196 protein-coding genes and 3 pseudogenes (2 of these 199 cut by a window edge) are annotated in these 230,686 nt (G+C 61.1%); 119 read left to right on the plus strand and 80 right to left on the minus strand.

The genetic code is table 11. The annotated features are described in order from the left end of the window. Positions 1–702, plus strand: the 3' portion of a protein-coding gene (locus FHT79_RS17985) for an SDR family oxidoreductase (RefSeq protein ID WP_029868428.1). Its footprint begins 48 nt before the window's first position; the window shows 702 of its 750 coding nt (coding positions 49–750); its start codon lies off the left edge, out of view; its stop codon occupies positions 700–702. Here FHT79_RS17985 and FHT79_RS17990 read toward each other — a convergent pair. The 3 genes from FHT79_RS17990 to FHT79_RS18000 all read right to left on the minus strand — a co-directional run bounded on the left by FHT79_RS17990 (position 683) and on the right by FHT79_RS18000 (position 3,089). Then, complete coding sequence (locus FHT79_RS17990) at positions 683–940, minus strand: hypothetical protein (protein ID WP_183903844.1); 258 nt, start codon at positions 938–940, stop codon at positions 683–685. The genes FHT79_RS17985 and FHT79_RS17990 overlap by 20 nt on opposite strands. 52 nt (positions 941–992) lie before the next feature. Beyond that, positions 993–2,621, minus strand: a complete 1,629-nt coding sequence (groL, locus tag FHT79_RS17995) for a chaperonin GroEL (RefSeq protein ID WP_029868430.1) — start codon at positions 2,619–2,621, stop codon at positions 993–995. 153 nt (positions 2,622–2,774) lie between these two features. Next, complete coding sequence (locus FHT79_RS18000) at positions 2,775–3,089, minus strand: co-chaperone GroES (protein WP_029868431.1); 315 nt, start codon at positions 3,087–3,089, stop codon at positions 2,775–2,777. A gap of 356 nt (positions 3,090–3,445) precedes the next feature. Between FHT79_RS18000 and FHT79_RS18005 the strand changes: the two are divergent. The 4 genes and pseudogenes from FHT79_RS18005 to FHT79_RS18020 all read left to right on the plus strand — a co-directional run bounded on the left by FHT79_RS18005 (position 3,446) and on the right by FHT79_RS18020 (position 5,004). After that, positions 3,446–3,737 (plus strand): annotated as a pseudogene (locus FHT79_RS18005) (hypothetical protein). 107 nt (positions 3,738–3,844) lie between these two features. Next, complete coding sequence (locus FHT79_RS18010; RefSeq protein ID WP_183903845.1) at positions 3,845–4,201, plus strand: hypothetical protein; 357 nt, start codon at positions 3,845–3,847, stop codon at positions 4,199–4,201. 54 nt (positions 4,202–4,255) lie between these two features. After that, complete coding sequence (locus FHT79_RS18015; RefSeq protein ID WP_183903846.1) at positions 4,256–4,579, plus strand: DUF2934 domain-containing protein; 324 nt, start codon at positions 4,256–4,258, stop codon at positions 4,577–4,579. Between the two features lie 5 nt (positions 4,580–4,584). Further along, on the plus strand, positions 4,585–5,004 hold the full coding sequence (locus FHT79_RS18020) for an HD domain-containing protein (protein ID WP_029867894.1): 420 nt from the start codon (positions 4,585–4,587) through the stop codon (positions 5,002–5,004). Between the two features lie 107 nt (positions 5,005–5,111). Here the strand turns inward: FHT79_RS18020 and FHT79_RS18025 are convergent, their stop codons facing one another. Continuing rightward, the gene (locus FHT79_RS18025; protein WP_029867893.1) at positions 5,112–5,381 is read right to left on the minus strand and encodes a hypothetical protein; all 270 of its coding nucleotides are present in this window, start codon (positions 5,379–5,381) and stop codon (positions 5,112–5,114) included. A gap of 42 nt (positions 5,382–5,423) precedes the next feature. Further along, positions 5,424–5,686 (minus strand): annotated as a pseudogene (locus FHT79_RS18030) (hypothetical protein). 317 nt (positions 5,687–6,003) lie between these two features. Between FHT79_RS18030 and FHT79_RS18035 the strand changes: the two are divergent. Continuing rightward, positions 6,004–6,510 carry an HIT domain-containing protein gene (locus FHT79_RS18035; RefSeq protein WP_183903847.1) on the plus strand — a complete coding sequence of 169 codons (507 nt, stop codon included), beginning with the start codon at positions 6,004–6,006 and terminating at the stop codon, positions 6,508–6,510. Between the two features lie 25 nt (positions 6,511–6,535). On the opposite strand, the gene FHT79_RS18040 is transcribed toward FHT79_RS18035, so the two are convergent. From FHT79_RS18040 to FHT79_RS18070, 7 genes are all read right to left on the minus strand, one after another. Next, on the minus strand, positions 6,536–8,386 hold the full coding sequence (locus tag FHT79_RS18040) for a DUF2264 domain-containing protein (RefSeq protein WP_183903848.1): 1,851 nt from the start codon (positions 8,384–8,386) through the stop codon (positions 6,536–6,538). A 77-nt stretch (positions 8,387–8,463) separates the two neighbouring features. Continuing rightward, positions 8,464–9,738, minus strand: coding sequence for a sugar ABC transporter substrate-binding protein (locus FHT79_RS18045; RefSeq protein ID WP_063473544.1), 1,275 nt, complete (start codon positions 9,736–9,738; stop codon positions 8,464–8,466). A 39-nt stretch (positions 9,739–9,777) separates the two neighbouring features. Further along, positions 9,778–10,491, minus strand: coding sequence for a YesL family protein (locus tag FHT79_RS18050; RefSeq protein ID WP_183903849.1), 714 nt, complete (start codon positions 10,489–10,491; stop codon positions 9,778–9,780). Between the two features lie 20 nt (positions 10,492–10,511). After that, positions 10,512–11,621 (minus strand): sn-glycerol-3-phosphate ABC transporter ATP-binding protein UgpC, encoded by a 1,110-nt coding sequence (ugpC, locus tag FHT79_RS18055; RefSeq protein ID WP_183903850.1) that lies wholly within the window; start codon positions 11,619–11,621, stop codon positions 10,512–10,514. Between the two features lie 15 nt (positions 11,622–11,636). After that, the gene (locus FHT79_RS18060) at positions 11,637–12,809 is read right to left on the minus strand and encodes a glycoside hydrolase family 88 protein (protein WP_183903851.1); all 1,173 of its coding nucleotides are present in this window, start codon (positions 12,807–12,809) and stop codon (positions 11,637–11,639) included. A 4-nt stretch (positions 12,810–12,813) separates the two neighbouring features. Continuing rightward, positions 12,814–13,650 (minus strand): carbohydrate ABC transporter permease, encoded by an 837-nt coding sequence (locus FHT79_RS18065; RefSeq protein WP_183903852.1) that lies wholly within the window; start codon positions 13,648–13,650, stop codon positions 12,814–12,816. Next, a complete protein-coding gene (locus tag FHT79_RS18070; RefSeq protein WP_025554591.1) occupies positions 13,647–14,633 on the minus strand; it encodes a sugar ABC transporter permease in 987 nt (328 codons plus the stop codon). Before FHT79_RS18070 ends, FHT79_RS18065 begins: the two co-directional genes overlap by 4 nt. Positions 14,634–14,763: 130 nt before the next feature. Between FHT79_RS18070 and FHT79_RS18075 the strand changes: the two genes are divergently transcribed. The 4 genes from FHT79_RS18075 to FHT79_RS18090 are packed head-to-tail and all read left to right on the plus strand — an operon-like array spanning position 14,764 to position 19,541. Then, the gene (locus tag FHT79_RS18075) at positions 14,764–16,560 is read left to right on the plus strand and encodes a heparinase II/III family protein (RefSeq protein WP_183903853.1); all 1,797 of its coding nucleotides are present in this window, start codon (positions 14,764–14,766) and stop codon (positions 16,558–16,560) included. Positions 16,561–16,571: 11 nt separating this feature from the next. Next, a complete protein-coding gene (locus tag FHT79_RS18080; RefSeq protein WP_063473547.1) occupies positions 16,572–17,432 on the plus strand; it encodes a hypothetical protein in 861 nt (286 codons plus the stop codon). A 50-nt stretch (positions 17,433–17,482) separates the two neighbouring features. Continuing rightward, complete coding sequence (locus FHT79_RS18085; protein WP_047618835.1) at positions 17,483–18,151, plus strand: response regulator; 669 nt, start codon at positions 17,483–17,485, stop codon at positions 18,149–18,151. Next, positions 18,141–19,541 (plus strand): sensor histidine kinase, encoded by a 1,401-nt coding sequence (locus FHT79_RS18090; protein WP_063473548.1) that lies wholly within the window; start codon positions 18,141–18,143, stop codon positions 19,539–19,541. The genes FHT79_RS18085 and FHT79_RS18090 overlap by 11 nt, the downstream gene beginning before the upstream one ends. Before the next feature lie 82 nt (positions 19,542–19,623). Here FHT79_RS18090 and FHT79_RS18095 read toward each other — a convergent pair whose 3' ends face one another. From FHT79_RS18095 to FHT79_RS18120, 6 genes are all read right to left on the minus strand, one after another. Further along, positions 19,624–20,505, minus strand: coding sequence for an ABC transporter permease (locus tag FHT79_RS18095; RefSeq protein WP_029733066.1), 882 nt, complete (start codon positions 20,503–20,505; stop codon positions 19,624–19,626). Positions 20,506–20,516: 11 nt separating this feature from the next. After that, positions 20,517–21,335 carry an ABC transporter ATP-binding protein gene (locus FHT79_RS18100; RefSeq protein ID WP_029733067.1) on the minus strand — a complete coding sequence of 273 codons (819 nt, stop codon included), beginning with the start codon at positions 21,333–21,335 and terminating at the stop codon, positions 20,517–20,519. Positions 21,336–21,431: 96 nt separating this feature from the next. Then, complete coding sequence (locus tag FHT79_RS18105; RefSeq protein WP_029733068.1) at positions 21,432–22,445, minus strand: ABC transporter substrate-binding protein; 1,014 nt, start codon at positions 22,443–22,445, stop codon at positions 21,432–21,434. A 96-nt stretch (positions 22,446–22,541) separates the two neighbouring features. Next, complete coding sequence (locus tag FHT79_RS18110; protein WP_127431071.1) at positions 22,542–23,555, minus strand: helix-turn-helix domain-containing protein; 1,014 nt, start codon at positions 23,553–23,555, stop codon at positions 22,542–22,544. After that, positions 23,552–24,130 carry an isochorismatase family protein gene (locus FHT79_RS18115; RefSeq protein ID WP_029733070.1) on the minus strand — a complete coding sequence of 193 codons (579 nt, stop codon included), beginning with the start codon at positions 24,128–24,130 and terminating at the stop codon, positions 23,552–23,554. The genes FHT79_RS18110 and FHT79_RS18115 overlap by 4 nt, the downstream gene beginning before the upstream one ends. 123 nt (positions 24,131–24,253) lie before the next feature. Further along, positions 24,254–24,982, minus strand: coding sequence for a FadR/GntR family transcriptional regulator (locus tag FHT79_RS18120; RefSeq protein WP_127431113.1), 729 nt, complete (start codon positions 24,980–24,982; stop codon positions 24,254–24,256). 290 nt (positions 24,983–25,272) lie between these two features. On the opposite strand from FHT79_RS18120, the gene FHT79_RS18125 reads away from it, so the two are divergent. Together FHT79_RS18125 and FHT79_RS18130 are read left to right on the plus strand one after the other, a co-directional pair. Beyond that, positions 25,273–25,533, plus strand: coding sequence for a ribbon-helix-helix domain-containing protein (locus FHT79_RS18125; protein ID WP_047618843.1), 261 nt, complete (start codon positions 25,273–25,275; stop codon positions 25,531–25,533). After that, positions 25,533–25,808, plus strand: coding sequence for a type II toxin-antitoxin system RelE/ParE family toxin (locus FHT79_RS18130; RefSeq protein WP_082849646.1), 276 nt, complete (start codon positions 25,533–25,535; stop codon positions 25,806–25,808). Before FHT79_RS18125 ends, FHT79_RS18130 begins: the two co-directional genes overlap by 1 nt. A 6-nt stretch (positions 25,809–25,814) precedes the next feature. On the opposite strand, the gene FHT79_RS18135 is transcribed toward FHT79_RS18130, so the two are convergent. Next, positions 25,815–26,822 carry a LacI family DNA-binding transcriptional regulator gene (locus tag FHT79_RS18135; protein ID WP_029733074.1) on the minus strand — a complete coding sequence of 336 codons (1,008 nt, stop codon included), beginning with the start codon at positions 26,820–26,822 and terminating at the stop codon, positions 25,815–25,817. 206 nt (positions 26,823–27,028) lie between these two features. Here FHT79_RS18135 and FHT79_RS18140 point away from each other — a divergent pair, with 206 nt between their 5' ends. From FHT79_RS18140 to FHT79_RS18165, 6 genes are all read left to right on the plus strand, one after another. Continuing rightward, complete coding sequence (locus tag FHT79_RS18140) at positions 27,029–28,351, plus strand: alpha-L-fucosidase (protein WP_183903854.1); 1,323 nt, start codon at positions 27,029–27,031, stop codon at positions 28,349–28,351. Between the two features lie 50 nt (positions 28,352–28,401). Next, positions 28,402–29,622 (plus strand): sugar ABC transporter substrate-binding protein, encoded by a 1,221-nt coding sequence (locus FHT79_RS18145; protein ID WP_183903855.1) that lies wholly within the window; start codon positions 28,402–28,404, stop codon positions 29,620–29,622. A 36-nt stretch (positions 29,623–29,658) separates the two neighbouring features. Continuing rightward, the gene (locus FHT79_RS18150) at positions 29,659–30,585 is read left to right on the plus strand and encodes a sugar ABC transporter permease (RefSeq protein ID WP_127431074.1); all 927 of its coding nucleotides are present in this window, start codon (positions 29,659–29,661) and stop codon (positions 30,583–30,585) included. Then, positions 30,575–31,459: a carbohydrate ABC transporter permease gene (locus FHT79_RS18155; RefSeq protein WP_047618844.1), complete on the plus strand. Its 885-nt coding sequence runs from the start codon at positions 30,575–30,577 to the stop codon at positions 31,457–31,459. Before FHT79_RS18150 ends, FHT79_RS18155 begins: the two co-directional genes overlap by 11 nt. 199 nt (positions 31,460–31,658) lie before the next feature. After that, entirely contained in the window at positions 31,659–32,588 is a 930-nt protein-coding gene (locus FHT79_RS18160) for a substrate-binding domain-containing protein (RefSeq protein WP_063473577.1), read from the plus strand. A 16-nt stretch (positions 32,589–32,604) separates the two neighbouring features. Next, positions 32,605–34,749: a methyl-accepting chemotaxis protein gene (locus FHT79_RS18165; protein ID WP_097543730.1), complete on the plus strand. Its 2,145-nt coding sequence runs from the start codon at positions 32,605–32,607 to the stop codon at positions 34,747–34,749. A 54-nt stretch (positions 34,750–34,803) separates the two neighbouring features. Here FHT79_RS18165 and FHT79_RS18170 read toward each other — a convergent pair whose 3' ends face one another. From FHT79_RS18170 to FHT79_RS18180, 3 genes are all read right to left on the minus strand, one after another. Then, on the minus strand, positions 34,804–36,066 hold the full coding sequence (locus tag FHT79_RS18170; protein WP_183903856.1) for a DUF3422 domain-containing protein: 1,263 nt from the start codon (positions 36,064–36,066) through the stop codon (positions 34,804–34,806). Between the two features lie 191 nt (positions 36,067–36,257). Beyond that, positions 36,258–37,619, minus strand: coding sequence for an MFS transporter (locus tag FHT79_RS18175; RefSeq protein ID WP_183903857.1), 1,362 nt, complete (start codon positions 37,617–37,619; stop codon positions 36,258–36,260). Positions 37,620–37,822: 203 nt separating this feature from the next. Then, on the minus strand, positions 37,823–39,106 hold the full coding sequence (locus tag FHT79_RS18180) for an ABC transporter substrate-binding protein (protein ID WP_183903858.1): 1,284 nt from the start codon (positions 39,104–39,106) through the stop codon (positions 37,823–37,825). 191 nt (positions 39,107–39,297) lie between these two features. On the opposite strand from FHT79_RS18180, the gene FHT79_RS18185 reads away from it, so the two are divergent. The 7 genes and pseudogenes from FHT79_RS18185 to FHT79_RS18215 all read left to right on the plus strand — a co-directional run bounded on the left by FHT79_RS18185 (position 39,298) and on the right by FHT79_RS18215 (position 49,945). Continuing rightward, on the plus strand, positions 39,298–41,820 hold the full coding sequence (locus FHT79_RS18185) for a hypothetical protein (RefSeq protein WP_183903859.1): 2,523 nt from the start codon (positions 39,298–39,300) through the stop codon (positions 41,818–41,820). A 17-nt stretch (positions 41,821–41,837) separates the two neighbouring features. Continuing rightward, positions 41,838–42,932, plus strand: a complete 1,095-nt coding sequence (locus FHT79_RS18190) for a glycoside hydrolase family 88 protein (RefSeq protein ID WP_029867880.1) — start codon at positions 41,838–41,840, stop codon at positions 42,930–42,932. Next, complete coding sequence (locus tag FHT79_RS18195) at positions 42,929–44,293, plus strand: glycoside hydrolase family 28 protein (protein ID WP_183903860.1); 1,365 nt, start codon at positions 42,929–42,931, stop codon at positions 44,291–44,293. Before FHT79_RS18190 ends, FHT79_RS18195 begins: the two co-directional genes overlap by 4 nt. Then, a complete protein-coding gene (gene ugpC, locus FHT79_RS18200; RefSeq protein WP_063473551.1) occupies positions 44,281–45,387 on the plus strand; it encodes a sn-glycerol-3-phosphate ABC transporter ATP-binding protein UgpC in 1,107 nt (368 codons plus the stop codon). Before FHT79_RS18195 ends, ugpC (FHT79_RS18200) begins: the two co-directional genes overlap by 13 nt. Before the next feature lie 2 nt (positions 45,388–45,389). Continuing rightward, positions 45,390–46,385, plus strand: a complete 996-nt coding sequence (locus FHT79_RS18205; RefSeq protein WP_063473552.1) for a sugar ABC transporter permease — start codon at positions 45,390–45,392, stop codon at positions 46,383–46,385. A gap of 13 nt (positions 46,386–46,398) precedes the next feature. After that, positions 46,399–47,445, plus strand: coding sequence for a carbohydrate ABC transporter permease (locus FHT79_RS18210; protein ID WP_183903974.1), 1,047 nt, complete (start codon positions 46,399–46,401; stop codon positions 47,443–47,445). 579 nt (positions 47,446–48,024) lie between these two features. Beyond that, a pseudogene (locus FHT79_RS18215) lies at positions 48,025–49,945 on the plus strand (HAMP domain-containing methyl-accepting chemotaxis protein). A 137-nt stretch (positions 49,946–50,082) separates the two neighbouring features. Here the strand turns inward: FHT79_RS18215 and FHT79_RS18220 are convergent. Together FHT79_RS18220 and FHT79_RS18225 are read right to left on the minus strand one after the other, a co-directional pair. Next, entirely contained in the window at positions 50,083–51,132 is a 1,050-nt protein-coding gene (locus FHT79_RS18220) for a LacI family DNA-binding transcriptional regulator (RefSeq protein WP_348649675.1), read from the minus strand. Positions 51,133–51,233: 101 nt separating this feature from the next. Beyond that, the gene (locus FHT79_RS18225; RefSeq protein WP_047618973.1) at positions 51,234–51,866 is read right to left on the minus strand and encodes a TetR/AcrR family transcriptional regulator; all 633 of its coding nucleotides are present in this window, start codon (positions 51,864–51,866) and stop codon (positions 51,234–51,236) included. Positions 51,867–51,979: 113 nt separating this feature from the next. Between FHT79_RS18225 and FHT79_RS18230 the strand changes: the two genes are divergently transcribed. The 5 genes from FHT79_RS18230 (at position 51,980) to FHT79_RS18250 (ending at position 60,051) form a co-directional block, all read left to right on the plus strand. After that, positions 51,980–53,053 (plus strand): efflux RND transporter periplasmic adaptor subunit, encoded by a 1,074-nt coding sequence (locus tag FHT79_RS18230; protein ID WP_047618862.1) that lies wholly within the window; start codon positions 51,980–51,982, stop codon positions 53,051–53,053. Beyond that, positions 53,050–54,135 carry an efflux RND transporter periplasmic adaptor subunit gene (locus tag FHT79_RS18235; protein ID WP_183903862.1) on the plus strand — a complete coding sequence of 362 codons (1,086 nt, stop codon included), beginning with the start codon at positions 53,050–53,052 and terminating at the stop codon, positions 54,133–54,135. The genes FHT79_RS18230 and FHT79_RS18235 overlap by 4 nt, the downstream gene beginning before the upstream one ends. Then, positions 54,132–57,203, plus strand: a complete 3,072-nt coding sequence (locus FHT79_RS18240) for an efflux RND transporter permease subunit (protein WP_183903863.1) — start codon at positions 54,132–54,134, stop codon at positions 57,201–57,203. Before FHT79_RS18235 ends, FHT79_RS18240 begins: the two co-directional genes overlap by 4 nt. A gap of 76 nt (positions 57,204–57,279) precedes the next feature. Beyond that, positions 57,280–58,449 carry an alpha/beta fold hydrolase gene (locus tag FHT79_RS18245; protein ID WP_183903864.1) on the plus strand — a complete coding sequence of 390 codons (1,170 nt, stop codon included), beginning with the start codon at positions 57,280–57,282 and terminating at the stop codon, positions 58,447–58,449. Between the two features lie 150 nt (positions 58,450–58,599). Then, a complete protein-coding gene (locus tag FHT79_RS18250; protein ID WP_029868242.1) occupies positions 58,600–60,051 on the plus strand; it encodes an NCS1 family nucleobase:cation symporter-1 in 1,452 nt (483 codons plus the stop codon). Positions 60,052–60,117: 66 nt separating this feature from the next. Here FHT79_RS18250 and FHT79_RS18255 read toward each other — a convergent pair whose 3' ends face one another. After that, complete coding sequence (locus tag FHT79_RS18255) at positions 60,118–62,001, minus strand: HAMP domain-containing methyl-accepting chemotaxis protein (RefSeq protein ID WP_132575010.1); 1,884 nt, start codon at positions 61,999–62,001, stop codon at positions 60,118–60,120. 201 nt (positions 62,002–62,202) lie between these two features. Between FHT79_RS18255 and FHT79_RS18260 the strand changes: the two genes are divergently transcribed. Together FHT79_RS18260 and FHT79_RS18265 are read left to right on the plus strand one after the other, a co-directional pair. Then, on the plus strand, positions 62,203–62,913 hold the full coding sequence (locus FHT79_RS18260) for a DUF4272 domain-containing protein (protein ID WP_183903865.1): 711 nt from the start codon (positions 62,203–62,205) through the stop codon (positions 62,911–62,913). A 156-nt stretch (positions 62,914–63,069) separates the two neighbouring features. Beyond that, on the plus strand, positions 63,070–64,113 hold the full coding sequence (locus FHT79_RS18265; RefSeq protein ID WP_183903975.1) for a magnesium and cobalt transport protein CorA: 1,044 nt from the start codon (positions 63,070–63,072) through the stop codon (positions 64,111–64,113). Between the two features lie 55 nt (positions 64,114–64,168). Here FHT79_RS18265 and FHT79_RS18270 read toward each other — a convergent pair whose 3' ends face one another. From FHT79_RS18270 to FHT79_RS18280, 3 genes are all read right to left on the minus strand, one after another. Continuing rightward, entirely contained in the window at positions 64,169–64,942 is a 774-nt protein-coding gene (locus FHT79_RS18270) for an aminoglycoside phosphotransferase family protein (protein WP_183845427.1), read from the minus strand. A 21-nt stretch (positions 64,943–64,963) separates the two neighbouring features. Then, positions 64,964–65,845 (minus strand): MBL fold metallo-hydrolase, encoded by an 882-nt coding sequence (locus FHT79_RS18275; RefSeq protein ID WP_183903866.1) that lies wholly within the window; start codon positions 65,843–65,845, stop codon positions 64,964–64,966. A 72-nt stretch (positions 65,846–65,917) separates the two neighbouring features. Beyond that, entirely contained in the window at positions 65,918–66,307 is a 390-nt protein-coding gene (locus tag FHT79_RS18280) for a hypothetical protein (RefSeq protein WP_183903976.1), read from the minus strand. 228 nt (positions 66,308–66,535) lie between these two features. On the opposite strand from FHT79_RS18280, the gene FHT79_RS18285 reads away from it, so the two are divergent. From FHT79_RS18285 to glgB, 3 genes are read left to right on the plus strand one after another with little or no spacing between them, the layout of a single operon-like run. Continuing rightward, complete coding sequence (locus FHT79_RS18285; RefSeq protein WP_183903867.1) at positions 66,536–69,760, plus strand: alpha-1,4-glucan--maltose-1-phosphate maltosyltransferase; 3,225 nt, start codon at positions 66,536–66,538, stop codon at positions 69,758–69,760. Beyond that, positions 69,761–73,042, plus strand: coding sequence for a maltose alpha-D-glucosyltransferase (treS, locus tag FHT79_RS18290; protein ID WP_183903868.1), 3,282 nt, complete (start codon positions 69,761–69,763; stop codon positions 73,040–73,042). Further along, positions 73,039–75,249: a 1,4-alpha-glucan branching protein GlgB gene (glgB, locus tag FHT79_RS18295; RefSeq protein ID WP_183903869.1), complete on the plus strand. Its 2,211-nt coding sequence runs from the start codon at positions 73,039–73,041 to the stop codon at positions 75,247–75,249. The genes treS and glgB overlap by 4 nt, the downstream gene beginning before the upstream one ends. Before the next feature lie 39 nt (positions 75,250–75,288). Here glgB and FHT79_RS18300 read toward each other — a convergent pair whose 3' ends face one another. Together FHT79_RS18300 and FHT79_RS18305 are read right to left on the minus strand one after the other, a co-directional pair. Then, complete coding sequence (locus tag FHT79_RS18300; RefSeq protein ID WP_047618886.1) at positions 75,289–76,917, minus strand: thiamine pyrophosphate-dependent enzyme; 1,629 nt, start codon at positions 76,915–76,917, stop codon at positions 75,289–75,291. A 26-nt stretch (positions 76,918–76,943) separates the two neighbouring features. After that, positions 76,944–78,134, minus strand: a complete 1,191-nt coding sequence (locus FHT79_RS18305) for an amino acid aminotransferase (RefSeq protein WP_183903870.1) — start codon at positions 78,132–78,134, stop codon at positions 76,944–76,946. A 153-nt stretch (positions 78,135–78,287) separates the two neighbouring features. Between FHT79_RS18305 and FHT79_RS18310 the strand changes: the two genes are divergently transcribed. After that, complete coding sequence (locus tag FHT79_RS18310; RefSeq protein WP_048338445.1) at positions 78,288–78,755, plus strand: Lrp/AsnC family transcriptional regulator; 468 nt, start codon at positions 78,288–78,290, stop codon at positions 78,753–78,755. A gap of 7 nt (positions 78,756–78,762) precedes the next feature. Here FHT79_RS18310 and FHT79_RS18315 read toward each other — a convergent pair whose 3' ends face one another. The 9 genes from FHT79_RS18315 to FHT79_RS18355 all read right to left on the minus strand — a co-directional run bounded on the left by FHT79_RS18315 (position 78,763) and on the right by FHT79_RS18355 (position 86,388). Beyond that, positions 78,763–79,524, minus strand: coding sequence for an ABC transporter ATP-binding protein (locus tag FHT79_RS18315; protein ID WP_183903871.1), 762 nt, complete (start codon positions 79,522–79,524; stop codon positions 78,763–78,765). After that, on the minus strand, positions 79,521–80,561 hold the full coding sequence (locus FHT79_RS18320; protein WP_048338447.1) for an iron chelate uptake ABC transporter family permease subunit: 1,041 nt from the start codon (positions 80,559–80,561) through the stop codon (positions 79,521–79,523). Before FHT79_RS18320 ends, FHT79_RS18315 begins: the two co-directional genes overlap by 4 nt. Beyond that, the gene (locus tag FHT79_RS18325; protein WP_183903872.1) at positions 80,558–81,583 is read right to left on the minus strand and encodes an ABC transporter substrate-binding protein; all 1,026 of its coding nucleotides are present in this window, start codon (positions 81,581–81,583) and stop codon (positions 80,558–80,560) included. The genes FHT79_RS18320 and FHT79_RS18325 overlap by 4 nt, the downstream gene beginning before the upstream one ends. A gap of 132 nt (positions 81,584–81,715) precedes the next feature. Then, complete coding sequence (locus FHT79_RS18330; protein WP_183903873.1) at positions 81,716–82,561, minus strand: metal ABC transporter permease; 846 nt, start codon at positions 82,559–82,561, stop codon at positions 81,716–81,718. Next, positions 82,558–83,418 carry an iron/manganese ABC transporter permease subunit SitC gene (gene sitC, locus FHT79_RS18335; RefSeq protein ID WP_047618903.1) on the minus strand — a complete coding sequence of 287 codons (861 nt, stop codon included), beginning with the start codon at positions 83,416–83,418 and terminating at the stop codon, positions 82,558–82,560. Before sitC ends, FHT79_RS18330 begins: the two co-directional genes overlap by 4 nt. Then, positions 83,415–84,314: a manganese/iron ABC transporter ATP-binding protein gene (locus tag FHT79_RS18340; protein WP_048338450.1), complete on the minus strand. Its 900-nt coding sequence runs from the start codon at positions 84,312–84,314 to the stop codon at positions 83,415–83,417. The genes sitC and FHT79_RS18340 overlap by 4 nt, the downstream gene beginning before the upstream one ends. Further along, entirely contained in the window at positions 84,311–85,228 is a 918-nt protein-coding gene (locus FHT79_RS18345) for a metal ABC transporter substrate-binding protein (protein ID WP_097543748.1), read from the minus strand. Before FHT79_RS18345 ends, FHT79_RS18340 begins: the two co-directional genes overlap by 4 nt. 339 nt (positions 85,229–85,567) lie before the next feature. Then, positions 85,568–85,849 carry a hypothetical protein gene (locus FHT79_RS18350; RefSeq protein WP_047618913.1) on the minus strand — a complete coding sequence of 94 codons (282 nt, stop codon included), beginning with the start codon at positions 85,847–85,849 and terminating at the stop codon, positions 85,568–85,570. Between the two features lie 74 nt (positions 85,850–85,923). After that, positions 85,924–86,388, minus strand: coding sequence for a hypothetical protein (locus tag FHT79_RS18355; protein WP_047618916.1), 465 nt, complete (start codon positions 86,386–86,388; stop codon positions 85,924–85,926). Between the two features lie 156 nt (positions 86,389–86,544). Between FHT79_RS18355 and FHT79_RS18360 the strand changes: the two genes are divergently transcribed. The 5 genes from FHT79_RS18360 to FHT79_RS18380 all read left to right on the plus strand — a co-directional run bounded on the left by FHT79_RS18360 (position 86,545) and on the right by FHT79_RS18380 (position 98,685). Further along, positions 86,545–92,844, plus strand: a complete 6,300-nt coding sequence (locus FHT79_RS18360; RefSeq protein WP_097543750.1) for a HAMP domain-containing protein — start codon at positions 86,545–86,547, stop codon at positions 92,842–92,844. Between the two features lie 10 nt (positions 92,845–92,854). Then, positions 92,855–94,528 carry a response regulator gene (locus FHT79_RS18365; RefSeq protein ID WP_183903874.1) on the plus strand — a complete coding sequence of 558 codons (1,674 nt, stop codon included), beginning with the start codon at positions 92,855–92,857 and terminating at the stop codon, positions 94,526–94,528. Positions 94,529–94,671: 143 nt separating this feature from the next. After that, positions 94,672–96,432 carry a malto-oligosyltrehalose trehalohydrolase gene (gene treZ, locus FHT79_RS18370; protein WP_183903977.1) on the plus strand — a complete coding sequence of 587 codons (1,761 nt, stop codon included), beginning with the start codon at positions 94,672–94,674 and terminating at the stop codon, positions 96,430–96,432. A 29-nt stretch (positions 96,433–96,461) separates the two neighbouring features. Continuing rightward, the gene (gene malQ / locus FHT79_RS18375) at positions 96,462–98,327 is read left to right on the plus strand and encodes a 4-alpha-glucanotransferase (RefSeq protein WP_183903875.1); all 1,866 of its coding nucleotides are present in this window, start codon (positions 96,462–96,464) and stop codon (positions 98,325–98,327) included. A gap of 196 nt (positions 98,328–98,523) precedes the next feature. After that, a complete protein-coding gene (locus FHT79_RS18380; protein ID WP_164735950.1) occupies positions 98,524–98,685 on the plus strand; it encodes a hypothetical protein in 162 nt (53 codons plus the stop codon). Between the two features lie 199 nt (positions 98,686–98,884). Here FHT79_RS18380 and FHT79_RS18385 read toward each other — a convergent pair whose 3' ends face one another. From FHT79_RS18385 to FHT79_RS18395, 3 genes are all read right to left on the minus strand, one after another. Then, the gene (locus tag FHT79_RS18385) at positions 98,885–100,072 is read right to left on the minus strand and encodes a hypothetical protein (protein WP_047618926.1); all 1,188 of its coding nucleotides are present in this window, start codon (positions 100,070–100,072) and stop codon (positions 98,885–98,887) included. 338 nt (positions 100,073–100,410) lie between these two features. Further along, a complete protein-coding gene (locus FHT79_RS32175) occupies positions 100,411–100,587 on the minus strand; it encodes a hypothetical protein (RefSeq protein WP_245433417.1) in 177 nt (58 codons plus the stop codon). A gap of 247 nt (positions 100,588–100,834) precedes the next feature. Next, positions 100,835–101,278, minus strand: a complete 444-nt coding sequence (locus FHT79_RS18395) for a DUF5086 family protein (protein ID WP_183903877.1) — start codon at positions 101,276–101,278, stop codon at positions 100,835–100,837. A 207-nt stretch (positions 101,279–101,485) separates the two neighbouring features. Between FHT79_RS18395 and FHT79_RS18400 the strand changes: the two genes are divergently transcribed. The 4 genes from FHT79_RS18400 (at position 101,486) to FHT79_RS18415 (ending at position 102,938) form a co-directional block, all read left to right on the plus strand. Then, positions 101,486–101,776: a hypothetical protein gene (locus FHT79_RS18400; RefSeq protein ID WP_183903878.1), complete on the plus strand. Its 291-nt coding sequence runs from the start codon at positions 101,486–101,488 to the stop codon at positions 101,774–101,776. Positions 101,777–101,894: 118 nt separating this feature from the next. Further along, entirely contained in the window at positions 101,895–102,143 is a 249-nt protein-coding gene (locus tag FHT79_RS18405) for a hypothetical protein (protein WP_047619205.1), read from the plus strand. A 181-nt stretch (positions 102,144–102,324) separates the two neighbouring features. Then, the gene (locus FHT79_RS18410; RefSeq protein ID WP_028757534.1) at positions 102,325–102,555 is read left to right on the plus strand and encodes a hypothetical protein; all 231 of its coding nucleotides are present in this window, start codon (positions 102,325–102,327) and stop codon (positions 102,553–102,555) included. A gap of 122 nt (positions 102,556–102,677) precedes the next feature. Beyond that, a complete protein-coding gene (locus FHT79_RS18415) occupies positions 102,678–102,938 on the plus strand; it encodes a hypothetical protein (RefSeq protein WP_183903978.1) in 261 nt (86 codons plus the stop codon). Between the two features lie 107 nt (positions 102,939–103,045). Here the strand turns inward: FHT79_RS18415 and FHT79_RS18420 are convergent, their stop codons facing one another. Then, a complete protein-coding gene (locus tag FHT79_RS18420; protein ID WP_168332729.1) occupies positions 103,046–104,149 on the minus strand; it encodes a helix-turn-helix transcriptional regulator in 1,104 nt (367 codons plus the stop codon). Positions 104,150–104,311: 162 nt separating this feature from the next. Then, positions 104,312–105,382 carry a LacI family DNA-binding transcriptional regulator gene (locus tag FHT79_RS18425; protein WP_183903879.1) on the minus strand — a complete coding sequence of 357 codons (1,071 nt, stop codon included), beginning with the start codon at positions 105,380–105,382 and terminating at the stop codon, positions 104,312–104,314. A 183-nt stretch (positions 105,383–105,565) separates the two neighbouring features. On the opposite strand from FHT79_RS18425, the gene FHT79_RS18430 reads away from it, so the two are divergent. The 3 genes from FHT79_RS18430 to FHT79_RS18440 all read left to right on the plus strand — a co-directional run bounded on the left by FHT79_RS18430 (position 105,566) and on the right by FHT79_RS18440 (position 109,267). Further along, positions 105,566–106,393, plus strand: a complete 828-nt coding sequence (locus tag FHT79_RS18430; RefSeq protein ID WP_183903880.1) for an ABC transporter substrate-binding protein — start codon at positions 105,566–105,568, stop codon at positions 106,391–106,393. Positions 106,394–106,495: 102 nt separating this feature from the next. Beyond that, positions 106,496–108,034: an amino acid ABC transporter permease/ATP-binding protein gene (locus tag FHT79_RS32410; RefSeq protein ID WP_183903881.1), complete on the plus strand. Its 1,539-nt coding sequence runs from the start codon at positions 106,496–106,498 to the stop codon at positions 108,032–108,034. 96 nt (positions 108,035–108,130) lie between these two features. Beyond that, positions 108,131–109,267 carry an FAD-binding oxidoreductase gene (locus FHT79_RS18440; RefSeq protein ID WP_047619200.1) on the plus strand — a complete coding sequence of 379 codons (1,137 nt, stop codon included), beginning with the start codon at positions 108,131–108,133 and terminating at the stop codon, positions 109,265–109,267. Positions 109,268–109,306: 39 nt separating this feature from the next. On the opposite strand, the gene FHT79_RS18445 is transcribed toward FHT79_RS18440, so the two are convergent. Further along, on the minus strand, positions 109,307–111,814 hold the full coding sequence (locus FHT79_RS18445) for a methyl-accepting chemotaxis protein (RefSeq protein WP_183903882.1): 2,508 nt from the start codon (positions 111,812–111,814) through the stop codon (positions 109,307–109,309). Between the two features lie 426 nt (positions 111,815–112,240). Here FHT79_RS18445 and FHT79_RS18450 point away from each other — a divergent pair, with 426 nt between their 5' ends. Further along, entirely contained in the window at positions 112,241–112,762 is a 522-nt protein-coding gene (locus FHT79_RS18450; protein WP_047619195.1) for a hypothetical protein, read from the plus strand. A 23-nt stretch (positions 112,763–112,785) separates the two neighbouring features. Here the strand turns inward: FHT79_RS18450 and FHT79_RS18455 are convergent, their stop codons facing one another. Continuing rightward, positions 112,786–113,514, minus strand: coding sequence for an endonuclease/exonuclease/phosphatase family protein (locus tag FHT79_RS18455; protein WP_183903883.1), 729 nt, complete (start codon positions 113,512–113,514; stop codon positions 112,786–112,788). Between the two features lie 154 nt (positions 113,515–113,668). Here FHT79_RS18455 and FHT79_RS18460 point away from each other — a divergent pair, with 154 nt between their 5' ends. After that, positions 113,669–114,631, plus strand: a complete 963-nt coding sequence (locus FHT79_RS18460) for a lysylphosphatidylglycerol synthase domain-containing protein (protein WP_183903884.1) — start codon at positions 113,669–113,671, stop codon at positions 114,629–114,631. Here the strand turns inward: FHT79_RS18460 and FHT79_RS18465 are convergent. Then, positions 114,578–116,074 (minus strand): phospholipase D-like domain-containing protein, encoded by a 1,497-nt coding sequence (locus tag FHT79_RS18465; protein WP_183903885.1) that lies wholly within the window; start codon positions 116,072–116,074, stop codon positions 114,578–114,580. The two genes, FHT79_RS18460 and FHT79_RS18465, sit on opposite strands and share 54 nt — an antisense overlap. 118 nt (positions 116,075–116,192) lie before the next feature. Here FHT79_RS18465 and FHT79_RS18470 point away from each other — a divergent pair, with 118 nt between their 5' ends. After that, positions 116,193–117,449, plus strand: coding sequence for a DUF763 domain-containing protein (locus FHT79_RS18470; protein ID WP_097543761.1), 1,257 nt, complete (start codon positions 116,193–116,195; stop codon positions 117,447–117,449). 118 nt (positions 117,450–117,567) lie between these two features. Here the strand turns inward: FHT79_RS18470 and FHT79_RS18475 are convergent, their stop codons facing one another. After that, positions 117,568–118,017: a pyridoxamine 5'-phosphate oxidase family protein gene (locus tag FHT79_RS18475; protein ID WP_183903886.1), complete on the minus strand. Its 450-nt coding sequence runs from the start codon at positions 118,015–118,017 to the stop codon at positions 117,568–117,570. Positions 118,018–118,130: 113 nt separating this feature from the next. Beyond that, positions 118,131–119,048 (minus strand): DMT family transporter, encoded by a 918-nt coding sequence (locus FHT79_RS18480; RefSeq protein WP_063473758.1) that lies wholly within the window; start codon positions 119,046–119,048, stop codon positions 118,131–118,133. Positions 119,049–119,440: 392 nt separating this feature from the next. On the opposite strand from FHT79_RS18480, the gene FHT79_RS18485 reads away from it, so the two are divergent. From FHT79_RS18485 to FHT79_RS18525, 9 genes are all read left to right on the plus strand, one after another. Next, the gene (locus tag FHT79_RS18485) at positions 119,441–120,469 is read left to right on the plus strand and encodes a substrate-binding domain-containing protein (protein ID WP_047619177.1); all 1,029 of its coding nucleotides are present in this window, start codon (positions 119,441–119,443) and stop codon (positions 120,467–120,469) included. A gap of 65 nt (positions 120,470–120,534) precedes the next feature. Further along, positions 120,535–122,076, plus strand: coding sequence for a sugar ABC transporter ATP-binding protein (locus tag FHT79_RS18490; protein ID WP_210304792.1), 1,542 nt, complete (start codon positions 120,535–120,537; stop codon positions 122,074–122,076). 28 nt (positions 122,077–122,104) lie between these two features. Beyond that, positions 122,105–123,097: an ABC transporter permease gene (locus tag FHT79_RS18495; RefSeq protein ID WP_183903887.1), complete on the plus strand. Its 993-nt coding sequence runs from the start codon at positions 122,105–122,107 to the stop codon at positions 123,095–123,097. Position 123,098: 1 nt separating this feature from the next. Further along, positions 123,099–124,103 carry a sugar-binding transcriptional regulator gene (locus FHT79_RS18500; RefSeq protein WP_063473755.1) on the plus strand — a complete coding sequence of 335 codons (1,005 nt, stop codon included), beginning with the start codon at positions 123,099–123,101 and terminating at the stop codon, positions 124,101–124,103. Continuing rightward, on the plus strand, positions 124,100–125,095 hold the full coding sequence (locus FHT79_RS18505; RefSeq protein ID WP_183903888.1) for an aldo/keto reductase: 996 nt from the start codon (positions 124,100–124,102) through the stop codon (positions 125,093–125,095). Before FHT79_RS18500 ends, FHT79_RS18505 begins: the two co-directional genes overlap by 4 nt. Positions 125,096–125,107: 12 nt before the next feature. After that, the gene (locus FHT79_RS18510; protein ID WP_183903889.1) at positions 125,108–126,856 is read left to right on the plus strand and encodes a glycerol-3-phosphate dehydrogenase/oxidase; all 1,749 of its coding nucleotides are present in this window, start codon (positions 125,108–125,110) and stop codon (positions 126,854–126,856) included. Then, a complete protein-coding gene (locus FHT79_RS18515; RefSeq protein WP_183903890.1) occupies positions 126,829–127,671 on the plus strand; it encodes a class I fructose-bisphosphate aldolase in 843 nt (280 codons plus the stop codon). Before FHT79_RS18510 ends, FHT79_RS18515 begins: the two co-directional genes overlap by 28 nt. A gap of 31 nt (positions 127,672–127,702) precedes the next feature. Further along, complete coding sequence (locus FHT79_RS18520; RefSeq protein ID WP_047619164.1) at positions 127,703–129,229, plus strand: FGGY-family carbohydrate kinase; 1,527 nt, start codon at positions 127,703–127,705, stop codon at positions 129,227–129,229. Further along, the gene (locus FHT79_RS18525) at positions 129,226–130,851 is read left to right on the plus strand and encodes a GMC family oxidoreductase (protein ID WP_183903891.1); all 1,626 of its coding nucleotides are present in this window, start codon (positions 129,226–129,228) and stop codon (positions 130,849–130,851) included. The genes FHT79_RS18520 and FHT79_RS18525 overlap by 4 nt, the downstream gene beginning before the upstream one ends. Here FHT79_RS18525 and FHT79_RS18530 read toward each other — a convergent pair. Continuing rightward, positions 130,848–131,846 carry a LysR family transcriptional regulator gene (locus FHT79_RS18530; RefSeq protein WP_246714025.1) on the minus strand — a complete coding sequence of 333 codons (999 nt, stop codon included), beginning with the start codon at positions 131,844–131,846 and terminating at the stop codon, positions 130,848–130,850. The two genes, FHT79_RS18525 and FHT79_RS18530, sit on opposite strands and share 4 nt — an antisense overlap. A 98-nt stretch (positions 131,847–131,944) precedes the next feature. Between FHT79_RS18530 and FHT79_RS18535 the strand changes: the two genes are divergently transcribed. The 14 genes from FHT79_RS18535 (at position 131,945) to FHT79_RS18600 (ending at position 145,742) form a co-directional block, all read left to right on the plus strand. Beyond that, positions 131,945–132,970, plus strand: a complete 1,026-nt coding sequence (locus FHT79_RS18535) for a putative sulfate exporter family transporter (protein WP_183903892.1) — start codon at positions 131,945–131,947, stop codon at positions 132,968–132,970. Between the two features lie 100 nt (positions 132,971–133,070). Next, entirely contained in the window at positions 133,071–134,621 is a 1,551-nt protein-coding gene (locus FHT79_RS18540; protein WP_183903893.1) for a CoA-transferase, read from the plus strand. Next, positions 134,618–135,424 (plus strand): SDR family oxidoreductase, encoded by an 807-nt coding sequence (locus FHT79_RS18545; protein ID WP_183903894.1) that lies wholly within the window; start codon positions 134,618–134,620, stop codon positions 135,422–135,424. Before FHT79_RS18540 ends, FHT79_RS18545 begins: the two co-directional genes overlap by 4 nt. Next, on the plus strand, positions 135,421–136,272 hold the full coding sequence (locus tag FHT79_RS18550; protein WP_183903895.1) for a MaoC family dehydratase: 852 nt from the start codon (positions 135,421–135,423) through the stop codon (positions 136,270–136,272). The genes FHT79_RS18545 and FHT79_RS18550 overlap by 4 nt, the downstream gene beginning before the upstream one ends. After that, entirely contained in the window at positions 136,269–137,036 is a 768-nt protein-coding gene (gene hutC, locus FHT79_RS18555; protein ID WP_183903896.1) for a histidine utilization repressor, read from the plus strand. Before FHT79_RS18550 ends, hutC begins: the two co-directional genes overlap by 4 nt. Then, entirely contained in the window at positions 137,033–138,538 is a 1,506-nt protein-coding gene (gene hutH, locus FHT79_RS18560; protein ID WP_183903897.1) for a histidine ammonia-lyase, read from the plus strand. The genes hutC and hutH overlap by 4 nt, the downstream gene beginning before the upstream one ends. Positions 138,539–138,653: 115 nt before the next feature. Further along, positions 138,654–139,541 carry a glycine betaine ABC transporter substrate-binding protein gene (locus FHT79_RS18565; RefSeq protein ID WP_183903898.1) on the plus strand — a complete coding sequence of 296 codons (888 nt, stop codon included), beginning with the start codon at positions 138,654–138,656 and terminating at the stop codon, positions 139,539–139,541. 121 nt (positions 139,542–139,662) lie between these two features. Then, positions 139,663–140,667 carry an ornithine cyclodeaminase family protein gene (locus tag FHT79_RS18570; RefSeq protein ID WP_063473743.1) on the plus strand — a complete coding sequence of 335 codons (1,005 nt, stop codon included), beginning with the start codon at positions 139,663–139,665 and terminating at the stop codon, positions 140,665–140,667. A gap of 5 nt (positions 140,668–140,672) precedes the next feature. Then, positions 140,673–141,491, plus strand: coding sequence for a PhnD/SsuA/transferrin family substrate-binding protein (locus tag FHT79_RS18575; protein WP_063473742.1), 819 nt, complete (start codon positions 140,673–140,675; stop codon positions 141,489–141,491). 37 nt (positions 141,492–141,528) lie between these two features. Next, positions 141,529–142,161 (plus strand): ABC transporter permease, encoded by a 633-nt coding sequence (locus FHT79_RS18580; protein ID WP_183903899.1) that lies wholly within the window; start codon positions 141,529–141,531, stop codon positions 142,159–142,161. Beyond that, a complete protein-coding gene (locus FHT79_RS18585) occupies positions 142,158–142,793 on the plus strand; it encodes an ABC transporter permease (protein ID WP_047619135.1) in 636 nt (211 codons plus the stop codon). Before FHT79_RS18580 ends, FHT79_RS18585 begins: the two co-directional genes overlap by 4 nt. Positions 142,794–142,815: 22 nt before the next feature. Next, a complete protein-coding gene (locus FHT79_RS18590; protein ID WP_063473740.1) occupies positions 142,816–143,757 on the plus strand; it encodes an ABC transporter ATP-binding protein in 942 nt (313 codons plus the stop codon). 281 nt (positions 143,758–144,038) lie between these two features. Continuing rightward, positions 144,039–145,133, plus strand: a complete 1,095-nt coding sequence (locus tag FHT79_RS18595; RefSeq protein ID WP_063473739.1) for a hypothetical protein — start codon at positions 144,039–144,041, stop codon at positions 145,131–145,133. 162 nt (positions 145,134–145,295) lie between these two features. Continuing rightward, positions 145,296–145,742, plus strand: a complete 447-nt coding sequence (locus FHT79_RS18600; protein WP_063473738.1) for a GNAT family N-acetyltransferase — start codon at positions 145,296–145,298, stop codon at positions 145,740–145,742. 90 nt (positions 145,743–145,832) lie between these two features. On the opposite strand, the gene FHT79_RS18605 is transcribed toward FHT79_RS18600, so the two are convergent. The 9 genes from FHT79_RS18605 to FHT79_RS18645 form a co-directional block, all read right to left on the minus strand. Further along, positions 145,833–146,576, minus strand: a complete 744-nt coding sequence (locus FHT79_RS18605; protein WP_183903900.1) for an ABC transporter ATP-binding protein — start codon at positions 146,574–146,576, stop codon at positions 145,833–145,835. After that, a complete protein-coding gene (locus tag FHT79_RS18610) occupies positions 146,573–147,430 on the minus strand; it encodes an ABC transporter ATP-binding protein (protein WP_047619122.1) in 858 nt (285 codons plus the stop codon). Before FHT79_RS18610 ends, FHT79_RS18605 begins: the two co-directional genes overlap by 4 nt. Further along, positions 147,427–148,362 (minus strand): ABC transporter permease, encoded by a 936-nt coding sequence (locus FHT79_RS18615; protein ID WP_063473735.1) that lies wholly within the window; start codon positions 148,360–148,362, stop codon positions 147,427–147,429. Before FHT79_RS18615 ends, FHT79_RS18610 begins: the two co-directional genes overlap by 4 nt. 4 nt (positions 148,363–148,366) lie before the next feature. Then, on the minus strand, positions 148,367–149,464 hold the full coding sequence (locus FHT79_RS18620; protein WP_183903901.1) for an ABC transporter permease: 1,098 nt from the start codon (positions 149,462–149,464) through the stop codon (positions 148,367–148,369). 5 nt (positions 149,465–149,469) lie between these two features. Continuing rightward, a complete protein-coding gene (locus FHT79_RS18625) occupies positions 149,470–151,056 on the minus strand; it encodes an ABC transporter substrate-binding protein (RefSeq protein ID WP_047619113.1) in 1,587 nt (528 codons plus the stop codon). A gap of 67 nt (positions 151,057–151,123) precedes the next feature. Further along, positions 151,124–152,077 (minus strand): dihydrodipicolinate synthase family protein, encoded by a 954-nt coding sequence (locus FHT79_RS18630; RefSeq protein WP_047619110.1) that lies wholly within the window; start codon positions 152,075–152,077, stop codon positions 151,124–151,126. Between the two features lie 60 nt (positions 152,078–152,137). Next, positions 152,138–153,013, minus strand: a complete 876-nt coding sequence (locus FHT79_RS18635; protein WP_183903902.1) for an SMP-30/gluconolactonase/LRE family protein — start codon at positions 153,011–153,013, stop codon at positions 152,138–152,140. Beyond that, positions 153,010–153,840: an NAD(P)-dependent oxidoreductase gene (locus FHT79_RS18640; protein ID WP_183903903.1), complete on the minus strand. Its 831-nt coding sequence runs from the start codon at positions 153,838–153,840 to the stop codon at positions 153,010–153,012. Before FHT79_RS18640 ends, FHT79_RS18635 begins: the two co-directional genes overlap by 4 nt. Before the next feature lie 21 nt (positions 153,841–153,861). Then, the gene (locus tag FHT79_RS18645) at positions 153,862–154,575 is read right to left on the minus strand and encodes a FadR/GntR family transcriptional regulator (RefSeq protein WP_183903904.1); all 714 of its coding nucleotides are present in this window, start codon (positions 154,573–154,575) and stop codon (positions 153,862–153,864) included. A 314-nt stretch (positions 154,576–154,889) separates the two neighbouring features. Between FHT79_RS18645 and FHT79_RS18650 the strand changes: the two genes are divergently transcribed. From FHT79_RS18650 to FHT79_RS18675, 6 genes are all read left to right on the plus strand, one after another. Further along, positions 154,890–156,827, plus strand: coding sequence for an ABC transporter substrate-binding protein (locus FHT79_RS18650; RefSeq protein ID WP_047619101.1), 1,938 nt, complete (start codon positions 154,890–154,892; stop codon positions 156,825–156,827). Positions 156,828–156,947: 120 nt separating this feature from the next. After that, entirely contained in the window at positions 156,948–157,934 is a 987-nt protein-coding gene (locus FHT79_RS18655; protein ID WP_183903905.1) for an ABC transporter permease, read from the plus strand. A 9-nt stretch (positions 157,935–157,943) separates the two neighbouring features. Further along, the gene (locus FHT79_RS18660) at positions 157,944–159,065 is read left to right on the plus strand and encodes an ABC transporter permease (protein ID WP_183903906.1); all 1,122 of its coding nucleotides are present in this window, start codon (positions 157,944–157,946) and stop codon (positions 159,063–159,065) included. Between the two features lie 7 nt (positions 159,066–159,072). Continuing rightward, on the plus strand, positions 159,073–160,794 hold the full coding sequence (locus FHT79_RS18665) for an ABC transporter ATP-binding protein (RefSeq protein ID WP_127431098.1): 1,722 nt from the start codon (positions 159,073–159,075) through the stop codon (positions 160,792–160,794). Further along, a complete protein-coding gene (locus FHT79_RS18670) occupies positions 160,791–162,008 on the plus strand; it encodes a mandelate racemase/muconate lactonizing enzyme family protein (RefSeq protein ID WP_183903907.1) in 1,218 nt (405 codons plus the stop codon). The genes FHT79_RS18665 and FHT79_RS18670 overlap by 4 nt, the downstream gene beginning before the upstream one ends. Positions 162,009–162,020: 12 nt before the next feature. After that, positions 162,021–163,208, plus strand: coding sequence for a galactarate dehydratase (locus tag FHT79_RS18675; RefSeq protein ID WP_183903908.1), 1,188 nt, complete (start codon positions 162,021–162,023; stop codon positions 163,206–163,208). A gap of 92 nt (positions 163,209–163,300) precedes the next feature. Here the strand turns inward: FHT79_RS18675 and FHT79_RS18680 are convergent, their stop codons facing one another. From FHT79_RS18680 to FHT79_RS18710, 7 genes are all read right to left on the minus strand, one after another. Then, on the minus strand, positions 163,301–163,873 hold the full coding sequence (locus FHT79_RS18680; RefSeq protein ID WP_047619086.1) for an NADPH-dependent FMN reductase: 573 nt from the start codon (positions 163,871–163,873) through the stop codon (positions 163,301–163,303). Positions 163,874–163,907: 34 nt separating this feature from the next. After that, positions 163,908–164,573, minus strand: a complete 666-nt coding sequence (locus tag FHT79_RS18685) for a nitroreductase (protein WP_183903909.1) — start codon at positions 164,571–164,573, stop codon at positions 163,908–163,910. Between the two features lie 398 nt (positions 164,574–164,971). Further along, positions 164,972–165,325: a metalloregulator ArsR/SmtB family transcription factor gene (locus tag FHT79_RS18690; protein WP_183903910.1), complete on the minus strand. Its 354-nt coding sequence runs from the start codon at positions 165,323–165,325 to the stop codon at positions 164,972–164,974. Positions 165,326–165,588: 263 nt separating this feature from the next. Next, positions 165,589–166,281 carry a response regulator transcription factor gene (locus tag FHT79_RS18695; RefSeq protein ID WP_183903911.1) on the minus strand — a complete coding sequence of 231 codons (693 nt, stop codon included), beginning with the start codon at positions 166,279–166,281 and terminating at the stop codon, positions 165,589–165,591. Position 166,282: 1 nt separating this feature from the next. After that, the gene (locus FHT79_RS18700; RefSeq protein ID WP_047619077.1) at positions 166,283–166,660 is read right to left on the minus strand and encodes a response regulator; all 378 of its coding nucleotides are present in this window, start codon (positions 166,658–166,660) and stop codon (positions 166,283–166,285) included. A 2-nt stretch (positions 166,661–166,662) separates the two neighbouring features. Beyond that, entirely contained in the window at positions 166,663–167,304 is a 642-nt protein-coding gene (locus FHT79_RS18705; protein WP_183903912.1) for a response regulator, read from the minus strand. Next, positions 167,301–170,936: a PAS domain-containing protein gene (locus FHT79_RS18710; protein WP_183903980.1), complete on the minus strand. Its 3,636-nt coding sequence runs from the start codon at positions 170,934–170,936 to the stop codon at positions 167,301–167,303. The genes FHT79_RS18705 and FHT79_RS18710 overlap by 4 nt, the downstream gene beginning before the upstream one ends. A gap of 379 nt (positions 170,937–171,315) precedes the next feature. Between FHT79_RS18710 and FHT79_RS18715 the strand changes: the two genes are divergently transcribed. The 6 genes from FHT79_RS18715 to repC all read left to right on the plus strand — a co-directional run bounded on the left by FHT79_RS18715 (position 171,316) and on the right by repC (position 179,445). Next, a complete protein-coding gene (locus tag FHT79_RS18715; protein ID WP_183903913.1) occupies positions 171,316–172,068 on the plus strand; it encodes an NAD(P)H-binding protein in 753 nt (250 codons plus the stop codon). Positions 172,069–172,880: 812 nt separating this feature from the next. Then, entirely contained in the window at positions 172,881–173,870 is a 990-nt protein-coding gene (locus tag FHT79_RS18720) for an aldo/keto reductase (protein ID WP_063473722.1), read from the plus strand. A 330-nt stretch (positions 173,871–174,200) separates the two neighbouring features. Further along, the gene (locus tag FHT79_RS18725) at positions 174,201–175,514 is read left to right on the plus strand and encodes a hypothetical protein (RefSeq protein ID WP_183903914.1); all 1,314 of its coding nucleotides are present in this window, start codon (positions 174,201–174,203) and stop codon (positions 175,512–175,514) included. Between the two features lie 273 nt (positions 175,515–175,787). After that, positions 175,788–176,981: a plasmid partitioning protein RepA gene (repA, locus tag FHT79_RS18730; protein WP_047619065.1), complete on the plus strand. Its 1,194-nt coding sequence runs from the start codon at positions 175,788–175,790 to the stop codon at positions 176,979–176,981. A gap of 3 nt (positions 176,982–176,984) precedes the next feature. After that, positions 176,985–177,986, plus strand: a complete 1,002-nt coding sequence (gene repB / locus FHT79_RS18735) for a plasmid partitioning protein RepB (protein WP_183903915.1) — start codon at positions 176,985–176,987, stop codon at positions 177,984–177,986. A gap of 154 nt (positions 177,987–178,140) precedes the next feature. After that, entirely contained in the window at positions 178,141–179,445 is a 1,305-nt protein-coding gene (gene repC / locus FHT79_RS18740; RefSeq protein WP_183903916.1) for a plasmid replication protein RepC, read from the plus strand. Positions 179,446–179,622: 177 nt separating this feature from the next. Here the strand turns inward: repC and FHT79_RS18745 are convergent, their stop codons facing one another. Then, positions 179,623–181,617, minus strand: a complete 1,995-nt coding sequence (locus FHT79_RS18745) for a glycosyltransferase (protein ID WP_183903917.1) — start codon at positions 181,615–181,617, stop codon at positions 179,623–179,625. Then, positions 181,599–182,831: an HlyD family efflux transporter periplasmic adaptor subunit gene (locus tag FHT79_RS18750; RefSeq protein WP_047619055.1), complete on the minus strand. Its 1,233-nt coding sequence runs from the start codon at positions 182,829–182,831 to the stop codon at positions 181,599–181,601. Before FHT79_RS18750 ends, FHT79_RS18745 begins: the two co-directional genes overlap by 19 nt. A 297-nt stretch (positions 182,832–183,128) precedes the next feature. Between FHT79_RS18750 and FHT79_RS18755 the strand changes: the two genes are divergently transcribed. The 14 genes from FHT79_RS18755 to FHT79_RS18820 all read left to right on the plus strand — a co-directional run bounded on the left by FHT79_RS18755 (position 183,129) and on the right by FHT79_RS18820 (position 198,109). Continuing rightward, positions 183,129–185,426 (plus strand): PBP1A family penicillin-binding protein, encoded by a 2,298-nt coding sequence (locus FHT79_RS18755; protein ID WP_183903918.1) that lies wholly within the window; start codon positions 183,129–183,131, stop codon positions 185,424–185,426. Between the two features lie 93 nt (positions 185,427–185,519). Continuing rightward, positions 185,520–186,404, plus strand: coding sequence for a dihydrodipicolinate synthase family protein (locus FHT79_RS18760; RefSeq protein WP_097543795.1), 885 nt, complete (start codon positions 185,520–185,522; stop codon positions 186,402–186,404). Between the two features lie 7 nt (positions 186,405–186,411). Continuing rightward, positions 186,412–187,089, plus strand: coding sequence for a GntR family transcriptional regulator (locus FHT79_RS18765; RefSeq protein ID WP_183903919.1), 678 nt, complete (start codon positions 186,412–186,414; stop codon positions 187,087–187,089). Positions 187,090–187,144: 55 nt separating this feature from the next. Then, positions 187,145–188,473 (plus strand): sugar ABC transporter substrate-binding protein, encoded by a 1,329-nt coding sequence (locus FHT79_RS18770; RefSeq protein ID WP_183903920.1) that lies wholly within the window; start codon positions 187,145–187,147, stop codon positions 188,471–188,473. After that, complete coding sequence (locus FHT79_RS18775) at positions 188,473–189,411, plus strand: sugar ABC transporter permease (protein ID WP_047619046.1); 939 nt, start codon at positions 188,473–188,475, stop codon at positions 189,409–189,411. The genes FHT79_RS18770 and FHT79_RS18775 overlap by 1 nt, the downstream gene beginning before the upstream one ends. Beyond that, entirely contained in the window at positions 189,411–190,226 is an 816-nt protein-coding gene (locus FHT79_RS18780; protein ID WP_027664817.1) for a carbohydrate ABC transporter permease, read from the plus strand. Before FHT79_RS18775 ends, FHT79_RS18780 begins: the two co-directional genes overlap by 1 nt. 18 nt (positions 190,227–190,244) lie before the next feature. Beyond that, on the plus strand, positions 190,245–191,231 hold the full coding sequence (locus FHT79_RS18785) for a sugar kinase (RefSeq protein ID WP_183903921.1): 987 nt from the start codon (positions 190,245–190,247) through the stop codon (positions 191,229–191,231). A gap of 305 nt (positions 191,232–191,536) precedes the next feature. Beyond that, positions 191,537–192,859, plus strand: coding sequence for a sn-glycerol-3-phosphate ABC transporter substrate-binding protein UgpB (gene ugpB / locus FHT79_RS18790; protein ID WP_028758677.1), 1,323 nt, complete (start codon positions 191,537–191,539; stop codon positions 192,857–192,859). 65 nt (positions 192,860–192,924) lie between these two features. Then, on the plus strand, positions 192,925–193,809 hold the full coding sequence (gene ugpA, locus FHT79_RS18795) for a sn-glycerol-3-phosphate ABC transporter permease UgpA (protein WP_048338469.1): 885 nt from the start codon (positions 192,925–192,927) through the stop codon (positions 193,807–193,809). A gap of 12 nt (positions 193,810–193,821) precedes the next feature. Continuing rightward, complete coding sequence (gene ugpE / locus FHT79_RS18800; RefSeq protein ID WP_028758675.1) at positions 193,822–194,670, plus strand: sn-glycerol-3-phosphate ABC transporter permease UgpE; 849 nt, start codon at positions 193,822–193,824, stop codon at positions 194,668–194,670. 1 nt (position 194,671) lies between these two features. Beyond that, positions 194,672–195,718, plus strand: a complete 1,047-nt coding sequence (locus FHT79_RS18805) for a sn-glycerol-3-phosphate import ATP-binding protein UgpC (protein WP_047619035.1) — start codon at positions 194,672–194,674, stop codon at positions 195,716–195,718. 55 nt (positions 195,719–195,773) lie between these two features. Next, on the plus strand, positions 195,774–196,523 hold the full coding sequence (locus FHT79_RS18810) for a glycerophosphoryl diester phosphodiesterase (protein WP_047619032.1): 750 nt from the start codon (positions 195,774–195,776) through the stop codon (positions 196,521–196,523). 9 nt (positions 196,524–196,532) lie between these two features. Then, positions 196,533–197,318, plus strand: coding sequence for a DeoR/GlpR family DNA-binding transcription regulator (locus FHT79_RS18815; protein ID WP_183903922.1), 786 nt, complete (start codon positions 196,533–196,535; stop codon positions 197,316–197,318). Then, positions 197,315–198,109 (plus strand): HAD-IIB family hydrolase, encoded by a 795-nt coding sequence (locus tag FHT79_RS18820; protein ID WP_048338470.1) that lies wholly within the window; start codon positions 197,315–197,317, stop codon positions 198,107–198,109. Before FHT79_RS18815 ends, FHT79_RS18820 begins: the two co-directional genes overlap by 4 nt. Positions 198,110–198,197: 88 nt before the next feature. Here the strand turns inward: FHT79_RS18820 and FHT79_RS18825 are convergent, their stop codons facing one another. The 3 genes from FHT79_RS18825 to FHT79_RS18835 form a co-directional block, all read right to left on the minus strand. Further along, positions 198,198–199,043 carry a carbohydrate ABC transporter permease gene (locus FHT79_RS18825; protein WP_028758670.1) on the minus strand — a complete coding sequence of 282 codons (846 nt, stop codon included), beginning with the start codon at positions 199,041–199,043 and terminating at the stop codon, positions 198,198–198,200. 5 nt (positions 199,044–199,048) lie between these two features. Continuing rightward, complete coding sequence (locus FHT79_RS18830) at positions 199,049–199,987, minus strand: sugar ABC transporter permease (RefSeq protein ID WP_028758669.1); 939 nt, start codon at positions 199,985–199,987, stop codon at positions 199,049–199,051. A gap of 89 nt (positions 199,988–200,076) precedes the next feature. After that, entirely contained in the window at positions 200,077–201,324 is a 1,248-nt protein-coding gene (locus FHT79_RS18835) for a sugar ABC transporter substrate-binding protein (RefSeq protein ID WP_132575460.1), read from the minus strand. A gap of 545 nt (positions 201,325–201,869) precedes the next feature. Here FHT79_RS18835 and FHT79_RS18840 point away from each other — a divergent pair. Next, positions 201,870–202,904 (plus strand): LacI family DNA-binding transcriptional regulator, encoded by a 1,035-nt coding sequence (locus tag FHT79_RS18840; RefSeq protein ID WP_028758667.1) that lies wholly within the window; start codon positions 201,870–201,872, stop codon positions 202,902–202,904. Between the two features lie 37 nt (positions 202,905–202,941). On the opposite strand, the gene FHT79_RS18845 is transcribed toward FHT79_RS18840, so the two are convergent. Further along, positions 202,942–203,877: an alpha/beta hydrolase gene (locus tag FHT79_RS18845; protein ID WP_183903923.1), complete on the minus strand. Its 936-nt coding sequence runs from the start codon at positions 203,875–203,877 to the stop codon at positions 202,942–202,944. After that, positions 203,874–205,022 carry a Gfo/Idh/MocA family oxidoreductase gene (locus tag FHT79_RS18850; RefSeq protein WP_028758665.1) on the minus strand — a complete coding sequence of 383 codons (1,149 nt, stop codon included), beginning with the start codon at positions 205,020–205,022 and terminating at the stop codon, positions 203,874–203,876. Before FHT79_RS18850 ends, FHT79_RS18845 begins: the two co-directional genes overlap by 4 nt. A gap of 259 nt (positions 205,023–205,281) precedes the next feature. On the opposite strand from FHT79_RS18850, the gene FHT79_RS18855 reads away from it, so the two are divergent. Further along, positions 205,282–206,100, plus strand: a complete 819-nt coding sequence (locus FHT79_RS18855) for a sugar phosphate isomerase/epimerase (RefSeq protein ID WP_028758620.1) — start codon at positions 205,282–205,284, stop codon at positions 206,098–206,100. Between the two features lie 92 nt (positions 206,101–206,192). Here FHT79_RS18855 and FHT79_RS18860 read toward each other — a convergent pair whose 3' ends face one another. Continuing rightward, positions 206,193–206,954, minus strand: coding sequence for a DeoR/GlpR family DNA-binding transcription regulator (locus FHT79_RS18860; protein WP_028758619.1), 762 nt, complete (start codon positions 206,952–206,954; stop codon positions 206,193–206,195). Positions 206,955–207,185: 231 nt separating this feature from the next. On the opposite strand from FHT79_RS18860, the gene FHT79_RS18865 reads away from it, so the two are divergent. From FHT79_RS18865 to FHT79_RS18900, 8 genes are all read left to right on the plus strand, one after another. After that, positions 207,186–207,986, plus strand: coding sequence for a class I fructose-bisphosphate aldolase (locus FHT79_RS18865; protein ID WP_028758618.1), 801 nt, complete (start codon positions 207,186–207,188; stop codon positions 207,984–207,986). 3 nt (positions 207,987–207,989) lie between these two features. Next, positions 207,990–208,931 (plus strand): PfkB family carbohydrate kinase, encoded by a 942-nt coding sequence (locus FHT79_RS18870; RefSeq protein WP_028758617.1) that lies wholly within the window; start codon positions 207,990–207,992, stop codon positions 208,929–208,931. A 324-nt stretch (positions 208,932–209,255) separates the two neighbouring features. Then, positions 209,256–210,401: a sn-glycerol-3-phosphate ABC transporter ATP-binding protein UgpC gene (gene ugpC, locus FHT79_RS18875; protein ID WP_028758616.1), complete on the plus strand. Its 1,146-nt coding sequence runs from the start codon at positions 209,256–209,258 to the stop codon at positions 210,399–210,401. Between the two features lie 27 nt (positions 210,402–210,428). Beyond that, complete coding sequence (locus tag FHT79_RS18880) at positions 210,429–211,505, plus strand: Gfo/Idh/MocA family oxidoreductase (protein WP_028758615.1); 1,077 nt, start codon at positions 210,429–210,431, stop codon at positions 211,503–211,505. Beyond that, on the plus strand, positions 211,505–212,350 hold the full coding sequence (locus FHT79_RS18885) for a sugar phosphate isomerase/epimerase (RefSeq protein ID WP_028758614.1): 846 nt from the start codon (positions 211,505–211,507) through the stop codon (positions 212,348–212,350). Before FHT79_RS18880 ends, FHT79_RS18885 begins: the two co-directional genes overlap by 1 nt. Beyond that, a complete protein-coding gene (locus FHT79_RS18890; RefSeq protein ID WP_028758613.1) occupies positions 212,347–213,156 on the plus strand; it encodes an alpha/beta hydrolase in 810 nt (269 codons plus the stop codon). The genes FHT79_RS18885 and FHT79_RS18890 overlap by 4 nt, the downstream gene beginning before the upstream one ends. Positions 213,157–213,160: 4 nt before the next feature. Continuing rightward, positions 213,161–213,859 (plus strand): ribulose-phosphate 3-epimerase, encoded by a 699-nt coding sequence (locus FHT79_RS18895; protein WP_028758612.1) that lies wholly within the window; start codon positions 213,161–213,163, stop codon positions 213,857–213,859. 14 nt (positions 213,860–213,873) lie between these two features. Then, complete coding sequence (locus tag FHT79_RS18900; RefSeq protein ID WP_028758611.1) at positions 213,874–214,839, plus strand: ROK family protein; 966 nt, start codon at positions 213,874–213,876, stop codon at positions 214,837–214,839. A 30-nt stretch (positions 214,840–214,869) separates the two neighbouring features. On the opposite strand, the gene FHT79_RS18905 is transcribed toward FHT79_RS18900, so the two are convergent. Continuing rightward, the gene (locus tag FHT79_RS18905; protein WP_028758610.1) at positions 214,870–215,883 is read right to left on the minus strand and encodes a substrate-binding domain-containing protein; all 1,014 of its coding nucleotides are present in this window, start codon (positions 215,881–215,883) and stop codon (positions 214,870–214,872) included. 268 nt (positions 215,884–216,151) lie between these two features. Between FHT79_RS18905 and FHT79_RS18910 the strand changes: the two genes are divergently transcribed. The 6 genes from FHT79_RS18910 (at position 216,152) to FHT79_RS18935 (ending at position 222,386) form a co-directional block, all read left to right on the plus strand. Then, positions 216,152–217,414, plus strand: a complete 1,263-nt coding sequence (locus tag FHT79_RS18910) for an ABC transporter substrate-binding protein (RefSeq protein WP_183903924.1) — start codon at positions 216,152–216,154, stop codon at positions 217,412–217,414. A 69-nt stretch (positions 217,415–217,483) separates the two neighbouring features. Then, on the plus strand, positions 217,484–218,470 hold the full coding sequence (locus FHT79_RS18915; RefSeq protein ID WP_028758608.1) for a sugar ABC transporter permease: 987 nt from the start codon (positions 217,484–217,486) through the stop codon (positions 218,468–218,470). After that, entirely contained in the window at positions 218,470–219,300 is an 831-nt protein-coding gene (locus FHT79_RS18920; RefSeq protein ID WP_183903925.1) for a carbohydrate ABC transporter permease, read from the plus strand. The genes FHT79_RS18915 and FHT79_RS18920 overlap by 1 nt, the downstream gene beginning before the upstream one ends. An 11-nt stretch (positions 219,301–219,311) precedes the next feature. Continuing rightward, the gene (locus FHT79_RS18925) at positions 219,312–220,337 is read left to right on the plus strand and encodes an ATP-binding cassette domain-containing protein (protein ID WP_183903926.1); all 1,026 of its coding nucleotides are present in this window, start codon (positions 219,312–219,314) and stop codon (positions 220,335–220,337) included. Positions 220,338–220,401: 64 nt separating this feature from the next. Continuing rightward, a complete protein-coding gene (locus FHT79_RS18930; RefSeq protein WP_183903927.1) occupies positions 220,402–221,187 on the plus strand; it encodes a ThuA domain-containing protein in 786 nt (261 codons plus the stop codon). A gap of 161 nt (positions 221,188–221,348) precedes the next feature. After that, positions 221,349–222,386 carry a Gfo/Idh/MocA family oxidoreductase gene (locus tag FHT79_RS18935; RefSeq protein WP_028758815.1) on the plus strand — a complete coding sequence of 346 codons (1,038 nt, stop codon included), beginning with the start codon at positions 221,349–221,351 and terminating at the stop codon, positions 222,384–222,386. Positions 222,387–222,630: 244 nt separating this feature from the next. Here the strand turns inward: FHT79_RS18935 and FHT79_RS18940 are convergent, their stop codons facing one another. From FHT79_RS18940 to FHT79_RS18960, 5 genes are all read right to left on the minus strand, one after another. After that, a complete protein-coding gene (locus tag FHT79_RS18940) occupies positions 222,631–223,026 on the minus strand; it encodes a DUF4112 domain-containing protein (protein WP_028758816.1) in 396 nt (131 codons plus the stop codon). A gap of 171 nt (positions 223,027–223,197) precedes the next feature. Further along, complete coding sequence (locus tag FHT79_RS18945; RefSeq protein WP_028758817.1) at positions 223,198–224,271, minus strand: alcohol dehydrogenase family protein; 1,074 nt, start codon at positions 224,269–224,271, stop codon at positions 223,198–223,200. Positions 224,272–224,282: 11 nt separating this feature from the next. Further along, the gene (locus tag FHT79_RS18950; RefSeq protein WP_028758818.1) at positions 224,283–225,662 is read right to left on the minus strand and encodes an aspartate aminotransferase family protein; all 1,380 of its coding nucleotides are present in this window, start codon (positions 225,660–225,662) and stop codon (positions 224,283–224,285) included. A gap of 30 nt (positions 225,663–225,692) precedes the next feature. Beyond that, on the minus strand, positions 225,693–227,189 hold the full coding sequence (locus FHT79_RS18955) for an NAD-dependent succinate-semialdehyde dehydrogenase (RefSeq protein ID WP_028758819.1): 1,497 nt from the start codon (positions 227,187–227,189) through the stop codon (positions 225,693–225,695). Positions 227,190–227,309: 120 nt separating this feature from the next. Continuing rightward, the gene (locus tag FHT79_RS18960) at positions 227,310–227,804 is read right to left on the minus strand and encodes an Lrp/AsnC family transcriptional regulator (protein WP_028758820.1); all 495 of its coding nucleotides are present in this window, start codon (positions 227,802–227,804) and stop codon (positions 227,310–227,312) included. A gap of 101 nt (positions 227,805–227,905) precedes the next feature. Between FHT79_RS18960 and FHT79_RS18965 the strand changes: the two genes are divergently transcribed. The 3 genes from FHT79_RS18965 to ehuB form a co-directional block, all read left to right on the plus strand. Further along, complete coding sequence (locus FHT79_RS18965) at positions 227,906–229,291, plus strand: PLP-dependent aminotransferase family protein (protein WP_183903928.1); 1,386 nt, start codon at positions 227,906–227,908, stop codon at positions 229,289–229,291. 122 nt (positions 229,292–229,413) lie between these two features. Continuing rightward, complete coding sequence (gene ehuA, locus FHT79_RS18970; protein ID WP_047619687.1) at positions 229,414–230,199, plus strand: ectoine/hydroxyectoine ABC transporter ATP-binding protein EhuA; 786 nt, start codon at positions 229,414–229,416, stop codon at positions 230,197–230,199. A 55-nt stretch (positions 230,200–230,254) separates the two neighbouring features. Beyond that, a protein-coding gene (gene ehuB, locus FHT79_RS18975) for an ectoine/hydroxyectoine ABC transporter substrate-binding protein EhuB (protein WP_047619777.1) crosses the window boundary here: on the plus strand, positions 230,255–230,686 show its 5' portion. 417 nt of this gene lie beyond the right edge of the window; 432 of the gene's 849 nt are visible here — the first part of the coding sequence; the start codon lies at positions 230,255–230,257; its stop codon lies off the right edge, out of view.

Raw genomic sequence — 230,686 nt, forward strand, 5'->3', positions numbered from 1 at the left:
AGCGGCATCGGTCGCGCCACCGTCGGCAAACTATGCAAGATGGGGCTGACGGTCTATGCCGTCGGCCGAAACGCCGAGGCTCTCGAAGAACTCGCTGGGGAAAGCGGGGCGAAGCCGGTCCGGGCCGATGTGCGCGATACCGCCGAAATCGTCAAGCAGCTTCACGGAACTGAGGTCGATATCCTGATCAACAATGCCGGCATTCTCTCGACGCGGGCGACATTCAGCGAGATCGAACCATCCGAGATCGATGCCATGATCGACATCAATCTCAAGGCGCCGATGCAGCTGACCCGTGCATTCCTGCCTGCCATGGTCGAGCGAAAGCGCGGCCACCTGATCTATATCGGCTCGAGCGGCGGCCAGGCGCCGTATCCGAATATGGCGGCCTACGGCCCGTCGAAGGCCGGGCTCAGCCTGTTTTGCGACAATTTGCGCTGCGACCTGCTCGGGACCTCCGTTCGGGTGACCGAGGTGGTGCCGGGCCGCGTCCAGACGGAACTTTATCGAACCGCAATGGCGGGCAATCAGGCGCGGACGCTGCTCTATGACGGCTACCGTCCGATACAGCCTTCACACATCGCCTCGATCATCTCGAACGCCATCGAGCTTCCCGTCTTCGTCGACGTGTCGCGGATCGAAGTCTTCCCGACGGACCAGGCGACCGGCGGCGGCACCATGGTCAAATTTCCCGAGCCGTAGGCGGGCGCTCGCTTGTTTCGAAGAGACCGCGGGCCGCCTCGACCATCGATTGCAGCTGATTGGGGTCGCGTACGCCCTGTCGGTAGATCTCGATGATGATGCTCGCCATTCGTTCTGCTTCATCGCTGTCTCTTGCTATCGCGTAATCGGCGCGGAGCTTGTCGAAGACGTGCTGGCAGGTTTCAAGATCGCGGGAGTCCAGCGGTACCTGCGATCGGCTTTTGATCGTTTGAACCATCTCTATTCCCTTCGAAAGGCCCGCCAGCGAGGCCGGCGGGCCGGCAGATGTGTTAGAAATCCATGCCGGGGCCGGCGGGCAATGGCGGCGGCGCGTCCTTCTTGGGTTTCTCGGCGATCATGGCTTCCGTCGTGACGAGAAGACCGGCGATGGAGGACGCGTCCTGCAGCGCGGTGCGAACAACCTTTGCCGGATCGATGACGCCCTGCGCATAAAGGTCGCCATATTCGCCGGTCTGAGCGTTCCAGCCGTAGGCGAAGTCACTTTTCTCGCGCAGCTTGCCGACGATGACCGAGCCTTCCGCTCCGGCATTTTCGGCGATCTGCCGCGCCGGCGTCTCGAGCGCGCGGCGAACGATGTCGACACCGACACGCTGGTCGCTATTGGCGGTCTTGAGGTTGTCGAGCGCCTTGACGGAGCGCAGCAGCGCCACGCCGCCGCCCGGCAGAATGCCTTCCTCGACCGCCGCCCGGGTTGCATGAAGCGCGTCGTCGACGCGGTCCTTCTTTTCCTTCACTTCGACTTCCGTCGAGCCGCCGACGCGGATGACGGCAACGCCGCCGGCGAGCTTGGCAAGACGCTCCTGCAGCTTCTCGCGGTCGTAATCGGAGGTGGTTTCTTCGATCTGCGCCTTGATCTGGGCAACACGGCCTTCGATGTCGGACTTGGCGCCCGCGCCGTCGACGATCGTGGTGTTCTCCTTTTCGATCGACACCTTCTTGGCACGGCCGAGCATGTCGAGCGTGACGGATTCGAGCTTGATGCCGAGGTCTTCGGAGATGACGGTGCCGGCGGTCAGGATGGCGATGTCTTCGAGCATGGCCTTGCGGCGGTCGCCGAAGCCGGGCGCCTTGACGGCAGCGATCTTCAGGCCGCCACGCAGCTTGTTGACGACGAGGGTTGCAAGAGCTTCGCCTTCGACGTCTTCAGCGATGATGAGGAGCGGCTTGCCGGACTGGACGACGGCTTCGAGAACCGGCAGCATCGACTGCAGGTTCGACAGCTTCTTCTCGTGGATGAGGATATATGGGTCTTCGAACTCGGCCCGCATCTTGTCGGCATTGGTTACGAAGTAGGGGCTGAGGTAGCCGCGGTCGAACTGCATGCCTTCGACGACTTCGAGTTCGGTTTCGGCGGTCTTGGCTTCTTCAACCGTGATGACGCCATCATTGCCGACCTTTTCCATGGCTTCCGCCAAGAAACGGCCGATTTCGGCATCGCCATTGGCGGAGATCGTGCCGACCTGGGCGATTTCGGCATTGTTGGAGATCTTGCGGGCGTTGGCCTTCAGTTCCGCAACGATGGCGCCGACGGCGAGATCGATGCCGCGCTTCAGGTCCATCGGGTTCATGCCTGACGTGACGGCCTTGGCGCCCTCTTTGACGATCGCCTGGGCAAGCACCGTTGCGGTCGTGGTGCCGTCGCCGGCGATGTCGCTGGTCTTCGAGGCGACTTCACGGACCATCTGGGCGCCCATATTCTCGAACTTGTCTTCGAGTTCGACTTCCTTGGCGACGGAGACGCCGTCCTTGGTGATGCGCGGCGCGCCGAAGGACTTGTCGATCACGACGTTGCGGCCTTTCGGGCCGAGCGTCACCTTCACGGCGTTGGCCAGGATGTCGACGCCGCGCAGCATCTTCTCCCGGGCTTCGGTGCTGAATTTGACTTCTTTAGCGGCCATGTCCTCACTCCTTCATAGGCAGCCAGAGCAATTCCGGGAAAGGTGCGAAGCGGTTTTCCCTTCGGAATTGCGTCAGAAATAAAATGTTGGAGCTGTTCTGCTTTTCTACGACAAGCTGAAGCGCTCCAGCGTTGACGAATGTTCGCAGGGACCTCAGGCGGCCTGCTGCTGTTCGCCCTGGGTTTCGATGACGCCCATCACGTCACTTTCCTTCATGATCAGCAGGTCTTCGCCATCGATCTTGATCTCGGTGCCGGACCATTTGCCGAACAGGATGCGATCGCCGGGCTTGACGTCGAGCGCCTGGATCTGGCCGGCATCGTTGCGTGCACCAGGGCCGACGGCGATGACCTCACCTTCCTGCGGCTTTTCCTTCGCAGTGTCGGGAATGATGATGCCGCCCTTGGTCTTGTCCTCTGACGTGACCCGGCGGACGAGAATGCGATCATGAAGCGGTCGGAACGACATGTCTTCCTCCATCGACAAACAGTGATGATGTTGCTCCCCCGGGCCGGACCGGACGACCAATCCGGGGCGGGCGCAAGGTTCCGCGCGAGCGCGCCTTGCGCGACTGATCTGGTTCGACGGCACTGCAATTTCAAGAGGGATGAGAGAAAAATTAGCACTCCCCAACGGCGAGTGCTAACGTATTGCAGGGAACAGAAAATCGGCTCCCGCGTTCGGACTACGAGGTGGATGGCACTGTGTCGAAGGCGCGTTCAAGCCGCATCGAGGCTTGAATCCGGATTTGGACATTCCCAACTGTCTCATGATCGAGGCTTGACGAGCTCGATCACCGTCCCACGTCTTTTGGAGTGAGTGACATGGAAGAAAAGACCAATATAATCAGAGACCTCAGCATTGAGGAACGTGAGGAAATCTTCGTCGATATCGCTCGCACGCTGGAGGATAAGGCGCGTGAGGCTCTTGTCGAAGGCAACATGCAGTTTGCGGCACTGTCCAACAACATGGCTGAAGCGATCCGCGTCAATGCCGACGAACTGGCCCGTGACGATCCCCACAATGCCGAGCTTCGTGTTGCTGCAGGCGACGGCGATGATTTCGCAGTTCGAGGCCGTGCACCCCTATCGAATGGTGAGTATGGCCGTTCATTGATTGCCGCCGGCGCGTGCGGCTCGATCGCGCGCTCAAATCAATCGCCGCCCACGCGGAACTCTCACTGCTTGCGAAGGTTATTGGATCACAACATCGAAGGGTGATCCATGATGACCGACAAATCCAACGTGCCGCCCGAGAGCGGGACCGACGACGCGCGTTCCGCCGACACCGAACGGACCGAAGCCGATCGCAAAAGGGCATTGGAAACTGCCCGGCGCAACGTCAGTTCGACATTGGATCGCCACAGCGGCACCGAAACCCTAAGCCTCAAGCGTGCCAAAGAATATCTCAGCCTCGGCGGCCACCGCCGGTCGATGATCGACGACAATATCACCGACGTTCGTCAATGGGATGAAGATCCGCCGGAGGCCGAACGCTTCTGGAAGGAACGGGTGGAGACGCTTTCAAAGGACGAGCGCAAACGGGTGGAGGATTTTCTTCCAACCATCAACACACCGTGAAAGTGGCTGGGCCTGTTCTTCGGACGGCTTATTTAAATGCGCTTGGAGGAGATCATGGCGATAGACAAGCATGAGCAGATACGTCGCCGTGCCTACGAAATCTGGGAGGCCGAAGGCCGCCCGGATGGCGCCGACCAGCGTCACTGGCTGCAAGCCTGCGACGAACTGGCGGGCGAGGATGAGCATGAAACACTGCAGAACCTGCTCGATGAAGACGACAGGGATGATGCAGCACTGCTCCAAGGCGCCGGCGAGAGCGGCGATTTCGATCGGCGACGAACGCCTGTCCAGGCCGCGGCGGTTCCAGTCCGTGACATCGAGATGACGACGGGCGAGAAGCCTTCCCGACAGAAGATCAGGAAGACCGAGGGCCCGTGATCACCATGCAGCATCTCGACCATGCCATCCAAGTGGCTCTTACAGCCCATGAAGGTCAGGCAGACAAGACCGGCCGGCCGTTCTTCGAACATTGCCAGCGGGTCGCACTTCTCGTTTCCGGCGATGAGCGGCGAACGATCGCCTACCTTCATGACGTGGTCGAGAAAGGAAGCGGCTGGACGCTCGACAGGCTGAGGGAAGATGGCTTTGCGCCAGCGATCATCTCCGCCGTGGACGCTCTGACACGGCGGCCGGACGAGCCGGACGACGACTTCGTCAGACGCGCGGCATCCAACCCGCTGGCCTTGCCGGTCAAGCAGGCCGATCTCGAAGACAATCTCCGGCAGGCCGAACAGACCGGCAAGAACACCGAAAAGTACCAGCGCGGCCTGGATCTCCTGCGCGACATCAAGAGCCGACAATAGGAACTCGGACAAATTTGCGCAGTTCGCCTGGCCGCCAAGATCGATAATCGGCCGATGGCGACCGTAACCTGACTTCCGCTGGTGCAGCGAAGGTTCTGTGCCTCATTTCATGTTTTGTTGGTAAACCACACTGTCGGGACGCCGAGCACGCCTCCCGTGCGCATCGCCGTCTTCAGTTCGTCCAGCTTGCTGAACGCCTGAGCCGCTTCAAACGTCGCAAACTCATGGGTGACGGTAATATCGTTCGGGTTGTCGATGGCGCGATAGACGGCTTGCGCTGTCACCCCATTGGCCTTCTGAACCTGATGAAACGCATCATATACCTTGCGCCAGGCGGCGTAGTCGGAGACCTCGTGCCTCACGAATAATGTCGTCATATCATCCTCCCCGATTGCATTTCCAAGTCTCGTGGATGGCTATTACGATTGAACCAGGAACATCATGGTCTCGGGCAAGACGCCGTCACTCGCCATCGCATCGGCGGCGGCCTTGGTCTGCATGAAGGCCATCAACTTTTCCATGTCTGCGACGTCCATGACCAAACCGACGCGGTTGAGTTTTGCGGGTCTGTAAACGTACGAATGTTCGTGACGCCGATGGGTTCCAATACCTGTTTGCGGATGGGTGAAGCGAGCCAGTGTTTCGTGTCCTTGACGTCGTGACAGATCATTATGGTAGGCATTGTGTCCTCCTCTCAAGATCTCGGAAACTGAAAGCTAAGTATGCTGTTGCGCTTTGCCGGATTTCATTACAGCAATGTTGCGAAGAGTGGGTTTTTCTTATTCATTAGTTGGAGATGTAAATATAACTATTGAGTAATTCGAAAATGTTATGCGACGGCGGCGTCTGGCGCGCATTGGGTTTTGCAATAGCTTTGGTGACGGTTCCGGAGTCAGTGAGTGTCATTGGCGCTAATGACTTGGTCAATTTGACTTCCCTCCGATTGTCGCATCAATCTGACAATAGGATACGCCGCGTGCGAGATGGCAGAGGTTTGGAATGATCGAACGCCAGCCATTTGATCTCAAAGCCTATGTCCACGACATCGGAACAAGGCCGTGCTTTATCTGCGGCTTGCTCAAGAACGACCCCGCTTTCTTTCATCATCGCGTTTTTGAAGACGATGAGACGATCATTTTCCTGAGCAAATATCCCACGTTACCCGGCTATTGCCTTGTCTGTCCGAAGGAGCACCGTGAGCATCTGGCGCGAGACATGTCGAAGGATGAATATCTTCGACTACAGGGCAAGGTGCATGTCTTGTCGCGCGCCCTCAAAAGCGTGTTCGACGCCGAGCGAATTTATGTGCTTTCGCTCGGCAGCCAGCAAGCCAATAGTCACCTGCATTTTCATGTCGTTCCCTTGCCTTCAGGCGTGCCTCTCGAAGAGCAGCAATACCATGCGCTGATGGCGGAGTATGGGGTCCTGCACATACCTGACGATCAAATGTCAGAGTTGGCACAGCGCATCGCAGAAGCATACCGTGCCGAGTTGACCGCACGATAGTCACTCCTGTTCCCCCAATCCCAGGCTATGACTGGAGGGCGAATGCCGGCACCCGCTCGCCGTTCTCGCGAAAGAGCCGCTCCACCTCTTCGAGGCGAGGGCAGGCAGGCGGATTATCGAGCGCTTGTGCCCAGTTCTCGCGGCTGGGCAATGCCATTGCCGCGGTCACGAGCACGGTGGTTCCGGGGCCGATTTCGCCGCGCAACTGCGGCAGCAGGGTCTTGGCGTGGATGAGATTGGTATTCGGGATCGGGCTCATCGCATGGCCAGCCCTCGGACCGGGCGATAGATCCACGATCGCGCTGACATCGGTCTGTCCGTACCAGACGGCTCGGCCTTCCCCTGCATCGGAACGGTCGGCATTGAAGTCCGCGCGTTCGATCGCAAAGCCGCCCTCGATTGTGCTGAGGGCGCGCGGCGTGGCAATGCGGTGGATGCGGATATGCCAGGGGTTTTCGGGAAGCAGCCAGGTTTCGATGGTGACATCGTTCCAGGGGCGCCAGCGCGAATAGAGGCGATTGTCGGCGATGAGCGCCTCTTCCATAGTTTCGCGCATGCGAAAATGGACGCCGTCGTCGGAGAGGCCGAGCATGCCGTCGAAGCTTGCGGCGGCAAAATTCCGGTCGTCGGCTTCGATGTTGAAGGCGTAGCGCGTGGAATAGACGAATTTCGAATATTTCTCGTTTGCGCCGAGCATCTTGTCATGCTGCTGTCCGGAGGAGAGCACGACCACGTTTCCTGGCGTGTGCATGGCGACCATGCCCGCCGGTTTCAACGCAACCGGCTCCGGAAATTCCGGCTGCGGCGCCTCGTCGGCGGTCCAGAATGGATGATCCCCGGGAAGAGCCAGCGGTAGGAAGAATTTCAGCGCCCAATAGGGCGAACCGGGCGAATTGTAGCTCTCGCTCATGAAGAGATTGGGATAGCCGTAGCCGACGGAGAGAACGCCGTCGCGCTCGGCAATCGGCATCGCCGACCACCAGCGGATATGGCGCATGTAATAGCCCTTGATCTCGGCCCAGGGCAGCGCTTCGACGCCGGCAAAGGCAAGCGCGCCCCAGAAACCACCGGCCGCGAAGCGGTAGGTCTGGCTGCGGCCGAAGGTAAGGGCTGCGCCATCGGGGCCGAACCAGTGGCGGATATCCCCGGCAAAGGTCTGGGCGCGATCCCGGAAGCGGTCTTTGCGCGCTTCGTCGCCGCGCGCCAGCACGGTATAGATCAAGCCGTAGAAATGCATGGCGAAGGGGATGTAATGATCGACCCGACGCACCGGCCCGTCGCGATACCAGCCTTCCCCGAGGTCGAAGGCTTCCAACTCGTTGAGATAGGCAAGGGTTTTCCCGTGGTCGAAGGCGACACCAACGCGCTCCAGCCCGAGGTCGATGAGGACGCGGAAGAATTTCCAGTTGTTGTCGATGAATTCCAGTTCGCGCGCGCTGAGAAGGTAGGCGGCGACGGTCTTCTTCTCGCTATCGCTGAGCGGTTTCCAGATGTGTTCGGGGACAAGTGCCAGCGCGAAACCGACGGCGGCGAGCTCGACCAGCCGCTGATTGCGGTCGGCAAGATCGCCCCAATATTCGAGATGAGCGGGGTTCGTGCCGTTCGCCAGCCCGCGCCGATAGAGGTCCCAATGCGGGAACGCGCCGCCGCCTGCAGCGAAAGGAACAATGCCCCAGAGCGGCCGTGCAAATCCTTCCAGATCCGCCGCCGCCCGGTCGAAGATCGCGCCGGCCGCACCGAGGCGCACACGGGCGCCGCCTTCGGAAAAATACGGCAGGAGCGGCTCGAAGAGGTCGGTGACGGCCTTGGCGAGGTCGTCGCGGGTCTTCAGCGGATTGCCGAAGAGCGGATTGGCCCGGGCGGGATCATATATCATTGTCAGGCTCGAAATTCATGAAAAACAGGATCGGCCGCGGGCAGATATTGCCCGCGGCCGTCGACATTTCTTGACGTCTACTTGATGGCCTTCACGCCGTCGGTCATTTCCTTCAACCCGTCGTCGACGGACGTGTTGTCGGTCATGATTGCGTCATGCGCACGGTTGAGCACGACCTCGATCTTGGCGGCGTTCGGGTTGACCGCCATCTCCAGGTAGGTTTTCGTCGGCTTCAGCGCCGCCTTGCTGGCCTCGTCCTGCGGGAAGCCGGGCGTTGCCGCGATCGTGGCGCTGACGTCATCCGTCTTGAGCGCGGGGAACGTGCCCGTCGAAGCGATAACGGCCGCACCCTCGGGACCGGTGACGAACTTGATGAAGTCGAGTGCGGCATCCTTGTGGTCGGAATTGGCGTTGACCGCCAGGCCGGAAATCTGGGCGGCCGTCGTGCCGGCCGCGACGCCGTCGGGATGCGGGAATTTCACGATGCCCCAGTTCTTGCTCTTCGATTCACCTGATTTCACCTTGGTGATCTGGGTGCCGACGAACCAGGTTCCCATCGGCAGCATGCCGATCGTACCGTTGAAGAAGAGCGCCGAATAATGCGTATTCGACGTCTTCAGGAAGGCGTAGGAGGGAATCGCGCCATCCTTCTGTAGCGTGAGCGCCCTCTCGTACCAGGGCTTCAGGAAGTCATACTCACCGTCGACCAGCGTGTGTTTTCCGTCGAGGACGCCGGGCAGCTGGACGGTCGACCGCCAGGTATGCAGGAGCGCGCCGTAGGTCTTGTTGGTACCCATGCCACCCGTAAGCTTCTCGGCGGTCGCGTCGAATTGTGCCCAGGTCATGTCATTCGTGGGGTAGGGCACGCCGGCTTTGTCGAATATGTCCTTGTTGTAATAGACGATCCAGAAGTCGGAGCGGAACGGCAGCGAATAGATCTTGCCGTCTATGGTCAGTTCCTCGATCAGGCCGCCATAGGGAGCCGGGTCGATCTTCTGATCCTTCACGAAGCTGCTGAGATCGGCGATGTTGCCGGCGCGCACCAGATTGGTGTAGCCCGGCACGTCCTTGATGGTGACGATGTCGATGTCCTTGGAGCCGCCGGTCAGCTGCGTCGAGATCATCTGCTGATAGTCCTGCGAGCCGAGGTCCATCTGCTCGAATTTCACGTTGGGGTGTTTGGCCTGATAGGCCTCGATCAGGGGCTTGTAATAGGCAGTCTTGTCCCAGTCCCACAAAGCCCATTTGAGCGTCACGGCGTCCTGAGCAAATGCTGCCCCGGCCGTCGTTGCAGCCAAGCTGAAACCCGCCAAGGCAAGTTTCATCGTCCTCCCAAATTTATCCAAATACATTCCCGTTCTCCTTCCCTGGATCATCTCTGGATCAGTTATTTATGAAGCGTTTCGTGCATGCGGTTTGCGGTACGGCGGCAGCTCGAGAACCATCACCGCCGCCCGATGGGCGCCGAATACGACGGCGAACATTCCGAGTGAAAAATTGAAGGTTGCCGGCATGAACACGGAAACCGGATAGAAGAGGATATGCGCCAGCCAGAGGCTTGCAACGAAGGCGAGCGCTGCAAGCGCCGGGAGCGGACGGATGATGGAGGCGAGCGCGGCGAGGCGCAGCAGCCTGGGAGCCGGCAGATCGCGCATCACCATCAGAATGATGAGATGGCAGGCGAGAACCGTGACGAAGGCGGTGACGACGAGGGCAATCGCCAGCGGCACGCTCAGCAGCAGGTTGTCGCGCGCGCCGGCGGTATAGGCAACGATCGCATGGATGCCGATTGCAAGCCCGCCCGCGAGCACCAGCCCCCAAGCGGTGGCGCGCCAGAAATAGCGCAGAAAAGCTTCGGTGAAGTCCCGCAGCAAGTAGGTGTTGCGATCTTCCACAAAGGTCACCGAGACCCGGGCCATGGCGACCAGGGCTGCCGGTAGCGTCACCACGAGGAGCGAGGCCAGGATGAACAGGATGTTGAGCTTGACCATCTCCCACCATTCGCGGACGAGGATCTCGGCGAACAGCGCAAGGCCGGTCTTCTTCGGAGCATCCTTCGGAATGCCCGGTCCCTCCCTCGTCCACATCTCCCGCAACCACTGCATAGCCGTCTCCCGCAGGCGCCTCAGTATAGAATCGAACGTTCTGTTTCCTTGTCGAACAGCTGCGCGTTGGTCATATCGGCGACCAGCGTCGCCTCCTCGCCGATATCAGGCCGGTAGCGCGGCGAGACGCGGGCGATGAGATTGCGTCCGCCCGCCACCATGTTCAGGTGCACTTCAGAGCCCATGGGTTCGGCAAGCTCGACGATCGCCTTGAGGGGCGCCAGGTTCTCCGGTGCGATGTCGGCCGGCGGCAGTTCGTGGAAATTCTCGGGGCGGATGCCGAGCACCAGTTCGCGGCCTTCGTAAGGAGCGATCCTGCTCCGGTCGAAATGGGCAGGCAGCGGCAGTTCCCGGCCGTCGAAGACGGCGACGTAGCCGTCGCCACGGCGCAGGATGGTCGAGGGCAGCATGTTCATCTGCGGCGCGCCGATGAAGCCGGCGACGAACATGTTGACGGGGCGGTCATAGAGGTTCTGCGGTGTGTCGACCTGCTGGATATGCCCGTCCTTCATGACGACGATCCGGTCCGCCATGGTCATGGCCTCCACCTGATCGTGGGTGACATAGATGAAGGTGGCATTGAGGCGCTTGTGCAGCTTGGTGATTTCGGAGCGCATCGTGCCGCGCAGCTTGGCATCGAGATTGGAAAGCGGCTCGTCGAGAAGGAAGACGGCGGGATTGCGCACCATGGCGCGGCCGAGGGCGACGCGCTGACGCTGGCCGCCCGAAAGCGCCTTCGGCTTGCGGTTCAGGAGATGGCTGATGTCGAGGATCCTGGCGGCATCCTGCACCTGGGCATCGATGTAATCGCGCGACACCTTCCTGAGCTGCAGGCCGAATGCCATGTTCTTGTAGACGGTCATATGCGGGTAGAGCGCATAATTCTGGAAGACCATGGCGATATCCCGATCCTTGGAAGGAACGTCGTTCATGACGTCGCCGCCGATCTTGAGCTCTCCTCCCGATATTTCTTCGAGGCCGGCGATCATCCGCAGCGTCGTCGATTTGCCGCAGCCGGAGGGGCCGACCAGGATGATGAATTCCTTGTCTGCGATCTCGAGGTCGATGTCGTGGACGACGGTAAGCGCACCGTAGCTCTTGTTCAGCTCTTTAAGCGAAATGCTGGCCATCGGGTTCTCCTGAATTCACCAATAGGAAGACCAGCTGCGCGAAAGGCGCGTCAAAGCTTCCATGTAATAATAGTCTCCCCAGGAGACGCATTCATCGATGCCCTCGCCGCGGCAGGTGTTGAAGGGCGATTTCTTCGAATAGGTGGCATGCAGCACCAGGCCGTTCGAGACGGTGGGATCCTTGACCGCATAGTGATCGGCAAGGCTCTTCATCATGCGCCGCGCCAGTATGCGATAACGCTCGGCGGCTTCGGCCTCGACGAGATCGGCCATCTCCAGAAGACCGCAGGCGGCGATCGAGGCCGACGAGCTGTCGCGCGGCTCGCCGTCGCCGTCGGAAAAGACGAGATCCCAATAGGGCACCATGTCGGCCGGCAGCCGGTTGAGATAGAAGGCAAGCAGCCGGTCGAAGGTTTGGCGATATTCCTCGATCCGCTCATAGCGATAGGAGAGCGCCATCCCCGAGATTGCCCAGGCCTGTCCGCGCGCCCAGGCGCTGTCGTCCCTGTAGCCCTGCTTGGTCGCGCCGCGCACCGGCGCGCCCGTGGCCGGGTCCATATAGAAGGTGTGGTAGGTGGAATCATCCGGCCGAACCGAATTGGCGAGCGTGGTGCGGGCGTGGGTGAGAGCGATCTCGCGGTATTTCGGATCGCCGGTCTCGCGGCTTGCCCAATAGAGAAGCGGCAGGTTCAGCAGGCAGTCGATGATATAGCGGTATTCTTCCGCCACCCCCTTGCGGCCCCATGCCTGGATGAACTGGCCAACGGGCTGGAAACGCTCGATCAGCTGGTCGGCGGCGAGCAAGGCGGCCCTGCGGCCATCCTCGTCTCGGACGAGCTTCCAGGCGGCGATGCAGGACGGCGAGTAGAGGAAGCCCATATCGTGATGATCGGTCTCGATGCGGTTCACGATCCGATGCAGGAACGATTGGACCTGGATCTGCGCCGCATGTCGGAAGACCGGATCGCCACTATGCTCGAAGGCGAGCCAGAGTTCGCCGGGCCAGAAGCCCGCGGTCCATTGAGTGTTCGCTACAGCCGGATAGAAATTCCCGACACTCGAATGGTTCTGCGAAGCATAGGTGAAAGTAGGAAGGTTGCGGCGGATGTGCGCGACGGCAAGATCGAGCGCGGCTTTCACTTCCTCGTCGGTGATCGGTTGCGGGGCGACGGACGGAACGGCGTTCATGGATTTAACCCTTCAGTCCGGTCGAGGCGATGCCCTCGACGAAGAAGCGCTGGAGAGAGAGGAAGACGATGAGGACCGGAATGAGGGCGACGACGGAGGCCGCCATGATCAGCCCGTATTCGGCCGAATATTGCGAGATGAACATGCGCAGGCCGATCTGAACGGTCTTCAGCTCGGTCTTGGTCAGATAGATCATCGGCCCGAGGAAATCGTTCCAGGTGGTGACGAAGGTGAAGATCGTCAGCGTCGAGAGCGCCGGCTTGGAGAGCGGCAGCATGATGCGCGCCCAGATCTGGTACTCGTTCATGCCATCGATGCGGGCCGCTTCGCAAAGCTCGGTCGGGATCGACATGTAGAACTGCCGCATCAGGAAGACGCCGAAGGCGGTAAAGGCCTGCAGGCAGATCAGCGCCAGATGGGTGTTGTTGAGGCCGAATTCGCGCATCAGCAGGAATTGCGGCACCATATAGACCTGCCAGGGCATGGCGATGGTGGCGATATAGCCGAGGAACAGCGTGTTCTTGTAGGGGAAATTCAGCTTGGCGAAGGCGTAGGCGGCAAAGCTGGAGGTCAACAGCTGCAGCAGCGTGACGATGATCGTCAGCTTCGAGGTGTTGTAGATGAAGAGGGCGAGCGGGATCTTCGTCCAGATATCCACGTAATTCTGCCATTGCGGCTCCGACGGTATCCACTCGATGGGGAAGGCGAAGACGTCGCGGCTGAGCTTCAAGGATGCCGAGAGCATCCAGGCGAAGGGCATCAGCATGACCACCGTGACGGTGATCACGATGGCATAGAGGAGGACCGTTTTGGCGGTGACTCTGCGTCCTGCGATCCTCATGCCTCGTCCTCCCTCTGGCGCCGGAACTGGAAGACGGTGACGGCGAGCACGAGGAAGAACAGAACGAGCGCAACCATGCTGGAATAGCCGAGATCCCAGGAAATGAAGGCTTCGTTGTAGATGTGGTAGACGAGGACGAGCGTCGAAGTGCCGGGGCCGCCCTGGGTGATCATGTAGATCTGGTCGAAGACCTTGAACGACTGGATCGTCAGCATGACGGTGACGAAGAAGGTCGTCGGTCCGAGCTGCGGCACGGTGACATGGATGAACTTCTGCCAGGAATTGGCGCCATCGAGATCGGCGGCCTCATAGAGCTCCGAATTGATGCCCTGCAGGCCGGCCAGATAGATGACCATGTAATAGCCCATGTTCTTCCAGATGCCGAAGAGGATCACCGTCACCATTGCCCAGTGGCGATCGGCAGCCCATCCCGGCATGTTCTTGGGATCGAGGCCCAGCGTGTAGAGGATCATGTTCACCGGTCCCATTTCGGGATTGAAGATCATGTTCCAGACGACCGCGACGGCCACCAGCGAGGCGACATAGGGAAAGAACATCGCCGTGCGGAAGAAATCGCGTCCGACAATCTTCTGGTTGAGGAGGACGGCGAGGCCGAGCGCGCAGAGCAGCGTCGCCGGCACGGAGGCGACCGTATAGATGACTGTGTTCCAGAAGGCCGCGATGAAGGCCTTGTCCTCGAAAAGTCGCCAGAAATTGTCGAGGCCGGCGAAGGTAATCGCATTCGAGCCGTCCCAATGCATGAAGGCGAGCACGAAGGCAAACAGGATCGGGCCGAGCGTGAAGACGGCAAAGCCGAGGAAGTTCGGGGCGATGAAGGAATAGGCGACGAGCGCGCTGCGTATCCTGCGCTGGCGCTTGGACAAGACGGTGGCTTTCCTGCCGGAAGTTGCCAGAGCGCCATCTCCAGCGATGGCCGAATTCGATATGGACACCGATGCCTCCTCTTCCTCTCGCAACCACATAGCACAGTTCCGATACTGGTCAAACAAGTTCTGAATAGATCATACGAATTTAATAGAAAGCGCAAAATACATATGATAGGTGAGCATGCAGGCCAAACGCTCATCAATGCTTTCCGGTGCGGGGAGGGACATGTTCAGCGAGATTTCAGGGGAGCTGCCGGATGTGCTGGGCGATTTCACGCCTGGGTCGGTTTGCTCAGATCGCGCCAGATGGAACTCCGTGCCGCAGACGGTCCGGGAACGGATCATTCGCGACGCCGAAGAGACGCTTGCGCGCGCCTTTCCGCTCATCACCGCCTCGGATTACCGGGAGTTCACCGCAACGGGCAACCGCTCGCGCTTCGAGGAGCTTTATTTCACGCGGCGCCGGATGCTCAACAATCTGGTGCTCGGCGAACTCGTCGAAGGCGGGGCGCGGTTCCTGCCTGGGATTGTCGACGGCATCTGCCTGATTGCCGAGGAGAGCGGCTGGCAGCTCCCGGCGCACAACGCCTATGAACGAAGCGGCGCGCGGCTGCCGCTTCCCGACAATTCACAGCCTGTCGTCGATCTCTTCGCCGCCGAAACGGCGGCGCTGCTTGCCACCGTCGTCGCCTTGCTGGGCGACGCGCTCGACGACATCAGCCCTGAAATTACCGCCCGGGTGGAACGCGAGATCCAGATCCGCATCCTCTCGCCCTATCTCGGCCGGCATTTCTGGTGGATGGGCCGCGGCGAGGAGCGAATGAACAACTGGACGGCCTGGATAAGCCAGAATGTCCTGTTGACGGTCTTCTCGCTGAAAACCGACCAGCCGACGCGCCGTGCTGTTGTCGAAAAGGCGCTCAGCAGCCTCGATGCTTTCCTGAAGGACTATGCCGAGGACGGGGCCTGCGAGGAAGGCGTGCTCTACTATCGCCACGCAGCACTCTGCCTGCATGGCGCGCTGACCATTCTGGATGGCGTAGCGCCGGGCCTGTTCGGCAAGCTCTGGCAACAGCCGAAAATCCGCAGCATGGCTGAATATATCGCCCATATGCATGTGGCCGGCCGCTATTATTTCAACTTCGCCGATTCCTCCGCGGTGGTCGAACCCTGCAGTGTGCGGGAATATCTGTTCGGACAGGCGGTCGGTTCGCAGGTGCTGGCTGAGTTCGCCGCGGCCGACAGGGCGGCCTCCGGAAGCTCGCACCTGCCCGGAGAATGGAACCTCTGGTATCGCGTGCAGGAAGTGCTGATCGGCCCGACGCTTCCCGATGCCGCCCCGCCGCATCCTGCGTCCCGACGCGATATGTTTTATCCCGGCATTGGCCTGTTCATCGCCCGCGACGAACAGTTTTCGCTCGCCGTCAAGGGCGGCAACAATGGCGAGGGCCACAATCACAACGATGTCGGAAGCGTGACGCTCTACAAGAATGGGCGCCCGTTCCTGATCGATGTCGGTGTCGAGACCTATACCGCAAAGACCTTTTCGGCGCGGCGCTACGAGATCTGGACGATGCAATCGGCGTTCCACAACCTGCCGACATTCGCAGGCGTCATGCAGTCGGCCGGCGACACATTCGGCGCGCGAGACGTCGAGGTCGGGTTTGACGAGGAGCGCGCGCGCATATCGCTCGATATAGCAGGCGCCTATCCCGCTGAAGCAGAGCTGCACAGCTACCGGCGCGTCGTTTCCCTGCTGCGCGGCCGCCATGTCGAGATCGTCGACAGCTATGACGGCGGCAAGCCGGCGGTGCTGTCGCTGATGACGTGCCTGGCGCCGACCGTCGCCCCGGACAGGATCGATCTCGCCGATCTCGGCAGCATTTTCGTCGATGGCGGTGGCGAGATCGAAATCGACGAAATCGACGTGGAGGACGCCCGGCTGAGATCGGCCTGGCCCGGGAAAATCTACCGGCTGCGCGTGCCGTTCGCCGGCAGGGTTCTGAGATTGCGGATCGTATGAGGAAGGCGAGCATGGAATTGACGCTGAAGATCGTGGATGCCGATGGGCTGGTGCTGGCAAGCTCCACAGGGCGGGAGGAGACCTTCCTGGTCTATCGACAGAGCTATCGCGAAGGCGATCGCGTGGTCTTGGAGGTCTCCGAGCCTGGACATGTCTTCCTCGCCCTCGATGGCGCGATCCAACCCGGCCTGGTCTATATGAAGGAATGCGCCTATGCCCTCGCCGTGCCCTTCGGCGACAAGCGCAAGCCCTATTCGCCGAATGCCTTCCGGGGTGATCTCCACCGGCTTTCGGCGCGAAGCGCGCGCCCCGACGAGATCGTGCAACGCCGTAATCTCGCTCTCAACCCCTGGGACGATCATGCCAACCGGGCGCTGTTTCCGCATGCGCGCGCCAATGTGGAGACCCGGGGCGAAGCTGCCTTTGCCGCGCGCAACGCGATCGACGGTGAAAAGGCCAACGACGATCACGGCTTCTGGCCCTATACGAGCTGGGGCATCAATCGCGATCCGCAGGCGGCGCTGAAGCTGGAATTCGGCCGGCCGGTCAGCATTGACGAGATCGTCTTCTATCTCCGGGCCGATTTCCCGCATGATTCTTGGTGGAATGAGGCCAGCGTCACTTTCTCGAACGGCAGGACCTCCCGCTTTCCCTTGGTGAAATCGGGTGTTGCTCAGAGCTTTTCCATAGAACCCTGTATCGTCGAATGGGTGGAATTGCATGGGCTGATCAAGGCCGAGGATGCCTCGCCCTTTCCGGCGCTGACCCAGATCGAGATCTGGGGAACGGAAGTGCCGGGCGCCGTCGATCGGGACGTCGCAGTTGCGGCTGAAGATAAACCAGAGCCGGCCGCTCTTCCTCTCAACTTATGACCCCACGGATGCGCTTCCGCCAAGCACTCTGCACATGCTAAGGAGGTCGGATGCGACTGCTTGTGGTGGAGGACAACAAGGATCTGGCGGCCTGGCTGGGGAAAGCCCTGCGACAGGCGCAATATGCTATCGATATTGCCCACGATGGCGAGGATGCGGAGCACATGCTCAAGGTGGCGGAATATGCCGCGATGATCCTCGACCTGGCGCTGCCCAAGCTTGATGGCTTGACGCTCTTGAAACGATTGCGGCAGTCCGGGAACAAACTGCCGGTCATCATCTTGACCGCGAATGCGAGCCTGGACGGTCGTGTGGCGGGGCTCGACAGCGGTGCCGACGACTATCTCGCCAAGCCCTTCGAAATTGCCGAACTCGAGGCGAGGATCCGTGCGGTGGTCCGCCGCGGCCAGGATCGGGCATCCTCCGAGATCACCGTCGGCAATTTGCGCTTCTCCGGTGGAACGCGGCAGTTTTTCGTCGCAGGCGAACCGCTGCAACTGACGCCGCGCGAATATGCCGTTCTTGAACAGCTCGTCATGAAGCTCGGCAACACGATCTCGAAAGCCGCTCTTTCCGAAAGCGTGTTCGGTTTCGACGACGAGGCCGATCCGAGCGCCATCGAAATCTACATCCACAGGCTGCGAAAGAAGCTCGAGAGCAGTTCGGTTCAGATAGCGACGTTGCGCGGGCTCGGTTATCTCCTCCGACATGTCCAGTAGCCTCGTCACAAAGCTGGGCGCCACGATCGCGCGGCTCAGCCAGAGCCTGAGGGTACAGCTGCTCTGCTGGGTGCTGCTCACTCTCTTCGGCGCGATTGGTTTCAATCTTTACGACAGCTTCTGGACGGCGGATGCGACAGCAAAGCTGGTGACGGATCGAACGCTTCTGGCCTCTGCCCGCGTCATAGCTGAAGCCGTCCGCGTCGATGAGGGTGGCAATGTTCAGGTGGACGTGCCGCCTTCCGCGCTGGAGATGTTCGATACAGGCTTCGGCGACCGGGTATTTTACCAGGTCATCACTGTATGGGGCAGTCTGGTGAGCGGTCTTCCCGACCTGCCGTTGCCAGCCGTACAGCGGGCGGGCGAGGATCGTGCGTTCCATGGTGCCGATGTGCGCGTCCTGATGCTCGACCATCCTGTCGTCGGCCTTCCCGATGATGGCACGATCTCGGTCACCGTCGCCGTGACGCATAACAGCCAGTATGCGATGCGAAGGCAGCTATGGCTTTCGGATTTTTCGAAGCAGTTCGTGCTCGTCTTCGTCGCAAGCCTGGTGACCATCCTCGGGCTTCAGCGGGGCTTGGCACCGGCTCTGAGACTGCGGGACGCCGTGCGCCAGCGCGGGCGCAACCGTCTCGATCCGCTGCCGCCCGAGATGGTGCAGAGCGAACTGCGACCGCTCGTTCATGCCCTGAATGACCATATGGAGCGTGTCCAGAACCAGATGGCCGCACAGCGACGCTTTGTATCGAATGCCGCGCATCAACTCAGAACGCCGCTCGCGCTGATTTCGACGCAGGCGAGCGTGGCGGCCCGCGAAGCCGATACGGCTCGCCGCGACGAGGCGCTTTTCGCCCTTCGCACCAGCACGAAGCAGATTTCGCGTCTTGCCAGCCAGCTCCTCACCTTGTCACGGGCCGAGCCCGGAAGCCGCCGTCCGCGCAGCGATACGACCGATCTCAGCAAGGCTGCCCGCGAGATCCTGGAAGCGCATGCCGAAGAGGCGCTCAAGCGCAACATCGATCTCGGACTGGAAGCGGACCGACCGGTCATCGTCGAAGGCGACGCTACGATGCTGCGCGAGATGCTGGTCAACCTCATAGACAACGCCATACGCTATACCTGTGCCAATGGACGGGTGACCGTCGCGATCGGCCAGGCGAACGGCAACGCCGTCGTCACCGTCGAGGACGACGGACCGGGTATTCCGATCGGCGAGCGCGAGCAGGTTTTCGAACGCTTCTACCGGATCATGGGGACCGAAGCCGAGGGGAGCGGTCTGGGGCTTGCGATCGTGCGGGAGGTTGTTGAAGGCGCCGGAGGTTCAGTCTCGCTCGATGACGCGGAAGGCGGTGGGCTGGTCGTGACGGTGCGGCTTCCGCTTGCTTAAACCTCAAGTGCATCAAATGACAGAAGGCCGGGCATGCACCCGGCCTCCTGTTCGATCTGCCTTGGGAGGAGGTCGGATTGGATCACTGCGTATCGAGATGCTGCTGCGGGCGCCACTTCGCCAGGCGGTTCTCGATCAGCGTCATGATATATTCGGCAAAAAGCGTGACGACCATGACGAGGAGGATTGCCGCGAACATGCCGGCGGCATCGAACGTACCCTTGGCGATCGAAATCAGCTGGCCGATGCCGAACCGGGCACCGACGAATTCGCCGACGATTGCGCCGATGATCGCGAAACCAAAGGAGACGTGCAGACTGGCGAAGATCCAGCTCATCGCCGAGGGGATGACCACCGTGCGGGTGACCTGCCAGTCCGAGGCGCCAAGGATGCGCGCATTGGCGATCATGTTGCGGTCGGCCTCGCGCACGCCCTGGAAGGCGTTGGCAAAAACTACGAAGAACACCATGATGAAGGCGAGAGCAACCTTGGACGGCAGGCCGAGACCCATGATCATGATGAAGATCGGGGCGAGAACGACGCGCGGGATCGAGTTGATCGCCTTGATGTAGACGGAGAAGATGTCCGACAGGAAGCGGTTGCGGCCAAGACCGATGCCGACGAAGACGCCGGTGATCGAGCCCGCGAAGAAGCCGATCAAGGCCTCCTCCATCGTCACCCATAGATTATACCAGAGCGAACCTTCCGTGGTGCCTTCGGTCGCCCATTCGTAGAGGCGCTCAACGACGCCGCTCGGGCTCGAATAGAAGAACGGGTCGATCCACTGCATGTTGGAAGAAAGCTCCCACATGCCGATCACGAAGACCAGGATGGCAATCTGCCAGAAGCGCACCGCGGTGTTGCGCCGGCGCATCGCCTTCAGCGCCGACGCCTCGATTTCCGAGTCCGACGTGCCCGGCCGAAACAGGGTGGCCGAACCGGCCTCAAGAGTGGTGTGTGCCATGATATCCTCCCTCAGGCCGCTTCGCTCGCGCGCCGGTAGCTGGTCTCCACCTCCTCGCGGAGGTCTTCCCAGATCGTCTTGCAATAGTCGATGAAGCTCTGCTCGTAGCGGATTTCCGACACGACGCGCGGGCGCGGCAGATCGATCGTATAGACCGACTTGACCGTCGCGGGGCCGGCGGTCAGGACATAGACCTTGTCGGCGAGCGCGACAGCCTCTTCGAGATCATGGGTCACGAACACCACCGAGGCCTTTCGCTCCGCCCACAGCTTCAACAGCTCTTCATGCATGACGGTGCGGGTCTGGACGTCGAGGGCCGAGAAAGGCTCGTCCATCAGCAGAATTTCCGGCTCGTTGATGAAGGTCTGTGCCAGCGAGACGCGCTTGCGCATGCCGCCGGAAAGCTGGTGGGGATAGTGATGGACAAACTTCGAAAGGCCGACGCGGGCCAGCCAGTCGCGTGCGCTCTTTTCCGCTTCAGTGCGCGACTTGCCGCGAAACAGCGGGCCGGCCATGACGTTGTCGATGACGTTTTTCCAGGGAAAGAGCGCGTCGGTCTGGAATGCGAAGCCGACACGCGGGTCGATGCCGGTGATCGGGCCGCCCATCAGCCGGACTTCGCCGGCGCTCGGGCGTGCAAGACCCGTCACGAGGTTGAGGGTCGTCGATTTACCGCAGCCGGTGGGGCCGACGACGGCGACAAACTCTCCGCGGGCGACGGTCATGTTGAAATCGCGCAAGGCGGTAAGGGACTTGCCGGTCGGCGAGACGAAGCGGCGGCTGACATTGATCAGCTCGATCGCCGGAATCTGGTTGTTGTCATGTTGCATGATGATACCTGAAGCGTGCCTTTGGGCGCGTGCACGCAATGCCCATGGATCGATCGGTTGGCCGCTTCCGGTTGGTGCCGGAAGCGGCGTGACGCCCTACTTGACGTTCTTGACGAATTCCGTCGTGTAGGTCTTGGACAAGTCGATCTGCTTGCCCTTGACGTTCTTGGAGAACTCCGAGAGCACGGCAAGCACGGTTTTCGGACCGTCTTCCGGCATGACGCCATCGGGCGTGAACATGCCCTTGCCCTCGTCGAGAGCCTTGATGTAGCCGTCCTTGTCGCCGACGTAGAAGTCCTTCGGCATCTTGTCGGCGATCTCGGCGGCGGAATGCGTGTTGATATAGCGCAGCGTCTTGACGAAGGCGTTGGCGAGCTTCTGTGCCTCTTCCTTGTGCGCGTCGACCCAGGAGGCCTCCATGTAGAGCGAGGCGGCCGGATAGGTGCCGCCGAGCGCTTGACGGGTCGACTCGACCGTGCGCATGTCGACGAGCACACTCGCTTCGCCTGTTTTGACCATGCGCGAAATCGTCGGCTCGGTGGTCATGCCGGCCTGGATCTGGTCCTGTTGCATGGCGGCGATGAAGGTGCCGCCGGCGCCGACTGGAACCGTCACGACGTCGCCGGGCTTCAGGCCGGCCTTCGAGGCCATGAAGAGGGTCAGGAAGTTGGTGGACGAGCCGAGACCGGTGACGCCGAGGCTCTTGCCCTTGAAGTCGGCCGGCGACTTGATGTCGGGATGTTTGCTCGAGACCATCTCGACTTCGCCCGGCGCCTGGCTGAACTGGACGATGGATTCGACGAATTTGCCTTTGGCCTGCAGGTCCACACAGTGGTCGTAGAAGCCGACCACGCCCTGGACGGCGCCGGCCAGAAGCTGGTTTTCAGCATCGACGCCGGCGGCTTCGTTCAAGAGCTCGACGTCGAGACCCTCGTCCTTGAAATAACCGAGCGATTCGGCAAGTTTGGCGGGCAGATAGATCTGCTTCTCATAACCGCCGACCATGATGGTGATCTTGTCGGCTGCGTTTGCGGCACTCGTAGCGAAAGATGCTGCGGCGAGAAGCGTCGAAAAGGCGACGGTGTGAAAAAGGCTGCGTGAAGAACGCATGGAAATCTCCTCCTGTGGTTTGCTCGCATCGTCGTCTCGCCACCCTTGACCCGTGTCTCCTCCACGATGCTGCCCCTTCCTATGACGTCGAAGCTTTCAACTAGCTTTCAGCTGCAGCCGCGACCGTGCCGTGCTCGGCGGGCCATCATTCAGACGATTCCAGGCTCGGCGCAGCTGCCGCGCCGAGCCGAAGCCGGCGCGCATGGCGACGGCCTCCATGTCCAGTCGCGAACCGGCGAGCATCTCGCGGGCAAGAGCCACGCGCATACGGTTGACGAAATCCGTAACGCTCATGCCCGTCTGCTCGTTGAACAGCCGTGAAAGGTTGCGCGGGCTGGCGCCGCTGAGGCGGGCGAGCAATGCCACCGACCAGTCCCGAGAGGGGTCGGCGACCACTGCATCCTGCGCACGATGAATGACCGGGTGGATATGGTTGCGACCTTCGAGCCAGGGCGAAAGTTGCGGATCCGAGCCGCCGCGCCTGAGATAGACGACAAGGTATCGCGCCACCGCAAGCGCACAGGCATGTCCCGCCGCTTCGGCGACGATATGCAACATGAGGTCTATGCCGGCGGTGATGCCGGCGCTGGTGAGGCGGTCTCCATCCTCGACATAGAGCCGGTTGTCCCGGACGCGCGCCGTCGGCGCGAGCCGGGTCAGATCTTCCATGCAGCCGTGATGGGTGGTGCACTCGCGGCCGTCGAGCATTCCGGCCTCGGCAGCGAGCAATGCGCCCGAGCAGATCGAGACCAGTCGAATTCCTGGACGAATGGCGCGCTGCAGCCATGCGACAATGGCAGCCTGGTCGGCGCGTTCCTGTTCGTCCCGCCGATGGCTGCTTTCCATCGGAACGTCGGTGCTGCCGGCAATGACGACAAGCGCGCTATCGGGCAAGCATTCCGGCAATGCTGCGACGCCCGTAACGGCAAGGCCGATCGAGCTGCCGACCGTCGCCGACGGGCCGATATAGGTGACGGTGAAGCGCACTGTGGGCTGTTCGAGGTTTGCCTTGCGCAGCACTTCGATCGGACCGGCCACGTCGAGCAGCAGCACGCGCGGCGGCACGACGACGAAGACCGGAATATCGAAGGGCTGCGCGGCGTCTGTCATGCGGCGAGTGGCTTTTCACGCCCCGCCAGGGCCTGTTCGACGGTCGCGATCCGAGCGAAACGGCCTGACAGGACCAGTTCGGTCCGGTCCCGGATTTCTCTCGCACTCCAGGTGCGCCCTGTGGCGTCGGTCATCGGGAAGGTCAGGGTCGCTTCGCCGACATAGTCGACTTGATAGCCGAGATCGGAGGCGTGGCGGGTGGTGGTCTCGCAGCACTGTTCGGTGCGGATGCCGGAGACGAGGAGACGACGGACGCCGTTCTCGGTCAGCCACACGTCGAGACCCGAACCGACCAGGGCGCTATGGCGGTTTTTCCTGAATGTAGCCTTCGGCGCGATCCTGAGCGGTGCGAGTGTCCTGACGAACCCGGATGCCTCCGAAAACGGCGCGTTTTCATCGACATGGAAGATCTGGATGACGGGTATTCCGTCGGCTTCCGCGCCGTCGATCAACGCCTGCTGACGATCGATGTAGGCGGATGCCAGGTTTTCATCCCAGTAATCGCGTTGTCTGAAAGACTCTTGGGCGTCGATAACGAGAAGGACAGTATCATGGCCGGACATTTTTTGCTCCATGGCGGTTGATCATGAAGCCATATTCGGCAATTTGATGGCACGGGAAAATGCGCGCGCCGGACAAATAGCGGACAATTCGCGCCAATCGCTACGGGCGCTTTCAGACAGTTCCTCGACCGACTATCAGCTGGTAAAGCTTCGCAGATCCTTCAGCAGCTTGCGGTACCTTGCCTGGCTGCCGACCAGATGCTCGCGCATCGCATTTCGGGCGGCCTGATCGTCCCTGTCGGAAATGGCAACGACGATCGCCTCGTGCTCTCTGTGGATCAGCCTTCGGTAGGCGGTCTGTTCGGCTGTCCTTGTTTCCGGGACCAGCCTGGACTGCGGGATGATCGCCGAGCCCTGGGACTCCAGGAACTGCCGGAATAGCGGATTGTTCGTGGCTTCGGCGATGGCGGCATGGAGTTCGAGATCGGCCTCGCGAATGGATTGGTCGCTCTCGATGCACTTGAGAATTTTCCGGTGGCATTCGAAAATCGCCTCCTCCTGCGCGGGCGAGCGGCGCAAGGCCGCAAGACCGGCAGCTTCGATTTCGACAGGCGTTCTGATCTCGAGCACTTCCAGATCGGAAACAACGCGGGCCTTGTCGGCTTTCCCAGCGGAGACAGCCGGATCGGCGCCGAGGACGAAGATGCCTGCCCCCTGGCGCACCTCGACAAGCCCGTCGGAGCGAAGCGCAGCCACCGCCTCGCGCACGACGGTCCGGCTGACGCTATGCGTTTCGGTCAGTTCATGCTCGCTCGGAAGCTTGTCGCCGGCAGAATACTGGCCGCTCAATATGGCTTGCCGAAGGCTTTCGCCGACCTGTGAGACCAGCGACCCGGAGCCTTTGCTGCGATCCTTCATCTGCATAGCCACGCCTGCCCCCGCATCGGCTTGATCCGAATGCCGTCCAAACGCACGGCACTGCGAAACTCATGATTCATCACACATGTATGACAAATTTCGCGCTCTTTCAATGGTCGCGGCAGTCGGGCTTGTTCCTTGGCGGTTTTTACTTGGAGATCAGCCGCTGTGTTTTAGCGCAAACTCTCGGCATTCCGTCAGTCCGCCGACATGTTTCGAGCTTTTCTGAGATATAGGTGACTGGATATAATCAGAATTAATCGCTATGATTATAAGTGATTGACAAGGAGTTTTCGATGGAGACCAAAGTTCTGACTGCCCATGTTCCACTGCCGCTTGCGCAGAAGGTCGATCAACTTGCATCGCGGCTCGAACGCTCGCGCGGCTGGATCGTCAAGCAGGCACTGACTGCATGGATCGACCAGGAAGAGGAGCGTCGGCGTTTGACGCTTGAGGCGTTGGCCGACGTGGATAGTGGAAACGTTGTCGATCACCAGGCTGTTCAGGCCTGGGCTGATAGTCTTGACAGTGACGAGCCGATTTCGTTGCCCCGGTGATGGAAGTCAAATGGACGAACAAAGCGGTTTCGGATGTTACCCGCTTATACGACTTTCTCTCTCCGGTCGACCGGCGGGCTGCGGCCCGAACCGTACAGGCGCTGACGGCAGCCCCTGCGCGGCTGCTTGAGCAGCCACGTCTCGGCGAGCGACTCGAGGAGTTTGATCCTCGAGAGGTTCGCCGCATTCTCGTCGGCCGTTACGAGCTCCGCTACGAAATCCAGCAGTCGACAATCTATGTATTGCGGCTTTGGCATACGCGGGAAGATCGGTAGAAGCCCTCACAGCCGCCTGGTCGATTCCCCGCGCACGAATCTCGGCGTCAGGATGAAATCCTCAGGCGGCGCGGCGGCGCCCTCCGGGCTTGCTATTCTTGTCAGCAGACGTTGTGCCGCCAATTCCCCGAGCTTCTGCGCATCCTGCACCACCATGGTGATGCGCGGCGTGATGACATTGCTCCATGGCACGTCGTCGACCATCGCCAGCGACACGTCGTCAGGGCAGCGGAAACCCATCTCCTGCATCACCTGCAGTGCGGCCAGGCCCGTCATGTTGTTGGCGCCGATGATGGCGGTCGGCCGGTCGCGGCGGGTCAGCAGCCGCATCGCCTGCGCATGGCCGCCGGTCCTGGTGTAGCCGCCCTCGACCACCAGCGAAGGATCGATCTCCACACCGGCGCCGGTCATCGTGTTCAGAAAGCCTTTCAGGCGCTCGTCGGCGGTGTGCAGACCGGAAGGCCCGGAGATGAAGCCGATACGCCGGTGGCCGAGTTGCAGCAGATGTTCCGTCAGGATGGTGGTGGTCAGCGGATTGTCGGAGCCGACGAAATCGCGCTCTGCACCCTCCACCTTCTGGTCGAACATCACGATCGGCGTCTTGAAGTCGCGCAGGAACGTGGCGTATTCCTCGCCGCGCCCGTTTGCCGCTAGCGCAATGCCGGCGATCTTCTGCGCCTCCAGCCGCTCCAGCAGTGCCCGCTCGAGGTCGGCCCTGCCGGAGGAGTCGGCGATCAGGACGAAATAGCCGTGATCGAGCGCCTGGTGCTCGATCTCGCGGCGGATGTCGCCGAAGAACATGTTGCCGAGATTGGCCGAAACGAAACCGATCAGCGAGCTGCGTCCGCGCGCCAGCGTCTGGGCCACCGGGTCGATGCGGTAGCCCGTCGAATTTATCGCCTGCTGGATGCGGTCGAGCGTCTCGGCGCCGACCCGCTTCGGGCTGTTGAGCGCGAGCGAGACGGTCGAGATGGAAACCCCCGCAATGCGCGCTACGTCTCGTATCGTGGTCATGTCTGTCGAACCGGTTCTAATGCATTATTATGTCCGATTTTATTGATCGGCGCAACATCCATGCCTCAAACTGGTTATTCCGTAGGGCTTGCATTTCTAAAACTGCGACCGCGAATTTGGCTTGACAGGCGCTGGATCAAGTAAGATTGTTACTCACCGAACCGGTTCGATATGATGTTGAGCCGGAAAGCAGGGAGGAGAAACCTGTGATGAATTCGGAACGCCTGTCGGAAAATCCGGCATCGGAAGGAGCGGGCAAGCACGCCTGGTTCAGCCACGACCGCCTTGGCATGTTCATCCATTGGGGCCTCTATGCCTTGGGAGCCCGGCATGAATGGTTGAAGAACCGCGAAGAGCTGACCGACGACCACTACCAGCGCTATTTCGATAATTTCGATCCTGATCTCTACGACCCCAAGGAATGGGCCCGCCGGGCACGTCTTGCCGGCATGAAATATGTCGTGGTGACGACCAAGCATCACGAGGGTTTCTGCCTCTGGGACAGCAAGGTGACGGATTACAAGGCGACGAACACGCCCTGCGGCAAAGATTTGCTGACGCCGCTGGTCGAAGCCTTTCGCGCCGAAGGACTGAAGATCGGCTTCTATTATTCGCTGCTCGACTGGCACCATCCCGATTTTCCGATCGACGTCCACCATCCCTTGCGCAACCATCCGCAGGCCGAGGCGCTCAATGCTGGCCGCGATATGGCCAACTATGCCGCCTATATGCGCGAACAGGTGCGTGAACTTCTGACCGGTTTCGGCCGCATCGACATCATCTGGTTTGATTTCAGCTATCCCCAGCGCGAATATCGCGGCCTGCCCGGCAAGGGGCGTGCCGATTGGGAGAGCGAGCGCCTGCTCGCACTGGCGCGTGAATTGCAGCCCGGCATCATCGTCAACAACCGCCTCGATCTGCCGCCCGGCAATCTGCCCGACGTGACGACGCCGGAGCAATATACGCCGCGCGTGGCGCCCGCTATCGCCAGCCGGGGGGTGCTCTGGGAAGCCTGCCACACCTTCAGCGGCTCCTGGGGCTATCACCGCGACGAGGATAGCTGGAAAAGCCCGGAACAGATCATCCAATTGCTCATCGATTCCGTCGCGCTCGGCGGCAACCTCCTGATGAATGTCGGCCCGACCGGCCGCGGCACGCTCGATGCGCGCGCCATCGGCGCGCTCGAAATCTACCAGAACTGGATTGAGGTCAACGCACGCTCCATTTATGGGGCCGGGCCATCCGACTATCCGGTGCCGGCCGGCTGCCGCTATACCCAGCGCGGCAACCGCCTCTACCTGCATGTCTATAATTGGCCTTATCGCCACATCCACATCGAAGGCCTCGCCGACAGGATCGCCTATGCGCAATTCCTGCACGACGCCAGCGAAGTGCGCTGGCTGAGCCACACCAAGGATGTGGATTCCAATATCGGCGTGATGGTGCCGGAAGGCATGATCACACTCGAACTGCCGGTCCGGCGCCCGGACGTTACCGTGCCGGTGATCGAGCTCATCCTGAAGGCGTGAGCTCGATCGCACTCGCGTGTCCTTTGCGTTCATGGAGGGAGGAGAAACCCATGACGGTTCTGAAGAAAACGCTTTTGCTTGCCGCAATCGGCAGCAGTCTTTTTGCCACAGCCGCATCGGCCGAACAGGTCAACCTGACCTGGCAGATGTGGACCGGCTCCGAAGCCGACACCAAGGGCTGGCAGCACCTGGCCGACATGGTGACGGCCAAATATCCCGATATCAAGGTGACGCTGACGACGACGGGCTGGGTCGATTACTGGACGCGGCTGCCGGTGTTGGCAGCGTCGGGCCAGCTCGCCGACATCGTTTCCATGCAGTCGTTGCGCATGCCGAATTTCTATTCGCTGCTCGAGCCGCTGAATGACCGAATAGCGGGCGACAAGTTCGACGTCGGAGCCTTTACCCCCTCGATCATCGGCGGGATGTCGGTCGACAAGCAGCTTTACGGTCTGCCCTATGATGTCGGGCCGTGGGTCATCTACTATAACCAGGATGCGCTCGAAGCCGCCGGCATTCCCTTGCCGAAGCCGGGCTGGACGCTGGCCGAGTTTACCGATGCCGCCAAGAAATTGACGAAAGACGGCAAGTACGGCTTCGGCATCACCCCGGTCAACTATTCGGTCCTGGCCTCGGCCTGGGGCGATAAATACGTCAACGACGCCGGAGAGCTCGACCTGACCAATCCTGGCGCTGTTGCCGCTGCCGACAGGCTGATCGGCTTTGCCGCCAAGGATAAGATCGCGCCGCTGGTGCCGCCGAGTGCCGATGTCGGCACGGTCGTCCAGGGCCGGTTCAATTCGGGCAACGTCGCCATGTATATCGATGGCCCCTGGTCGATTATCGGCATGAAGGACCAGGCGAAGTTCAAGATCGGCCTCACCACTCTGCCGCGCGCCGAAGGCGAACTTTCAGCCGTGACCGCGGGCTCCGGTTTCGGCATTGCCACGACAAGCAAAAACAAGGATGCGGCGTGGAAGGCGATCCAGGTGCTGACCAGTCCCGAGGCGCTGCAATATCTCGCCGAACAGGGGCGCGCGCTGCCGGCGCGCACGGCCTCGCAATCCTCCTGGTATAAGGTGGCGGCCAAGGACATCACCAATGGCGGCGAGGCGCTCGATTATTCCCTGGCGCATTCGGTGCCCTATGTGATCACCAACAATTGGGCGGCGGTGGAAAACCTCTTCAACCAGTATTTCCCACCGGCTTTCGCCGGCAGCGCCGATGCCAAGCAGACGATGGAGTCGATCCAGAGCCTCGCGCAGCAATAGGATGGCGCGGCAGGATTGCCGCGCATGGAGGAAGACATGTCGCAAAGCGCCGTCGCCGAAATTCCGTTGCAGCCCGGTCAGCCACGGCGCTTTCTGAAGCCTGAGACGCAGACGGCCATGCTGTTCCTGCTGCCGAGTTTCCTCGGCTTCATGATCTTCATGGCCCTGCCGATCCTGGCGTCGCTGGCGCTCTCCTTCACCAACTGGCAGCTGCTTTCGACGCCGTCCTTCGTCGGCTTTCAGAATTATATCAAGCTGTTCACCGTCGATCCGGCCTTCTACACGATATTGAACAACACGCTGTTCTTCGCCGTCGAGTATCTGGCCGTGAATATCATCGTCTCGCTGACGCTGGCGGTGTGGATATCCAGCCTGAATCACGGCAAGGCGATCTTTCGGGTGATCTTCTTCCTGCCGACCTTCACCCCGACCATTGCCGCCTCGGTGGTTTGGCTCTTGATCTTCACGCCGGACGGGCTCGCCGACAGCGTCATCCGCTCGCTCGGCCTCGGCCTGCCGAATTTCCTGCTGAGTTCGAGCTGGGCGATGCAGGCGGTCGTGATCGTCACGCTCTGGGCCAATGTCGGCTACAACGTCGTGATGTTCAACGCTGCGCTCGATCTGGTGCCGAAGCATTATCTCGAGGCGGCGACGATCGACGGAGCCAATGCCTGGCAGCGCTTCTGGCGCATTCGCCTGCCGCTCATCTCGCCGACCATCTTCTTTGCCACTGTCATGACGGCGATCACCTCGCTGCAGGTCTTCGACGAGATCTTTGCCATGACGCGCGGCGGCCCCGGCTCGGCGACGTCGACACTCGGCTTCGCCATCTACCAGAAGGGCTTCGCCAATTTCCAGATGGGCTATGCCTCAGCTCTTGCCTGGGTGATGTTCGTCATGATCATGGCGCTCACCATCCTGCAGTTCCACATGCAGCGCAAATGGGTGCATTATGACGATTGATCCGAGCTCACGGCACCCACATTCCGTCTCTGCGGATCGCCGCCGCATCTTGCGTGGGATCGGCACCGTCTTGAGCTATGCGGGCCTTTCGCTGGTTGCGCTGCTGTTCCTCTTTCCCTTCTTCTGGATGGTGTCGAACGCGGTGCGCTCGAATGCCGAGGTCATGGCCGTGCCGGTCCGCATCCTCCCCGAGGAATATCATTGGGGCACCTTCGTCGAGGCTTTGGTGTCGCTGCCGTTCGGCACGTTCCTGTTGAATTCCTTCATCGTCGCCTGCGGCGTCACCGCGATCGTGATCGCGGTATCCTGCCTTTCCGCCTATGCGTTCGCACGGCTGCGGTTTCCCGGCCGCGAAGGACTGCTTCTGACCTTTCTCAGCACGCTGATGATCCCCCAGGTGATGCTGGTCATCCCGCTCTTCCTTCTCGTCAGCAAGCTCGGCTGGATCAACACCTATCACGGCATGATCCTGCCGGTCGCCTTCTCGTCCTTCGGCACCTTCCTGCTGCGCCAGTTCATCCTCGGCATTCCCAAGGATCTCGACGAGGCGGCGATGATGGACGGGGCCTCGCGCCTGCGCATCCTGGTCAGGATCATCGTTCCGCTTGCCATGCCGGCCATCGGTCTCCTGGCGCTCTTCACCTTCATCGCGCAGTGGAAGAGTTTTCTCTGGCCGCTGATCGCTACCAGCGGCCTCGAAAAAGCCACGCTGCCACTCGGCCTCACTCTGTTTCAGACGCAGCAGGGCACCGCCTGGAACTATATCATGGCGGGTGCGACGATCTCCATGCTGCCGGGCGTCGTGCTCGCCATCGTGCTGCAGAGGGTGATCTACAAAGGCATCAGCGTCGGCTCCGGCTTCGGCGGGCGCTGATGTCTATAAGTACAAGGACTTAAGCGCATTGCGTCAAGTTCGATGCGATGTCCTTGAAGTCCGGCCGATTGCCGCCGAAGAACGCGCTGCTCGCGTTGCAAGATCATATCCCCTGCTTAACGTTTGTTTCCGGTCGAAAAGTAAAATTTAACCAAAATTTGAAATAACGCAGTTGTATCCGAATTGCGCAGGGGAATTCATGAAAACGGCCACGCTTGCATCCATCGCTCTGGCGATATCGGTCTCTGTTGCCAATGCGCAGACGATCGCGGTTTCGATGACCAATCTCGACAAATTCAGAGAGATGCTTCTGAACGGCGTCGTCTCGCACGGGAAGACGATATCAGGCCTCAAGCTCGTCACCGCGAATGCCAAGGGCGACAACGAACTGCAGAAGAAGCAGGTTCAGCAGTTCGTCGCCGACAAGGTCGATGCCATTATCATGATGCTGTCTGATGGCGATCTCGGGCCGCAAATGACCAAGATCGCAGCGGATGCCGGCATTCCGCTGATCTACATCAACACGACGCCCTCCAATCTTTTAGACTTGCCGGACAATCAGGTCGTCGTCGCCTCCGATGAGAAAGACTCCGGTACGCTCGAGACGAAGCAGGTATGCTCTCTCCTCAAGGGCAAGGGCCGCGTCGTCGTGCTGATGGGGGAGGTCTTCCATGTGGCTGCCCGCACCCGCACCCAGGACATCACCGATGTCATTGCGACGCCGGAATGCAAAGGCCTCGAGATCGTCGAGCGGCAGGCGGCCTATTGGTCACGCGATTATGCCGATCAGCAGATGCAGGAATGGCTGGCGGCCGGCGTCAAGTTCGATGCGGTTATCGCCAATAATGACGAGATGGCGCTTGGTGCGATCCGCGCCATGAAGAGGGCCAATATCCCGATGAAGGACGTCGTCGTCGGCGGCGTCGACGCGACCGACGACGCGCTCGCCGCGATGGTGGCCGGCGATCTCGACGTCACCATTCTCCAGAGCGCCGTCGGGCAGGGCGCTGCCGCTGTCGACGCCGCCGTGAAGCTGATCAACAAAGAGAAGGTGCCGCGCGAAAACAACGTTCCCTTCGAACTCGTCACACCTGAAAACATTGCCGCCTATCTGCCGAAGAGCCAGTAAGCATAAGAGGACTATCATGTTGCATTTCTGGAATAAATTCGGCATTCGCGCGCAGATCACCTCCGGCTTCGTGCCGCTGATCCTGTTGATGAGCCTGCTCACGGTCAGCGCCATCTCGGGCATGAACGGCCTCGCCGCGATCTTCGCATCCTATCGCGTCACGGCCGGTCAAAGTCTCGCCATCTCGGACTACAGCGAGCAGTTGAACGAAATTCAGATGTCGGCCGAAGCGTTCCGCTCGACGCCGACACAAGCCGTGGTCGACAGCTTTCGCGCCGGCGTGAAGGCCTTCGAGGCGGATGATCCGCGTTTTGCCGGCAACAAGGACCTGCAGTCCGGCCTTGCGGCGATCCGTCAGGAGATCACCGCCTATGGCAAGGCTTTCGAACAGATCGTTTCCCTCCAGGCCCGGCGCGACATGCTGATTTCCAAGGTCACCGAATTCGGCCCTTGGACCAGCATCGCGCTCAACGACGTCGTGCGAAGCGCCTGGCGGCAGAACGACGTGGCCCTGCTGCAGATGACGGCGGCGACGCTGGAGGCCCTGAACCGCAGCCTCTATTTCTCCGAACGCTTCGTGCATTCCGATGATTTCGCCGCCTATGATACGGCGCAGGCAGCACTCGCCGAAGCCGTGGCGCTCAACGATGCCGCCGCCAAGGCCGCAAAGAACGAGCTGCAGAAGAAGCGCCTGATGGGCGCCGGCCAGCTCATGCAGAACTATACCGCCCGTCTCGGCGACATGAAGGAGGTGCTGCAGGCTGCCGGCAATATCCGCCAGACGCAGCTGAACGTGCTGGCGCCGAAGATATCAGGCGAGTTCAAGAATCTGCAGGCGGCAGTGACCGGCGCGCAGAAGAACCTCGACGGTTCGGTCGACGCAACGGTTGCCTCCGCGACCAGCACGACGCTGGTTATCAGCGGTCTACTGATCGTCATCGGCCTAGTGCTTTCCTATTTCGTCGGCCGGCTGATTTCCTCGGCGGTGCGCAACATGGCCCAGTCGATGGAACAGCTTGCCCGCGGCGAGGAAGGGATCGTCATCACCGGCGTCGAGCATCGCCACGAATTGGGCGCCATGGCCCGGTCGCTGAAGGTCTTCCAGGAGACAGGCCGCGCCAAACTGATCGCCGAGGCCAATGCCGAACGCGCGCGCCTCGCTGCCGAAGAGGAACGGCTCCGTCAGGAGGCCGAGCGGCTCTCCGACGCGCAGGTGATGGAACATGCCTTCCGCCAGATCTCCGTCGGGCTGGACGCATTGTCGAAGGGCGATCTCACCGTCCGCGTCGGCGAAGTCGATCATCGCTACGTCAGGATCCGGGATCATTTCAACAACTCGGTTGCGAGCCTCGAAGAGGCGGTGGATTCCGTCATTCGCGCGGTCGCCACCATTCGGTCCGGCCTTGCGGAAATCTCCACGGCGTCCAACGATCTCGCCCGCCGCACCGAGCAGCAGGCAGCGTCCCTGGAAGAAACGGTGGCGGCGCTGGGTGACGTGACCCGTGGCGTCAACGGAACGGCGGAGGGCGCAAGCCGCGCCCAGGGTGTCGTGGCAACCGCCCGCACCAATGCCGAAAAGGGCGGCGAGATCGTTGCCCGCGCCATCGACGCGATGACGGAAATTCAAAATTCATCGTCGAAGATCGGCAACATCATCAGCGTCATCGATGAGATCGCCTTCCAGACCAACCTGCTGGCGCTGAACGCCGGCGTGGAAGCGGCGCGTGCCGGCGAGGCCGGCAAGGGCTTCGCCGTCGTCGCTCAGGAAGTCCGCGAGCTCGCCCAGCGCTCCGCCAACGCGGCAAGGGAGATCAAGCAGTTGATCTCCACTTCCTCGGCGCAGGTCAAGACAGGCGTCCAGCTGGTGGGTGAATCCGGCCTGTCGCTCGAACAGATCGTCGAGCAGGTCACCGCCATGAATGCGACCGTGGCCGAGATCGCCGTTGCCGCCCGCGAGCAGGCGACGAGCCTGCGCGAGGTGTCGGCCGCCGGCGACCAGATGGACAAGGTGACGCAGCAGAACGCCGCGATGGTTGAAGAGACCACGGCGGCCGCCCAGAGCCTGACGCATGAAACCGAAAGCCTTGCCGAATTGCTGCGGCGCTTCAGGACGAGCAGCGGCCGGGCATCGGAGCATCGGCACTACGCCTTGGCATCCTGACCTTCCATCGATGCACGAAAGTAAGCGCCGCCGCCCGAAAGGGCGGCGGTCGCGTCAGTGGTTGTCGGATGCCGGACCGTGCGGTGCGCCGGCAATGCTCTTGCGAACGTGACGGACCGCCGTCCAGACGGCAAAGAGCACGAGCGGGATGGCGCCGAGTACGGCGAGCTTCGCCACATGCGGATCGACACCCAGTTCGGAAATGCTTTCCAGGCAGATCTTCGCCAGCCCGACGGTGTAGTAGGTGATGGCGATGACGGAGAAGCCTTCGACCGCCTGCTGGATATGCACCTGGATGCGCGCCCGCTCTTCCATCGACGTCAGCAACGACGCGTTCTGATCCTCGAGCTGGACCTGCACGGTCGTCCTGAGAAGGTCTCCAGCCAGGCTCACGCGTTCGGCGAGTTCGTCGAGCCGGCGCTCGGCGGCTTCGACCGAGCGGACGGCCGGTTGAAAGCGCCGGTCGATGAAAGTGCCGAGCCTCTGGCGCTGCTCGACGCGTGCCTCGCGAAGCTCCGACACTCTGCTCGCGACAATTTCGGCATAGGCTTTCGTCGCTCCGAAGCGGTGGCGGGCCAGCGCCGAGAAGTTGAGAACATCCGACGAGAGCCTGGTCACCTCGGAAAGCAGCGCCTTGTCGACCTTGATCGCACTCTGCATATGCGCGATCAGCAAGTCGAGGCGCCGGTCGAAGACGGAGAGCTTCGAGACCGTCTCGCGCGCCATCGGCAATGCCAGCAGCGCCATCATCCGGTATGTCTCGATCTCCAGGAAACGCCTGACCATGCGGCCGGTGCGATAGGCGTTGAGGTTGCGGTTGAAGAACAGGAATTCGACGAAACCGCTGTCGGTCAGCCGGAAGTTCGAATGCACTTCCGCATCGCCGCCGCCGACCTGAGAGGCGACATAGTCGAGTTTCGGTTTTTCCGGACGCTGTCCGTCCTTCTCGTCCCGCACCAGCACCCGAACGGCTGCAATGATCTTTCCGTCGATCTGGCGGCAGCAGGCCTGAAAGGCTTCCGGCGGCTGGCTGCCGGGTTCGGCCGATGCCGGAACGACGAAGGTCAGCGTCAGGAACTCGGTATGGGCCTCCCACTTCAGCCGGCCGTCGCCGAAACGGCCGATGCCGTGGTTACCCTCGCGAGTCGTGGAGACATCTTCCAGCCCCGGCAGCGAGACTGGGATTGAAGGAGGAGCATTCTCGCCGACGATGGCGACGTGCCAGACATCGGTGTCGCCGTCGAAATAAAGCGACGGCCGCGCGTGCAGCTCGTTGTGAAGTTCCCTTCGCAGCGGATGCTCGGAGCCCATCGGCATGGAAATGCACCTCTATACGGTAGGCAGTCGCTGGGTCGCCGGACGTAACCGGGTTGCCGGCACTTGTGAATTAACGGACCCGCAGGCTGGCGCAGACCGACAACGCCTATAGCCTCTCGCGGGGCTCGTGTCACGAGACCTTCGCCGGCGGATGCGGAGGCTGCGCATGACCGCGACATCCGGCCGCGCGTTCAAAGCAAGCGCCAGGCGATAAAGCTTCCAAGCAGCTGCGCGCTGCCGCCCGCCGTCATCGCGACGATGAAGGCAGCTTCCGCCCCCCCCAGGAAGGCGAAGATCGCCCCGAGCAAAGCGACGCCTATCGTCGCCCCGACCATGCGGGCAACATTGATCAGGGCGCTTGCCGTGCCGGCGCGATCGGCGGTGACGGTCGAAACCGCAACCGCCGTCAGAGGCCCCGTCGCCATGCCCATCCCGATCCCGGTCAGCAACAATCCGATCTCTTCGGCGATGAGCCAGTCGGCCAGAAAGGATGAGCCGAGCAGGAGGTTGCCCAAACCCATCAGCGCCAGTCCAGCAGATATGGTGCGGTTCTTCCCAAGGTGTTCCGAAATCGAGCCGGAGAAGGGTGAGATCGCGATGAAGCTGAGAGCCATCGGCAGCAGCGACAGTCCGACCTCCACCGAGGCCAGGCGTCCGAGGCCGAGGGAGGCGAGCGGAAAAAGAAAAAGCGTGCCGTACATGCCGAAAGTCATTGCGGCCGTTCCGGCCATGGCACCGCGGAACTGCCTGCCCGAAAACATCGAGATCGGAACCAGAGCCTTCTGCTCCAGGCGCTTCTCGACGATGATGAAAAGCAGCAGAAGCAGCGCGCCGGCGATTGCCATGAGTGCCATCCATAAGGGCGGCAGATGCGATGATTCGATTGCGGCGAGGGTCAACACGGTGAGAGATACGATCCCCAGCAATTGCCCCGGCATGTCGAAGGACCGGCCTTGCCGATCGGCACTTTCCGGAACGAAAAACCGTGCTGCCGCCGCCGCGATCAGCGCGATGGGAATGACGACGAAGAAGACGGATCGCCAGCCGAAATCACGGATGAGGAGGCCGCCGAGGCTCGGACCGATCGCCAGCGACATTCCATTGCAGCCGGCCCAGATTCCGAGCGCCCGGGCACGGACCTTCTCATCCCGGTAGATGACCCGGATCAGCGAAAGAGAAGCGGGCAGGAGGAGGGCAGAGCCGAAGCCGGTCAGGGCCCTCGCCGCAATGAGGACCGCGATGGTCGAGGCGAAAGCGCAGCCAAGGCTCGCCAGGGCAAAAACAGCGCAGCCGATCACGAACATCAGGCGCCGGCCGTAAAGATCGGCGAACAGGCCGCCGCTGATGAGAAGTGCGGCGTAAACGAGATTGTAGGCGTCGACGACCCACTGCAGCTCGGTGACGGAGGCCCTGAGATCGAGCCCTATCGGCTGAACCGCCAGATTGACGACCGATGTATCGACCTGCGCTACGATCACGCCGAGGCAAAGAATGGCGAGAGCGGCCGGCTTCAACTGCGAGTAAGCTTGGGTGCCTTGTTCGATTGAGTGCATGACGCTGCCTTTCCAGTACGGCGCCGTGCGTCTTTTCAGACGCGCAAGGGACGCTGCAACACTTTGAAGGCAGACGTAGCGTGGTTCAGGCCGTCGACAATTCGAAACTGGTCGAAGTGTCCGTAGGGAAAATGAAAAGCCACGGCCCTGTTGCGAGGCCGTGGCTGCTGCATGCGCATTTTGCGGGACAACGCGTGACCGGGTTACTTGGCGGCGAGCGCCCCGTTGACCTTGTCGACGTCGGCCCTCATGGCCTTGAAGGTCTCGTCGAGGGAAAGCTCGCCGACGATCAACTGGCTCATCCTCTGGACGATCAGCTGATAGATGGCGGAGGATCCCTTGAGACGTTCCAGGTCCCAGGCTGCCTGCGGCACGCTATTGCGGCTTCCGAGGAAGACGGCCATGGCGTCCTTAGCATTCTTGCTCTCGAGCTTGTATTGCGGGTCCTTGATGTCGGCGCCCGTCAGGATGACGTAGTTTTCGGCGATTTCACGCTGGACCTTTTCGGAGCCGAGGAACTCGATGAACGCCGCCACGGCTTCCGGATACTTGGTGCGCTTGAAGCCGACGATCGCGGTGCCGCCCGGCATCGCATAGCAGCCGGCATCGCCGCAGGGGGCGCTGATCGCCGTCCAATCGAAGGCGTCGCCGATCTTCTTCTGGAACGGATTGACCATCCAGTTGCCGGCGAGATAGGTCACGACGTTGCCGTTGACGAATTCGTCGCCCATGTTCTTGTACTGGGTTCCGCCGGCAGCGCCCCACATTTCCTTGGGGAAGGAGCCGTCCTTCGTCCAGCCGTAGAGATCCGTGACATAACGCTTGGCGGCATCGTCGGGGAAGAAGAACTTGCCGTCCTTGACGTAGTTCGATCCGTAGGAGAATGCCGCGCCGGAGAAGCGATGGCCCGAGCGATCCATCGTGAAGGGGATCTGGGCGCCGGTCGCCTTGGCGACGCGCGCCGAGGCTTCGACGATGTCCTTCAGCGTGGCGGTGGGCTTCGGAAGCGGTTCGCCGGCCTGTTCGAAGAGCGTCTTGTTGACGAAGGGCAGGTTGAAGGTCTGCGAGGCGATATAGCCGTTGATCGACTTCGGATCGTTGACGCCGGGGAAGCGAAGCGTGTTCAGGCTGTCGCCGTGCAGCTTGGCAAAGCCGTCCGGGTCTTTCATGTAGGGACGCATGTCGAGGTAGTAGGGCGCAAGCTGCCAGTCGGTGATCTTGGCGATGTCAGGACCTTCGCCGACGGCGAGCTGCACCGGCAGCTGCTTGGCGACCGCATCATAGCCCGACGAGACGAAGTTGACCTTGACGTCGGGATGCGCCGTCTCGAATTCCTTGCTCAGCGCTTCCATCCGCTCGACGTAAGCCTGGTCGTCGTCGGTAAACAGAAAGGTGATCGTCTTGGTTTCCGCCATGGCCGCGCCGGCCCATGCGAAAGAAACGGTAGCCAGCGCCAGTGCGAGGGCTCCTGAGAGATAGGTTTTCATTTTCATCCTCCCATGAAAACATTTTCATCAATCGCGGCGTCAGCCATCGATAAATGAATTTCATATACTTGACATTCGTCCCGTCAAGCTATTTTCTGAGGCAATAGCGATGTTTTTGAGCATTTTTCAAAAACGACGCGCCCAAATGACCTAATGAAAATATTTTCATAGGATTGCGGAGGAGGCGGTCTGTGAAAACGGAATGCATCAAGCGGCCGGACGATATGGCGCCAGCATATGGCGTGGCCGCGGGCCAGACGGTAACGGCATGGGCGGTATCCGGCCTCATCGCCAGCTATTTTCCGGGCGAGCCGGCGTCGGCCGAAGACCGCGTAAACTATCGTTTCATCAACGGTTTCGTCGATGTCGGCGACCTGCCTTGCCGCAAAGCCTTCTGGTCCACCATGGTGGGGCGGCCGCTCTCGCCCGACACGTCCTGGCCGACCGAGAGCCTCTATCTTCCCGGTTCGAACCGCCGCGTCGAGTTCACCGGCTTCTGGCATGTGCCGACGCATCTCAGGCGATGGCTGAAGGGCACGTTCAGGACCGAGACGGCGCGAACGCTCAATCTCAGACTGAAGACCTGCGGCGGCGTTCGCATATGGGTCAACGGACAGGAGGCGGTGCGCTTCGAACCCTTCAAGCGTAATGTCGAGAGCGCAACCGACATCAGGCTGACGCTCGAAGCCGGCGACAACCACATTCTCGTTCACACCGAAGACCTGGCCGAGCGCGACACGACGTGGTTTTTCGAGCTAGAGCTGCTGGATGAGGAGCCGCTCTGCGTGCTGTTGCCGGTATCACTGGACCAGGATGAGGTTCGCGAGCTGGAAGCCCTTGTGCGCGGCGTTCGCCCGGCCCGCGACGTCTTCGTCAACCAGCCGCTGGAGATCATCTTCGACACGGCGCCGGAGCGCGACCTGCCTGTAGAGCTCAAGGTCATCGGCCATGGTCACGAGCGGCCCGTTCTCGCGCATTCGAAACTGACCCTGCGTGCTCATCAGGACCGTCTGGTCGCCGAGAATGTCTCTGGCATCGCAGATGGTTATCACGGCATCCACATGACGATCGGTTCCGGTACGGGCTCGGTCACCCGCGTCATCGATGCCGCCTTCATGAGCTGCATTTCGCCGTTGCCGGCCGAGACATCGCTTTCTGCCCGCAAGCGGCAGGCGCTGGAATACAGCGCCCGCTTCGGCGCCAACCGCGTCGGGCGTCTCATTGCGATGATGGAAACCGGTCACCACGACCAGGAAAGCTTCGACCGCATCATCGACGCAACGCTCGTCTCCATCGATGCGCGGGAGGATTGCTCGGATTTCATCATGGTGCCGCTGTTGTGGCTGTTCGGCGCCTATGCCGACCGGATGCCGGCGGCGGTGGTCGATCGCATCCGGCATTCCGTTCTCTCTTATCGTTACTGGGTCGACGAGCCGGGCAACGATGCGATGTGGTTCTGGAGCGAGAACCACGTGCTCTGCTTTCATACGAGCCAGCTGCTGGCCGGACTTCTTCTGCCCGACGAGGTGTTTTCAACCTCGGGCAGGACGGGCCGGCAGCAGGCGGAACTTGGCCGCGCGCGCCTCGCGCGCTGGTTCGACAGCGTCGAAGCCCACGGATTGGCGGAGTGGAACTCGGCGGCCTATTACCCGATCGACTTCATCGGCCTGCTGGCGCTGGAGCGCTGGGCCGAGACGGCGATTTCGGAGCGCGCCCGCGGCCAGATCGATCTCATCTTCCGCATGATCGCCCTTCACACGCTCGCAGGCGTTCCGGCCGGATCGCAGGGCCGCGCCTACGACAAGGAACTGCGCGCCGGCCCGCTGACAGAGCTTGCACCTTTCGCCCAGGTCGCCTTCGGAACCGGCTGGCTGAACAATGGCGTGGCGGCATTGACCATGTTCTGCGCCGGCGGCTACGAGCCGCCGGCCGATCTCGCCGAGCTTGCGTCGCTTGCCAGGACCAGAAGCGTCGAGGCGCGTTACAGCCAGGGGCTCGAGAGCGGAAAACTCGTGCTGTTCAAAAACGAGGCGGCGCAGCTTTCGACCGTCGTCGATCACAAGACCGGCCAGAAGGGCCATCAGCAGCATGTGCTCGACATCCGGCTCGCCGGCCACCCCATGGCGAGGCTCTGGGTCAACCATCCCGGCGAGGACGATCCCTGGGGCAATCAGAGGCCGTCCTATTGGGCCGGCAACGGCATTCTGCCGCGCGTTGCCCAGCATCGTGACGTTGCCCTGCTGATCGAGGACACAAGCGATGCGCGGCACGCATGGACGCATGCCTATATCGGTCGCGACGGCCTGGACGATCTTATCACCGAAGACAAGTGGCTGATTGCGCGATCGGGCAGGGGATTTGCCGCCCTCTGGGCGTCGAACGGCCTGGAGCTGATCACCGACGGCCCGACCGCCGGGCGCGAGGCGCGCTCCTACGGGCCGCTTTGCGGCTGGGCGGCCGTCGTCGGATGCGGCAGCGGCGATGCCTTCAAGGCGTTCATCGAACGCCTGTGCCAGACGACGGTTTCCTTCGATCCCGGGCTTCGGCGGCTCGCATTGACGCCGCCGGGCGGCCCGGCGCTCTGCCTGTCCTATGCCGACGGTCTTTCGATCGCCGGCAAGGCGAGGCCGTTCACGCACGATCAGCCACACCCGATCCTCACCCACGACAGTGCAGCCTCCGGCGCCGGCACTGACGGGCCGTTCTACTCCTGAAACATAGGTCTCCAAGCATGAACACAACATCTGTCGATAACGCCGCTCTCCTGACGACGATCGATCGCGTTGCAACGGCTTTCAGCCGGCTCAAGGGCATCAAGGAAGGTCTCGTGACCGGAAATTCCGCCTCGGGAATCCAGTTCGACGAATGGGACTGGGAAGTCGGCGTCGGTCTTTACGGCTTCCTGCGGCGCGCCATTGCCACCGATGACCAGAAAGCGCTGCAGGAGCTTGTTGCCTGGTATGCCGGCCAGATCGAACGCGGCCTGCCGCCGCGCCAGATCAACAGTACGGCGCCGATGCTGCCGCTTGCGATCCTCGTCCAGCATGTCGACCGGCCCGATTTTCGGGCTCTTGTCGAGGACTGGGCCGAATGGCTCGTCAAGGAATTGCCGAAGACCGAAGACGGCGGCTTTCAGCACGTCGTCAAGGAGCGCCTCAACGACGGCGAATTGTGGGACGACACGCTTTTCATGGCCTGCCTGTTTCTCGCCCGGGCCGGCGTGCTCTGCGAACGCAGCGACTGGATCGACGAGGCCGTCTATCAGTTCGTGATCCACACCCGCTACCTCTCCGATCCGGTCAGCGGCCTCTGGTATCACGGCTGGACCTTCAACGGGCGGCACAATTTCGCCAATGCCTTCTGGGCGCGCGGCAATGCCTGGATCACCGTCGCCATCCCCGAACTCTTCGATCTCGTTCCGACACTCGGCGAAAAGGACCGGCGTTTTCTGTCGAACGTCCTCGTCAGCCAGGTGCGCTCGCTGAAGGAATGCCAGCGGCCGGACGGGATGTTCACGACGCTTCTGGACGACCCGTCCTCGCCGCTGGAAACCTCGGCCACGGCAGGCATTGCCTATGGCATATTGCGCGCCGTCGATGCCGGCATTCTCGACGATAGCGACAAGGCCTACGCGGAGCGGGCGCTTGCGGCAGTGCTGGCGCAGATCGACGAGGAAGGTGTGGTCCACGGCGTCTCGGACGGCACGCCGATGGGGCATGACCTCGATTTCTACAGGCGTATCCCGAACGTGCCGACGCCTTACGGCCAGGCGCTGACCATGCTGCTGCTGACGGAAGTCGTCCTCGAGAACGGCGATCGCCAATGAGCCCCGTGTCTCTTGTCGCGATCGAGCCGGCGGAGGGCGACGATACGGTCCGCCTGCAGGCGGCCATCGACGGTCTGTCGGCTTCGGGTGGCGGACGCGTGGCGCTCATGGCCGGCATCCATGTCTGCCGGGGGCTCCAGCTCAAGTCCGGTGTCGACCTTCATCTCGCCGCCGGCGCGATCCTGCGTCCCGTTGCGGATTACGAGGCCTATGCGCATACGAGTGTTTCGGTGATCGCCGAAAAGTCGGACCGCGGCATGATCGTCGCTAGGGATGCACGGCGGATCAGCCTGACGGGGGCGGGGCGCATCGAAGCCGGTTGCGACAGCTTCATTGTGGGAGATGACGAGACCGTCGGAACCTTCATTCCGGCCGAGTTTCGTCCGCGCGTCGTCGTCTTCGAGGGCTGCGACGAGGTCGAGATCAGCTCTGTCCATATTAGCCGCTCGCCGATGTGGACGTTGCATTTCGTCAACTGCACCGATGTCGTCGTCAGGAACGTAACCATCGACAACGACCGCCGCCTTCCCAACACGGATGGTATCGTGCTGGATGCCTGCCGCGGCGCCGTGATCGAGGACTGCCGGATATCGACGGCCGACGACGGCGTATGCCTGAAGACGAGCATCGGCCCCGATCGTGTCGCCATCGGACGATGCGAAAACATTCTTGTGCGCCGCTGCTCCGTTCAGAGCCTCAGCTGTGCGCTGAAGATCGGCACGGAAACCCATGGCGACGTCACCAACGTCGTGTTCGAGGATTGCAACGTCTCATCCTCCAACAGGGCGCTCGGCATATTTTCCCGCGATGGCGGCCGGATATCGAATGTGAGGTTTTCGCGAATTGCGGTGGAATGCCGCGAGACCCCCGATGGTTTCTGGGGCTCAGGCGAGGCGCTGACCGTCAATGTGGTTGACCGCATCGCGGAGCGCACGGCAGGCGCCATCGAAAATCTCATCGTCGAGGACATCACCGGCCGGATGGAGGGGGCGATCACGGTCATTTCGACCTCGTCGGCCGGCATCCGGAACGCATCACTGGCGCGTATCGCCATCGACCAGCAGCCCGGGCAACTCGGCACGGCGCGGTCCTACGACCTGCGCCCGACGAACGCCGACCTGTCCCCGAAAGCCGATGGCGGCGGCCGCGCCAATGCCTGGACCCGCGGGTCGGACGGGCGGGTGATCGGCCTTGAGAATTATCCGGGAGGAATGCCGGCCGTCTACGTGGCTGATGTCACCGGGATCTTGATGAACGAGGTGCGGATCACAAGACCGACACCGCTGCCGCAAGGCTGGAACAAAAACGACGCCGTCTTCGAAACGGCGGCACCTGATGGGAGTGGGGCATGGCAGAACTGAAGCTTTCCAACGTCAACAAGTCGTATGGCTCTGTCAAAGTCCTGCATGACGTCGAGCTCGATATCAAGGACGGCGAGTTCGTCGTCTTCGTCGGTCCGTCGGGATGCGGCAAGTCGACCCTGTTGCGGGTCATCGCCGGTCTCGAAGAGGTGACGACGGGCGCAATCGCGATCGGGAGCCGCGACGTCAGCGCGCTCTCGCCGGCCGAGCGCAAGATCGCGATGGTCTTCCAGTCCTATGCGCTCTATCCGCATATGAGCGTTCGCAAGAACCTCGCTTTCGGCCTGGAGAACCTGAAGTTCAAGCGCGCCGAGATCGAGGCGCGGATTGCCGAAGCCGCCAGGATGCTGGCGATCGAACCCTACCTGGACCGGCGTCCGAAGCAGCTTTCGGGCGGCCAGCGTCAGCGCGTGGCGATCGGCAGGGCCATCGTGCGCGAACCGGACATTTTCCTCTTCGACGAGCCGCTGTCGAATCTCGACGCCGCCTTGCGCGTCCAGACCCGCGCCGAGATCACCAAGCTCCACCGCGACATCAAGACGACGATGATCTATGTCACCCATGACCAGGTCGAGGCGATGACGATGGCCGACAAGATCGTCGTGCTGCGCGCCGGGCGGGTCGAGCAGGTCGGCGCGCCGCTGGACCTGTTCGATAGCCCACGCAATCTGTTCGTCGCCGGCTTCCTCGGTTCGCCGCGCATGAACATCATCAAGGGCAAGGTATCAGGCATCGGCGAAAACGGCGTCGCGATCGATGTCGGCAACGGCGGCAAAATCGTCAGCGATGTCGATCCTGCGGGGATTGCGGTCGGGCAGGCCGTTCTCGCCGGCATCCGGCCCGCGCATTTTTCACGCTCCAGCGAGCAAGGTCTGCCGTTCATCGTCCAGTATCACGAGGGCCTCGGCACAGAAACCTATGTCTACGGCAACCTTGCAGGCCAGGATGAGCAGATCATCATTCATGAGGCCGGCCATTTCGCGCCGGCGCCGGGTGATCACATCCTGATCGACGCCGCCCCGGGACGGGTTCACCTGTTCGATCCCGAAAGTGGTCTGGCTTTTGCCCGGCGGCCCGGACAGGGGAGGCGCTGAACATGGCGGCGCTCAAGGCAGGTGCATTGCTGTCGCAGGCAGGCGAAACGGCGATGCGGGTGGTCGAAGCCCCGATGAATGTGGTCGAGCGCATCTTCGGCCGCAAACGCATGCCATGGCTGTTCCTGGCGCCGAACCTCGTTCTGTTCGCCATTTTCACGTTCCTTCCGATCGCGATCGCGATCGGTTACGCCTTCACCGGCGGCACGAACCTTTTCGTCTCGGAGCGGCCCTTCGTCGGCCTGGATAATTTCCGCACACTGCTTTCCTGCGGCAATTATCTGCAGCCGGGAACCTGCCAGGAATCGCTGTTCTGGACGGCTGTGTGGAACACGCTCTGGTTCGTGGCCCTCAATGTCGTCGCCACCTTGCTGGTGGCGCTGATCACGGCACTGATCCTTAATCGGGCGATTGTCGCGCGCGGCTTCTTCCGGGCGATGTTTTTCTATCCCGTTCTGCTGTCTCCCGTCGTCATCGGCCTCATCTGGAAATGGTTCCTCGATCGCAACGGGCTCCTGAACGCCTTCTTCCAGATGATCGGTGTTCCCCCCGAGATCTTCCTGCTCGACGTCGGCTGGTCACGCTTCTTCGTCGTCGTGGTCTCGGTCTGGTTTCACATGGGTTTTTATACCCTCATCCTGCTCGCCGGCCTTCAGGCTATTCCGAAGGAGCTTTACGAGGCTGCCTCCATCGATGCTGCTTCACCGCGCCGCACGCTTTTCAGGATCACGCTTCCCCTGCTGGCCCCGAATCTCTTGGTCGTGTTCATTCTTTTGATGATCAAATCGGTCCAGATCTTCGACGAGGCCTGGGTTTTGACCAATGGCGGCGGTCCCGGCACGGCCAATAGCTTCATCGTCCAATATATCTACCAGATGGCATTCGGCAGCGATCTCCGTCTCTTCGGTCTTGCATCCGCCGCATCGGTTCTGATGGGGCTGGTCCTTCTGGTTCTCACCCTCATACAGCTGCGCATCGGCAAGCGAATGGAGTCCTGAGATGAACAGCCGTATGAATCCGATCAGTTTTCTCACGCGCACCCGCCGGGCCGGACGCATCGATATAACCGACATATTGTCATGGGTCTGGCTGATCGGCGGAACCTTCGTGGTGCTGGTTCCCGTCCTCTGGGCGGGCCTCTCCTCGCTGAAGCCGGCGGCCGAAATTACCCGGTTTCCACCGACCCTGCTTCCCCGGGCCGCCGTGGAGCAGACCGTACCCGGCTTCGACAAGCCGCTCAGCCTCTGGCAGGTCACCGTTGACGGCCAACTGCGCGAAATGGCCATGGTTCGGCGCATCGGCCTCAAGGCCCAGATGGTCGACCCCGCAAATCCGGGACAGCCCGTCAGCGTCGACGTGAAGGGGCTGACGCCGGTGCAGAAGCTGACGGTCGCCACGGAGAATTATACCGATCCGCTGACGCGCTTCAACTTTCTGACCTTCCTCAAGAATTCAGTGTTCGTCACCTTCGTCGCAACGTTGCTGACGCTGATCGTCAATGCGATGGCGGCCTTTGCCCTGTCGAAATACAAATTTGCAGGCGACACCGCGGTCTTCGTCATCATCATTTCAACCCTGATGATCCCGCTCGCCGTCGTCATGGTGCCGGCCTATCTCGTTATCGTCGGGGTCGGGCTCGCCGATAATCTCTGGGGCGTCATCCTGCCGACGGTCGCCTCTCCGACCGCCGTCTTCCTGCTGCGGCAATATATGCTGACCATACCCGATGAGCTGATAGAGGCAGCGCGCGTCGATGCGGCGAGCGAATTCTGCATCTTCTGGCGTATCATCCTGCCGCTGACGGCGCCTGCGCTGGCGGTGCTGGCGATCTTTTCCGTGCTTTGGCGCTGGAACGATTTCCTCTGGCCGCTCATCGTCCTCAACAGCCGCGAGAATTTCACGCTGCAGGTTGGTCTGAACGCGTTCCAGGGGGAGTTCTCGGTGCAGTGGCACTATATCCTGGCGATGACGTTCCTCAGCCTGCTGCCTGTCACCGTCGTTTTCCTGTTCCTGCAGAAATACATCACCACCGGCATTGCCGGAACGGGGATGAAGTGAACGAGCCCGGCGCATAGCCCGAAATCGGGTCGAGACGGGAGGCTTCCTCCCAAGCGTTGCAAACCGCATTCCCGTCTCGCTGCTCCAACTGAAGCGCGCCGCATCGATGCTGATCGATGGGGCGCGCTTCCGCTTTGTCTTTGCGCATGACTTGCGAGGCTGATGCCTATTTTCTGAGCGAAATTTATGAGGTGGAACTGTGCAATTTGCGCGCCTTTATCCGAAGGGCGCAAAATAGCGAGTGCGGCGGGCAACGCTATAATATCGTTTACACCATCTTAATTTCCACATGCAATTTCTTGCATAGGCGGAAATAACAACAAGATCGGCTATGAAGGTCGAAAATAATTCTGTCATTTTCCTGAAAGCTATAAGTATAGTTCTCGGATTACTGGGGGCGGTAGCGCTTTGCATTGGCAGAGCCCCGAGGATTGTCATTCGGATATTCCTGAACGGTCGTTATTATTTCGGTGCGCCGAATAGGGCGCTTCTGCCTGGCTGTTCTGAACGTCGGAATGCGAAGCAAATACGATTTTGGATTTCAGTCAAATTCCAAGACACATCAGGCTGGAACAATACATGATCTCTCTGAATTCTCTCAAAATAGGCCCGAAACTGCTGGGATTGACGGCTTTCACCGTCATCGTCGGGGTCAGCGTCAGCGTCTACGTCTCCACCAAACTGCGGTCGATCGACGACACCTACAGCACACTCCTCGATATCGATGCGACCGGCACTAACAAGCTCGCGGAAATCAACGGCAATTCCGACTCGATCGGGCGCCTTCTCTATCGTCTCATTGCAGAACAGAACCAGGACACCAAGAAAAAGTCTGCAGGTGAACTGACGCAGTCATTTGATGAAACCTTCGCATTCATCGATACGGCGGTAAGCCTCTATCCAAGCCAAAAGGTGAGATTTGAGACGTTGAAATCGGATTTGCGCGCATTGCAGGAAACCGCGCCGCCCATCGTGAACGCGTCAATTACGGGTGACAATGCCACCGCTCTAAAGCTGGCAATTGACAGCTTCAAACCTGCCAGATTGAAATTCGACGCCGGCGCGGGCGAACTCTATGCCTGGGCAAAAACGGAATTGAAACGGAAGAACGATGCTGCAAGCGCCGTGACGAACCAGACGATCGCCACGAGCTATATCGTGCTTCTAATCGCCGCGCTGGTTTCTCTGACTGTTGCGACCGTTTTCAGCCTTGGACAGATCGTTCGGCCGATCCGCCGGCTGACCGAAACGATGAGTGCCATCGCCGGGGGCAATCTCGCCCTCGAAATTCCCGGAGCCGATCGCGGCGACGAGATCGGTGCAATGTCGGCAGCCGTCGCAGTGTTTCGCGCCAATGGATTGGCCAACAAGCGGCTGGAGGAAGAGGCCGCGGCCAACCGCAACATGTCAGAGGAGGAGCGTCGCCTGAAGGCCGAAGCGGACAGGCTGCGTGCTGAGCAGATGGCGCAGGCGACCACAGGCCTTGCAGACGGCTTGAAACACCTCGCCGGCGGAGATCTCGGCTTCCAACTCACCCAGTCCTTCGCGCCGGATTTCGAAAGCCTGAGGGCGGATTTCAACGCAGCCGTCGCGCAGCTTGAACAGACGCTGCGGGCGGTCGCGCAATCGACGGGCCAGATCGACAGCGGCACGCGCGAGATCAGCATCAGCACCCAGGATCTTGCCAAGCGTACCGAGCAGCAGGCCGCCTCGCTTGAGGAGACCGCAGCCGCCCTCGACCAGATCACGGCGAATGTGTCGAACTCCTCGAAACGCGCAGAGGAAGCCCGCACCGTCGCGGTGCAGGCCAATGCCAGCGCCGTTCAGTCCGGCAAGGTCGTCGCTGACGCGGTCCATGCCATGCAGAAGATCGAGCAGTCGTCGAACCAGGTTTCCAACATCATCGGCGTGATTGACGAAATCGCCTTCCAGACCAACCTTCTCGCCCTGAATGCCGGCGTGGAAGCGGCGCGCGCCGGTGATGCCGGCAAGGGCTTTGCCGTCGTCGCCCAGGAAGTGCGTGAGCTTGCCCAGCGCTCGGCGCAAGCCGCCAAGGAGATCAAGGATCTTATCCGCAACTCTTCCGTCGAGGTGGAAAGCGGCGTCAAGCTCGTCAGCGAAACCGGCGTGGCGCTGAAGACGATCGAGGACTATATCGTCACGGTCAACCAGCACATGGATGCGATCGCCACATCGGCGAAGGAACAGTCCCTCGGGCTCTCGGAGGTCAATACCGCCGTCAACCAGATGGACCAGGTGACGCAGCAGAACGCGGCGATGGAGCAACGCGGCGAGCGCCACGCTTGCCACCGAGGCCGGCCGCCTTCGCGACCTGATCGGCCGGTTCCAGCTGGGCGAGACCGGCGCATCGCAGGCCGCCGCCCTACGCAAGACCGCATCGACCATGGCAGCGTCGGCCCGTAACCCGAACTTCAGCGCCAGCCGCCCCGTCGCGCGCGGTAACACGGCCCTAAAGCAGGACGAATGGGCCGAATTTTGAGATAGCCACCGAAGACGGGTCGGGATTTCCGACGCGTCCGCTTTAAACAGGAGTGGTTCAGGCTCGATCGCCTGAGCCGCTCCAATTTCGTCTTATGCAAATGTTGGGGATTCGGCGGAATCCTCAGGGCTAAACATCTAGCGCGGCGGCGCGACGCTACCCCTCAGGACGAGATGGCATCCGAGTTCCAGGCGATGGGCCGGCCGTTGCGGGTCGTTGGCGATCAGCCGCTGTTCGATGAGCGCCAAAGCGGCAGCACCGAGCCTGTCGGTGGGAACGCTGATCGTCGAAAGCGGCGGACGGCTGAATTCGCCAGGGACGATGTCGTCGAAGCCCAAGACTGAGATCGCTTCGGGCACGCGGATGTCGCGATCGGCCAGGGCCTTCAGGCAGCCGAGCGCCAGATTGTCGGCGGCGCAGAAGACGGCAGTCGCCCCTTTCATCGTGGGATCGCGGTCGAGCAGCGCGTTGATGGCAGCCTCGCCGTGCCTCGGCTCATATCCTTTGGCGTCGACGATCATATCCTCCGGCACGGGAAGCTGGGCGGCGAGATAGGCATCGGAAAAGCCGTCATACCGGCGCTGGATCGTCGTGCGGCCCTTCCAGGTCAGGTGCAGGATGCGGCGATGCCCGAGCCCCAGCAGGTGCTCGATGCCGAGCCGCGCGCCGAAGCGGTTTTCGGGCGTGACCGTATCGACCAGCATGGCCGGATCTTCACCGTTGACGAGGACGACGGGCATATCGGGGAAGGCGAGGCTTCGGATCAGTTCCGGCTGATCGTCGTTCAGGATCACGATGCCGTCGGCGCGCTCAGTGAGCGCGATCTGCCTGACCTGAGCGCCGTCGATGCGCCGGCCGGTGCTGACGAAAGGCACGATCCTGATGCCGCGGCGTTCGCACTCCCGTCGAAGACCGTTGAGGATCGTCCAGCTCACCAGGTTGAGGTCGCTCTGCGGCGCGGCGTCGTCGGGAATGGCAAGCAGCAGAACGCGCAAGGCCGCGATCGTCGCCTTCTTCCTGCGGCGGTCGAGGTAACCCAGGCGTTTGGCCGAATCGAGAACCCTCTCGCGCACCTCGATCGTCAGCGGCGCGGTTCCGTTCAGCGCGTGCGACGCCGTGCTCAGCGACACGTCGGCATCGCGCGCGACATCCTTGAGATTGACTTTGCGTTCCACTTTTTCCGTCACGAATTGAGGTCATGCCTTCGAAGGCATCGCTAACTCGATGTTTTCACATAAAAACTTGAAAAAAGCTATGCGCTTTGCGCGGTATTTTCGTCATTCTGAGATCAGTGAGGCTTGGCCAGCAGGCCATGCAGCAGCAGGTCGAAATAGGCCCGCAGGAAGGCCTCCTTGTTGGGAGGTGGCTCGCGGCGGTCGTCGAATATCAGCCTGAGAACCGTCGTCGTCAGGATGGGTGCGACCACGATGTCGGAGAATTCCACCGGAATTGCACGAAACTCCCCCGACGCCACGCCCTCCAGAATGAGGCCGTCGACCTTGGCGATGATCGGCGCAATGAACTCATCATGGTGGCGGTCGATCAGATCGGGAAACCGCTGTCCTTCGGAAATGACGAGCCGCGTCAACTCGCGGGTCGTGCGATCCTCGGCAATTTGCTCGTAAAGCAGGCCGAGAATGGAAAGCAGCCTGTCGGTAGCGCTGCCGCTGAGGCCCTCGGCCGTCTCCAGCAACTCCTGAAACGGCACGGAGAAATGGTGGATCATCGCTTCGAAAAGCTTCTCCTTCGTCTCGAAGTAGACATAGACCGTGCCTTTGGTGACGTTTACCCTTTCGGCGATGTCTTCGACGCGCGTACCCGAAAAACCGCTTCTGACGAATTCTTCGAAGGCCGCATCCAGGATCTGGATGGGCCGCAGCGCTTTCTGTTCCGCGCGTGTGAGTTTCTTCGGAGTTGTCATTTTTTTCCTTGCCTCCCGTGTCGTGCGCGCCTCGTCCCCTGCGGCACAAAGTTTCATTGACTAATGCGTCAGTCAATTATATAGCAGCTGCCGTTGAGAGCAAGAGGTCAACTATGAGAACCATTCTGGTCGCCACAGCGATCGTATGCGCCATCGGTCTCGGATCATGCAGCGATGCGGGCGGGCCGACTGAGTCCACCCCGCGGCAGGTCACCGTCGTCGTCGCCAAACCCGAGCCGCTGGTTGAGGGCGGTGCGATCACCGGGGAAGTTCGCGCACGTGTCCAGACCGATCTGTCCTTCCGTGTCAGCGGCAAGATCATCGAACGGCTGGTGGAAGTCGGACAGTCCGTAAAGGCGGGGCAGTTGCTGGCGCGGATCGATCCGGAAGAGCAGAAGGCCGAACTGGATGTGGCGGCTGCCAATCTTCAGTCGGCTGAAGCCCAGCAGACCCAGGCACAGCTCGCCTATGACCGGCAGCAGAGCCTGTTTCGAACGCAGGTGACGACGCGCGCGGCACTCGACCAGGCGCAGGAGGCGCTCCTGACCGCGCAGGCATCGACGAAGTCGGCGCAGGCGCTGTTGGAAACGGCCCAGGACACCTTGTCCTACACGGAGCTGAAGGCGGATGCCGACGGGATGATCACCGCCCGCAATGCCGAGGTCGGGCAGGTGGCGCAGGCCGCGCAGGTCGTCTTCACCCTTGCCCATGACGGCGACCGGGATGCCGTCTTCGAGGTTGTCGAAAGCGCGTTCCTGCGCCCGATCGACGGCGACGGAACCGTGACCCTTCTGTCGGACCCTTCACAGAAGATCGCGGCGAAGGTGCGCGAGATTTCGCCGACCATCGATTCCTCCACCGGAACCATCAAGGTCAAGGTTGCGATATCGAGCGACGCGCCCATTCCCCTCGGCGCTCCCGTCGTCGGGAGATTCAATTACGTCTCGCAGGACGTCATCCAGCTTCCCTGGTCCGCCATGACGTCCAAGGACGGCAAGCCGGCCGTCTGGATCGTCGATCCCGCATCCTCTGCGGTTTCGGCAAGGGCTGTGGATGTCGCCGGCTACGAGACCGGCAGCTTCATCGTTAAATCAGGCGTGTCGGCGGGTGACGTCGTGGTGACCGACGGGACCAAGTTCCTCAGGCCGGCTGAAATCGTGTCTTATGTCAAGGAAGCTTCCAAGTGAGTATTCGTCCCAAGATAGTCGCCCTGATGATGGGTACGGCCCTGATCTCCTCCTGCACGAAGCAGGAGGAAAGCAAGGAGGAGGCGCCCCGTCCCGTGCTGTCGATGACAGTCAAGCAGACGTCCGTTTCGAGCCTCAGCCTGACCGGCACGATCGAACCGACGATCGAGACCGAACTCGGCTTCCGGATTCTCGGGCGGATGATCGCCCGCAATGTCAATGTCGGGGATATCGTCAAGCGGGGCGACGTCGTCGCCGCCATCGATCCGCTGGCGCTGGAGCTTGCCGTGCGTAACGCACAGTCGGACGTCGAGAACAGCGACGCCCAGCTCAGAAACGCGGTGACCACGGAGCAGCGCCAGCGGGCGCTGGTGGAGTCGCGTTCCGGCACGGAAGCCTCGCTCGAAGAGGCCGAGCAGGCGAGACGGACGGCCGCGGCTGCCGTCGCCAAGGCGCAGGCCAACCTCGACAAGGCCAAGGAGCAGCTCGGCTACGCGCAGCTTCAGGCGGAATTCGATGGGGTGGTGACGGCGACCTCGGCCGAGGTTGGACAGGTCGTCTCGGCCGGCCAGACGGTCGTGACCATCGCCCGGCCGGACAGGCGCGACGCCGTGGTCGATGTGCCCCAGGCAGCCGCCCAGAAACTGAAAATCGGCGCGCCTTTCGAAGTGACGCTGCAGCTCGATCCGACCATCCGCACATCCGGGGTGGTGCGCGAGATCGCGCCGGAGGCGGAGACCGCCACCCGCACGAGCAGAACCAAGATCGCGCTCAGCGATCCGCCTGAAACTTTCAGGCTCGGCTCCGTCATTTCGGCCTCGGCAACCATTGCCGCCGATCCGCAGATCGTTCTGCCTTCCTCTGCCATCCTTGTCGGCAGCGACGGCCCGAGCGTCTGGATCGTCGACGCGCCGGCCAAAAAGGTATCGCTGCGCCGCGTGACGATCGACGGCGACGTCGAAGACGGCGGTACCGTCCGCGTCACCGAAGGGATCGCCGCTGGAGAACGGGTGGTCGTGGCAGGCGTGCATAAACTTGAAGATGGCCAGACCATCAGGATCGACCAGGAGATCAGCCAGTGAAGTCCTTCAACCTTTCCGACTGGGCGCTCGAACACCGTTCGCTCGTCTGGTACTTCATGATCGTCTTCATTCTCGCAGGCACCTTCTCTTATCTGAACCTCGGCCGAGAGGAAGACCCGAACTTCACGATCAAGACGATGGTGATCACCGCCCAGTGGCCCGGCGCCTCCGCCGAAGAGGTGACGCGGCAGGTGACCGACAGGATCGAGAAAAAGCTCCAGGAACTGGAATCGCTCGACTACACCAAGAGCGAGACCGTTGCCGGCCAGACGACCGTCTTCGTCGAACTGCTGCCGACGACCAAGGCCAGGGATGTCGCACCGACCTGGCTGCGCATCCGCAACATGATCGCCGACATCAAGGGCGATTTCCCGAGCGGGGTCGTCGGTCCCTTCTTCAACGATCGCTTCGGCGACGTGTTCGGCAACATCTATGCCTTCACGAGCGACGGACTGACCCAGCGGCAGCTTCGCGATCTCGTCGAAAATGCCCGCTCCGAGGTTCTGACCGTGCCCAACGTCGGCAAGGTCGATGTGATCGGCGCTCAGGACGAGGCGATCTATCTGGAATTCTCCACGCGCCAGATCGCAGCACTCGGCATCGACCAGCAGTCAGTCATCCAGACCCTGCAGGCGCAGAATGCCGTCACCCAGTCCGGCTTCGTCGATGCCGGGCCGGAGCGCATCGCCCTGCGGGTGAGCGGGCAGTTCACCTCCGAGGAAAGCCTTCGGGCGATCAACCTCAGGATCAACGACCGCTTCTTCCCGTTGACCGATGTCGCCACGATCAAACGCGGCTACGTCGATCCGCCCTCGTCGCTGTTCCGGTTCAAGGGCCAGCCCGCCATCGGGCTTGCCATCGGCATGAAGCAGGGCGCCAATCTCCTTGAATTCGGCGAGGCGCTGGACGCACAGATGAAGCGCGTCGTCGCCGATCTTCCGATCGGTGTGGACGTCCACCGCGTTTCCGACCAGCCTGCTGTCGTCGACGAAGCGGTGTCCGGCTTTACCCGCGCACTCTTCGAAGCAATCGTCATCGTGCTCGTCATCAGCTTCATCAGTCTCGGTCTTCGCGCCGGCATGGTGGTGGCGATCTCCATACCTCTCGTGCTCGCCATCACCTTCGTGGTGATGGAATATTCCGGCATTTCGCTTCAGCGTATCTCGCTCGGCGCGCTCATCATCGCGCTCGGACTGCTCGTTGACGACGCGATGATCGCCGTCGAGATGATGGTTGCCCGCCTGGAGGCGGGCGACGATCTCAGGAAAGCGGCCACCTACGTCTACACGTCGACCGCCTTTCCGATGCTGACGGGAACGCTCGTCACCGTCGCGGGCTTCATTCCGGTTGGTCTCAACAGCAGCGCCGCCGGCGAATTCACCTTCACGCTGTTCGTGGTCATCGCGGTGTCGCTGATCGTTTCCTGGGTGGTGGCGGTGTTGTTTACGCCGCTTCTCGGCGTCACGATCCTGCCGAAGACCATGAAGTCGCATCATGAGAAGAAGGGGCGCTTCGCCTCGATCTTCTCCTGGCTTCTGGGGCTGGCGATGCGCTGGCGCTGGGTCACCATCATCCTCACGGTCGGCGTCTTCGGCCTTTCGGTCGGCGGCATGGGGCTGGTGCAGCAGCAGTTCTTCCCGAACTCGGACAGAACCGAGCTCGTGATCGACTGGAATCTTCCCCACAACAGCTCGATCGCCGAGACCAACAGGCAGATGGCCAAGTTCGAAAAGGAGATGCTGGCCGACAATAAGGATATCGATCATTGGACGACCTATGTCGGCCAGGGTGCGCCGCGCTTCATCCTGTCTTTCGACGTGCAGACACCCGATGTCACCTTCGGACAGACGATCATCGTCACGAAGGGGCTCGACGTGCGCGACAAGGTGCGGGCGGAGCTGCAGGACTATCTGACAAAAACCTTCCCCGGCACCGACGCCTTCGTGAAGCTTCTCGACATCGGCCCGCCGGTGGGCAAGCCGGTTCAGTACCGGATCAGCGGCCCCGATATTCAAAAGGTTCGCGACATCTCGCAGCAATTTGCCGGCGTCGTCGGCTCGCATCCGCTGCTGTCGAACATGGTCCTGGACTGGAACGAGCCGTCCCGCGTGGTGAAGGTCGACGTGCTGCAGGACAAGGCGCGCCAGCTCGGCGTTTCCTCGGAGGATATTGCCACCGCCCTCAACGGCATCGTCGAAGGCTCGACGGCAACGCAGGTGCGCGACGATATCTATCTGGTCAACGTCATCGGGCGGGCCAGGGCATCCGAACGCGACTCCATCCAGACGCTGCAGAACCTGCAGCTTTCCACCTCCAACGGCAAGGTCGTGCCTCTTTCGGCCGTGGCGAACTTCCGCTACGAGCTCGAGCAGCCGACGATCTGGCGTCGTGACCGGCAACCCACCATCACGCTCAAGGCTGCCGTCATCGGTTCGACACAGCCGGCCACGATCGTCGAACAGTTGAAGCCGAAGGTCGAGGAGTTCCAGAAAAACCTTCCGGTGGGATACAAGGTGGAAGTGGGCGGTGCGGTCGAATCCAGCGCGGAAGCCCAGGGGCCGATCGCCGCGGTCGCTCCGCTGATGCTCTTTACGATGGCGACGATCCTGATGATCCAGCTGCAGAGCTTCAGCCGCCTTTTCCTGGTGTTCGCCGTCGCGCCGACGGCCCTGATCGGCGTGGTCGCAGCACTCTTGCTAAGCAACGCCCCCATGGGCTTCGTCGCGATCCTCGGCGTGCTGGCGCTGATCGGCATCCTGATCCGCAACTCGGTTATCCTGGTCGTGCAGATCGAGCATCTGCGCGCCGAAGGAATGGCGCCATGGAAGGCGGTCATCGAAGCCACCGAACACCGCATGCGGCCGATCATGCTGACGGCCGCGGCTGCCACCCTCGCGCTGATCCCGATCTCGCGCGAAATCTTCTGGGGGCCGATGGCCTACGCCATGATGGGCGGCATCGTCGTCGGCACCGCGCTCACCCTGCTGTTCCTGCCTGCGCTCTATGTCGCCTGGTTCCGGATCCCGCGGGATGAAGACCTTCAGGCCGATGCCGTTGCAGAAGCATGAGCACGCGTATAGCCGAATATCGCATGCGGCTGCCACGGCGGCCGCTGCATCTCCTGGCCTCCGAGGGGACCGCTCGATGACGGAACTGCGTTTGAGATGGCTTCCGAAGGGCGCTCCGGCGATGCTGGCCACGATCGGTCTGGCAATGCTTGCCGGTTGCGCCACGAGGCCGTCGCCAGAGGTCTTGAACCCGGTCCATCTGGCGGTTCATCGCGATGAAGCCGCTCATGCGGATGACGTCGCACCGGACCGCGTGAGCGTTCTTGCCGCGACCAACAGAACCCCCGACAGTGTGCGGGGCGGCTTCGGCAGTGCATGGGCTGACAATCTCACCTACGAGCAGTACGCATTTTCGGTCCCTTCCGGCAGGAAGAATACCGCCATCACTTACCCCAGCGCAAAACCGGATCCCGAACGCCAATTTGCGGTCGTCGAGCGCAAGCAGCTGCCGAAGGACGCCTTCGTGCACCAGGCGCTCGCCTCCGTGCAACCCGACGGCACCGTCGGCATCTTCGTGCATGGCTACAACTACAGCTACCAGGAGGCGCTCTATCGCACCGCCCAGATCGCCGCGGACGCCAACATTCCGGGTGCACCGATCCTGTTTTCCTGGCCCTCGGCTGCGGCCGTTGCCGGCTATGTCGCCGACCGGGATGCGGCGCTCTCCTCGCGGAGCGACCTCGACGCCCTCGTCAGATCGCTTTCGGCTTCCGGGAAGGTGAAACGCATCATTCTTTTCGGCCACAGCATGGGCGGGTTCCTGGTCATGGAAACGGTGCGTCAGCTCAAGCTGGAACATCGCGATGACGTCATCGCCAAGCTGGCGGTAATCCTGGCCGCCCCTGACATCGACGTCGATGTCTTCCGATCCCAGCTGAAGGATATCGGGCGCATGCCGCTCCCGATATCCCTTCTCGTCTCGAAGGACGACCGGGCGCTCGTGGCTTCGAGCTTCATTGCGGGGGAGCGGCCGCGCGTCGGGCGCCTCGATATCGACGATCCCGTCATCGAGGAGGCTGCCTTGAAGGAAAGGCTTCGGGTCATCGACATCACTTCGATCCAGGCCTCCGACGGGCTGGGGCATGACCGCTATGCATCGCTCGCCAAGTTCGGCGCGCAGCTCGCCTCCTTCGAAAGCGGGCGGCGTTCGACCGCCGGTGATGTTGGTGCCTATGTCTTCGATGCCGCCGGCGCCGCGGTGGCAAGTCCGTTTCGCCTGGCCGGACGTGTCGTCGGCGCGCAATGAATGGACTGAAGTAAGAGCCGGCGGCGATGGCTAATCCTCAGGCATCGCCAAGAGATGTGTACAATGTGACTATCAAATTGTCAGATGCCCAAATGAAGAGCAGACTTCCGCCTGTGGTCAAATTGACCTCGAGGATATGGGAGGGCATTCATGAGCGTACGAAATCCGTCTCCCTCGTTGTATAACGAGGATCTTGCACCCGCCGAGGAGCGCAAATGGGGTGCATTCAGCATCTTCAATGTCTGGACATCTGATGTCCACAGCCTGTGGGGCTATTATCTGGCGGCGAGCCTGTTCCTGCTGTGCGGCAGCTTCGTCAATTTCGTCATCGCCATCGGCATCGGATCCCTCGTCATCTTCTTTCTGATGAGTCTGGTCGGCAATGCCGGCGTGCGTACCGGCGTACCCTTTCCGGTTCTGGCGCGCGCCTCCTTCGGCACATTCGGGGCGAATGTTCCGGCACTGGTCCGCGCGGTGGTCGCCTGCTTCTGGTATGGGGCGCAAACCGCGGCCGCGTCCGGCGCTATCGTCGCCTTGCTGATCCGCAACGAAAGCCTGCTCGCCTTCCATCAGAACAGCCACCTGCTCGGCCACTCGACCCTCGAAGTCATCTGCTACGTCATCGTCTGGGGTTTGCAATTGCTGATCATCCAGCGGGGGATGGAAACGGTTCGCAAATTCCAGGATTGGGCCGGTCCCGCCGTCTGGATCATGATGCTGATCCTCGCAGTCTATCTGGTCGTCAAATCCGGCACCTTCTCTTTCGGTTCCGAAATCCCGCGCGAAGTGCTGATCGAGAAGACCAAGGATGCCGGCGTGCCGGGTGAACCCGGCTCGATCGCGGCGCTTGCCGCCGTGGCGGCCACCTGGATCACCTATTTCGCGGCGCTCTACCTGAACTTCTGCGATTTCTCGCGCTATGCCACGAGCGAAAAGGCGCTGCGGAAAGGCAACCTCTGGGGGCTGCCGATCAATCTCCTGGCGTTCTGCCTCGTCGCGGGTGTTACGACCACGGCCGCCTTCACAGTCTATGGCGAGGTCTTGCTACATCCCGAAATGATATCGGCGAAATTCGAGAGCTGGTTCCTGGCGCTGCTTGCGGCGCTGACATTTGCGATCGCAACGCTCGGCATCAACGTCGTCGCGAACTTCGTGTCGCCGGCCTTCGACTTCGCCAATGTCTTCCCGCGGCAGATCAACTTCAAACGCGGGGGATATATCGCCGCCCTGATCGCTCTCGTGCTTTACCCGTTTGCTCCCTGGGAGACGGGTGCGGCGCATTTCGTCAATTTCATCGGATCGACGATGGGGCCGATCTTCGGCATCATGATGGTGGACTATTACCTTATCCGGAAAAGCCAGCTGAATGTTGAGGCGCTCTACCATGAGAATGGCGAGTTCCGGTTCCAGAGCGGATGGCACGGCAGCGCCTTCATCGCATTTGCCGTGGGAGCGCTGTTCTCCTCGATCCTGCCGACCTTCACGTCCATCCTGCCGGACTGGTGGGGCACCTACGGCTGGTTCTTCGGCGTCGCCATCGGCGGGGCGATCTATTTCGTGTTGAGAATGGGCGCGCGCCGCAATCCCGCCTTCGCGTCATGACCGAATGAAAAGGCGCCCGGCAATTGCCGGGCGCCTTTCATATCCGATTTCCTGCCGCCATGTGTTTTAGCGGCGTGCGGCGACCGCATGCATGGTTGGACGGGCAGAGGGCTGCGCCATCGTTCTGGCCGTCGAGCGAAGGGCTGCGGACTGGCTGGAGGCCCCATCGTCGAGCCTGAACTGGGCGATGAGTTCGCGAAGCTTCTGGGCTTGCTGCGCCAGCGAATCGGATGCCGCCGTCGACTGTTGCACCATGGTCGCATTCTGTTGCGTCGTCTGGTCCATCCGGTTGACCGCAACATTGACTTCGCTCAGCCCGATGGACTGTTCCTTCGCAGAGGTGGCGATCGAATCCATATGGTGATTGATCTGGGTGATGAAGCCGCCAATGGTCTTCAGGGCCTGGCCGGTATCGCGCACCAGCTTGACGCCACTTTCCACTTCCTTCGAGGAGTTCTGGATCAGGCCCTTGATTTCCTTGGCAGCGCTTGCCGAGCGCTGGGCGAGTTCGCGCACTTCCTGGGCCACGACGGCAAAGCCCTTGCCGGCCTCGCCGGCTCTTGCCGCTTCGACGCCGGCATTGAGCGCCAGAAGGTTGGTCTGGAAGGCGATTTCGTCGATGACGCTGATGATGTTGGAAATCTGCTGCGACGAGGTCTCGATCCGCTCCATCGCCTCCTCGGCGTGGGAGACCACTTCCGCGGAGACCCCGGCACTGCGATTTGCCTCCGTGGCGACCGTACGCGTCTCCTCGGTTCGCTTGCTGGAGTTCGAGACGTTTGCCGTGATCTCTTCCAGCGCTGCCGCCGTCTCTTCGAGCGAGGCCGCCTGCTGCTCCGTACGCTTCGAAAGATCGCTCGCCCCTGAGGAGATTTCCCGCGTGCCCTCGTCGATCGTGCCGATGCTTTCGGAAATTGCTCTCAGCGTCGCGCCAAGCTGGTTGACGGACTGGTTGAAGTCATGGCGCAGCGCCTCGAAGTCGGGGGCGAAGGCCTCGTTGAGCTGGAAGGCGAGGTCGCCTGCGGCCAGTCGCTTCAAACCGGCGGCGAGACCCGAGGTGGCGATGCGCAGCCGCTCCGAGGCGTCGGCTTCCGCCTGCTGCTGAGCGGCAATGCGATCGCCTTCCGCCCTGTTGCGGCTTTCCTCGGCTTCCGTTTCCATGCGCTTGTTCGTGATCGCGGCCTGGCGGAAGATCTCCACCGCGCCCGCCATCGATCCGATTTCGTCGGCGCGGTCGGCAAACGGAATCTTCGAAGCGGTGTCTCCCTCGGCCAGCCGCCGCATCGCGTCGGTGATGCCGGTAATCGGGTTGGCGATGCCTGTCAGCACGAACGCGACGGCGCCGAGAACGAGCAGTCCTGCAACGCCGATTGTGGCAAGCAGGTAGAATTCTATGGAGTCGAAGGTTTCCTTGCTGAGTTCGGCAGCCTTGTTGCTGCCGCTGACGTCCAATTCGACCAGGGTCGTCGTGGCTTCCTTGAGCTTCTCCGAATAGGAGCGCATCTCCCCGCCCAGATATTGCCCGGCTTCTTCGGTCTTGTTGGCGCGGGAAAGGGCGAGCAACTGCGAGCTGCTGGCGATGTAGCCTCCAACGCTCTCTTTGATCGTCTTGATCAGGTCGCGCTCGTGCTCGGATGAAGCCAGCGAAAGATAGGCGTCCACCGATTTGCCGACGGTATCCTCGGCGACTTTGATGGCCTCTTCGCGGGTTTTCTTTTCCGCATCCGATTGCGCGATGATGTGATCACGATAGGCGAGACGCAAATTCGTCATGGCGAGATTGATCGCCTGCGAAGCCTGCACGCTCGGCAGCCAATGGGCAGCAATTTCTTCGGTGGAGCCGTTCGTCTTTCGAAGGCCGTCGACCGCGAGATAGGCGACAAGGCCGAAAAGAAGAGCTATGCCGCTGAAAATCAACAGCAAACTCGATTTTATGTTTGGACGACGCATTGAAAGTCCCCATCGAAGGTCCGGCCTCATACCGGCTTGGCTGAGAACTTTTGTATCGAAAAAAATTTAACGATTTGTTCCGGGATGTAAAAAAGCCGTTTACCAGTTTTCCGGAATATCGCCGCTGCCTTCGGTCTCGGGATCCCGCTCAGACTGGAAAATGGCTATCCATGCGTCGTCGGCGATGCTGGGAGCCAGATAATGATGAAGCGCATTTTTTCCGCCTTTCTCGCACTGATCCTGCCGGTGCAGGCAGCCGTTTCGCAGCCCGCTGACGAGGCGGGAGCGCGCAAAGCCCGGTCTATCGCCCAGCTTCGATCGGAAGGCGTTCCGACCATCGATCATCTGCCGACCATCGAGCCCGAAAACGAGAGCACCCGCCGCAATACCAAGGCTGTCGTTCAGCGCACGATCGCCCTTGCAATCGTTGCCGTCAAAGGCGAGACCGGCGACCACGCAATGGGTCAGGCTCTCATCCGCCAGTTTAACGCCGCAAGTTTTTTCACCCCGAAGGAACGGGCGTTCATGGACGATCCGGATCCTTCGGATCAGGAGCGGACGAATTTCGCCTGGCGGTACGAGGGTGTCCACGTCATGCTGTGGGCGCTCGGAATCTCGCCGGACCTCGAGCGACCCGACCATATTTGCGATGTGCCATTCATTGCGAACACGCTTCGCGAACTGGGGACGGAAAGGCTCATGCGGCGTGCCAGGCTGCGCCCGCAGAAAGAGCTGCTCGACGCCGCCGACCTTGTCTACCGCTACGATTGGGCCGCCGTGAACGCGCGGCTGAAGGGCGAAGAGCCACCCGCCGGATTGGATAAGGGCGTGGTTTACGAACGGCATTACGCCCTCAACTGGCTGACCGGTTACATGGATCAGGACTGGGACGATATATCCACGGACACATGACGCGGCCCGGGTCCGGTCACGAAAAGCGCCAAGTCAGGCCCCCACCGAGGCAGATGATGCATGTTTTACCAAATAGCATTATGATCGGCTGCGCGCCGGGCCGGCGGACGAGTTGGCCGCGGATATGTGATGCGTAGGGATGGGAGGGTGGCAGGATTGGAACAGCTGAAGGATCTGGACAGTATTCCCAAGCGGGGAGGGAGCGGTTCGACATCGCCGCCGTTTGAACGGCCCGGTGTCGTGGCTGCCGCCGTTTACCAGCATGGGCAACGCATTCGGGACATCAGGATCGAAGAGGCCGGCGAATGGCGAGGCCGGGAGAATGCCATCGTCTGGATCGGCCTGCACGAGCCGGATGAAGTGCTGCTGCACCAGGTTCAGGCCGAGTTCAATCTCCATCCGCTGGCGATCGAGGACGCAGCACAGCCCCACCAGCGCCCGAAACTGGAGATCTATGGGGACGCGATGTTCATCGTCGCCCGGACTGCGCATATGAAGGATGACGAAATCGTCTTCGGCGAAACGCATCTGTTCGTCGGTCGCGGCTATGTCGTCTCCGTTCGCCACGGGGACTCGTCCTCGTACCTTGCGGTGCGGCAACGATGCGAGGCCACGCCCACGGCGCTTGCCCACGGCGAGAATTACATTCTCTATTCCATCCTCGATTTCATCGTCGACAATTACATGCCGGTGATCGAGGTCGTGCAGGAGGAGGTTGAGAAGCTCGAGGATCTGGTGCTGCGCGAACAGCTGGCAAAATCCGACATCGAGCGGCTTTACCTGTTGCGGCGCAAGCTGCTGCGGCTGCGCAACGCCGTGGTGCCGCTGGTCGACGTCTGTCGGCGCTACGAGCATATCGATCTTCCCGGCATGGATCCGACGCTCCAGTCGCTGTTTCGCGATGTGACGGATCACGTGCGCCGGGTCCAGGAGGATATCGACGCGCTGCGCGAGGTCCTCGCTTTCGCCTTCGAGGCCAGCGTGATGATTGGCCAGACGGAGCAGACGGCGATTGCCCGCCAGCTCGCCGCCTGGGCGGCGATTCTCGCCGTCCCCACCGCAATCGCCGGCATCTACGGGATGAATTTCAGCGATATGCCGGAACTGAAATTCCAGTATGGCTATTTCGTCGTGCTAGCCGTCATCGCCTTCTTGTGTCTGTTCCTCTTCACTTTCTTCCGTCGGAGGAAATGGCTCTAGATACGTGAGCGCTGCGGACACGCGGCAGACGGGACGTCTGCATTGGCGAGGCGCGTCAGCACAGCGCCTTCAGCAGTCGATCCCGATGGCTCCCGATATAGTCGATATCGCTGAGATAAAGCCGGGCGTCTCCTGCATTCACGTCCTCGACGAATGTCTCATCTCCGGTTGAGGCGCTCGCCAGCATGAAATCGACGAGCGCCTGAAGGCGCCGGCAGATCGTTTCGGGGAGCTGGAGCCGTTCCTCCGCCGTCGCCCCATAGGCCATGCAGAAGATGTCCGCCCGCCGCAGTTGTTCGTCGAGGTCGAATGGCACATGCGGATTGGCGGGATCGGATAAGGGCGCCCAGCGATAAACCGAATAGGCCAGATCCCATACCCGCGGTGCGGGATGGGCGGCGTCGAAATCGATGATCCCGACAGCCTCATGCTCTGCCGTGGCGACATTATAGGGCGCATAATCTCCGTGGCATATGATCTCGCACGGCTCTTGCGGCGGCAGCATCCATGTCTGGACCTCGCGATCCCTCTGCAGAAACCCTTGAGATGCCGAATGAAAATCGCGCAGGAGCCGGGCTGCGGAAACCAGCATGCGCTCCGATCCGACAAACGGATCGTTCAGGTCTTCGCAGACACGCCCGGCGACATAGCTGACGACTTCCTGATTTTCGCCGGTTATCTCAATGGGATCAGGTGCTCTCGCAAAGCCGCTGCTCCTCAGATGGCGTAAAAACCGATGCACCGTCGGCGTCCATGCGCCCGATGGTCGGATGACGGTATCGCCGTCGCGCCAGATCTGCGCGGTTCGCCCGCCCTCCAATGGTTTCACTTCGCGATCTCCAAAGATATTCTAGGCGGATTTCAGTCTTTCGATATGGGCCTGAACCGTCGCGCCGAGGTTTGTCTCATGACAGCTCCGGTAGAACGTCACCGTGTCGGAAGGCATTCCGTCGGGGATGGGGACGAAGTCTTCCAGCCGCAGGCCGCTTGAGCTGCCGAGTTGCTGATCCGCCAGCCGGCTTTCGCTCAAACTGCCGACACGATCGGCCAGGGCCTGGAAATAGGCCAGGTTCTCATCGACTGCCGAAGGAGAGTACGTGTGGCCGTGCGCAGGGATGACCAGTCTGGCTTTGAGGTCGCGTATGCGCTCGAGCGAGGAACGGATCAGGCGAAGGTCGCCAGCAGCTCTGCTCCAGACTTCGGGAATGGGGTATTCCACCGCGTCGACGGCCAGGCAGGTGCGAAGTTCGGGAATCCATATGGCGATATGGTCGGGCGTATGTCCTGGCGTATGAATGAGCTCCAGCGTCAGATCGCCGCCGTTGAGGGTCATCGAGCCTGAGAAGGTAATATCGGGACCGATGAGGTCGACGTTCCGAAATCGCGATTCCTGGCTCGCCTTGTCGCTGAGGACTTCTCGTGTGGAAGGGTCGCGCAAACGGTCGAGCGCGGCGGCATGCGCGATAATCGGCGCGCGCCCGGCAATGGCGGCATTTCCCCAGAAATGATCCCAATCCATATGCGAATTGACGACGACCAGCGGACGAGCCTCGGCCCTTTCCTCGAGCAGATCCAGCGCCATCCGGCACAGCTCGGGCGTGCCGAGCGTATCGATCAGGACGTTGAATCTCTCGGTCCGGACGAACACGGCATCCACTTCGTCGCCGACCCGGACGATCACGATGCGCTCGTCGAGTCCGGGGTAGGAGCGCAATTCCACCGATGCATTCACGTCTGGTCGCCTCTGTTGCAATCGCAGTGATCTCATCCGGATATATCAAATCACGTTCGGACGCCTGCTCTTTCAGGGGGAGGCGGGATCTGTGGCGGCTTTCGTCTGATTTGGTTCCTGCTTCACGGGGACGTGTACGTCCCAGCGTTTCATCACAGAGTTCGGCACGGTGACCGTGCATATCGCCATGACGCTCGGCTTCGAGCGGCCAAGACTCTTCGGCGTCCACTGTGTTTCCAGTGGGACCGCACATCGGGGAACCAGCGTCTTCAGATTGGGCTCCAGCACTTCCCATTGCTGATCCCCCCTGGCGTTCTCGTGCGAAATGAAGCGCCTGGCCTCCTCGCGGATTTCGAACAGGCCATGCGTGTGCTCCGTGGAGTGATCGGTCTCGATGCTCCAGGAAGCCAGACCCAAGGCGCAAGCCGACAGGGCTGCGCCAAGTTGTATCGATCGAAGCAATGGTACGTCGTCAGCAGCCAAATGGGTCACCCTCCCGGGAGGCAGAAGACTACCCAAAAACGGCACGAACCTTCAAGGCTTCGCCGCAGTGCGAGCGCCTTGGAACGCGCCCCATCGATCCCGCGCCAACGCGGCCGACGGTATCTGGCGCATCGCGAATTGCCAGTTTTAGTGGAACAACCGCCGCCAAAAAAAGTTTGCCTCTAAACCAACTCGAGGCGGCGGACGATGTTATTCTCTGCGAACCAGGGTGTGTTGAGCACCCCACCCCGGATTTATTATGTCAATCCACTCCTTCTTCAGGGTGTCGATGCGTGGCGCGAGGTTTTCGACCATGCGGCGGAGATGGGCTTCGACCGTGTGCTGACCGCACCTCTCTTCGACCGGGGCGGGGAGCGCAGCGTCTTCGCCTCCCAAGATCTGGATTGCCTCGATCCTCAACTGTCGCTCGGACGCGAGGTCGAGGATGGAGTGGGGCTTCTGGCGGAGGCTGCCCGCAAGAGCGGTGTCGCCTTGATGATGGACTTGATGCTCGACGGCAAAGTCCGGGCTTCCCAAGCGGACTTTCATCCCGTCGACCCCAGGCGCTCGCCATTAGACCCCGAGAACCCGATATCCGCGATGGGCGCAGAGCGCCAATCGCAGCTGTTGGCGGAATGGACTGAACGGCTGCGGTTGCTGACCGAGCTCGGCCTCGCCGGTTACCGGACGCTCGGGATTGATCGCGTCGCGCCGGCGATTTTCAGATCGCTGATTTCGGCAATCCAGGAGAAGGCGGACGCGCAATTTCTCGCCTGGACGCCCGGTACTGATTTTGGCGTGAGGCACGCGGTCAGGGATACAGGCTTCGATGGATGTTTTTCATCGATGGCCTGGTGGGATCTCGACGAGAGATGGTTCATCGAAGAATACCGCGTCCAGGCACCGCTCGGCTGGCAGATCGCTTTTCCGGAGCCGCCATTCGCCCGGCGGATCGCGCACGGAACCGAGAGCCGCGAAGTCCTCGAACGGCGCGCGGTCAGGGCGCTGCGTCTTGCTGCCTCGCTCGGCGGCGGCCTGATGGTTCCGATGGGCTTCGAATATGGTGCAACCACGCCACTCGATCCGACCCATGGGAATGGAGCCGGCTTGCGAGGGATGCGCCATGACCTCACTTTTGATCTTTCCTCCGAAATTCGCCTTGCAAACGATGAGATCGGCAAGAACCCTCATGCGCGTGCCGCATCGCTGCGGCTGATCCGCAACGCCAATGGCCCGGTCTCGGCACTTCTGCAGTCCGAGGCGGAAGACCTGCGCAGCGCCGAGAATGTACGCTTCATCCTGCTCAATAGGGATCTTCGGAAGAGCGCACCCGCGCCGGTGACGGCCCTTCGCGAAGCGGCTTCCGGTTTTCTTCCCGTCGCGACCGACGGCGCGCCGCTGCGGCTGCGGGCAGGGGAGGCCCGGGTGGTTGAATGTAAGGCGCCGTCGCCGATCACATCCCAGCCGATCCTCGAGATCGAGCAGGCGGTCGCGTCGGCGCGGCTCGCCATCGAAAACATCATGCCGAGGGTCGACGACGGGCGCTTTCCCGTCAAGCGGGTGGTCGGCGACATCGTGGCCGTCGAGGCGGATATAATTGCCGACGGCCACGACCCGCTCGTCGCAGTCCTGCTCTGGCGGCCGGTCGATGCTGCGGACTGGAACGAGACGGAGATGCAACTGGTCGAAAACGACCGCTGGCGCGCCGAATTCCTGCTGGAGCGCACCGGACGCTACGAATTTGCCATCGAGGCATGGAAAAACCCGTTTGCGATCTTTCGTTACGAACTGACGAAGAAGAACGATGCCAGGCTGGACCTGAAGCTCGAACTGCAGGAGGGCCTGAACCTCGTCCGCTCGGCTGAGACGCATGCGGGTGCTGCGCTCCGCACCGAATTGCAGGCCCTCGCCGACAGTCTCGAAAGGGCGTCCGATGTCGAGCGCACGGCGATCCTGCTCGATGCCGGGACATCCGGATTGATGGACAGGGCGGACAGCCGGCCGTTTCGGCTTCGCTCAGAGGCAAGCACCGTCGATGCCGAACGGAAGGCGGCCGCCTTTGCCAGCTGGTATCAGATCTTCCCGCGCTCGCAGAGCGGCGATCCGGACCGGCACGGCACTTTCGACGACGTCATCCCCAGATTGCCCGCCATCCGCGATATGGGCTTCGACGTGCTCTATTTCCCGCCGATTCATCCGATCGGTTCGACCAACCGGAAAGGCCGTAACAACAGTTTGAAAGCCGCGCCGGGCGATCCCGGAAGCCCCTATGCCATCGGCTCGGAGGACGGCGGCCACGATGCCATCCATCCCGAGCTCGGCGAGTTCGAGGATTTCCGCCGGCTGGTCGAGGCGGCAAGCCGGCATGGTCTGGAGATCGCTCTCGACCTCGCGATCCAGGCGTCGCCGGATCACCCCTGGCTGAAGGAGCACCCCGGCTGGTTCGACTGGCGTCCCGACGGCACGATCAAATATGCCGAAAACCCGCCGAAGAAATACGAGGATATCGTCAACGTCGATTTCTACACGAAAGACGCGCTGCCTTCGTTATGGGTGGAGCTCAGGGATGTCGTCCAGCTTTGGGTGGATCAGGGCGTCAAGCTGTTTCGCGTCGACAATCCGCACACCAAACCCTTTCCGTTCTGGGAATGGCTGATCGGCGATATCAGGGCGCGTCACCCCGATGTCGTCTTCCTGTCGGAGGCCTTCACCAAGCCGAAGGTCATGTACCGGCTGGCAAAGATCGGCTTCTCCCAGTCCTACACCTACTTCACCTGGCGCAATGCCAAATGGGAGCTCGAGCAATATATGCGAGAGCTGACCGAGACGCCGGCGAAGGAGTTCTTCCGCCCGCATTTCTTCGTCAACACCCATGATATCAATCCGGATTTCCTGCAGAATGCGCCACGTCCGGCCTTCCTGATCCGCGCAGCCCTTGCCGCCACCCTGTCGGGTTTGTGGGGCGTCTATAACGGTTTCGAACTTTGCGAGGGGCGTCCTGACGCTAAACGCAAGGAATATGCCGACAGCGAGAAGTACGAGATCCGTGCCTGGGACTATGACCGGCCGGGCAATATCATTGCCGAAATCAGGACGCTCAACCGCATCCGGACCGAAAACACCGCGCTGCATTCGCATCTCGGGCTGACGCTGCTGAATGCGCGAAATGACAATATCCTGTTTTTCGAGAAGGCAAGCCGTGCCCGCGACAATGTCCTGCTGATCGCCATCAGCCTCGACCCCTACAATTTCCAGCAAAGCGACGTCGAACTGCCGCTCTGGCACTGGTCGCTCGGAGACGGCGGCACGCTGGATGCCGAAGATCTGATCGTCGGGCATCGTTTCAAGTGGACCGGCAAATGGCAGAGCCTCGGGTTCAACCCCGAGGTCCTGCCCTATGCGATCTGGCGTATTCGCTCAAGGGAGGCATGAATGGACGCGATGAATGCCGATGGCTCGCACCAGCCGCTGTGGTACAAGGATGCGATCATCTACCAGCTGCACATCAAGTCGTTCTACGACGCCAATGGCGACGGGGTCGGCGATTTTGCCGGCCTGCACCAGAAGCTCGATCACATCGCGGCCCTCGGCGTCAACGCCATCTGGCTGCTGCCGTTCTTTCCCTCTCCGCGCCGCGACGACGGCTATGACATTGCCGATTATGGCAATGTCAGCTCCGATTACGGGACGGTGGAGGATTTCCGCGCCTTCGTCGATGCTGCTCACCAGCGCAATATCCGCGTCATCATCGAGCTCGTCATCAACCACACCTCCGATCAGCATCCTTGGTTCCAGCGCGCCCGCCAGGCGCCAGCGGGATCACCGGAGCGCGACTTCTACGTTTGGTCGGATACCGATCAGAAATTTCCGGAAACGCGGATTATTTTCATCGACACGGAAAAATCCAACTGGACATGGGACGCCGTTGCCGGCGCCTATTACTGGCACCGCTTCTATTCCCATCAACCCGACCTGAATTTCGACAGCCCCCTCGTCATGGAGGAATTGCTGAGGGTGATGCGCTTCTGGCTGGAAACCGGCATAGACGGATTTCGTCTCGACGCGATCCCCTACCTCGTCGAGCGCGAGGGAACGATCAACGAAAACTTGCCGGAAACCCATGCAATCCTCAGACGCATTCGCGCCGCTCTCGACGCCACCCATCCCGGCGTGATGCTGCTTGCCGAGGCCAATCAGTGGCCGGAGGACACGCGCGAATATTTCGGGGACGGCGACGAATGCCACATGGCCTTCCACTTCCCGCTGATGCCACGGATGTATATGGCGATCGCCAAGGAGGACCGGTTCCCGATCACCGACATCCTGCGTCAGACGCCGGAGATTCCCGACAACTGCCAATGGGCGATCTTCCTTCGCAACCACGACGAGTTGACGCTCGAAATGGTGACCGACGCCGAGCGGGACTATCTTTGGGAGACCTATGCATCCGACAAGCGCGCCCGCATCAATCTCGGCATAAGGCGGCGCCTAGCGCCGCTGATGGAACGCGACCGCCGGCGGATCGAACTGATGAACGCGTTGCTTCTGTCGATGCCGGGAACGCCGGTGATCTATTATGGCGACGAGATCGGCATGGGGGACAATATCTATCTCGGCGACCGGGATGGGGTGAGGACGCCGATGCAATGGTCTCCGGACCGCAATGGCGGCTTCTCCAGGGTAGACCCGGCGCGTCTCGTCCTGCCGCCGGTCGCCGATCCGCTCTACGGTTTCGAGGCCGTCAACGTCGAGGCGCAGAGCACGGACGCGCATTCGCTGCTGAACTGGACGCGTAAAATGCTGGCGCTGCGCGGCAGGCATCCGGCTTTCGGACGTGGTTCGCTGCGGTTCCTCTCACCGGAGAACCGCAAGATCCTTGCCTATCTCCGGGAATATGAAGACGAGACCCTGCTTTGCGTCGCAAACCTCTCGCGGCTGCCCCAGGCCGTCGAACTCGACCTGTCGAGCTTCGAGGGCCGCGTGCCCATCGAATTGACCGGCATGTCACCCTTCCCGCCGATCGGTCAACTGACCTATCTGCTGACACTGCCGCCCTACGGCTTCTTCTGGTTCCAATTGGAGGCCGATGCCGACCCGCCGGCATGGCGCACCGCGCCGCCGGAGCAGCTTCCAGATCTGGTGACGATGGTCATCCGCCGCGGCCTGCTCGATCTTGTCGATGAACCCAAGCTTGCGCGCGCCCTCAGCACTGAAATCCTGCCTGCCTATCTCGCGAAACGGCGGTGGTTCGGGGCGAAGGACCAGGCGCTTCAGGCAGCACGTCTGATCTCCGCAACCCCGATCCCGTTCGCCGACGGTATCGTCCTCGGTGAATTGGAAGCCGTGCTGCCGAACCATAGCGAATCCTATCAACTGCCGCTGGCGGTCGCCTGGGACGATGCGCAACCCTCCGCGCTGACCCAGCAACTGGCGCTCGGACGGATTCGCCAGGGCAGGCGCGTCGGCTTCCTGACGGATGGATTTGCCGTGGAGGCGATGGCGCGCGGCATCCTGCGCGGACTTCGCGACCGCTCGCGCATCACCGGCCGCACCGGCACCCTCGAATTTCTCGGCACGGAGCGGCTCGATCGCCTTGAAGTCACTGACGACCTTGCGGTCCATTGGCTTTCGGCCGAGCAGTCCAACAGTTCGCTGATCGTCGGCGACCTCGCGATGATCAAGCTGATCAGGCACATCTTTCCGGGTATCCATCCGGAGGTCGAGATGACGCGCTATCTCACCCGCGCCGGCTATGACCACACGGCGCCCCTGCTCGGCGAGGTCGCGCACACCGATTCCAGCGGACGCCGTTCGACCTTGATCATCGTCCAGGGCGCGATCCGCAATCAAGGCGACGCCTGGAACTGGATGTTGAACAATCTGCGCCGTGGGGCAGACGAACTCGTGCTGAACGACCCGGCCGTCCAGCCCGGCGACGACGTCTTCCGGTCGCTGATCAGTTTCGTCGCGATGGTCGGCCTCCGGCTCGGCGAACTGCATGTTGTACTCGCCGGGGAGACCGATGACGAAGCCTTCAGTCCGGTGGTCGCAGGCGACAGCGAGCTCGAGGCGATGAAGAACGCCGTTGCCGGCGAGGTTGCCTATGCCCTGTCGAAACTTGCTGAACGCGAGGAGAATGCCGATCCGGCGATCGACCTGCTCGCAGCACCGCTTCTCAAGCGCCGTTCCGAACTCGCCGAGCTCGCCGCGACGCTGGCGGCGAGCGCCCGGCATACGCTGATGACGCGCACGCATGGCGATTTCCATCTTGGCCAGATCCTCGTCAGCGAGGGCGACGCCGTCATCATCGACTTCGAGGGGGAACCCGCGAAAAACCTGACCGAGCGCCGCGCCAAGACCAACCCGCTGCGCGATGTCGCCGGGCTTTTGAGATCGCTGAGCTATCTCGTGGCCACCGCCCAACTCGATAACGACGCAGTCATCGAACACGAGAACGAAGTCCGGCGCGAGGCGATCGCCCGCTTCGGGCGCCATGCCGAGGAGGCTTTTCTCGATGCCTATTCGCAGGCGGTCTCCGTATCGAAGGAGCTTGATATGCCAGCCAATCAAAGACGGAGGGTTCTCGATGCCTTTCTTCTCGAAAAGGCCGCCTACGAGATCGCCTATGAAGCCCGCAACAGGCCGAAATGGCTTCCGATCCCATTATCCGGCTTTACCGAAATCGTATCCCGTCTGGCGGGGGTGAAGGCATGAATGTCGAACGTTCGGAACTTCTCTCAGGCATCGGACAGGATGCGTTATGGGCCCTGATCGAGGGACGTCATGGCGATCCGTTTTCGATCCTCGGTCCCCACGAAAGCGGTGGCATGACGATCGTGCGGGTCTACCTGCCCGGCGCCGAAGCGGTCGATCTCATCGAGGCGGCGAGCGGTCGGGTGGTGACGCCTTTCAGCATCGCCCATCCGTCCGGCCTGTTTGCGGCAGTGGCCGCGTCGAGGACGGGATATCGGCTGCGGATCACCTGGCCGGATGCCGTCCAGATCACCGAGGATCCATACAGTTTCGGCCTGCTGCTGGGAGAACTCGACCTCCATTTGATATCGGAAGGCACCCACTACAGCCTGAGCCGGACGCTCGGCGCTATGGCGATGTCGATCGACGGCATATCAGGGGTCCGCTTTGCCGTGTGGGCTCCGAATGCGCGCCGTGTCTCGGTCGTCGGCGACTTCAATGCCTGGGACGGGCGGCGAAACCCGATGCGGCTGAGACCGTCGGCGGGCGTCTGGGAACTGTTCGTTCCGCGCCTCGCCCCCGGCGAAAGATACAAGTTCGAGATCGTCGACGCGCAGGGGACCTGCCTGCCGCAGAAGGCCGATCCGGTGGCAAGGGCGAGCGAGGCCGCCCCGTCGACCGCATCCATCGTCGCATCGTCGACGCCGTTTCGATGGGGCGATGACGGCTGGATGAAGGGCCGATCCCTGCAAGACAGACTGGAGGGCGCATTCTCCGTCTACGAGGTGCACGCCGGCTCCTGGCTTCGCGATCAAAAGGATGGCAACAGGTCACTCGACTGGGTCGAGCTCAGCCAGCGGCTCGTTCCCTATGCCCGCGACATGGGTTTTACCCATATCGAGCTCCTCCCGATCATGGAGCATCCCTTCGGCGGCTCCTGGGGTTATCAGCCGCTCGGCCTGTTTGCGCCCACCGGCCGATACGGAACGCCTGAGGATCTCGCCTATTTCGTCGACCGGTGCCATGGCGCCGGGCTCGGCGTCATCCTCGACTGGGTGCCGGCCCATTTTCCCACAGACGTCTGGGGGCTTGCTCGCTTCGACGGCAGCGCGCTCTACGAGCACGAAGATCCGCGCGAAGGCTTTCACCGCGACTGGAACACGCTGATCTACAATCTCGGCCGCAACGAGGTGAAAGGGTTCCTGATCGCCAGCGCGCTCGAATGGCTCGAGCGTTACCACATCGACGGTTTGCGGGTGGATGCCGTTGCCTCGATGCTTTACCGCGACTACAGCCGCAACGAGGGTGAGTGGATTCCCAACCAATATGGCGGTCGCGAAAACCTGGAAGCGGTCGAATTCTTCAAGCACCTGAATAGCATCATCCACGAGCGCTGCCCGCACGCGATGATGATCGCCGAGGAATCGACGGCCTGGCCCGGAGTGACGAAACCGCCGGAGCAGGGAGGACTCGGATTCGACATTAAATGGAACATGGGCTGGATGCATGACAGCCTGAGCTACATCGAGAAAGATCCGGTCTACCGGAGCTATCACCACGGTACGATGACTTTCGGGATGATCTATGCCTATTCCGAGCGCTTCATGCTGCCGATTTCCCATGACGAGGTCGTCTACGGAAAGGGCTCGCTGCTGACCAAGATGCCGGGCAACGAATGGCAGAAATTCGCCAATCTGCGCAGCTATCTTGCCTTCATGTGGGGCCATCCCGGCAAAAAGCTTCTGTTCATGGGCAGCGAAATCGCCCAGCCGGGCGAGTGGAACCATGACGGTTCGGTGACCTGGGATGTGTTGGACCGGCCCCAGCATGTCGGGATCCAGCGGCTGGTGCGGGATCTGAACAGCCTTTACGGGCAAGAGCCGGCATTGCAGTTCGGCGACTTTCACCCGGAGGGCTTCGAATGGGCGGCAGCCGACGACGCCGTCAATTCCGTTCTCGGGATGCTCCGTTACGCGCCCGCCCGCGCTTCGTCGTTCCTGGTCGTGTCGAATTTCACGCCGGTGCCGCGTTACGGTTACAGGATCGGTGTGCCGAGCGACGGTGTGTGGATCGAACGGATAACGACCGACGCACGGGAATATGGCGGCTCGGGTCTGGTCAATGGCGCGGTGTCGACTGAACCCGTGGCGGCCCACGGCAGGGCCGCCTCCCTGTCGCTGACGCTGCCGCCGCTGTCGACGATCTTTCTGCAAGGGCCGTCGCCTTGACGAGGTCTCAGTCCCTTGCGGCTTCGCGGTCGTCTGGCATCATTCGGCATGCGGAGCCGCATGAATGAAAGGCCAGGGGCTCGCCTCGGATCCCTTCTCGACCGGAACCTCGATGAGAACGGGTTCGTCGAGTGATAGGGCTTTCTCGATCGCGTCTTTCAATGCGCCGGGGCTCGTCACCCTGAACGCGCGAATGCCGAAGCTCTCGCCAAGGGCGACGAAATCCGGATTGGTGAGGTCTGAGCCAAGATAGCGGCCCTTATACGCCTGCTTCTGGTCGCGCAGCACGTTGCCAAAGGCAGAATTGTTGAAGACGACAGCGATGACATTGATCTTGTGCTGGACGGCTGTGGCAAGTTCCTGAACGCCGAACAGGAAGCCGCCATCGCCGGAAATGGAAATAACGGCTTTGTCGGGATGAGCGACCTTGACGCCCAAGGCCGTGTTGAAGCCGAAACCCAGATTGTCCTGATAACCGCATGTGACGTATTGGCGAGGGCCATAGACCGGGAATGCAAATCGGGCGGTAAAGCCCATCTGGCAGATTTCCTCGACGAAGAAGCCGTCCCTTGGCAGAGCTTCGCGGATGGCATCGAGATAGGCGAGCTGCGGCTGCACTGCCGAGAAGCGAGACCTGGCCTCTGCGTTGAGTTCGGCAAATTCGCGTGTGCGATCCTCGCGGCTGGAACCTGCCACGGCATCGAGCAGAGCCTGTGCTCCCGCCTTGGCATCCGAGACGATGCCGACATCGGGCTTGAGGCGGACCATTTCGGTCGGATCGATATCGATGCGGATGACCTTGAGACCTTTGGGCAGCCACTTCCATCGCATGAACTGCAATTCGAGCCGGCTGCCGATGCCGATCAGGACGTCCACCTTCTTCCAGTATTCGTAGGCGGCGACGAAATTCAGATAGTTCGGATGGTCGTCGGCGACGATGCCCTTGCCGGAGCGATGGGCGGTGACGGGGGCCTGCAGCAGTTCTGCAAGTGCTGCGATCTCGGCGCCGGCATCTGCCGCACCGCCGCCGACCATGATCATCGGGTTCTTGGCACCTGAAATCAGTGCCGCTGCGGCGGCGATCGCATCGGGGTTCACGACCGGAGAAAGCGCTCTCGAACCGACGGGAAGGTCGATTTCAGGGCCCGATTGTCCAAACACGTCCCATGGCGCTTCGACCGCTCCCGGACCTTGGCGGCCCGAGAGCATTTTACTGACGACCCCGGCCATGACAGGACCGGTTTCGGACTGGTGATTGATGCGTTCCGCCGTCTTGGTGATTCCGCGCATCGTGGCGAGCTGATCCGGCAATTCGTGCAACTGCCCTCTGCCTTGGCCGATCAAATGGGACATGATGTTGCCGGTAATGCAAAGCACTGGCGCGTTGGCGCCATAAGCGGTGCAGAGAGCTGCGCCGGAATTGAGGACGCCCGGCCCAGGCACGACGGTATAGGCGCCGATCCGGCCGGTGGACTTGGCATAGCCGTAAGCCATATAGCCGGCGCCCTGCTCGTGCCGGGTGTGAATGAACCGAACCTTATCGCCGGCGCCGTAAAGGGCATCGTTGAAATCATACATGTGGGCGCCGGGGATGCCGAAGACCGTGTCGATCCCATGGGCGACGAGGGAACGGGTCATCGCCTGACCGGTCGTTTCTTTCCTGCTCATCTGAAGACTCCAATGCGGGCGTTCGGCTAGGCGACCGTCGATGATTTCAGGCAGCCTTCGGCTCGAAGCGCCGCGACAATGGCGCCGGCGTCGGCCGGTTGCATGCCGGCAAGGTTCATGCGCCCGGAATCCGCCATGTAGATACCGTGGCTCGCTCTGAGCGCTACGGCCGTATCCTTCGACATGGAGAGATTGGAGAACAGACCGCGCTGCCGGGCGATGAAGGCCAGATCAGGGGAGGCGGCGGCGAGCGCTGCCCGGTTGCCGTTGACACGCTGGCACATCTCGTCGAGCTCGGCGCGCCACATGGCCGTCATCTCGGTGCTCTCGAGAATGGTCCTGACGATGGCGGCGCCATGGTCGGGCGGCATGGACCAGTTCACACGGGCAAGTGCCGCCATGTTGCTTTCGGCTTTCCTCAGGTCATCTCCATTACGGGCCATGACATAGAGTGCGCCGACACGCTCGCGATAGAGACCGAAATTCTTGTCGCAGGAATAGGCGATCAGCGCCTCATCGACTGCGTCGAGGACCATGCGTGCCGGCGCGGCATCTTGTTCGAGGCCGTCGCCAAGCCCCTGATAGGCGAGATCGATGAACGGCACCAGCCGATGCGCGACAAGGAGCTCGGTAATCTCTAGCCACTGTTCCATGGTGAAGTCGATACCGGTCGGATTATGGCAGCAACCGTGAAGGAGAACGACGTCGCCTTCCCGAGCGGAAGACAAGGCGTCGATCACGCTTTCGAATATCACCTGCTGCGACGCCAAGTCGACGAAGGCGTACTCCTTTACCGGCAAGCGCGCCGAGCTGAAGATCGGCGCATGATTTGGCCAGCTTGGCGTCCCGAGCAGAACCTTCGCCGATGGATTTGCCGCCTGGATAAGCTCGGCCCCGAGACGCAAGGCGCCGCTTCCACCGGGTGTCTGAATGCCGACGAGGCGTTGCGTAAACGTCGGCGATTTTCCGAAGATGATGGGCTGCAGCAGGCGCACGAATTGCAGGTCGCCTTCCGGCCCGAGATATTTCTTACTGTCCTGGGTCTCCAGGAGAAACTGTTCCGCCGCTTTGACGGCACGCATCACCGGCGTGCGTCCCATGGCGTCACGATAGACGCCGACGCCAAGGTCGATTTTTCCGGGGCGATCGTCGGCCTGGAAGGCCTTGATGAGTGCAAGCAGGCTGTCGGCCGGCCGACTGTTCAGTTCGTCAAACACAAGTCCACCTCGTTTCTTGAATTCTGGCTCGCAGACTAGCTGAACTTTCACGACGAATTTCTGCGATTATCTCCCTGAAACCGCGCCATCATGCAGACAATCGGCGCGATATGGCTATGATGTGCAGAAATTCACCGTTCGAGGAGGGCGGCCATGCTTGATCCATTCGATATCAAATTGCTTGCCGCCCTCCAGCAAAACAGCGAGGTGACGCAGAGCGAGCTGTCTCAGAAGGTCAATCTCTCTGCGACCCAATGCGCTCGCCGTTTGGAAAGGCTGCGCAACGAGCAATATATCCAGAGTGTCGTCGCCATCCTCAATCCCGTGAAACTGGGTTTTACTGTCGTTGCCCATACGCTCGTCAGCTTGAGAGCACATACGGAAGGCGGCAACGAGCGGCTTCATCGCTTCATCGAGACCGCGCCGGAGATCCTGGAGTGTTATTCGCAGACCGGCGACGCCGACTTTCTGATGAAGGTCATGACGCGCGACCTCGAACATCTCAGCCAGTTTCTCGAAAGAATGATCCGGGTCACCGACAATCTGGCGTCGGTCAAGTCAAGCATCGTCCTCAAGACACTGAAAAAGACGACCGCTTTGCCGCTGCAGATCGTGACCTGAGCCGCTCTCACCTGAGATAATGGATATGCGGGCGCGAGTGATAGGGTGAGGCTTCGATGCGGGCTTCGACGGAGAAGACGTCGCGCAGAAGGGCCTCGCTCAATACGTCCTGCGGTGCGCCGTTGGCGACGATCCTGCCCTGCTGCATGATGATCAGCTGGTCGCAGAACATGGCGGCATGGTTGAGATCGTGCAAAGCGACAATGCTGGTGATCGGCAGGCCGGAGACGAGCCGCATCAGGCCGATCTGGTGCTGGATGTCGAGATGGTTCGTCGGCTCGTCGAGGATCAGCTCCTGCGGCGACTGAGCGAGTGCCCTTGCGATATGGGTGCGCTGCCTTTCGCCGCCCGAGAGATTCTGCCAGCGATCGTCGCGTTTCTCCGCCATGCCGGCGCGCGCAAGCGCACTTTCGACCGCCTCTTCGTCGGCCTTGGTCCAGCCCGAGAACATCGAACGGTGCGGGAACCTTCCGAGCTTGACGACGTCGACCACCTTCAGATTGGCATTCGTCGTGGCATGCTGCTCGACAAAGGCGATGCGCCGGGCGATCGAGCGACGGCTGATCGTGCCGATATCGCTGCGGTCGAGCGTGACGCGGCCGGCATGCGGCCGCTTCAGGCCGGCGAGAAGCCTGAGCAGCGAGGTCTTGCCCGAGCCGTTCGGCCCGAGCAGACCGAGCATCCGGCCGGGCTGCGCTTCCAGGGAGACGCCGTCCAGAATGGTCTTCCTGCCAATTTTCCAGGTGAGGTTGTCGGCCTTGATGCTCATGTCGCGCGCTGGAACCGGTAGAGGATGAGGGAGAAGAAGGGAACGCCGACCAGGGCCGTGACGACGCCGATCGGCAGGATCTGGTTGGGAATGAGGGCGCGCGCGGCGATGTCGGCGAGCACCATGAAAATCGCTCCTGTTATGGCGCAGGCCGGCAGCAGCCGGATATGGAGCGGTCCGACGACAAAGCGGGCGACATGCGGCACCACGAGGCCGACGAAGCCGATGGAGCCAACCATACTGACGATCGTCGCCGTCATCATCGCGGTCAGCGCGAAGAGCACCATGCGGGCGCGGCCGACATTGACGCCGAGCGAGGATGCCGCCTCGTCGCCGAAAGCGAAGGCGTCGAGCACGCGGGCGTAGAACAGACAGGCGGCGAGGCCGAACCCGACGACGATCGAAACCAGCGCGAATTCCGGCCAGCGCACGCCGCCAAAACTGCCGAGCAGCCAAAACATGACGTCGCGGGCCTGCTGCGCATTGGCCGAGGTGGTGACGATATAGGAGGTCGAGGCGTTGAAGAGCTGCGATGCGGCCACACCGGCGAGAATGGTGCGGTCCGCGCCGCCGCGCGTGCCGTTCGACAACAGCGCGACGAAGAAGAAGGCCGCGAAGGCCCCTGCAAAGGCGCCGGCCGATAGCGATACCGCGCCCGAGCCGACGCCCAAGATGACGATCGCGACGGCGCCGGTGGAGGCGCCGGCGGAGATACCGAGCACATAGGGTTCGGCAAGTGGATTGCGCAGCAGCGACTGCATGATCGCGCCCGACAGCGCAAGGCCCGCGCCGCAGAAGGCGGCGACGAGCGCGCGGCTCAGGCGATAATCCCAGATGACGGTCTCGTGGATGCGGTTCAGTTCGACCGCGGTCCATCCGAGCCGGTTGGTGACGGCCGAAAAAGTGGTCGCCAGCGGGATCGGCAGGTCGCCGATGCCGACGCTGACGCCGACGGCGACAGCGATGAGGCAGAGGGAGGCGAGCAGCAGTGCGGTGGCCGCTCCCAGCTGCCGGAAGAGACTGCCCGCTTCCGTCACTTCAGCAGACCGAGAGCCTTCAACTGCTCGGCCACCTGCTCGGCGCCGTAGATCGTGCGGATGGTCGGGTTCATCGCCTGGCCGTCCATGACGACGATCGCCTTGTTCTTGACGGCTGGGGTCTGGCTGACGGCCGGGTCGGTGTTCAGGAACTTGATCTTGGCCTCCGGCTTGTCGAGTTCCCAACGGTTACGGTCGAGGCTGGCCACGACGATCACGTCAGGATTGGCGGCGATGATGCCTTCCCAACCGATCGTCGGCCATTCGGCTTCCGCTGATATCGCATTATGCCCGCCGAGCAGGTCGGCGATGAAGCCGGAGGCGCTGTTCTTGCCGCCGACATAGGCATCGGCCGATGGGCTGGGACTGGAGAACCAGAAGACATAGGACAGGTTCACGCCGTCCTTGGAAACGCCGGAGCGAAGCTTGGCCTCACGCGCCTTGAAGTCGGCGATCAGCGCCTGGCCGCGGTCGGCGACGTCAAAAATCTCAGAGAGTTCGTCGATCTCCTTGTAGAGAAGATCCATGTTCCACAGCTCGCCGCGGCTGCCGTACTGGTCCTTGACGTCCTTGGTGCTGAGGCAGGTGCTGGGCGAGAGATAGGTGGCGACACCGACCTTGTCGAAATCGTCGCGCTTGGCGACCTTGCTGTTCGGCCCGACCAGGCTCGGCAAGGCCGCCGCCACGAAGTCGGGATTTTCGGCGAGGATCGACTCGAAGGTCGGCATTTCGACAGTCAGGAGCTTGACCTTGGCATTGGCCTCGGCGAGCTGCGGCAGGACCTTGCTCGGCCAGAAGGCGGTGCCGACCATCTTGTCCTGGAGGCCGAGCAACAGCAGGATTTCCGCGCTGTTCTGGCCGAGGCCGATCGCCCGCTCGGGCGCCTTCTTGAAAGTTACCTCAGCACCGCAGTTTTCCAGCGTCAACGGGTAGGTCGTCGAACCGGCCAAAGATGGATTTGCGGCAAAACCGATCAGGGCGGAAAGGCCGCAGGCGGCCAGAATTGATTTGAGGCTGGTCACGAAGAAATCCCCGGTGCGTGAGTGTATGCGGCCGGGGTATAGCCTTGGGAGTAGCCAGAAAACAAGACAGAATAAATCAACTTATCGCAAAATTCGAGAGCAGAGCACATGCGCCGGGGCAACGCCGGCTCCTCAGGTTGCCTCGCTCGTTTCGATGCGCGCGGTCTTGCGGGTGGCGTGGAGGAAGACTCCAACAAAGGCGATCGCGAACAGAAGAACGATGGTCGGAGCGGGTGCGCTATCGATGAAGAAGGAAAGATAGACGCCGGAAAAGGCCGTGATCACCGCGATTGCGACCGACAGAGCGAGCATCGCACTGAAGCGGCGCGTCAGCAGATAAGCGATGGAGCCTGGTGCGATCAGCAGCGAGATGGCGAGAATGATCCCGACCGACCGGAGGGCTGCCACGATCGTCAACGAGAGCAGGCAGAGCAGGCCGTAGTGGAGGAGGTTCACCCTCAGTCCGACCGCTCTTGCCTGCGCCGGATCGAACGCATGCAGCAGCAGGTCACGCCACTTGACGGCGATGATGGTGGCCGTCAGCATCGCAACGGCTCCCGTCTCCACGATGTCGGGAAACCCGATGCCGAGCATGTCCCCGAAGAGGATGTGGTCGAGATGCACCTCGGACTGGATCTTCACATAGAGAACCAGGCCGAACCCGAACATGCCCGAAAATACGATGCCCATCACCGTGTCCTGCTTGATGCGGCTGTTATCCTTGAGGAAACCGGTGGCAAGCGCACAGACCATCCCGGCTGCAAAGGCGCCGATGGCGAAGGGAAAGCCCGCGATATAGGCAATGACCACGCCCGGGAATACGGCATGGCTCATGGCGTCTCCCATGAGCGCCCAGCCCTTGAGCACAAGGAAGCAGGAGAGCAGCGCCGTCGGGATGGCGATCAGCACCGAGATGATCAGGGCGTTGATCATGAAATCGAACTGGAACGGCGCCAGCAGGGCGGTGAGACCATTCATGGGGATACCTCCAGAGCTTGTGCGGCTCTGCGCCGGCTTGCCAGCATTCCGTGCTTCGGCGCCAGGAAGAAGGCGGCAAGGAAGATCAGCGTCTGGAGGACGATGATGATGCCACCGGTCGCGCCGTCGAGGAAATAGCTCACATAGGCGCCGATGAAGCTGGTCGCTGCCCCGATCGCCACGGCGATGACGAGCAGCCGCGGGAAGCGATCCGTCAGCAGGTAAGCCGTCGCGCCCGGCGTCACCACCATGCAGATGACGAGAAAGGCGCCGACGGTCTGGAGTGCCGCGACCGTCGATGCCGACAGCAGCGTGAAGAACATGATCTTGAGCCGCGTCGGGTTAAGTCCGATTGAACGGGCATGGGTCTCGTCGAAGAAAACGACCATCAGGTCCTTCCATTTCACCAGCAGGATGGCGAGCGAAACGAAACCGATGATGGCAAGCTGGAGCGTGTCTTCGGGCGTGATCGCGAGGATATTGCCGAGCACGATCGTCTGGATGTTCACGGCAGTCGGCCTGAGCGATACCATGAACAGGCCAAGCCCGAAGAATGAGGAGAAGATCAGGCCGATGATGGCGTCCTCCTTCAGCTTGGTGCGCTGGTTGAGGAAGAGCATCGCTGCGGCAGCCAGGCCGCCGGAGAAGAAAGCGCCGATCGAGAAGGGAAGTCCGATCATGTAGGCGCCGGCGACACCCGGCACGATGGAATGGGAAAGTGCGTCGCCAATCAGCGACCAGCCCTTGAGCATCAGGTAACAGGAGAGGAAGGCGCAGACACCGCCGACAAGAGCCGATACCCACATGGCGTTCAGCATGTAGTCATAGGTGAAGGGTTCGAGAATGCCGGCCATCAGGCTTGTCCATCGCTTTTGTTCGCCGGGGCCGGCGCGAGCAGCTTGCCCTCCCGCAGGACCAGCGGCCGCTCGTCGTCAGTGAGGATGCCGACGGGATATGGCTTGCCGCCGGAGCCATTCAACACGAGATGGCGAAGCACGCCGCCGAAGGTTCTTTCGAGATTTTCCTGCGTAAAGGTCTCGTCTGTCGGTCCGTAGGACAATACGGTGCCTTTGATCAGCACCGTGCGGTCGCAGAATTCCGGCACGCTGCCGAGATTGTGCGTCGAGACCAGCATCACCCGGCCTTCGTCGCGCAGCGAGCGGAGCAACTTGACGATGGCCTCTTCGGTCTTGACATCGACACCGGTGAAAGGCTCGTCGAGCAGGATGACGCGACCGTCCTGCGCCAGCGCCCGAGCGAGGAAGACGCGTTTCTTCTGGCCGCCGGACAGCTCGCCGATCTGACGCTTGCGGTATTCGCTCATGTTGACGCGGGCGAGCGCCTTGGACACGGCTTCGTGGTCGGCCGCCTTCGGTATTCGCATCATCCCCATGTGGCCGTAGCGCCCCATCATGACGACGTCCTCGACCAGCACCGGAAAATTCCAGTCGACTTCTTCCGATTGCGGCACATAGGCGACGAGATTTTTCCGCAGCGCTTGTTCGACCGGCATGCCGAGCACCGAAATCTCGCCCCTGGCCAGACGCACGAAGCCCATGATCGCCTTGAACAGGGTCGACTTGCCGGAACCGTTGACACCGACGAGCGCGGTGATGGTGCCAGTGGGTGTCTGGAAGCTGGCGTCGCGCAGCGCCGTGTGGCCGTTGCGATAGGTGACCGTGGCATCCCTCACGGAAATGCCGGCCCCCACATCCGAAGATGCGGGGGAAACCGGGGAGACGATCGCATTCATTGCGACAGGCCTTCGGCTAGGCCCTTGACGACAGTGTCGGAGGTCACGCGCAACAGATCGATATAGGTCGGCGTGGGACCGTCGGCGTCGCTTAAGGAGTCGACATAGAGAACACCGCCATACCGGGCGCCGGTCTCGCGGGCGACCTGGCGGGCCGGCTTGTCCGACACCGTGCTCTCGCTGAACACGGCAGGGATCTTATTGGCCCTGACGGCATCGACGACTTTGCGGACCTGTTGTGGCGTGCCCTGCTGATCGGCATTGATCGGCCACAGATAGAGCTCCTTCAAGCCGAAGTCGCGGGCGAGATAAGAGAATGCGCCTTCGCTCGACACCAGCCAGCGCTTGTCCTCGGGAATGGTATCGAGCTTCTCGCGGATCGGCGCGATGGTCGCCTCGATCTCCTTCTTGTAGGCCTCGGCATTGGCCTTGTAGATCTCGGCGTTCTTCGGGTCGTATTTGACGAAGGCGTCGCGGATGTTGTCGACATAGATGATCGCATTCTTCGGCGACATCCAGGCATGCGGATTGGGTTTGCCGCTATAGGGACCTTCGCTGATGCCCATCGGCTCGACGCCGGTCGAGACCACGACGTCGGGAACATCCTTGAGATTCCGATAGAATTTCTGGAACCATAGCTCGAGGTTGAGCCCGTTCGACAGGAGGATCTGCGCGCCCTGCGCCCGCTGGATATCGCCGGGCGTCGGCTGATACTCATGGATCTCGGCGCCCGGCTTGGTGATCGATTCCACGATCGCCGCATCACCGGCCACGTTCTTGGCCATGTCGGCAATAACGGTGAAGGTGGTCACAGCTTTGAACTTCTCCTGCGCGGCGGCACTGCCAGCCATCACGCCGAGTGCGGCGATGGCCGCCAGCCCGGTTACGACCCGGCGTCTCATTCGACTAAGCATGAACTTTCCTCTCTCTTTGCGTCATCCATCGTTTCCCGATCTCGCCTTGGCGCAGCGTCGACCGCAATCAGTCCGCTGATGCAAATGCGACGCATTGGCAATTGCTGCTGATAAGCCTGCCCCTATCTATTCTGCAATTGCGACTGATTTGCAACAAGGATTTTCGAGAAAGGAGCGGAACGAGAATTGTTCCCGCCGACACGCGTCGAACAACGCGTTGGTTTCTATCGCGGATCTATAGAGGAACAGACCGAGCCGGTTGCAACCGCTCGACTGATTTCAGACCATCTAAGCCTGCCACTGAGGCGCGGAGCGGGGACCGCGACTCGAACATGGTCATCAGCTCATCTTTCCCACGAGCTTGGCATAATCCGAAAACGTCAATTGTTCGCCTCGCCCGCTTGCCTCCTCGGCGAGTTGCAGCACCCGTATGGGAAACAGGATCGCGGCGCGGTTGGCATCCGAGAGCTCATGGTCGTCGTCGTCCTCGATGGCCTTCTTGGCTTTCGAGAGCGCGGCATTGAGTTCCTGACGGGTGAGCAGGTCCTTCTCGACGATTGCGTCGCATATCGACGCCATTGCCATGATCAGGCCCTTGAGCTGAAGGTTGGCCGTATTCATGAGAGCTCCGAGGAAACGAGGGGCCACTTGATGACGCTCCGGCGCGTCGCCGATTGCGCCGGGACATTGCTACGTCAGTCCGGTTGAACCGGCCGGATCGTGTCGACGGTAACTTCACCGTCGACGATCCCGCGCGTGACATCGCGCCGGTTCCGATCGATCTCGATGACGGTGTAGAGCTTGTCGTCCCGAAAGGCGCTCGCATTGACGGTTGTGACATCCTCGGCGGGCGCCGCATCCACTTCCATGAAGTCGAGCTCACGAGCCGCAGCGACGATCCTGGCGTCGCCCGCCGTCCTGGCGGCGACGACGACAATACCGTGCCCCGGGGAATTGTCCCATCGCGGATCGTCAGGCGCCGCGACGGGCTCCAATCGGTAGATGTTGAGCATTTCGCCGCCAGCGCCGGCCGCCGCCTGCGCAGCCGCGTCCTCGATTTGCGCCTGGCTCTCGACCGACTTTCCAAACGTGTTCGGGTTGGTCGCGTTGTTGATCTCTTCCTTGCCTGTTCTCGAGACGTTCGACATGTCGCTCTCCATTCGGGGTGGAAACGACGGCCGGCGGGAAACTGTTCCCGCGCAGGCGAAGTTTACGGCTGACGGCAGGACATATCGGTCTGTACAACCGCGCGGTCCGGCCATACCCTTTTTCCACTCGAGCACTAAATTATCTCCAGTCGAACAGGGGGGATTTTCGTGAGTAATCAAGCCAGTGAATTTTCGCGGGATAGCGTCACGCCGGACAGCATCAATGGGCACGACCACAAGACGATGGCGTTCGACGACGCCAGCGCGCTTCTGGAGGTCCTTGTCGCAGTCAGGCGCGGCGATTTTTCCGTGCGGATGCGGTCGGATCTCACAGGCGTCACCGGCAAGGTCGCCGACGCTCTCAACGACATCATTGCCGCCAATCAACGCATGGCCCAGCAGCTCGAGCATGTGGGTCAGGTCGTCGGCCGGGACGGGCGAACGAGCACGCGCGTGCGCTTCGGCCTGTCTGATGGTTCCTGGTCCGAGATGGAAGGATCGATCAACGGCCTGATCGACGATCTCCTGTGGCCGACGACGGCCGTGACCCGGACGATCACGGCCGTTGCCAAGGGCGACCTGTTGCAGACCGTGCCGCTCGATGTCGACGGGCGGGCGCTCAAAGGCGAATTCCTGCGCTCGGCCGATATCGTCAACACGATGATCAAGCAGCTGAGCGTCTTCACATCGGAAGTGACGCGCGTTGCCCGTGAGGTCGGCACGGACGGAAAGCTCGGCGGACAGGCGCAGGTGCCCGAAGTGACGGGTGTCTGGAAGGACCTCACCGAAAGCGTGAACTCGATGGCGTCGAACCTGACGGCGCAGGTGCGCAACATCGCTGAGGTGACGATCGCCGTTGCCAATGGCGACCTCTCCAAGAAGATCACCGTCGACGTGCGCGGCGAGATCCTGCAACTGAAAGAAGCGATCAACACGATGGTCGACCAGCTCAGGTCCTTCGCCTCGGAGGTGACGCGCGTCGCCCGCGAAGTCGGCACCGAAGGCAAGCTTGGCGGACAGGCGCTGGTGCCGGGTGTGGCCGGCACCTGGAAGGATCTGACCGACAGCGTCAACGCCATGTGCGGTAACCTCACAGCCCAGGTGCGTAACATCGCCCAGGTGACCACTGCCGTGGCGCGCGGCGACCTGTCGCGCAAGATCACCGTCGACGTCTCGGGTGAAATCCTGGAACTGAAGGAAACCATCAACACGATGGTCGACCAGCTCAACGGCTTTGCCGGCGAAGTGACGCGTGTGGCGCGTGAAGTCGGCACCGAGGGGCGGCTCGGCGGCCAGGCGCAGGTGCCGGGCGTGGCCGGCACCTGGAAGGACTTGACCGACAACGTCAATTCCATGGCCTCGAACCTGACGGCACAGGTGCGCAACATTGCCGAGGTCTCGACCGCGATCGCCAATGGCGACCTGTCGAAGAAGATCACCGTGACGGTGTCAGGCGAAATCCTCGAGCTGAAGGAGACCATCAACACGATGGTCGATCAGCTGAACGCCTTCGCTTCGGAAGTGACGCGTGTGGCCCGCGAAGTGGGTACGGAAGGCCGGCTCGGCGGCCAGGCCAATGTGCGCGGCGTCGCCGGCACCTGGAAGGATCTGACCGAAAACGTCAACTCGATGGGCGGCAACCTGACGGCGCAGGTCCGCAACATCGCCGAGGTCTCGACCGCGATCGCCAATGGCGATCTGTCGAAGAAGATCACCGTCGACGTGAAGGGCGAGATTCTCGAATTGAAGGAAACCATCAATACGATGGTCGACCAGCTGAACGCCTTCGCTTCGGAAGTGACACGTGTGGCCCGCGAAGTGGGAACGGAAGGGCGACTTGGCGGCCAGGCCAATGTGCGCGGCGTCGCCGGCACCTGGAAGGATCTGACCGACAGCGTCAATTCCATGGCCTCCAACCTGACGGGGCAGGTGCGCAACATCGCCGAAGTCGCGACCGCCGTCGCCCAGGGAGACCTTTCCAAGAAGATCACCGTCACCGTGTCGGGGGAAATCCTCGAACTGAAGGAGACCATCAACACCATGGTCGACCAGCTCAACGGCTTTGCCGGCGAGGTGACGCGTGTGGCGCGCGAAGTCGGCACGGAAGGGCGGCTTGGCGGCCAGGCGAACGTGCTTGGCGTCGCCGGCACCTGGAAAGACCTGACCGACAGCGTCAATTCCATGGCGGGCAATCTGACGGCACAGGTGCGCAACATCGCCGAAGTCTCGACCGCGATCGCCAATGGCGACCTGTCGAAGAAAATCACGGTGTCGGTCTCGGGGGAAATCCTCGAGCTCAAGGAGACGCTGAACACCATGGTCGATCAGCTGAACCGGTTTGCCTCCGAAGTCACGCGCGTCGCGCGCGAGGTCGGCACCGAAGGCAAGCTCGGCGGTCAGGCGCAGGTGCCGGGCGTCGCCGGCACCTGGAAGGACCTCACCGAAAACGTCAATTCCATGGCCTCCAACCTCACCGGCCAGGTGCGCAACATCGCCGAAGTCACGACCGCCGTGGCGCGCGGCGACCTGTCGCGCAAGATCACCGTCGACGTGAAAGGGGAAATCCTCGAACTGAAGAATACCATCAACACGATGGTCGATCAGCTGAACGCCTTCGCCGGCGAAGTGACGCGTGTGGCGCGCGAAGTCGGCACCGAAGGCAAGCTTGGCGGCCAGGCGCAGGTCTCCGGTGTCGCCGGCACCTGGAAAGACTTGACCGACAGCGTCAACTCGATGGCCGGCAACCTGACGGCGCAGGTGCGCAACATCGCCGAGGTGGCGACCGCGATCGCCAATGGCGACCTGTCGCGCAAGATCACCGTCGACGTGCGCGGCGAAATCCTGCTCCTGAAGGATACTTTGAATACCATGGTCGATCAGCTTCGCTCCTTTGCCGGCGAAGTGACGCGTGTCGCCCGCGAAGTCGGTACCGATGGCAGGCTCGGCGGCCAGGCCGTCGTTCCCGGCGTCGCCGGCACCTGGAAGGACCTCACCGACAACGTCAACCTGCTTGCCGCCAATCTGACGACCCAGGTTCGAAACATCGCCGAAGTGACGACGGCCGTGGCGCGCGGCGACCTGTCGCGCAAGATCACCGTCGACGTGAAGGGGGAAATTCTCGAACTGAAGAACACCATCAATACGATGGTGGACCAGCTCAATGCTTTCGCCGGCGAAGTGACGCGTGTTGCCCGCGAGGTTGGCACCGAAGGCAAGCTTGGCGGCCAGGCGCAGGTGCCGGGTGTCGCCGGCACCTGGAAGGACCTGACCGACACCGTCAACGTCATGGCCGCCAACCTGACCGAGCAGGTCCGCGGCATCGTCAAGGTGGTGACGGCGGTGGCGAACGGCGACCTCAAGCAGAATCTCACCGTCGCATCCAAGGGCGAGGTGGCCGCCCTTGCCGAAACCATCAACAACATGACCAACACGCTTGCGACCTTTGCCGATCAGGTGACCACGGTGGCGCGTGAGGTCGGCGTGGAAGGCCGCCTCGGCGGTCAGGCGAATGTTCCGGGCACAGCAGGCACCTGGAAGGACTTGACCGGCAACGTCAACCTGCTGGCCGCCAACCTGACGACGCAGGTGCGCGCCATTGCCGAAGTGGCGACCGCCGTCACCAAGGGCGACCTGACGCGCTCGATCAAGGTCGACGCGCGTGGCGAAGTGGCCGAACTCAAGGACAACATCAACACGATGATCGACAATTTGCGCCTGACCACAGAGCGCAACACCGAGCAGGACTGGCTGAAGACCAATTTGGCGCGCTTCACCAATATGCTGCAGGGCCAGCGCGACCTGACGCTGGTCGGCAAGATGCTGCTTTCGGAGCTCGCACCTCTGGTCGGCGCCCATCAGGGGGTCATCTACCAGGTGGATGCCGACGAGCGGCAGCCGGTCTTGTCGCTGCTCTCCGTCTATGCGCAAGGGGTCGAGGCGGCGCATCCGGCCCGGCTCGAATTCGGCCAGGGACTTGTCGGGCAATGCGCCAGCGACGCCCGCCGCATCCTGGTCACCGACCTTCCCGATAACGTCGTTCCAATCAGTTCCGGGGTGTTCACCACCCTGCCGAGAAGCGCCATCGTGCTGCCGGTGCATTTCGAGGGGCAGGTGAAGGCGGTCATCGAGCTTGCCTCCGCCGGCGAATTCACTGAGCTGCAGCTGTCCTTCCTCGACCAGCTGACGACATCGATCGGCATCGTCCTCAACTCCATCGAAGCGACCATGCAGACCGAAGGCCTGCTCAAACAGTCCCAGCAGCTTGCCGCCGAGCTTCAGACGCAGCAGCGCGAGTTGCAGCAGACCAACGAGCAGCTTGGGCAGAAGGCGCAGCAGCTGGAGGAACGCAACGTCGAAGTCGAGGCGAAGAACCAGGAGATCGAGCAGGCCCGGCGCGCGCTGGAGGAAAAGGCAACCGAGCTCGCGCTGACGTCGAAGTACAAATCCGAATTTCTCGCCAACATGTCGCATGAGCTGCGCACACCTTTGAATTCGATCCTCATCCTCGGCCAGCAGCTGGGAGAAAATCCGGATGGCAACCTGTCGGGAAAACAGGTCGAGTTCGCCAAGACGATCCACGGCGCGGGCACCGATCTGCTGAACCTCATCAGCGACATTCTCGACCTGTCGAAGATCGAGTCCGGAACGGTCTCGGTCGATGCCGAGGAGATCTTCGTCAGCAATCTGCTCGAGATGATGGCGCGGCCATTCCGGCACGAGGCCGAAAACCGCAACCTGTCTTTCGCAGTCGATGTCGGCGCCGATGTCGCAAAGAGCCTCATCACGGATTCGAAGCGGTTGCAGCAGATCCTCAAGAACCTGCTGTCGAATGCCTTCAAGTTCACCGCGCAGGGCGGCGTGACGCTTCGCGTCGCTGCGGCAACGAGCGGCTGGTCGTCCGATCATCCCTCGCTCAAGCACGCGCCTTCGGTGATCGCCTTCGAAGTCGTCGATACCGGCATCGGCATACCGCCTGAAAAGCAGCGCATCATTTTCGAGGCCTTCCAGCAGGCGGATGCTTCGACGAGCCGCAAATATGGCGGCACGGGCCTCGGCCTAGCGATCAGCCGCGAACTGGCAAACCTCTTGGGCGGTGAGATCCAGCTGCGCAGCACGCCCGGGGTCGGCAGCACCTTCGTCCTTTACCTGCCGCTCACCTATGTCGGCGCCGGCGCGGTTGCGCCGAAGTCCGTTCCGCCGGCAAATGTCGTGGAATTCGCCGAAGCCGCCGCCAGCCGCCGGGCCGAAAAGCCTGCAGAACATGTCGAAGACGATCGCCACCAGATAGCAGCCGGCGACTCGGTGCTGCTCGTCGTCGAGGACGATGCGCATTATGCCCGCGTCCTGGTGGATCTCGCCCGCGACAACGGCTTCAAGGTTCTGGTGGCGATGCGCGGCAGCGATGCGCTCGCACTGGCCCAGGACTACAGGCCGGCGGCGATCTCGCTCGACATCTTCCTGCCCGACATGCTTGGCTGGACGGTGCTCAGCCAGCTCAAGCAGAATCCGCAGACGCGGCATATTCCGGTCCAGATCATCAGCCTCGACGAGGATCGCCAACATGGGCTGACCCGCGGCGCCTTCGCGTTCATGAGCAAGCCGACGACGCCGGAAGGGCTTGGCAAGGCGCTGTCGCGACTGAAGGCCTATGCGCAGCCGCGCCGCAAGCACCTGCTGCTCGTGGAAGACAACGAGGCCGAGCGTCTGAGCGTCACCGCCCTTCTCGGACATGACGACATCGACATCACCAGCGTCGGCTCCGGATCGGAGGCTCTCGCCGTCCTTCGGCACAATGCCGCCGACTGCGTGGTGCTCGACCTTTCCCTTCCCGACATGTCCGGTTTCGACGTGCTGGAGCAGATTCGCGACGACGCCGAGATCGGCGAGGTGCCGGTGGTCGTGTTCACCGGCCGGGAGCTTTCCGCCGAGGAAGACGCGACGCTGCACAGCATGGCCCGCAGCGTCGTGGTCAAGGGGGTCGAGTCGCCTGAGCGCCTTCTGGATGAGACGGCCTTGTTCCTGCACCGGGTCGTCGCCGACCTGCCGGCCGCAAAGCAGGCAACGCTGCGGGATTTGCACAGCTCGGATGAGGATCTGGTCGGTGAAACCGTCCTGCTCGTCGATGACGATGCCCGCAACATCTTCGCCCTGAGCAGTGTCCTCGAACGCCGGGGAATGAAGGTGCTGACCGCGACGACCGGCAGCGAAGCCATCGACGTCATCAACAACGAACCTTCAGTCGCGATCGTGCTGATGGACATCATGATGCCTGGAATGGACGGCTATGAGACGATGCAGGTCATCCGTTCGGAGCCCCGGTTCCGGCGGCTGCCGATCCTGGCGCTGACGGCCAAGGCGATGAAGGGCGACCGCGAGAAATGCCTGGAAGCGGGCGCCTCGGACTACCTGGCGAAGCCGGTCAATACCGAACAGCTTCTGTCGGCTCTTCGCATGTGGCTGCATCGTTGAGGATCTGGCCATGAACCCCGTCAACATCCTCCTCGTCGACGACCAGCCGGCCAAGCTCCTGAGTTACGAGGTCATTCTCGAAGAACTCGAAGAAAACCTCATCAAGGCGCAATCCGCCCGCGAGGCCTTCGAGCACCTGTTGCGCACCGAAATCGCGGTGATCCTCGTCGATGTCTGCATGCCTGAACAGGACGGGTTCGAGCTCGTCAGCATGATCCGGCAGCATCCGCGCTATCAGAACACGCCGATCATCTTCGTCTCCGCCGTCATGCTCGCCGAACCGGATCGGCTGCGTGGCTATGCGGTGGGCGCGGTCGACTACGTCTCCGTCCCGATCGTCCCGGAGGTGCTGAGAGCCAAGGTGCGGGTCTTTGCCGATCTCTACAGGAAGACGCGGGAGCTCGAACGCCTGAACGCCGAGCTGGAGGCCCGCGTTCACCAGCGTACCGCCGAGCTCGAGGCTTCGGCAGCGCAGTTGCGTGAACTCAACGAAGAGCTCGAACATCGGATCGATCAACGGACACGGGAGCGCGAGGAGGCGCTCGCACAGCTGTTCGAGGCGCAGAAGCTCGACACGATCGGTCACCTCACGGGTGGCGTCGCCCACGACTTCAACAACCTCCTGATGGCGGTTCTCGGCAGCCTCAATCTTCTGAAGAAACGGCTTCCGCCGGATGAACGCAGCGAACGCCTGGTGACGAACGCGATCCAGGCGGCCGAGCGCGGCACGGCGCTGACCCAACGCCTGCTTGCCTTCGCGCGCCGCCAGGAGCTCAAGCCGCAGGCGGTGGATTTCCTCAGGCTGTTCGAAAACGTCGAAGATCTCCTCGCCAAGGCGGTGGGGCCGCGCATCGAAATCCGCAAAAGCATCCCGGCCGATCTCGCGCCCCTGCTGGTCGACAGCAACCAACTGGAACTGGCGCTGCTCAACCTGTTCGTCAATGCCCGGGACGCACTCGAAAGTGGCGGCGTAGTGACGGTTGCCGCGGCGGCCGAAGAGAGCCGGCCGGCCAGCCTCGCGGGCGGGAATTACATCAGGATATCGGTGTCGGATGATGGCGAGGGAATGGACGAGGCAACGGTCTCGCGTGCCGCAGAACCGTTTTTCACCACCAAAGGGGTCGGCAAGGGCACCGGTCTCGGCCTGTCGATGGTTCATGGCCTGGCGGCGCAATCCGGCGGCTCGATCCAGATATCGAGCGTAAGGGGCAAGGGCACGACCATATGCCTGTGGCTGCCCGTCGCCGAAACCTTCGTCAAAGTGCTGCCGGCCGTCGAGCCTCCGGCGACGGAGCCGTTGAAACCCTCGTCTCGGCCGCTTGCCATTCTCGTCGTCGACGACGACGCGCTGGTCAGGACGGGAACCGTAGCGATGCTGGAGGATCTCGGGCACCTGCCGCAGGAAGCTTCTTCCGCGTCCCAGGCTTTGGAATTCTTTGCCGGCGGACAGGATTGCGATCTCGTCATCACCGATCATGCCATGCCGGGTATGACGGGCGCGGAGCTTGCGCGTCACCTTCGCTCTTCCTTTCCAGGCCTGCCGATCATCCTTGCCTCTGGCTATGCCGAGTTTTCCGAAGACCATGGCCTCGGCCGGATGCTGCGGATGAAGAAGCCATTCACGCAGGAGCAACTCCAGGCGGCCATGGACCAGGCGCTCTCAGGCAAAATCGCGGCGGCCTGACGATCAAAGCGTAAGGCGACCGGCCCGGCCATCCTGGTGACAGCGGCCGCTTTCGTGCGTCCGCCTGCGGACGAAACTTTTTGCCCCGGCAAAAGTTACCCAAATCCCATCCCGATTTCATCGAAGGCTTTCCCTTGACCAAAATGACGTTCGGCCCCGCATTCACCGAAGAGGGCATTCTGTTTCGCCTCTGGGCTCCCTTGCATGATAGCGTGTCGCTGAAGCTCGAAGGCGCTGGCCTGCGCCCAATGCAGGCGGCTGACGATGGCTGGCACCGCTGTGCAGTTGCGGATGCCCATGCCGGTACGCTTTATCGCTTTGTCCTGCCGGACGGCTCCGAAGTTCCGGACCCCGCCTCGCGGTTTCAGCCGCAGGATGCGCACGGTCCGAGCGAAGTGATCGACCTTGCCACCTATCGCTGGAAGACGGATGCCTGGGCGGGCCGCCCCTGGGAGGAGATGATCATCTATGAGATGCATATAGGCTGCTTCACGCCTGGGGGCAGTTTCAGGGCGGCGATCGAGCGTCTCGACCATCTGCAACAACTGGGCGTCACGGCGTTGCAAATCATGCCGGTCGGCGAATTCCCGGGCCGCTACGGCTGGGGCTATGACGGCGTGCTTCCTTACGCTCCGGACAGCAGTTATGGCCGTCCGGAAGATTTCATGGCGCTGGTGGACACAGCGCATGCGCGCGGCATCTCGGTTTTCCTGGATGTGGTCTACAATCACTTCGGACCGGACGGCAATTTTATCCCTTCCTACGCGCCGCTCTTTACCGACCACCACAAGACGCCCTGGGGCCACGGCGTCAATTACGACGGCGACGGATCGGCGATGATCCGTGAATTCATCATTCAGAATGCCCTCTACTGGATCACCGAATTCAGGCTCGATGGTTTCCGCTTCGATGCCGTCCATGCCATCAAGGACGACAGCGCCGAGCATCTGCTTCACGCGCTTGCCCGCCGCGTCAGGGCGGCGGCGGTCGGTCGGCATATTCACCTGATCGTCGAAAACGAGGAAAACGACAGCGAGTTGTTGTCGCGTGACGAAAACGGCGAGGCGAGCCTCTTCACCGCACAATGGAACGACGACGTGCACCATGTGCTGCACATCACCGCCACGGGCGAAACCTTCGGCTATTATGCCGACTATGCCGAAGACCCCGGCAAGCTCGGCCGGGCGCTGGCGGAAGGCTTCGTGTTTCAGGGAGAGCATATGCCCTATCGCGGCGGAAGCCGCGGCAGGCCGAGCGGTCACCTGCCGCCCACCGCTTTCATCTCCTTCATCCAGAACCACGACCAGATCGGCAACAGGGCGCTGGGGGACCGGATTCTGGCTTCGAGCCCGGCGGATGCCGTCAAGGCCGTTACTTCAGTCTACCTGCTGGCGCCCGAGATCCCGATGCTGTTCATGGGCGAGGAATGGGGCGCCAGAGAGCCTTTCCCCTTCTTCTGCGATTTCGACGAGGATCTGAACGAGAAGGTCAGAAGAGGCCGCCGCGAGGAGCTGTCGCGTCTGCCGGGCTTCGACGCAGACGATCTTCTCGACCCGACGGCGCCATCGACCTTTGCCGCCGCCAAGCTGGATTGGTCGAAATGCGCTTCCTCCGATGTTCTTGATTTTTACAGGACGCTTCTCGGGCTCCGGCACCGAAGGATCGTGCCCTTGCTGAAAGGCGCCGGCGCCGGAAAGGCGGTCTATCGCTCAGCCGGAAGCGCGCTCGCGGTGGATTGGACCCTGGCGCAAAACCGGCGTCTTCATCTGCGCGCCAATCTCGGCAACGAGGCGGTGCCGCTCTCCTTGCAGCAGGACGACGCCGAGACGATCTTCCGTCTCGGCGGCAGCGACGGCGATAATCTCGCGCCTTGGACGGTGATGTGGAGCATCAGCGAAGCGTGAGGGCGGGCTGACAGGAAGGCGATCGAACGATGAAATCCGCTGAGCTCGACAAGCTCGCTCGCCGGCACGGCATCAGCCCGACCAGGCCCAGTCCGGACAACCGGGAGGTGACGGTATCGGGCGAGACCAAGCGCAAGATCCTCTCGGCATTGAAGATCGACGTGACGGGAGCGGTCGATCATGAGGCCGGCGCGCCGCGGCGGGAGCCTAGGCCGGCACGCAGGAAGATTCCCACGTCATTTCTGCCGGATTTCCTTTCCGCCACGCGGGTCTGGGGTGTGAGCCTGCAGCTTTACGAGCTCCGTTCGGCACGCAACTGGGGCATAGGAGACTTCGAGGATCTGGCCGATATGGCGGATCTCATGGGATCGCTGGGCGCCGATTTCATCGGCCTCACCCCGCTTCACGCGCCGTTTCTCGCCGATCCCGAGCGTTGCAGCCCCTATGAGCCCTCGAGCCGCCAGCATCTCAACCCGCTCTATATCGCGGTCGACCGATTGCCGGGTTTTGTCTGTAGTCCGGAACTCGAACGGCAATTGGCAAGCCTTCGCCAAACCGATCTCGTCGATTACGTCGGAGTAGCAGAGATCAAGCTCGAGGCCCTTCGCAATCTCTGGCCGACCTGGCGACAGCGCCGCGTCAGTGACAAAACATACGACCCGGCCGATTTCGACGCTTTTGTTGCGCAAGGCGGCGACAGCCTGCGCCTTCACGCGCTTTTCGAATGCCTCTCCTTTTCCATGGTCGAGCGCGGCTCGGGCGCCGGCTGGCAAAGCTGGCCGGCAGACTTCCAGCACTTCGACAGCGCCGCTGTCGCCGAATTCGAGCGTGGGCATGCGGACGATGTCCGCTTCCACATGTGGCTGCAATGGCTCGCCCATCGGCAGCTAACGCAGGCGGCGGACCGGGCTGGGAAGGCCGGCCTGCGGATCGGGCTCTATCTCGATCTGGCCGTCGGCGAGGCGGTCGACGGTTCGGCGACATGGAGCGAGCCTGACATCTACGTCTCGAAGGCCACAATTGGCAGCCCGCCCGATCCCTTCGCCGTGGACGGGCAGGACTGGCACCTCGCCGGATACCTGCCTTCGGCAATCGCTTCAGGAGAAATGTCGCCTTACCGGCGGATGGTGAGCGCTGCCATGCGATATGCGGGCGCCATTCGCATCGACCACGCCGCAGCGCTTCGCCGCCTCTTCCTGGTGCCATTAGGCAGCAGGCCGGACAAAGGCGCCTTTGTCCGCTATCCCGAGGATCGGCTTTTGCAGATCCTCGCCGAGCTATCCGCAGAACATCGCTGCCTGGTCATTGCAGAAGATTTGGGGCTGATCCCCAACGGATTGCAGGAGGATCTGGCGGCGGCCCACATTCTCTCCTATCGCATTCTTTCCTATGAACAGGACGAACAGGGTTTCAAGCCGGCGGACGTCTATCCCGTCCTCGCTTTGGCCTGCATTTCGACCCACGACCATCAGACGCTTGCCGGCTGGTGGCGTAGCGCCGACATTCAGGCCCGCTCCGACCACGGCATCGTGCCGCCCGATCTCACCGAAAAACATCGCGAATACCGCAAGCGAGAACGGAGAAACCTGAAGGCCGCCTTCAAGCTCGCCGGCCTCGATCTGCCGGCCCGCCTCGCGCGCGCCAAAGCAAGCGAGCGGACGCTGAGAGAACTGACCGTGAGCGCCTATCGCTTCATCGCCAGGACACCCTCGCTTCTCGCCGTGGTCCGTCTCGCCGACCTTACCGACGAGAAGAGACCGACCAATGTTCCCGGCACCAGTGACAGCTATCCGAACTGGAAGCCGAAGCTATCGTTTTTGCTCGAGGATCTGATGTCGAGCCCGCTGCTCAAGAGCGTGACGGCGGCAATGCGGGAGGAACGGCCACGGGACTGATCGAGGTTGGGGCGAGCCGTCAACTTCGTCATTGTCGCTCAATCGGGTATCCCAAACGAATGGAAATCGATCGGGAAGGGAACGAATAGCAGGCCGGCGAATTTTGAAGGAATAAGGACAGGGATCGTCGCGACGAGGCTCCGTCCGTTTCGCCGCTTCAGATGCGGCACGCCTAATATTGATGGAAAATACGACCATGACGACCGCATTCATCCTTATCGCATTGGCGCTGATCATCATATACGCCGGCCCGACATTGCTGTTCATCTGCGTCGGATATGCCGATTATGTGCTGGAGCGGCGAAGGCATATGGTAGCTCTGAAGCACGCCGTGAAGCGTCGCAGCGACGAGTTCTAGAGCAATTCCTGAAGGGGCTGATCCAGAGGGAGGTTGGCAAGTAACCCGCCTCCGGCAGCCGGCGTTCGTGAAGCGCCCTGCAAAGATCCTAGAGCACCTAGAGCATTTCCGTTTTTTTCCGAATCACGGAAATGCTCTATCTCTTTGTTTTCACGCAAGTCCGGACGCAAAACTGCGACGCCCTTTTGCTGGAATTGCTCTAGTCGTTCGCGGTGACCTTGACGCCGAGCACCGAGGGAATGGTGTTCGGTGCACCCATGGCAGCACCCATGATCATCGGAAAGGGAACCGGCTTTTCCGGCGCGGCGCTGATCGTCAGATTTTTCGGACCGTCGAGATAGGTGTTGACGGCGGCCGAAACCTGGTTTTGCAGCTCGGGTAGGTTGAGCTGTGCCATCATCATCGGCACAAGACCTTTCAGCGATTGCGCCAGTTGATCGCCCGTGACGCCCTGCTGCGAGCCAGCATAGTCAAGTGCCTTCTTGGTGATCGAGGCATCGTCGAAGCGGATCGAAGCGCTGTTGAACGTCAGCTGCTGCATCAGCCCCAACATCGCAAGGCCGGCGGCCTGGTTGGCCTCTTCCTTGTTCGGATTGGCCTCGGCGGTTTTCACCGCCTGCTGCAGCGATTTGATGAAGCCCAGCGTGTAACCGGAGAAGTCGACGGCGAAATTCAGCCGGCCGATATTCTTGAAATCGAAGGCATATTCGTCGACGGCGACCTTGCCGTTTTCGATCTCCCAGTTGCCCTTCATCGTCACGGTGCCGTCGAGCGTCGTCAGCCCGAGCTTCGCGATGGCCTCCTTCGCGCTCGCCTCCTCGACCTGCGACAGGTCGGCTTTGATGCCGGCGACATTGGCGTCATAGGCAAAGCCGCCGTCCTGGCGTCCGAGGTTTGACTCGATACTCTCGATAGCAAGCACGTCCTTGCCCTTGATGTTGAGAGCGATTGGGCCGGTGCTGACGGTTTCATAGAGGAGGATATCGTTCAGCGTGTCGCCTGATGCATTGGCGGGGATCGTGAGGCCGACGATCAGGATGTCCTTTGCGGAAAAACGACCTTCCTCCTGGCTCATATCGATATCCGGGAAAGAGACGCCCTTGGCGTAGTAGCCGCCGCCTTCGGTTTCCTCGACGCCCTCAAAGGTGAGGTCGCCGATTTTCAGCGTGTCGCCGGGCAGGTTCGCATATCCCACCCGGACGCCTGTCGCCGTTACCGTGTCGCCGTCGACATCCGCCTTCTCAAAAGTGATGACCGTACCGCCGGCACTGGTTGCGGCATTGAGCTTCTTCATCATGTCGGCGCCATCAAGGGCAAGCGCCGGGCCGGCGAGCGTCAGGAATGCGGCGCTTGCCATCATCATGTGGAGATTGCGTATGGGCTTCATCGAGATGTCCTTATGGAGAAAGTAGATGCGAGGTTTGTGAACATTATCCGGACGTGTCTCTCCCACGCTGAGAACGGAGAGGCGAATGCATGTCCTGGTGATCAGGTAAGCTAATTGGGGGGCGATAAGGTTCGGATCAGCCGCAACCCCAGGGCTGACAAAAAATGGCCATCCCTACGCCGGCCGTGGGCGGCAGCATTTTCTCTAGCAGGGGTGGTTTTGCGATTCATTCTCACACATAAAGTGTATTTCTTCGATTCTTGCAACCCTTTGAATTCGGATGCCAAACCGGAAATATGGGTGTTGTCAGATGCACCGGAATGGGGGTTCCGGCTTTTCTAAGCCCGCGGCACTCGCCCGCGCAACAGATAGGCGAGCGCAAAGATTACCAGAAAGGGATAGACGAGCACGATGATTGGCAGACCGGCGGCAAGCGCATCATTCTGCAGATAGATGTTGAGGACGCCGGCGCCGAGCACCAAGGGATAAAGCGGCGCAAATCTGTCGAACCACATCCTGAACGGTCCTGCCAACAGCAGAACGAGCGCCGGCAGAATGAAAATGCCAAAATTTCTCGCAACATTCATGAGTTCAGCATCAAGCGGTTCGGGGAATGAATAAATTCGGTTTAGTTGACGGGCCGCCCACAGAGCGGCGATTGCCGCCCCTGCACATCCCGCTGCTCTTGCTAGCATCGCCGAACGTTACTTTCGTTCATCCTCCCGCATTAATACGGCCATGCCTTCACCGTATCCACATGCATTATGGGCGCCTATTGCCTGCAGCCCCGACGCATTCAAGAATTGTCGTGCGGCAAACCCCGGTGTCCCGCTGGATGAGAGGTTGTGTGCGCCAGGCTCGGTGGGCGATCCGGAATTCGAGGTCCTTGTAATAATAGGTCTTGGCCTTTTGTCTCAGACGGCTCCTGTCCAAAGCGTCTGCCGTTACGGCAAGATGTGCGGCAAGCCGTTTGAATTGCCATGGCGGCGAACCTTGCTCCTTCTCGATCACCTCCACATGGTAATAGGGATCGTGATCGGCGGAATCCGGATGTTTGTAGACGGTGGCCCAACGAACTGTCCGTGGTGAGACGGAGAGAATGACCGTGGAAACATCCGTGGATTTCACCGGTTCGGCACGCGTGAAGACCGGTGCGGCCAATATCGTCGCGACAGCCAGAAGGATGGTTCCAGGAACTATTCGCATGGGTAAACAGCGTTCCATCCCAGAGTTAAATCACTGCCACGCTTTGAACGAATTTTTAATGCCGCCTTTTTCTGAAAAATTCAACGCCAACACGAGGGATGGACGACTGCGTTTGCTCCGACCGATTCTGGAACAATGTCTATCGTCCCCTGTTACATTGACGATAAAACGAGTGCTGCGTGAAGGACGAAGCAGTTGGAGGGCTCGATGAACCGGAGCATAGTATTTGGGTTGATACTTGCCGTTGTGCTGACAGGCTGCACCACCGGCGCAGGCAGTTATTCGTCGGCGGGGCTGGCGCCCATTCCCGGCAGCATCACCTATAATGGTCAACCGCGCACGAAGTTGACGAAGTCGCCCGTCGGCTCTTCCTTCCCGCATACCTTCACAGATCAATGGGGACGCCAGGTCGAGGAGATCTACATCATCCGGCCCGACCGGAGCTTGCTGATCGCCGAGCGCCACTACCGGCCGGTCTTTTCGCTCGACGACGACTAGGCGCGGCGTCAGTCGTGCACTCTCTACGACACGATGTGAGGCCGCGTCTGACAAGATTTCAGGATTGTCAGCATCGCGATTATGGCCGACGCTCCCTTATCGAAGCGAGGGGACGTGCATGGTCGATATTATTATCCGAAGCGCTCTTGATATCGTTGGGCGGACTGAGCGGCTTATCGAAGCAATGAAGCGACTGCTCCAGAGCAAAGGTCTTGACGAAGTCGAGGTCTACGAGCTCGATTATGAGATCGAGCGGCTCGGGGACATGGTTTTCAACATGGACGAAGCTGTGCGATCGCTGGCACGCACGGTCGAAGGCTGGCCGCAGCAGGTTCTTGCACACGAGATCCGCAGGACATTGCATTGACGGCTGATCGCCGCTTTTGCAACTGACGTGTCACGAAGTCGGTCTTGAGTTGGGAATGTCGATTCTGCGTGTCACGCCGATGTCACGCGACCGTCGCAGCAATATGTGCTTGATAGGCGTCGTTAGGCTCGGGTTAAGGCACGGTCGGGCCAAAATGCTATTGTTTCGCGGGGGCGTCGCAATGACCTTGAAGACTTCGGGGCGAAAATCACAGCCCCACGAATTTATCTTTCCGGTTCACACGCGCACGATCGCAGAGATCAGGTACAATAGTCTCAGCCGCGTGATGACGGTGGTCTATCACGACGGTCGCTCGTGCACGACGTCAGGCATACAAGGTCCCGCCATGCTGCGGATCCTCGCCCAGCAGCCATTGGAGCGCTCTCCGTTTCTGTTGCAGACGGTGATCTGACGCAGAGGGGTCGTCGGCCCTTGTCGCGCCGCGGGTGTTCGCTGGTTAAATCAGCGTGGTTATGCATCCATTTCCCGCGGGCTGCGTTCATCTCCAACAGCCAATCCATGGAGGGAATGCCGATGACCTTTCCACCACCGAAGGCCGAAGCTCCCGCGCAGCGCTTCGAAGAGGCGACCGCCGCCGCGCGCGAGGCTTTGGAAAGGCTTATTGCAGCCGCCAATGAAGCCGGATGGGGCACCGAAGAGATAACCTCAGCGCTCCTGAAGGCTGTGCAGTTTCTGAGCGACGCCAACAAGAGAGATCCAGATCCGGCCGACGATCCCGCCATCAGCGACGAACCCGCCAGGGCACAGATCGGTCGTGGTGAGCTCTACGATTGATGCATGTCGCCCAAAAGCGTGCAGCGGTTTTGGGCAACGGCATGCATCAAGACAAAGATCTAAACGGGTTGGTTTTCTGCTCGAACTGACCGCCGCGTCGATGCTGCTCAGCGCATGAGCAGGGCCACCAAACCAACCTGGGAATTGACCCCGAGCTTGGAATAAATGTTTCTGAGGTGAGTCCGGACAGTCTCGTAGCTGATGTGATCGGCTACAGCCACTTCCTTTGGAGAACGGCCTGAGGCAATGCTGGATGCGATCCGCATTTCCGTCGCAGTCAGTTTGTATGTTTCCATCAGGAAGTCTCGCCGCTCACTGAATGGTGTCGTCATCATCGGCTCGATGATCACGGCCACGGTCGGCCCCTCCAGGAATTCGGTGAATGCATCGGACTGCAGTCGGACGAGGGTGATGCGGTAATTGGCCTTGTTCTTACCCTTTACAATTGCCGTATGCGGCTTTGTTTGCACACCCTTTCTGGACGTCAGGAAATCGAGAACGGCAGCTGATGTCTCGCATTGAAGTGCGAGCCTGCCATCCGGCGCGATATGCACAGGGAAGCCAGCTTCCACGAAGGCTTCCGCACTCTTATTCCATTGGCGTGCTCGCCCTTGCTCGGAAACGTAGATCAGTCCGGCGCCGATACTATCAAGCAAGGTTTGCGTTGCCTGTTTTTCCGGCGCCAGCAGATCGCGCTTCCGAATGAAGTCGAAAGCCCTTTTCAAATGCGGCGCGAGGATCGTGTAGCGCCCGGCTGCCGCTTTGTTGAAATCGGGGTCTGCCGACGACGTGCAGGTCGACAGAACGAAGGTGCGGGTTTCCTCCCGGATGATGGAGACACCGATGCTCGTCTCGCAGCCGGCCTGCCCCTTCAGCCAATCGTTGTAGAATTCCGATTTGAGCAAGTCTTTGCGTGGAAAGATTTCGTCTCCACAGACCCCCTGGCCGACGGGCACGACGCTCAATCTCGGAATCCAAGGGTTCACCGAGGCAAAGTGGCTGCTGAACTGGTCGACCTCGGTCCTCGAGAAGCCCGATACGTAAGGAACATGGGCAATAGGCGAGGCCAGATCGTGGTAATGGAGTGCAGCTTTTCCATTGGGCGAAGTTTGCGCAACTCGATCCAGAAAATCCTGCCAGTTGCACTCACCGAAGAGACTTCCATAGATCAAATCTATCAGCTCAGATGAAACCTCATTTGACTGGAGCATGATCTTTCTGAAAATCCCATGACGAGTATTTTCAGTATTAAATAACGTAGGCCAGGCAAAGACAACAGGAACTATATGCAATAACAAATCGGTGGCCATCGATACACACGGCCGATCACAATGCTGCTGTGCGACCGATTGATTCCGCCTGGATCTGCGGTCTCACCGGCCGATCGTCGCGACGGAGCCGCGTACGACAAGGCGCGTACTGACGCGCAGACGTTCGACGGCAAGAGGCGTGCGTTCGATGCGGGCGACCAGACGTTCGCTCGCGAGCTTGCCCATCTCGTAGACGCGCTGGTCGATGATGGTGATCGGTGGAACGGTGACGCTGGTCCAGTCGGCATCCAGGAAGCAGATCATCGACACGTCGCTCGGGATTGACAGGCCGAGCGACTGCAGCGACTTGAAGATGCGCAAGCCGACGAGGCTGTCGGATGCCAAGAGTGCAGTCGGCGGGGATCCCTCCGAGACCAGGCGTTTGATCACGCCGTCCGTCTGTTGCTGGTCGGTGGCGCCAAGCCTGACATAATGAAGAGGGTTCGGCAGGCCCGCCTCGGTCAGGACGCTCACGAAGCCTTCCACGCGTTCGCGCACGGCGGAATTCGATATTCGCCCGACATCGGTGAGTCCGCCGCCTTCGGCATCCATGGCGGAGACGTAGGCGAGGCGGCGATGCCCTTGCCCGATCAGATACCGGGTCGCGGTGACTGCCGCATCCCGGTCGTCCCCGGTCACGGCGTCGACATCGAGTTCCGGAATGGCCCGGTCGAACAGGACCAGCGGCACGCCGGCGCGGCGGATATCTCGGAGGTGATCGATGTTGTCGCAGCGAGCGGGCGTGACGATCAGGCCATCGACGCGTTTGCCGATCAGAAGGTCGACGGCCGATTTTTCCGCATCCAGCTGTTCGCCTGAATTCGCGATGATGACGTTGAAGCCCGCAAGCCGTGCAGCATCGCTGATGCCGCGCACCGCCAGGCTGAAGAAAGCGTTCTCGATATCGCCGACCACGACCCCGATGATGCCGGATCTTCCGGTGCTCATGCTCCGGGCGAGCTCGTTCGGGCGGTATTCGAGCGCGACTGCCGCCGCCATGACCTGATCCGTGATCTTGGCGCTGACCACGCCGTAGCCGCCGAGCACGCGGGCCGCCGTCGCCTTCGAGACCTTTGCGGCCTTCGCGACATCGGCGACCGTGACTGAACGTTTCGAATGAGCGGAATCTTCCATGAGCCGAGGACTACAAGAGTTGTTGACGGACGGTCAATTGACGGATATCAAATATGTTGTGAGACCGGTCTCTTTATACAGGAGACCGGTATCCTGTCCAGAAGACTCTGCCGCACTATGCGACGGGGGCAGGGCGACGCGACAATGCCGACAAGAGCATTCCTTTCAGAGCGGAGAACGAACATGAAGCCTTTTGAATCATTTGCGGCCACCCTCGCCCCATTGCGGGCCGGCCTTTTGACATGCCTTCTTGCAGTGGGTGCAGGATCCGCGGTGGCGGCTGACAATCCCTATAAGCTAATCGAGCCCGGGGTGATCAGCGTTGGCACGATGGGCGATTCCAAGCCCTATACGTTTGCAACGGCGGACGGCCAGTTCACGGGTTTCGATATCGAGCTGTTTCTCAACGTCGTCTCCCGCCTCGGTTTTCCAAAGGACAAGGTGACGTTCACGGGCCAGGAATTTTCAGCCCTTCTGCCGTCGGTCGCTAACGAACGGTTCGATGTTGCCGTTGCGGCGATCGGAACCACCGAAGCCCGCAAGAAGACGGTCGACTTTTCCGACGGCTATCTTGCCGGTTATCTCTCTGTCTTGACTGCGGATGCCGGCATCAAGGATGCCAGTGGCCTCAAGGGCAAGCGTCTCGGCGTCGTGCAGGGGACCTTGCAGGAAGTCTATGCGGCCAAGAATTTCGGTGAGACCGATCTGGTGAAATTCCCCGACAACAATTCCGCCGTGGCCGCCCTCAACAACGGAACGATCGATGCGCACTTTCTCGACTACGAGGCCGCCAAGCAATATGGCGAGCGCTATCCCGCGCTGAAGGTTGCGGTAAACATTCCGTCCTTCGATGCGCCGGCAGGCTTCGTGGTCAAGAAGGGAAATGATGCCTTCCGGACCGCGCTGAACGGCGCGCTTCACGACGCGATGCAGGATGGCACCTGGAAGTCCCTTTATGAGAAGTGGTTTCCCGGCTCGCCCATGCCGGACCAGTATCTTCCCAAGAAGTAAGGCCGCAGGCCGGCCGTTCAGAGCGGACGGCTGACAAACGGCGCTGCCGATCGCAGCCTGCGAGCGGCAGCGTGCCCGGCAAGGGCTCCAATGGGGATCTCGATGAACTGGCTTGAAAATCTGCGCCGCAGCTTCCTCGACTGGGATGCCATGGCGGAAGTGCTGCCGAGCATGATCAGCGTCGGCCTGAAAAACACATTGATCCTGGCCGCCGCCTCGACCGTGCTCGGCGTCGTCATCGGCATGGTTCTTGCCGTGATGGGCATCTCGCAGTCCCGCTGGCTCCGGCTGCCGGCACGCCTCTATACCGATGTTTTCCGCGGGCTGCCGGCGATCGTCACGATCCTGATCATCGGTCAGGGTTTTGCCCGGATCGGCCGGGAGATCTTCGGTCCGTCGCCATTTCCGCTCGGCATCCTGGCGCTCAGCCTGATCGCCGGTGCTTATATCGGCGAAATCTTCCGGTCGGGGATCCAAAGCGTCGAGCGCGGTCAGATGGAAGCCTGTCGGGCGCTCAGCATGAGCTACGGGCAGGGCATGCGCCTGATCGTCATCCCGCAGGGCATCAGGCGCGTTCTGCCGGCGCTGGTCAACCAGTTCATCGGAAACGTCAAGGATTCCAGCCTTGTCTATTTCCTCGGATTGCTCGCCTCCGAGCGGGAGATCTTCCGTGTCGGGCAGGATCAGGCGGTGGTCACAGGCAATCTGTCGCCGCTGCTGCTAGCGGGTGTTTTCTACCTTGTCATCACCGTGCCGCTGACCCACTTCGTCAATTATATCGATGCGCGACTGCGCCTGGGAAAACAAGGCCACGGCCCCGGCACGGCAAGTGGGCTGCTCGAGGTGCGCGAGTTGCAGGCCGCTGCCGGTCCGCAGTCCGCGGCCAAATCTGTCGAGGAGATGGAACCGCGCTTCAAGGGTGGGGCCCTCAATATCCGGGACCTGACCATGGCCTATGGCCATCTCGACGTCCTGAAGGGGGTCGATCTCGACATTGCCGCCGGGACTGTCACCTGCATCATCGGCCCCTCCGGCTCGGGAAAATCGACGCTGTTGCGCTGCATGAACAGGCTTGTCGAACCGAAAGGCGGTGACATCCTGCTCGATGGCGAAAGCATCCTGGCGATGAAGCCGGAGAGGCTGCGCCGGCGTGTCGGCATGGTGTTCCAGCACTTCAACCTGTTTCCCGATCACACGGCGTTTGAAAACGTCATGCTTTCGCTGACGAAGATCAAAAAGATGCCGAGACAGGAGGCGCGACGTATCGCCGAGGCGCGTTTGGCCGAGGTCGGTCTCGCAGAGCGCAAGGATCATCGCCCGGCAGGTCTATCGGGCGGGCAGCAGCAGCGCGTCGCCATCGCGCGTGCGCTTGCCATGGATCCCGAACTCATCCTGTTCGACGAAGTAACCAGTGCGCTCGATCCCGAACTGGTGAAGGGCGTTCTCGACCTGATGGCCGCTCTCGGCCGCCAGGGCATGACGATGGCCGTGGTGACGCACGAGATGGGATTTGCCCGCAGGGTGGCTGACCAGGTCGTCTTCATGGATGAAGGCCGCATCGTCGAAGCCGGCTGCCCGGAGCAGATATTCGACAATCCCCAAAGTGAGCGCTTGAAGCGCTTCCTTGCCGAGGTCCTCTAAAGCGCCCGAGGCAAGGCATGGGCGCCGGTCTTCCGCACGCCGGACGCACCGGATTTTTCACCCGATGTAGAAAGAGCAGGAAACAAGGTTATCGACATGAATGCTTCCACCAAACCCGTGAAGGTCATCGTCATCGGCGGCGGGATCTTTGGCGTCTCGACGGCCGTTCATCTGGCGCGGCTCGGGGTCCGCACCGTGCTCGTCAATGACGGCCCGCTTGCCAACGGTGCCTCAGGCCGTTCGCTTGCCTGGCTCAACTCGGCGCGTAAACGCTCCGATGCCTATCACCGGCTGCGTTTGGCCGGCATAGACCGCTATCGCACCCTGGCCGCCCGATATCCCAATGCGCCGTGGCTGCGTTTCGACGGCGGCCTGACATGGGATGCGGACGATGCCGGCAACGAGATCGCCGAGATCTTCGACTATGAGCGCGATCGCGGCTATCACGCGCAATGGCTCGACCGGGAAGGAATTGCCGGGACGACGCCAGGTGTCGACGCAAGCGCCGTGACGCCGCAAGGCGCGATCTTCAACCCCGGGGAGGGCTGGATCGATCTTCCGTCCTTGATCGCCACACTCGCGGAAGAGTTCCGCTCGCTGGGCGGTGAGATCATTACCGATGCCGGGCGCGCGACGGTCGATGTCGAAGGCGGGCGGGCCTGCGGCGTGATCACGGCCGACGGCATGCGCCGCGATGCGGATGCCGTACTGCTTGCTGCGGGCGGCGATGTTCCCGCAATCGTGGCCGAGGCCGGCCAGCATATCGAGGATGCAACGCCTGTCGCCCTTCTCGTCAGGACCAAACCGATCCGCCACCCGCTGAAGGCCGTACTCAATACTCCCCGCATTGCCATCCGGCCGATGCCCAGCGGCGGCTTTGCGCTCGATTCCGCCTGGTCCGAGGAAGAGGTGAGCGTGAAGCCTGACGGCAGCTACGAAGTCAGGCAATCGACGCTGGACGGGCTGCTGCGCGAGGCATCAAGGGTTCTCGAAGGCAATCCGCGACTGGAGATCGAAGATTATGGGGTCGGGCCGAAGCCCATCCCGGGCGATGGCGAGCCGGTCTTCGGCGAGCTGTCGTCAATCCCTGGTTATTTCGTTGCCTTCAGCCATAGCGGCGCCACCCTCGGCCTGATTGCCGGCGAATTGCTGGCGGACGAAATCGTCACTGGACGCCGCCATCCGCTGCTGGCGGAGTTTCGGCCGGAGCGTTTCAGCGCATCGCGACAGTGAAGGTCGCGAAGCTCGAGCCGCTGGCCGGGGGGTACGGTTCTATGCCGCAGCGGTTCGACGAAGCGCGTCCGTTTCCGCCAATTGGAACTGATCAATCAATTGGAGGAGTATCCTCGTCTCGTCGGCAAGTTCCTTCGTCGCCGCGCTGGTTTCCTCGACCATGGCCGCATTCTGCTGCGTCATCTGGTCCATCCGGTTGACGGAAGAATTCACTTCATGAAGGGCGTTATACTGCTCTCTGCTCGAGCGGGCGATCACGTCCATCTGCTCGGAGGCTGTGACCACTTTCGCCGAAATGCTTTCGAGGACTTCGCTCGTTTCGCGCACGACACGCGCTCCATTGGCAATCTCCGTCTGCGAACGTCCGATGAGCTGTTTGATCCTTTGGCCGGCCTCCGCGGAGCGCTGGGCGAGCTCGCGCACTTCCTGGGCCACGACCGCAAAGCCCTTTCCGGCCTCGCCGGCGCGGGCCGCTTCGATGCCGGCGTTGAGCGCAAGCAGGTTCGTCTGAAACGCGATTTCGTCGATGACGCCGATGATTTGAACGATCTCGTCGGACGCCGCTTCGATCTTGCTCATCGCATCGATAGCACTGGCGACGACCTGGGATGACGAATCGGCCGCCTGTTTGGTGTCGGTGATGATCTGATGGGCGTCATCGGCGCAGGCTGCAGACGAACGAACCGTCGTGGTGATTTCTTCGATGGCTGCTGCAATCTCCTCGAGTGCGACGGCCTGTTGTTCCGTGCGCCTTGCTAGATCGCCCGCGGCGAGATCCATTTGCCCGGCATTGCCTTCGATCATCCGGGTGTTCGTGCGGATCTGGTCGATCGTTTCCTGCAGCCGCAGCAGCGACGCGTTGAAATCGTTGCGAAGCTGCTCCAACCGTCCGAAAAAGGGTGTCGCGATCGTCTGCGAAATGTCGCCCTGCGCCAGTCGACCGAGACCCTGTGCCAGTGCCGTCACCGCGAAGTCTATCTGCTCTTCGACCGCGCGTTTTTCCTCATCGTTGCGATGCCTTTCCTCTTCGGCCTTCGATCGCTCGATCTCGCTGCGCTCCTCGATCTCGACCTTGGCGATGGCATTGTTCTTGAATACGCCGAGCGCGCGGGCCATATCGCCGATTTCATCGGCCCGGCGCTCGCCAACGATTGATGTTTCGAGCTTGCCATCCGCCAGGCGCCTCATGGCCGAGGTGATCTGATTGATCGGGCCCTTGAGCGTCACGGTCAGCCCGACGCCTGCGAGGATCGCGATCACCACGCCGAGGATCGTCGTGCCGAGAGACATCGAGTTGGCGTCCGTGCGTTCGTCGGCCGCGTTCTGCCGCTGCATTTCGGCGAAAGCCGTCAGTTGAGACCACATCCCGTCCACGTCGGCGGCGGCCGAACGGAATTCCTCCTGGCGCTGTGCGCTGATGTGGACGAGGTCGGCGGCAGCCTCCTGCATCTTGTCCAGCGCGGGCAGAAGCTTCGATTTGAGTTTGTCGAACTGCGCAACGCTGCCGGCGTTGGAAATCAGCATGTCCAGGCCTTTCCTGACAGCGGTAATTTCCTGCGAGAGTCTCTGAAGATTGGCGTCCGTCGGCGCGAGCGTCAGTTTGGCCACGACGATCTGAATCACATAAGCCGACGTGATCAGTTTCTGGCCGTCTCTCTGGCTGGTCTTGGCGCGCTCGACCGGCTTGGCAATCTCGGCCGCCTTTTCCGTTGCCGCCTTCACCCGCCGTGCGGCTGCCGCCTGCAATTCAGGCAGTCTGCCGATGATCTGGCCCATCGCATTGCTGAGGCCGGCTGCGCGTTCCTCGGTTTGACCGGTGGCCTCGACAAGCGGCTTCAAGGAAACAATGGCGTCGTCGATCGCCTTTTTGGCCTCCGGCGCTTCGCCGGCCAGCGCCATCGCCAGGACCCGCTGCTGCCGGCCGAGTTCTTCCATGTCAGGCCCGCCGATACCGGCGGCGGCTTGAACCTTGTCGTTAAACGCCTGGGCGAAGGATAGGAAATCGGAAATACGCTGCGCGTCGCCCAGCATGTTGCGTGCTTCGTCCTCCTGGCTGTCGGCGGCCCGCTGAAGAACCTTGGTACCTTCGACGATATCCGTCTGGGACGACACGACGACGCTCAATGCCTTCTGAAGATCGATGAGCAGCGCCGCCCGGTTCTCCTGAAGTCGCCAGAGCGAATCCATGCGGGTTGAAATTCCGTCGATGGAGGATTGCGCCTGCTCGAGCTCCTGCTGACCGCTGCGATCGGCGGCGAGCTTATCGATGCCGGCTTTCAGAAGGCTGCGTTGATCGGCAAGTTTTCGGGTGACGACATCCCGGTTTTCTTGCGTGGCATTAGCGAGGAACTCGCCCATCGCGGCCGACAAATCCCGAAAGCCGCTCAAGGACTGCAGGACGGAATTGGAAATATCCATCCGCCCCTGGAGCAGGCTCGACGCATAAAAACCTGTCGCGCCCACGGCCATGATGCTCAAGACGAACGGAATGATGAACACCATCACCTGCGTCTGGATTCGAACGCGTGACAATAGCCTTCCCAACATGAGTCCCTCCTCGGCTCACAGCGTCTCGTTACGGCGCCGGGCGCAGGGGCTGTTGCAGTTCGCCTCCCGTCGAGTGAAAATCCTCTTCCGCTTGAGGCGGTCGCCGCACAGGTTTGCTCGCAACCAGCGGCCGTTCGCCCCTTCCTCTTGACCTTCCGAAATTCCTGGATCCGTCGGAAGGAAATGCCTGAAGAAGAACAATCAATCTCGGGTGAAGATGCCGATCCCCTCGAACCGGTTCTGCACATAATCCCTACCGGACGCATGACGCATCAGTGGAATAGATATTTCATACTGCACGACTCGTGAAATATTCGTTTCAATATTCGCCGAAACCAGCATTTTGTCCAGCCTGGGAAGCGGCGGCCGATGCATCCTTCTGAGCCGTCAGGCGTTCTATCGCCAGGAAACAACTGGAGACGCATCATGTTGAAGGACGAACGCGGAGAGATCGGCACAAATAGGGGTATGCCCGGCGGTGCCGGCACTGCACCGGCGACTTTCGAAGAAGCCACCATCAATCCCGATCTCATCAGACGTGAGGGTTTCGCGAGCGAGGCCGACTATCGGGCGTATATTGCAACACTCGGTGGTCATGTTCCGGTTGACGACCTCGTCGAGGAACCTCTCCTGGTCTCTGATGGTGACGTCTCCGATGGTCATGCCCTGGAAGGTCGCTTGAGAGAACTGAGAGAAGAGATCGAAAACCTCCGCGCTCGCCTTCACGTGATCCAGCATCAGGCTGCGACCGTCGTTGCGGAGAATGTCCGTTGGGCCGATGCAAGCGCCCATGCACAGCTCGGCAATCAGCCCTGGCTCAAGCTGGCAGGCGCGATGGCGGCAGCATTCGTCGTTACGCGGGGCATCCGGCGGCTGCCTCTGGGAGCCGTGGCGACCACGGCGGTGCCGTTGGTGGCGGCGGCGATGAACCGGAAGTTCGCCAGGTGACGTCTGTCAGCGTCGACGACTGATCACGCGAAACCGATTTCCGCTAGCAGAGGCAGGTGGTCGGAGGCGACTCTTGTCAGCCGGTTTTCCAGGACCGCCGCCTGTTTGACGATCAGATCCTCGGTGACGAAGATGTGGTCGAGGCGCATCAGCGGGTAGCGGGATGGAAAGGTCGCTCTCGGCGTGTTGCTGCCTGCGAACTGGGCGTCCTTTAATGAGCGCGCGGCAAGTCGGTAAGTCGCCGACGACGGAATGGCGTTGAAATCGCCGCAAAGAATGCTGGGAAGCGCTTCGTCCGCCGTGCCGCGCAGCCAGCCGGAATTCAGCAGTGTCGTCATCTGCCGGATACGCTCGCGGCCGCGAAGGCCGAGATGGGTGTTGACGACCAGCAGTTTTCGGTCGCCGACCAGTATTTCGACGGACAGCGCTCCGCGCTGTTCGCCGATGGATGGCAGCGGGCCGGCCTTGACCGCGCCTGTCGGCAGCGCGGTGATGATCGCGTCGCCATATTGCTCCTCGGCAACCGACAGCGCCGGATGGAAATGCGCCTGCATCTTCAGCAGCGAGGCAATCATATGGGCCTGGTCGACGCCGCCGGTCCTGCGCTTGAGGACATCGACCTCCTGAAGCGCGACGATATCGGCCCCGGCCTCGGCGATGACGGAAGCGATGCGGCCGGGATCGAGCTTCCGGTCGCTGCCGATACAGCTGTGCACGTTATAGGTCAGAAGTTTGATCGATTTATCCGGCATTGGCCCCGCTGAAAAGCTTGTTCCCTCCGGGAGAACACGGAACTCGTTCCTCCCCAGGGAGAACATAGAACGTGTTCTCCTTGGGAACACAGAACTCGTTTGATCGTTCCAGATCATCGAGCCGTCGCGCTCGCATCTCGGAAACGGACAATCGATGAGCCTGAAAAGCGTAATCTGGAATGGACTGCTCGTGGCCGCGCTTTGCCTTGCGGTCTTTCTCCTCTATCGGATCTTCCAACAGTATAGTCTCGAGCAGATCGTCCAGTCGGTTCGCAGCATTCCTTTTTCGACCTTCTGCACAGCCCTTCTGTTTGCGGCGGCATCCTATCTGTGCCTCAGCTGTTTCGATCTGCTGGCGATCCGTTCGCTCGGCAAATCCTTGCCCTATTCCAGGATAGCGCTGACTTCATTCATCAGCCTGTCGCTCGGCCACAATATCGGCTTTGCCGGCCTGAGCAGCGGCGCCTTCCGCTATCGTTTCTATTCTCGCTGGGGGCTGACGGCGGAGGACGTGGCGAAGGTCATCCTGTTTTGTGGCGTCACGGTGGGGTTGGGGCTGATCACGCTTGGCGGTCTCGCCATGATCGTCAATCCCGGTGATGCCGGGCGCCTGCTGCGCATTGATCCGGGAAGTGTGCGCATCTTCGGCGCGGTGGCGCTGGTCGTGCCGATTGTCTATACGGGCCTGGCGTTCTTCATCCGCGGCACGTTGCGGCTGTGGCGCTGGTCGTTTCAGCTGCCGCGATTTTCGATCGCGGTCGCGCAGGTCGGGGTCGGGACGCTCAACTTCATGCTCGTCTCCGCCTGTCTGCACCAGATGCTCTCGGCCTTTGGCGACGTCGCCTTTTTCCGGTCGGCGACGGCTTACGTGCTCGCCAATTCGGCAATTCTCGCAACACATGTTCCGGGCGGCCTCGGTGTGCTCGAGGCGACCGTTTCCTATGCCGTGCCGAAGGAGGCCTCGATCGGCGCGCTGATTGCGTTCCGCTGCGCCTATTTCTTCATCCCGCTGGCGCTCGGATCCACGCTTCTCGTCATCAGCGAGATGATCTTCCGGCGGAGATCACGCCGGCCGGATGAGGAGGCGGACGAGCGCGCCGAGGCCCAGGCGGTCTAAGGGTGCGAAGGCTCGAACCGGGTCGAAGAGCCCTGTGCCTGTAATCGGTGAAATGCTGCCCGACAGCGCAACGGTGAATTCCCGCAAGCCCCGAGGCCCGTCATTGAGCGCATCGACAGCAGCGATGACCGAGCCGCTTTGCGCAAAGGCTGCGGCAAAGCTTTCGGGTTTGGTTCCGAGATATTCCGAAAGCAGGCGATTGCGCAAATCCGCGATTGCGCCGCGGTGCTCGTCATTGCCAGCCTCGAACAGCATGTCGCATTCGCAATCCAGCCCTTCCGAGCGATTGTTGAGGTTGGAGGAGCCGATGCGGACCAGTTCGTCATCGGCGATTATCAGTTTGGAATGGACGAGCACCTCCACCTCGCCGTCCTCTCCCGGCGTGACCGCGTAATAGACACGCAAACGACCGGCGCGATCGGCGCGTTTGAGGCGGCGGATGACGCGGTCGCGATTGCCGCCCATGACGAACTTTTCGATCAGTCCGTGAGAACTTCGCGTACAGATGATGACGACCTCAGGCCCGTCTTCCTCCTGCAGCCGCGCGGCAATGGCGTCGGCAACGCGGAAGGAGGCGAGATATTGCGCCTCGATGTAGAGGTGCCGCCGCGCGCGGGCGATGACGTCCAATGTCATGGCGATGCCGTCGCTAATGCCGGGGCGAAGTGCGGTCGAAGGCTCCGTCAGCGCGAAGCTGACCGCAACCTCCCTCATGGAAATGGCGAGATCGTCCGGCCAGGCGAAGCGGATATTTTCGGCCAACGGCAGGTGGATCTCGTCGGTGGCATTTTCCCAGCGCTGCCTGGCGATGTCGCCGATCAGCCTGGCGGCATCGCCGGTGACCATTGCCTGAACGTCGTGCAGCGGATCGTAGGAAACGCCCTTCGGGTCGCGCCGCAGTTTCTCCTCGGCGCGATGGCGCCGGGTATCCCATCGCCGCGACGTCAGGTCTATGCCGCCGATGAAGGCGACGGCGTCGTCGATGCAGACGAGTTTCTGATGGTGGCAGCCGCGCAATGTCGGCTGAAGCTCGAAGCGCAGATCGATCCGTGCATTCCTGGGAAAGTTCTTCTTTCGCAGCACCTGCAGGGATTTCTCCGAATAGATCGGCCCGAGCGTCCAGATGAGGATGCGTATTTCAAGCTTGGGATTTGCCGCGGCCAGGGCATGCAGCAGATCGGCCAATGTTTCGTCGGATTTTTCCGGTTGCATCCGGATGTCGGGATTGAAATCCCATCCGATGATCCAGACGGTGCGCCGCGCCTGCCGCAGCACGCGCGCCAGTTCGGCGAAATAGCTGTTGCCGTTGATCAGGAAGGCTGCCTTCGCCGCGCTTCCTTCCAAGCGCAAGGCGCCGCCCTCTTGTTTTGGGCGGTCGCCTGGTCGTTGTGATTTTGTCTGGGGCAAGTTCGGGTCATTGAAGATGGTTTCGAATGTCGTCATGATTGCCTCGGCCTCTCACTGGGAGAGCAAACGCCTGGAATATTTTTGGGTTCCCTGTCGCGCCGGATGAGGCGAACATGCCGGCAACGACGGGCGATACAAAGTGCAAGGAAACGAGATGTCACAACGAGCAGGCAGCGCCGATCTTCCCCTTCACGGGGGACGTGTGCCGCATTGGCTCGGCGATCGGATGACGCGGCTCGGCACGCTGATCACCGAGGCGATCGTCCATCACTATGGCCGCGACGAGTTTCTACGCAGGCTCGCGCATCCCTTCTGGTTTCAGTCCTTCGGTGCCGTCATGGGCATGGACTGGCATTCCTCCGGCATCACCACCAGCGTTCTCGGGGCGCTGAAGCGCGGGCTGAAGCCGCGTGCCGGCGAACTCGGCCTGCATGTCTGTGGCGGTCGCGGCGCGCATTCACGCAAGACCCCGCAGGAACTCGTTTCGATCGGCGAGCGCGTCGGTCTCGACGGGGAGGGGCTGGCGACCACGAGCCGTCTCATCGCCAAGGTCGACAGTGCCGCCCTTCAGGACGGGTTCGATCTTTATCTCCACGGGTTCATTGTTGCCGATGACGGCCATTGGGTGGTGGTGCAGCAGGGTATGAATGGCGACAGGCGGCAGGCCCGGCGCTATCACTGGCTGTCGGAAGGGCTGGAGAGTTTCGTCGACTCGCCGCATGCGGCAATCGAGGGAAGGAGCCAGGGCGAGATCGTCAATCTGGCCGACAGGCGCGCCGAGCGCTCGCGGCGCGGCCAGCTCGATCTGCTGGCGACGCTCGGCCCCGACCGGATCATCCGCGAGGCCGCCGCGCTGCTGCGTGCCGAAGAACCCGCGCCCGAACCTGCCGAACAGCCGATGCTGCCGCACCTGATCATGCCCGCCCATCACGACGTCCGCGAGAGCGACGTCAATATGCGGCGCCTGCACGGAAATCTGGCCGCCGCGGCCGATCGCGGACCGGCGGATTTCGAAGAGCTGCTGCTCGTTCCAGGCGTCGGCGCCCGCACGGTGAAGGCGCTGGCGATGGTGGCGGAAGTCGTCCACGGCGCGCCTTGCCGCTTTTCCGATCCGGCGCGCTTCTCGATCGCCCATGGCGGCAAGGACCGACATCCCTTTCCGGTTCCGCTCAAGGTCTATGACGAGACCATCGCCGTGATGAAATCGGCGGTGCAGAAGGGCAAGCTGGGGCGGGAGGAGGAGTTGCAGGCGCTGCGGCGCCTGGACGACCAATCCAGGCAGATGGAACGCTATGTGACCGGCCCCGACCTCAAGGAAATCATCGCCGGCGAATTCCGGCACTCCGCCGATTTCGGCGGCCGCAGCGTGTTCGGCTGGGAGCCGCCGCCGGTGGATGAGAGCGGTCATTGACGTGATCTGCCGACGAATGCTCGCCAGCCTCACGTCATGCTGGGCGGGCCATTAGATCATAGAACGGGCCGCGTGCATCATCGAAACACGCAAGGGCGCAGGGGCGGCCATGCTTTCCTTAACGCGCGGAGCCAGGCAGGGCGATCTCACCGTTTTCCTCTCCATCCCAGTACCGGATGGAGGACGCCGAAACCTTGATGAGAACGATCCCAGGAGTGTCCACTCCTTCAGGAAACCACCGCTCGAGATCGGGGACCCAATGTTCTTCGAATGTCGCCTTGTCCCGTACCAATGAGGCAAAGCCCTCGACAGCGATGAAAATCCCCGGCTTGCCGAGGAGGCTGGGAGGCGCCGTGAACGTCAGCGAGACGGCGTCGATGGCTTCGATCTCGGTGATTTTTCTGCTGTCTTCATACGAAAAGAACCAGGAATCCCCGTCATATTCGACGTCGCCGTTATTGCTCATCGGTCGGGCAGAGATGCGGCCCGACCCGGCGTTCGTAGACAGCATGCAGAAATCGATCTTCTTCAGTTGCGAGGATAGGTCTTCGAGGGTCATGGACGCCATTGTGATCTCCCGTGTTTGAATGCTCGGGAGTAGCGTGCAAGCGTCCAGATTGTTCCGTGGAAAGTCTACGTGACTATGTCTCTATCCCTCTGAAGATAAGCAGCGCTGTAGCGTCAATGGCCGTCGGGCGGGACAGCCTCAATCGGAACCGTTTCTTTCAGATTCTTCCGGTGGAAGATGAAGAGCCCGGCAACGACGATGATTGCGGCGCCGATGATGATCTGCATGTCGGGAACATCATTGAAGAAGAGGTAGCCGAGGATGATCGCCCAGAGCAGCAGCGTATATTGCAGCGGCGCGAGCAGCGATGCCGGTGCGAGCTTCAGCGAGCGGGTGATCAGCAGATGCGCGCAGGTGGCGACGATGCCGAGGAGCAGCATGCCGGACCAGTCGACAATCGTCCCCGGCTGCCAATGGCCGATGCTCAAAACGATGCCGGTGATGAGCGCGGCGACCGTCTGCCATGTCACGAGCGTCGTGTCGCTGGTCGAGCGCAGATAGCGGCTCATCACCAGCGACAGCGCAAAGGCAAGGCTGCCCGCAAGGCCGAAAAGCGACGGAAGCGACAGCATTGCGGTTGACGGACGCAGCGCGATGACGACGCCTGCGAAGCCGATCAGAACGGCCAGCCAACGCCGCCAGCCGATTTTTTCTCCGAGAAAGAAATGCGAGAGCGCCGCAATGTAGATCGGCCCGGCCATATAGAAGGTCATGACGTCTGCGAGCGGCAGATAGGCGACGGCGGCGTAAAACAGCGCGACATCGCAAGTCGCCATGAAAACGCGTATGAACTGGAGGCCCTTCTGCTCGACGCGGAACAAACCCATCGGTCCTTGCCGCAGGATCATTGGTCCGAGCACGATGAAAGCGCCGACCGAGCGGATCACCAGCACCTGGCCGACGGCAAAGCTCGCAACCAGCCACTTGCCCATCGCATCGTTCAGCGCAAAAAGCAGATCGCCAAGCAGCATCAGCACGACGCCTGTTATGATCAGGTTTCCGGCATTGGCTACAGCAGTCTCGGTCTTCATTTTAGACATCCTTGCAAAAGCGGCCGCGAATACGCGGCCGGGTGCGGCTTCGGCTTTAACCCTGCCGATGTCAATGGGCCGGTTGAAGAGATTGCAGTCGAACCCGCAAACGACCGTCTTCAGGCCTGTCGACCCACGGCTTCATCAGCCGCCGCATCAAGTGCCTCTCTTGAAGGGGTGCCTTCGAGCGCCAAATGCGGGCAACAATCGCCATGCAGGATGCTGGCATGTGAAATATATTTCAAATGATGAATTATATTGACACTGCTCTGCTGTTGCGATTATCTGCCCATACCGGACTTCGAGGAGGAACTCCGGTCTTCAATGGATCATCGGCAGCCGCTGAGGCGCCGCCGGATATTTGGGAGGGGCTTCGGCCTCGAGGAGGAAACTTGCGCAGATTTCTAAGCACGACCGCATTGGCGGTCCTCGCATCGACGCTTTATGCCGGCGTGGCCAGCGCGGACGCGGAAAATCCGTTCCGCTGCAAGCCCGGTGAAAAATACGTCATGAATGTCATGGTTTCGGGCGTCGAATACTGGTTCCCGGTCTATGAAATGTTCAAGCAGGCCGGTCAGCAGCTCGGTTGCGAGACGGCTTATACCGGCACGCCGGAATATGACGTCAACAAGCAGATCGCCACCTTCGACCAGGCGCTGGCCCAGAACCCGGCCGGTATCCTCGTTCATCCGATGAACTCCGATCCGTTCATCGAGCCGATCAACCGGGCCATCGATCAGGGCACGGCGGTCGTCACCTTCGCAGCCGACGCGCCGCTTTCCAAGCGCATCTCGTTCATCACGTCGGACAATACCCGCGAAGGCACCTATGCGGCCGACGCGATTGCCGAAAAGATGGGGGGCAAGGGTGAATATGCCGTTCTGGAAAATCCGGGCCAGGACAATCACGACAAGCGTATCGCCGCCTTCATCGCCCGAATGGACGAAAAATATCCAGATATGAAGCTGGTCGGCCGCGCTGCGTCCAACCAGGACCCGAACAAGGCCTATCAGGGCCTGATGAGCTTGGTGCAGGCACATCCGAACCTTGGCGCCGTCTTCATGCCGGAAGCCAACTCGGCCATCGGCGCTTCGCAGGCCAACAAGGAAAGCGGCGGCAAGATCCTCGTCATGTGCGCCGACGTCAACGCCAACATCCTCGACATGATCAAGGCGGGCGAAGTGTTCGGCTCGATCAACCCGAACCAGGGCATGCAGGGTTACATGGGCTTCATGCTCCTGTGGCTCGCCAAGCATCCCGAACTCATCGACCCGATGAACGACGCCAAGCGCGCCAGCTTCAACCCGATGAGCATTCCGTTCGTCGACAACGGCCTGTCGATCGTCACGGCCAATAATGCCGACGACTTCTACTGGGACAAGTACCTGAAGCGGCGGGGCACCAAGGGCATCGAGGAATAAACCTTTGTGACTGCTGTCCGGGGCTTCAAGCTCCGGGCAGCCATCGCGAGCGTGAGGAGGAGATTATGGTGGCGTCGGTGCCGGTTCTGGAAATCCGCAATGTCAGCAAGCACTTCGGTGCAGTGAAGGCGTTGACGGATGTGAGCTTCACCCTGGAAAAAGGCGAGGTTCATGCACTTTGCGGCGAAAACGGCGCGGGAAAGTCGACGCTGATGAACATCATTGCCGGCGTGCTGCAGCCGACCGAGGGGGACGTCCTTGTCGATGGCGTGCCGGTAAAAGTGGCGTCGCCGGCGGTGGCGCAATCGCTCGGGCTTGGCCTCGTGCATCAGGAAATCGCGCTCTGCCCGGATGCGACGGTGGCCGAGAACATGTTCATGGCCGCGACCAACCGCCGCCGCTCGCCTTTCATGAATTATGGCAGGCTGGAACGGGATGCGCAGGTCGTGATGAACCGTCTGGCGCCGATCGACGTTCGCCGCAAAGTCGGCGACTTGTCGATATCGAGCCAGCAGCTTGTCGAGATCGCCAAGGCACTGACGCTCGATTGCCGGGTGCTGATCTTCGACGAACCGACGGCGGCGCTGACGGAATCGGAGACGCAGATCCTGTTCGGGATCATCCGCGACCTCAAGGCGCAGGGTATTTCGATCATCTATATCAGCCACCGCATGGCCGAAATCTTCAGCCTATGCGACCGGGTCACCGTCTTTCGCGATGGCCGCTATGTCTCGACGGAGACGGTGGCGGACTTGACGCCGGATGATGTCGTGCGCCGCATGGTCGGGCGCGAGATCACCCAGCTCTATCCGGAAAAGCAAGCGCCGGCGGAGCGGACCGGCGAGATCATTCTGAGCGTCCGCGATCTCGGCGACGGCAGCCGCTTTACGGATGTGAGCTTCGAATTGCGCAAGGGCGAAATTCTCGGCGTCGGCGGGCTGATCGGCTCGGGGCGCACCGAGATAGCCGAAGGCATTTGCGGGTTGCGGCCGGTGATCGCCGGCGAGGTGCAACTGCATGGACAGCGGCTGCCGGCGCACTCCTATGCGCAGGCCGCGCAGGCGGGTGTCGTCTACCTGTCGGAAGACCGGAAAGGCTCCGGCATCTTCCTCGATCTTTCCATCGCCCAGAACATTGCCGTTCTCGATTTGAAATCGCTGACCGGACCCCTGGGACTGTTGAATTCCAAAGCCGAGGCGGATCGTGCCCACGACCTGGTCCGGCGGCTCGGGGTGCGGATGGGGGGCATCGACATGCCGGTCTCGTCGCTGTCGGGCGGAAATCAGCAGAAGGTAGCGATTGCCAAGCAACTGGCGGTCAATCCGAAGGTCATCCTGATGGACGAGCCGACTCGCGGCATCGATGTCGGCGCCAAATCGGAAATCCACCGGCTGCTGCGCGATCTCGCGCGCTCCGGCATCGGCATTGTCGTCATCTCGTCGGAACTGCCGGAGCTTCTCGGTCTGTGCGACCGGGTGCTGGTCATCCACGAGGGCACCGTTGCAGGCGAGGTCGAGGACGAGACGATGACGGAAGAAGCGATCATGCGGCTCGCGTCGGGTATCGGCGGTCACAACAATTCAAAGGCATCAGAGCATGCCGCATAAAGAAAACGCAGGGGCGGGAGACAAGGTCATGGCGGACGCTACATTGGCAACGGTACATCAGGCACGCGCGCCCGGCTGGAAGCGGCTGGGGACAATGCGCGAGGCGGGACTGATCGCGATCATCCTGGCGCTCTGCATCGTCATGAGCTTTGCCTCGCCGCATTTTCTGACGCTCGGCAACTTCCGGGCGATGCTGATGTCGTTCTCGGTGGAGGGAATCGTCGTCGTCGGCATGACCATCCTGTTGATCGTCGGCGGCATCGACCTGTCGGTCGGCTCGGTCGTCTGCTTCTCGATGGTGCTGTCGGGCTCGCTGTTCCTGATGGGGTTCGATCCGTGGAGCGCATCCCTGATCGGGATCATAGCCAGCGGCCTGATCGGCTGCGTCATGGGCTTTTTCGTCACGGTCGTCGGGCTCAACCACTTCATCACCTCGCTTGCGGCGATGGTCATCGTGCGCGGCATCTGCCTGATCATCACCAAGGGCACGCCGCTGTCGCTGTTCACCTTGCCGCCTTCGTTCAAGGCGGTCGGGCAGGGCACGTTCTACGGCGTCCCCTATGTAATCCTGATTTTTGTTGCGGTCGTCGTGTTGTTCGATTTCCTGCTGCGCCGGGCAACCGCCTTCCGCAAGGTGTTCTACACCGGCAGCAACGAGAAGGCGGCGCTCTATTCCGGTATCAAGACCAACCAGGTGAAGTTCTGGGTGACGGTGCTTTGCGCCACGCTGTCGGGGGTTGCCGGGGTGATCTACATGTCCCGCTTCGGCGCCGCGACCCCGACCTTCGGCGTCGGCATGGAGCTCAATATCATCGCAGCCGCGGTGATTGGCGGCGCGTCGCTGAATGGCGGCTCCGGCACGATCCTGGGGGCAATTCTCGGCATTGCCCTCCTGTCGGTCGTTACAAGCTCGTTGATCTTGCTCGACGTGTCCGTCTATTGGCAAGACATGATTAAAGGCTGCATTCTGCTTGCTGCCGTCTCGATCGACCATTTCCTGCACAAGCGGAAGGCTGCCTGACATGCCGATAGCCAAACTCAAACCCGCAAACGCGCCGCGCGAGGAAATCGTCATCGCCCGGCAGATGCACCAGGCCCTGGTCTTGCATTTCCTCGAGGGACTGACACAGGCGCAGATTGCCGATCAACTCGGCATCTCGCATGCTACCGTCAACCGCCTGATCAAGCGCGGCCGGCAACTCGGCCTGGTCGAGATCAAGATCAAGTCGCCGGTCGAGCCGCTGGTCGATATGGAGGAACAGCTGCGAGCGCTTGGCGGCATCGGCCGCGCCGTGGTGGTGCCGACTGTGTCCGACAATCCGCAAACGGCGCTTCAGGCCGTCGGCGAAGCGGCAGCGCGGTTGCTGCTGGAAGAGATCATCGATGGCGATACGATCTGCATCACGGGAGGCAAAGGCGTGAGCGCCGTCGTTGCCGGCTTGCAGCCGTCACGTCGTTTCAATGTCGAGGTCATTCCAGCAACGGGCTGCGTGCAGGGTAAGCACTATACCGACGTCAACCATGTCTCGACCTTGATGGCCGACCGGCTTGGGGGACGTTCCTACCAGATTCACGCGCCGCTCTTTGCCGACGATGCCGAGCAGCGGGCAATGCTGATCAACATGCGTGCCGTCGCCGACGTTTTCAAACGGGCGCGCGAGGCGAAGGTCGCGGTGGTCGGCATCGGCTCGATCCTGTCGGACGATTCGAGCTATTACGACCTGCATCCCTCCTCGAGCACCGACCGCGCCGCGATCGAGCGGTCCGGCGCCTCCTGCGAATTGCTGGCGCATCTGCTCGATGATCATGGCCAGGTCTGCGACTACAGCCTTAACCGGTCGCTGGTGTCGCTGACGCTGCCGGAATTCGCCTCGATCCCCACCAAGATCGGCGTGGCGAGCGGGCCGAACAAGGCAGGCCCGATCCTCAGCGTTCTCAGGGGCAATCATCTCGATACGCTGGTGACCGATGAGGCGACAGGTGCGCGGGTGCTGGCACTGGCGAACGGCGAAGGAAAATGGGCATGAATGGACAGCAATTGACACGTGAGATCGGCAAATCCGGCGTTTCCGCCTCGGCGGTCGGGCTGGGCACCTGGGCGATCGGCGGCTGGATGTGGGGCGGGGCCGACGAGGCCGAATCCATCGCCGCAATCCAGGCATCGATTGACGCCGGCGTAACGCTGATCGACACGGCGCCAGCCTATGGGCTTGGACGGTCCGAAGAGATCGTCGGCAAGGCGTTGGCCGGGCGACGCGACAAGGCTGTGATCGCCACCAAATGCGGCCTTGTCTGGCATACGCAGAAGGGCCGTCATTTCTTCGACCAAGACGGCAAGCCGGTCCACCGTTATCTCGGCCGCGATGCGATCCTGCATGAGGTCGAGGAAAGCCTGAGGCGGCTCGGAACCGACTATATCGACCTCTACATCACCCATTGGCAGGACCCGACGACCCCGATCGAGGAAACGATGCGGGCGCTGGAAGACCTGCGAACATCGGGCAAGATCCGGGCGATCGGCGCAAGCAATGTCAGTTCCGACGACCTCGATGCCTATCTCGCTGCCGGCGGTCTCGACGCGATCCAGGAGCGGTTCAGCATGATCGACCGCGAGATCGAGGCAGAGCTTCTGCCGCTGACCAAGGCCAACGGCATAGCGACGCTGAGTTACTCGTCGCTGGCGCTGGGGTTGCTGTCCGGCACCATCGGTCCGGACCGTGTGTTTTCCGGCGACGACCAGCGCAAGGACAATCCGCGCTTTTCAGTCGACAACCGCCAGAAGGCAGCGGCGCTCGCCGACGCCATCCGGCCGCTCGCAGAAAAACACGGCGCCAGCATCGCCCAGATCGTGATTGCCTGGACGCTGGCGCAGCCGGGCGTCACCTTTGCACTTTGCGGGGCGCGCAATCCGGCACAAGCGCTCGACAATGCGCGGGCCGGGACCATCCGGCTGGATACGGCCGATCTTGCGGCCATCGATACGGCCATAGCGGCGAAACTGACTGATATGGACAGGTAGCGGATCGCCATCATGAAACGGCAAGAAATATTGGACGGGCTCCGCCAGAGCCCGAAGGTGGACGTCTGCGTCGTCGGCGGCGGCATCAACGGCATCAGCGTCTTTCGGGAACTGGCCCTGCAGGGGCTGAACGTGCTGCTCGTCGAGAAGCACGACTATTGCTCCGGTGCCAGTTCGGCGTTGTCGCGCATGGTCCATGGCGGGCTTCGCTATCTTGAAAACGGGGAATTCAAGCTGGTGCAGGAATCGCTGGTCGAGCGGGACCGGCTGCTGCGCAATGCGCCGCATTACGTCGCGCCGCTGCCGACGACGGTGCCGGTGTTCGATATCTTTTCCGGCCTCGGCAATGGCATTGTCCGCTTCCTTGGCCTCAGCCGCCGTCCGAGCCGACGTGGCGCCGTCGCCATCAAGGCGGGCCTGAGCATCTATGATTTCCTGACGCGCAAACGGGCATTGATGCCGCGCCACCAGTTTCGCGGCCGGCGCACAACGCTTGCCAAGTGGCCGGCGCTCAATCCCGACATCAAGAGTTCCGCCACCTATTTCGACGCCTGGGTCAGCCATCCGGAGCGGTTGGGCATCGAGCTCCTACAGGATGGTCTTTTGGCAAAGTTCGGAGTGATGGCGCTGAACTATGCCGAACTGCGGCGTACCGAAAATGGTGAGTATCACGTCGAGGATCAGATCGGCGGCGCGTCCGTTGCCGTCGAACCGGCGCTGATCATCAACGCCTCCGGTGGCTGGATCGACCTTGCCAATCAAACCCTGTTTTCGCCAGAAGCACGGCCGTCACCACTGATGGGCGGCACCAAGGGCTCGCATCTCATCATCGACAATGCGGAGCTGCGCGACGCACTTGCCGATCACATGATCTACTACGAGAACGAGGACGGGCGGATCTGCATCGCTTTTCCTTATCTCGGTAAGGTTCTCGTCGGTTCCACCGATATCCGCGTCGATGATCCGGAAACGGTGCGCTGCGAGGCGGACGAGCGGGATTATATCCTGCAATCGCTTGCCTTCGTGCTGCCCGATATCACCATTCGGCCGGAGCAAATCGTTTTTCAGTTTTCCGGCGTGCGGCCGCTGCCGGCGAGCACCGACAGCTTTACCGGACGCATCCCGCGCGATCATTTCTGCACCATGCTGGAGCCTCCCGATGGCGGTGCGCCGGTGCTCTGCATGATCGGCGGCAAGTGGACGACATTCCGGTCCTTCGGGGAACTGGCGGCCGACATGGCTCTGGAAAGGCTCGGCAGGCGGCGCCGCGTTGCGACAACCGATCGGCCGATCGGCGGCGGTCGGGCCTTTCCCGCCAACACGCCCGCCTGGCTAGCGCAGATGGCAGCCAGCAAAGGCCTTTCCGGGGGGCGCATGGCTGAGCTGTTTGCCCGATATGGCACGGATGCCGAGGCGATTGCCGGCTTCATCGCGGCAAGCCCCGATGAAGCGCTGCCGCACGCCGCCTACTCGGTGCGCGAATTGCAGTTCCTGATCCGCGAAGAAGCGGTGGAACATCTCGACGATCTGCTTTTGCGGCGCACGACGCTTGCCGTTTCGGGCGAGCTTTCGCTCGACATGATGGACGCCGCACTCGACCTGCTGACGCAGGATAAGAACTGGACGCTCGCGCATCGCGCCAGTGAGCGCGTCCGCTTTCTCACCCTTCTCAACGAACGCCACGGCATCGACGAAGACATGCTTTCCGCAAGGAACGAACCAAGGAGCACAGAATGCGACACAACAGCAAAGTCCGGATGAACCGGCTGTTCGGCGGCGGCCGCTGCCTCGATGTGGCGATCGATCACGGCGTCTGCAACGAGCCGTCCTTCCTCAACGGGCTGGAGGACATTCAGGCCGTCGTCAAGGCGCTGGTCTCTGCCGCGCCGGATGCGATCCAGATGAATTACGGCCAAGCGGACCTGCTGCAGGACGTGCCCGGCAAGGACAAGCCAACGCTGGTCATGCGCATCGACATGGGCAATCCCTATAACCGAATCCGCCACCGCGACATGTGGGCGGTGCTGCAGAACGACGCCGAACCGTTGATCGGCGCGATCGAGATGGATGCAGCCTGCGTCGTCGTCAACCTGTTCATGCTGCCGGACGAGCCGGATCTGTTCCGCCAGTGCGTGCAGAATATTTCCCGCGTGCGGGCCGATTGCGACAAGTATGGCATGCCGCTGATGATCGAGCCGCTGGTGATGCAGCCGGTCACCGAAAAAGGGGGGTATATGGTCGACGGTGACGCGGACAAGATTGTGACGTTGACGCGGCTCGCCCGTGAGATGGGCGCAGATATCGTCAAGGCCGACCCAACCACCAATGCCGAGGATTTCCACAGGGTGGTGGAAGCAGCCCGTTGCCCGGTTCTCGTCCGCGGTGGCGGCAAGGAAGATCTTCGTGCCGTCTTCGACAAATCGGCGGCCTTGATGCGACAAGGCGCTCTAGGCATGGTCTATGGCCGCAACATCTATCAGCACGCCAATCCGAGGGCCGTGGTGCGCGGACTGATGGCGATCGTGCACGAGGATGCGAGCGGCGATCAGGCGTTTGCGCTCTACCAGCAGGGTTGAATGCGATCTCGAACCTTGGGAGGGGTTCAGCATGAGAAACTATCTTTTGGGGCTCGACGCCGGAAACACCGTCATCAAAGCGGTGATTTTCGACCTGAGCGGCAACGAGATCGCGGCTGCGTCCGAAGAAGGGCACAGCCGCATGCCGAGCCCGGGGCATGTCGAGCGAGGGCTGGACGAACTCTGGACGAATGCACGGCAGGTCATCCGCGCCTGCATCGAAAAGGCGGAGATCCAGCCGGAGGAAATCGCCGCGATCGGTTGCGCCGGGCATGGCAACGGTCTCTATGCGCTTGATCGCGACGGCGCTCCACTGCTCGGCATCCAGTCACTCGACACGCGGGCCGCGGGCCTGGTCGATGAATGGCGAGAGGCCGGCGTTGGTGACCGGACCTATCCGATTGCCCGCCAGCGTCCGTGGCCATCCCAGACGCCGACATTGCTTGCCTGGCTCAAGCGTCATCGGCCGGATCTGTTCAACCGCATCGGTACGGTGTTCTTCTCCAAGGATTTCGTCGTCAACCGCCTGACCGGCCGCCGCGTCAGCGAGGTGTCCGATATGTCGGGTGCCGGTCTGCTGGATCTTGCCGCGCGCCGCTACGACAAGGCGCTGATGGAGGCCTATGGACTGGGAGATTGCATGGACCTCTTGCCGCCGCTCATCGAAAGCGCCGACATTGCCGGCACGGTAACGGAAGAAGTGGCGACGCAAACCGGGCTCGCCGCCGGTACTCCTGTGGTCGGCGGGCTGTTCGACGTCGTCGCCTCGGCGCTCGGCTCGGGCGTTTCACGCACCGGCAGCGCCTCGATCATCGCCGGCACCTGGAGTATCAACCAGGTCATCATCGATGGCCCCGACCTCGACGGGCCGGTGTTCATGTCGTCGACCTTCGATCGCAGCCGCTACATGGCGATGGAGAACAGCGCCACCTCGGCTGCCAATCTCGAATGGCTGGTGCGGGAGTTTTTCGAAGGCGAGGATGCGGAAGACGTTTCGCCCTTCGATGCCTGCTGCGCGCTGGCCGAGGCGATCGAACCCGCTGCAGACGACCCGCTCTACCATCCGTATCTCTACGGCGCCCAGCAGGATGGCCATGCACGCGCCGGCTTCTACGGTCTTGCCGGTTGGCATACCAAGGGGCATCTCGTTCGCGCGCTTCTTGAGGGCGTCGCCTTCGGTCACCGCCAGCACATCGAGGCGATCCGAAAGGCCGGCGCGGTCTTCAACGAAGCCGTGCTGTCCGGCGGCGGCTCGCGCAGCCTGATCTGGCCGCAGATCTTTGCCGATGTGCTCGGCGTTCCGGTCAGCGTTGCCCGCTCGCGTGAAACCGGTGCGCTGGGAGCGGCGATTGCAGCCGGAACCGGCGTCGGTGTCTTCGCAGACTTCGGCGCCGGTGCTGCGGCCATGGTCCGGACCGAGCGGCATTATCGTCCGGATGTCTCGCTTGAGGCACATTATGCGCGGCGCTACGCTCTCTATCAGGATATCGCCGAGGCAATGGCACCGCTCTGGCGGCGTCTGACGGCGGTCCCGCTGGCAGCGGGAGCGGCGGCATGAACATGCGGGTGAATGATGCGGCCATCGATGCGGGACGCTACGACTACATCATCGTCGGCGCGGGATCGGCGGGATGCGTTCTGGCCAACCGGCTGTCGCGCGATCCGAAAACTCGTGTCCTGCTGCTCGAAGCCGGCGGCAGCGACCGATATCACTGGGTGCATGTGCCGATCGGTTATCTCTATTGCATGGGCAATCCGCGCACCGATTGGATGATGAAGACGGCGGCGGAAGCCGGACTGAACGGCCGGTCACTGCCTTATCCGCGTGGAAAAGTGCTGGGCGGCTGCTCGTCGATCAACGGCATGATCTATATGCGCGGCCAAGCGGCCGATTACGACGGCTGGCGGCAAGCCGGCAATTCCGGCTGGGGCTGGGATGACGTGCTGCCCTATTTCCTGAAATCCGAGGACAATTATCGCGGCAAGTCGCCGATGCACGGGGCAGGCGGCGAATGGCGGGTGGAAAAGCAACGGCTTTCCTGGCCGATCTTCGATGCCTTTCGCGATGCGGCCGAGGAGCTCGGCATTCCAAAAACCGACGATTTCAACGATGGCGACAATGAGGGCTCCGGCTATTTCGAGGTCAATCAGCGCGGCGGCCTGCGCTGGAACACGACCAAGGCCTTTCTGCGCCCGGCGATGAAGCGGGCCAATCTGCGCGTGCTGACCCGCGCCGAAACCGAGCGGCTGGAATTCGACGGCAGGATGGTGACCGGCGTGCGGTTCCGGATGAACGGGCAGAAACATCTGGCTCGCGCCGATCGCGAGGTCATCCTTTCTGCCGGTGCGATCAATTCGCCGAAAATCCTCGAGTTTTCCGGCGTCGGTCGCCCGGATGTGTTGTCCGCTGCCGGACTGGACGTCGCCCACGAACTTCGGGGTGTCGGCGAAAACCTGCAGGACCATTTGCAGATCCGTACGGTCTTCCGCATCGAGGGCGCAAAGACGCTGAACCAGCTCTATCACAACTTGTTCAGCCGAGCGGGTATGGGGCTTGAATATATGCTGCGCCGGTCCGGTCCGCTGTCGATGGCGCCGAGCCAGCTCGGTATCTTTGCCAAGAGCGATCCGGCTGTTGCGACCGCCGATCTCGAATATCACGTGCAGCCCTTGAGCACAGACCGGCTCGGCGAGCCGCTGCATAAATATCCCGCTGTCACCGTCTCCGTCTGCAATCTGCGGCCGGAAAGCCGGGGGAGCGTGCATGTTGGCGGCCCGGACCTTTGCGTGGCGCCGGAAATCCGCCCGAACTATCTTTCGACAGCCGGCGACCGGATGGTTGCGACGAAATCGATCCGGCATGCCCGCCGGCTGATGGAGGCCGATGCCATTCGCAATTACCGGCCGCAGGAGGTGCTGCCGGGCACGGAATATCAGAGTGACGAGGACCTGATCCGTCGGGTCGGCGATATCGCCACAACGATTTTCCATCCGGTCGGCACCTGCAAGATGGGCAGCGACACCATGGCGGTTGTCGATCCGCAATTGCGGGTGCATGGGCTTGCGAGACTGCGGGTGGTCGATGCCTCGATCATGCCGACGATCGTCTCGGGCAATACCAACTCGCCAGTAATCATGATTGCCGAAAAGGCCGCGGAAAGCATTCTATCAGAGGCTTAACGCGGTTTTCCCAGACGAAGCGCGAAGCGGTTTTGCCGGGAATCGGCGTCATAACAGGGGGTTCCGCCGAACCGCTTTCGATCTAAAGCGCCCAGTCGGACCTCGGCAGCTTTGTCCTCGCGGCAAATCGTTTCCAGCGCCAACGAGGCACGACTGGAGTGTCTCTGTTTGTGCCGCAGGATTGCAAATTGGCGGGACGGCAAAGGGAAGCGCGCCTTAACCAGCAGACCCTGCGTCAAGAGCGGCGCGGCCACGGCGCCGGAAACGACCGTTGCGCAGAGGCCTTCTCTTGCTGCCGATATGACGGCTTCATTCGACGGCAGCTCAAGCGCGACAGTCAGATCTGCGGGGCCGATGCCGAGATTGGAAATCGCCGCCTCGAAAGCCGACCGGGTTCCGGACCCTTTTTCCCGCATGACCCACTTCGTGCCCGAAACCAGCTCCGCCGGTTCGATCGGTTTGCCACGCGCCCAGGGATGGCGCGGACCGACGACGATAAGGAGTTCGTCCTCGGCGAGCGGCTGAATATTCAGCGCCGGTTCGTCAACGCTGCCCTCGACGAAACCGACTTCCGCCAATCCATCGAGAACCGCTTTCGCCGCCGTGGTCGTGTTGCCGATCATCAGCTTGAGGTCGATGCCCGGGTAGCGGACCTTGAAACGCATCAGCATCGCCGGCAGCCAATAGCTTGCGATCGTCTGGCTGGCAAAAACAACGAGCTCACCCTTTTGCAAGCCGCCGAGATCGGACAAGACGAGTGCTGCGGCTTTTGCGCGCGCGAGCGTGGCTCTTGCCTCCCCCAGAAACACCCGCCCTTCATATGTCAGCTCGATGCGGCGTCCGACACGGTGAAAAAGCTCGACGCCATAGGAGGCCTCGAGATTGCGGATCGCCGAACTGACGGCCGATGGCGTGAGGCCGATCGCCGCGGCGGCATTGGTCAGGTGCTCGCGTTCCGCAACTGCAACGAAAATGGAGAGCTGTTCGAAAGTCATGATGCAATCGTTCGATTTTGCCGAATGAACTATTAAACTATTCAATAGAAGTCGACAATTGAGTATGGGACAGTGAAGCATTCCGCAAGGTCTTGCCGATGCTCGTTTCCGCCTCCCGTTCCCCGTCGCTTCCTGCCGTCCTGCCGGGACTTGTCCTTTGTGCGGCGGTCACGCTCATTGCGCAGCTGGTTGAGCAGTTGCAGCTGATGATTTTCGGCGCGCACTGGATCGAGAGCCTCGTGCTGGCCATTCTGATCGGCATTGCCGTGCGCTCCTCGGTCCGGCTGCCGCAGACCTTCACTCCCGGCATTCACTTCGCCGCCAAGACGCTTCTCGAGATTGCCGTCGTGTTGCTGGGCGCCTCGCTCAGCACGGCCGCCATCCGGCAGGCCGGACTGCCGCTTGTCGGTGGAATTGCCGTCCTGGTTGCGCTGTCCTTGGCCGGCAGCTTTCTGCTTGGCCGGCTCTTCGGGCTGTCGACCAGCCTGGCGACCTTGGTTGCTTGCGGCAACTCGATCTGCGGCAATTCTGCGATCGCCGCGGCAGCACCTGTGATCGGCGCCAAACCGGACGATATCGCCGCCTCCATAGCCTTTACCGCGCTGCTCGGCGTTGGTGCGGTGCTGACTCTGCCGCTTCTGCATCTGTTCCTGGGTCTCAGCGCCGTACAATATGGCGTTTTCGCAGGGCTGACAGCCTATGCCGTGCCGCAGGTACTGGCGGCGACGGCCTCCGCCGGCGCCGTCAGCACCCAGGTGGGCACGCTCGTCAAGTTGATCCGCGTGATGATGCTCGGCCCCGTCATTCTTGTGCTCGGCGCAGTTCATGGTCGCCGTCCCGGCGGCGCCGCAATCAATCTCCGCCATGTTCTGCCATGGTTCATCCTCGGTTTTGCAGCCATGGCGACGCTTCGTTCGCTCGACGCCATCCCGGCGCCGCTGCTGTCCGCGATGTCGGCTGTATCAGCCGCCTTCACCGTTACTGCCATGGCCGCGTTGGGCCTCTCCGTCGATGTCAGATCCATCGCCCGTACCGGCGGTCGGGTCCTCGTCGCGGCGGTGCTGTCGCTGCTGGCTCTGGCGGTGCTTGGGCGTTGCTTGATCGGCCTGCTGAATATCGTCTGAGACGGGGGTGGTGTGCCCAAAATACTTGCAAAGATTCCCGTTGCCTTCCAAACGATCAGCGGCTAGCCTGTATATACAGGGCGGAGAAGCAAAGATCGTCATGCGGGTCATCTCTTCACAGCAAGCTGCGGATCTCCTCGAAGACGGGATGACGGTCGCTGCTTCGGGTTTTGGAGGATGCTGCCATCCCGAGGCCATCACCGCCGCGGTGGAGGAGCGTTTCCTCGCCACTGGAAAACCCCGCAAGCTGACACTTCTGTTTGCTGCCAGCACGGGCGATCGTCAGACGCGCGGCATGGGGCATTTCGGCTATGAGGGCCTCGTCGCCTGCGTGATCGCCGGGGGGTGGCGCGGAACGCCGCGCCTTGGCAGGCTGGCAATCGAGGAAAAGATCGAAGCGCATTGCTGGCCGCAAGGTGTCATCGCCCAGCTCTATCGGGCGATTGCCGCCGGTCAGCCTGGGGTGATCACCCATATCGGGCTCGGTTCTTTCATGGATCCGCTGCATGGCGGCGGCCGCATGAATGCGACGACGCCGCGCGCGCTTGTCGAGCGTGTGTCGTTGCGTGGCAAGGAATGGCTGCTTTATCCCTCGATGCCACTCGACTGCGTGCTTTTGCGCGGCACGACGGCCGACGAAGACGGCAACATCACCCTCGAGGACGAAGCCTTTCCGCTCGACGTGCTTGCCATGGCGCAGGCAGGCCGAAACTCCGGCGGTGTCGTCATCGTGCAGGTCAAGCGGATTGCCGAGCGCGGCTCGCTGCCGCCGGGCGATGTTCGCATCCCGGCGGCGCTGGTCGATTATGTCGTCGTCTGCGAAAATCCGGCCCAGCACGGCGTCAGTTTCGCCGAGACGGACAATATCGCCTATACCGGACGCGTCCGGATGGCGGTGAGCCGCCTGCAGCCGGCGCCGCTGTCGGCCGATAAGATAATTCAGCGCCGTGCCTTCCTGGAACTGGCGCCGCTCCATCGCCCGACGATCAACCTCGGCATCGGCATTGCCGCCGGGATCGGCCGTATCGCCAGCGAAGAGGGATTCGACGATTATACGGTGACGATCGAATCCGGCGTCATCGGCGGCGTGCCGGCCGAGGAGCTGTCCTTCGGCGCTGCCGTCAATCCGACCGCGATCGTCCCACAGGCATCACAGTTCGACTTTTACGACGGCGGCGGCCTCGATATCGCCTTTCTCGGCATGGCCGAGGTGGATAAGCACGGTGCGGTCAATGTCAGCCGCTTCAACAATTCCATCGTTGGGGTCGGCGGCTTCACCAATATCTCGCAGACGGCGGGGCACGTTGTCTATCTCGGCGCATTTTCGGCCGGCGGCGCGGAAATTGCGATTGCCGACGGCAGGCTCGACATCATCCGAGACGGCATAGTTTGCAAGATCGTCGACCATGTCGACCAGATCAGTTCAAGCCCGGCCTTTGCGCCGGAAGGGCAATCACAGCTCGTCGTCACCGAGCGGGCCGTCTTTCGGGTGATCGATGGATGCCTGACACTGATGGAGTTTGCCCCCGGCATCGATCTTGCCGCCCATGTTCTCGACCGCCTGCCGAAGGGCGTCGCGGTGTCGGATCAACTGAAGCAGATGGATGCGCGCCTGTTTTCCACCCATGCCATGAAGGACTTTGCCCCATGAACATCGATGGAGCCGTCATCATCGTCACGGGCTCGGCAACGGGCGTCGGGGCCGCATGCGTGAAGCAGTTCGCCGAGAGCGGTGCCCGGGTGGTCGTCAATTACAACTGCAGCAAGAAAGAGGCCGATGAGACCGGCGATATCTGCCGCAGCCTGGGCGCGGAGGTCGAGATCGTCCAGGCCGACGTTGCCGATGACGCGGCCTGCCGCCGGATGGTTGCGACGGCCGTTAATCGGTGGGGGCGGCTCGACGCCCTGGTGAACAATGCCGCAATGACGGTCAAATCGGATCCTTTCGATCTTGAGACATTGTCGGCCGAAGATTTTCAGAATGTTTTCGGCGTCAATGTCATCGGCGCCTATCAGATGTGCCGGGCGGCGGTGCCTGCCATGCGTGACAGCGGCGGCGGCGCGATCGTCAATGTCTCATCCAACGTGGCCTTTACCGGCGGCGGCAGCTCGCTTGCCTATACGGCCTCCAAAGGCGCGCTCAATGCGTTGACCTTGGCGCTAGCGCGCACCTGCGGTCCCGATATCCGGGTGAACGCGGTTTGCCCCGGCATCATCGATACGCGCTGGATGCGCGACACGCTCGGGCCGGATGCCTATGGCGCCGTTGCCAAGCGGTTTTCGGAAACCGCGCCGCTCGGCCGGGTCGCGACACCGGAAGACGTTGCCGGCGCCATTGTCTGGCTTGTTCAGGGGGCAGACTTCGTCACCGGTGAATTGCTTTCCGTCGATGGCGGCATCCGTCTGTCCGGTGGCGTTCGCAAACCCGTGGCATCCGGCGGAGCCGCATCGTGACGCTGTCGGCCCAATCCATCCTCGATTTCCCGGTGCCGCAAGCGACGCATGTGGTCACCGCAAGGGATGCGATCCTCTACGCTCTGTCGGTCGGCTACGGTGCCAACCCGCTCGACGAAACCGCATTGAACTACGTCTATGAACGCGATCTCGTGACCGCGCCGACCCTTGCCAATATCGTGGCGCATCCGGGCCCATGGATGCAGCAGACGGGTGTCGACTGGGCGCGTCTCGTGCATTCCGAACATCGCCTGACGATCCACCGGCCGGTCCCTCTCGATATGCCGCTGATCTCCCGGTCGCGCGTCTTGTCGGTGGTCGACCGCGGCGCCGAGAAAGGCATGTTCGTCAGCTTCGAGCGGCTGATCGCAACCGTTGACGGTGACGAGCCGATCGCGACGATCGTCCAGACGAACGCGTGCCGAGGGGACGGCGGCTGCGGTTCGGCGGGGCCTGCGCCTGAACCTCTGTCCAAAGTGCCTGACGAAGAGCCGGACTTCGAATTCAATGTCGACATTCCCGCAAATGCCGCTCTGCTTTATCGCCTGAACGGCGATCTCAATCCATTGCATGTCGACCCGCAGGCAGCCGGTAGAAGCGGCTTCGATCGGCCGATCCTGCATGGGCTGTGCAGCTTCGGTTATGCGGGCTACGCCATCATCGCCGCCATCGATCCAGGCATGAAGATCGGCTTGCGGGCGATCGCGGCGCGGTTCAGCGCGCCGATCTTTCCCGGAGAAACGATCACCCTGCAGATGTGGCGCAACGACGCCGAGATTCGCTTCAGGGGGATCGTTGCGTCACGGGGTGTGACCATCCTCGATAATGGCATGGCGAGGCTGTCATGACGAAAGCGGTCAAACCGGCTGCCGGCGAGGCGCGCCATTATATCAGGATCAAGGAGCAGATCCTGGCCGACATCGCCGAAGGCAAGCTGCAGCCGGGAGACCGGGTATCCTCCGAAAGCGAACTGGTGGCGGCATTCGGCGTCAGCCGCATGACGGCGAACCGGGCGCTGCGGGAATTGATGTTCGAGGGGGTGCTGAAGCGATCCGCCGGCATCGGAACCTTCGTGTCGCCAAAACATCTCGACGTCGATCTGCTTCAGATCCGCAACATCGCCGACGAAATACTGGAGCGGGGTCACACGCATAAGGCGGCGATCGTCAAGGCCGGCTCGATGAAGGCGGATGCCAACGTTGCCGACGCGCTCGAACTGCCCCTCGGCGCCGAGGTGATGCATTCGCTGATCGTGCACCTGGAAAACGGCCAGCCCATTCAGGTCGAGGAGCGTTACGTCAATCCGCTGGTCGCGCCCGACTATCTGTCGACCGATTTCAGCAGCATGACGCCGAACGAATATCTAACCAAGGTGGCGCCGATAACGGCGTTCGAACATGTCGTCCAGGCGGTCAAACCGGACCCGGCGATCCGCAAATATCTCGGCCTGAAGAATGATCATCCTTGCCTGCGCGTCTTTCGACGGACCTGGTCGGGCAAGGCCGTCGTGACATGTGCGCTGCTCTACTATCCCGGCGCGCAATATCGGCTGGAAGCACGGTCGACCAAAGGTCCCTGTAAACCCGTCGCCATTCTCGGAGAGAAACAGTGAGCGCCCCCCATTCTCAATCGGTCACCCTCAGCGCGACGCCGCCGACGATCGAGGACATCGCAGCAATTGCCCGTCGCCACGCCAGGATCGAAATCTCCACCGAGGTCGAGGCCCGGATTGTGGCGGCGCGCGCCGTCGTCGATCGCTATACGGAAAAGGAACTGCCGGTTTATGGCCTGACGACGGGACTGGGAGCGGGGGTCGATACACGACTTGCAACCGAAGATCTGGTAGCCTTCCAGATGCGTGTGCCGCAAGCCCGCGCGGTCGGCGTCGGAAAGCCGCTTGCCCAGGAATCCGTGCGGGCGATGATGGCCGTCAGGGCTGCAGGCATGGCGGCGGGCGGCTCCGGCATTTCGCTGAACGTGTTCCGTGGTCTGATCGCCGCCATCAATGCAGATATCCATCCGGTCGTCCCGTCATTGGGCTCGATCGGTGCGGCGGATTTGGCTCCGCTTGCCCATATGAGCCGGGCGCTTCTCGGCTTCGGCGAGATCGAGCTTGGCGGCGAAGTGCTGCCGGCCGCCATCGCCCTGGAAAGGGCCGGCCTGAAACAACTCGAATTGGCGCCGAAGGACGGGCATGCGCTTGTCGTGGCCAACAGTCTCTCCATCGGCCTTGCCTGCCTGGCGCTTGAGGATATCGAGCGGCTCTTCGATTGGTCCCTGAAGGCGATTGCCGTTAATTTCGAAGCGTTCCGGGCCAATGTCAGCGTCTTCGACGATCGCGCTCTCGCTGCCAGACCGGCCTTTGGGCAGCGCCGTGTCGCCGCTCAACTGATGGAACTGCTTTCGGGAAGCTCCTTGCTTGCGGCCGATGCCGCAAGACGTCTCCAGGATCCTTTGAGCTACCGCTGCACGCCGCAGGTCTGGGGCGCGATGAGGCATGCGATCGACGAGGCAAGGCAGGCGACGGAGATAGATCTCGTCAGCTCCAGCGACAATCCTGTCGTCATCGCCTCCGAAGGCGTCATTCTTGCACACGGCAATTTCGACATGACCGCTTTTGTGCTCGCCTGGGAAAGGCTGGGGCAGGCGATGGCGCATTGTGCGGCAGGCACCGCCTATCGGATCATGAAGATCATGTCGCCCGGCATGTCAGACCTCCCGCGCTTCCTGACCCCGATGGGCCAGAGCCGGACCGGTTTTGCGACCGTGCAAAAGACCGTCTCGGCCATGGAAGCCGAAATCCGCCATCTCGCCATGCCGGTTTCGCTCTCGCCCTTTCCCGTCGCCGATGGCGTGGAAGACCAAGCGTCGATGGCGCCGAGCGTTTTGGCAAAGACGCAGGCGATCGTCGAGCGCCTGCGTTATCTCGTTGCCATCGAACTGATTGCCTCGGCCCAGGCCGTCGAGCTGCGCGGCGTCTCAGGCGAATTGGGCAAGGGATCGGCTGAGGCCTATGCTTTCGTCCGCAATCACGTCCCGGCGCTTGATGAGGATCGCGCGCAAGGGCCGGATTTTGCGGCGATCGCCGCATTGATCGGGCTTGGCCCGCTGTAAGCCCGGTTCGCCACTGCCCCACCAAGAAGGGCAGGGCGCCGACCGGTCATGCCGACGGCTATTCTGGGGAACGCCGCCGGTTCGTTCATTGAAAAGTCAACAAGAGGGAATGACTATGAAAAATTGGACAAAGGGCATCCTTGCAGCCGGCATCATGGCAACCGCCATGTTCCAGTCTGCATCCGCAGAGACCATCAAGGTCGGCAGCAAGAATTTCACTGAGCAGTTCATCCTCGCTGAAATGTATTCAGCCGTTCTGGAAAATGCCGGCTTCACCGTCGAGCGCAAGATCAACCTCGGCGGCACGCTGATTGCGCACCAGGCATTGGTGGCCGGCGAGATCGATCTTTATCCGGAATATACCGGCACGGCGCTCGCATCCGTCGTCAAGGGCGAGATGTCGACCGACGCCGACAAGGTCTATACGCAGGTCAAGGACTTCTACGCCAAGCAGTTCAATCTCACATGGCTGAAGCCGAGCGGGATCAATAACGGCTATGTCATCGTCGTCCGGCAAGAAACGGCGCAGGCCAACAATCTGAAGAGCCTGTCGGATCTCGCCAAGGTCTCCAAGACACTAGTCTTCGGCGGCGGCGCCGAATTTCCGGATCGCGCCGACGGCCTGCCCGGCCTGAAGCGCGTCTACGACGCCGAGTTCAAGGAGTTCAAGCAGTTCGCCAAGCTTGGTCTTCGTTACGACGCGCTGGACCAAAAGGATATCGACGTTGCCAATGGTGCGGCGACCGACTGGCAGATCGGCTCGAAGAATCTCGTGCCGCTGGCAGACGACAAGGGTCTGTTTCCGCCCTACTACGTGGCGCCTGTTGTCCGCCAGGACGTGCTGAAGGCCAACCCGAAGGTTGCCGAACTGCTCGAAGCGGTCGGCTCCCATCTCGACAACGAAAAGATGCGGGTCCTCAATGCCAAGGTCGAAACCGATCACGAGGAAGCCAAGGACGTGGCGGTCGATTTCCTCAAGGAAAACGGCCTCCTGCCGAAATGATTGTCATGCCTCCGCGGCCGGATATCAATCCGGCTGCGGTCTGGCGCGGCGATCCATTTAAGGGTTTTTGTTCGAAAATCCGTCCGGTCAGCAGCCGGGCAGGAATATGGAGAAGCGGGAAATGCAGGAAATCTGGATCGATTATCTCAACGCCCTCGATGCCAAGGCGCTGGCGCTGACGAATGACGAGATTCTCGATGCGGTGTCGAAGGCGCTGGATGCGCAGGGCAGGGGTGAAACCGTCATCGAGCCGCGTGTTCATCTTGTGCCGGAGAGCTCCGACAAAGGCCATTTCAACGTGCTTCGCGGCTACGTCAAAGCGCTGAATTATGCCGGCGTCAAAGTCGTCGGCGACTTCGTCGACAACTACAAGGTCGATCTGCCTTCGGAGCTTGCGGTCCTCAACCTGTTCGACCCGAACACCGGCGTGCCGAAGGCCATCATCGACGCAACTGATATCACCGACATGCGCACCGGGGCCGTCACCGCTCTTGGCGCAAAATATCTCGCCCGCAAGGACAGCAAGATTCTCGGCCATATCGGTGCGCGCGGAACCTCTTACTGGAATGTCCGGCTTCTCGACCATCTCTTCGACTTCGAGGAAATCCGCGTGCATTCGCGCCGGCCGGAAAGTCGGGATGCCTTCGCCAAGCGTCTTGAGGCGGATCTCGGCAAGAAGATCATCGTCACCGACAATTGGGAGGATTGCCTCAAGGGCGCCGACATCATGGTCGAGGCGAGCCGCCTGCCGGAACCGGCGCCGCTGTTCAAGACGGAATGGGTGAAGAAGGGCGCCTTCGTCGTGCCCTATGGCACGATGAGCGCGCTTGAATTCGATCTCACCGACATCATGGACAAGGTCGTCGTCGACGATTGGGGACAATGCGGCCCCGGCAAGCCGTTCGGAGCGCTTCGCCGTCACGTCGACGAGCGCAAGGTGACGGCCGAGAACCTGCATGCCGAAATCGGCCAGATCGTCTGCGGCATGAAGCCCGGCCGCGAAAGTGACGAGGAGACGATCCTGTTCTGGCACCGCGGCCTCAGCACCACCGACGTGGCGCTCGGCGCCGCCATGGTCGACAAGGCAAGAGAGATGAACATCGGCCAGCGGCTGCGGTTCGCATAGTTGCCATGGTGATGTCCAAGCCGATCGCCTGTTCGAGAATGTATAATCTCAGTCCGCGCATTCGCGGCCTGTGGGATGCGTTGTTTGCGCTGGTCAGCGTGCAGTCCGGCATTGAGCTCGAGATCATCGCTCATGCAGCACCGGCGCCGCTGTCGGAGCTATGGGCGAGGCCGGACATGGGGCTGGTCTTTATGTGCGGCTATCCGTTTTCGCGTATGCCCGAGGGCGCCAGGCCGACTGCCCTTGCTGCACCCGTTTCGAGCGAGGCATGGTCTTTGGACCAGCCGCTCTATGCCAGCCACATTCTCGTCGCCTCCACCGGGGCGGTGAACGAGGTAGCGGATCTCGCTGTGGCCCGCTGGGGCTGGACCGTGCGCGATTCCCAATCGGGCTACCACGCGGCGCGTTCTTTTCTTGCCGACCGGTTTGCCGGGAAAGTGAAGCAGAGCATGACGGTCGGGCCGCTGCTCAACCCGTCAGGCATCGTCGCCGCCCTCAAGGACGGCAGGATCGATGCGGGTGCGATCGATGCTTACGCCTTCCAATTGTTGTCGATGCACGAAACCGATGCGATCGATGGTCTTCGTATTCTGGCGACGACCGATCCGCTTCCCGCGCCGCTATTGGTTGCCGCGCAAACCTTGCCTGCGGACATCGCCACAGCATTACAGCAAAGCCTCGTGACGTTGCATGAAACGCGTGAGGGAGCGGCGGTTTTGGAACGGCTCGGCCTCCGGCGATTTTCGACGGTCGTTCCCCCGGCCTACGATAGTCTGCCGCTAAGAGCCGACGACGCCGATCGCAGATTGGGGATCACATGGTAGACAGCCGAACGAGCGCTCGGATGCGGAGGTTTCGACGATGAAATGGGTCCCCAAACATCTCGACCGGCTCTTCGACGCGCTGTTGGAGCACCTCTATCTCGTTTTTTCCTCGGTCGGCATTGCCCTGGTGATCTCGCTGATCGTCGGGATATGGGCGGCGAGGCGGCCGCGGAGTTTTGCGGCCATCGTCATCTTCACCGGCATCCTGTTCGCCGTGCCGAGCCTGGCGCTGTTTGCGCTTCTGATCCCCATCATGGGCATCGGGGCGGCACCCGCCATAACCGGTCTTGCCGCCTACTCGCTGATGATCCTGATCCGCAATATCGGCATGGGATTTCAGGCTATTCCGCGTGACATATTGGAAGCTGCTGATGGCATGGGCTACGGCACGGCACGGCGGATCTGGGAAGTAGAACTGCCGCTGGCCATGCCCTATATCGGCGGCGGCATCCGCATCGCCATGGTGACGGTCATCGGCATCGCCACCGTTGCCGCCTATATCAATGCCGGCGGGCTCGGCGTCATCATTTTCGAAGGCATCGACCAGCGCTTTCCCGAAAAGATCATCGCCGGCGGGCTGCTGACGTCATGTCTGGCGCTCTTTGCCGACTGCTGTTTTGCCTCCTTCGAAAGGCTGCTGCGCCGGCGCAGCGGGGGGAAGCCGGCATGATCGTGATCGATGCATTCAGCTGGATCTTCAACAATTCCGGCACCTTCTTCAACGCGTTCAATCGCCATCTTCTGATGTGCGCCCTCTCGCTCGGCATCGCCTTCGTCATCGCCGTGCCGCTCGGATTTGTCGTCGCACGGGCACCACGCGCCGCCTTTGCGGTGGTCAATATAGCCGGCGCCTTGCGCTCCATCCCGAGCCTGGCGATCCTGTCGGCGACGATGCCTTTTCTCGGCATCGGATTGCTGCCGTCGGTGATCGCCCTCATCGTCCTGGCCGTGCCGCCGCTATTGTTGAACACGATCATTGGCATCCGCGAGATCGACGCCTCGGTGATCGATGCGGCGGATGGAATGGGCATGAGCGCCGGACAGATGCTGTGGGAGATCGAACTTCCCCTGGCCGTTCCCGCGATTCTGTCGGGCGTCAGGACGAGCGCCATCCAGGTCATCGGCGGGGCGGCGCTGGCCTCTTTCATCGGCGGCGGCGGGCTTGGCGATTTCATCAATGCCGGCATTGCGATCATGAACATGCCGCGCCTTCTTGTCGGAGCGGTGCCGATTGCCCTGCTCGCAATCTTTGCGGAATTGGCCTTCGGCGCCCTGGAGCGCCTCTTCACTCAACGGCGCTGAGCGGCCGAAAGCGGATATCAGGATGATTCATCTCGATCATGTTACCAAGAACTACGACGGAAGCGGCCAGCATGCGGTCGACAACCTCGATCTCCTGATCGAGACTGGTACGACGGTTGCCCTGATCGGTCCTTCGGGCTGCGGCAAAACCACGACCATGCGGATGATCAATCAGTTGGAGACCCCGACGACGGGACGTGTGCTGGTCGACGGCAGGGATATCGCCCGGGTCGACCAGAAGGAGCTGCGCCGCAGCATCGGCTATGTCATCCAGCAGGTCGGTCTGTTTCCGCATATGTCGATCGCACGCAATGTCGCGACCGTCCCGCGGCTTCTCGGCTGGGAAAAGGCGCGCAGCAATCGCCGCGTCGACGAACTCCTGGATCTCGTCGGTCTTGATCCGGCCATCATGCGGCAGCGTCTGCCGCATGAATTGTCAGGCGGGCAGCGCCAGCGCGTCGGTTTCGCGCGTGCACTCGCAGCCGACCCCGCAATCATGCTGATGGACGAACCGTTCGGCGCGATCGATCCGATCACCCGCGTCCGGCTTCAGGACGAATTCCGCGATATTTTGAGGAAGGTGAAGAAAACCGTCGTCATCGTCACGCATGACCTCGATGAGGCTATCAAGATGGGCGATCGCATTGCGATCATGCGGGATGGCCGCCTCCTTCAATATGATAGCCCGCAGGAAATCCTTGCGCGTCCCGTCAACGAATTCGTCGAGAGTTTCCTCGGCCCCGACCGAGCCATAAAGAGGCTCAGCTTGATTGCCGTATCGACGATCATGACCGCGCCGGAACCGTCCAACGGCGATGCCGAGATCGCCGCTGACGCCACGGTTCACGATGCCTTGGCGCTCATCCTCTCCGGTGAGATGCCGGGCCTGCATGTCAGGTCAGCCGATGGGACGCTTGCGGGATATCTGTCGCGAGACACCTTGTTGCGCGCCAATCGGCTGTAGAGCTCACCTGCTAAGCAGATGCGAGCGCAGCGCCGAGGACACGAACCATCGATATTGGAGCGCAACTCACCGACTCGCTCGCGGTGCGCGAAGGGATCAACATGCCAATGCTACCCACGCGCGCTGAAAGGGATTGCCGATCGCCCGCCTCAGGCTGTAGATCGGTATCACACAATGGGATTGTGTGAAGCCGGTCGCAATGGCGTCAACGCCGCTCATTCATCATCGGCTGTCTGAAGCTTTACCAGCGCGCTGCGCTGTCACATAAGGGGTCGACGCCATTGTCTTCGCTTGTTCTTCCTAGTCGCCCGCTTTCGTTGGCGCGCAACGTCATCTCCACGCCAAATGCTTACTTCTGGTCAACGCCTATCATCCTGGCACTGGCTATCTTTCTCTTCGTTTCGGCAGCGCCAGGCGTGATCCGCGATTTCCAGATCAGCCAGAACCCCTTGGTGCTCGAAAACGGCGATGTGCAAAACGGGCGATGCACGACGCGCAAAGCCATCTTCACGGATTGCGAAGCACGCCTTGTCTACAATTACGGCGGACGGGACTACGACACCGAGGTCGAGGTCATGTTCGTCGATTTCCATACCGGCGACTATGAAACTGGCCTTGTGATCTCAGCCGATCATCCGGAACTCGCGACGATGAGCCTCGGTCTGGATATGCTCTGGAACCGGATCATCACGCTGACTGTGTTTGTCATCCTGCTTGGCGGCATGAGCCTGGGTATGATTTTTCTCGGTATCCGCATTTGGCGGGTCAAGGGCCAACTGCGCCGGCCTGCCATGCTGACCCCTGTCCCGGTCGAGGTGACCGCATTCGACCGCAAACGCGGCGTCCTTTCCATCACCTATAATGACAAGATCGCCGCCGACAAAACGGGGCGATCGGCTTACACGCGCATGAAGAATGGAGAAGAGCCGCTCATCGTCGGTGAAGCCAAGGGCAAAGCGATCGGACTGGCTGTCAGGCACGGCAATACTGCTCTTCCGGTGCTTCTGGACGATCGTCTGCAGCGCGTCGAGCTTACGAATGATGAGCGTGCCGCCGCTCTTGCATCTCTTGCGTCTCAGCAAGAAGGCGATCGGAATGCGACGGTCTTGGTCGAAGAGCCCAAAAAGGCGGTATCGATCTGGAAGCGGCTGCAGATTTTCTTCGGTGTGTTGCTCCTGATCGTCGTCGGTGTGGTCGGCTTCTGGCTTTGGTACGTCACGAGCTCCACGACACAATTTCAATCGCCTGGCATGGATATCAACAATCTCATGCCGGCGCCGTTGAACGAGTGGGGATGCCAGCAGCTCAAGAAGCGGTTCGATCAGGATCGTGCGCCGTTTGGTTGCGTCGCTGACGATTACACAAGTTGGAAATAGGGACTTTCAATGGCGGGCTCAGCCGGGAGGACTGGCTCGGCCTGCCTGGCGCCTAGCCATTTTGGGGATAAGCTCGGAAAAAATCTGCGGATGCAGGCAACACACCATTGCGAAACCAACCGCGCTCGGCAAATGTCACCTCACGTAGCGTGAGACAAGTTCATGTCATTTCGGATCGAACGTCTGGTTGAAAAACACGTCAGCGGCGCGGCCGACGTATTGGTAAGAGCCTATGCCCTGCCGCCGTGGAACGAGAGCTGGTCCCTTGAGGCGGCTGCGGAAAATGTGACCTATGTGCTTGAAACCCCTAGATCGGTTGCGCTGGCGGCGGTTGATGAAGGCAAGGTGCTCGGGATTGCGCTGGGCGTACGACAGCGGCGCCACACCGGCCCGGTGATTTACTTGGACGAGCTTTCAGTGCAACCCGACGCACAGGGTAAGGGAATAGGCACTGCTCTGCTTTCTGCAATGTTTGAAACAGCCAAAGCTGAAGGGTGTAATAGCGTCTGGCTGATCTCGCAGCGAGGTGGGGCGCTGTCGGAGTTCTATCAGCGTTGCGGATTTGCTATGAGAGACGAGCTTGGCCTGTACTCCAGATCGAGCGGATAGTGCTGGATTGGGAGTCTCTGATCCGCCATTGACGATCCTGAGGATGGCGGGCCTGCGACGACGTCGAGCCGCCGCGCATCGATCGAGAATTTACGCCTTTCCATACATCTGGCTCGCCCGCAGCAGGCGTTGCGAATAGGGATGCTCGACCGCGCCTCTGCGCAGGGCTGCGATATCGACCTGTTCGACGATCTCGCCGGCTTCCATAATGGCGACGCGGCTGCACATATGGGAGACGACGGCGAGATCATGGCTGACGAGCAGATAGGTGAGGCCGCGTTCCCGACGCAAATCCTGAAGGAGATTGAGGATTTCGGCCTGAACCGACACGTCGAGCGCAGATGTCGGTTCGTCGAGAAGCAGAACATCCGGGTCCAGCATCAGGGCGCGGGCGATCGCCACACGCTGCCGCTGCCCGCCGGACAGCTGGTGCGGAAATCGGTAGCTCAGCGCCGGATCGAGGCCGACCGATCTCAGGACGGCATTTACGTCGACGGAATTCGTATCCAGTCCCTGGTTGCGCAGCGGCTCTTTCAGTTGCGAGCGGATGGTCTTGCGGGGATGGAGCGATCCATAGGGATCCTGGAACACCATCTGCACCCGGCGGAAGAACGGCCGGCTGCGCTGCCGGTCCAGCGTCTCGCCCTGGAGCGAGATCCGGCCGTCATAATTGGCGTTGAGGCCGGAGAGCGCCCTCAGCACGGTGGATTTTCCGCAGCCGGACTCGCCGACCAGGCCGAAGGCCGTGCCGCTCGCGATGGCGAGGCTGATGTCTCTGACGACGGGTCGCTGGCCATGCCCGAAACGGATCGTGAGATTCTCGATCTTGATCACCGCGGCGCCTCCAATACGGGTTCGTCGAGCCAGGCCGGATCGCGCTTGAGGATCGGCAGCCGGGCAGGGGGATTCTCGATCGTCGGCAGGGATGCGAGCAGCCCTTGCGTATAGGGGTGTCTGGCCTTGTCGAGATCGCGCGCCTCGAGCACTTCGACGACCCGCCCCGCATACATGATGAGGACGCGATCGCAGAAATTCCTGATCAGATTGAGGTCGTGACTGATGAAGATCAGGCCGAGATTGCGGCGTAGCACGAGCTCGTCGAGCAGCGCCAGGATTTCGAGCCTTACCGTCACGTCGAGGGCCGACGTCGGCTCGTCGGCGATCAGCACTTCGGGTTCGGCGATCAGCATCATGGCGATCATCGCGCGCTGGCCCATCCCGCCGGAGATTTCGTGCGGATAAAGGCGGGCCACGCGCTCGGGATCGCGAATCTGGACGGCTTCGAGCATATCGAGCGCTTGGCGGGAGGTCTGCTTGGTGCTCGCCTTGGGATGATGGAAACGATAGGTTTCGGCGATCTGTTCGCCGATCCGCATGACAGGATTGAGCGAATATTTCGGGTCCTGCAGGATGAGCCCGATCCGCCGCCCCCTGATCGTCATCATCGTTTTCTCGTTTGCCTTGAGCAGATCCACGTCGCGAAAGCGCATCCGCTCGGCATTGACGATCGCCGTCGGCGGTAAGAGCTTCATGATCGCGCGGCCGACGGTGGATTTTCCCGATCCGGATTCACCGACGATCCCGAGTTTTTCCTGTCCGAGCGCGAAGCTGACGCCGCGCACGGCCCGCACCTGTCCACCGCCGAAGGCGATTTCGAGGTTTCGAATATCGATCAAGGGCTCGGTCATTCTGAACCTCGGGGATCAAGCACATCGCGGAGCGCATCGCCGACGAGGTTGAAGGCGAGGCTGACCAGCGCAATGGCAATGCCGGGTGCGGCGATGACCCAGGGGCTGTCGAGCATGAACTCACGGCCGCTCGCGGCCATCGAGCCCCATTCCGGCCATGGCGGCTGGGCACCGAGGCCTAGGAAGCCGAGACCAGCGGCGGTGATGATGATGCCGGCCATATTGAGGGTGACACGGACGATCACCGAGGGAATGCACATCGGCAGGATGTGGCGGGTGATGATTGCGATTGAGCTCGCGCCCTGCAGGCGCACGGCGGCGATATAGTCCGCCTTGCGAAGGCTGAGCGTTTCGGCCCGCGCGAGGCGCGCGATCGGCGGCCAGGCCGTCAGCGAAATTGCGATGATTGCGTTGGTGATGCCCGGTCCGAGCGCTGCGGCAAAACCGAGCGCCAGCACCAGCCCGGGGAAAGACAGGAAGATGTCGGTGACGCGCATCAGGATTTCATCGATGATGCCGCCGAAATAACCTGAGACGGTGCCGATCAGCAGGCCGAGCGGGGCGACGATGATCGTGACGAGCATGATGATGTAGAGCGTCGTGCGGGCGCCATAGATCACCCGGGAGAACACGTCGCGGCCGAAATTGTCGGTGCCGAGCCAATGGCTTGCCGATGGCGCGGCAAGCCGCCCGGCCATGTCCTGGACGATCGGATCGTAGCTCGTCAGCAGGGGGGCGGCCGTCGCCACCACGATCAGCAGCACGATGATGGCGAGTCCGGCGAGGCCAAGCGGGTGCAGGCTGAATTTCAGCCAGCCCTGATGGATTTGCTGCGCGGACGATTGAAACCAGCCTCGAGGCTCCGGCGCGAGCAGCCATTTGCGAAAGCCGCCGGTGTCAACGCTGTCTGCGTGCTCAGAGGAAATCGTCATGGCGTCACCGTGTCCTCGGATCAAGAATGCGATAGAGGAAGTCCGACAGGATATTGATCGTCAGGAAGACGGCGCCGATCGTCAGCACGGAGCCCATGACGACATTCATGTCGTTCATCTGCAGCCCTCGGGTCAGGTACTGGCCGAGCCCCGGCCATCCGAAAACCGTTTCGATCAGCACCGCCCCTTCGAGCAGCCCGCCGAAGGTCAGCGCCATGATCGTCAAAAGCTGCACGCGGATGTTCTTGAAGGCATGGCGCCAGACAACCTTGCGGGTGCCGAGCCCCTTTGCCCGCGCAGTGATGATGTATTCCTGGCTGAGCTGCTCCAGCATGAAGCTGCGCGACATGCGGCTGATATAGGCGACGGAATAATAGCCGAGGATCGCCGCCGGCAGGATGATGTGGCCGAGAGCGTTGTGAAACACGTCCCATTGCTGCTGCAGCGCTGCGTCGATCAGGAGAAAGCCGGTCATGGGCGTGACGAGGCCTTCGTAGAAGACGTCGATGCGGCCGGATGCGCCGACGAGCTTGAGCTTGGCGTAGAAGATGAAGAGCGCCATCAGCCCGGTCCAGAAGATCGGAATGGAATGGCCGGCAAGGGCGACGATGCGGGCGACGTGGTCGATGACAGTTCCGCGTCTGACGGCAGCCGTGATCCCCAGGGGAACGCCGATGATGACGCCGATGATCATGGCGATGACCGCAAGCTCGATGGTGGCGGGAAAGATCGTCATGAGGTCGGTGAGGATCGGCTGGCCGGTCGTCGCCGAGGTGCCGAGATCGCCTGTCGCGATCTTCCCGACATAGGCGAGGAACTGCATCCAGACGGGTTGCCCGAGCCCCAGCTCATGATAGACGCGATCATAAACCTCCTTGCTGACCTCCGCCCCGGTGATGGCGAGCACCGGGTCGGCAGGCAGCAGACGGCCCATCGAAAAGGTCAGGAAGAGAAGGCCGAGCAGCGTCGTCACCACAGCCACGACCCGCCCTGCCAAGCGCCGCAACAGGTTCACCAGAGGGTGCGGGGCCGCATCGGCGAACCCGCCCTCCGCAGAACGGGTGCCGCTCTCCCGCTTCGATGTCAGATCGGCGCTCGCCACGCGTTCTACTCCTTGGTCACGTCGTGCCAGCGCGTCGACCAGGTTGTGTGCCCGTGATAGTTCTTGACGTTGGCGCGCGTGACATAGGGGTCGGTTCGCTGGAAGAAGATGACGAGCGGCGAGGCCATGCCGGCATAGATGCCGTCCATCTTCTTGAAGATGTCAGTGCGCTTGCCCGTATCGCGCTCCTTCATCGATTGGTCGACGAGTGTGTTGAGCTCGTCCACTTTCATGCCGGCGCGCCAGAGATAATAGCTGCCGAGACGCGCCTCGTCGCTATTGTCGGGATTATAGGCATATTGCGTGGCGACAGCGAAAGGGTCAGGCAGTCGGGCGCCGGAATTGCCGAGCAGCACCTCGTATTTCCGCTCGCGGAAGGCGGGCGTGAATTCGCCGGGCACGAGATCGAGATCGAGGCCGGCAGCACGGGCGCTCGCCTGCAGCGCTTCGGCGAAGGGCAGTGTCGCCGCGCCCGATGGATTGAGCACCTTCTTCAGGCCATTGGGGTAGCCGGCTTCCGCCAGCAGTTGTTTGGCTTTGGCAGGATCATAGTCGTAGTGGGAGGCAGCTTCCTCGGGCGCGCCGATCATGCCGCGCGGGATCATCGACTGCCAGGGAAAACCGGTATAGCGCATGATGTTGCCGGAGATCGCCTTCCAGTCGAAAGCATGCTGGAAGGCCTCGCGAACCTTCGGCTTCTGCAGATCCGGGTCTTTTTGGTTGAGGGCGATGTAATAGAAGCCCAGACCCGGAACGCTCTCGATCACCACGTCCTTGTTGTTGGACAGGGCATCGAGGTCGCCGCTTGCCAGATACTGGCCGACATCGACGTCTCCGGCTTCGAGCTGCAGTCTGAGGTTGCCGGATTCTGGGATGTGCCGCGCGACGACGCGGGCCATGGCCGGCTTGCCGCCCCAGTAGTTCGGCTGCGCGTTGAAGATCGCAACATCGTTCGGCCGCCATTGCGCCAGCGCGAACGGGCCGCTGCCGGCGGAATTGGCAGAAAGCCAGGCGCCGCCGAAGTCGCCGTTTGCCTCATGCGAGAGTGCCGTCTTCTTGTCGATGATGCCGATCGACGAGCCGGCCAGCGAATAGAGCACCAGATCGGTGTTCACGGCCTGCGGCAGCTCGATCTCAAGCGTATGTTCGTCCTTTGCCCGAACGAGCTTTTCGACGTTGTCTGATGTGAAGCCCCAGAGCGCGACATCGGTGGAGCCGACCTGGCCCATCTTGATGACGCGCTGGATCGACCAGGCGGCATCGTCGGCGGTCACCTTGTTGCCGCTCTGGAAGACCGCGTCGTCGCGCAATGTCAGCGTGATGATCTTGCCGTCGGCCGAGACGCTCCATTGCGTCGCAAGCATCGGCTTCAGCGTTTTTAGATCGTCCGGCGACAGTTGCACGAGGTTGTCGTAGAGATTGGAGATCAGCTCGGAAACCGTGCGGGCATTGTTCTGGGCCGGATCGAGCGTTCTTATGCCGGTGAGATTCGTGCCGATGACCAGCATGTTTGGCGGCGATGCAGCCCAGCTCGGCTGTGCCGCCGTCAGGGCGCCCGTTATCGCGATCGTTGTCAGTAGCTGTTTCAGCATCTCAAGACCTCCCAATCCTGTGGCGCGGCCATGCCGGCACCTGTTGCTTGCGGAAATAATGTCGGCCTCAGACGGCGGCCTTTGAAGTCTCCTGCCGGTTCGGATCCGTTTGAACATTGCCCTCGGCCTCCCAGCTTCGAAGCAGCCGATGAAGTTCCTCGCGGTCATGCTGGTCGAGCAGCGGCAAGCCCGGCACACGCACCGGGCCGACATCGAGACCGGAATAGCTGACCGCCTCTTTCACGACGGTCACGTTGGCGCCGTTGCGGAATTTGGTCCGCATCCGCTCGAATGGTTCGAGCTTGTTGACGATCGCTCGTGCCGCGGCGAAATCGCCATTTTCAAGCGCATCGTGGACGGCAAGCGAGAGCTTCGGTGCGACATTGACGAGACCGGAGGTGAAGCCGCGCGCACCGGCTGCGGTGAATGTCGGCGCCCAGCTCTCCGCCAGGCCGCAGACGAACAGTGCACCGGCCGGGTCGGCCGCCGGGATCGCTCGCGACAGCAGCATCAGATCGGTCGTCGCAAACTTGATACCGGCAATATTGCCGTGATTTGCGAGCCGAACGATCTCTGCGACGCTGAAACCCTCGGCCCTGACATAAGCGACCAGCGGCAGGGCGGAAGCATCCGCAAGATTGCAGAAATAATCGATCTGGGCCGAAGGGGCCGCAAAAGGATCGACGGGCTGATGCGACATCACGGCGGAGGCGCCGATGCGGGCCGCATCCTTTGCCATGCCGACCGCCTCGCGCAGCGACCGGCCGATCGCCGCCGTCACCGGCGCCTTGCCGTCGACACCTGACACCGCCGCCTCGTGGACGATCCTGATCTCCTCAGGCGTCAACGCATAAAATTCCCCGGTATTGCCGGCGGCAACGATGTTGTGGATGCCTGCTGCCGCCACCCGCTCATAGACCTTCGCCGTGATCCGGGGGTCGACTTCGCCGCTGCCGTCATAGGCCGTGACGGGAACACCCGATACGCCTGTGAGCGCCTTGCGCATGATTGCGATGCTCATCTTTCTTCCCCCTTGGCTTTCCATCAATCCGCCGTCACCCGACGGGTGATCGGCACGCTGTCATCCGAAACGGAAGGGCGCCAAGCCCTCTGCGTTCACGTCGAAGGCGATGACCGTTCCCGCCTCGAAGCGTCCGGTGCGGTCGGTCGACAGGCTCGTGACGTAGAGGGTGCGCAAATCCGGCCCTCCGAAACACGGCATGGTCGGTGCGGCGACCGGCAGAATGTAGATCTCGACGATTTCGCCGTCGGGCGATATCCGGTTGAGGCGACCGGCGGATACGCCGGCGCTCCAGTAAAAGCCGTCACGATCGATGGCCGCTCCGTCCGGCCGCCCGTCGTCTTCCGTGAAGCTGCGAAGCCGGCGTCCTTCGCCGATTTCGCCCGTCGCCGGATGGAAATCGAATGCCTGCAGGAAACATTGCCGGCTGTCGGAGTGATACATCCGCCGGCCATCCGGCGACCAGGCAAGACCGTTGGAGCTCGTCAGTCCCGTTGCCACCGTCCGCGCGCTGCCGTCGGCGCCGACCCGGAAAAGAGCGGCGTCGTTTACTTGCGGCTTGGCTTCGCTGATCGAGCCGACCCAGAAGTGTCGGTCGGGACCGACCTTGCCATCGTTGAGGCGGCCATTGATGTGGCGCCCGACCGGATCGCATAGGAACTCGAGATCGCCCGAGGCGGGTTCGAAGAGGTGGACGCCTGTCTGGAGGCCCACGACGATCCTGTTGTCACGGCAGAGCCCGAGGCTGCCGACCGGAGCCGGCATGTCGAAGCGGTCGACCTTCCCTTGCGCGGAGATGCGGACAACTGCCGGCGCCAGGATATCGACGAGCCACAGCGTGCCAGTCTTCTCGTCCCATACCGGGGATTCTCCGACCGTCAGCGGTTGCTGGATCACGGAACGAATGCCCGGGCGGATGATGCGCGGTGCCGTCATGGAACCATCTCCAGGCTCTCGGTCAAGCCATCGGCGTCCCGCATGCGGATGGTGCCGTCGTGATTGATCTCACAGAAGCCGCCACCCTGGAACGCAAGCGCTACCGGCCCTTCGGATCCCTGCTCGATGCGGGCGTGGTCGCGCGGCCGGTCCTGTGGCTGGTAGCCGAGCCTCGCTGCCAGTTCGTTGTCCCACCATTTCTCGTCGGTGTCAGAAACGCCATAGACCACCGTTGCGGCGATCGACGGGTGCGACAGGCCGATCCTGACCAATTGCGCCAGGTCTCGTGCGCTGATCCAGATCGCGATGGATCGCTCGCTATTGGGATAGGTGCCGGCATTGCCGATGCGAATGGAAAGGGAGCGGATGCCCGATGTGTCGTAGTAAAGCCCCGCCACCAGTTCGCCCCAGCATTTGGAAAGCCCATAAGGGCTGTCCGGGCGCATCGGATCGAGCGGCGAGACGAGCTGGCCGCGCGGATAAAAGCCGGTGGCATGATTGCTCGAGGCATAGACGACCCTGGGAATTTTGTTGATCCGCGCCGCTTCGTAGAGATTGTAGGTTCCCAGCACATTGGCCTGCAGGATGGCGTTCATATCGATGCCGCTTGCAATGCCCGCCAGATGGACAATGCCGTCGATATCTTCAAGCGCAGCGGTGGCCTCATCGACATTGGCGAGATCGGCCTTCACGAAATGCTCGTTTTCGCCAAGCCCGGCGGGCTCCTGGAGATCGATCAGGCGCAGATGCTCGACATGCGAGCGAAGCAGCGGGCGCAGCAGCGTTCCGACACGTCCGGCGGCACCCGTCACAGCGACCCGTTTCATCGTTCTTCCTCCCATTCTCGCTCAAACGCCCTGGAACATGCGGGCGCGAGCATTCAGTATGTGTCTCTTCATCGCATCGTGAGCGTCGGTTTCCCGCCGCGCGAAGATCGCCTCCACGATCACCGCATGCTCATCCTGGACGCTGCGAATCTGCTCCAGCGTTCGTTTCAAGCTCAGGCTTCGCGTCACGGAATGCCCGATGGCGAAATGCGGCCTGAACCATTCACGAACGGTGATGTGGAACTGGTTGCCGGTCGCCATGGCGATGGCATCATGCAGTGCCTGGTCTTCCTCGGCGCCAAGCTCCCCGTTGCGAAGGCATTGCTCGATCGCAAGAAGCGCTGCCGTTATCCGCTCCCTGTCATCCGGCTGCCAGTTTCGTGCGGCAAGCTCCGCAGCCTCCGCTTCGAGGCCGGCGCGGAATTCGAAAAAGCGCTGGACATCGGCGAGCGAGCCGACCGGCACCATTTTCAGCATCGACGAATCCGGCCTTTGCCGAACATAGGAACCGGATCCCTTGCGCGAAACGACCAGGCCATCGGCTCTTAAACGTTCGAGCGCCTCACGCACGACGGGCCTCGAGGCGCCGAAATCCGCGGCGAGCTTCGTTTCCGACGGCAGTCGTTCGTTCACCGGAAAGTTGCCGTCGGCGATCATCCCCACGATCTTCTCGTAGATGATGTCGCTGAAGCGCGTTGCGCATCTGTTGGAAACGGCGTCGACTGCGAAAGTCATTATGGTCCTTTTCTCTCAAGCCACGCGGCGCCCCACGTACTCCCTGTCGCCGATCGTGAGGTCTTCTGTGTGGCCTACAGAATCTGACAGATCTGCCGCTGTTTTTGGTCTGGCGACAGTATTTTCAGAGGCGTGACGCCTGCGGTGTCTGGCTGCATCGCTATCGAATTTGTAAATATCTGTCAACTCTTGTAATCATTTGAGAACGTGTCTATGGTTCGGTCCCAGCGCCGAGGAGGGCGCAAGCGGCGGGTCGGGAGCCCGCCGCATCAGCCGGTGCAAAAGCTGTGCCGGCGCAAAAAGGGAGGAACTCGATGCCCAATGAAATTCTGTCGCGTGGTGTCACACGCCGCGCCGTGCTTGGTGGCATGGCTGGCGTCGCAGCGCTGTCCATCGCCGGCCGCGCTTTCGCCGCAGGCGGCGAAGCGCCGGCACTTGCGCAGCTCGTCAAAGACGGAAAACTGCCGCCGCTTGCCGAGCGCCTGCCGAAAAAGCCGATGGTGGTGACGCCGTACGAGAAAGTCGGCACCTATGGCGGCTCGCTGCGGCGCGGCCTTCGCGGTTCATCGGACCATAACGGCATCCTGCGCATGGTCGGCAACCAGAGCCTTGTGCGCTGGAACCTCGATTTTACCGCCGTGCAGCCGAACCTTGCCGAACGCTGGGAAGTTAGCGACGACGCAAAGCAATTCACCTTCCATCTGATCGAAGGTGTTCGCTGGTCCGACGGCCACCCCTTCACGGCCGACGACGTCGTTTTTGCGATCGAAGACTGCGTCAAGAACACCGAGCTCTACAGCTCGACACCGGCGCAGCTTGCGGTCGCCGGCAAGCCGGTCACGGTCGAGAAGATCGACGATTATACGGTGAAGTTCACCTTTGCGGCGGCCAACGCGCTTTATCTCGAAAACCTCGCCACGCCGCTCGGTCAGCATCCGACATTGTTCCCGAAGCATTACTGCAGCCAGTTCCTGCCGAAATACAATCCCAATATCGAGGCCGATGCGAAGAAGGCCGGCGTCACCAGCTGGACGGAGCTGTTCCGCAGCCGTTGCGGCGATATCGAGATCCCGTCGCGGTGGGGCAATGTCGACAAGCCGACGCTCGATCCGTGGGTGGTCAAGGAGCCCTATGCCGGGGGTGCCACGCGCGTCGTCATGACACGCAATCCCTATTTCTGGCAGGTCGATACCGAGGGCAACCAGCTTCCCTACATCGATGAAATCAACTTCGGCATCTCGCAGGACGTCGAATCGCTGATGCTGAACGTCATCTCCGGAAAGATCGATATCCAGGAACGCCATATCAGCGTTCTGGCCAACAAGCCGACGCTGTCCCAGAACATGGAGAAAGGCGATTATCGTCTGCTGACGCTGGTGCCTTCGGCCTCGCAACAGTGCCAGATCTACTTCAACATCACCCACAAAGATCCTGCCATGCGCAAGATGTTTGCGGATAAGGCGTTCCGGCAAGCGCTCTCGATCGGCATCAATCGCCCGGAACTCATCGACATCGTCTATTTCGGACAGAGCGAACCCTACCAGGCCGGACCGCGTCCGACCCATCCCTGGTATAACGAGAAATACGCGCGCCAGTTCACCGAATATGATGTCGACAAGGCGGGCGCAATGCTCGATGAAGCCGGCTACAAGAAGGGCAGCGACGGTTTCCGGCTGCGGCCCGACGGCCAGAAAGTGTTCTTCTCGATCGACGTCATTCCGACGCTCTATCCCGACCTCGTCGATGCCCTGGAATTGGTCAAGACGCATTGGGCTCAGATCGGTATAGACATGAAGGTCAACACGATCGAGCGAGCGCTCTATTACACTCGCGGCGACGACAACGCCCATGATGCGGCGGTGTGGCCGGGTCCTGGCGGTCTCGATCCGATGCTCGATCCGCGCGATTTCTTCGCCTTCCATCCTCAAGGGTCGCGTTACGCCATTCCGTGGACGCTTTGGTACACCTCCAACGGTGCCCGCGGCGAAGAGCCGCCGGAAAGCCAGAAGAAGCGCATGAAGCTCTTCGATGAAGCGCGTTCGACGGCCGATCTCGACAAGCGCGGCGCGATCATGAAGCAGATCTTCGATATCGCGGCCGAGGAGTTCGAGACGGTCGGCCTTTGCCTTGCCGTCGGCGGCTTCGGCATCATCCGCAACAATCTGCGCAATGTTCCCGAGAAGGAACCGGATAGCTGGTCCTGGCCTAATCCGGGGCCCGCGATGCCGCAGCAATTCACCTTCACGAGCTGATTTCGATCTTGGCGCCGTGCCCAACGGTACGGCGCTTTCTTTCAGTTCGCCCTCCGAGATGCCTTGCCGGCTGACGGCCGACAGGGCCCGGAGGGCGGCGTTCAATGCAAGAGGCGCCTCATGCTGATCTTTATCGCCAAACGCTTCCTATGGATGATTCCATCGCTGTTTGCCGTCAGCTTCCTCGCTTTCGTGTTGATCCAGCTGCCGCCGGGCGACTATGTCACGACCTATATTGCGACGCTGGCCGCCTCCAACGAGATCGTCGATCAGAACACGGCGGCACAATTGCGCGAGCGCTTCGGCCTCGGCGATCCGATGCTCGTCCAATATTTCAAATGGATCTGGGGCATCCTCTCGCGCGGCGATTTCGGCATTTCCTTCGAGTGGCAGCAACCGGTCTCCGACCTGATCTGGGAGCGCATGGCGCTGACCCTCGTCCTGGCTCTGTCGACATTGATCGCCACCTGGGCGATCGCCCTGCCGATCGGCGTTTTCTCCGCCGTGCGCAAATATTCCATCGGCGACTATTTCTTCACCGCCTTCACCTTCTTCGGCTTGGCCGTTCCGTCTTTCCTGCTGGCGCTGGTGCTGATGTATATCGCGGCGGTCGAGTTCGGCCAGGATGTCGGCGGGCTGTTTTCGCCGCAATACGAGAACGCGTCCTGGAGCTTCGCCAAGATGGTCGACCTGTTCTCGCATCTCTGGCTTCCCGTCATCATCCTGGCCGTCTCTTCGACGGCAAGCCTCATTCGCGTCATGCGCGCGAATATGCTCGACGAACTGCCGAAGCCTTATGTGACCACGGCACGGGCAAAGGGGCTCTCGGAGTTCCGGCTGCTGATGAAATATCCTCTGATGATCGCGCTCAATCCCTTCATCTCGACCATTGCCTGGCTGCTTCCCAACCTCATTTCCGGTTCCGTCGTCGTCGCCATCGTCCTCAATCTGCCGACGGCCGCACCCCTGCTGCTGCAGGCGTTGATGGCCCAGGACATGTATCTCGCCGGCGCCTTCGTTCTGCTGATCTGCGCGCTGACGCTGATAGGCTCTCTGATCAGCGACATCCTGCTTGCGCTGGTCGATCCCCGCATCCGGTTGGAATAGGAGCCTCACGTGGCCGACATCACTGTTACAAATATTCAGCCGGATCGCGCTGCCGTCGCATCGCAGTGGCAGCTCATCTGGTGGGCTTTCCGCCGCCACCGGCTCGCCATGGTCGCGCTCGTCGTCACCGTGATGATGTATATCGTCGCCCTTGTTCCCGGTTTCTTCGCCATCAACGATCCGAACCTGCAAAATGCGCGGGCGACTTTTCACCCGCCGCAGAAATTGCATCTGATCGATACTGCGAACGGTTTCTCCTTCGGCCCGCATTATTACCCGATGAAGCTGACCCGCGATCCGGAAACGCTGGCCGCCATCTTCAAGGAAGACACGACGAAGCGTGTCGACGTCCAGTTTTTCGGGCGCGGCTATGAATATTCCGTGTTCGGCCTGTTCAACACCAACATCCATCTGATCGCCTCGCCCGACAAGACGACGCCGCTGCTTCTCTTCGGTGCCGACAGGCTGGGGCGCGATGTCTTCAGCCGAACGGTGCAGGGCTCGCAGATATCGTTGTCGATCGGCCTCGTTGGCGTCTTCTTCTCACTGATGCTCGGCATCGTGCTCGGCGGCATCTCGGGATATTACGGCGGCCGCATCGATTTCTTCCTGCAGCGGGTGATCGATTTCGTGCTGTCGCTGCCGACGATCCCGATCTGGCTGGCCATGGCCGCGGCCCTGCCGCAGGACTGGCCGGCGACGCTGCAATATATGATGATCACGATCATCCTGTCGCTGACCGGCTGGGCGCAGCTTGCCCGCGTCGTTCGCGGCCGCTTCCTGTCCCTGCGCACCGAAGAATTCGTCGCCGCCGCCAGGCTCGACGGCGTTCGCGAAAGACGCATCATCTTTCGCCACATGCTGCCGAGCTTCGCCAGCCACATCATTGCCTCGATCACGCTTGCAGTGCCGGCGATGATCCTTGCCGAAACCTCACTCTCCTTCCTGGGGCTCGGGCTGCAGCCGCCGACCATCTCCTGGGGCGTGCTTCTGCGCGAGGCCCAGAACATTCGCTCGATCGCCACCGCGCCATGGCTCTTCATGCCGGGCTTCGCCGTCGTCGTTGCGGTGATGGCGCTCAACCTTCTCGGCGACGGCTTGCGCGATGCAGCCGATCCCTACAACAAATGAGGCCGGCATGACCGATATCGTTCCCATTGCCGGCAAGCCGCTGCTGCAGGTGAAAAATCTGACCGTCGAATTCCCACTGCGCACCGGCGTCTTTCGCGCCGTCAGCGATCTGTCCTTCACGATCGAGCCGGGCAAGACGCTCTGTGTCGTCGGCGAAAGCGGATCGGGAAAGTCGGTGACGGCGCGTTCGATACTGCAAATCGTCGATGCGCCCGGCCGTATCTCCGGCGGATCGATCATCTTGAACGATCAGAATGGCGGCTCGATCGATCTGACCAGTCTCAATCCGCGCGGGCGCCAGATCCGGGCGATCCGCGGCCGCGACATCGCCATGATTTTCCAGGAGCCGATGTCGTCGCTGTCGCCGATTCACACGGTCGGCAACCAGATCGTCGAGGCGCTTCGCCTTCACACCAGGATGAGCAAGGCAGAGGCGCGCGCCGAGGCCATATCGCTGCTCAAGCAGGTCGAGATTCCCTCGCCGGAAAAAGCGCTGGACCGATATGCCTTCCAATATTCCGGCGGCATGCGCCAGCGCGCGATGATAGCCATGGCGCTCGCCTGCAAACCGCAGCTCCTGATCGCCGACGAACCGACCACGGCCCTCGACGTGACGACACAGGCCGAAATTCTCGACCTGATCGCCCGGCTGCAGAAGGCCAAGGGCATGGCCGTTCTGTTCATCACCCATGACATGGGCGTCGTCGCGCAGATCGCCGACGATGTGCTCGTCATGCACAATGGCGTCGCCAAGGAATATGCGCCGGTCGAGCAAATCTTTCATGCACCGAAGGACGACTATACCCGCATGCTGATCGGCTCGGTGCTGAAGCTGGAAGCGAAGGCCGAAATTCGGCTGGCGCGCGCCCCGCTCGACACGACGGCGCCACCGATCCTCGAACTCCGCAATGTATCGATGGATTTCGGTGAAGTGAAAGCGCTGGACGATGTTTCCATTTCGCTTCTGCCGGGCGAGACGCTTGGGATCGTCGGCGAAAGCGGATCCGGGAAGACGACGATGGGCCGCTCGATCATGCGGCTGATTGATCCCACAGCAGGCGAAATCCTCTATCGCCGCGCCGACGGCGACATCATCGATCTGGCAACGGCAAAGGGTCAGACGCTCGCCGCCGCAAGGCGGGAATTGCGGATGGTGTTTCAAGATCCTTTCGGCTCCCTCAACCCACGCATGACCGTCTCCCAGATCATCGGCGAGCCGCTGCTCGTCAATGGCGTGGCAAAGGGGCGGGCGCTGGACGAGCGCGTTTGCCACCTCATGGAGCAGGTCGGCCTAGACCCGAGGGCGCGCGAACGCTACCCGCACGCATTCTCCGGCGGCCAGCGCCAGCGCATCGGCATTGCCCGCGCCATCACACTCAATCCGCGTGTCATCGTTGCCGATGAGGCGACCTCGGCGCTCGACGTCTCCGTGCGCTCGCAGGTGCTCGATCTCCTGATGCGCCTGCAGGACGAACTCGGCCTCGCCTATATCTTCATCAGTCATGACATCGGCGTCATCCGCTACATGTGCGACCGTGTCGGCGTCATGTACAAAGGCCAACTCGTCGAAATCGGCGATGCGGAGAAAGTCTGCCGCACGCCCGAGCACGCCTATACGCAGGCGCTCATATCAGCCATTCCACGTCCCGATCCGCGCGACCGCGATCATTCGCGGCGTTTCCGCTACGTCGCGCCGGAGATTCTGAAGAATGGGAGTTCTCTGCGATGAAAATCACCGGGATCCGCACGTTTCTCATGCATGCCGGTCAGCCCGATCCCTCCAAATGGGCCTCGGACGAGCGCTCCGGAGACGGTGCGTCGAGACAGCTGGCCGGCACCCGGAACTGGCTCTTTCTGAAGATCGATACCGACGAGGGCATCACCGGTATTGGTGAATGCTCCGGCTGGCCGCGCGTCATCGAGACGGCGATCCATGATCTTGCACCCCTCCTTATCGGCGAGGATCCTGCCCATATCGAACGGCTGTGGCAGAAGATGCATATCGCCATGATGGGTCACGGCATGCTCGGGACGGTCGGCGGCGGTGCGATGACCGGCATCGACATGGCGCTCTGGGACATCAAGGGCAAGGCGCTCGGCGTGCCAGTCTGGATGCTGCTCGGCGGCAAGGTGCGTGACCGGATCCCGATCTATTCACATGCGAATACGCCCGAGCGCGCGCTTGCCATCAAGGAGCGCGGCATCAAGGCGATCAAATGCGGCGGGGTCGCCGATCCCGTCCGCAAGGTTGCAGCTCTCCGCGACGCCGTCGGCGACGACTTGGACATCGCCATCGATCTGCATGGGCCGCCATGGCTGACGCCAGCCGATGCCTGCCGGCTGGTGCGGGCGCTCGAACCTTACGAGCTGATGTGGGTCGAAGATCCGATCGCACCCGACAATATCGACGGCTACCGGCGCATCCGCGACGCAGCCCATGTGCCGCTCGCGGCTGGCGAGCGCTCGGCAACTATCTTCGGCGAGCGCGAGCTCATCGAGAAGGAACTGGTCGACGTGATCCAGCCGGATACCGGCCGGGCCGGCGGCATCACCCAGATGAAGAAGATCGCCGCCATGGCCGAGGCGCATCATATCCAGATGGCGCCGCATTCGGGCTCGCTCGGGCCGGTGGCGGAATATGCCGCCTTGCATCTGCTTGCGGCGATCCCGAACGCCCTCATTCTCGAGCGCCTTGACGACGACTGGGACGGCCGCCGCCAGACGATCGTGCCGCACCCCGTTCAGGTCGACGGCCTGATTGCGGTTCCCGACGGGCCGGGGCTCGGCTGCGATATCGACGAAGCATTCGTGGCTCGTTTTCCGAGCGGCGGCAATGTCTCCGTTCCCGTGCCGGAAGCTGCCGGCTCCTATAATCCCGGAACCTACAAAGAGCATCTCTACGTGCAGACGCGCGTCGCACGCCGCAGCTATTTCAATCGCTAGAAGGACAGAAAGATGAAGATCGACCGCATGCGGGTTTTCATGACCCGCGACAAGGACCGTCCCCGCGTGATCGTCGCGCTCGACACCGATGACGGGCTGACGGGCTGGGGTGAATGCTACAATCACGGCCCCGACAAGGCGCTGCCGCCGCTCCTGGATTATCTCTACGCATTTCTCTCCGGCCAGGACCCCACACGCGTCGATTATCTCGTCAATCTGTTGATCCAGCAAAGCCGGTTCCCGCCGGGCGCGCTTGGCCTTGCCGCGATCTCTGCGCTCGATCACTGCCTGTGGGACCTTGCGGCCAAGGCAGCAAATGTCCCAGTCTACAAGCTGCTGGGCGGTGAGGTGCGCGACCGCATCAAGGTCTATGCCGGCGTCTACACCGCACCGGACGCGCCCGCCGCCCGCGACGAATTCGATCGTTTGAAGGAAGAATGGGGTTTCACCGCCTTCAAGCTCAGCCCCTGGCGTATCGACATGCACGCCCATCGCTGGGGCAATGTGGTGAAAGCCTCGGCGGATTATTTCCGCTCGCTGCGCGAGACGGTCGACGACGAATACGAGATCGCCTTCGATGCCCATGCCAAGATTTTCGAGCCGGTCGCCGCAAGGCAACTCGGCAACGCGCTGGCCCCCTACGATCCCTTGTTTTTCGAGGAACCGCTGCGCCCTGAGAATATCGAGGCGTGGGGCGATCTGAAACAGGGGCTCAACTGCGTGCTTGCCACCGGCGAGTCGCTCTACAACAGAAACGAGTTCCTGCGGCTGCTGCAGGTCAAGGGCGCCGATCTCATCCAGCCCGATATCTGCGTCGTCGGCGGCATCAGCGAAATGCGCCGCATTGCCACACTCGCCGAAGCCTATTTCGTCGGGGTGGCGCCGCACAACCCGATGGGGCCGCTTGCGACGGCGGTCAACGTTCATTTTTCGGCCGCGGCGCAGAATTTCCGCATCCTCGAATACCGGCTGCCGAAGGGGCAGGCCTATGTCTATGGCGGCCTCGATATCGAGAAACGGCAGGGGGAAACCCGCTATGTCGTCGATCCCTATCTGCCGAAGGACGGCTATCTGGAATTGCGTCCCGACCGGCCGGGCTGGGGCGTCGAAATGGACGAGAAGGCGATGGAAGAGGAAGGCTACATCCACTGGCAGCGGCGCGTGCCGAAGCGACCGGACGGCTCCTACGCCTTCGCCTGAGGCATTGTGCGCTTTAAAAACCGGAGCTGGCCCGGATGGACGTGGCCAGCTCCCGCAGTACAGGATACGCAATCGCTCATTCCAAGCGCCCGCTAGGCATCTCTAGGCAGCACTGAGCGAACCCTTGCGATGAAGACGTGGAAGTCCCGCATGAAAGTGCGAAGGAAATCGGCGGTGCTGTCTTTCGTGACCTCGCCGTCATCGGTGATCAGCCCCGGTGTGAACTGGATGTAGGCTTCCGGGGCATTCATCTGCGGAGAGTTGCAGAAACTGAGCACACTGCGCAAATTCTGCTGGGCGACGGCTGTGCCGATCGCGCCCGGCGACGTGCCGATCACTGCTGACGGCTTGCGTGTGAACGAGTTGGTGCCGTAGGGGCGGCTCGCCCAGTCGATTGCGTTTTTCAGCCCGCCGGGTATGGATCGATTGTATTCCGGCGTGACGAACAGCACGGCGTCGACGGCCGCGATTGCCGCCTTGAATGCCTTGCCAGCCGGAGGGTAGTCGGCGTCATAGTCGTAGCTGTAGAGCGGCAGATCCTTGAAGGATATCTCCGACATTTCGAGTTCCGGCGGGGCCAACCGCACCAACGCCGTGGCGAGTTTGCGGTTGATCGAGCCCTTGGCGAGGCTGCCGATGAGATAGCCTACTTTATGCGTGGTCATGGCGTTCTCCCTCTTGTCCTTTGATCGCAAGTAACTAATCGCCGAGGAACGTGACCGTCTCATCGAGCGGCGCGCGGCCTGTACGGGCGTAACTGACCGTAGGGTCCTCGTACCCGATCGACATGCCGCAGAAGAGGATGAGCCCGTCCGGGGGTGACAGGACGTCCGCGACCGTCTCGCGAACCTGCGACCACGCCATCTGCGGGCAACTGTGCAGACCTTCGGCGCGGAGGAGCAGCATGACGGTCTGCAGATACATGCCGACGTCGGCCCATTGGGGTAGGCCCAGGTCGCGATCGATGTAGCAGAACAGGGCGGCGGGCGCGCCGAAACAGTTCCAGTTGGCGATTGCTGCCCGCTGGCGCGCCTCCCAGTCCTCGCGTGCAATGCCGAGCGCGCTGTAGCGCTCCTTGCCGAAGGCGGATCGGCGCTCCCCGTAGGGGGACTTCAGTGTGGGCGGGTACATCTCGTACTGCCGTTTGTCCCAGGCGTCGCCATGGGCCACACGCTCGACGGCGGACGTCTTCAGCTCAGCCAGCGGCGCGCCGGTCATCACGTAGGTGTTCCACGGCTGGATGTTCGATCCTGACGGCGACCAAGCCGCGGCGGACAGCACCCGCTCCAGAACCTCCCTGTCCACAGGCGCGTCTTTGAACCCGCGCACCGACCGTCGGCTTTTGACTGCCTCATATACGTCCATGATCACCTCCGTCTGACCCAAACCCAGCATCGATGAGCATGGTCGGGCTGCCGTTCCGTTCCTGATGCGGTTCATTATCTCCATTCGCAATGGAGGCGTAATCACACCGTGGTCTAGGAGGGGTACATCAAACGTACATCGGGGATCCATGCGTTCGAGGGGCATGTAGGCGAAGCATGACAGGACTCCCGCGCCACGGCATCCCGGCCTTGGAATTGCGGACGTTGAACGGGCCTCGGCTTGGCGCTTGCGCTCAAGCCGCAGCCGTCTTTTTCGAAACTGCGTTCTTCGCCGTTATGCCGCACCTCGCTGCGGCGGCGCCGATCCTGAGTTGCCGACAGGATCATCCTCAGCAGAATTGGGCACCAATCATGAGCCGCAAGAGCAACGCTTCGTCATCAGGTGCCTACGGATCGGACACGTTCTACCGGGGAGCGATGGTAGGATCCGAAAATGTCGGCGAGCGTATCGAGCATCGCCTTGGCCGCGCCGGATTGAAGTGAATAATAGATCGTCTGTGCAGCCCTTCGCGTCTGCACGAGTTCCTGTTCTCGAAGAATGGCCAAATGCTGGGACGTCGAAGATTGGCTCAACCCCACCTCGTCGGCCAGGACGCTCACCGACATTTCTCCCTCGGCCAGCAGATGCAGCATATGAAGCCGTTTGGCATTCCCCATGGCCGACAGGAAGTTTGCTTCGTTGTCGAAGGCGGTGGTTTCAGGGGAAGGCGCGGTTGACGAGTGATTGTTCAAAGCGAGATCTCCTTTAGGAACCAAAGCGGGGCACCAGGTCATATCCCCGAGCTTTAATTTAGGAATAACGCATGGGTGCGCGGCCGAAACCCCATTGCCGGCGCAAGATGGTCTTTTTCGGCGCAGATCGGATACGGCGCGCATCAAATGGACAGCGGCGGTATGTAATCTTCGAGGCCGGCATCCCGAGTTTTTGGAGGCGTGCTGCTAAAGCTGGAGCAATTCCAGCAAAACTGTGCAGCAGTGTTGAGTCTGGAATTGCGCTAGCGCGCGCCTGCCTGGCGCATTTGTGCGGGCAGAGTTTCCCAGGCCCGGATCAGTTCGCCGATGGAGGTAGCCTCCATTTTGTGCATGACATTGCTGCGATGCAGCTTGACCGTCACTTCGCTGATGCCGAGATCGAAGGCGATCTGCTTGTTGAGGCGGCCGCGCGCCACTTCATGCAGAACCTCGCGCTCGCGCTGCGTCAGGGTCTCCAGGCGCTTGATATTGCGCTCGGCGATCGCGGCTTCCGCTCGCCGCTCGGCATCCATCGCAATGGCAGCCGTGATGGCGTCGAGCAGCGTTTGGTCCCGCACGGGTTTGGTGAGAAAATCGACAGCGCCGGCCTTCATCGCCTGAACGGTCATCGGGATGTCGCCATGGCCGGTCACGAAGATGATGGGCTTGGCAATGCCGTTTTCGGCCAGATGACGCTGCAGGTGGAGGCCGCTTGCTCCAGGCATGCGCACATCGAGGATCAGGCAACCGGGGCTATCCAATATATCGGCGTCAAGCAATTCGCGGGTCGAGGCAAAACTGGTCGACCGGAAACCCGCCGACAGGATGAGCTCCGACAGCGCCTCACGAACGGACGCGTCGTCATCGACGATGATGACGAGTGGCTCTGTCTCTTCACATCTGCCCTGCAACGATAACGGCGCCGATCTCCGCAGCAACGGCTGGTCAACTCGCATGTCACCCTCCATCTGTCGATTTATGCAAAGCGTTGGCTATAGCTGCCAGCAGCGCCTGGGCATCAAAAGGCTTGCGGAAAAATCCGCCCACGCCTTGAGCGCGGCCCTGATCTGCTATCTCGTGGCGGCCCGTGATCAGGAATACCGGCAGCTCCGGACGCGACTTTCGCACCAAATCGCGAAGTTCGAAGCCGTCGATGCCAGGCATTCCGATATCGGTGATGAGCAGGTCGAGGTCCGACAGCCCGTTGATGAGCAGCGAGCCCGCCGACGAAAAGCTGCGGGCCACATAACCCGCGGATTCCAGAAGGTCGCCCATCGATTCAAGCAACCTTGGATCGTCATCGACAATTGCCACGACGTGTCTTGTCTTGTTCATGTTCAATTCCCTCCCACTCGGCGCGAGTGGGTTATCGGTATTTCCAATCTCTCCGCGATCCGGACGAGATCGGCGAGCGACGCCGCCGCCATTTTCTGCATCACATTTCTTCTATGGATCTGCAGCGTGACTTCGCTGATCCCCAATTCGGCTGCCGCCTGCTTGTTGAGAAGACCGCTGACGACGAGCGGCAGCACCTCGCGCTCTCGCGGCGTCAGGTCGAGGTAGTGTCGTTTGAGCATGTCGAGTTCGGCGCGTTCCGATCTCTTTGTCCGATCCTCGGCGATCGCCGCGTGGACTGCCGCCATGAGGTCCGCATCGCTGAAGGGTTTGGTCAGGAAGTCCACCGCGCCATGCTTGATCGCACGCACGGAGGAGGGAATGTCGCCATGTCCTGTGATGAAGACGATCGGCGGATGGTCCCTGTCAGCGATCTGTCTCTGCAGGTCGAGGCCGTTGATGTCAGGCAGTTCGATATCGAGAATAAGGCAGGCGGGCAGGTCAGGCTTGTCCGCTTTCACGTAATCGCAGGCCGATTCGAAGGCGATGGCGCGCATGCCGTGCGACTCCAGCAACTCGCCGAGCGCTTCCCGAATACGTCCATCGTCATCCACGATGAAGACAATATGGTCATCGGCTGTCATGACGCCGCCTTCGTTTCTATGGGCAAGGTAAAGATCAACGTCGCTCCGTGCGGATTGTTCTTCTCGGCCCACAATCGTCCACCATGAAGCTCGACGATCGAACGGCAGATCGCCAGCCCCATGCCCATGCCGTTTTCCTTGGTCGTGAAGAACGGCTCGAACATTTTCTCGGGAAACTCGATACCCTGACCGCGATCGCTAATCTCGGTCTGGACGGCATTCCCCATATGGCGCGCGCGGATCTCGATCGTCCTGTCGTCTGCAACGGCGTCCATCGCTTCCATGCCGTTGCGGATGAGATTGATCAGGACTTGCTGGATCTGGATGCGATCGATCGCAATGAGCGGAAGATTGCCGTCAACGTCGACACCGATGCGAACACGACGTCGCCAGGCCTCGTCGGTCATCAGGCTGCGCGCCTCGTCGATGATGCCGGAGATCGTCGTTTGGATCCTCCTGTCCGCGGACTGTTTGAATAAGGCGCGAATGCGGCTGACGACCTCGGCCGCCGAGTTGGCGTCCCGGATGATGCGCTCGACCGTCTTTTGCGCCCGCTCCATATTCGGCGGCTCAGCCGTGAGCCAGCGCTGGCAGGCATGCGAATTCGCCACGACGGCGGCCAGCGGCTGGTTCACCTCATGCGCGATCGAAGCCGAAAGCTCGGCGAGGCTCGCCGCCTGGCTCGCCCGGGCAAGGCCCTCTTGCGCCAGGCGCAGCTCGTCTTGCGCCCGTACCTCACCGTCGATATCGAGGCATATGACATTCCACTGAATGATCTCGCCTTCAGCGTTGCGCATCGGCGCCGCGCGTGTCTCGACCCAACGATATTCACCATCGAACCGCCGTAGGCGATGTCTGCGTGCATAGGGCTCGCCGGTGGCGAGCGAATGAGCATACTTTTCCTTGACTCCGGCCACCTCGTCGGGATGAACACCGGCGTCGAGTGTGCCGGCCAGCCGGGACTTTCCCGTTCCGTCCAGCTCTTCGAGCTTGTATCCGAGAAAGTCGCGAAGCTGAGGATTGCGATAGACCGGCTCTCCATCCGGAGCGGCGCAATCGATCATGGCCGGCAGCGTCTCGACGATCTGCCAGAGCGAGCGTTCACTCTCTCGCAGCGCTTCTTCAACGCGCAGCTGATCATCGATGTCATGCGAGAGACCGTACCATTGGACGATCCGCCCGTTTTCGTCCCGCAGCGGCTCGGCGCTGCCCTTCACCCAGCGATAGACGCCATCGGCGCGCCGCAGGCGATACTGTTTCGAAAAGCCCTCGCCGGTGACGAGGGAGTGGTTGAGCGCTTCGGCGAGGCTGGCGGCATCGTCGGGATGGACGGCGGCTTCGATGAGGGCTGCCAGCCGACTGACGCCGGGCTTTTCCATATCGGCGATGTCGAGACCGAGAAAATCGATTAGGCGCTGGTTGAAGAAGGTCGGAGTGCCGTCCGAATTGAGCCGCCAGAGCAGGCTGGGAACCATATCCACCAGTTGCGAAAGCTCCCGCTCCCGGTCGCGCAGCGCTTCCTGTGCACGCATCTCATCGTCAATGTCGACTGAGATCACGTACCATTGCATGATTGCGCCGCTTTGGTCCCGCAGCGGTTCGGCGCGGCCGTCGACCCAGCGATAGGCACCGTCGACGCGGCGCATGCGGTATTTTATCGAGAAGGGATCGCCGCTGGCGAGGGAACGATGAACCGTCTCCAGCAATCTCGATGCGTCATCGGGGTGGACGAGGGTGTGAATGACTGACGCGAGGCGGCTCATGCCAGGCCTGTCCATATCGCCCACGTCGAGACCGAAAAAGTCGATCAGACGTTTGTTGAAGAAGACCGGCTCGCCTTCCGGCGTCAAGCGCCTGATCTGTACCGGGACCATGTCGACGAGCTGTGAGAGCTCGCGCTCACGTTCACGTAACGCCTCCAGCGCACGCACCTCGTCGTCGATATCGAGAGAAACGCCGTACCATTGCACGACCGTTCCGTCGTCATCGCGGCGCGGCTCGACCCGGCATTCCGCCCAGCGGTAGACATCATCCTTTTCGCGCCAGCGAAATCGCATCGCGGAGCCGGAGCCGGTTTCGAAGCAGTTCCTGAGCGTACGCTGGATATCGAGTGCGTCTTCTGGATGAATCAGCTGTTGCAGCAGATCGTCGATGCGCGGTTCACCGAGAGCGTCGAAATTGGCAATAACGGAGCGGAAATGATCCTGATACCGCTTGTTGAAATAGAACGATCCTCCCGTGGATTCCACACTCCAGATGCGAACCGGCACGGCGTCTATGATCTGCTGAAGCTGTCGTTGGCTCCGCCGCACAGCCTCTTCGGCATGAACCTGATCGTCGATGTCGTGACACAGGCCGTACCACTGGACAATGTGCCCTGATTGATCCCGCATCGGTTCCGCGCGGCTCGACATCCAGCGATAGAGGCCGTCGGAGCGGCGCAGTCGATACCGCATGGCGAAGCTCGCGCCGGTAGCGAGGCAATGGCGAAGGGCATCTCCGAAACTCGCCGCATCCTCTGGGTGAACGGTGGCGTCCAGGACGGACTCCAGCCGGCTCATGCCGGGTTTGTCGAAATCAGCAACATCGAGACCGAGAAAATCGACCATCCGTTGGTTGAAGAAGGTCGGCTCGCCGTCGGGGGTTAGACGCCAGACGTGGCTCGGAACCATATCCACGAGCTGCGAGAGTTCCCGCTCACGGTCGCGGAGCGTATCCAGGCTTTGGCGCAATGTGAGCACTGCCAACTGGTGTTGCCGGGATATGGCGGCCACAATGAGCGCCGAAAATGCCGAGATGGCCAGAAAAAGCTGCAGCATGACCTGCTTGTGCTTCTGGGCCTCGGGATCGCCGGCAAACTGGCTGGTGCCTGTTATCGTGAACAACGCCGTGATCAGGGCAAGGAGGACCAAGGATACGGCGGCGCCTTTGAATTCGAAGCGAACGGCGGCCCAAAGAAGAGGCGGCATGATAATGTATGCGAAGGGGAGGTAGCCGCTCAGCGAAAGAGCCGCAACGCCGAGAAAGATCAGCCCCAGGACGAAAGCTTCCACCCATTGCGCGGCTGAGAGTCGGGTCTTGCCGCGCCAGCTGTGAAATACGACCAACGCCAGCGGCGCTACGATCAGGACGCCGGTGGCGTCTCCGATCCACCAAAGAGGCCAAGCCGTTGCGAAGGATTGCGATTGTATGCCAAACCACGCCAGGGTCGCACTTCCCACGGTCGCGCTTGCGATGGGCGCAATCCCCGCGCCCAGTACGACGAACGCGAAAACTTCCTGCAAGGTTTCCAGCCGAACTGGCCGCTTCAAGATTCGGTTGACGAGCCATGCCCCGGCAACCGCTTCCAGGGCGTTACCGATGTAGATCAGAAAAGCCGCAGGCAGCGGACTGTGGAACCACAGCAAATTGCTGAACAGTTCGGCCAGGCAGCCCCCCACCACCCACCAAGGCCAGCTGTAGGGAGAGGCGGCCACAAGTGTCGCAATGAAAAGGCCACTCGCCGGCCAGATGGAAATTCCGGTTCCAGGGACGATTGCGAGCGACTGGGCGAATCCGCAGGCCAGCACATAGGCCACGATGAAAAGGCCCAGGTGCAGGAATAGAGGGCGGTGCGACCAGACGCTCATTATCAGTTGCTCCTGCCGGACAGACAAAGCCACGGGATCGTCGGCGTTTTGTATTGTCGTTCTTCTCGATTTCGGGGCTGGCGAGCGCATGCTCAGACCGTAACCCCGCCCCATTACAACCGCAACTCATGGAAACCCATGCATTGCGCGGGGATGTGGCCGCCGTGCCCGGAATCGGTGTTCGTCGCGAACGAGCAATTGGAGACCCTAAACCTTGGAGTGGTTTCGCTAGACGTACGGCTAAGGCGACCGGGCCCCATGGACGATGGAGAGCGCCCGGCTTTCCAGTCATTGTCGGTCCGGTCGATCTCGAGACGTTGAAGACGATCCGTCCGCGATCTCGTCGCCATTCGCGCGGTGCAATGCAACAAAGGATGCTGAGATGAAAATCACGGTAGCGGGAGCAACCGGTGTTGTCGGAACACGCCTCAGTGAAATCATGCGCCAGTCCGGCCACCAAGTCAGCGCCGTGTCGTTGTCGCTCGGCGTCGACACGGTTAGCGGAAAGGGCCTTGAAGCGGCCTTGGCGGGAACTGAAGTCATCGTTGACGTTACCAACGCCGCATCTTTCGGCGACAGTGCGGCGCTGGATTTTTTCAGGGCTTCGACCAGGAATTTGCTTGCCGCAGCGGCCGAGGCCGGTGTCCGGCACTATCTTGCACTTTCGGTCGTCGGCACGCCAAGTCTGGTCGAAAGCGACTATTTCCGCGCGAAAATGGTGCAGGAAAATCTCATCAGGGCTTCAAATCGACCCTATACGCTTCTCCGTTCCACACAGTTCTACGAGTTCATCAGCGGATTGATCGACACCGGTGCTGATGGTGATGTTTTCCGATTGTCTCCGGCGTTCATGAGGCCGGTGGCGGCCGGTGACGTCGCCGCATTGCTGGGGGAATTGTCAGTCGGAGCGCCGTTGAACGATATTGTTGAAATCGGCGGTCCGGATCAATTCGGTATCGATGAAATCGCCCGGATCTATCTTGCCGCGAATGAGGACGAGCGGCAGGTGGTGACAGACCCATCCGCCGCGTATTTCGGCGTCGAATTGACCGCCGGCGCGCTGCTTCCTGGCGCCGGCGCGCGCGTGGCGACCGAGAAGCTCTCCGACTGGCTCTACCAAGCGATGGCGGACTAGGGAGTCGATCATTTGATCGCGCGGCGGCACCCGGTTCATATCCACGACGCATTCCGTTGCGTGCAGGTCGGGTATCGGTCGAGGCCCTGGCGGCCAAGGGAATTGTCAAACTCGACGTGTGAGATGGCCGACCCCAGGGGGCGCTTAAAAGAAGGCGGTGGACCCTCATGTTGCCCACCGCCCACCTCCTCCCGGCGTCCGCCGCCACGGTCGGGAAGAGAACCAAATCTATCCGAACCAGGCCTTGGTTTGTATCTAAGCCGGCAAACAAAAGGGCAGTGTCGTTCACCAGTCACATAAGCATTTGTGAGGTGTGATTTGCCGCCAGGCGAATGTCATTGAAGTTGCTGCGGTCGCGGTCGCCGTTCCTGTGGATAAGCTGTGGACATCCAGTGGATGACACGATCGATCGGCGGCCGACAAAGCCCCCTATTCTAATCATATGTTGCCTATCCGTTCCGAATCTCTTCATCTTGCGTTGCTGCCGTCGACCTCCGCCGCAAACGTCGTCGACCGCACGCTACGGGCGCTCCGACATAAGTCGCGGAGCGCCCTTTCTCTTGCCGGAGGCTGGAACGCAGGCTAGAACCGTGGCGGCGGTTCCACCGCACCGTGCTTCAGTCCGGGCAGGCCAACGCGGATCGTTTCACTGGATCGGTCGTCTCGTCACAAAAGAGGCGATGCGAACCGATAGCTAAGCCTCGCATATCGTTGCTCATGCCATAGATTACGCGAATTGGCAGTCGATCAATCGTGCGACGCCGACGCCGGTGACAGGCCGGCACATGTTCATAACTTGCGGGAGCTGCATGATGGAATATCGACGTTTGGGAAAGTCGGGTCTGAAAGTGAGCGAGTTCTCTTTCGGTTCATGGGTCACTTTCGGCAAGCAGGTAAATGGAGGCGACGCCGTCGATCTCATGAAGCTTGCCTATGACAACGGGGTGAACTTCTTCGACAATGCCGAGGGATACGAAAGCGGCAAGTCCGAAATCGTCATGGGCGAGGCGCTCAGATCGCTGGGCTGGAGCCGTGACAGCTTCGTCGTCTCCAGCAAGGTCTTCTGGGGAGGGCAGAAACCGACACAGCGCGGCCTGTCGCGCAAGCATGTGACCGACGCCTGCCATGCCGCGCTCAAGCGGCTTCAGGTCGACTATCTCGACCTCTACTTCTGTCATCGCCCGGATATCGACACGCCCATCGAGGAAACAGTCCGGGCGATGCACGATCTCGTCGCCCAGGGCAAAGTGCTCTACTGGGGTACGTCGGAATGGTCGGCGCAACAATTGACGGAAGCCTATGCCGTCGCTCGGGACTTGCGCATCACTCCGCCGACGATGGAGCAGCCGCAATACAACATCTTCGAGCGCCAGAAGGTCGAGTCGGACTACCTCCCGCTCTACGAGTTGATCGGGCTTGGCACCACGATCTGGTCGCCACTCGCCTCGGGCGTCCTCACCGGCAAATACAATGACGGTGTGCCCGCCGACAGTCGCATGAACCTGCCTGGCTACGAATGGCTGAAGGAAAAGTGGTCCAGCGATGCCGGCCGCGCCCAGCTCCGACAAGTCGGCGAGCTCGCAAAGCTCGCGGACGAGATCGGAATATCGATCACGCATCTCGCCCTTTTGTGGTGCCTCGCCAACCGGAACGTCTCGACCGTCATTCTTGGCGCATCGCGCGCCAGCCAGCTGCAGGACAATCTCGCGGCCCTCTCACACAGGCAAAAGATGACGTCTGACGTGCTGGACCGGATCGACGTGATCGCCGGCAACAAACCCGAAGAACCCCGTCGCTTCTAGGCGAAACAAATTTCTCTCGACGAGCCAAACCAAAACTCGTCGAGGGAAACTGCGGTTGGCCTACCGCAGCAGCACCGTGGTGGCCCCTCGGCGGTTGGCGTGCTTCCGATTTTTGATCGGCGCTGAGCTGCGATAGAGCAACTGCCGCTATTGAGCGGCAATGACGGCCGTTATCGCCCTGTTTCTCCTGACAGCGCCCACTTCTTCGTAGGCTCACGAATATGATGTGGGTCGAAGCGTTCAAGAAACCTTCATGAAGCTCAGGGTTGAAATGGCCTCCCCCGGCTCCAAATCTCGTCGGCGGTCTTCGAAGCACGAGGGGAGGGGCACATGGGCAATGCGTATGTCGATCGGATAGGGCGGGCCAGGTCAGGTTTGGGCTTCATTGTCGTTCTTGCCTGCCTCCTGTCCTGCCTTCCGGCATTTGCCGCGCCCGCCGATATCGGCGGTTTGACGGTGACCCTGCCCGACGCCGCTTCCGGCTGGAGGAAGGCCGCCAAAGGCAATCTCTTCATGCTGCAGAAGGATTTTCCTGAAACGGATGACGACAAGCGCGGCAGTGCTCTGATCCAGATCACCAAGCCGCTCCCGGCCGCGCGCAATTCCCTGCAGGCCGGGATGAAGACCTTCGTCGCCACGCTGCCCGACATGGCGAAGGAAGATATCCTGATCAAACATTACGGGGTGACGGTGAACGGCGACGACATCCGCGTGGAAGAACGCTGCTGCGTCCATCAGAACAATGTCAGCATCAACCAGATCGTGGTCGGCATCGCCGGCGACAAGCGGCAGGCCTATCTGCAACTCGTGCTGCTGAATGTAACCGGCGACAGAAGCAAAGGGGCGGAGGCTGATTTCGCGGCCCTCGTGCGCTCGGTGAAGCTCGATCCTTCCGACAGGGATTTCGACCTTGTTCCGGCGAGCGGCGATGGCGGGCTGGACGGCGTCTTCACCCATCTCGATACCGGCATCCGGCCGAATGTCTTCGGCGGCATGGATTTCTACTCGGACAGCACGATCAGCATGTTCGACCGGGAGGGCCGGTTCAGCACGGAGCTGCCGAAGGGCGGCCGGAGCATTGGCGAACATTGCAAGGAGACCCCGACTGATTGCGGTCTCTACAAGCTTGCCGGCGGCGGCTTCTTCTCCTCGGCCGGGTCGATCGAAATGCGCAGCGTCACCTCAGCCTACGGCACGATCGAAATCGAGACGAAACCATTCTCGAAAAAGGGTGAGGACCTGGTGATTTCAGACGCGGATTATCGCGCCGTGCCGCCATTTGATGAGGGCACGACGCTCGACGGCGAATGGGTTTCCACCTTTGCCTCGAGCGGCATGACTGCGACCTCATCGGGATCGGTGGCCTCCAGCCATACGCTGACGCTTCGTCGAAACGGCACCTTCGAACGCACGGGCTGGTCCGGCGCCTCGATGATGAACGAAATCGGCGGATCCCGATCGGGCGTCACCACATCCGGAAACCGGCCGGGCGCAAGCGGCCGCTATAAGCTTTCCGGCTATCGCCTCGACTTGACCGACGCCGACGGCAGGACGGAAAGCATGAGCATATTCGAACCGGACAACGCATCCGACGGGCTTCTGGTGATCAACGGCAACAACTACCTCAAGGACGACGGGAGATAGCCAGGTAGCATCCAAGGTATTGAATAAATTAGATTTATAAGGCTAATGCCTAAACTTCCCGGTCGGTTTGAAAGCCGCCAGGGCTGTCAGCCGTTTCGAGCCGTCGCCATGGCGCCAGCCGCCCGAAACCTGCCTGACCTGGCCAGCCGTCTCGATGGATGGAATGAGCGGCTTGGTTAAGCATTTGTAAATTGGTAACGAATCGAGGCATATAGTAACTGCGCAACTGAAGCGCTTTCGTTCAAAATTGCGCAGTTACGTGGGAAAAAGATCATGCAGCCGAGTCTTGCTCTTCAGGACGATCAAGAGCATCTCCCGTCGCTTCTGGCAACAGATGCGAAGGAGTTATCCTATCAACTTCAGCAGCATCAGGCAAAAATCTTCCCCCCGCTGTCGCAAAAGACCATCAGAACATTTTCGCCGGCGGAAGCTGCGGCCTTCATCGGCATTGGCGAAGGCTATCTCCGCCAGGTGGCTGCCGATGGCCATGGCCCCGATCCGCTCGCAAACGGACGGCGGCTTTACAGTGCCCTGGATATGGATCGGATTCGCCGGGTCCTCGACGAGCGAAACGGCACGCCGAAATATGTGCCGGCCCGCAGGCCGGGCGAAAAGCTCCAGATCGTCTCCGTCATGAATTTCAAGGGCGGCTCGGGCAAGACCACCACGGCGGCCCACCTGGCGCAGTTCATGGCGCTCAGGGGCTACCGCGTGCTCGCCGTCGACCTCGATCCGCAGGCTTCCTTGTCCGCCTTGTTCGGCCATCAGCCGGAGTTCGACGTCGGAGAGGGCGAAACCATATATGGCGCGATCCGATATGAGGAGCCGCGTCCGATCGCCGACATCGTGCGCGCCACCTACACGCCCAATCTGCATCTGATTCCGGGCAATCTCGAGCTGATGGAATTCGAGCACGAGACACCGAAGGCGATGGCCTCGGGAACGGCGGAGACGATGTTCTTTGCCCGCATCGGCGAGGTCCTGACGGAGATCGAAAGCCTTTACGACATCGTCGTCATCGACTGCCCGCCACAGTTGGGATTCCTGACGATGTCGGCGCTCTGCGCGGCAACCTCGGTCCTGATCACGGTTCACCCGCAGATGCTGGATGTCATGTCGATGTCGCAGTTCCTGACGATGACGAGTGAGCTGATGTCGGTCGTGGAAAAGGCGGGTGGTCGCACCAGCTATGACTGGATGCGCTATCTCGTGACCCGTTTCGAGCCGAACGACGGGCCGCAAAGTCAGATGACCGGCTTCATGCGGGCGATCTTCGGCAATCGAATGCTTCACAATGCCATGGTGAAGTCGACGGCGGTCGCCGACGCCGGCGTCACCAAGCAGACTCTCTACGAGGTCGAGCGGTCGCAGTTCACACGCGGAACCTATGACCGGGCTCTGGAGTCCCTCAACCTCGTGAATGGCGAGATCGAAGCGCATATTCGCTCGACCTGGGGAAGGAAATAGGAGATGGCGCGCAAGAACCTCATCGAAATCTCCGCTCCGAACCCGGCAAGGGTGGAGGCAGTCGCGCCGCGCGACAATCGTCCGATCGCCGGATTCGTGCCGCAGGAGCGCAGTGCGGCGCCGGTCGGCGGCATCACCAAGACGCTCGGCAACATTACCGAGAAAATGGAGCGGGCGAGTGAACTGGAACGGCAGCTTGCCGCCGGCCAGACCATCGTCGAGCTCGATCCCGGCCTGATCGACGCTTCCTTCGTTAGCGATCGGTTGGCGATCGATGCGGCCGAACTCGCCCAGCTTGTCGAGCAGATCCGCGAGCATGGGCAGCAGGTTCCGATCCTTGTTCGTCCGCATCCCGAAACTAGGGGACGCTATCAGGTTGCCTACGGCCATCGTCGCCTGGCTGCCGCCCGAGAAATCGGCATCAGGGTGCGCGCGGTCGTCCGCGATCTTACTGACGGTCAGTTGGTCGTCAGCCAGGGTCAGGAAAACAGCGCTCGAACCAATCTCTCCTATATCGAGCGTGCGCTCTTCGCATCGCGGCTGGAGGAACGCAGCTTTGGCCGCGATGTCATCATGGCGGCTCTCGGCGTCGATAAGGCGGCGCTGTCGAGAATGCTGATCGTCATCCGGCAGGTCCCCCTGGCGCTCGTCAACGCCATCGGCGCGGCCCCCGATATCGGCCGTCGACGCTGGTTGGAGCTGGGCGAGCGGCTGGAAGGCGCCGACATCGAGAAGATCATCGCGGAGTTGTCCGCGGACGACGCTCGCAAAATCTCAAGCGACGAGCGGTTTCATCGGGCACTCGTTCTGGCAACGAAGAGGACGGCAGCGCCGAAGCCGGCGATCTCCAAAACCCTAGTCAGCGGCGTGCCGGTGGTGATCAAAAAGACAGCATCCGGTGCAACCTTCGTCTTCGACGGCAAGACCGCACCCGGTTTCGATCAATTCGTCCAGGAAAGGCTGAAGGGCCTGTTCCAGGAATTCAACAAGGACAGAGGAGCGTAACGCGCAAAAGAAAAAGGCCCCCAACGACGCCGTCGTGGAAGCCCTTCTCAGATCTTAAGCACATCGAGAATCGCATTTCCACGAATCACAGTCAAGCGTCTTAGGCACCAAATTGGTGGATGGTTTTCTTTTGCCTGAACGAAGGTGAAGGCAAATGGAGAGTGGATATGTGACGACGCCCTTTGGGCGGCGGCCGATGTCGCTTGGCATGCTGGCAAGCCAGCAACTGGCCGAGACCATCGAGCCGGGAATGAAGCGCAGCAAGTGGAAGCTGTTCAGGGCAATCTGCGAGGCGCGGCCGGCGCTCGGCGTGACCGATCGGGCGCTGACGGTGCTCGATGCGCTTCTGACTTTCTACCCTGACGACGAGATTTCCGAAGAAAAGGGCCTGATCGTCTTCCCGTCGAATGCGCAGCTTTCGCTGCGTGCCCGCGGCATGACGGCAGCCACCCTCAGGCGGCATCTTGCCGCCCTGGTCGAGGCCGGCCTGATCCTGCGCAAGGACAGTCCGAATGGAAAGCGCTATGCGCGCCGCGACAAAGCAGGTGCCGTCGGTGAGGCCTTCGGCTTCAGCGTCGCGCCGCTGCTCGCGCGTGCGGTTGAAATCGAAAACCTGGCCGCCCAGGCGGTTGCCGACCGGGAATTGCTCAGGGTGACCAGGGAACGCCTGACGGTGTGCCGGCGCGATATCTCCAAGCTGATCGCGGCAGCCATCGAAGAGGAGGTCTCCGGTGACTGGGAGGGAATTTCGGCGATGTTCCGCACGCTCCTTGCCCGAATTCCGCGCGTTGCGACGGCCGAAGCACTGGCGCCGCTGCTCGACGAGATGGGACTGCTGCGCGATGAGATCATCAACGCATTGGAAAGACGGATAAAAACACAAAAAATAGACGCCAATGAGTCTCAGATTGAGCGTCACAAACAGAATTCAAATCCCGACTCCATTTATGAACTTGAACCAGCCTTCGAAACGAAGCAGGGCGAAAGGGCGGTGGCCGATAATGAGCCGAACGCCGAAGCGCCGGACGAGCGAAGATTGAAACAACCGAAGCCTTCCGGCGGGTTGGGCAACAAGGCAAAAGACACGGCAGATCCAGGGGCCGGGCATAGCCTGAAATCCTTCCCGCTTGGCCTCGTCCTCCAGGCCTGCCCTCAAATTCTCGACTACGGGCCGGGTGGAACGATCGGCAACTGGCGGGATCTGATGTCGGCTGCCGTCATCGTGCGCTCGATGCTCGGCGTCAGCCCCTCGGCCTATGAGGAAGCCTGCTCGGGCATGGGGCCGGAAAATGCCGCAAGCGTGATCGCCTGCATCCTGGAAAGGGGAGGGCATATCAACTCGCCTGGCGGTTATCTCCGCGATCTGACCCGAAGAACCGAGAGGGGCGAATTTGCTATCGGCCCGATGCTGATGGCGCTGGTGCGGGCAAACAGTGGAGTGCGGCGACATGTCGGTTGATTGTAAGGAAGTTGCGGCTACGACAATGATCCGCAACGCTGACAAAGCGGCAGTAAGGCAAAGAAAAACCCGCCGCTGAGGGCGGGTTTGGTTGGCGCCCCTTCGATGGAATAATCCGGCTCTGTTGCGGCAACGCTCGAGAGGACGCCGGCCGGACGATCCGAGGTTGACCGTCGACTACAACGTGCGCGTTCGCCCGAACGAACGCAGAAGAAGATTAAGAGAGACCGCGACTTTATCGATGTCGCGAATGTCCTGCGAATATTGACCAGTGTAGAGCTTCACGATCATGCTGTCGCGAGCAGAGCCAATGAGTTCGAAATACAGGTGGAGGTAGTAAGATTGCTTGTCACCGCCGCGACTTATGCTCCTGCGTCGTTGGGTGACCAGTCTGAGCTCAGATTTGAACGGAGCAAAGCCGGGCAGTTTAAGCACGACGGATTTGGATTGAAATCGGGACATGGTGGGGACCGCAACGACCGCCTTGTCCAAGGCCAAACTTACGATTTGGCCAGGGACATCGTCTACGATCGCGGGTTCATCGAGCTTGAAGGCATGAAACAAGCGTCGGGGTTTCTCAAAGCAGATGAGCGATGCGATGAGCAGCACGACGATATTGATACCTGACCACCAGGCCGCGACCGGCGAAAACTGGCCTTGTACATGCGCCGTTTCCGGGACGATGTTGACCAGCAGACCAAGGACGGTGATCATGATGATGCTTGCGATCCAGGCGAAGCTGTAGCGGTCGAACTGGTTCGACTCGTTGCCACTGCCCTTTGGCGTCACCCTGAACGGCTTGCCAAATGGTCTCACGAGACTGGAGACCACGGTAGGCAACATGCGGAATGTCGCAAAGGTCCCGACGGCGCTTGATATCACAGGCAGATAGCGCGTCGGCGTGATCCATAGCATAAGCAGAAAATACGCTGCCAGCAGCGGCACCTGATGAGACACATAATCGGCTATGTCAGTGAAATAGAGGGGGAGCAGGCCGAACCAGAGATAGACGATGGGGACGAGCAATATCATGAAGCGGACCAGATACTGCACCAGCCAGGACGCCGGCAGGAACATGATCCGTTGAAAGAGCGTCAATCCGGGGCCACGCAGCGGGCCATTATGCAGGTAAAGGGTTTGAATACCTCCCTGACACCACCGTTCGCGCTGCACAAAATAACCGGTTAGGTTTTCGGCAGCCAATCCCATCGACAGCCGCTCGTTCAGGTAGCGCGTTTTGTAGCCTTTGTTGAGCATTGAAAGAGTTGTCAGCAGGTCTTCTGTGATCGACTCCGTCGGGAATCCTCCTATTGCGTCAATGGACTTGCGGCGGGCAATCGAGCATGACCCGCAGCAGAAACTGACGTCCCAGGCGTCTCTGCTGGGCGCGATCTCGTCGAAGAACAAACGCTGCTCGTCCGGCCAGATATTCTCCAGGCCGAGGTTTGATTGCACCGGATCGGCGTTGAAGAAATGTTGAGGCGTCTGGACGATGCCGATGCTTTCGTCGCAAAAGAAGGGCAGCGTTCGGCGAAGGAAATGTCGATAGGGAACAAAATCGGCGTCGAAGACCGCAATAAACTCGCCCGAGCTGACCTTCAGCCCATTGTTCATATTGCCCGCTTTGGCGTGGTTGTTGTCGCCGCGCATGGCGTGGATGACGTTCTTTTCTTCGCAATAGGCCTTCAGCCAGTCCCGGCGTTGATCGTCAAGCACGTACACATTCAATTTGTCGGGAGGATAATCCAGCGAGCGGGCGCCGATGATGGTTCGCTCGAGCACGTCGAGTGGCTCGTTATAGGTTGGAATGAAAACATCGACAGTCGGCAGATCACGCTTGTCGCGCGCAAAGAAACCACGAGCCAGCCTGTCCGCTTCCGCGCTCCGGTCGACGTAGCGGCTCATCAATACCAGAAAAAGGATGACTTCGACGCACGCCAGAATCTCGACGACGAAGAGGATCCAAACCCAGTAGAAACTCGCACCGTTGTTGGGATAGGGAAGCACTGTCTCCGTCAAGCGCCAGAACATGTATCGCAATGCGACTGCTGCGACAAACGCGCAGGTCACCGCCCGTGTCCAGGTGTGGCGGCGCGACCAATTGAACGGCCCCAGGCAAAAGAAGGCCAAAACGAGAAGGGTCGGAACCAGCGCTACAAGATACTGAACCACAGGCTTTTCACCCAGTTGGACACATCGATGCCATGCTTGGAAAACCGTACCTGCACTGTGCGCCCCACTTGGCAGGAGTTGGCAAAGTCGTCGTTCATGAAGGATGGATCAAGGCGAACCCGAATGCGGGCATTGCGCTGGGTCGACGGCGGCAAAGTGGCGGCAAAGGAATCGGTCTCGACCGAAGCCGAACTGCCTCTGACAGAAATGACCGTGCCCTTGAAGACATCGCTGCGGCCGAACAAACGCACCTGCGCGACAAGTCCCGGATAGATCTCGTCATAATTGACCTCGGGAACAAGGATATCCACAAACAGCTCTCGACAGTCGAGGAGGCGCATCAACTCGTCATTCAGCACAACGTTCGAACCGCTGACGATACTCCTCGCCCAAACAACGCCGTCAAAGGGCGCTATCGCGGTTGCGGATTCAAGGCTGCTGACGCGATTTGCCTCTTTGACCAGCTGCTTTTGAACTTCGGTGGCTCGTGTTTCATTTTCCGCTATGCGCGAGTTCAAGTCGTTGATGCGAACGACTACCTCGTCTTCGCGCTGTCGCGAATAAGGCACGTCATTCTGTCCGTCGCCGAAGACAAAGATACCCTGGCGGACCGCATTGAGCCTTTGTTGCAATTGATCGACAGTCAGGTTGCTGATTTCGACCTCGCCGCCGGTCGCAGCGCCCGCGGCACGCGCGGCCTCAACCAGCTTCTGCGTGAGAATGCCTTTTGACTCGAGCTGCATCCGGCGGCTCAAGTCGACCTGGGCGACCAGATCCTGAGCTTGCGACACTTCGACTTTCTTCCGCAGGATTTCGACTTCGCGTTCGAGATTGGCAATGGTGGTCTGCTTGTAGACTTCCAATCTGGTAGACAATTCCTCGCGAAGCGCGGAGAGTTCCTCCCGTTCCTTTTTCAGTGCCGCGACGCGGTCGAGCGCCGTGTTGTGATCTGCCTCGAGCGACGCGAGGATTGCGCGATTAACGCGCGTATTTCTGATTTCTGCGAGGGATTGTCCCGCTTTGACCGGGCTGCCGACCTTGAGGGATTCTTCCGCAATTGTGCCATCGATTGGGGCATTAACGACCGCAAACCGCGCATTGACCGTGCCATCAAGGCTCGTAAAGCCGGTAATCGTCGGCAATGAAACGAGAGTCACCAGTGCCAGCAGCAGCAGGCCGACAACAATGCGTGTGATGCGATGGTTCCAGATCATGTTGGCATCCGAAGGTATCGCTTCTGCAGCATCCGCCCCAATCGAGCGGGGACAAACTGATGCAACTAATTCTTGTAATTTAGCGCATTGAAAAAAATAGACAAGTGATGGTCGTAAGCCTGCGGCAGAAGCAGGTCGGCTCTGGACGAAGCGCCGCATTGAAAGTCTACGGTGCCTGTTCGATCAGGGGTTTATTCCGGCCAAAACGCCTCGGAGTGATTGGGGCCTTTTGCGGTAGAACACGCAGCATCGCTCGGCTATAAAGTTCACGCCACGTTGGCCTTTTGGCGGTAACCGATGCCCAATCCTCCCGAATCCTCAGGCGAAAGCGTTGGCAAATCGAGCACGGGTGGCAATCAGCAAGCAGTTTCGGCAACGCAAGTGACCGCCTCGGATTCGCCGAGAACCACCCAGGCCGACAGTCCGCAACTCCCTCACCGACCCTTCGTCCAAACTCGCCAGGCCGCGAGCAATCTGTTACGTGCGCTGCGTCACGATTTGCAGGCAAGTCCTGTGCTGGCGAAGATCAAGTCGATGGCTTTGTTTTTGAGAACGAGGCTGACGAGGTCGATGCGGCTGGGAAGCACATCAGCTCTCACCAAATGGATGACGACTGCTCCGATCAAAGCCGGGCGCGGCATTCGCCATTGGCATAGCAAGCCGCGCGAAAGTCGCCGGCGCCGATGGCTTCTGGCGAACTGGTGGAAATTCGCTATGGGCTCGGCCTTGCTTGTGTGCCTCCTCATAGGCAGCGTGCTGGTGTGGGCACTAAAAGACGTGCCCTGGAGCGAGATTCGTGACGGAACGTTGAAGCCGATTGTTGTGCTGGAAACCGCTGACGGTGCGCCGCTCGTAAGGCAGGGACCTTATCAAGGGCCATATACGCAATACGACCAGTTCCCGTCCCATCTGATCGATGCCGTCCTTTCGATTGAGGACCGCCGGTTCATGGACCATTTCGGCGTCGATCCGAGAGGGATCGGGAGGGCGTTTCTCCGGAATTTGGAGGCTGGCTCGGTGGTGGAGGGGGGCAGCACCATCACCCAGCAACTCATCAAGCTGCAATACCTGGACAGCGATCGAACGATAAAGCGAAAGATACAGGAGGTTGTGATCGCAGTCTGGCTGGAGTGGAAGCTCGGCAAGCGGGAAATCCTGACGCGCTATCTCAACAGCGTCTATCTTGGCGCTGGCGCGACAGGCATGCCTGCCGCCGCGCGGATCTATTTCAACAAGGATATCGACGCCCTTAACTTGCCGGAATCGGCGATGCTGGCGGGGTTGCTGCGGGCTCCAAGTCAATGGAATCCCATCGACAATTTCGAAGGCGCCCGGCAGCGTAGCATGGTCGTTCTCGATGCGATGGCGACCAATGAAAAAATCACCGCGCCAGAGGCGGCGGAGGCCAAGGCGAGCTTTGCCAAGCTGCATCCAACGACGCCGACGCCGCGCTCTGGAAGCTGGTTTGCGGACTGGATTTCGCCGCAAGCGAGCGAAATCGCCGGCTCCTCGCCAGGTTCGACGTCGGTGCGAACCACGATGGTGCCGCAATTGCAGCAAATCGCCGAAAGGGTCGTGAAAGGAGCCTTGGACGGTGAAGGGAAGGCAGTCGGAGCATCGCAGGCCGCGTTGGTTGCGATGACGCCCGATGGCGCGGTCGTCGCGATGGTTGGCGGGCGCGACTATAAGGCAAGCCAGTTCAACCGCGCCGTCACAGCGATGCGCCAGCCGGGTTCCACCTTCAAGCTATTCGTCTATTACGCAGCATTGAAGGCCGGGTTCACCTTGTCTGACCAGGTTCTGGACGCGCCAATTGACATCGCTGGCTGGTCGCCAGAAAATTCCGGCGGCAACTATCGCGGTTGGGTAACGCTTGCCGAGGCGTTCGCGCGATCGCTCAATGCCGCTTCAGTGGCGCTTGCCGAAGAGGTTGGTTTAGACAATGTGATTGCCGCAGCGCGTGAACTCGGCATCGATGCACCACTCGCCAACACGCCGTCTTTGGCGCTTGGGACATCCGAAGTAAATCTGCTTAACCTCACCAGCGCCTATGCGTCCGTCCAACTCGGTAGGGCACCTGTCAAGCCCTGGGGCATCATCGACTTTCAAGCGGCAGGGCAGCCCAAGACATTTCGAGTTGGCTCACAATCAAAGCTGAACGTCGATCTTTCGCCCTACCAGTCCGATCTCCTCGGCCTCCTGCAGTTGGTGGTCGAGCGCGGTACTGGGCGTGGAGCGGACCCCGGCACGTTTGCGGCCGGCAAGACCGGCACGAGCCAGAACAATCGTGACGCCTGGTTCGTCGGCTTCACGGAAGCGCTTGTCGTCGGTGTCTGGGTTGGCAATGATGATGACGCGCCGATGAAGGGGGTGACGGGCGGCGCCCTGCCAGCGCATATTTGGCGGGATTTCATGCGCCAGGCGACGGCCGAACCTCCGCTGAATGGCGTGCGATCGACAGAAGCGGCAAACGATGGTCAAGGCGCACCGCAGTCCTGTAACATTACCGCCTGCTCGCGCAGTTACCGCTCCTTCCGGCCGTCCGACTGTACCTATCAGCCATATTCCGGCGGCCGGCGGCTCTGCGAAAAGTGACGTGGCGCGCGTAACGAGGAGTCTGCAATCACCTCTTTACAGCTAACATGTCAGTCTGCTACATCTAATCTCAACAATCGGGAGGAAGCATATTTGACCCAGAAATTCGGCCTGTCAGTCGCCCTTGCCACGCCGTTTGACAGCAATGGCGATATTGCGATCGATGCGATGATCGTGCAGGCAAGGCGAAGCCTCGCTGCAGGATGTTCCAGCGTAACCCTGTTCGGAACGACGGGTGAAGGCTCCTCCATCGGAAGCCGGGAACGTGACCGCGTCCTCGCGTCTTTCCTCGATGCGGGGATCGCGGCAAAAAACATCATCGTCGGTGTGCTGGTCGATGCCGCCGAGGATGCGGCGATCCAGGCAGATCATGCTCTTTCCCAGGGCGTTCGTAATATTCTTCTTGCCCCGCCGTCCTATTTCAAGAATGTCAGCGACGACGGTGTCTTCCAGTGGTTTTCGGCCGTCTTCGCCATTCTGGGAGACAAGGCGCGGGACATCATCGTCTACAATCTTCCCTCGCTCACCATGGTCCCGCTGACCGTGTCGCTGATCGGACGGCTGCGGACCGCCTTCCCCAATATCGTGACAGGCGTCAAGGATTCTTCCGGCGATTGGCCGTATACCGAAAGCCTGCTCAAGGCGCATGGCGATCTCATTATCCTGGTGGGCGATGAACGGCATCTTGCCAGGGGCGTGCGGCTCGGCGGCCAGGGGGCGATCTCCGGCATGGCGAATTTTGTGCCCCGCGACGTCAAGCTGATGGCCGAAGAAGGCAAGGACGATCCCCGCATCGAGGGTTTTGTGGCCGAACTGCTCAAATATCCTGTTGTCCCGGCCGTGAAAGCCATGATGGCGCACGTGGCGTCCGAAGAGATCTGGCTTGCGGTGCGCCCGCCGCTCGCTTCAATATCCGCCGAAGGGCAGGCGCAGCTCGCTCTTGCTTTCGATCGTCTTTTCCAGTCGAAAGCGGCATAGGTCAGACATGTTTCGGGAAGAGGCGATGGACGAAACGGACGAGCAGCCAACGCTGCGGGAAAAGGCGTATGCGAGCTTCACGCGCCATCTTCTTGCGCGTGACGTCCGTCCCGGCCAGTTCGTCTCCCAGCGCCGTCTCGTCGAGCTGACGGGACTGACGCTCGGCGCCATCCGTGAGCTCATCCCGAGGCTCGAAGCCGAAGGGCTGATCACGACGGTCCCCCAGCGGGGTTTGCAGATTGCTCATATCGACCTCAACCTCATTCGCGAGGCCTTCCAGCTGCGCGTGTTCCTGGAGAAGGAGGCCGTCGCGCTTTTCACCCGCTCTGCGTCTGACGAGACGATCGCCGGGCTTTTGAAGCAGCATCGGGATATCGCCGATGCCATTCGAAGCGGCGATACATCGCACGAATTGGAAGTGCACGCGCAGGCCGTCGATTGGGGTATGCACGACGCCTTTATCGATGCCCTGGGAAATTCCATCATTTCGAACGCCTATCGGGTGAACTCGATCAAGATGCGCCTGATCAGTCAGGATCGTTTTCGCATCGAAGGTCACGTCGGACCTGTCATGGGCGAGCACCTGAAAGTGCTCGAGGCGATCGAACGACGATCGGCGGAGGACGCCGTCAACAGCCTTGTCGCACACATCAATCATGCAAGAGATCGTGCGCTCAGGATATAATCGGAAATAAACAGCCGGGGGTGAGGAGATCGCCGGCAAAAGGAGGAGGAATCACATGTCATCGTTTTTGAATCCGACGAGACGCGGCTTTCTGGCGGGCACAGCCGCTTTTGGGGCGAGCAGCATGCTCGGCATGCGGCTCGCATCGGCCGCCGTCGACTGGAAGCGTTTTGCCGGCACGACGCTCGAAGTCAACCTGGTCAAGAGCCCGCGCAGCGAAATACTGCTGAAGTATCTGTCCGAGTTCGAGGCGCTCACCGGCATCAAGGTCAATGCCGAAGCGACGCCCGAACAGCAGCAGCGCCAGAAGACGACGATTGAATTGAGCTCCGGCAAGCCGAGCTTCGACGTCGTGCACATGAGCTACCATGTCCAGAAGCGGCAGTTCGAAAAGGGCGGCTGGCTTGCCGATATCAGCGGTTTCCTCAAGGACCCCTCGCTGACCGACCCGTCCCTGACGGAAGGTGATTTCGCCGAAGCCGGCCTCGCCTTCGCGAAGGATGCCGGCGGCGTTCTCCGTTCTCTTCCCTTTTCGGTCGACTACTGGATCATCTACTGGAACAAGGCGCTGTTCGAGAAGAAGGGGCTTGCTTACCCCTCGACCTTCGAAGAGCTGGCAAGTGCTGCGGAGGCACTGACCGACGCCTCGACCAACACCTACGGCTTCGTCGCCCGTGGCCTGAAGAACGCCAATACGCCGGTCTGGACGTCGCTGCTGCTCGGCTATGGTTCGAGCCCGCTCGGCCCTGACGGCAAGCTGCGCACGACATCGCCGGAAGCGATCGATGCGGCCAAGCTTTACCAGAGACTGATGACCAAAACCGCCCCTCCCGGCGTCTCCGGCTTCAACTGGGCGGAGGCGCAGTCGGCCTTCCTGCAGGGCAAGATCGGCATGTGGCTTGATGGCGTCGGTTTTGCACCGCCGATCGAGAATCCGGAAAAGTCGCGCGTCGTCGGCCAGGTCGGTTACGGCATCATGCCGAAAGGCCCGAAGGCACAGGCCGCAGGCACCTTCGGCGACGGCCTTGGCGTCGTCGCAGCAAGCCAGAAAAAGGAAGCAGCCTACCTCTTCTGCCAATGGGCGATTTCGCATGAAATGGGCGCACGTCTGCTGCAGGCCGGCGCCGGCGTTCCTTTCCGCCAATCCGTCCTCGAGGATGCGAAGGTTCGCGAAGGCGTCAAGATGCCGGGCGCGTGGCTTGATGCCGTCGTCGGTTCGGGCAAGATCTCGCAGCTCGCGCTGCCGGTCATCATTCCGGTCACCGAGTTCCGCGACATCTATGGCGTCGGTCTCACCAACATGATCGGCGGCGCTGATCCCGAAACCGAACTGAAGGCAGCGACGGCACAGTTCGAACCCGTCCTGGCGAAAAGCGAGGGATAATGGCCTCGGCAAGCATCGAAACGGCCACAGCGGCCAAGGCGTCGAAAGGAAGGAGCAAACCGGATCGATTTGCTCCCAACTACTGGCCCTTCGTCATCCCGGCGCTCATCGTCATATCGGCCGTGATCGTCTTTCCATGGGTGTTTACCGTGTGGATGAGCGTCAACAGCTGGACGCTCGGCCAAGCGCAGGTCTTTGCGGGGTGGGACAATTATGTGCGCCTCGCCGGCGACGTGCGCTTTTGGGAGTCGCTGTGGCATACGGTGCTCTATACGACGCTCTCCGTAGTGGTTCCCCTTTTTCTGGGAACGCTCGCCGCGCTGATCTTCGATGCTCAATTTCCGCTGCGCGGTCTCATCCGCGGCATATTCGTGATGCCGATGATGGCCACACCCGTCGCCATCGCACTCGTCTGGACGATGATGTTCCATCCGCAGCTCGGCGTTCTCAACTATCTCCTCTCCCTCATCGGCATCGGTCCCCAGGAGTGGATCTACAATCAGAGCAGCGTCATCCCGTCGCTGGTGCTGGTCGAGACCTGGCAATGGACGCCGCTTATCATGCTGATCGTGCTTGGCGGCCTGGCGGCGGTTCCGCGCGAACCTTATGAAAGTGCGGAGATCGATGGCGCCAATGTCTGGCAGAAATTCCGTTATCTGACGCTGCCGATGATCGCGCCTTTCCTGATGATCGCCGTGATCATCCGCAGCATCGATGCAGTGAAAAGTTTCGACATCATCTATGCCATGACCCAAGGCGGCCCCGGCACGGCGTCGGAAACGATCAACATCTATCTCTACAACACCGCTTTCGCCTATTACGATATCGGCTATGGCTCGGCCATGGCGGTTGTCTTCTTCATCCTCATCGTCCTGCTTTCTTTCGTCCTTATGATGCTCAGGCAGCGCGTGAACTGGTCCGACGGGGAGGCACGCTGATGAAGCGCAAGACGCTCGATCGCATCGGACTGCTGTTCGTCGCCCTGGTGATGATCTCGCCGGTCGTCCTGTTCTTCCTCTGGATGATCTCGCTGTCGCTGAAGTATGAAATCGACAACGGCGCCTATCCGCCGATCTTCATCCCGGAGCGCTTGGCCTGGTCGAACTATCTGAAAGTCTTCGAGGAGAACAATTTCTTCCTCTATCTCTGGAATTCGGTGCTGGTGACGGGTGCCGCCACGCTTCTGGCGCTGCTGATCGGCGTGCCCGCCGGATATGGCATCGCCCGGCTGAAGGCGGAGAAGTCCGCGATGGTCATCATGATCGCGCGCATGACACCGGGCCTTTCCTTCCTGATCCCGCTCTTCCTGCTGTTCCAATGGCTGAACCTGCTCGGCACGCTCTTGCCGCAGATCATCATCCATCTTGTGGTCACCGTGCCGATCGTCGTGTGGATCATGATCGGCTATTTCGAGACGACCCCGATGGAGCTGGAAGAGGCTGCAAGCATCGACGGCGCGACACCCTGGCAGGTTTTCCGCCTGGTCGCCTTGCCGATCGCAAGGCCGGGCATCGTCGTCGCCTTCATCCTGTCGGTCATTTTTTCCTGGAACAATTTCGTCTTCGGCATCGTGCTCGCCAGTCGCGAGACGCGCACGCTTCCGGTCGCGGTCTACAACATGCTCTCGTTCGAACAGGTCAGTTGGGGTCCGCTCGCGGCAGCCGCATTGATCGTCACCTTGCCGGTGCTGATCTTGACGGTGTTTGCGCAACGGCAGATCGTGGCAGGCCTGACGGCCGGAGCCGTCAAGTGAGCGGGTGAGACGACGGTTTTGACGACTTCTGCCTTCGACCCGCCTCCCGGTCAGGCGCGCCGCGTTTTGTGCGTCGGCGCGGCGGTTATGGATACGTTGTTTCGTGTGCGCTCGTTACCGACCGGCCAGGGCAAATTTCTGCCCTATGATATGCTGCAGATTGCCGAGGGCATGGCATCGAGCGCCGCCTTTGCCGTTGCCCGGCTTGGCGGCCATGCCAGCCTTTGGGGCGCGGTCGGCGATGACGCCACCGGCGACCGCATCATTGCCGACCTCGGCGAGAGCGGCATAGACACGAGCGGTATGGTGCGTGTGGCAGGCGCCCGCTCGGCCGTCTCGACGATCCTTGTCGATGATCAGGGCGAACGCTTGATCGTGCCTTTCTACGATGCTGGCCTGCACGAGACGGTCAAGCCGGTCACAAAACAGGACATTTCCTCCTTCGACGCGGTGCTGGTCGACGTCCGCTGGCCGAAGCTTGCGCTGCGGACGCTGTTGGCAGCGAGAGAGGCGGGCAAGCCGGCCATTCTCGATGGCGACGTTGCCGGCGATGGCGTGGTCGAGATGCTTGCGCCGGCGGCGAGCCACATCGTGTTCTCGCAACCAGCCGCTGAGCGGCTTGCGGGAACGGCCGACCCGGTGACAGTCGTCGGCCTGCTGAAGCAAAAGTTCGAGCATGCCTTCATCAGCGTCACGGCTGGCGAAAATGGCTGCTTCTGGTTCGATGACGCAACCGGCGAAGTCTGCCATCTTGCCGCTCCAAAGGTGAGAGCGGTCGATACGCTTGCAGCCGGGGATATCTTCCATGGCGCTTTCGTGTTGGCTATCTCGGAAGGCATGCCGATCGAAGAGACGATGCGCCTGTCGTCTATGGCGGCGGCGCTCAAGTGCCAGGTCTTCGGCGGTCGCACCGGCGCGCCGACCAGAGCCGAAGTCTGCAAGGTGCTTCAAGATTGGCGCCCGGCGGTGGCGACGATGAAAGTGATCACACCGGAAGAGTTGTGACAATCCAGGCAGCAACGTCGTCAATGGTGAACGCCATGGAGGTGTGCACTTGATCACGCTTGTGCTGCCACCCAAAGGCGACCAAGCCCATGCCGCCGGGTCACGGCCCTCAATCCCATATCCTCGGCCCGAGAACCGCCCACCTCGAACCTGATGCTGTCGCCAGCATTGCGCCAGTCCGCAGGTGATCGCCGGCCGCAAATGTTCATTTGAACATTTCATTCTTGCAAAGTGAACTTCGCCTGTTACCATCGGGCTCACGTTCGTAGCGGGAGGCTTCGGACCGACAACAAGTGGGAGTGAGGATGAACAAGATCGCTTTTTTCCTGTCCGCAGGATTGACCAGCCTATCGTTATCCGTTCCGGCAATGGCAGCCACGAAGATCCAGTGGTGGCACGCAATGGGCGGCGAGAATGGCGCGAAGCTTGAACAGATCGCCAAGGGGTTCAACGCATCTCAATCTGACTATGAGATCGTTCCGGTATTCAAGGGCACCTATGACGAGACGCTGACGGGCGCCATTGCTGCGTTCCGCGCCAACCAGCAGCCCGCAATCGTACAGGTCTATGAAGTTGGTACCGGCACCATGATGGCAGCACAGGGTGCGGTCTATCCCGTTTACCAGTTGATGAAGGACGAAGGTGAGGCCTGGGACCAGAGCAAATTCATTGCTCCGGTCGTCGGTTACTACTCTGACACCAGCGGCAACGTTCTGTCCTTGCCGTTCAATTCCTCGACGCCGATCCTGTATTACAACAAGGATATCTTCAAGAAAGCAGGGCTTGACCCGGAAACGCCGCCGAAAACATGGGCGGACGTTGAAGCCTTTTCGCGGACGATCATGAAGTCCGGCGCAGCTAAATGCGGTTTCACCAGCGCCTGGATCTCCTGGATCCAGACTGAGAACCTGAATGCCCTGCACGATAAGCCGTATTCTACCAAGGCCAACGGTTTTGGCGGCTTGGACGCAGAATTCACCTTCAACAATGATCTCACGATCCGCCATTGGGGCAATCTGAAGAAGTGGCAGGACGAGGGGCTCTTCAAATTTGGAGGACCTGGCGGCGGCGATAACGCTCCTCCGATGTTCTATTCTCAGGAATGCGCGATGTACATGAATTCGTCCGCCGGTCGGGCAGGGGTCATCAACAACGCAAAGGCTTTCAAGGTCGGTTTTGCGCCGCTTCCCTACTATGACGACGTTATTCCGCAGCCGCTCAACTCGATTATCGGCGGCGCCACTCTCTGGACACTGAAAGGTCGCCCGGAAGAGGAGTACAAAGGTGTCGCGAAGTTCTTCACCTACCTGCAGAAGCCGGAAGTCCAAGCCGATTGGCATCAGTTCTCGGGCTACCTGCCGATAACGGAGGCTGCCTATAAGCTGGGCCAGGATCAGGGCTATTACGAGAAGAACCCCGGAGCAGATATCGGCATCAAGCAACTGACGCGGGTGACACCCACCGACAATTCCAAGGGCATCCGTTTCGGCAACTACGTCCAGGTGCGTGGCATTATCGACGATGAGTTTGCGGCCTTGCTGGGCGGGAAGAAGACGGCGAAGGAAGCAGTTGATTCCGTGGTCGCAAGAGGCAACGAACAGCTTCGCGATTTCCAGTCCGCCAACTAATGGGCTCCGTGACGGGGGCTGGTGAAAGACCGGCCCCCGTTTCCCATCCGTCAGTGTGAGGGCCCATGCAAACCAAACGGACCGTATTTCCCAACAAGCTTTTGCCTTACCTGCTCATCGCTCCCCAAATTTTCGTGACCGTGGTATTTTTCCTTTGGCCTGCGGGAACTGCATTCTGGCAATCTTTCCTGCGTCAGGACGCTTTCGGTTTCAAAACGACCTTCGTCTGGTTTGAAAACTACCGTCGGCTCTTTGCCGATCCGATCTACATCAATGCCTTCGGCCACACGCTCATCTTCGCCATACTCGTGACGGTCCTATCAACGTCGATTGCGCTGCTCCTGGCTGCAGCGGCAATGCGCGTGTTGCGCACCTCTCGAATCTATTCGACCTTGCTCATTTGGCCCTATGCCGTCGCCCCCGCGATCGCCGGCATTCTTTGGTGGTTCATGTTCAATCCATCGATCGGCATCGTCGCCTATATGTTGCGGGCAATGGGAATCAATTGGAATCATCTGATCAATCCCGACGATGCCATGGTCCTGATCGTGATCGCGGCGACGTGGAAGCAGATTTCCTATAATTTCTTGTTCTTCTTGGCTGCGCTGCAATCCGTCCCACGCTCGCTTCAGGAAGCCGGGGCCATCGACGGAGCCGGTCCGATGAAGCGTTTCTGGACGATCGTGTTCCCGCTGATCTCACCGACGACTTTCTATCTGATCGTCATCAATATCGTCTACGCGATGTTCGACACCTTCGGCATCGTTCATGCAACCACCCAAGGCGGACCGGCGCGCGCGACGGAAATCCTTGTCTACAAAGTCTATTTCGACGGGTTTATCGGGCTGAATTTGGGCTCGTCGGCGGCACAGTCGGTCATTCTCATGGTGATCGTCGTCGCTCTGACGGCCGTCCAATTCCGTTTTATCGAACGCCGCGTACAATATTGAGGAATTCCAAGGATGGTTGAGAATCGCCCCTTCCTAAATTTCCTGGCGCACCTTGTCCTCATCATTGGCGTGACGATCGTGGTGTTTCCGGTCTACGTGGCTTTCATTGCATCAAGCCATGGCCCAAACGACTTCTTGTCAGGCGTCGTGCCGCTGACACCAGGTGGCCACATCATCGAGAACTATTCGACGATGCTCTCATCCGGGATGACGAGCTCCGGGGCGCCGCCGATCGGGCCGATGATGATCAACTCGTTGATCATGGCGGTTGGCGTCGCCGTCGGCAAGATCGTCATCTCGATCCTTTCGGCCTTTGCCATCGTCTATTTTCGGTTTCCGTTCCGGACCCTGGCATTCTGGATGATCTTCATCACCCTGATGTTGCCGGTCGAGGTGCGTATCGTGCCGACCTACAAAGTCGTCGCCGATCTTGGAATGCTGAACAATTACAGCGGCCTCATCATCCCGCTGATCGCCTCGGCAACGGCAACCTTCCTGTTTCGTCAGTTCTTTCTGACCGTCCCTGACGAACTGATGGAGGCCGCCCGCGTCGATGGAGCGGGACCGATGAAGTTCTTCCGGGATATTCTGCTGCCGTTGTCGATCACCAATATCGCGGCGCTCTTCATCATCCTCTTCGTACTCGGCTGGAACCAGTATCTCTGGCCGCTCATCATAACGACCGACCAGAGCTTCTACACAGTCGTGATGGGAATCCAGCGCATGGCAGCGGTTGCCGATGCCGAGCCCCGCTGGAACCTCGTGATGGCAGCGGTCATTCTCGCCGCCCTGCCACCCGTCCTCGTCATCGTCGCCATGCAACGCCTTTTTGTCAAAGGCCTGGTCGAAACGGAGAAATGAAATGGCAACGATCAACATCATCGACGTCAAGAAGAATTATGGTACCGTTCCAGCTGTCAAAGGCATCAACCTATCCGTTGCAGACGGCGAACTCATCGTCCTCGTCGGCCCCTCGGGCTGTGGCAAATCCACCCTGCTTCGCATGATTGCCGGGTTGGAAACGATCAGCGAAGGCCAGGTCGAGATTGCGGGCCGCAATGTCAATAAGGCAGAGCCGGCGGACCGCGATATCGCCATGGTCTTTCAAAACTATGCGCTTTATCCGCATATGACGGTACGCGGAAATCTCGAATATGGTTTGAAAAATCGCGGCACCGAACGGGCCGAAATCAACCGTCGTGTGGCGGAAGCCGCCGAGATCCTCGAAATCGGACCGATGTTGGATCGTAAACCTCGCGAACTCTCCGGCGGGCAGCGCCAGCGGGTTGCGATGGGGCGCGCCATCGTTCGCGAGCCGGCCGCCTTCCTGTTCGATGAGCCGCTGTCCAATCTCGATGCCAAATTGCGCGTGCAGATGCGAGTTGAAATTCGTCGGCTGCAACGGCGTCTCAAGACGACCAGCATCTACGTCACCCATGACCAACTTGAAGCGATGACCCTCGCAGACCGATTGGTCGTCATGAACGGCGGACTTGTCGAACAGGTCGGAACGCCAGTGGCAGTCTACGACCGTCCGGCAAGCTTGTTTGTCGCAGGCTTCATCGGCTCGCCGCCGATGAATCTGGTACCGATCGACGTCCTCAGGGCGGCCGACGGCGCTGGGACCCTGGCATTGCCTGCCGGTACCGACATGGTCGGGCTCCGCCCGGACGCGTTACTTGTTGCCAGGCCGGCAGAGCCTTCCGTCCGTCTCAACGCAACCGTCGAGTTGCTCGAGCCAATCGGGGGAGAAAGCCATCTGCATGTGCGATTGGGGGGGGGCCAGCAGACGGTTGTCCTGACCGTACCGGGTCGTCCGGACTTTGCCGAGAATGCGAATATCGACATCTTTGCACGTGTTGACGCGATGCACCCTTTTAATAGCGATACGGGAAAACGCACAGATTGACTCCAGTTTATTATTTCTCCATCCAACCTTCGAAGAAGACGAAAGAGATGAGACGATGACGACCGTAGAGTCGCGATCCGGGCCGAGACGCGGTGAAGTTCAGGCACATCGAGGCGCTTCTGCCGTTGCGCCTGAAAATACGATTGCTGCCTTTCGAGCGGCCGCGGACCAGGGCGCGGAATGGGTCGAACTCGACGTTGCACTTCTTGCCGACGGTACGCCGGTCGTGATCCACGACGTTTCCATCGACCGCTGTTCCTCGTCAAAGGGAAATCTGGCCAACCTCAACGCGTCGGATCTCGCGAGAATCGACGCTGGCTCGTGGTTCAGCCCAAAATTCAAAGGCGAACCGCTGCCGACGCTGGCCCGTGTCGTTTCCGCCTTGGGCGAACTCGGTCTCAATGCCAACGTCGAGATCAAGCAGCATGCTCATCACAAATCACTCGACCAGTTGGTCAAAGTCGTTGATGAACATTTGAAAGGGCGGGCGGCGCACACCAAGATCATGATCTCGAGCTTTGATGCCGCTGCGCTGAAGGGAATGCACGAAGTCGATCCAAGCTACGAGCTCGCCATGCTGTGGAGCAACCTGCCCGCGGATTGGTTGGATATCCTTCGGTCAATTCCCGCAAAGACCATCCATCTCGACTACAAGGCTCTGAGTGTCGGGTTTCTCGAGGAGGCCGTGCGTCGCGGCATCGCGGTGCGGGCATGGACTTGCAATGATCCCAAGCTGCTCGCGTCTTTCTGGGAGGTGGGTTTGACTGGGGTGATAACAGACGACCCCAGTGTCTACCTCACGTAAGGAGCGGCGATGGGGCAGCGGATCATATCGAGCCGACAACGTGAGATCCTTGCGCTGATCGAAACGGACGGTGTTCAGTACATCGAGGAACTGGCACGTCGGTACGATCTGACGACGCAGACGATCCGTCGCGATATCAATGCATTGTGCGATCTCGGGCACGCGCGCCGCTTCCACGGTGGCGTCGACCTGCCGGTCGAGGGCAGCAACATCTCGCTCAACGCTCGCGCCCAGCTCAACCGAAGGGCCAAGCGGCTTATCGCCAAGCGCGTCGCCGCCGACATAGGGGTCGACGCGACAGTGTTCCTCGGGATCGGCAGCACGGTTCGGTTCATTGCCGAGGCGCTGCGTGATCACCAGGGCCTGACGGTGATTACCAACAACATCCACGTCGCCTTGAGCCTTTGCGATGCTCCGAGTGTCGAGGTGCATTTGACGGGCGGCCTTTTGCGTCACGACGATCGCGACGTGGTGGGCACGGATGTGATCAGGTTCGTCGAAAAATTCTATGCGACTTACGCCGTCGTCGGCGCAGGCGCTCTAAGCCCGCTCAACGGTCTGATGGATTTCAGCTATAGCGAAGCCCAAATCACCAATGCCCTCCTTGAGAATTCACAAACGCAGATTCTGGCTGCAGACGTCAGCAAGTGGACGCGAAACGCTTCCGTGCGTGTGGCGCCATTCAGCAAACTCACCCGCTTTTATACGGATCGGCTGCCTGGCGAAGCGGCCGCCACCAATGCCCTCTCCGAGAGCGGCTTGGACGTGGTGACATGCAGCGAGGATATGGCATGAGCTATGTAGACCTTGCGCCATCAGCTCGTGAGTTACGGGACGTGCGCTACCTGTTCACCGACATCGACGATACCCTGACCACCGAAGGCAAGCTACTTCCGCAAACCTACCAAGCTCTCTGGGATCTCAGCCGGGCAGGCATTGCCGTCGTGCCGGTTACGGGCGGCTCCGCCGGTTGGTGCGAACACATCGTTCGTGCCTGGCCGGTGGCCGCGGTCGTCGGCGAAAGCGGCGCATATTGTGTCACCCGTCGGGACGGCGCAGTCGTCTTCGACTATTGGGAAGATGCCACCCTGCAGGCTGAGCGCCAACGCCTGCATCTCCAGTCAGTGAAAGAGCTGGTTTCGCGAAGGGGCAAGACGTTCAGAATTGCCCACGATCAGGTCTTCCGGCTGGCGGACGTCGCGATCGATATCCAGGGTCACGACCCGCATGAGGTCGAGGATCTCGCGTCCAGCATAAAAGCCATTGGCGGAACGGTTGCGATCAGCTCCATTCACATCAACACGTGGATCGGCAATTACGACAAGCGGTCGATGAGCGAACGCGTCTTAACCGAGATATTCGGTATCGACCCGGCTGAAACTCCCGCCGTTACCGCCTTCGTCGGCGACTCTCGAAACGATGCCCCGATGTTCGGCTTTATCCGCAACTCCTTCGGCGTCAACAATATCATTCCCGTCCTTCCGCAATTGCAGTACGCACCGAAGTGGGTCTCGTTGCAGCCCGCCGGCCTTGGTTTTGCTGATATTGCGAGAACGATCTTGCAAGCAGCAGCCGCAGGTGAATGAACGACGATCGACTTCGTGTCATGGCGGGGTGACGGCTCTAGAGAAATAATTCCGCGAAATCATACTGCGCAGCCGTGGCCACCAGCCGTCAGCTTTTGACCGAGCCGGCGGTCATGCCTGCCAGGAAATAGCGTTGGGCAACCAGGTAGAGTACCAGAAGGGGCAGGGAACCAAGCACGCTCATCGCCATCATCTCGTTCCATTCGAAGGCGTGCTGGCCCATCAGAAGCTGGATACCGATCGGAACGGTTCTGAGATCCATCGATTTCGTCAGCGTTAGCGCGAAGAGGAATTCGTTCCAGGCCAGCAGAAACGTGTAGACCGCCGTGGCGACGATCCCGGGGATGGAGACCGGAACGATGACGCGCCAGAGCGCCGTCCAGCTCGAGCCGCCGTCGACAAGGACGGCCTCGTCCAGCTCTTTCGGCAAGGTATTGAGATAGCCTGTCATTAGCAGGATGGCATAAGGCAGCGTGAAGACCATGTAGGTCAGGATCAGCGCCAGATAGGTATCGAAGATCCTGAAGGCGACCACCATGCCGAAATAGGGGATGAGAAGGGTGATCGGCGGAACGGTCTGGGTGCTGATGATGAAGATGTTCAAAGTATTCTTGAAGCGGAACTGATAGCGGCTGAATCCGTAGGCGGTCAGGATGGCGATAACCAGGGTCAGGCAGGTGACGACGCCGGCGACGAAGTAGCTGTTGATGAAGAAGCGCACTTTCACCGGATCGTTGAAGATCGTCAGATAGGCGGCCACCGTAAAGTCATCCGGCAGCAGCCGCGGCGGAAGGGCGAAGATTTCCGTATTCGATTTCAGCGAACTGAAAAACATCCAGACGATCGGGAAGGTCGAAAAGACCAGGCCGATCGCCAGGCCGAGATAGGTCAGGATGGTCGGCAATGCCGAGCTTTTGAAGGAACGCTTTGCCATGGCGGTCACCTGCGCTGCTGGTGTTTGATGTAGAAGTAGGTGACGCTCATCGAAATGATGAGGATGATCATCGCGCTCGCCGAAGCCAGGGAAAACTCATACTGGGAGAAGGCGAGCTTGTAGGTGAAAGTCGAGAGCACTTCCGTCGAATAGATCGGACCGCCGCCCGTCGTCATCCATACGAGTGGAAAAACCTGCATCGTCCAGATGAAGTCGAGAAGCGCGATGCTGATGATGATCGGCATCAATTGCGGAATGGTGATGTACCAGAATTTTTCGAGTTCGTTGGCACCGTCGATACCGGCTGCCTCGTAAAGCTCCTTCGAAATGCCCTGGAGGCCGGCGAGCAGGCTGACCATGTAGAGCGGGTAACCCGCCCAGATGTTTGCGAAGGTCAATGCATGAATGGCGGTGCGCGTCGAAGAGAACCACTCGACCTTGAAGTTGATGATATGGAGCGCCATCAGCACGCTGTTGACGACGCCGTTCGGATCGAGCAGCAGGCGCCAGATGATGGCGATGATGACGGCGGTGAACAGCCAGGGCAGGATGAAGAGCACGCGCAGGATGCTGCGAATGAGCGGATCGACGCGGTTGGTGTTCAACAGCAGCGCGAAGGCCAGGCCGATGATGAAATGGAAGACGACGCTCATGATGGTAAAATAAAGCGTCTGGGCGACCGACTGCCAGAAGACCGGATTCTCGAAGATGGTCAGGTAGTTCTGGACGCCTGCGAACGCCGCATCCTTTTTCATGATGGCGCCGTCCATCAGCGAATATTTGAAGACCATCACCATCGGGAACAGCATCAGCAGAACAAGCAGCAGAGTGGCGGGCGACACGTAGAAATACGGCACCAGCTTCCTCAAGGTGCTGTAACGAAGCCATCCTTTTCTTGGCGCTTTGGCGTGCGCAGCGACCAGAGCCGGAGCGGAATGATTCATGAGCTGTGAGTTCCCATTCTGCCGAGATTTGACGACTTGCACCGGCAGCGCAATCTGGCGCTGCCGGTGATTCGTGAAAGCGACGTGCTTTAGAACTTCGCGAGCCAGGCCTTCTGGGTATTGGCAGCCGCGTCCTTGGCCGACTGCCCGCCGTCGAACATCTTCTGAACTTCGACGTTCATGTCGCGCATCAGCTCTTCGGCAACCGGAAGACCGACGAATTCATTGGCAGGATAGCCGCTCTGGAAGATTTTGAAAGCTTCGGCGAAGATCGGGTCCGATGCCACAAAATCCGGCTTGGCGTGGACATTGCCGGGGAAGGCGTTGGCAATCGAAACCAGACGGCCGTTGACGTCTGGGCTCATCAGATATTCCACAAGCTTCCAGGCTTCTTCCTTGTGCTGGCTGCCTTCGCTGATACCAATGCCCCAGGAGGCATAAGGCATGCCGCGCTTGCCGGTGTAGCCGTCAGTGGCCGGCAAGGCGGAGATGCCGAAGTTGAGCTTCGGATTGCGCTCGCGGATGAGGTTCACGTGGGCGAGCGAGTCGACCATCATGCCGACGCGGCCGTTGACGAATTCCTCGACCTTGTCCTGTTCCTTCTTGGCGAAAATGCCGGGCGAAATAACGCCTTCCTTGTTGAGGGACGCGATATAATCGAGCGTGCCGACGACAGCGTCATTTTCGAGATCCGGCTTGCCGTCCTTCAGCATCGAGGCGCCCGAGGCCCAGACCCAGGACATGACGTCGTTCTGGATTCCGCTCGGCGACTGCAGCGACAGCGGCAGGACCCAGCCATACTGGTTCTTCGGCGCATCGGTCATCTTCTTCGCGGCTTCAGCGAATTCCGTGCGTGTGGTCGGCAACTTGTCGACGCCGGATGCCTTGGCGATATCGAGGTTGACGAAGACGGGATAGACGAAGGAAGCGAGCGGGAACATCACGCTCTTGCCATCGACCTTGACGATATCGGTGATCTGGCTCTTGTCGTACTTCGCCTTGTCCATCAGTTCGTCCATGGAGGCGATTGCGCCCTGCTTGGTCAGCCCGTTTACCCAGGCGCCATCCAGGCCCACCACGTCGCTCAGCGTTCCGGAGGCGGCGCCGACGACGATCTGGTCACGCGTCGTGGCATAGGGGCCGCTGACCAGCGTCACCTTGATGCCGGGGTTGGCGGCCTCGAAATCGTTCATGATGCCGCGCAGCGCCCCGGACGGCATTTCGGGTTCCCACCATTGTATGAATTCGATGGTCGTGTCGGCAAACGCCGACGTGGCGCAGAGCGCCCATACCGCCACGGCAGCCCGCATCGTCACGCTGAATTTTCTGATATTCATGTGTGCCTCCCATAGATTTTCAGTTAATCGATCCTCCTCAAGATCGTAGGCAAAGTAGGTTCCCTGAGGCACCTATCTGTCAATGAAGAACTGCGATCGAGAAAAGATGGGAGGCCCGTATTCATGGCGCGTTCGCGCACAACTAATTGAAATATAATAACAAAATTAATCGTTATCGTCCGAATTTTTTCGGAGCATTTGTGTTGCTTGTGACGCTTTTTTTCTTTACTTTCGTAAACAAATGAAAGTTTGCCCAACAAAACGAAAAGCGGAGACGCCCGCCGTCCTCACCGCAAATTTTCGAATTCGGGGCCTGAAACAAGCGTTTTTGCAACCATGCGGCGCGAGCACCTGACGTCGCAAGAGAGGAGAATATTTCGTTTTTCGAAAGAGAGCCGGGTCCGCAGCGAAAAGTCATGCCGGCCTGCCCGTTGATTTTCCCCGATTCCGGAAAACGAAGACCACCCTGTACAAATTGCCGAATGCGTGTGATGCGACATCATTTTCGATTCAGCGCACCGTCGCGCCGCCGATTAAGGAACTGAATGGCCAAGAAAAGTTATAAATCGATGGACGATTTTGCGGCCGCCTCCGGCGTATCGCGTCCGACGCTGTCGAAATATTTCGATGATCCCTCGCAGATCAAGGAAGTGACCCGCAAGCGTATCGAGGCGGCTCTCAAGAAGTCGAACTTCGAGCCGAATCTTTTCGCGCGGCATCTCAATCGCAAGCGGACCAGGAATATCGGGATTCTGGTCCCGACCATGTCGGATCCCTTTTATGTGCAGGTCGTGTCGCTGATCGAGCTGGAGTTGCGCGAAAGGGGATTCTGGCCTGTCCAGATCTCCTCGCACACGCGGCCCGAGCTGGAGGCGGAGGCCGTGCGGACCTTGCTCTCGCTGAAGGTCGCGGGTGCGATCGTGGCGCCGCTGGGCGCCGGTTCGCGGCGTTCCGCGCTGGAAAGACTAAAGGATGCAATCCCCGTCGTTTGCTTCGACAATCCTGCCAGCGGTGACCTTCCCTATGTCGGCAACGACAACGCGCAAAGCATGGCAGCCATTGTGCAATATCTCTGCCGATCCGGTGAGCCGCCGATCTTCCTGGAAATTCCGCATATGACCGAAAATGCCGGCGAGCGGCAGGCGGGCTATCGCGCGACCATGGCGAGGGAAGGGCATTCCCCGCTCGTCATCGATTGCGACGCGCCGCCTTCCTGGGAGTTCGAGCGTCTCGGATACGAGCAGATGCAGAGGATGCTTGCGCATGGCGGACTTCCCGGCAAAACGCTCCTCTGCGCCAACGACCGGTTCGCCTTCGGCGCGATGGCGGCGGCATTCGCCTCGGGACTGAAAATCGGCCGGAACGAGGCTTGCGACGTGCGCATCGCCGGGCACGACGACCACCCGCTGAGCCGATATACCTGCCCGTCGCTGACGACGATGGCCCAGAACGCATCCGAGATCGCCGCGAAATCCGTGGAGCTTTTGCTCGCGCATATCGAGAGCGAGGATGACGGAACGACCCCCGCCACGAACAAGGTGATCCTTGAGGCAACGCTTGTCATGCGCGACTCGGCTTGAGATCCGGTCGGCTTGAGATCCGGCGAGGGTTACGGCCTCAGCGGGTAAGCGCGGGGTCCATGGTGCGCCACGCCATTGCAAAGGCCTCAAGCGCCTCTTGCGCCTCCGGAATGGCCCGTCTCTTCGATACGAAGCCATGGATCTGTCCGGGCCAGGTCCGGCTTGTGGCCTGCGCTTCCCGGCTGAGCCGCTCGGCATAGCCTGCCCCTTCGTCGACCAGCACGTCGTGTCCGGCAAGGATCACGAAGGCCGGCGCCACACCGGCCAACGACATCGCGCTGAGCGGCGAAGCCCGCCAGTCCGACCTGCTCGCGGCTTCCGGCAGATAGTGGTCCCGGAACCATTTCATCGCCGCTGCCGTCAGGCCGAAACCCTCTGCGTAACGTGAGTAGCTGTCTGCGGCCTGCAACTGGTCGGTCACCGGATAGATCAGCACCTGGCCGATGACGGCCGGCACCTGTCCGTCCCGCGCCAGGAGGGCAACGACGGCGGCCAGATTGCCGCCGGCGCTATCGCCGCCGACGATAATGCGCGAGGGATCAATACCGAGTGCATCGGCCTGCTCCGTCATCCAGACAAGTGTGGCAGCGCAATCGTCGATCGCGGCCGGAAACGGATGTTCCGGGGCCAGGCGATAGTCGGGTGAAACCACGACGGCGCCTGCCATATTGGCGAGCGTCCGGCAGATATCCTCATGGGTTTCCGGCGCGCCGATCACAAAGCCGCCACCATGAAGATAAAGCAGGGCCGGCGCCCCTTGGCGCGGCGCTGCTTGGCCGCGCCATATCTTCACCCTGATGGCGCCCACACGTCTTTCCAACATCTCTGCCACCTCTTCGAGTGGCCACTGGATGCCTGCGAAACTGTCCAGATACTGCTGCCGCGCCTGCGCCGGCGTGCAGCTTTCCACCGCCGTTTCCGGATCGCCAGGCCATGCAAGGGCGCGTTTGGCGGATTCGTCCAGTTGCGTCATGCGAGCAAGCTCCTTGCTTCGTCTTCCCGCAATTCTTTCGGCTGCGCGACGATACCCGCAATGGTCTGCGCGACGCCGGTTTCACCGGCACGCAGGATCGCTTCCATGACTTCGAGCACATGCAGGGCGAGATCGCCCGAAGCGCGTGGCGTGCGGCCTTCGATGATTGCGCGCGCGAGATCGGCAAGGCCAAGCATGCGGTAGTTGGCGCGATCAGGCGCGGCGATCGGCCAGTTGACGGCCCCGAAGAGTTCGCCTGATGTATCCGTTTCCTGCCAGGGAGCGCCACGGCTGGAGAGCGCGACGGAGCCGCCGAAATTGTCGGGGTCGGGCAGGCGCAGCGAGCCTTCGGTACCGTGGAGCTCGATCGGGTGGTTGGAGTGGCGGAAGACGTCCCAGGAGGTGCCGAAGGTGACGGTGGCGCCGCAATCGAATTCCAGCAGCGACAGCACGCTGGTCGGCGTGCCGACCTTGAACGTGGTGCCCTGTTTCGCCCCCTCGGCGGTGATGAGCCGTTCTTCCTGCCCGCTTGTGGCGACCGCCTGCACACGGCGGATTGGCCCCATGAGATTGACCATCATCGTCAGATAGTAAGGCCCCATATCCATGACCGGGCCGGCGCCGGCCTGGTAGTAGAAGCTGGGATCGGGATGCCAGTGCTCCATGCCGCGCCCCATCATGAAGGCCGTTCCCGTCACCGGCTTGCCGATGGCGCCGGCTTCCATCTGCCGCCGGGCATGGCGCCCGGCTGCCCCCAGGAACGTGTCCGGCGCCGAGCCGAGCATAAGGTCCTTGGTGGCGGCCGCATCCACCAGCCGGCGTCCTTCCGCGGACGTGACGCCGAGCGGCTTCTCGGTGAAGACATGCTTGCCTGCCGACAGCGCCCGCGTCGAAACGTCGAAATGCGCAGCCGGGATCGTCAGATTGAGGATGAGGTCGATGTCCTTGTCGTCAATGAGGCTATCGACGTCGGCCGCGCGCAGATTGAATTCCGCCGCGCGGCGCTTGGCGGCGTCGGCGTTAAGATCCGCACAGGCAATGATTTCGACGCCGCGGAACAGCGGCGCGTTGCGCATATAGGCGAGCGAAATGTTGCCGCATCCCACAACGCCGATCCTGAGTTTCATGCCATTGGTCTGTGTCATCGAGGAACCTGATTTTGCCGTTGCGGCTGCGGAGAGTTGAGGGTGCGTTACGTTTTAAGCGCAGGGAATAAATTATATTGACGCACGGTAACATTTGACCGTACGTAATGACAAGACACTGGGGTCGCAATCTCCGAAGAAGAGCCGCCCTTCCGGTTTTCGATCCGCACTCCCTGCGGAAGGGCTTTCGGCCGGCGAGGCGAAATGGCCCGAGGACTTCGGTATCGGCTGTTATCAATAAATAGGTCAGGACCAAGATATGAAAAATGCTGAGCTGCAGATCGGCTGCCAGACATTCACCTGGGAGATGCTCGGCGCAGGCTGGAGCGGCGGCCCGGACGATCTGGTACGCGCCGTCGCCGATGGCGGATATACCGGCATCGAAATCACCGACACGATGATCGGTCACTACGCGCTCAATCCTGCCGATTTTGCCCGTACTCTGACAGACGCCGGTTTGACGCTGGTTTCCTTTGCCTTCGGCTCCGCCAGCGGCTTCACGGTGGCGGAAAAGATTGCCTCCGATCTCGACACGGCGCGGCGATGGGTCGATTTCGCGGCGAACTTTCCCGGTGCGATGGTCTCGATGGGATCGGCGACGGTCGTTTCGGATGGCCCGCGCGATGAGAAGTTCGCCATTGCGGCCGAGTGCTACAATCGTGCAACCGAGATTGGGCAGTCGGCCGGTGTCGCCGTTGCCGTCCATCCTTCCTCGCACCACAACACGCTCCTCTTCACCCGCTGGGATTATGACCGCCTGTTTGCTCTCTTGGACTCGCGCGTGGGCTGGGTGCCTGATACCGGCCATATCCTGCGTGGCGGCCAGCAGATCGGCGATACGCTGGCGGCCTACCGGGAGCGTATCCGCTACGTGCATCTGAAGGATGTCGACGCCGGTGGCGTCTGGGCGATGCTGGGCGACGGCGTCTGCGACGTGCCTGCCGTGATTTCGGCCGTTCGGGATGCGCCGAAGTTTACTGGCTGGATCGTGGTCGAGGAAGAATCGGACCACGCCGGAACCGATCCCGCCGCGGCGGTTCGGGTGAACCGCGAGACGCTTCGACGTCTCGGATTTTAGCCGGCCTCGTTTTCCCCGCTGTCGGCCTGAACCGTCGATCGGAGCCCAAGTCTCTGCTGGCGTTCTTACGCAGCGAAGAGGTGGACGGCAGGTCACGCGTAGCGCACCTCCACGCCGAGCTTGTCCAGCCGGTGGCGGATGCTGTGCGGCATGTTGCTGTCGGTGATGATCAGGTCGACGCGCGACAGCGAGAAGGCTTTGGAGGAGGCGCCGATGTCGAATTTGCTCGAATCCGCCACGAGGACGACACGCCGGGCCATGCGAACCAGGTTGCGCTTGGTCCGGGCGATATCCTCGGAGACGTCGACGACATCGAAGGCCTGATCGATCGCGTGGGCACCGACAAAGGCCTGGTGGGCGACGAGGCCGCCGACCGCCTTGTCGGAGTCCGAAACGATCGTGCTCACGGTGCTCGGAAACACGCGGCCGCCGATCATGTGCACGTCGAGCCCCGGCCGGTACATCAGATGTTGTGCGATGTTCATCGCCGTCGTCGCAACCACGACGTTGTTGACCGGCGGCATCTGCATGGCCACCTGCAGCAGCGTCGAGCCGCTGTCGAAGACGATCGACTGGTTGTCGATGATCTGTCGCGCAGCCATCTGGGCGATGCGCCGTTTCGCATCGAAATTGCGCTGCATGCGTTCCTCGAAGGCCGCCGCCGGCGAGTCGGACGGCAGGGCGATCGCGCCGCCATGCGTTTTGATCAGCTGCTTCTTCGCGTCCATGATTTCGAGATCGGAGCGGATCGTCACTTCCGAGACCTCGAAGAATTCAGCCAGCTGGCGGGTGCGTGCCTGACCCACCCGCTGAAGTTCCAGCATGATCTGCTGCCGCCTCTGTTCTGCAAGCATATGTGATCCCGACTGTCGCTTTTTGCGACTATCTGACTTTTGAAAAACGAAAGCTTGAGCTCCCAGCTCACAGCTTCTGCTGCAAAACTAGCCGTTGAACGACGAAAATGCACGTCAAAAATTCCTTCGTCACGTAAAAACGAAAGAAATCGAAATATTGAATGTTTGTTTGTTTTCGAGTTAGGTTCTCCAACAATTGAAAAACCAGCCATCACAAAGGGAAGTCTCGCCATGGGTCTCGGAACCAAAGTCCGCCTCGCACGCCTGTTCTCGAACCCCTCGGGTCATTTGTTCGGAGGCGCCGTCGATCATTTTGTCGGTTATGGCAATGTACGTGAGGGCGGGCTTGCCGACCTGCCGGGCGCGCTCCGGCGCGTCATGGCTGGGGGGCCGGACTACATCAGCATCCAGCCTGGTGCGGCGCGTCACCTCTGGTCGGAATATGCCGGAAAGGCAGCGCTCGTCATTCAGGGCGGTTGCTTCACCGCCGACGACCGCATTCGCCAGCTGATTGCCACCCCGGAAGATGCCGTGCGCTATGGTGCGGACGCTCTGGCGGTCGCCATTCCCGTGCGCGGCGCCACCGAAGGAGAGTATATCCGCTGGCTCACCGATACGGTCAACGCCGCCGCCCGTTTCGAGATGCCGGTTGTCGCCCATGTCTATCCCCGCGATTTCTCCGACGGCGGCAAGATCGTGTTCACGCCGGATGAGATTGCCTATGCGGTGCGCATCGGCTTCGAGGCCGGCGTCGACGTGATCAAGGTCGGCTATACCGGCGATTTCGAGTCCTTCCGGGAGACCGTTGCGACCTGCCCGATTCCGGTGGTGATCGCCGGCGGCCCGAAAACCGATACGCTGCTCGGAGCGCTCGTCCAGACTTCCGAAGCGTTGCGCGCTGGCGCCAGAGGCGCGGTTGTCGGTCGCAACCTTTGGGGTCATGGCGATACGACCATGGCCGCGCGCGCCTTCAAGCTCGTCATTCATAAGGGGATGGCGCCGGAGGAGGCGCTGGCGGCGGCCGGTGCTTGAGGCGTGTCGCGCCCTTTCCAGGTTCTGGGCTTCGGCGCCCTGGCAATCGATGACATCATCTATGTCGATCGGGGGCTGACGGCCGGCAAGGGGAAGGTGACGAAACGCGCCACCGACCATGGCGGCAACGTGGCGACGGCCCTTGTTGCCGTAGCCCGGCTGGGCGGGCGCGCCGGCTTCATCGGCTGGCTCGGCGATGAGCCCGCGACTGATGTGGCCGGCAGCGAACTCGAGCGTGACGGCGTCGACATATCGCTGGCTCCCCGCCATGCGGATGCCGCTCCGATCCGCTCCGTGATCACGGTCGGTCCCGACGGCGACCGGTTCATTGCCTATGACGACGATGTTCTGCACGGCACGTCGGATGCGCTGCCCGACGATGTTCTGCTGCAGGCCCCGGTGCTGCTGATCGACGGTTATGCCACGCACTCGGAAAGCGTCGTGGCCCGCGCACGCGCCTTGGGCCTAGCCGTGATTGCCGATATCGAATGGACGGTCGGTGCTACGACGGATCGGATATTGGCTTTCGCTGACCATCTGGTGCTGCCGCTCGCCTTCGGGCAGGAATATACCGGCGAGCGTGATCCGACGATGATCCTGGACAAGCTCTGGTCTGCGGATCGGTCCGCTGTTGTCCTCACTGATGGCGAACGGGGGACCTACCTCCGCCAGAGTGGCGATGCCGTCCGGTGGCATGTGCCGGCTTATCCAGTACAAGCGGTCGATACCACAGGCGCCGGGGACTGTTTTCACGGGGCCTACGCTCTTGCCCTCGCGGAAGGGAAAAGCCCGCTGGATTGCGTTGCCTATGCTACGGCGGCTGCCGCCATTTCCGTGACCGCACGGGGAGGGCGCCGGGGCCTGCCGGACAACCGGACATGCCTGGCATGGATGGCGGCGGAGAATGCGCCGGTGCCGCTCGCGTTGCCCCAGTGCCGGGAATGAGCGCGGGGTGACTGATGTCGACGCTTGCCGATCGGTCGAGTGAAACCTCGCTGGTGGATAATTGATCGCACGGCGAGATCTCTCAACACCTGCAGCACGGCCATAAAAATTACGCGCGATAAAAAATAAAATCTCGCAACTAAACATCATAAATATCTATATTTTTCAAATATATATGGAGAATTATAGGCACTTTCTGGCGAGTCATACCTCGATTCTTTTGTTGACTTTGAGGCGCAGTCCTGAGCCTTCTTGTCGAAAGGATCGGAGACGGCGGGGAGCGCCGTCTGAAGATGTGATCCGACTGGTACGGGAGGACGAGACGTGGCCGTGGTTGTACTGGACAAAATCTGCAAGACCTATGGCAACAGCTACCATGCGATCAAGGATCTGAGCCTGACGATCCATGACGGCGAGTTTCTGATCCTGGTCGGTCCGTCCGGATGCGGAAAATCGACTGCGCTGCGCATGATTGCCGGGCTCGAGGAAATCAGCAGCGGAACCCTGAGCATCGGCGGCCAGGACGTGGTGGATCTCGCGCCCAAGGACCGGGACATTGCCATGGTCTTTCAAAGCTATGCGCTTTACCCGCACATGACCGTGTTCGACAACATCGCTTTCTCGATGAAGCTGGCCGGAAAGAGCAAGGCCGAACGCACCAAGCGCGTGCATGAGATCGCCAAGATCCTGCAGCTGGAAGCCTTGTTGGGCAACAAGCCCGCACAGCTTTCCGGCGGCCAGCGCCAGCGTGTTGCGATGGGCCGCGCCATGGTCCGCGAGCCGGCGGCATTCCTCATGGACGAACCGCTCTCGAACCTCGATGCGAAGCTGCGCGTGCAGATGCGGGCGGAGATCGCCAGCCTGCAGCGACAGCTGGGCGTGACGACGATCTACGTGACGCATGACCAGACCGAAGCGCTGACCATGGGCGATCGGGTCGCGGTGCTGAAGGGCGGCGTGCTTCAGCAGGTGGATACGCCCAAGGCTTTGTATCACCGCCCGGTCAACGCCTTTGTCGCCGGTTTTATCGGTTCGCCGTCGATGAACCTGTTCGAGGGGCGTCTGGAGGGCGGGCGAATTCATCTGCCGGGCTTTTCCATTCCCTTGATCGACGGCGCCTTCGAACGCGCGCCCGGTCTTTCCGCCTTCGAGGGAAATTCCGTGATCTTTGGGGTCAGGCCTGAGGATCTCTATGACAGCCGGTTGCCGTCCGGTGCTTCGTATCCGACGATCCCGGTGGTCGTGAAGTCGATCGAGGAACTCGGCTCCGAGCTGATCGTGCATTTGAAGATCGACGCGGTGCGGATCGACTCGGGCGATCCCGATGCCGTTGAAGACCTGAGCGGGGCCGCCAACGCCGTCGCGCGGTTCGAAGCGGTCAGCGGGGTCGAGACAGGTCAATCGATCGATCTGGCAATCGACCCGGCGAAACTACACTTTTTCCATCCTCAAACGCATATGGCGCTCTGAAGTGACGAGCGAAAGAAGGGCTCATCGATGCCAGCAAAACAGGAACGACGTCTCCGCATCGGCGTATTGGGAGCGGGCCAGATTGCCCAGGCCGCGCACTTCGAGAGCTGCACCAAGGCAGCCAATGCCGACCTCTATGCGATTTGCGACGTTGCCGAGGATCTCCGCGAACGTATGGCAATCACCCACGGAGCGGAAAAAACCTATGGTGATTACGACAGGATGCTGGCCGATCCCGACCTCGATGCCGTGATCATCGCCACCGCCGATGCGTTTCACGTCCCGGCCTCCATTCGCGCTCTTCAGGCGGGCAAGCATGTCCTGTGCGAGAAACCCGTCGGTGTCACCATTGAGGAATGCCTTGAACTGAAGGCCGCTGTCGAGACGTCGGGAAAGGTGTTTCAGGTCGGGCACATGAAGCGTTTCGACGCGGGACTCCAGGCTGCCAAATCCTTCATCCGCAATGAAATGGGCGAGATAGTCGCTCTGAAAGCCTGGTATTGCGACAGTACGCACCGCTATCCGATGACCGATGCGGTCCAGCCCCTGATCGTCACCAGCGCCAATGCGAAAAAGCCCTCGGCCAATCCGAAAGCCGACCTGCGGCGCTACTACATGCTTGCGCACGGTTGCCATCTGATCGACACCGCACGTTATTTCGCCGGCGACATCGTTTCCGTCAACGCGCGCCTGTCCGAGCGCGGGGGCATCTGGTGCTGGTTCGTGGACGTGGAATTTGCCTCCGGCACGCTCGGCCATCTCGATCTCACCGTCCAGGTGCGCATGGACTGGCACGAAGGCTTCCAGATCTATGGCCGAAATGGCAGCATTTTGGGCAAAACTTATAACCCATGGTACTACAAGACCAGCGAGGTGGACATTTTCCGCGAAGCGGACGGCGCCACTCATCGCGTTCTCGGCGCCGACGGCCATTTCTACCGCCGCCAGGTCGAAGGCTTCGCCCGCACCATTCTGGAGGGCGCGGTGATGGAAGGCGCCGACATCGATGATGGCGTGGCATCCGTACGAGCCATGGTCGCCGTCGCGCGTTCGGCCGAAAGCGGCAAGTCGGTTGCGCTGGCTGACGTCACGGGCGGCGTGTGATGAAGCTCGGCATCTTCGCAAAGACCTTCGAGGGAACGGAGCCCTTGACCGTCCTCAATTCGGTCGCTGCGGCCGGGTTCACCTGCGCCCAATACAATATGGCCTGTTCAGGCCTTCCGCCGATGCCGGAGAGCATCACGCCAGCCCAGGCCCGCTCGGTCGCCGACGCTGCGCTGAGCAGCGGCGTCGAGATCGTTGCCGTTTCCGGCACCTTCAACATGATCCATCCGGATCCCGCCGTGCGCGAGGCCGGCCTTCGCAATCTGGCGACATTGGCCGAGCGTTGCGCCGGCATGTCGACCGACCTGATTACGCTCTGCACCGGCACGCGCGACCCCATCGACCAGTGGAAGGCCCACGCCGACAACGACACGCCGGAGGCGTGGCGGGATCTCCTCGAAGCCATGGAGACGGCCATCGAGATTGCCGAGCGCTATGATGTGGATCTCGGCATCGAGCCCGAGCTTGCCAATGTCGTCAACTCGGCTGAGAAAGCCGATCGGCTGATCACGGCACTGAAGAGCCCCCGCATCAAGATCGTGCTCGACCCGGCCAATCTCTTCGAGGTCGCAACGCTGGATGAGCAGCGGCGCATCGTGTCTTCCGCCATCGACCTCCTGGCCGATCGGATCGTCATGGCGCATGCGAAAGACCGCAATCCTGACGGTCGTTTCGCGACCGCCGGCAAGGGTGTCCTCGACTATGGGCATTATCTCGGCCGGCTCAAGGCGATCGGCTTTGACGGCAGTCTCGTCACGCATGGTCTTTCGGCCTCGGAGGCGGCCGGTGTGGCGGCCTTCCTGAAGAATAGCCTCGACGGTAATTCTGCGGAGGCAGGAAGATGAGACGAGGTCAACCGTTCGAAACCAGCGACGGGACCATTCTCAATGTGGATACGGCGGGCGAGGGCGTGTCCGTCATCTTCCAGCATGGCCTATGCGGAGATGCGGCGCAGACCGATGAGGTCTTTCCGCCCGACATGGGTTTCCGCCGGGTGACCATCGAAGCGCGCGGCCACGGCCAGTCCCAAGCCGGCAATCCGGAGCAAATGTCGATCGCGACCTTCTGCGATGATATCGCCGCCTATATCGAGAAAAACCTCGCATGGCCGGTCGTGATCGGCGGCATCTCGATGGGGGCTGCGATCGCCTTGCGTCTCGCAGTCAAACGGCCCGATCTCGTCAAGGCTCTGATCATTGCAAGGCCGGCCTGGCTGACGGCGTCGGCGCCGGAGAATATGGCGCCCAGCGCCGAAGTCGGGCGGCTTGTGAAAACTCTGCCGCCGGGCGAGGCGAAGGCCGCATTCCTGGCCGGGCCGGTGGGCCTGCGGCTCGCCGCCGAGGCGCCGGACAATCTGGCCTCGCTTGCCGGTTTTTTCTCCCGCATGCCTTTGGATGTGACCGCCGAACTGCTCACCAGGATCTCAAATGACGGTCCTGATGTGACCGAAGAGGAAGTCCGCGGTCTCACTACGCCGACGCTCGTCATCGGCCATGAGCGGGACAGCATTCATCCTCTCGCCTATGCGCGCGCGCTTGCCGAACGGATTGCCGGCGCGCGCTTCGCGCAGATCACCCCGAAGACTGAGAGCCGTCCGCAATATGTCGCGGACTTCCGGCTTGCCATGAGCAATTATCTGAAGGAGCTCTGAAACAATGACCCCCTCCAGGACCTGGATCGAAGACCTTCCGAAGGATCGCCTGATCGCGGAATTCTCTGTCTGGTCGGCCGATCTCGTGCATTTGGCGGATGATATCGCGCGTGTCGATCCTCACGTCGACATTCTGCATATCGATGTCGCCGATGGCCATTTCGCGCCGGCCATGTTGTTTTTCCCCGACCTCGTTGCCGGGGTGCGCAAAGTCTCCGCGCGCCCGATCCATGTTCACCTGATGGTCGCCGACAGCATCATCCTGTCGCAGATCGAGCAATTCGCCGATGCGGGCAGCGACCTGATCAGTCTTCATGTTGAAAATGAAAGCGTCGCCGACCAGGCTCTCGATCTTCTCGACCGTCGTGGTGTCGCAGCCGGCATGGTCCTCAAGGTCGATACCCCCGTCGAGCGGGTCGAAAGATATGTCTCCCGCTTGAATTTCGTGACATTGCTCGGCACGGCGATCGGCGTGAAGGGCCAGGGCCTCGACGAAAAGGCCGGCGCCCGGCTGCAACAGGCCAAGCAGATCATTGCCGGCTGCGGTGCGGCGCATCGGATCGTGCTTGCGGCCGACGGCGGTATTCGCGAGCACACCGTGCCTCTCCTGCGCCAGTCGGGTGCGGAGACGGTCGTTCTCGGCTCCCTGGCTTTCAATGCGCCATCGCTCGACGAGCGTATGGCATGGCTCCGCGCACTCTAACTCATGGTCTTCACATGCAGCAGGTTGCCATTGGAATCGACCTCGGTGGGACGCAGGTCCGCGCTGCCCTTGTCGATGAGCACGGCAGGATTCTGGCGCGCGCAGCCGAACCAACGGATGCGCTGGCAGGCCCCGACCGCGTGCTCGCCCAGATTTGCGGCCTGGCCGATGGACTGCTCGCGGCATCGAACCCGGCTTCGGTGGTGGGCGTCGGTGTATCCGCTCCAGGCCCGCTCGATACGGTCACGGGCGTCGCCACCGATATCCCGACCCTCCCGGGCTTTGTCGACTTTCCGCTGAAGGCGGAGTTGCAGAAGCGGTTTCCGTTTGCAGTCGACCTCGAGAACGATGCTATTGCCGCTGCCATCGGCGAGTGGCAGTTCGGAATTGGCAAGGGATTTGATAATCTCGTCTATGTCACCGTCAGCACCGGCATTGGCGGCGGCGTTATTTCGGACGGTCGCGTGGTGCGCGGCCGCAAGGGCATGGCCGCCCATGTCGGGCACATGTCGGTCGTGCCGAATGGAGAGCTCTGCCCTTGCGGCAACAGGGGCTGCTTCGAGGCCTACGGATCCGGACCGGCTTTTGCACGACGCGCTCAAATAAGGGCGATGGAATCGAGCGGGACGACGATGGGCAGCGATGGCGGTGTCATTGACAGCCGCAGCATCTTCGCAGCCGCGAGAAATGGCGATCGTCTGGCAAATCAACTGGTTGACGAAGAAGCGGAAATTCTCGGCCGAGGCTTCACCAGCCTGATCCACATTTTCAGTCCGGATATCATTGTGATGGGAGGCGGGCTTTCCCACGAGTTCGACCGGCTCCAACCCGGCATTCAAGGCTACATCACACAATGGGCAATGCCGGCATTCAAAGATGTCAAGGTGATGCTGGCAGCATTGGATCAGAACTCGGGCCTCGTCGGCGCAGCGGCTCTGGCGTTTCTGACCGGCAAGGTACCTGCGATCGATCAGCTTTAGAGCCTTTCCGTATCGAGAGGTTGCTCTCCGTCAGGGCGGCGGGGTGGTACTTTCCCTCAGGATCAGTTCGACTGGCCACAATTCGTGAACCTCATCCACGGCACGTCCAGCGATAAGCTGTAGCGTTAGCTCAGCGCATCGCGTGCCCGCGGCACGCATGGACGATCGTGTTGTCGAGAGTGACGGCACCATGCTTTCTGCCGTCAGATAAGGGAAGACGTCGTCATGGGCGATGACCGACACATCCCGACCCACCGTCATCCCAAGCGAACGGACGGCACGGTAGACACCAAGCGCTGTCATCGTGGAACCGGCAACGATGGCGGTCGGCGCATTCGCGCTCTCCAGAAAAGAGCGGGCATGACGAAAGCCGCTCTCGTCGGAGAATTTATCGCAGACCATCAGGTTGGGATCGACGACGAGCCCACGCTCCTGATGGGCAATCCGAAAACCATGTTCGCGATGGATCGAATACGTCTTGCCCCGCAGGCCGTTGATCATGGCAATGCGCCGGTGCCCGAGATCGAACAGGTGTTCGGTGGCTCTACGCACGGCATTTTCATTATCGATATCGAGCCACGCGTGAACGTGCTCGGTCTCCGAGCGGCCGTGAACCAGGAAAGGCAGGCCCAAGCTGTTCAGCAACTCGATCCGCGGGTCCTTGGGGCGCGGCGAATGAATGATCACTGCATCCACTCGGCGACTTTCGACCAGGCGTCGGTAGGCCTGCATTTCGTCGTCATCATTGTGCGCGGTAATAGGCGTGATGAGAATATCGGTATCGGCCGTTTCCAAGCGCTGCGCCATCCCCGATATGAATTCAGCGAAATGGATTTCTCCCGAACGCCCCATCATGACGCCTATCGCCCCGGCTCTCCCGGTCTTTAGCCGCACGGCATTGATATCGGGGCGATAGCCAAGCCGCATTGCTTCGCCCGCAACCCGGGCGCGCGTGGCCTCGCTCACCTCGGGATAGCCGCTGAGCGCACGGCTGACCGTCGTCGGTGAGAGCCCAAGCTGCTTTGCAAATTCGCGAAGTTTCATCGAATGTCTTCTTTGTCCCGGCAATCAATGGACGAAGCGTTGGCGATGCGCAACGGGCAAGTGCCAATCCGGCAAAAATTGAAATCGATTTCAATTTCTTGACATTGAATCTTTGCTCACGAGGTCAAGAAATACCTCTAATCGCTGTATATATGGCATTTTCCCATCATAATACAACTGAAGATCGACAATCTTAATGGCTTGACGCCTCTGCGGCCTTCTGCAATGGTCTGGTTGCCAAATCGATTTCAATTTCTGGGAGGAGATCATGAAAAAGTTTGCTCTAGCTTTGTCCGCACTCAGCGTTGCCATCGCTTCCGGCTCTGTCCGTGCCGCTGAAATTTCGTTTGCCGCAAATACCACTGGCAAAAACGTCGAATTCCTTCACAAGCAGCTTGCAATTTTCGAGAAGAATACCGGCAATCATGTCAAGCTCGTCACCATGCCGTCATCGAGCAGCGAACAGTTTTCCCAATATCGCCTGTGGCTTGCTGCTGGAAACAAGGACGTCGATGTTTATCAGACCGATGTCATCTGGGCGCCGCAGCTTGCAGAGCAGTTCGTCGATCTGAAGGAGGCAGCCAAGGACGTGGTCGGCCAGTTCTTCCCGTCGATCATCGCGTCTCAGACTGTCAATGGCCGGCTTGTGGCGCTGCCGTTGTTTACCGATGCTCCGGCGCTGTTTTACCGAAAGGACCTGCTCGAGAAGTATGGAAAACAGCCGCCGAAGACCTGGGACGAGATGGCTGCGACAGCCAAAGAGGTCCAGGATAAAGAACGCCAGGCCGGACAGAAGGACCTCTGGGGCTACGTCTTCCAGGGCAATTCCTACGAAGGGCTGACCTGCAACGGACTGGAATGGGTGAAGTCGTCCGGCGGCGGCCAGATCGTCGAGCCGGACGGGACCATCTCGATCAATAACGAGAAGGCGGCAGCAGCGCTCGAGCGGGCCAAGGGCTGGATCGGCACGATCTCGCCGCCAGGGGTGCTCGCATATCAGGAAGAAGAATCGCGCGGCGTCTGGCAGACCGGCAACGCCGTCTTCATGCGCAACTGGCCGTATGCCTATTCTCTCGGAAACGGTGCCGACAGCGCGGTGAAGGGCAAGTTCGACGTGATGACGCTACCGGTTGCGGCCGTCGGCGATAAGCCGTCTTCGACACTCGGCGGCTGGAACCTGGCGGTTTCGAAATATTCCGAAAAGCAGGACGCAGCCATCGCGCTCGTAAAATTCCTGGCGTCGAAGGACGTTCAAAAGGCACGTGCCATCGAACTGTCCAATTTGCCGACCCTGACGGATCTTTATGACGACAAGGATGTTGCTGCCGCGCAGCCCTTCATGCCGAACTGGAAACCCATTTTCCAGGACGCGGTGCCACGCCCTTCGGCGACGGCCAAGGTGAAATACAACGAGGTGTCCTCGAAGTTCTGGACTGCAGTGCACAATACCTTGTCAGGCAGCGGCTCAGCTGCCGAGAACCTCGAGCTTCTCGAAGCCGACCTAACGACCCTCAAGGGCGACGCTTGGTGAGTATTCCGACCGGCGGCTGTCAGGCCGCCGGTCCGGTCTTCGGACGAGCTAGCGAGGGATAGTCGTTGCATGAGCGAAATCGTAGTTCCACAAGCAGTCAAGCCCAGGGTTTCCCATTTCAGATCCTCCACGGAGCTGCGGTCCGAGCGCATCCGATCGGCATGGATGTTTCTGGCGCCGACGCTGTTGATCTTGGCAATCGTCGCTGGCTGGCCGCTGTTCAGAACGATCTATTTCAGTTTTACGAATGCGTCGCTGAACGACCTTGGCAATGCGCAGTTCGTCGGCTTTGACAATTATTTGTCGTGGGTGACGCTGAAGAGCGGAAGGACCGTCTATCGCGGGCTGCTTGCCGATCCGGTCTGGTGGAACGCCGTCTGGAACACTGCCAAGTTTACCGTCCTTTCGGTGGTAATCGAGACCGTGCTCGGCCTGATCGTCGCCTTGGTGCTGAACGCACGGTTCGTCGGGCGTGGGATCGTACGGGCCGCAATCCTCATTCCTTGGGCGATCCCAACCATCGTCTCAGCAAAGATGTGGGCCTGGATGCTCAATGATCAGTTCGGCATCCTGAACGATATTCTGCTCGGCTTCGGTCTTATCAGTGAGAAGATTGCCTGGACCGCCAATCCGGAAACGGCGATGATCGCAGTGCTGATCGTCGATGTCTGGAAGACGACGCCCTTCATGGCGCTTCTGATTCTTGCGGGACTACAGATGGTTCCGGGAGACATTTATGAGGCTGCCAAGATCGACGGCGTCAATCCGGTCAAGGTTTTCTGGCGTCTGACGCTGCCGCTGATCCGACCGGCTATCATGGTTGCCGTGATCTTCCGGATGCTGGATGCGATGCGCATCTTCGACCTGATCTATGTTCTGACGCCCAACAATGCGCAGACGAAGACCATGTCGGTCATGGCGCGCGAGAACCTCTTCGACTTCGACAAGTTCGCCTACGGCGCCACCGCGTCAACGGTGCTTTTCCTCATTATTGCCTCCGTAACCGTCCTTTATATCTGGCTCGGTCGCGTCAAGCTCGGCGGGGAGGAACGTTGATGCTGCTTTCGATCGTCAAGAATACGCTCTTCTACCTGCTCGTCACAATCATCGTCATCGTTGCGGTATTTCCGTTCTACTATGCGATCCTCACGAGCCTGAAGACCGGCACGGCCCTTTTCAAAGTCGATTATTGGCCGACCTCGATCTCCTTCGGCAACTACACGTCCGTGATGGGCCAGGGCGGTTTCGTCCGCAGTCTGGCGAATTCCGCGATGATCGCCTGCGTCGTGGTTTCAGCATCGCTGCTACTTTCGATCACCGCTTCGTTCGCTTTGGCCCGGGTACACTTCCGCGGGCGGGCACTGTTGATGCTGACCATCCTCTCGGTGTCGATGTTTCCGCAGATTGCCGTTCTTGCGGGCCTCTTCGAACTCATCCGCTGGATCGGCATCTTCAACACCCCCTTCGCGCTGATCTTTTCCTACATGATCTTCACGCTCCCCTTCACCGTCTGGGTGCTGACGACCTTCATGCGCGAATTGCCGATCGAGATCGAAGAGGCGGCGATCGTCGATGGCGCTTCACCTTGGGTCATCATCACCCAGGTGTTCATGCCGTTGATGTGGCCGGCGCTGGTGACGACCGGACTGCTCGCCTTCATCACCGCCTGGAACGAGTTTCTTTTTGCGCTGACGTTCACATCGTCGGATACGCAGCGAACCGTCCCGGTTGCGATCGCCCTGCTTTCGGGCAACAGCGAATTCGAGATCCCCTGGGGCAACATCATGGCGGCTTCAGTGATCGTCACCGTGCCGGTTGTCGTGCTTGTTTTGATATTCCAGCGCCGGATCATTTCGGGGCTGACCGCCGGCGGCGTCAAGGGTTGAGGGAGTAGGACATGGCAGAAATCCGACTGGAGAATATCCGCAAGAGCTTCGGCGCTTTCGAGGTTATCAAAGGCGTGACGATGGACATCCGCCGGGGCGAGTTCATGGTGTTCGTGGGGCCGTCGGGATGTGGCAAGTCCACGCTGCTGCGGCTTATCTCCGGGCTCGAGGACATCACCTCGGGAACCCTCTCCTTCGACAACAAGACGGTGAACCAGCACGCGCCGTCGAAGAGAGGGATCGCCATGGTGTTCCAGTCCTACGCGCTCTACCCGCATATGACGGTCTTCGACAACATGGCTTTCGGCATGAAACTTTCCGGGAGCACCAGAGGCGAATGCCGCCAGCGTGTCGAACAGGCCGCCGGTATGCTGCAGCTCTCACCCTACTTAGACCGCTTGCCGCGACAGCTTTCCGGCGGGCAGCGTCAGCGCGTCGCAATCGGCCGGGCGATCGTACGCGATCCCAAGGTCTTTCTCTTCGACGAGCCGCTGTCGAACCTCGATGCGGCGCTTCGCGTCGCGACGAGGCTGGAAATTGCGAAGCTTCATCGCAGCATGAACAACACGACGATGGTCTATGTGACCCATGACCAGGTCGAGGCCATGACACTCGCCGATCGGATCTGCGTGCTGAGGGACGGCGTCGTCGAGCAGATCGGCACGCCGCTGGAACTTTACGAAAGCCCAAATTCGGTCTTCGTTGCCGGCTTCATCGGTTCGCCGAAAATGAATTTCCTCTCGGGCGAACTGGCGCAAGCCTATGATAGCCATACGATTGGCGTGCGCGCCGAGCATGTTCGCATCACGCCCGAGTCGCCCGTTTGGAACGGCACGGTCATCCATTCTGAAATCCTCGGCTCTGATAGCTTCGTCTATGTGGATATCGGGGCGGATGAGCCGCTCATCGTGCGGGAAGCCGGTGTCTCCCGCCACGTGCCCGGCCAAACGCTTGGCCTTGCGCCGCTTGCCGGCCACATCCACCGTTTCGACCGGTCGGGCCGTTCGCTTGAGCGAGCCTCCATTCGGGCTGCCTGATGTTCCCAAGGTCGATGTTCTTCCCAGGACTCGATCCATTTTTAAACTATAAGGAGAGAACGACGTGACCATTCGCACCGTTGTGTGGGGAGAGAATATCCACGAGAATACCAATGCCATCGTCCGGGGCATCTATCCCGAAGGCATGCACACGACGATCGCCAACGCTTTGAATGCCGACCCCAGCATCTCGGCGACGACGGCGACGCTGCAGGAGCCGGAACACGGCCTCAGCGAAGCCCGCCTTGCCGAAACCGATGTCTTGACCTGGTGGGGCCACAAGGATCATGGCGCGGTCTCCGATGTCGTCGTCGAGCGTGTCGCCAAGCGCGTCTGGGAAGGCATGGGGCTGCTCGTGCTGCATTCCGGCCATTTCTCCAAGATCTTCAAGCGGCTGATGGGCACGCCCTGCGCGCTGAAATGGCGCGAGGCGGGTGAGCGCGAGCGTCTGTGGACGATCAACCAGCGCCATCCGATCGCCGCCGGCATCGGCGAACATTTCGAGCTCGAGAACGAGGAAATGTACGGTGAGCAGTTCTCGGTGCCGGAACCGCTCGAAACGGTGTTCATCTCCTGGTTCCAGGGCGGCGAAGTGTTCCGCTCGGGCCTGACCTGGCGCCGTGGCGCCGGCAACATCTTCTATTTCCGCCCCGGCCACGAGACTTACCCAACCTATCACGACGTCAATGTCCAGAAGGTGCTGATCAACGGCGTGAAGTGGGCCTATAACCCTGAGGGCTCGTTGACGGGTATCACCGACGCTCCAAATGTGCCGGTAGAAAAAGCACTGGAGCCGATCGTCGAACGCGGCCCGAAACTACACCAAGCCGGCGAAGCCGGTTACCGCTGAGGACCTGAACACCTTCCTTGGGCGTGGACGCCACGGGTGCGTTCGGCCCGGGAAAACGCTGAGCTGACAGCCGTCGCTCACCATTTGGCAAGACCATCTGGCGCTCGTGAAAGACGACGGTTTGGTGCTGATGATTTCGATAAACGACTATGAGGACAAAAATGCGCTTGATCATTCTCGGAACCGGAGGATGGGCAAACACCCATGCCATGAATTTTTCCGAAATCGCCGACGTAAAAATTGTTGCTGCTGTCGATACGGACGAGGTCCGGCTGCGGGCCTTTGCGCTCAGGCATGATATCCCACTTACTTTCACGTCACTTGATGACGCCCTTGCCTGGGGAGAGTTTGACGCCGTGACCAATGTCACGCCGGATCGCGCGCATTATTCCACGACAATGAAGATACTCGGCGCCGGCAAGCATGTCCTCTGCGAGAAGCCGCTGGCGGTTAACTACCGCGAAGCTAAAGAGATGGCCGACGCTGCTGCTGCGTCCGGCAAGGTTGCGATGGTAAACCTTACCTATCGCAATGTTGCGCCGCTGCAAGCAGCGCGCAAGATGGTGCTGGACGGACGCCTCGGCGCGATCCGCCACTTCGAAGCGTCCTATCTCCAGAGCTGGCTGGTCTCAAAGGCGTGGGGCGACTGGACCAAGGAATCGCAATGGCTGTGGCGGCTGTCGACAAAGCACGGATCCAATGGCGTGCTGGGCGATGTCGGTATTCATATTCTCGACTTCGCGGTTTTTGCCGCCGGAAGTGACGTCAAGGCAGCCGCATCGCATCTCAAGGTGTTCGACAAGAGCCCCGGAAATCGGATCGGGGAGTACGAGCTCGATGCAAATGACAGTTTCCTGATGATGGCTGAACTCGAAAACGGTGCCGCCGGTGTCATCCACGCAACGCGCTGGGCGACTGGTCATCTGAACGAATTGCGCCTGCGCCTGCATGGAGACAAGGGCGCGCTGGAGTTGGTGCACACGCCGGAAGGTTCGACGCTCAGGGCCTGTGAAGGTCCCGATGCCGACAAGGCAATCTGGCGTAAGATCGAGGTCGAACCGGTTATCACCAATTTCCAGCGATTTGCAAATGCCGTGCAGAAGGGGCAGCCGGATGAGCCTGGTTTCGGCCACGCCGCCAAGCTGCAATTCGTTCTTGATCACGCAGTGAAGACGGCAGGCGTTCTGGCTGAACTGTAAGCGAAGGCGCCGAGCTAGAGCAATTCCAGGAAAAGTGCGCAGCGGTTTTCAGTCCGGAATTGCGTAAAAACAAAAAGTTAGAGCGGTTCTGCGCTTCAATGAAAAGCTGAACCGCTCTAGTGCCCACTTTTGCTGGTTGCTCGTCGTCTTAAGGCGACAGCACCGGCTGCGCGGCCTCGTTGGAACCGGCGCCGACAGCTCGCACAAATTCCTCGAAGGGGAAGTTGCAAAGGGACGTCGGCCGTCAGACTCGCCGGTTAAGCTCGTCTTCGCTAATCCCAAAGTGGTCGAGGATGATACCGACGTTTCGGCGATGAGACTTGAAATAGACGTCGAAGAGATCGCCGATCAGGGGAACCGTTCCGCCGGCGGCGTCGATCCCGAGATTGACGGCCATACGGGCGAGCTTATGGGTGGGAATACCGAGGCGTCTCGCCTCATCGATGATGAAAAGGCCGATCAGGGATCCGGCAATGTCGCCGACGGCCGGGATAAGGCCGAGAATTGAGTCCGCGCCGATACGCACGCCGATGACAGGCAATCGGACTGCGGTATCCATCAGCCGCGCTATGCTGACAGCGCGCCGAATTCGTCCAAGTTCGATAGACGTCAGGTGTTTCGCGCTGGCGGAAGCTGGCATCAGCAGCCTTTTGGCGCGCGCGATCGCTCCGCCCCCTCGAGTGGGGGCGTGGGAGCGATTTGGTCGCATCGCCGCGAAATAGTCCGACGCAACGAAGGGCCGGCGCCATCATGATTTTCCATTGCCTTGAAACGCTGCAAACCCGATAAGGTTCGCCCGCGAAAGCAAGGATCATCTCTCGTCGGGAACCACGACCAGTTTGCCGACGAAGTTCTTCGCCATGAAATCGGTCTGCGCGCGATGGAATTCCGACAGTGGATAGACGCCGCCGACGAGAGGCCGGATTTTCCGGCTTTCGATATAGCCGACGATCCGACGGAAGTCGGCGCGGCTGCCCTGGCTCGAGCCATGCAGTTCCAGCTGCTTCAGATACATGGTCCGCAAATCGAGCTGGACGACCGGGCCGGCGATGGCGCCAGCCGTCGAGTAGCGGCCTTCTGGACGCAGGATCTTCAGCAGGTCGTTGAACAGCGGTCCGCCGACGAGATCGGCGACCACATCGATCGGCTGGCCGTGGCTGGCGGCATGGACGGCTTCGACCAGGTCGCCCTTGCCGCGGGTCACCACCGCCTCGGCGCCGATATCGAGCATCGCCGCCTCCTTGCCGGGACCTGCGACGGCGATCGGGATCGCGCCGCGAGCGCGCGCGAGCTGGATGATCGCCGAGCCGACGCCGCCTGAAGCGCCGGTCACGAGCACGCGTTCGCCGGCCGACAATCTTGCCCGTTCCAGCATGCGCTCGCCAGTCAGATAGGCACAGCAGAAAGTGGCGAGTTCGATGTCGGTCAGATCGGTTGCGACGACATGGGCATTCTTAGCCGGCAGCGCCATGAACTCGGCATAACCGCCGTCGCGGCCATGGCCCATGTAATCGATGTCGGTGAGGCTATCGTCGTCCCGGTTGTAGATCGAAAAGTCGACCACGACGCGTTCACCGATGCGTTTGGGATCAACGCCGGCGCCGACGGCGACGATATGGCCGACCGTATCGGTGCCCTGGATGCGTGGGAATGTCAGCGTGTTGCCTTGCCTGCGCCAGGTGGAGACCGCCGATGGATCGTCCTCTGTGCCGTAGGCGCCCTGGCGGACCCAGACGTCGGTATTGTTCATGCCGCAGGCCGTGACACGGATCAGAACCTCGTCATCGGCGGGCGTCGGGACGGGCACGTCCCTGTCATAGACGAGCTTGTCGAGACCGCCATGGCCGGTGAGCAAGACGGCTGCCATCTTTTCGGGGATCGTCATGCTGATCTCCCTCAAATGTTCTTGAAGACGGTTTCGATCGCATCCGCCGCGGCCTTGACCACGATGTCGGCCTCCTCGCGCGTCAGGCAAAGCGGCGGGGCGAAGCCGAGGATGTCGCCTTGCGGCATGGCGCGGCCGATGACGCCGCGTTCGAGCAGGGCGGATGCGACCTGAGGGCCGATCTTGCGGCCGGCATCGAAGAACGTGCGGTCGTCCTTGTCCTCGACGAATTCGATGGCGGCCATCAGCCCGTCACCGCGGACTTCGCCGACGTTGCGGTGGCCGCCGACCGCCTTTTCCAGTTCCGAACGGAAATAGGCGCCGGTCGTGCCGGCATTCTCGACAATGCCGAGTTCGTCGATCAGTTCGAGATTGGCAATGCCTGCCGCAGCACAGATCGGATGGGCGGAATAGGTCCAGCCGTGACCGATTGCCCCCAGTTGATCGGACCCCTGTACCAGAACTTGCCACATCTTGTTCGAGACGATCGTGCCCGAAAGGGGAGCGTAGGCCGAGGTCAGCCCCTTGGCGATGGTGATCAGGTCCGGCTTCATGCCGTAATGGTTCGAGCCGAACATCGTGCCGAGACGGCCGAAGCCGGTGACCACTTCATCGGCGACGAGCAGGATGTCATATTTGTCGAGCACGGCCTGGATCTTCTGCCAGTAGCCGTTCGGCGGCGGCACGATGCCGCCGGTGCCGAGGATGGGTTCGCCGATGAAGGCGGCGATCGTTTCCGGACCCTCGGCGATGATCATCTCCTCGAGCTTGTCGGCGCAATATTGCGAGAACTGCTCTTCGCTCATCGACCGGTCAGGGCGGCGGAAATAATAGGGCGCTTCGGTGTGCAGCACCGGTGCGCGCGGCAGGTCGAAGGCGTTGTGAAAGAGCGCCAGGCCGGTGAGGCTGCCGGTCATGACGCCGGAGCCGTGATAACCGCGCCAACGCGAGATGATCTTCTTCTTGTCCGGACGGCCGAGGATGTTGTTGTAGTACCAGATGAGCTTGATGTTGGTCTCGTTGGCATCCGAGCCCGACAGACCGAAATAGACGCGGCTCATGCCGGCGGGCGCGCGGTCGATGATCATCTTCGACAGCGTAATCGAAGCTTCCGTGCCGTGGCCGACATAGGCGTGGTAATAGGCGAGGTTCTTCGCCTGCTCGGCGATCGCGTCGGCGATCTTCTGGCGGCCGTAGCCGACATTGACGCAATAGAGGCCGGCAAAGGCGTCGAGGCTTTTGCGGCCCGTCGTGTCGGTGATGTAGACGCCTTCGCCGCCGGCGATGAGACGGGTCGGCGTCTCGCCGCGGGCATGCGCGCCCATATGGGTCGATGGGTGGAAGAAATGATCGCGGTCCCAGGCGGTGAGTTCGTTGCTTCTGTCGAGCATGTCGTAGCCTCTTTCTTGAAATGGAGCGGCTCAAGCGGCCGTGTCGATGCAGAGATATTTGAGCTCGGTGAAGGCCTCGAGCCCGTGGCGGGAGCCCTCGCGGCCGAGGCCCGACTGCTTCCAGCCGCCGAAGGGAATGGGCCCGCCGGTGATCTTGACGCGGTTGATCGCCACCATGCCGTATTCCAGCGCGCGGCCGAGCCGCAGCTGGCGGGCGCCATTTTCCGTGACGACATAGGCGACGAGACCATATTCGGTATCGTTGGCGCGGGCGATGACCTCTTCCTCCGTGTCGAAGGTGGCAACCGCCGCCACCGGCCCGAAGGTCTCCTCGCGCATGACCAGCGCATCCGCCGGCACGTCGGTCAGCAGCGTCGGCTCGTAAAAGAGCCGGCCTGTCTTGTGGCGTTTGCCGCCGGTGACCAGCTGTGCGCCACGCGCCAGCGCGTCGGAGACCTGCTCCTCGACCTTGGCGACGGCGCGTTCATGCATCAGCGGCCCGATCTCGGCGCCATCCTCGAGCCCCGCGCCGAGCTTCAGTTCGGCAATGCGGCCTGCAAAGGCTTTGGTGAAGGCATCGGCGATGCGCCGCTGGACGAAAATGCGGTTGGCGGCGAGGCAATCCTGGCCTGACGTGGCAAACTTGGCGTTGACGGCGATCTCGACCGCCTTTGATATGTCGGCGTCATCGAAGATGATCAGCGGGGCGTGGCCGCCGAGTTCCATCACCAGCCGCTTCAGGGTCGGCGCGCACTGGGCGGCGATCAGACGTCCGATGCCGGTGGAGCCGGTGAAGCTCATGGCACGCAAGCGGCTGTCGGCGCACATCCGCCCGACGATCGTTGCGGCGTGGCCGGTGACGACGTTGAAGACGCCGGCCGGAATACCGGCGCGTTCGCCGAGCTCGGCAAGGGCAAGTGCTGAAAGCGGCGTCTCGGAAGAGGGGTGAGCAACGACCGTGCAACCGGCGGCGAGCGCGGCCGCAGCCTTTCGGGTGAGCATGGCAGAGGGAAAATTCCAGGGCGTGGCGATGCCGACGACGCCGAGCGCCTCGCGGCGGACGATCATTTCCGCGTCGGGCAGGTGGCTGGTGACGCTCTCGGCGTTCAGCCGCTTGCCTTCCTCGGCATACCATTCGACGAAGGAGGCGGCGTAATCGATCTCGCCGCGCGATTCCGCGAGCGGCTTGCCCTGTTCGAGCGTCATGATCAGGGCCAGATCCTCCCTGGCTGCGACCATCAGCTCAAACCATTTGCGCAGGATCGGTGCGCGCCCCTGTGGCAGCATCGTTCGCCAGGCGGCGAAAGCCTCCGACGCTGCATCGATCGCCACCGCCGTCTCATCGGCGCCAAGGCTTGCCACCCAGGCCAGCGTCGCCGACGAGGCGGGATCGGTGACCTCGAAGCTTTTCCCTGATTTGCCGGCGATCCAGCGGCCGCCGACATAGGCCAGATCGCGCAGGAGATGACGGTCGGCAAGCCGAGACAGCGCGTCATGGTAGGCGGGGCGGGCAAAAACAGCGCTCATGTCCAGTCTCCTCGTGGCGGTTGACATCAGTCTTCCACGGGAGCTGGCGAGAGATTGTCTGTTGGCGGATGCGAAAAGAGAGAGATGGTCTAAAGAACGGCGGCCTGGCAGAGAGATTGTCTACGACGCGGTCTCTTCGCCGGCCGCAGCGAAGGAAGAGACTGGAAGGACTGTTTCCTCCTTCACCGTCTTGGTGACGATGTAGGTGAAGTAGCGGTCGATGCCGAGTTCGCGATCGAGAAGCCCGTCGACCAGCCGCTGATAGGCGTCGATATCGGGTGCGATGATCTTCAGGATGTAATCGACGCCGCCGCCGACCGACCAGCAGGCAACGATCTCCGGGATTGCGCTGATGGCGCGTTCGAAGCGTTCGAAATCCGCCTGGCGATGATTGGCGAGCGTCACTTCCATCATCACGCTGGCGACCGGCGCGATGCGTCGTGGCGCGACGCGTGCGTGATAACCGGTGATAACACCGGCCTTTTCGAGTTTGCGCAGCCGCATCCAGCAAGGCGTCGGCGACAGTCCGGCCTTTTCGGCCAGCGCCAGCTTGGTGATGCGGCCGTCGCGCTGGACGGCGTCGAGAATGCGCAGGTCGATGGCGTCGAGCTTCATGGTGCTTTCTTTAGAAAGAAATCATTTCAAACGCAGGGAAAAGACAATGGAAGCGCATTTTGGCATTGTCAATTGAACTGATTTTCAGCAGTGTTGAAATCATGACAAAGTGGCGCCCCGATCCCTCGCAACTCCGCCGGCCGGCCTATCTCTCGCTTGCCGAGCAGATCGCAAACGCGATCACTGACGGCAAGCTCTCCGATGGCACGCAATTGCCGCCGCACCGCAAGATGGCGGATGATCTGCATCTCTCGGTGCAGACGGTCAGCCGCGCCTATGACGAGCTGATCCGGCGGGGGCTGATATCAGGCGAGATTGGACGCGGCAGCTTCGTCCAGACGCGCCCGCGCGAGCCGGAACCGCCCTACCTGCCGGAACGGCTGGGCGAGCTGATCGATCTGTCCATCCTGAAACCGGTCTGCGAGCAGATCCATCTGGAAAGGCTGCGGCAGGCCTTCGGCTGGCTTTCGGAAAACCTGCCCTCCAGTTCGGCCCTTTCCTTCAGGCCGAACATGGTGTTTCCGCGCCACCGTACCGTCGCCACGGAATGGCTGGCGCGCTGCGGGCTGGAGGTATCGCCGCTGAACATCAGCCTGACGAACGGTGCGACGTCGGGAATGACGGTGGCGCTGATGAGCGTTGCCCCGCCCGGCTCGACGATTGCGACCGAAGCGATCAGCCACCATACGCTGGTTCCGCTCGCCACCTATCTCGGTCTGCATCTCGAAGGGCTGGCGATCGATGAGGAGGGCATGATCCCCGAAGCGCTGGATGAAGCCTGTCGGAAGGGGCCGATCCGGGCAATTTTCCTGCAGCCCTCGGTGATCAATCCGATGGCGGCGCTGATGAGCGCGGAGCGCAGGCAGGCGCTCGCCACCGTCGCCGCCAAGCATGATATCGCAATCATCGAAAACGATATTCTCGGCCCGATGGTCGAGAACCGCGCGCCGCCGATGGCAGCCTTTGCGCCGGAGCGGACACTCTACGTCACGAGTTTCACCAAGATCACCGTTCCGGGTCTGCGGATCGGCTATCTCACCGCGCCCGACCGGTATGTCGCCGCCGTCGCCAACCGGCATCTCGTGTCCAACTGGATGGCGACGCCTGCCATGGCCGAGATCGCCACCCGCTGGGTCAGCGACGGCACGGCAATGGAACTCGTCAACTGGCAGCGCCGTGCCCTTTTGAGCCGGCACGCGATCGCGGCGGAGATGTTGGCCGGGCTTCCCTACCGGGCGCATCCGCAAAGCCTGCACGTCTGGCTGCCGCTCTCCGGCAATCATACGGAGGATGGGTTCGTATCGCAGGCAAGACTGCGCGGGGTGGCGATCGCGCCCGGCAAATCCTTCCATACCACCGATCAGGGCTGGACGCCGGCTGTGCGCATTTCGCTTGGTTCGACGACGGAAAGCGAGTTGCGGACCGGGCTTGAGATCGTCGCCTCATTGGCGCAAGGCAATCCGGAAGAGCTGCTGCTTGCGATCTGACGCAACTGCCTTGCGTTTGGGCATGCGCAGAATAATTGTCATGATATTATTTTACGAATTGACATGATTTTGATGGGCGGTCATCGTTAGGACATTGCTTGTCTCAACAGGGAGAGACATGAATGCTTCCGCCCATCATCCGCATCGACAACATCGTCAAGAAATACGGCCCACTGACCGTACTCGACGGCCTGTCGATGAATGTCATGCCGGGCGAGAAGCTGGCGCTGATCGGGCCGTCGGGCTCCGGCAAGACGACGATCCTGCGCATTCTGATGACGCTGGAGACGATCAGCGGCGGCCATATCGAGGTCGACGGCGAACAGCTCTACCATATGCCCGGCAGCAGTGGGCTGGTGCCGGCCGATGAGCGGCATCTGCACCGCATGCGCGAAAAGATCGGCATGGTCTTTCAACATTTCAATCTGTTCCCGCACAAATGCGTGCTCGACAATGTGACGCTGGCGCCGATGCTGACCAAGGGCATCAAGCGGCCGCAGGCCGAAAAACGGGCTATGGAGCTTCTCGACATGGTCGGCCTGGCCGACAAGGCGAGAAGTGTCCCGGCGCAGCTTTCCGGCGGGCAGAAGCAGCGCGTTGCCATTGCCCGAGCGCTGGCGCTGTCGCCGAAGATCATGCTGTTCGACGAGGTGACCTCGGCGCTCGACCCGGAACTGGTCGAGGAGGTGCTGAACGTCATGCGGCGGCTGGCGTCCGAGACCGATATGACCATGCTGCTCGTCACCCATGAAATGGGCTTTGCCCATGATTTCGCCGACCGTGTCCTGTTCTTCGACCGCGGCAAGATCGTCGAGGAAGGCAAGCCGGGCGACATCTTTCGCAATCCGACGCAGGAGAGGACGCAGACCTTCCTGCGCAAGATCATTGCGGCGGGGCACCGCGTCTGAGCTCAGACATTGCCCGCAAGAACAAAGTCAAGGAAAATCAGAGGAGTTGGGAACGATGAAAGCAGGATATTTTTTGAGCGCCGCCAGCCTGTCGGTGCTTCTGGTTGCGGCAGCTGCCCCGGCCTCGGCTGCCGATGACAAGCTCGAGCAGCTGAAGGAGCAGGGCTTTGCGCGTATTGCCATTGCCAACGAACCGCCGTTCACCGCCGTCGGCGCCGATGGCAAGGTGTCCGGCGCCGCACCCGATGTGGCGCGCGCCATCTTCGAAAAGCTCGGCGTCAAGGAAGTCGTCGCCTCGATTTCGGAATATGGCGCGATGATCCCCGGCCTGCAGGCCGGCCGCCACGATGCGATCACCGCGGGCCTCTTCATGAAGCCCGAGCGTTGCGCCGCCGTCGCCTATTCCGAACCGATCCTCTGCGACGCCGAAGCTTTCGCTCTCAAGAAGGGCAATCCGCTGAAACTGACCAGCTACAAGGACATCGCC

This window comes from Rhizobium sp. BK212, from assembly GCF_014197475.1.
In the GTDB taxonomy this organism is placed as follows: domain Bacteria; phylum Pseudomonadota; class Alphaproteobacteria; order Rhizobiales; family Rhizobiaceae; genus Rhizobium; species Rhizobium anhuiense.

What these genes read in the sequence shown, in the direction of transcription:
- ugpC (WP_063473551.1), top strand. Translation starts at nt 44,281, where the DNA reads ATGGCAGAACTGAAGCTTTCCAACGTCAACAAGTCGTATGGCTCTGTC.
- FHT79_RS18365 (WP_183903874.1), top strand. Translation starts at nt 92,855, where the DNA reads ATGAACCCCGTCAACATCCTCCTCGTCGACGACCAGCCGGCCAAGCTC.
- FHT79_RS18565 (WP_183903898.1), top strand. Translation starts at nt 138,654, where the DNA reads ATGAAAAATTGGACAAAGGGCATCCTTGCAGCCGGCATCATGGCAACC.
- FHT79_RS18430 (WP_183903880.1), top strand. Translation starts at nt 105,566, where the DNA reads ATGAAGCCTTTTGAATCATTTGCGGCCACCCTCGCCCCATTGCGGGCC.
- FHT79_RS18675 (WP_183903908.1), top strand. Translation starts at nt 162,021, where the DNA reads ATGAAGATCGACCGCATGCGGGTTTTCATGACCCGCGACAAGGACCGT.
- FHT79_RS18340 (WP_048338450.1), bottom strand. Translation starts at nt 84,314, where the DNA reads ATGAATGCGATCGTCTCCCCGGTTTCCCCCGCATCTTCGGATGTGGGG.
- FHT79_RS18880 (WP_028758615.1), top strand. Translation starts at nt 210,429, where the DNA reads ATGCCAGCAAAACAGGAACGACGTCTCCGCATCGGCGTATTGGGAGCG.
- FHT79_RS18070 (WP_025554591.1), bottom strand. Translation starts at nt 14,633, where the DNA reads ATGTGGTTGCGAGAGGAAGAGGAGGCATCGGTGTCCATATCGAATTCG.
- glgB (WP_183903869.1), top strand. Translation starts at nt 73,039, where the DNA reads ATGAATGTCGAACGTTCGGAACTTCTCTCAGGCATCGGACAGGATGCG.
- groL (WP_029868430.1), bottom strand. Translation starts at nt 2,621, where the DNA reads ATGGCCGCTAAAGAAGTCAAATTCAGCACCGAAGCCCGGGAGAAGATG.
- FHT79_RS18885 (WP_028758614.1), top strand. Translation starts at nt 211,505, where the DNA reads ATGAAGCTCGGCATCTTCGCAAAGACCTTCGAGGGAACGGAGCCCTTG.
- FHT79_RS18245 (WP_183903864.1), top strand. Translation starts at nt 57,280, where the DNA reads ATGACGGAACTGCGTTTGAGATGGCTTCCGAAGGGCGCTCCGGCGATG.
- FHT79_RS18050 (WP_183903849.1), bottom strand. Translation starts at nt 10,491, where the DNA reads ATGCAGTGGTTGCGGGAGATGTGGACGAGGGAGGGACCGGGCATTCCG.
- FHT79_RS18815 (WP_183903922.1), top strand. Translation starts at nt 196,533, where the DNA reads ATGGGGCAGCGGATCATATCGAGCCGACAACGTGAGATCCTTGCGCTG.
- FHT79_RS18285 (WP_183903867.1), top strand. Translation starts at nt 66,536, where the DNA reads ATGTTATTCTCTGCGAACCAGGGTGTGTTGAGCACCCCACCCCGGATT.
- FHT79_RS18175 (WP_183903857.1), bottom strand. Translation starts at nt 37,619, where the DNA reads ATGCACTCAATCGAACAAGGCACCCAAGCTTACTCGCAGTTGAAGCCG.
- FHT79_RS18355 (WP_047618916.1), bottom strand. Translation starts at nt 86,388, where the DNA reads ATGGAGAGCGACATGTCGAACGTCTCGAGAACAGGCAAGGAAGAGATC.
- FHT79_RS18495 (WP_183903887.1), top strand. Translation starts at nt 122,105, where the DNA reads ATGGCGGACGCTACATTGGCAACGGTACATCAGGCACGCGCGCCCGGC.
- FHT79_RS18810 (WP_047619032.1), top strand. Translation starts at nt 195,774, where the DNA reads ATGACGACCGTAGAGTCGCGATCCGGGCCGAGACGCGGTGAAGTTCAG.
- FHT79_RS18835 (WP_132575460.1), bottom strand. Translation starts at nt 201,324, where the DNA reads ATGAATATCAGAAAATTCAGCGTGACGATGCGGGCTGCCGTGGCGGTA.
- FHT79_RS18445 (WP_183903882.1), bottom strand. Translation starts at nt 111,814, where the DNA reads ATGTTGGGAAGGCTATTGTCACGCGTTCGAATCCAGACGCAGGTGATG.
- repC (WP_183903916.1), top strand. Translation starts at nt 178,141, where the DNA reads ATGGAGAGTGGATATGTGACGACGCCCTTTGGGCGGCGGCCGATGTCG.
- treS (WP_183903868.1), top strand. Translation starts at nt 69,761, where the DNA reads ATGGACGCGATGAATGCCGATGGCTCGCACCAGCCGCTGTGGTACAAG.
- FHT79_RS18120 (WP_127431113.1), bottom strand. Translation starts at nt 24,982, where the DNA reads ATGCAGATGAAGGATCGCAGCAAAGGCTCCGGGTCGCTGGTCTCACAG.
- FHT79_RS18700 (WP_047619077.1), bottom strand. Translation starts at nt 166,660, where the DNA reads ATGAACAAGACAAGACACGTCGTGGCAATTGTCGATGACGATCCAAGG.
- FHT79_RS18210 (WP_183903974.1), top strand. Translation starts at nt 46,399, where the DNA reads ATGAATCCGATCAGTTTTCTCACGCGCACCCGCCGGGCCGGACGCATC.
- FHT79_RS18705 (WP_183903912.1), bottom strand. Translation starts at nt 167,304, where the DNA reads ATGACAGCCGATGACCATATTGTCTTCATCGTGGATGACGATGGACGT.
- FHT79_RS18945 (WP_028758817.1), bottom strand. Translation starts at nt 224,271, where the DNA reads ATGACGATCCCCGAAAAGATGGCAGCCGTCTTGCTCACCGGCCATGGC.
- FHT79_RS18300 (WP_047618886.1), bottom strand. Translation starts at nt 76,917, where the DNA reads ATGAGCAGGAAAGAAACGACCGGTCAGGCGATGACCCGTTCCCTCGTC.
- repB (WP_183903915.1), top strand. Translation starts at nt 176,985, where the DNA reads ATGGCGCGCAAGAACCTCATCGAAATCTCCGCTCCGAACCCGGCAAGG.
- ugpC (WP_183903850.1), bottom strand. Translation starts at nt 11,621, where the DNA reads ATGGCCAGCATTTCGCTTAAAGAGCTGAACAAGAGCTACGGTGCGCTT.
- FHT79_RS18600 (WP_063473738.1), top strand. Translation starts at nt 145,296, where the DNA reads ATGTCATTTCGGATCGAACGTCTGGTTGAAAAACACGTCAGCGGCGCG.
- FHT79_RS18940 (WP_028758816.1), bottom strand. Translation starts at nt 223,026, where the DNA reads ATGCCAGCTTCCGCCAGCGCGAAACACCTGACGTCTATCGAACTTGGA.
- ugpA (WP_048338469.1), top strand. Translation starts at nt 192,925, where the DNA reads ATGCAAACCAAACGGACCGTATTTCCCAACAAGCTTTTGCCTTACCTG.
- FHT79_RS18075 (WP_183903853.1), top strand. Translation starts at nt 14,764, where the DNA reads ATGTTCAGCGAGATTTCAGGGGAGCTGCCGGATGTGCTGGGCGATTTC.
- FHT79_RS18225 (WP_047618973.1), bottom strand. Translation starts at nt 51,866, where the DNA reads ATGACAACTCCGAAGAAACTCACACGCGCGGAACAGAAAGCGCTGCGG.
- FHT79_RS18925 (WP_183903926.1), top strand. Translation starts at nt 219,312, where the DNA reads ATGGCAGAAATCCGACTGGAGAATATCCGCAAGAGCTTCGGCGCTTTC.
- FHT79_RS18750 (WP_047619055.1), bottom strand. Translation starts at nt 182,831, where the DNA reads ATGATCTGGAACCATCGCATCACACGCATTGTTGTCGGCCTGCTGCTG.
- FHT79_RS18505 (WP_183903888.1), top strand. Translation starts at nt 124,100, where the DNA reads ATGAATGGACAGCAATTGACACGTGAGATCGGCAAATCCGGCGTTTCC.
- FHT79_RS18545 (WP_183903894.1), top strand. Translation starts at nt 134,618, where the DNA reads ATGAACATCGATGGAGCCGTCATCATCGTCACGGGCTCGGCAACGGGC.
- hutC (WP_183903896.1), top strand. Translation starts at nt 136,269, where the DNA reads ATGACGAAAGCGGTCAAACCGGCTGCCGGCGAGGCGCGCCATTATATC.
- FHT79_RS18825 (WP_028758670.1), bottom strand. Translation starts at nt 199,043, where the DNA reads ATGGCAAAGCGTTCCTTCAAAAGCTCGGCATTGCCGACCATCCTGACC.
- FHT79_RS18715 (WP_183903913.1), top strand. Translation starts at nt 171,316, where the DNA reads ATGAAAATCACGGTAGCGGGAGCAACCGGTGTTGTCGGAACACGCCTC.
- FHT79_RS18680 (WP_047619086.1), bottom strand. Translation starts at nt 163,873, where the DNA reads ATGACCACGCATAAAGTAGGCTATCTCATCGGCAGCCTCGCCAAGGGC.
- FHT79_RS18135 (WP_029733074.1), bottom strand. Translation starts at nt 26,822, where the DNA reads ATGACCACGATACGAGACGTAGCGCGCATTGCGGGGGTTTCCATCTCG.
- FHT79_RS18625 (WP_047619113.1), bottom strand. Translation starts at nt 151,056, where the DNA reads ATGCTGAAACAGCTACTGACAACGATCGCGATAACGGGCGCCCTGACG.
- FHT79_RS18420 (WP_168332729.1), bottom strand. Translation starts at nt 104,149, where the DNA reads ATGCTCCAGTCAAATGAGGTTTCATCTGAGCTGATAGATTTGATCTAT.
- FHT79_RS32175 (WP_245433417.1), bottom strand. Translation starts at nt 100,587, where the DNA reads ATGTGGTTCGACAGATTTGCGCCGCTTTATCCCTTGGTGCTCGGCGCC.
- FHT79_RS18635 (WP_183903902.1), bottom strand. Translation starts at nt 153,013, where the DNA reads ATGACGGCACCGCGCATCATCCGCCCGGGCATTCGTTCCGTGATCCAG.
- FHT79_RS18035 (WP_183903847.1), top strand. Translation starts at nt 6,004, where the DNA reads ATGATCGAACGCCAGCCATTTGATCTCAAAGCCTATGTCCACGACATC.
- FHT79_RS18570 (WP_063473743.1), top strand. Translation starts at nt 139,663, where the DNA reads ATGCAGGAAATCTGGATCGATTATCTCAACGCCCTCGATGCCAAGGCG.
- FHT79_RS18405 (WP_047619205.1), top strand. Translation starts at nt 101,895, where the DNA reads ATGGTCGATATTATTATCCGAAGCGCTCTTGATATCGTTGGGCGGACT.
- FHT79_RS18255 (WP_132575010.1), bottom strand. Translation starts at nt 62,001, where the DNA reads ATGCGTCGTCCAAACATAAAATCGAGTTTGCTGTTGATTTTCAGCGGC.
- FHT79_RS18490 (WP_210304792.1), top strand. Translation starts at nt 120,535, where the DNA reads ATGGTGGCGTCGGTGCCGGTTCTGGAAATCCGCAATGTCAGCAAGCAC.
- FHT79_RS18415 (WP_183903978.1), top strand. Translation starts at nt 102,678, where the DNA reads ATGACCTTTCCACCACCGAAGGCCGAAGCTCCCGCGCAGCGCTTCGAA.
- FHT79_RS18045 (WP_063473544.1), bottom strand. Translation starts at nt 9,738, where the DNA reads ATGTATTTGGATAAATTTGGGAGGACGATGAAACTTGCCTTGGCGGGT.
- FHT79_RS18040 (WP_183903848.1), bottom strand. Translation starts at nt 8,386, where the DNA reads ATGATATATGATCCCGCCCGGGCCAATCCGCTCTTCGGCAATCCGCTG.
- FHT79_RS18915 (WP_028758608.1), top strand. Translation starts at nt 217,484, where the DNA reads ATGAGCGAAATCGTAGTTCCACAAGCAGTCAAGCCCAGGGTTTCCCAT.
- FHT79_RS18820 (WP_048338470.1), top strand. Translation starts at nt 197,315, where the DNA reads ATGAGCTATGTAGACCTTGCGCCATCAGCTCGTGAGTTACGGGACGTG.
- FHT79_RS18905 (WP_028758610.1), bottom strand. Translation starts at nt 215,883, where the DNA reads ATGAAACTTCGCGAATTTGCAAAGCAGCTTGGGCTCTCACCGACGACG.
- FHT79_RS18640 (WP_183903903.1), bottom strand. Translation starts at nt 153,840, where the DNA reads ATGAAACGGGTCGCTGTGACGGGTGCCGCCGGACGTGTCGGAACGCTG.
- FHT79_RS18385 (WP_047618926.1), bottom strand. Translation starts at nt 100,072, where the DNA reads ATGAAGCCCATACGCAATCTCCACATGATGATGGCAAGCGCCGCATTC.
- FHT79_RS18685 (WP_183903909.1), bottom strand. Translation starts at nt 164,573, where the DNA reads ATGGACGTATATGAGGCAGTCAAAAGCCGACGGTCGGTGCGCGGGTTC.
- FHT79_RS18345 (WP_097543748.1), bottom strand. Translation starts at nt 85,228, where the DNA reads ATGCTTAGTCGAATGAGACGCCGGGTCGTAACCGGGCTGGCGGCCATC.
- FHT79_RS18910 (WP_183903924.1), top strand. Translation starts at nt 216,152, where the DNA reads ATGAAAAAGTTTGCTCTAGCTTTGTCCGCACTCAGCGTTGCCATCGCT.
- FHT79_RS18410 (WP_028757534.1), top strand. Translation starts at nt 102,325, where the DNA reads ATGACCTTGAAGACTTCGGGGCGAAAATCACAGCCCCACGAATTTATC.
- FHT79_RS18090 (WP_063473548.1), top strand. Translation starts at nt 18,141, where the DNA reads ATGTCCAGTAGCCTCGTCACAAAGCTGGGCGCCACGATCGCGCGGCTC.
- FHT79_RS18590 (WP_063473740.1), top strand. Translation starts at nt 142,816, where the DNA reads ATGATTCATCTCGATCATGTTACCAAGAACTACGACGGAAGCGGCCAG.
- FHT79_RS18125 (WP_047618843.1), top strand. Translation starts at nt 25,273, where the DNA reads ATGGAGACCAAAGTTCTGACTGCCCATGTTCCACTGCCGCTTGCGCAG.
- FHT79_RS18085 (WP_047618835.1), top strand. Translation starts at nt 17,483, where the DNA reads ATGCGACTGCTTGTGGTGGAGGACAACAAGGATCTGGCGGCCTGGCTG.
- FHT79_RS18145 (WP_183903855.1), top strand. Translation starts at nt 28,402, where the DNA reads ATGACGGTTCTGAAGAAAACGCTTTTGCTTGCCGCAATCGGCAGCAGT.
- FHT79_RS18310 (WP_048338445.1), top strand. Translation starts at nt 78,288, where the DNA reads ATGCTTGATCCATTCGATATCAAATTGCTTGCCGCCCTCCAGCAAAAC.
- FHT79_RS18900 (WP_028758611.1), top strand. Translation starts at nt 213,874, where the DNA reads ATGCAGCAGGTTGCCATTGGAATCGACCTCGGTGGGACGCAGGTCCGC.
- FHT79_RS18585 (WP_047619135.1), top strand. Translation starts at nt 142,158, where the DNA reads ATGATCGTGATCGATGCATTCAGCTGGATCTTCAACAATTCCGGCACC.
- FHT79_RS18000 (WP_029868431.1), bottom strand. Translation starts at nt 3,089, where the DNA reads ATGTCGTTCCGACCGCTTCATGATCGCATTCTCGTCCGCCGGGTCACG.
- FHT79_RS18615 (WP_063473735.1), bottom strand. Translation starts at nt 148,362, where the DNA reads ATGACGATTTCCTCTGAGCACGCAGACAGCGTTGACACCGGCGGCTTT.
- FHT79_RS18115 (WP_029733070.1), bottom strand. Translation starts at nt 24,130, where the DNA reads ATGGAGCAAAAAATGTCCGGCCATGATACTGTCCTTCTCGTTATCGAC.
- FHT79_RS18205 (WP_063473552.1), top strand. Translation starts at nt 45,390, where the DNA reads ATGGCGGCGCTCAAGGCAGGTGCATTGCTGTCGCAGGCAGGCGAAACG.
- FHT79_RS18755 (WP_183903918.1), top strand. Translation starts at nt 183,129, where the DNA reads ATGCCCAATCCTCCCGAATCCTCAGGCGAAAGCGTTGGCAAATCGAGC.
- FHT79_RS18315 (WP_183903871.1), bottom strand. Translation starts at nt 79,524, where the DNA reads ATGAGCATCAAGGCCGACAACCTCACCTGGAAAATTGGCAGGAAGACC.
- FHT79_RS18855 (WP_028758620.1), top strand. Translation starts at nt 205,282, where the DNA reads ATGAAAAATGCTGAGCTGCAGATCGGCTGCCAGACATTCACCTGGGAG.
- FHT79_RS18500 (WP_063473755.1), top strand. Translation starts at nt 123,099, where the DNA reads ATGCCGATAGCCAAACTCAAACCCGCAAACGCGCCGCGCGAGGAAATC.
- FHT79_RS18775 (WP_047619046.1), top strand. Translation starts at nt 188,473, where the DNA reads ATGGCCTCGGCAAGCATCGAAACGGCCACAGCGGCCAAGGCGTCGAAA.
- FHT79_RS18425 (WP_183903879.1), bottom strand. Translation starts at nt 105,382, where the DNA reads ATGGAAGATTCCGCTCATTCGAAACGTTCAGTCACGGTCGCCGATGTC.
- FHT79_RS18170 (WP_183903856.1), bottom strand. Translation starts at nt 36,066, where the DNA reads ATGCCGATGGGCTCCGAGCATCCGCTGCGAAGGGAACTTCACAACGAG.
- FHT79_RS18440 (WP_047619200.1), top strand. Translation starts at nt 108,131, where the DNA reads ATGAATGCTTCCACCAAACCCGTGAAGGTCATCGTCATCGGCGGCGGG.
- FHT79_RS18180 (WP_183903858.1), bottom strand. Translation starts at nt 39,106, where the DNA reads ATGAAAACCTATCTCTCAGGAGCCCTCGCACTGGCGCTGGCTACCGTT.
- FHT79_RS18575 (WP_063473742.1), top strand. Translation starts at nt 140,673, where the DNA reads ATGGTGATGTCCAAGCCGATCGCCTGTTCGAGAATGTATAATCTCAGT.
- FHT79_RS18455 (WP_183903883.1), bottom strand. Translation starts at nt 113,514, where the DNA reads ATGCCGGATAAATCGATCAAACTTCTGACCTATAACGTGCACAGCTGT.
- FHT79_RS18645 (WP_183903904.1), bottom strand. Translation starts at nt 154,575, where the DNA reads ATGACTTTCGCAGTCGACGCCGTTTCCAACAGATGCGCAACGCGCTTC.
- FHT79_RS17990 (WP_183903844.1), bottom strand. Translation starts at nt 940, where the DNA reads ATGGTTCAAACGATCAAAAGCCGATCGCAGGTACCGCTGGACTCCCGC.
- ugpE (WP_028758675.1), top strand. Translation starts at nt 193,822, where the DNA reads ATGGTTGAGAATCGCCCCTTCCTAAATTTCCTGGCGCACCTTGTCCTC.
- FHT79_RS18780 (WP_027664817.1), top strand. Translation starts at nt 189,411, where the DNA reads ATGAAGCGCAAGACGCTCGATCGCATCGGACTGCTGTTCGTCGCCCTG.
- FHT79_RS18190 (WP_029867880.1), top strand. Translation starts at nt 41,838, where the DNA reads ATGAACACAACATCTGTCGATAACGCCGCTCTCCTGACGACGATCGAT.
- FHT79_RS18400 (WP_183903878.1), top strand. Translation starts at nt 101,486, where the DNA reads ATGAACCGGAGCATAGTATTTGGGTTGATACTTGCCGTTGTGCTGACA.
- FHT79_RS18380 (WP_164735950.1), top strand. Translation starts at nt 98,524, where the DNA reads ATGACGACCGCATTCATCCTTATCGCATTGGCGCTGATCATCATATAC.
- FHT79_RS18330 (WP_183903873.1), bottom strand. Translation starts at nt 82,561, where the DNA reads ATGAATGGTCTCACCGCCCTGCTGGCGCCGTTCCAGTTCGATTTCATG.
- FHT79_RS18510 (WP_183903889.1), top strand. Translation starts at nt 125,108, where the DNA reads ATGAAACGGCAAGAAATATTGGACGGGCTCCGCCAGAGCCCGAAGGTG.
- FHT79_RS18920 (WP_183903925.1), top strand. Translation starts at nt 218,470, where the DNA reads ATGCTGCTTTCGATCGTCAAGAATACGCTCTTCTACCTGCTCGTCACA.
- FHT79_RS18840 (WP_028758667.1), top strand. Translation starts at nt 201,870, where the DNA reads ATGGCCAAGAAAAGTTATAAATCGATGGACGATTTTGCGGCCGCCTCC.
- FHT79_RS18025 (WP_029867893.1), bottom strand. Translation starts at nt 5,381, where the DNA reads ATGACGACATTATTCGTGAGGCACGAGGTCTCCGACTACGCCGCCTGG.
- FHT79_RS18580 (WP_183903899.1), top strand. Translation starts at nt 141,529, where the DNA reads ATGAAATGGGTCCCCAAACATCTCGACCGGCTCTTCGACGCGCTGTTG.
- FHT79_RS18475 (WP_183903886.1), bottom strand. Translation starts at nt 118,017, where the DNA reads ATGGCGTCCATGACCCTCGAAGACCTATCCTCGCAACTGAAGAAGATC.
- FHT79_RS18655 (WP_183903905.1), top strand. Translation starts at nt 156,948, where the DNA reads ATGCTGATCTTTATCGCCAAACGCTTCCTATGGATGATTCCATCGCTG.
- FHT79_RS18065 (WP_183903852.1), bottom strand. Translation starts at nt 13,650, where the DNA reads ATGAGGATCGCAGGACGCAGAGTCACCGCCAAAACGGTCCTCCTCTAT.
- FHT79_RS18805 (WP_047619035.1), top strand. Translation starts at nt 194,672, where the DNA reads ATGGCAACGATCAACATCATCGACGTCAAGAAGAATTATGGTACCGTT.
- FHT79_RS18080 (WP_063473547.1), top strand. Translation starts at nt 16,572, where the DNA reads ATGGAATTGACGCTGAAGATCGTGGATGCCGATGGGCTGGTGCTGGCA.
- FHT79_RS18230 (WP_047618862.1), top strand. Translation starts at nt 51,980, where the DNA reads ATGAGAACCATTCTGGTCGCCACAGCGATCGTATGCGCCATCGGTCTC.
- FHT79_RS18250 (WP_029868242.1), top strand. Translation starts at nt 58,600, where the DNA reads ATGAGCGTACGAAATCCGTCTCCCTCGTTGTATAACGAGGATCTTGCA.
- FHT79_RS18465 (WP_183903885.1), bottom strand. Translation starts at nt 116,074, where the DNA reads ATGACGACATTCGAAACCATCTTCAATGACCCGAACTTGCCCCAGACA.
- FHT79_RS18895 (WP_028758612.1), top strand. Translation starts at nt 213,161, where the DNA reads ATGACCCCCTCCAGGACCTGGATCGAAGACCTTCCGAAGGATCGCCTG.
- FHT79_RS18165 (WP_097543730.1), top strand. Translation starts at nt 32,605, where the DNA reads ATGTTGCATTTCTGGAATAAATTCGGCATTCGCGCGCAGATCACCTCC.
- malQ (WP_183903875.1), top strand. Translation starts at nt 96,462, where the DNA reads ATGAAATCCGCTGAGCTCGACAAGCTCGCTCGCCGGCACGGCATCAGC.
- FHT79_RS18130 (WP_082849646.1), top strand. Translation starts at nt 25,533, where the DNA reads ATGGAAGTCAAATGGACGAACAAAGCGGTTTCGGATGTTACCCGCTTA.
- FHT79_RS32410 (WP_183903881.1), top strand. Translation starts at nt 106,496, where the DNA reads ATGAACTGGCTTGAAAATCTGCGCCGCAGCTTCCTCGACTGGGATGCC.
- FHT79_RS18845 (WP_183903923.1), bottom strand. Translation starts at nt 203,877, where the DNA reads ATGACGCAACTGGACGAATCCGCCAAACGCGCCCTTGCATGGCCTGGC.
- FHT79_RS18150 (WP_127431074.1), top strand. Translation starts at nt 29,659, where the DNA reads ATGTCGCAAAGCGCCGTCGCCGAAATTCCGTTGCAGCCCGGTCAGCCA.
- FHT79_RS18060 (WP_183903851.1), bottom strand. Translation starts at nt 12,809, where the DNA reads ATGAACGCCGTTCCGTCCGTCGCCCCGCAACCGATCACCGACGAGGAA.
- FHT79_RS18955 (WP_028758819.1), bottom strand. Translation starts at nt 227,189, where the DNA reads ATGAGCGCTGTTTTTGCCCGCCCCGCCTACCATGACGCGCTGTCTCGG.
- FHT79_RS18540 (WP_183903893.1), top strand. Translation starts at nt 133,071, where the DNA reads ATGCGGGTCATCTCTTCACAGCAAGCTGCGGATCTCCTCGAAGACGGG.
- FHT79_RS18890 (WP_028758613.1), top strand. Translation starts at nt 212,347, where the DNA reads ATGAGACGAGGTCAACCGTTCGAAACCAGCGACGGGACCATTCTCAAT.
- FHT79_RS18830 (WP_028758669.1), bottom strand. Translation starts at nt 199,987, where the DNA reads ATGAATCATTCCGCTCCGGCTCTGGTCGCTGCGCACGCCAAAGCGCCA.
- FHT79_RS18195 (WP_183903860.1), top strand. Translation starts at nt 42,929, where the DNA reads ATGAGCCCCGTGTCTCTTGTCGCGATCGAGCCGGCGGAGGGCGACGAT.
- FHT79_RS18460 (WP_183903884.1), top strand. Translation starts at nt 113,669, where the DNA reads ATGAGCCTGAAAAGCGTAATCTGGAATGGACTGCTCGTGGCCGCGCTT.
- FHT79_RS18720 (WP_063473722.1), top strand. Translation starts at nt 172,881, where the DNA reads ATGGAATATCGACGTTTGGGAAAGTCGGGTCTGAAAGTGAGCGAGTTC.
- FHT79_RS18670 (WP_183903907.1), top strand. Translation starts at nt 160,791, where the DNA reads ATGAAAATCACCGGGATCCGCACGTTTCTCATGCATGCCGGTCAGCCC.
- FHT79_RS18770 (WP_183903920.1), top strand. Translation starts at nt 187,145, where the DNA reads ATGTCATCGTTTTTGAATCCGACGAGACGCGGCTTTCTGGCGGGCACA.
- FHT79_RS18695 (WP_183903911.1), bottom strand. Translation starts at nt 166,281, where the DNA reads ATGCGAGTTGACCAGCCGTTGCTGCGGAGATCGGCGCCGTTATCGTTG.
- FHT79_RS18630 (WP_047619110.1), bottom strand. Translation starts at nt 152,077, where the DNA reads ATGAGCATCGCAATCATGCGCAAGGCGCTCACAGGCGTATCGGGTGTT.
- FHT79_RS18935 (WP_028758815.1), top strand. Translation starts at nt 221,349, where the DNA reads ATGCGCTTGATCATTCTCGGAACCGGAGGATGGGCAAACACCCATGCC.
- treZ (WP_183903977.1), top strand. Translation starts at nt 94,672, where the DNA reads ATGACGTTCGGCCCCGCATTCACCGAAGAGGGCATTCTGTTTCGCCTC.
- FHT79_RS18515 (WP_183903890.1), top strand. Translation starts at nt 126,829, where the DNA reads ATGCGACACAACAGCAAAGTCCGGATGAACCGGCTGTTCGGCGGCGGC.
- FHT79_RS18965 (WP_183903928.1), top strand. Translation starts at nt 227,906, where the DNA reads ATGACAAAGTGGCGCCCCGATCCCTCGCAACTCCGCCGGCCGGCCTAT.
- ugpB (WP_028758677.1), top strand. Translation starts at nt 191,537, where the DNA reads ATGAACAAGATCGCTTTTTTCCTGTCCGCAGGATTGACCAGCCTATCG.
- FHT79_RS18350 (WP_047618913.1), bottom strand. Translation starts at nt 85,849, where the DNA reads ATGAATACGGCCAACCTTCAGCTCAAGGGCCTGATCATGGCAATGGCG.
- FHT79_RS18020 (WP_029867894.1), top strand. Translation starts at nt 4,585, where the DNA reads ATGCAGCATCTCGACCATGCCATCCAAGTGGCTCTTACAGCCCATGAA.
- FHT79_RS18520 (WP_047619164.1), top strand. Translation starts at nt 127,703, where the DNA reads ATGAGAAACTATCTTTTGGGGCTCGACGCCGGAAACACCGTCATCAAA.
- FHT79_RS18765 (WP_183903919.1), top strand. Translation starts at nt 186,412, where the DNA reads ATGTTTCGGGAAGAGGCGATGGACGAAACGGACGAGCAGCCAACGCTG.
- FHT79_RS18155 (WP_047618844.1), top strand. Translation starts at nt 30,575, where the DNA reads ATGACGATTGATCCGAGCTCACGGCACCCACATTCCGTCTCTGCGGAT.
- FHT79_RS18095 (WP_029733066.1), bottom strand. Translation starts at nt 20,505, where the DNA reads ATGGCACACACCACTCTTGAGGCCGGTTCGGCCACCCTGTTTCGGCCG.
- FHT79_RS18865 (WP_028758618.1), top strand. Translation starts at nt 207,186, where the DNA reads ATGGGTCTCGGAACCAAAGTCCGCCTCGCACGCCTGTTCTCGAACCCC.
- FHT79_RS18725 (WP_183903914.1), top strand. Translation starts at nt 174,201, where the DNA reads ATGGGCAATGCGTATGTCGATCGGATAGGGCGGGCCAGGTCAGGTTTG.
- ehuA (WP_047619687.1), top strand. Translation starts at nt 229,414, where the DNA reads ATGCTTCCGCCCATCATCCGCATCGACAACATCGTCAAGAAATACGGC.
- FHT79_RS18525 (WP_183903891.1), top strand. Translation starts at nt 129,226, where the DNA reads ATGAACATGCGGGTGAATGATGCGGCCATCGATGCGGGACGCTACGAC.
- FHT79_RS18100 (WP_029733067.1), bottom strand. Translation starts at nt 21,335, where the DNA reads ATGCAACATGACAACAACCAGATTCCGGCGATCGAGCTGATCAATGTC.
- FHT79_RS18110 (WP_127431071.1), bottom strand. Translation starts at nt 23,555, where the DNA reads ATGACAGACGCCGCGCAGCCCTTCGATATTCCGGTCTTCGTCGTCGTG.
- FHT79_RS18530 (WP_246714025.1), bottom strand. Translation starts at nt 131,846, where the DNA reads ATGACTTTCGAACAGCTCTCCATTTTCGTTGCAGTTGCGGAACGCGAG.
- FHT79_RS18015 (WP_183903846.1), top strand. Translation starts at nt 4,256, where the DNA reads ATGGCGATAGACAAGCATGAGCAGATACGTCGCCGTGCCTACGAAATC.
- FHT79_RS18470 (WP_097543761.1), top strand. Translation starts at nt 116,193, where the DNA reads ATGTCACAACGAGCAGGCAGCGCCGATCTTCCCCTTCACGGGGGACGT.
- FHT79_RS18260 (WP_183903865.1), top strand. Translation starts at nt 62,203, where the DNA reads ATGATGAAGCGCATTTTTTCCGCCTTTCTCGCACTGATCCTGCCGGTG.
- FHT79_RS18860 (WP_028758619.1), bottom strand. Translation starts at nt 206,954, where the DNA reads ATGCTTGCAGAACAGAGGCGGCAGCAGATCATGCTGGAACTTCAGCGG.
- repA (WP_047619065.1), top strand. Translation starts at nt 175,788, where the DNA reads ATGCAGCCGAGTCTTGCTCTTCAGGACGATCAAGAGCATCTCCCGTCG.
- FHT79_RS18650 (WP_047619101.1), top strand. Translation starts at nt 154,890, where the DNA reads ATGCCCAATGAAATTCTGTCGCGTGGTGTCACACGCCGCGCCGTGCTT.
- FHT79_RS18105 (WP_029733068.1), bottom strand. Translation starts at nt 22,445, where the DNA reads ATGCGTTCTTCACGCAGCCTTTTTCACACCGTCGCCTTTTCGACGCTT.
- FHT79_RS18950 (WP_028758818.1), bottom strand. Translation starts at nt 225,662, where the DNA reads ATGCTCGACAGAAGCAACGAACTCACCGCCTGGGACCGCGATCATTTC.
- FHT79_RS18960 (WP_028758820.1), bottom strand. Translation starts at nt 227,804, where the DNA reads ATGAAGCTCGACGCCATCGACCTGCGCATTCTCGACGCCGTCCAGCGC.
- FHT79_RS18395 (WP_183903877.1), bottom strand. Translation starts at nt 101,278, where the DNA reads ATGCGAATAGTTCCTGGAACCATCCTTCTGGCTGTCGCGACGATATTG.
- FHT79_RS18665 (WP_127431098.1), top strand. Translation starts at nt 159,073, where the DNA reads ATGACCGATATCGTTCCCATTGCCGGCAAGCCGCTGCTGCAGGTGAAA.
- FHT79_RS18450 (WP_047619195.1), top strand. Translation starts at nt 112,241, where the DNA reads ATGTTGAAGGACGAACGCGGAGAGATCGGCACAAATAGGGGTATGCCC.
- FHT79_RS18480 (WP_063473758.1), bottom strand. Translation starts at nt 119,048, where the DNA reads ATGAAGACCGAGACTGCTGTAGCCAATGCCGGAAACCTGATCATAACA.
- FHT79_RS18850 (WP_028758665.1), bottom strand. Translation starts at nt 205,022, where the DNA reads ATGACACAGACCAATGGCATGAAACTCAGGATCGGCGTTGTGGGATGC.
- FHT79_RS18160 (WP_063473577.1), top strand. Translation starts at nt 31,659, where the DNA reads ATGAAAACGGCCACGCTTGCATCCATCGCTCTGGCGATATCGGTCTCT.
- FHT79_RS18610 (WP_047619122.1), bottom strand. Translation starts at nt 147,430, where the DNA reads ATGACCGAGCCCTTGATCGATATTCGAAACCTCGAAATCGCCTTCGGC.
- FHT79_RS18010 (WP_183903845.1), top strand. Translation starts at nt 3,845, where the DNA reads ATGATGACCGACAAATCCAACGTGCCGCCCGAGAGCGGGACCGACGAC.
- FHT79_RS18535 (WP_183903892.1), top strand. Translation starts at nt 131,945, where the DNA reads ATGCTCGTTTCCGCCTCCCGTTCCCCGTCGCTTCCTGCCGTCCTGCCG.